Here is a 228,203-nt window from a genome sequence, read left to right as displayed (position 1 = left end):
GTTGACAGAGGACCTCTGGGCGCGAAATGAACTCTCGCGCCGCGATCGCAGCATCGTGACCGTAGCGATCCTTATCGCCCGTCACCAGCCCGCGGAGCTAAAACATTACGTTGACGTTGCCCTGGATAATGGGGTCACAGCGGCTGAAATCTCCGAGATCGTTACTCATCTGGCTTTTTATTCCGGCTGGCCTAACGCGATGTCCGCCGTTGCGGTGACGAAAGATATTTTTATCGCGCGCGGTATTGGCCGCGAGCAGCTGGCTTCGGCGTCCCCGGAGCTGCTTCCTCTTAATCAGGCGATGGAAAAGCAGCGCTCAACAACGGTAGAGCAGAACGTCGGCGCGATTTCCCCCGGGCTGGTGAAGTTCACAACGCAACCGCTGTTTCTTGACCTGTGGCAGCGCCCGGGGCTGAAGCCGCGCGACCGCAGCCTGGTGACGGTCAGCGCGCTGATTGCCGCCGGGCAAAGCGCGCAAATTGGCTACCACCTTAACCGGGCGATGGATAACGGCCTCACCGCGGAAGAGGCGGGAGAGGTCGTTGCGCATGCCGCTTTCTATGCCGGCTGGCCAAACGCCTTTTCGGCGGTAGCGGTGGTCAGTGAAGTCCTGCGCGCTCGCGGCCTGGCAGGGTGAGCGGATGTTCAACTCTCTTAGCGCCACGCTAATCATTTTTATGGCAACAACGGGCGCGGCATTCTCTGCCGGGCAGGAGAACGGCGTGAAGATTCAGTTTGCGTTTAACGCAACGACGGTAGTCGGTTTGCTGGATGAGAGCGCAGCGGCTAATGAGTTCCTGGCACAGCTGCCGATGACGGTGAAGCTTGAGGATTATGGTTCCACGGAAAAAATCGCCTGGCTGCCGGCTAAATTGCGCCAGGCGGATCCTGGCGCATCGCTAACCCCACGGCGCGGCGACATCGCCTATTACGCGCCGTGGGGCAATCTGGCCATTTTTCGCGAGGATTTTCGCCAATCGTCCGGGCTGATAAAGCTTGGCCGAGTGGTCGAGGGGCTTAAATCGCTTGACCAGCCGGGCACAGCGACGGTGACCATCAGCCGGTATGTTGAGTAGGCATAGCGCGTTAAATAAACAGATCGTTATTTCACTTCAGCATGATGAATGAAACTGTCCAGGTTCTGGACAGTTTCATTGCGTTGCGATATCCCATTCTGCCGTAGCCATTGCCGCCCGCTGAGGATTATCTGCCAACCGCGCCTCCCGCATCGGCGAAAATCATCTACACTTTTCCAGCCAGGTCGTTTTCAAACCTAACGAGACACTATCGTCATCGGACAGAACATCCAGCCTTTACCCCCGACTAACTGCAGGCGTCAGGCCCGCAGCCTTGTTTTCTCAATAGAGGAGTTTGTAACATGGCATTTGTGACAACCAAAGACGGCGTCAATATTTTCTTTAAAGACTGGGGCCCGAAGGAGGCGCAGCCGATCGTATTTCATCACGGCTGGCCGTTGAGCGCCGATGATTGGGATAACCAGATGCTGTTTTTCCTGGCAGAAGGCTTCCGGGTGATTGCGATTGACCGACGCGGTCACGGTCGTTCCGATCAGGTAAGTGAAGGTCATGATATGGACCATTATGCCGCCGATGCTTCGGCGGTGGCGGAACATCTGGATCTGCATAACGCCGTGCATATCGGCCATTCTACCGGCGGCGGGCAGGTTGCGCGCTACGTTGCGCAGTATGGTCAGCCGCAGGGGCGTGTGGCCAAAGCGGTGCTGATCAGCGCGGTTCCGCCGCTGATGGTAAAAACGGAGAGTAATCCTGGCGGTACGCCAATCGAGGTATTTGATGGTTTTCGCAAAGCGCTGGCCGCCAACCGCTCACAGTTTTATCTCGACGTGGCGTCCGGGCCGTTCTACGGCTTTAACCGCGATGGCGCGGAGGTGTCGCAGGGCACCATTCAGAACTGGTGGCGTCAGGGAATGACCGGCAGCGCGAAGGCGCATTATGATGGGATTAAGGCGTTTTCTGAAACGGACCAGACCGAGGATTTAAAAGCCATTACGCTACCGGTGCTGGTGATGCAGGGCGATGACGATCAGGTTGTGCCTTATCAAAACGCCGCCATTCTGCAGGATAAGCTGCTGCCGAACAGCCAGCTAAAAATTTACCCCGGCTTTCCGCACGGTATGCATACCTCGCACGCCGATGTCATTAACGCCGATCTGCTGGCGTTTATCCGCGCGTAGCTGCGGGATAAGAAAGGCCGCCATCCGGCGGCCTTATCACACACTTCAGGCCTGATTCAGGCTTTCATGCTGGAGGATTTTCAGCATTTCATCCTTCAACAGAAGTTTTTCTTTCTTCATATGTACGAGCTCGAGACTGTATCCTTTGCCATCGACTCCTTCTATGCGGGAAATGTCGTGATCGAGTGCATTATGTTTTTCGAATAGCGACTGAAAGCGCGGGTGCGTGGTTTTCAATCGAGAAATTAGCTCTCTGTATTCTGGAAACATGTACCTTCCTTGTTGATGGTGATAAGTGTGTACGCTGACACACACATTCAGATTACCCATATGAATAAAATGGTAATGCGAACGAAGTCGCGTTTATGTTACATACCCATTGAATCTCAGGGGCCGGAAGCGGCCTGGAGGCATAGATGACAGTTGAAGAACCCACCATTGCGCTGGTAGGCCCGGGCGCAATTGGTACCACCATCGCCGCTGCGCTGCACGAGGTTGGCCGTACGCCTCTGGTATGCGGTCGCCGCGCGCATCCGCAGCTGTCGCTGCGTTTCGATGGCGGGAAGATTGTGGTGCCGGGGCCCGTCGTGACGGAACCGGCATCGGTCGTCGCGCCGTTCGACCTGGTCTTTGTGGCGGTAAAAGCGACGCAAATTACGGCGATTGTGCCGTGGTTGAAAGCGCTATGCCACGATCGCACGGTTGTCTGCGTGCTCCAGAACGGCGTTGAACAAAAGACGCAGTTCGCACCGTACGTAGCGGAAGCGACCGTGCTGCCATCGGTCGTCTGGTTCCCGGCGCAGCGTGAACCCGAGGCGTCAGTCTGGCTGCGGGCGAAACCGCGGCTGACGCTGCCCGATGTCCAGGGGGCTGAACGGGTGAAGCATGCGCTACGGGACACCCGCTGTGAAGTGGACGTTAGCGCTGATTTCCTCTCCGTTGCGTGGCGGAAACTGCTGCAAAATGCGGTCGCTGGTCTGATGGTGCTGACGGGGAGGCGGGCAGGGATGTTTGCCCGCGAAGATATCACGGCGCTGGCTTTAGCCTATCTGCAGGAGGGGCTGACGGTGGCGCGCGCCGCAGGCGCCAGCCTGGGCGACGGCGTGCCGCAGGAAATTCTCGCCGGTTTCCATCGCGCGCCCCCGGATTTAAGCACTTCAATACTTACGGATCGCGAGGCCGGGCTGCCGCTGGAGTGGGATATTCGCAACGGGGTCGTGCAGCGATATGGTCGTATTCACCATATCCCCACGCCGCTCAGCGATGTGATTGTGCCGCTGCTGGCCGCCGCCAGCGACGGCCCGGGCTAAAGGCGCGGGACACCGGCGTGATAACGTTTCCCGGGATCAGATTGATTCCGCCAGCCGGTCGACAACCACGTTGCCGCTATTATCAAACTGGGTGATGCGGTAATTCACGCAATAGGAACGACGGGTGGTAAATTGATTGAATAACGCCACCCGGCCTTTTTTATCGCCATTTTTATTCACAATAATCCATTCGGTGACGTCCGTTGAATTAACTTTATCGCTGCTGGCGTCCTGTTGTTCGACCAGACGATCTTCTTTTTCTACCTTCAAAAAATCACGTAACATTTATTTATCTCCGCTCATCATTGTTTTTAACAATACTCTTTTTATCGATTCATTCAATTAAACATTTTAATCAATGATGTTGATTATTAGCCTGAGATGAAGTGTGCTGATTATTTATGTAACATATTGTTTATAATAAATAAAATTCGTCACGACCTTGTGGGGAAAGCGTTTTTTTCCATAAGCAGCGGTATTCCCTTTGAAGCGTTTATATGTGACAACGTCACTTTATCGTCCCCGGCACGATCCTCTTACAGATATTATTTCTGTTGCCTGAAAGTCACCGGTGTACTGCGTCGTTATCGCGTTTTAAATATCTACCGCCCTCACAGATAGAAATTTTATATGACCGATGCGAACTTGATCACTTGACTGGTCAAGTGGGGCGGGCCTATGTTGAAAGCACCTTCTTATCCGTTCCGGGGAGTAAGTAACATGGGCATCATTCGAACGTTAAACGGGGATATTTCCGCTCATCAGCTGGGTGTCACCTACAGCCACGACCATATCTACTGTATTCCGCCCTATTGGGCCGAGCGTCAGGATGACGATCTGTTACTCGACGATCCACAGGCATCAGAGCGTGAATTAAGCGATTTTCGTGAGGCGGGCGGCCGCGCCATCTATGACGCCACCGCGCCGGACTATGGTCGTCAGGCCGCAGCCGTCGCCGCCATGGCGCAGCGCCAGCAGCTGCACATCATCGCCACCGCCGGTTTCAACAAAGGTTTTCTCTGGAGCAGCAAGCGGCCAGGCTCAGCGCAGACTTTTGCCGAGTGGATCGAACATTCAGAGATTGATGAACTGGTTGAGCACGTCTGTCGCGAGGTCACAGAGGGAATAGAGGGCACCGCGCATCGGGCCGGCGTGGTGAAGTGCGGCACCGGCTACAACACCATTTCCCCGCTGGAAGAAAAAACCATGGAGGTTATCGTTCGCGCCCAGCAGCGCACCGGCGCGCCAATGCACAGCCATACGGAAATGGGGACGATGGGACTCGAGCAGGCGCGGATCTTCAAAAAATGGGGGCTGGATTTATCCCGCTTATGTTTTGCTCATATGGATCGCAACCCCGATCCCTGGCTGCACCGTCAGATCGCCAACACCGGGGCGTTTCTCTCTTTCGACGGTATCAGCCGCATCAAATACCACCCTGAGCATATCCGCACCCAGGCCATCCTGGCGCTGTGCCAGCGGGGTTATCAAAAACAGATCTTAATCGGCGGTGATTTTGCCCGTAAATCAATGAGCGTGCACTACGGCAAGGGGGGGCTGGGGCTGAAGTTCATCCTTAACGACTGGCGGCCAAGGTTCCTTGAAGAGGCGCGGGAAGCCGGATTTGACGGCGAAGCGTTGCTGCACGATTTTTTCGTCGACAACCCGGCTCGTTACCTCGCTTTTGCCTGAGGAGGCGTCATGAAGCTGCATCATTTAAACGAACGCGAGGCCAGGCGGGCGCTACAAAAGGCGCGGATAGCCTTATTGCCGCTCGGCGCCGTCGAACCGCACGGCGACCACCTGCCGCTGGATACCGATAACCTGCTGGCCGAGCGGTTCTGCGCGCTGCTTGATGACCAACTGGGCGAGTGCGCCCTGAGCCTGCCGGTCGTTTCCTACAGCCAGGTCTGGTCCCTGCGCGGCCACGCGGGCGCGATTGATATCGGTAATGAGCGGCTGACCTCGCTGCTGGTGTCGCTGGCGGAAAACATGGCCAGCTACGGTATCACCACCACGGCGGTGATTAACGCGCATTACGGTAATTTCGACGCCATTAAAGCCGCTTCCCGTCAGCTTAAGGAGCAGGACATCACGCTACTTGGCTACAGCTGGGCGGGGATGGATGAGGAGGTAAAAAAGCGGCAAACCTCGGCGGTGGCTTATCCCGGTTATATGCATGCCGACGAAGTCGAGACCTCATTGATGCTGGCGCTGGCGCCGGAATTCGTCAACATGACAAAAGCTCGGCAACACTATCCTGATTTTCCGCAGAATTTTCGTTATCAGCCGATACCCTGGACCGCGTTCTCTGATTATGCGGTGCTGGGCGATCCGACTGCCGCCAGCGAAGAGAAAGGGCGCGCGTTTGTCCAGCGGGCGCTGGAGACCACGCTGGTTTCCATCCGCCAGCATTTAGCGCAAGGAGCCTCGCATGATTGATCGTCAGGCAATAAACGTCGACTGTGCGGCCAACAGCCCGGAAGAGGCCATCCGCGAGGCGGGGAACGCGCTGTGCCGCGCGGGAGCTTGCAGCCCGCAATACGTCCAGGCAATGGTCGATAGCTACCGCGAGCTGGGCCCGTATTTTGTCATTGCCCCCGGGCTGGCCCTGCCGCATGCCCGCCCGGAACAGGGGGCGATGAAAGCGCAGATCAGCGCGATCAGGCTGCGCGAACCGCTGGCGTTTGGTCATGCGGAAAACGATCCGGTGCAGGTGGTGCTGGGCCTGTCGGCAACCAGCAGCGATGCGCATATCCGCCTTATCCAGCATATCGTCACCGTACTCAGCGATGAAAATAACCTGCATACCCTGATGCATTCTCGCGACCCAGAACAACTTTATCGGCTGTTAGCCAGCGGCTCGCAGCGTTTGTAGCGTGATTAACACGGAGTGAATAGCGATGAAAATTCTGACAGTCTGTGGTTTAGGTATGGGCTCCAGCCTGATTTTAAAAATGAACGTTGAGGCGGTATTAAAACAGCACGGGATTCAGGCCTCCGTGGAACATATGGATGTCTCTTCCGCCGCGTCGGCCAACGCCGATGTGGTGATAACCAACGCGGAACTGGTAGATAACCTTAAGCATCTGTCCTGCCCGGTGGTGGTGGTGAACAACTATATCGACAACGCGGAAATCACCGCGGCGCTGACGCAGGCGAACATTCTGCCCGCGGGAGAGCCATCATGAGCGAGTTTCTTGGCGTACTGCGCTGGATAACCATCAATATCTTTGGTGAAGCGTCGATTTTAATTGGCCTGATTGTCTTGCTCGGCCTGGTGCTGCAAAAGAAATCGCTGGCGGATATTGTGTCCGGCACGCTGAAGGGGATCCTGGGCTTTCTGATCATCGGCGCGGGGGCCGGGATTATCGTCTCCGCGCTGTTGATATTTCAACCGATCTGGACCGAAGTCTTCGGGCTGAGCTCGATGAACCTGACCAATATTATCGGCCAGGCGCGCTTCAGCGAACGCTACGGCAGCAGCGTGACCATCGCCATTGCCGGCGGATTCGCCATTAATTTGCTGCTGGCCCGGCTGACGCGCTTTAAGTACATCTACCTGACCGGACATATGATGTTCTGGACCACGATGATCTTTGCCGGAGTGATGGTGAACACCGCGCCCGCTATTTCCGCAGTACAGCTGACGCTGATGCTGACGGTTATTATGGGCGTGTACTGGACCTTACAGCCCGCGCTGGTTCAGCCCTGGGTGCGGAAAATCACCGGTAACGACAACGTGGCCCTGGGGCATACTTCCGCCTCGGTCGCGCTACTGGGGGCGATTTTCGGCCAGATATTTGCCCGCAACAAAATCAGCTCCGAGGATATTAAAGTTCCTAAAAAGCTCGGTTTTTTGCGCGATTCCAACGTAGTGACCGCGTTAACCATGGCGCTGTTGTTCTTTATTGGCACCTTTATTCTGCAGATAAAAGGTACGCCGAAAGCCGCGGAGATCCTGGCGCAATCCGGCGATCTGAGCTTCTACATTTATGCCCTCAAACAATCGCTGATGTTTACCGGCGGCATCGCCGTGGTGCTGCTCGGCGTACGGATGTTTATTGGCGAAATGGTGCCGGCGTTTAACGGCATCGGCTCGCGGCTGGTCCCCGGCGCAAAACCGGCGCTCGACTGCCCGATACTGTTCAACTTTGCGCCAAACGCGGTGGTGCTGGGGTTTGTCGGCGCGTTTGTTGGCTCGCTGCTGTGGCTGACCCTGATAGGCCGCTATACCGGCTACGTCTTTATTCCCAGCATGATCGTGATTTTCTTTCACGCCGGGACGGCGGGGGTCTTCGGCAATATTACCGGAGGCTATAAAGGCGCGCTGCTGGCGGGGTTTATCACCTCCACCGTGGTCGCCTGGGGGCAGTATTTCTGCGTCACCGGCTTTATCGACAGCACGATCCCGGATACCGCGCTGTGGGCGGGCGACAGCGATATGTTTGTCCTCGCGCCGGTCATTCATCTTTTAACCCGCATGCTGACGTTCTGATATCGGGAGGAAGTCTATGAGTCAGGCACTGAAACAGTACTACCGCCAGATCCGCCAGAAGCTGGCTTTGCTTGAGCAGCGCCCCGATGATCTCACCCGGGCGGCGGAAACCATGACCGCAAGCATTCTGGCCCAGCGCAACATCTTTGTCTTTGGCGCCAGCCACGCAGGAATTCTGGCGGAGGAGATGAGCTATCGGGCGGGCGGCCTGGCCATTATCAATCCGCTTTTCACGCCTGCGCTGATGCTTAACGTCAGGCCATTAACCCTCACCAGCGCGGTGGAAAATGTGGAAAATCTCGGCCGGGTACTGGTGGAGCAGTCGCCGCTAAGGGCTGACGATACGCTGCTGATCCACTCGGTTTCCGGGCGGAATGCCATTACCATTGACGTCGCGCTGGCGGCGAAAGCCTGCGGCGCAAAAGTTATCGCGATTACCAGCCTGGCGACGGCGGCGCGCGTGACCTCTCGCCACTCCAGCGGCAAACTGCTGGTGGATATTGCCGATATCACCATTGATAACCACTGCGAGTATGGCGATGCGGCGGTGAGCCTGCCGGGGATGGCGCAGAAAGCCGCGCCGCTCTCTACCATCATGGGCGCGGCTATCGCCAACAGCCTGGTATTACGTATTTGCGAAATCATGTTGGAAAATGCGCGCACGCCGCCCATTCTCGCCAGCGCAAACATAGACGGTAATCAGGCGATAAATCAGGATATACTGAGCGCTTACAGGAGCCAGATACACTACCTCTGAGTTGGAGCACAAGTATGTTTGAGTCGGATGGACTCCCTCTCTATTTAAGGATAAAAGACGTTATCCTGCAGCGGATCCTCTCTTTTACCTATGACGATAAGCTCCCGGGCGAACTGCTGCTCGCCGGGGAGTTCAAGGTCGCGCGCGGCACCATTAAACAGGCGATAGATTCGCTGGCCAGTATTGGCATGGTGTACCGCGAGCAGGGTAAAGGGACGTTTATCAACCGCGATGCGCTGCAGAAATACTACACCGACCTCCCGGACGTACTGACGAGCTTTGCTGAGCCCGGTGAGATAGCCGTAGAAGTACTGTCGCTGATTTCGACCATGGCCGACCGCCAGGTGGCGGAGCAAATGGGGCTGGATTTAGGCTGCCAGCTGATGCGTCTGGAACGGTTGTTAGTGCAGGGCGATCGGCCGGTTGGCCATGTGCTGACGTGGCTTAATGGCCGTATTTACAACGATCTCAGCCACGTGGACGGCAGCCGATCGCTATACAAGCAGCTGCGGGAAACGTTCGGCTACTCGCCGGCCAACGCCACGGAGCGCTATACGCCGGTGTGCTGCGATAGCCGCACGGCGGGATTGTTAAATATCACACCGGGAGCGCCGCTGTTTCGCATTGAACGGGTGGCCCGCGATCTGGATGATGTGGTGCTTGAATACAGCGTCACACATACCCTTGACGCCAGCCTGTCGCTGCAAATCGCCACCAGCCAGAGCAGCATGAGCCAGCAGTGGGCCTGCACCATCGAAAAAGGGCGTTAATCCGCCTCCCAGTCGAGAATATCGACTGGCAGATTTTTGCCAGCGTATCGAAGCGCGAGGAAGAGGCGAAAAACTGAATCGCAGGCTGCTCGCGCGACGCCGGCTGACGGTTAAAAGCATGCTGTTTCAGGGGATAACGCGTGCGGCTCTCAGCTGCGCGAACAGGCGGAAAAACATGTCGTCGGTGGCCTGCATGTCCGTGAAGCCCGCCCGGCGCAGTTTGCTGCCATCGCCAAACATGTCGTAGTTCCAGCTAAAGACGAAATCGGCAAACGTACCGTCGTTCAGCCGTAAAATATCCGCCTCCACCAGATCCTGCCCGGCCAGTTCGCGCCACTGCGCGCGGTAATCGACAAACAGCTGGTGAAAGGAGAGCCTGACCGGCGGCGCGGAAGGCAGTTCAAACCAGTCCGCGATGCGCGGCCACAGCTCGCACCAGCGCCAGAGGTCGCCGTTATTGACGTTGAACGCCTGATTTTCCGCCTGCGGCGAGGTGGCGGCCCACAGCGTGGCCTCCGCCAGCAATCCGCCGTCAGTATGATCGACGATACTGCGCCAGGTTTGTTCCGAGCCGGGGAAGCGCAGCGGTAAATTCTGCGCCCGACACAGCGAGGCGTAGAGCGCGATGCTCAGCGCGAGATTCATGGCGTTGCCGGGCACCGTGCTGCCGACCACGCCCGGCCTGAGCGCACTCCAGCGCCACGTTTTTCCGCGCTGGAACTGGCTGAGCCACGTGAGCTGAGCGGCATTAAATTCGGCCCCGGGTACGCCGGGATCGCTTTCTCGCGCCGGGGTTTTGAACGGACCAAGATGCGCGCCATAAACTTTATATCCCTGCATCAGGCTTACCGTGCGCAGCGGTGAGGTTTTCTCGATGTTGCTGACCAGATTGCGCAGCATGGCGACGTTCGGTTCAACCATTTCCGTCCAGTTCGCCGCGTTCACCCATGCGCTGTAAAAAATGTGGGTGATACCGTTGAGCGATTGCAGTTTCTGCGCGCTGTCCCACGGATCGAGTAAATCGACGTTGATGACGGGAATGTCATCCGGGTGGGGCGAGGCATGGCGGCTGAGGCCAATAACCTCCCACTGATGGCGCAACAGCGTTTTCACTAGCTGTCTGCCTACAATGCCGCTGGCGCCGGCGACCAGCGCGATCCTGGGTTGCGGTTTCTTATTCACGTTGCTTCTCCAAAGGGGGGACGGAGGCAGTGTGATATATTATTTTTTTCACGCATATCCCATAAATTCGATGGTACTTATAAGAAGAATCATTAAATGAATAATAAGCTCAACGCCATTGCCACCTTCCTGCGCGTCGTCGAAGCGGGATCTTTTTCGGCGGCGGCCCGCCAGTGCGGGATGAAACAATCCGCAGTCAGCCAGCAGATCGCGGCGCTGGAGGAGGCGCTCGGGGTGGTCTTGCTGCATCGAACGACGCGGGCGATGGCGTTGACCGAGCAGGGGGAAAGCTACCGGCGCGATATGCAGCTTTTGCTGGAAGCGATGCGCGACGCTGAAAGGCGCTTAAACCCCAGCGAGAGTCAGCGGCAAGGCAGGGTACATGTGCAGCTACCGAGCGGCCTGGGACAGATCTTTTTGCCGCACCTGCTGGCGCTGCAGAAAATGACCCCCGGACTGCATCTGACGCTTTCACTTGATGACCGCATTGCCGATCTGGTTACTGAAGGGGTGGATGTCGCGCTGCGGTTAAGCAGTGAACCGCCTCAAGGGCATGCGGCGCGCGTGCTGGCGCGTATTGAAACCGCGCTATTCGCCGCCCCGGGTTTTAAAGAACTGCATTGCGTGAGCGAATTGGCTGCCCATCCGCACGTACGTTTCAGCGGCATCGCGCAGGACGCGCCGCTGCGGCTGGTCTCGGGTGATAAAACGGTCGATGTGAAAGTCAATACCGTGTTTCGGGCTAACACCAGCGAAGCGCTGCTGCAGGCGCTGGAGTCCGGTATTGGTATCGGTGGCATGCAGTTGCCCCTCGCGGCCAACGCTTTACAATCCGCCAGGCTGGTGCCGGTCTTACCCGCCTGGCGATTACCCGATCGCTTCCTCTATGCGGTTTACCCTGACGCCCGCTTTATTCCGCAGCGGGTCAGAAGCATTATCAGCGTGATTGAGCAATTACTGCCCAAGATAACGGGGCGTCGCTAAAAACGGGGGGATCTCTTCTTGCGCGATAGGGAGTAGAGTGGCCTGTGTTGTTGCTGAAAAAGGCGTCTTTACGATGAATCCCTATGAAAAAATGTACCGCCAGCTGCTGGAAAATGGCGCCATCGCCTGGGCTGGCGAGGGTTACTTAAGGGCAAAGAAACAACAGGAGCGGGTGTTTAGCTGGCTTGATTTACAGCAGTACTTTCCCCAACCCGGAGCGCCAGTCCTTTAGCTGGGGTGCGGGAATGGCGCCATGGCAGCGCAGTACTTTGCTGAACGAGGCTATTCCGTGTGGGGGATGGATTTGTCCGCAACCGCGATCCGCTGGGCAGAAAATCGTTTTCAGCAAGCGGGGCTGGCGGCTCAATTTTTTGTCGGGGATGTCTGCCATATTCATCAGTGCCAGGATGCGACGTTTGAGCTCATTATCGATGGCAGCTGTACGCATTGCCTGATTGACGAAGCTCGCCACCTTTGCTTTGCCGAAGTCAGAAGATTGCTCAGGCCGGGAGGACGGTTTGTCGTCGGTTCGATGTGCGGAACCCCTCGCCGCCCGGAAGACGTGGCCGCTTACGATCCCATTCGCCATCATTTATTGAAAGAGGGTCAACCCTGGCGTACGCTGCGACCGCTCCAGGCTCTCCTGGACGAGATCCGCGATGAACATTTTGATGTGCTTGAGGTGAACGTCAATGAGAACCCATGGTGGGATCATGCGACCGTGGTATGTTGCGTAAAATAAGCCCCGGAGAGTCGGTTTATGGCCGTTTTGAGCACCAGTCGGGCGGTGTAAAAGCGGACATCAAGGTTGTCCGCAATTTCCCGCAGGTATGACGTGTTAAAACGCCATCAGGTTATGACGCCTTAGGCGACGAAAATTTTGCCGCGATCGCTTCAGCCGTGGGCTGAATACCGCCCAGACTCCACTGTTCCGGCTCATGCTCGTCAATACGCACCCAGACTGAACGCCGAAATTCAGGATCGCCTTTCCCTTCGATTTCGACAATCAGATCGGTCATGCGGCGTAAAAGTTCTTTTTTTTGCTCCGGGTTCATAATTCCTTTAATGGTTTGTACATTGACGAAGGGCATTGTATTCTCCTTAATAATCTAGGTCTAAAATTCATACTCAGATTAGAGAGCGAAAGCGGACATGTCAAAAAATAATTCAGTAACGTACTTACTACCGGAGCTGTGCGGGCTTTCTGCGGCAGCGGAAATCCTGGGAGATCAGTGGGTTTTGTTGATTTTAAGAGAGGCTTTATACGGCGTGACCCGCTTTGAAACGATCCGCTCGCATACAAAAATGCCTAAGCAGACGTTGGCAAACCGGTTAAAGAAAATGACGGAGCTGGGTTTACTGAGCAAAACGCCCTATCAGGAAGAAGGGGCGCGCGAACGTTATGAGTATATTCTTACGCCAAAAAGCCGCAGCCTGGCGCCGATCCTGTTTTCCCTGATGGCGTGGGGGCATAAAAATATCCTGCATGATGAGCCTCATATTGCCCTGCTGGATAAAGAGAGCGGGGACTTTGTCCACAACGCCTTTGTGACGACAAAAGGCACCGTTGTTGACTCTCAGAACATCCAGATAGTGACTCTTAAGGTTAGCAACCCGTAGCGCTGGCAACAAAAGCGGCAAACGTTGTCAGCTTGAGCGGGGAGGCGTAATATACGAAACATATATAAAACGTTATGGTATGTATAAATGGGTATTGTAAAAATTTCCGACCTGCTGCACGACGATATTCGTGATGCCAGCAAGGCGATGTCGCGTTCGGTCAACGCCCAGGCGGAGTACTGGATCCGTCTGGGTATGATGAGCGAACTCTATCCCGAACTTAACCATCAGCAGATCAAGCTGATGATGCTGAAGTCCGGCTCCGACCGCTTGCTGGAGGTGATCAATGCTATCAATTCCCATTAAGACCGCGGACGAACTGGCCAGACAGCGCCGCGCAGGCAAGCTGTTGGCCTCGGTTTTCGACATGCTGGATACCTTTATTCAGCCCGGTATCTCCACCATGGCCATCAACAACCGGGTGGAGGATTTTATCGTCAACGATCTGCATTCACGCCCGGCCAGCAAAGGGCAGTATGATTTCCCCTACGTGCTGAATACGTCGATCAACGAAGTGGTTTGTCACGGTATGCCAAAGGAGAGCGAGCATCTGAAATCCGGCATGATTGTGAACGTGGATATTACGCTGGAAAAAGAGGGGCTGATTGCCGATTCCAGCAAAATGTACCTGATTGGCGACGTTTCGCCGCTGGCCCGTCGGCTGGTGCTGAAAACCTACGAAGCGATGTGGAAAGGGATCAAGGTCGTCAGGCCGGGCGCGACGCTGGGCGATATCGGCCATGCGATTCAGACGTATGTCGAAGGCAACGGCTATAGCGTGGTCAGGGAGTACTGCGGCCACGGCGTGGGGAGAGAGATGCATGAAGATCCCCAGGTGCTGCATTACGGCATACCCGGCACCGGCGCCGAACTTAAGGAAGGGATGGTGTTTACCATTGAACCGATGGTGAATCAGGGCGATAGCCGCATTAAAACCAAAAAAGACGGCTGGACGGTGGTCACCCGCGATAAAAAACTGTCCGCGCAGTGGGAGCACACCGTCGCCGTCACCGCGGAGGGATTCGAGGTTCTGACCCTGCGTAAAGATGAAGTGATTCCAGACTAGCCCCAACAACAGGTTTCACGCACGGGCAGTGAAACCTGTCAGACCGCGACTACACGGGCATCTCTTTACGGCCCATGTAGCGCTCTTTCCATAATGCCCCGGCTACGCCGATATCCAGGAACGGGGAAGGCGGCATAAAGTTTGCCTGGCCGAGCGACTGCATGGCGGCGATCAGCGGGTTGTCCTGTCCCATCGCCAGATCGGCAAGTAGCGTCCCGGCGATGGTTTGTTTGGATACCCCGGCGCCGTTACAGCCTCCGGCTGTCCATACCTTCGGCGCAAGCTCTCCCCAGACCGGCGCGCCGTTGCGGGTGACGCTGATGGTCCCGGACCAGGTTCGCTCCAGCGTGACATCCCGTAGCTGCGGATAGGCCGTGTGGAACAGCGCCAGATGCTGGCGCGCGGCGGTGGCGGTCTGCCCGGCGGTAATCACGCCGCGCAATGCCGGATCGACATGCTGGCGAACCAGGAAACGATGATCGTGGGTATAGCGTAGCGTGGCCCCGGCGATAGCATTGACCGGCGTTAACCCCCAACTTTCCATTTCTGGCAGGCGCTGACGCTGCTCCGCCGTGAGCGGGGCGGTAATGCTGGCGTAGGTCGCCATTGACGCCTGACGGCTCACGGTCGGCGAGAGTTCGCGGGAGAGGGCATTGGTCGCCAGCATGACCTGGGCGGCGCGGATTGTACCCTGCAGCGTCGTCACCCTGACGCCGCCGTTTTCCTGGCGCATAGCCAGCGCCGGGGTCTGATGGTAAACGGTGACGTTTTCCGGCAGATGACGCGCGAGGCCCGCGATCAGTTTTGCCGGGTTGACCAGAATACAGCCGGGAGTATAGATCCCTTTACTGTAGAGGCGGGTTCCCAGCTTCTGGTACAGCGCTTCGCCGTCCAGCAGGCTGTAGGGCTCCTGCATCAGCTGCAGGTTATCAACGTACTCCTGCATAATGGCTTCGCTGGACGGATCTATCTGGCAGTGGTATTTGCCGACGTTTTCCCATTCGCAGGCGATCTGGTGCTCGGTCACCGTTTCATCGAGCAGGCGGATCCCTTCCTGCAACAGGGCGCGGTAATCCTGCGCTTTTTTCAGCTCGGCGGTAGAGCTGCCGATATTGTGCGGCAGGCCGATAATAAAGCCGGAATTTCGCGCTGAGGAGCTGGTCGCGGCGCATTCAGCGTCGATGAGCACGATATTCAGCTGCGGATTGAGGCTAGCCAGCCGGCGGGCAAAGCTGACGCCGGCATAGCCGGAACCGACTATCACCCAGTCGGCCTGGATGTCGCCGCTCAGCTGCGGTTGTCTGTGATGGTCAATGTCGTTGAGCGGCCATCCCACCTGATTCTGATTGAAAGGAACTGATGCAAATCTCACGATAATTCTCCCTGTAGAAAAAAACACCTGCGCGTCAGGTGTGAATAAGCTCGCCGTTCTTCCTTTTATTGGTTTCAATATTGAGCTGGCAAGAATAGCGCCGTGGCCAGGAGAGTTTCTGCAGCAGCGTAATGCTGAATGATAATCACCTGGACAACAATTCAGCAGAATAACAAGGAACGGGCAAAATAACACCTCTTGATGTACAGGTTTAACTTTATCTTTTGCTTGCGATTTAACCTGGAGCGGTTAGTCGGTTCTATCAGCTGCCGCGATAGTGCAACAATTCATATCTTGTCGCTTCCTGTACGAAATTCTGTAGAAATTTTTGCTGTGGATCATGATCGTCCTGGCCACATATCTATAATGTAGCCTCGTCTATAAGGCGTATTTTTGACCAGGTGGTAAAAATATCGCTCCTTCTCGCTCTTCTCTATATAGAACGCCCATCCATTTCATAGGATTTTTCGTCTTTTGAGCCCCCTTTTTTGCATTATGTATTAGGAATTTTCTCATGGAAAAATCCTAATGTTATTAAATTCCTGGGCATTTGTCCAAACGTCTGAAAAATAACAGTTTTTATTTTTGTGTGACTATGCGTGCGATCTTTTTAAATTATACAAATAGTTTATTTTAAATTATTAGTAATATTTTCACATGCGTTGTCGTATTACCTTACACTTGCGGGATTTTATCCTGTTAAATATTTTTTTATAAAATTATTAGCTCGTAATGATCATTTCAGTAGGTGCATATATTTTATTGTAAGATTTTTCGCGTTAGTATGACTTCGCTGTCAGGAAATAAACGTAACTCAAGAAGATAAATAGAGATTTTTATCCCTTTCAATATGAGCTGTTTTCTTCGAGAGTTATTTTCAGGATGGTTATCCAGTAACTTTTAATATAACGGAATGTATTATGAAAATTAGCAAAATTGCATCTGCTGTTGTTCTTACTATGGGTGTTGCCTCTTTCGCAGCTCAGGCCGATCAGGGAAGCGGCAAGGTCACCTTCTGGGGTTCGATTATTGATGCTCCATGCTCAATTAAAAATGGCTACGGCGATCAGCGTATCGAACTGGGACAGATTTCCAATACGCATTTAGATAACGGCGGTATCTCTACTCCTCGTCCGTTTAACATTGAGCTGGAAAACTGTTCCTTCGCGAAGGATGCAAACGGCGACCCGATGTATAACACCGTAACTGTCAACTTCAATGGCGGTAACGTCCCAAATGACATGAAAATGCTGGGAATTACCGGGACGGCTGCTGGCGCTGGTGTTCGAATCCAAGATTACTCTGGTACGATAGTGACTTTAGACACGCCGACTGCAGGTCGTGTTCTTGGTGTTGGCAACAACACGCTGAACTTTAGCGCTTACCTGGAAAAAATCGCTTCAGTTACTAACGTAACTCCGGGTGAATTTGAAGCGGTAACTAACTTTACCCTGGCTTATCAATAAGTCTTAGCCTGTTCTCAAGTAGTTTTATTCGGGCTGCGTCTGCAGCCCGATATTCAGGAGCACAGTCATGGTAAAAATTACGCGTTGCCTGACGTTGAGTCTTTTATTGGCAATATCTTCTGGCGCTGTGGCATCCGATCAGGGCAGAGGGCTTGTCACAATGAATGGTCAAATTCAGGAATCAGCTTGCTCTATTCATACTGATGATATCTGGCAGGAAATACCCTTTGGGGTGATTTCTTATAATGACCTCGACGAGGAAGGCAAAGCGATTATTAAACCCTTCGCTGTTCGTCTGGTGAACTGTTCACTGGAAAGAAGTCATGGCGATTTATGGCAAAGCGTGAACATCACTTTTAGTGGGGAAACGGAGGTATTTCGTCGCGATATATTTAAAGTTTATGGCAATGCTCAGGGGCTTGGGCTACGTATTCACAGCCAGATCGGCGATGTGGCGCAAGACGGCATTCCGATGCCAGCCGTCATGTTACAAAATGACAATAATGAATTGCGTTATTTATTATCGCTGGTGCGCGGCGGAAAATCGTTGTCGGAAGGTGACTGGTACGGAATTATTCGCTTTATGGTAACTTATCAGTAAGTTAAAGCGTTATTAAATGGCTGGGAATTTTTATTCCTCCTCATCCATTTTCCCCGTAGTAGAAACTTTCCCACTGGTGAATTCTGGTAGGCAATAAATGGATTTTAAAAAATGAAAAAAAGCAGACCACCAGCTCATTACCTGCGGCGTCTGGGTGTTTACATTGCTATTGCCATTTTTGGTTCTACATCACCAGTTGTGGCGGTAGAGTTTAATGTGGATATTCTGGATTCTGAGGACCGTGAGAATATCGATTTATCCCGCTTTTCCCGGGCCGGATATATTATGCCTGGGACCTATACACTGAGTATGCGCCTTAACGAACACGGCATTTCCGATCAGGATATCACTTTCGTTGAAAGAACACGCGACGATCAACTGGTTGTCGAAGCCTGCCTGACGCCTGAGCAAGTCGATTTACTCGGGCTGCGTGAAGATGCGCTCAAAATGATTCAGTGGCTTGACAATGGTCGTTGTGCCGATTTCACCGCGCTTGAAGGTATGGTGTTGCGCGGCGATCTGTCCGAATCCTCCTTACAGATTTCCATTCCGCAAGCGTGGCTGGAGTATCAGGATGCTTCCTGGTTGCCTGTTTCCCGCTGGGAAGAGGGTATTCCTGGTCTGCTGTTTGATTACAACCTCAACACCAACGTCACGTTTCCTCGGCGCGGCAATCAGAGCCAGAGTGCCAGCGTTAGCGGCACCACCGGGGTTAACCTTGGCCCATGGCGTTTAAGAGGGGATTACCAGGGAAGCTATTACAACACCACTGGACGCCCGAACAGCACCACTCGTGAGTTTGACTGGAGCCGGTTCTATGCCTACCGCGCGCTGCCTGGCATTATGTCAAAGCTTACCGTCGGTGAGGATTATCTTGCTTCCGATCTTTTCGATTCGTGGCGCTATACCGGGTTATCGCTGGTCAGCGATGAAAGCCAGCTGCCGCCAAAACTGCGCGGCTACGCTCCTGAAGTGTCGGGGATCGCGCGGACGAACGCTAAGGTTACGGTCACCCAGCAGGGGCGAGTGATCTATGAGAGTACCGTCGCGGCGGGACCGTTCCGTATTCATGAGCTGAGCAGCGCCCTGACCGGAAGACTGGATGTACGGGTTGAAGAACAGGATGGTTCGGTTCAGACATTTTCCGTGGATACGGCCCAGGTTCCTTATCTGACGCGACCCGGCCAGCTTCGTTACAAGCTGACCACCGGGCGTCCAAGGGATTATCGCCACAGTACACAGGGCCCTTATTTTGCTGCCAGTGAACTTTCCTGGGGCCTGACGAATGCCTGGTCGGTGTACGGCGGCGGTATTTTCTCGCAGGACTACAACAGCGTGGCGCTCGGGGCAGGCCGTGATATGAGCATTTACGGCACATTGTCCGCTGACGTTACTCATGCCAGCGCCCGCTTCCCGGGGGACAAAAACCGTAACGGAAGATCCTGGCGACTCAGTTATTCCAAACGCTTTGATGAACTTAACAGTGAAGTCACTTTTGCAGGCTATCGCTTCTCCGAGCGCGATTATCTCACCATGGGTGAATATTTAGATATTCGCTACCGGGAAGGTTACATCGGTAACAGTAAAGAGCTGTATACCATCCAGGCGACCAAGAATTTCGAAGATTTGCGCCTCTCCACCAGTATTAACTGGTCGCACCAGACTTACTGGAACCGCCCGGCGACCGATCGCTACAGCGTTTCTCTTAACAAATATTTTGATCTCGGCGACTGGCGGCATCTGTCGGTATCGCTCAACGCAGCGCGCAGCGAATTTAACGGACGTAAGGACGATACTGCCTATCTTTCGCTCACGATGCCATTTGGTTCGGGCACGGTTGGCTACAGCGGAAGCATAAGCCGCGATCGCTATACGCAAAACGCCAGCTGGAGCGATCGTCTTGAAAATAATGACTATTATCGCATCAACGCCGGTAACAGCATGGGCGGTGGACAGGGAACACGTAGCCAGATGAGCGGCTATTACTCGCACCTTGGCAGTATGGCCGATGTTACTACCAACTTTAACTGGGCACAAAGCCAGTATACCTCTTTTGGTATCTCAGCCAGCGGCGGTATGACCGCAACGGCTGAAGGCGTGGCGCTGCACTCAGGTGGGGTACAAGGGGGGACCCGGCTGATGGTCAGCACCGATGGGGTGAGCGGAGTGCCTGTGGGGTATCAGAGTTACACCAACGCCTTTGGTATCGCGGTGATCCCTGGCGTGCCGAACTATTTCCGCACCAGTGCCGAAATTGACGTTAACCGCTTACCAGACGACGTTGAGACTTCAGGCTCGCCAATTGCTGAGCTGGCGCTTACCGAAGGCGCCATCGGGTTCCGCCGTTTCGATGTGTTAAAGGGCGCGAAAGTCGTCGCCATCCTCAGCCAGGAAGATGGTCGTCATCCGCCGTTTGGCGCGACGGTGCATAACGCCAAAGAGCGCGAGCTGGGAATGGTCAGCGATGGCGGACTGGCCTGGTTGACCGGCGTGAATCCGGATGAGCATTTAACCGTGCACTGGGGCGGTTCCGCTCGGTGTGAAGTCGTACTGCCACGAGTCATCCCCGCACAGCAGCTGTTGCTGCCATGCAAACCGATATCTCGCGGCTGAGAAAGTGAATGGTGATGGAATGAAAGTAAATAAAACCGTGATGGCTATTTTGCTGGGAACATTGACATCAGGTCTGCTGAATGATGCAGAAGCGGCGATTGCCCTGGACAGAACGCGGGCGATTTTCCCCGGCTCGGAGAAGAGTATTACCCTGAATATTACTAACGATAGTACGTCCATGCCGTACCTGGCCCAGGGATGGATTGAGGATGCGCAGGGGAACAAAATAAGCGGTCCTTTGGTCGTGGTGCCACCGCTACAGCGTCTTGAGGCAAAGAGTAAAAGCGTTATGCGCATCAATGCAATGCCGGATGCAGCAATGTTACCTCAAGATAAAGAGAGCCTGTTTTATTTTAACGTGCGCGAAGTTCCGCCGAAAAGCGAGCGGCCGAATGTGATGCAGCTGGCGTTGCATACCAAGATAAAGTTGTTCTATCGGCCAAAAGCCATCCTGCCGGAGAAGTATAGCCGCTGGGATAACCAACTGGTGCTGCAGAAGGTGAACGGCGGATATCGGGTGGAGAATCCGACGCCTTATTACGTGACGGTGATTGGTATTACTCCTGCGCCGAACATGGCCGTGGCGAAGGGATTTCAGTCGGTAATGGTCGCGCCAAAATCGACGGCGATGGTGAATAGTTCACACTTTACGACGCCGCACGTCACCACGATTAACGATTTCGGCGGTAAACCCACTTTGCCGTTTAGCTGCAACGGTAATGTCTGCCGTGCGGCAGCTAAACCAGCATCCTGATGGAAGCTGGAGTTGTACACAGGAGATGCCTGATGAAACATGGATTCGGTCGTACCACCTTGATTCTTTGGCTATTAACAGCCGGGGTTGTTTCTGTGGCTAGCGCCGCAAACTGGAACACCGACGGCCTCAATGGTGGGATTCGCGCCACGGGCACGCTGGTTGCGTCTCCGTGTGTACTGTTGCCGGAATCGGCGGAACAAGAGATCGATTTGGGCAGTACCGTCGCCTGGGGACTGGAACAGCCTGGTTCGGTTACGACGCCGGTAGCGATATATATCAAATTAGATCGCTGTCCCGGAGAGTATCAGTTTATGCGAGACCATCAGTTGATGCGGGGTTCGCTGATGCTAAACGGGCAGTCCGCCGTAAGAATGACTATTTACGGGGAAACAGAACCTACGGATAGTCGGTTCTTCAGGGTTCATGGAGGCGTGAAAGGGGTGGCGCTGCGATTGAGCGACCCGCGGGGCGAGCTTCTGCGTCCTGGTATGTCAAGCCGGCCGCAGATCCTGTCTCCCGGGCGCAACGATCTGGTGTTTCAGGCGCAGCTATGGCGTCTTCCTGCTCCGCTGATGGCCAACGAATGGCGCAGCGTAGTGAATGTCGGCCTGGAGTACGAATAATGAAAAGACACATAGCGCGAGCGCTAAGCCTGGTGGGCATTCCCATGCTGCTGCTGGTCAGTATATCGGCCACTCATGCTGATACGGATGTTTACTTCACCGGTAATCTGGTGGCTGACCCGTGTGAACTGCACGTGGATTCAGAAAATCAGATTGTTGATTTCAGGAACATACCGTCAAAAACGTTTATTAAATATCATCTGAGTGAACGTGAGCGCTTCACCATCATGCTCATTAACTGCGACCTCTCTTTGGGGAGCACGGTGAAGGTCACTTTCATGGGGGCCGAGGATGTCGATCAGCCCGGACTTTTCGCGGTTACGGGGACGGCTGGCGGGATCGCCATCGCCATTGAAGATGCCGATGGTACTCCGGTGTTACCTAATACCACAATGCGGCCGACCGCGTTGACAACGGGTGACACCAATTTAAATTTCCAGGCTTTTGTTTCCGCGCCAGTCCATAGCCGGGTGCGCGAAGGGGATTTCGAATGCGTGACAACATTTTTGCTTGAGTACGACTAGAGGTAGCTCGTTATGAAGAAAACACTCGTTTTTGCCACGGTTGTAGTGTTATCGGCGAGTTCTTTGTTACCCGCTGAGGCGGCATTAACGGTTAGTCGTTCACGGGTGATCGTTAATGAAGGGGACAAAAGCGCCAGTATGAGCGTGACGAATCGGAATACTCAGGAACCCTATCTGGCGCAGACCTGGATAGAGGATGAAACAGAGGCCAAAGTCACTAGTCCATTGATGGTATTGCCGCCGGTGCAGCGCATTGAAGCTGGTTCCAAAAGCGCGGTGCGGGTTCAGGTTCTACCGGATATCGGCAAGCTGCCGAAAGACAGGGAGAGCGTGTTCTGGTTCAACCTGCGTGAAATTCCGCCGCGCAGCGATAAGCCAAACGTCTTAACGCTGGCGCTGCAGACCCGGCTGAAAATTTTCTGGCGTCCGGCCGCCATAAAGGTTGATTCGAAATCCGATTCCTTTCCCGGCATTCAGAACGTGACGCTGGCTAAAAATGGTAACCGCTACACGCTAAATAACCCGACGCCGTACCATCTGACGTTTGTTGAAGGTCGTAGCAGCGTGAAGGGAAAGGGCAAGGAAGGATTTGAACCGATAATGGTGGCGCCAAAGGCCCAGACGGCGCTGAACGTGGGCGCAGCTGACCTGGGCGCAACGCCAGTTCTGGTTTTTGTGAATGATTACGGTAGCTTACGTTTGCTGCCATTCCAGTGTACCGGTTCCGCCTGCAAGGCGCAGCCGGTTATCACGCCTGAAAGCTGACGGGAGGCAGAAAGTGAAAACATGGAAATTAGGGCGCCTTGCCACTCTTTGCTGCCTGATTGCGGCATCGCCGTACAGTCTGGCATCAGACGGCGGGACAACCACGCTGACCATCAGCGGCAATATTATCGAACCGGATTGCGAGATTAATAACAATCAGCAGATTATGGTGGATTTCGGTGAAGTGCTTACGACGCGCATCGACGGTTCAAACTATGAAACGCCAATTGTCTATACGTTGAAATGCAAAGACCTTATTCGTAACACGTTAAAAATTAATCTCAAAGGAAACGGCGCACCGTTTAACAGCCAGCTGTTCTCTACAGATGTGACGGGACTTGGGATTAAAGTTTATGGTGCAAGTAAAACGACGATTGTTCCCAATACCGGGGCGCTGAGTTTTACCTATGCCGAAAATAACCCTCCGGCTCTGTATGCGGTTCCGGTCAAGCAGACCAACGTCTCGCTACCAAACGGAACATTCAATGGTTCCGCGACCATGGTGTTTAGCTATCAATGAGGATTATCTAATGCGTCAGCTAACAACAACCGCGCTTTTACTCAACATCCTTTTTGTTGGCGTTAGTCCGGCGATGGCCGCCAGTGACGCAGACGTCGTCTTTAAAGGGATGCTGGTCAATCCACCGCCGTGCTCGATCGACAACGATAAAACCATTCACGTGCCGTTTGGCGATCGCCTATCGATCAAAAAGGTCAGTGACGGTGTTTATCGTCAGGATGTGCCGTATAACCTGGTATGCGACAGCACTGCCGGCAGAGACTGGAAACTGATGCTTAGCGTTCGGGGAACCCTGGCGACATTTGATACTACTGACCGCGCGACGGTTGCCACATCGATGGGCAATATCGGCAATCTTGGGGTGAAGATCTTTCGTGACGGTCAGCCTTTTCAGTTTGATTCGCCGATAGAAATCAGCCTTTCGGCGATACCCAAAATCGAAGCATTGCTGGTGCAAAGGCCGAATATTGAGTTGGCTGAAGGGCCGTTCGAGGCGACGGTGACCTTGAAGGCGGAATATTTGTAACGGAGTCCCGTGGTCGGAATACTATTTAACGCGGTAGGATGCTTATGGAAAAGAGAAACTTAAAGAAATTAATACTGGCAGCGGGGATTATATTGGTATGGTCAGAGTCTGCATCGGCAGCTACTTGTAATGCGTTTGGCAATCAGGGGGGAGGATGCCCAACGGTACAGTCATTAAATGTAACTGGCGGTTCCGTTGCGGTTAATTGGGCCGCAGATATGAATGCACAGTACTTTGCCTCAATACAGGGTAGTCTAGCAACAACCTGGGGTTTATATATGATTCATGGTTGGCACACATCAATGAACGGGCATTGGTTTGGTGGAGGAACAAAGACGCCAATATTAACCGTCAAGAATACCGATCCTGTTCGTGATGCACTGGGTAATCTTACAACAGATCAATGTTCAATTAGTGCGAATCAATGTACTCATGACAGGATGGCCGCGCGGTTTTACAATAAATACGGAGCCTCCGGTACGACTAGCGTGACGTTGCCCTCATCATCATCACCAAACGCACCGCCGTGCCTGATCTTTGGTGCTGTAGCTCCTGATACGGGGGATTTCTTTACAGTTTTTGCCCCTGTACTGGCAGAACCTTGCAAGCCCGGATTCCCTGGAACGGTTGATCCTGAACCTGATCCTGAATGGTGTGGAATGAGCACCAGTGCGCTGTCTTTTGCATTTGGCGATATGGCGCCTGCGGTGGTTTCGGGACAGTCGATGACCAAAAGCGCCACTATGGCCTGTAGCAATGCAGGTGTGAGCTATAGTTTATATCTGAGTAATGTTTCTACCACCGGCAGAAATAAAATTGATTTGGGCCGAGGGATCACCGCTACGGTGAGCGCCAATAATCAGGCGCTGCAAACAAAGAGAACTTCTACAGGTAAAACAAATACATTGAATATTACAGTTACTCTCAGTGGCACACCTACTAGTACAGGCCCAATTAGTGGCACCGGGATATTGGCTGTTAACTATTTATAAAAAACAAACCATGCCCTCCTAATTAATTTAGGAACAAGTTTTTATTGATTATCATCGCAGCTTCGGGTCTGTATTAATTATGCCAGACAGATATTGAAGATTTGTGATGAACTATTTTCCGGAGTTGAAGGTATTATGATTAAATCAGATGTTATAGCAATTATTATGATGGGATTTATTTTAACCGGCTGTGTTCCTAAAAAAGCCCCATCGCTGGTGACTTCACCAGAGGAAGCAGTTGCTCCGCCGACAAATCAGGAGGGAGAAGTCGATATGGTACAGTGCGAAAAAGAGTTAAATGCATTGGGAACTGTTAATCAACTCAGATATGCCGAATTAAAGGCCCGGTTTGAGCGTGTCATGCACGGAGCTTCCGGATATACCACCGTGCGTAACTCAGTAAATCCAGAAACGCGTCATGCCATTGATGCTTTATATAAGTTCCAGGCGGTAAAACTATGTTCAGAGATCCGTGGAGAAATGCTAAATAGTCTGGCAGTCAAACCAACAGGGGATAAACTCGAATGAGTCATCGAGCAGGGAATGCAATCGTCTTCATTCTCGGTGTCACGATGATTCCATGCGTTCAGGCCGATGTCTTAAACTATGCCAGGGATTGGACCCAGCGCGAAGAAGTCAATAAAAGCAGCGAGCAATCGCAGGAAGAGAGACGTCCTGCGCCGCGGGAAAAATCAAAGACGCCGCCAAAAGCGTCTGCTAAAGAAAAGATTAACGCCAGGCCGTCCGTCGCGGTGAAAGCCACAACGGCGCCGGCAAAAATAAAAGAGAGAGATGCAAAATCTGCGAAAACTCCTGATATTCCGCCTTCTGGCGTTATCAAATATCCGGAGGTGAGGAGGGAGCAAAAAACAATAAACAAGAACGAAATAGACGTTTATCTTCCTGATTCTCGTATTTTAGGTCGCTGGCTGAAATCGGTTATTCAACATATTTCCGCCACGCCTTCAGAGCGAATGATACAAGAGCTATATCTGAAACAGAAAGACGAAATAAAAATCATGCGCGATAAGTTAGCCCAGCGTGAGGGTGAAAATGTTATTTTAAAAAATAACGACAAAGAACGTCATTTAATTATGTCAAAGCTCGGCAAACTGGAGGCGGAGAATGGGCAGTGGAAGCGTTTGACGCAGGAAATGCAAAAAAATCTGAAGCTGGCAAAGTATCCACCACTCCCTACAAGTGAACAAGATTTAGCGGATTTTGCCGCCGGTATGGCGATGGGTGTTGATATTGTTGAACTGCTTGAACAGCGAAATGAACAAGGTGTTCAGATTGATCGTAAATTATTTCTGGCGGGGATAACGGAAACGCTACGCGGAGAACGCCGCCTGTCTCAGGAGGCGTTTGAACAACATCTTGCCAGGGCTAATCAGCGCGTCAGCGATGCTATAAAGAAAACCATGAAAAACAGGGAGGTACGCGACAAGGAATGGTTACATAACTTTATTAAACAGGAAAATACATTAGCCGCCGGTAACGAAGCCTGGTTCCGGGTCATCCATACCGGTAACGAGGTATTACCCGACAATGAGTCGGCAACCGAATTAACGCTTTCGTTTATACGTCGTCTGACTGACGGAACCTTGATTGCAGACTCCGATCTTTCTGGTCTGGTACTGCAAGAAAAAATTAGCGAGCTGCCGACCTGGCTGCGGGTGGTTGCAAAAAAAATACGCTTGAATGGTGAAGCCGAATTAGCGGTGAAAGTAAATGAATACGGCGACCCGGCAGAACGGGGAAACTATGTCGAGCATTGGAAAGTTCGAGTGGTTAAACAACGTACAATGTAAATGTAAAGGTTAAATATTTACTTTTCTTTTAATATATAATTCGTGTACTCGAGAGTCTTTGTACTAATTCAATTGTATAATTAACTTAAGCTCATATATGTAAACAGGACGAGCTGAATCAAACCGGAAGGAGGTTCATTATGGTACCTACTGCTAAACCACTACACTTGCCAGTGCATATAGCAACTGAGAATAATTATTTTTCCATGGGGCTTATATTCCTGTTGAAAGAGTTGTTTGAAGAGGAGTATCAGGGCGGAGTGATTATCTCTAAGACTAGCGAGCCTATGGCCGCGGATCTGATCGTGAAATTCCACACGCCGGGTGAAAAAGTGTTTGATTGGGTGGGGTGTCATGAGTTCCGTACACACAATGAATATAAGTTCAAAATGTTAGGTAAAAAATGGTTAAGTGTATATCCGCGTAGCGAACATTACGATCGGAATATTAACTGTCCGGTCATCAATGCCGTTATTACCATGAGAAACTCCGTGGCCACTATTCGCAGAAAATTGTTTACTTTATTTTTCGCTGACTCGATGAGCGGCCCTCCGGATCTGCGTAAGCCAAACTGCTCTAAATGCCCAGGGCCTTACCAACTGGCATGGCGAGAACAGTTGATGCTAGGGTATTTAAGTCAAGGCTTGGGGCATTATGAGATTTCGCAAAAAATGGGTTGTTCTATAAAAGCATTGAGCAGCTATCGCCGTTCTATTATGCGTAAAATCAATATAAAAAGGTATAGCGACTTCGTACTGTGGTTAGGCTCTCAGGCTGTTTCAAAAAAATACGCTGAAATTGTCCAGCATCATGTTCCGGAATATGCTGACGATCGGCTTATCTGGAAAACAAAACTTTCTCCTGAAGGCGGTGATGAATCAGATGATAAGTACCGTACGTTGCAAAGCATGAAACGCCTGACGACCAGTCGTTTACATTTAAAACAATCCGAAAGTGAAATCTGGCTGACGACACGAGAGATCGCCAACGAAATGGATATTAGTATTTACAGCATGCGCTATTTATTATGCCAGATGGAAAACTCCGGAGCCGTAATAAGCATTAAAACCGGGAGCGGGAGAAGTAATACGCTACGCTGGAAATTAGCAAGTTAAGCACAGGACAACTATACAATACGCTGTCTCGTTTGAATAAGAATATCGTTAACTCATTTTTTCATAAATGATTAAATATACTAATGCTATTATTGCGCCTTATCAGAAAAAACGGCGCGCAGTGGTGTTGAGGTTATAAAGAAGAACGTCTCATTCAGGAGGCGGGTGCTCAGGCTCTATCTCTTATCAATTTAACGCTTTATTTATCATCAGAAATACGCCAGCCGGCGGGGAGGTCCCTGGCCGGTAACCAACGCCATGCCCCCTCACGAGCGGATCCGCATGGCAAAAAAATCGGTCAGTGAGTCAGCGCGCTAAGCCGCGGCTGGCAGGTCCCGCAACCCGGAACGGTGGGCTGGGGATAGAGGGCAAAAATATAACGACACAATACCATGTGCCAGAACATCAGCATGCCGAGCGCGGAAATGGCCCGCGGTATAAATCCGCCGATCGATGACGGCGTAACGTTTAGCAGAAAATGGTGCCGTAAACGCCCGGCTGAATAACAGAGTCAATGGTGCACTCCGGGGCATCTTCGACTTCGGAGTTGAAGAGACATAAAAACACCCGGAACAGGCGGTTTGATGAAGGTCCACGCGTCTCTCGCGCAGCGGCGTCAGCTTTTTGCTCCCGCAGCGGACAGAGACAAACAGCGCCACGCCGATAAAAAAAACATACTGTAACGCCCACAAGAGCCAGCCGATCTCCTGGGAGCGAGACCGAACCTGTTCTTTTTTTGCCTGGATGTGCGGAACCCGAGAAGCGTCGGCGCTCGCAATGCCCGACTGCCCAAGAAACGGTAGTTTACTTTTGCCCATATTTTCCCCTCGCGCGGCGGCTAAGAAATATTTACAACATCATTGACTTGCTTGTGATACATAAACAGTGTTGATGATTCGTAGTGTAAAAATCTCGGCGGGGGGATCGCTATTGTGGTTAACCACATACCCGTCTAATAGTTGATTTAAATCAATATAGTGAAAGGGATGGTTGAGTGGGAGCGAAAACGATGGGGCGTTTGGCGCTGCTGATCTCTACATTACTGCTGATCTGTCCGGCACGGGCGGACTCATGGTATATCGGTCTGCTGTCGATTCGCGGCGATGCCATTGCTCGCAGCAGCTGGCAGCCGCTGGAATCATTTCTGAATCAGCAGATGCCGGATCAGCAGTTCCATATTCGTCCGCTGGATCTGCATGAGATGCAGGAAGCGGTCAAGAACGGTAGCGTGCAGTTTGTCGTGACCCACCCCGGGCAGTTTGTTCAACTAAATACTCATTTCCCCTTACGCTGGCTGGCCTCATTGCGCGCTTCTCATGGCGTGAAGAACATAATAGGAAGCGTCATCCTGGCCCGTCGCGACGGCGAAATTAAGACGCCTATGGATTTGATCGGGAAAACGGTTGGCGCCATCGATCCCCTGGCTTTTGGCGGCTACCTGTTGGGATACAAAGCGCTGAGCGATGCCGGATTGCGGCCAGACAGCGATCTCCATCTGCGCTTCACCGGATTTCCAGCCGATGCGCTTATTTATCTGCTGCGCGAAAATGCCGTGCAGGCAGCCATTGTTCCGGCGTGTCTGCTGGAAATGATGGATGAAGAGGGGCTGATTGATAAAGTTGATTTTGTCGCGCTGATAACACGCCCGGAATCCGCACCTTGCGTAACCAGTACCCGGCTTTACAGAGACTGGTCTTTTGCCGCGCTGCCCACCGTAAGCGACGAGGTGGCCGATCGCGTGACCCGCGTGTTGCTTAATGCGCCTGATAATGCGGTTTTTCGTTGGGGCGCGCCTGCCTCAACCAGCCAGGCCGAAGCGCTCATGCGCGAACTGAAACAGCATCCTCAGCAGCGACTGTTATGGATGGATGTCAGGAACTGGTTTGTTCAGAATCGCCTGCTGGTGGCGGGAGCCGGGCTGATATTGATACTACTGATACTCAATTATATCTGGGTGATGCTGCTGGTGCGACGGCGCGGCAGGCAGCTTGAACGCAGCGCCATCCGGCTGCGCGAGCAGGAGCAGGCCCTTGAAACGGCCCGTCAAATAAGCGTACTCGGCGAAATGACTTCGGGTTTCGCACATGAGTTAAATCAGCCGCTGTCGGCTATCCGGCACTATGCTCAGGGTTGTTCGATCCGCTTGCAGAAGCAGGATCCGCAGCATCCTTTACTGTCGGCGCTGGAGAACATTGATCTTCAGGCGCAGCGCGGGGCGGAGACGCTGCGTAATCTGCGGCTTTGGGTGAGCCAGGCGCAAGGAGAATCCGTTACGGCCGAAAAGTGGGAGAGCGTTCGCATTGTTCAGGCGATTGATAATGTCTGGCAGTGGCTGCACGTGCCGCGACAGTTTCCCGGACTTCGGATGATAAGCAGCATAGACCACGCCCTGACCATCGTCTTACCGCCTGTTCTGCTTGAGCAGGTGCTGGCGAATCTGATCCTCAATGCGGCGCAGGCCGGAGCGAATATGCTGTGGATTGATGCCGTTCGCGATGCCGGAAGCGTGAGGATCGTCCTGCAGGATAACGCCGGCGGTATCGATGACGCGCAGCTAGCGCAGGCATTCCAGCCGTTTAAGAGCAGCCGGCAAGAGGGAATGGGGCTGGGGCTGGTTATCTGTCAGCGGCTGGTGCGTTATGGCCGGGGAGAGATCGGCATAAGGAATCAAACGGCGCCCGATGGACGGCCCGGCGCGGTAGTGGTACTGGCATTCACGCATCAAGAAGAGCGGAGCGACAATGGCGATAATTCATCTCTTAGATGACGATCCGGCAGTGACCCGGGCATGCGCTTTTTTACTGGAGAGCCTGGGCTATGAGGCGGTGTGCTGGGAAGAGGGGGAACGGTTCCTTGCGCAGGCCGATCTGTATCAGGTCGGTGTTGTGCTGCTGGACATGCGGATGCCGGTGCTGGACGGCCAGGCGGTTCACGAGGCGCTGCGTCAGCGCGGTAGTACCCTGGCGGTGGTGTTTCTGACCGGGCATGGCGACGTGCCGATGGCGGTAGAGGAGATGAAACGCGGTGCGGTGGATTTTCTGCAAAAGCCGGTTTCGCTAAAACCGCTGCAGGCGGCGCTGGAACATGGGCTCACGGTCTCCGGCGAGCGCTTTGCACAGAAAAAAGTCGTCGATTGCTATCAGCAACTTACCCCCAAAGAGAGAGAACTTGCGCTGCTGGTGATGAAAGGGCTCATGAATCGGGAGATTGCGCAGGCGATGAGTATTGCCGTACGCACGGTGGAGGTTCATCGGGCGAGGGTGATGGAGAAAATGCAGGCGGGGAGCCTGGCGGAGTTAGTCAGCAAATTACAGCGGGTTACCCGGTGATGGGTTCTCAACATGGCGGTATGGCCGCCGGCACCTACACCGCAGCGGCGTCTATCACAACACAATAAATGGTAGGGAAGAGGGAGGAGTATGTAATTGCAAACGATATTCATTTTCATTATTGTTTGCATTCCGTAAACTACTGTAAAGAAAAATTACATGTCTATCGCATCCCTGAAGAAAGCCGTGCGCGGCGCGCTGGTCATTTCGTTTTCTCTGCATGCGCTTTCTGCGTCGGCAAAAGATTTCAGCGAGCGGGAATTCCGCTCTCAGCCTCTTGGCCATGGCGTTTATGAACTGGCCTATGATCGCGGTCAGAAGGCGCTGTATGCCGCCTCCGCGCCCTCATTTGATAAAGATAAAACGGCGGGCGTCGTGTTTCGACTTGCGGCCGACTCTCTGCGGATTGATGAGAAAATCGCCACCGAACGCCGCGCCTTTGCGCTCTCTCTGGATGAAGAAAACCATATCCTGTATTTGGGCAATGCGCTGGATGGTTCGCTGACGCTGCTGGATACGCAGACCAATAGGGTGATTAAAACGCTTCAGCTCAGCGATGATTCAGATCCTGAGAAACAGGCCCACGTCCGCGAAGTGGTGCTGGATAAGCTAAACCAGCGTCTGTATGTGTCAGGGATCGGGCGCAAGGGCCAGGGCCTGCTTTGGGTGGTCGATACCCGCAAGCAGCAGCTAATTGATACGTTGAAGAACATCGACCCGGTGGGGTTTGCCGTTGCTACCGCGGGTGAGAAGGTTTATGCGGTGACCGGCAACGGGGAGTTGGTTATCCTCGATGGCAAAACGTCGAAACTGCTTTCCCGGGTGAAGGTCGACCCGGCTGAATCGGAGCACTATTTCCTCAATATCGCCCTGAACAGCGCCGCCGGAGTCGGATATATCGCCGATACCAATACCCGCGATGTGCTGGTGGTGCGGCTGGACTCCGGCAAGCTGGTCGATCGTATCGCTTCGCCAAACTCCATCGCCGTGCTCTATCACGCCGGGCGCGATGAAATCTATGTGACCCATCGTAACGATCGCTCGATAAGCATCATCGACGCGAAAACCAACCATCTCAAACACACCATCAAAACGGCGGCCATGCCCAACAGCCTGGTGCTTTCAGCGGATGGCGGAACGCTCTATGCCAGCGTCAAACAGGACGAAAAAAGCGACCAGGCTGACTACGTTCTCAAGATTGATCTAACTAAATTCTAAGGATTTTTTTGTGACGATAAAAACACGCCTGGACGTGGCGATGGCGCTCGCCTTGAATCTACCCGCGGCAGCCTTCGCCGCAGATGGCGCTTCGGTAAACGAAGAGCAGATGGTCGTCACCGCCAGCGGGTTCAGCCAGGAGCGACGCGAGGCGCCGGCGACGATCTCGGTGCTCGATGAGAAGGCGCTGAATACCCGCTCAAACCAGAACATATCCGAAGCGTTGCGCGAGATGCCGGGCGTGCTGGTGGGCAACGGTCACGGCAGCCTGCCGACCGGCGATGTTCAGATGCGCGGCATGGATTCGACCTATACCTCGTATATGGTGAACGGCATCAAGCAATCTACCCGCGAATCTCGTCCCTACGGGCATCATATTGGGACGGAAGCGGCGTTTATGCCGCCGCTGGCCGCTATTGAACGGATTGAGGTCATTCGCGGGCCGATGTCCTCGTTGTACGGCTCTGACGCTATTGGCGGCGTGGTCAACGTCATCACCAAAAAGGCGTATAACCTCGACGCATGGACGGGGGTGCTGGAGGATAATTACTTCCTGCAGGAGAAAAGCGAATACGGCAACACCAACCAGACTAACGCGTTCTTTATGGGGCCGGTAGTGCCGGGTAAACTCGGGGTCAGCGTGGGCGCGGATTATCTTGATCGTCGCGATGATGACAGCCCCACGAACGAACGTTTTGTTAAACATCAGTCCGGAAATCTGGATGCCACGATTTCTCTGTCGCCAACCGATACCCAGCTCTGGGATCTGAACGCCACCAAAGGCAATCAGGAGAAAACCCATAACGACAAAGAGTGGTACTGGGGTTTTGACCGCGATGCGGCCTCGCTGTCACAGCATGCGTGGTACGGTGATGACCTGCTGGAGGTGAAGAACTTTATCAGCTACGAAAAGGCCCGCACGGAATATCGCGTGCCCGGCATGGACCCGCAGTTTATTAAGCAGAATAATTTTGAGGCCAATAGCACGAACACCTTTACGCTGGCCGATCACAAGCTGACGTTAGGCGTCAACTTTACGCGCAACGAACTGAATGACACCTTCGGTATCGCGGACAAACAGGCGCCCGGCGTCACCCCGGTCAGTAAAATTACCCGCCACGGCTGGGCGGTATTCGCGGAAGACGCGTGGATGATCGTCCCGGACTTTACCCTGACGACCTCGGCGCGCCTCGATCATGATAGCTATTTCGGTTATCACGTTACGCCTAAGCTGTACGGTAACTGGGCCATTGACGAAACCTGGGCGCTGAAAGGGGGCGTGTCCGCCGGCTATAAAAAACCGGATTTACGCCAGAATAATGCCGGTTTTACCAGCGTCTACGGGGCTTATCCTTATTCTGAAATCGGTATTGGCAACGACGATCTCAAGCCGGAACAAAGCATCAATACCGAGCTGGGCGTGTACTGGCAGCGGGATGCCCTGGCGCTCGACGCCACCCTTTTTTACACCAAATTTAAAGATAAAATCAGCGACCATACCATCTGTACCTCATCGGCTACCCAGAAGTGCCAATACAACGGCTATACCGCCGATAGCGTGTCGCAATATATTAACGTCGGTGATGCGCAGATCTACGGTGTGGAGCTGAACGGCGACTGGCAGGTGACCGCAGCGCTGAAGGCGAACGCCAACTATACCTACACCCACAGCGAACAGAAAAGCGGCGAGTATAAAGGCTATGCGCTAAACGATTTCCCCAGCAGTATGGCCAACGTTTCGCTGACGTGGAACACCACTTCCGATCTGGAACTATGGACCAGGGCCAGCTGGCGCAGCAGATCGCCGGATATCGGCAAGTCCAGCGCAACGGACGCCTACGCGCTAGTGGATTTAGGCGCGCGTTACCACCTGACTAAGCGCGTCACCCTGATGAGCGGGATCTACAATCTGTTTGATGTAAATCCGGTTTACACCACCGCCTACCGGCAGACGGCGATGCTGGAAGGGCGGCGCTATAATTTCGGCGGGCGCATTGAGTTCTGACAATGAAGCAGGGGCCGAATGGCCTCTGCGAAAGGATCCCACAAAGATCTGTCAGGGCCTGAAGTCCAGAACGACATGACTGAATGTTTGATAGGTTTTTTCGTCTGGCGCAGGCGGGATTGTGGCTTGTTTCAGCGCGGACATCACCTCCGCGCATAGCGCCGGATCGCCGTTCTCGACCGTTGGATTCTCCACCGTCCCGTCACGCTGTAGCGTTAAGCGCACCGAGCATGTTTGCCCTTGCCAGGACGCCGGCTGGTCTATCTTAGCGAAGATAGCCTTCTGGATCTGGGTCAGATAGCGTGAGGCATTGGCCTGCGGTGAAGTATCTGAACCCGTTTGATAATCGCGAAGTATCTTATCCACTTCTGCCGATATTTTAGCGTCTTCGGTGCTGTCCGGCGCAGAAGCACTACCCGAGCAGGCGGAAAGGAGTAAAGCGAGGGGGCAAATGAGCAGCGGGCTGATTTTCACGAACATGGTAATGCCTCCTTGCTGGCGATGAGCTATTCCGGATGCGAGGCGGTTATCCTCTGTTATTCCGCGATTTTATTCAAACGCTAATCGCTGATTTTTCCTGCGGCGGATTGAACGCGCGGCAGCGGCATTAAGTGACACTGTCACGTATTTTTTTCCTTCGCCGCGGCCGATTTACGCCATCCAGTCGCGAATCAGGTTCCCGTACAGCTGTTCAGCCTCCTCCAGCCGGCTGAGCAGGCAGTACTCGTCGGTTTGATGAGCCATAGACGGCTCGCCGGGGCCGAGAATGATACAGGGCGGATTGCCCAACGCCGGCAGCAGCAGCGAGGCGTCGGTAAAGTAGGGCACCACCCGCGGCTCAAGCGGCCGATCGTGCAGCGGCTGGCAACGCTGATAAACCTGTTTTATCCACGCGTGATCCTGTTCGCTGAGTACCGCGGGCAGATCGACCAGCGTCGACACCGTGACGCTCTCGCCAAGCAGCGTGGTCAACCGCTGGCGGATGGTGGCGTGCTGTAAATCAGGCGCGCTGCGGATATCGACATCGAAACGCGTGCGGTCCGGCACGGAATTAATATTTAGCCCGCCTTCAATACGTCCGACGTTTACCGTGGGCTGCTTCATCAGCGGATGCGGCGCGCCCGGCGAAAAATGTTGGATTTTAGCCAGCGCATCCGCCGCCAGATAGATAGCATTAATCCCCAGCTCCGGCATCGCGCCATGGGCAGTTTTTCCCCGCGTTTCGCAGCGTAACCAGAGCGCGCCTTTATGGCCGATAACCGGATAATTGGCGGTGGGCTCGCCGACGATCAGCGCGCCCACTTCCGGCAACGGCGCGGAGGCGATCAGCGCCCGCGCGCCGTCGCAGCCCGTTTCTTCCCCGCCGGTAATCAGCAATACCGCGCCGCGCCCGGCGAGGATCGTTTCCCGCTGCTGAACGCAGGCGACGGCAAACGCCGCTATCGCCGCTTTCATATCGCTGGACCCGCGTCCATAAAGGCGCCCGTCTTCCATCTGCGAGCCGAAAGGGTCGTACCGCCACCGGGCATTTCCCAGCGGCACGGTATCCAGATGCCCGGTAAAGGCCAGCGGTTTACCAGGCGTTGCCCCGGGGAGCCAGGCGATCAGATTGCTGCGACTCTCGCCGAATGACGACAGCGAAACTGCAAAACCGTTAGCGTTAAGCCAGTCGGCAAAGTACCGCATGCAGTCCGCTTCGCTGCCCGGCGGGTTGATGGTGTTAAAGCCCAGCAGCTGCCGGGCGAGTTCAAGGGTGGTGGTCATCAGCGATGTTCCGTCAGCCAGTCAAGGCAGTTAATCCACAGCTGACGATAGCCGGGCCATTTGGCAAACTCTTCCGGCAGCCAGTGTGCCGACATATCGCTGGTCCATACCAGCGAGCGACCCTGTTGATATTCGCGAACGGCCAGCAGCGGATGACCGGTACCGGCGACCGTCGCCAGCAGTTTGCCCTCCGGATGCATTTCGACTTCGTTATAACCCAGCAGCCACGGCCATTCGCCCGGAATATCGTTAAACAGCGCGTGGGATTCCGTCACCTCGGCATAGCAACCTTCCGGCGTTTCAATGCGATCGTCCCATGCCAGGCAGCGGACCGGCAGCACTTTCTCCACCGCGGTATTACGATAACGCGCGCCGCCGTTGATTCCCTGGAAGCTGTAATAGCCGCCGATCATCATCAGCGACCCGCCGCCGGCCACGTAGTCATGCAAAAGCGTCAGACGGTTGGCGGTTCGGCGGCTTTTCAGCCAGGTGTCCGGATGCAGCAGCAGCGTATTGGCGCCGATATCCGACAGAATAATCGCATCCCACTGCTGCAGCGCTTCCAGCGTCAGCGGAAAGTCTGTCGCCGCCGCGTGGGCGGGCATGTAGGTAATGGCGTAGGCACTGTCCGCGAGCGCCGCCAGAAAATCCGTCGCGCCGGTGTGCCAGGTGGCGGTGGCGAACTGATCGAAGCCTTTAACGTGTGTTGACGTGCTGGTCCAGGACTCACCGACCAGTAAGATTTTTTTCTGCATTATGACTTTCCTTTTATCCGCCGAAGACCCGTTGGGGATTTCCAATCATCAAGGTTTCAAGCTGTTCGCCGCTGACGCCGTGGCGCCGCAGGCGGGGAACAAAATGCTTGAGTATGTAGCCGTAACCGTGGCCGCCGTAGCGGGTGAGCATGGTTTTCAGGAAGACGTCCTGCGATAGCAAAATTTGCTGGATATAGCCGTCGTCAATTAGCTCGCGAATTGCGCGGGCGTTCTCCTCGTCGGAGGGCGACTGCGCCGACTCGTCGGCGTAGTAATAGCTCATGCCGATCATGTCGTATTCGAGAAACGCCCCGCGCTGCGCCAGCTCCCGCTGGTAACGCTTATCGGCAAAGCTGGGATTCATATGGCACAGCACCGTATGGCGCAGATCGGCGCCTTCCTGCTCGAGAATGTCCAGTACGCGGTGACCCAGCCGTTCCCAGCCGGGCAGGTGGACCTCGATCGGCACGCCGGTCGCGGCGCTGGCCCGGCCCGCAGCGCGCAGGGATTTCTCCTCATCCGGGGTAAAGCGGCTTGAGATACCGATTTCGCCGATGAGTCCGGCGAGCACCTCCGGTTTCTCTTCCGCGCCGCCAAGATCGTAGATTAGCCGCTCGGTCAGCCGTTCAACGCTGCTGGTTCTAACCCACTCGGGGTGCGAGGGTTCCAGATAGAGGCCGGTGCCCATAATAATGTTCAGGCCGGTCAGACGGGCGATACGCGCCAGCGCTTTGGGATCGCGGCCAATGCCGATATTGGTCGGATCGACTACCGTTTCCCCGCCAAGGGCGCGATATTTCGTCAGCTCTTCAATCGCGACGTCGACGTCAAACAACTGACAGTTATCGCGGCTCATCAGCGGGTTCAGCGACAGTTCGCCGAGGTTTTCCATTTTCACCGGCATTTCGGCAAGATGGCGATCGCTACAGCAGCAGGGCGGCACCCATTTGCCGGAGGCATCCAGCAGAATATGCTCATGCATCAGCGTCACGCCCATTTCACTTATCGGCAGCGGGCCGAGCACCGTCATCACGTAACCGCTGCTGACGCCGACCGGCAGCGGGTCGGGATGGCGAAAAATTGATCCTTTCATCTGCTATCCTTTTGCCGCGGAGCGCGCGGGGTTGAGAATGCGGGTGTTCAGCCAGATAGCCAGCAGGATAATAGTGCCGGTGGCGATCTGGGTGTAGAACGGCGAAATATGCGACAGGATCAGCCCGTTCTGAATCACCGCAATCGACAGCGCGCCCAGCAGCGTGCCGATAATGGTGCCGAAGCCGCCAAACAGGCTGGTACTGCCGAGCACCACGGCGGCGATGACCTGCAGTTCAAAACCTTCGCCCTGGTTGGAGGAGCCGCTGCCGAGGCGCGCGGTGATAATCATCCCCGCCAGCGCGGCGGCCATGCCGCTGATGATATAGACCTTCATGGTGACCGCTTTGGTGTTAATCCCGCTGCGTCGCGCGCCTTCGGCGTTGGCGCCGATAGCCGTCACGTAGCGGCCAAAACGCATATGGTTGAGAACGATGTGCCCGATAAGCAGAATCATAATGCCGACCAGCGCAGGCATAGGGATTCCCACAACCCACGCGCGGCCAATAAAGGTAAACAGGCTGTCAGCCGGAACCGGGATCGAGTAGCCCTGGGTGACCAGCAGCGCGATGCCGCGAACCACAGCCAGGGTGGCGAGGGTGACGATAAACGCCGGTATGCCCTCATAGGCGATAAAGAAGCCGTTGATGGCGCCAACGATGCCGCCGAGCAACAGGCCGCCGAGCAAAACCACCGGCCACGGCAGTCCCCAGTTGTTCAGGGCGATAGCGGAAAGCGCGCCGACCAGCGCGAGGGTGGAACCCACCGACAGGTCGATGCCGCCGGTGGTAATGACCAGGGTCATTGCCGTCGCGACGATCAGCAGCGGGGCGCTTTGACGGATAATGTTGAGCCAGTTGGTGCCGGTGAGAAAGTTGCTGGTGATCAGCGAGAACACCACGCAGCAGAAGACGAAAAAGAGCGCGATGCTGACCACGCCGGAGTGGTTATGCAGCAGGCGGCGCGGCAGCGAATGCTGGATCATGCGGGAGCTGCTTAAGTTCATGATACTCATCCTGTTACCTCAATGTGCGGCCGCAGAGCGGGCGGTGAATTTTTCGCCCACAATCAGGTTAACGATATCGCTCAGGCTGGTGTCGGCCACTCGTCGGTCGGCGACGTTGGTACCTTCATACATCACCATGATCCGGTCGCAGACCAGAAACAGGTCCTGCAGGCGGTGGGTAATCAGAATCACGCTCACGCCGCGAGCGGAAACGCGGCGAATCAGCTCCAGCACCGCCTCAACTTCCGCGACGGCCAGCGCGGCGGTGGGTTCATCCATAATCAGCACTTTCGGGTCAAAGGCCGCCGCGCGGGCGATGGCAATGGCCTGACGCTGGCCGCCGGAGAGATTTCGCACCAGCAGGCGGGTATCCGGAATGGAGATCCCGAGTCCTTTAAGCATCTCCCGGGCGTCGGCGTGCATTTTGGCCTCGTCGAGAAAGGGGATACCGAGGACCGATTTCATCGGCTCGCGGCCCATAAACAGATTGCCCGCGACGTCGACCGTGTCGCACAGCGACAGATCCTGGTAGACCATCTCGATATGGCAGCGGCGCGAATCGGCCGGATTAGCGAACTGCTGCTGTTCGCCGTCGATGCGAATCGTGCCGCCGGAGGGGATCACCGCCCCCGAGAGTACTTTGGTCAGGGTGGATTTCCCCGCGCCGTTATCGCCCACCAAGCCCAGCACCTCGCCCGGAGCCAGCTCGAGATTGACTCCGCGCAATGAACGTATCGACCCGTAGGTCTTGGTGATGTTGATCATCTCCACCCTTGGCGGGGTAGTGTGTGGCTGCTGCATCTGATAACTCCCATCGCTGTTGCCGGGAAAATGTTCGCCATCCTGCGGAAAATGCCCCCTCCGACACGGTTTACATGCTAGTAAACCGGTTTACCTGCGGAGTGGAGCACTCGCCAACACAGTCAGGACAAACGCTACGTAAGATATTTGTTCGCCAGTAAGAACATTGCAGCATCCGTGCCAGGGCAGGAACAACACAGCAGCCCTGTAACTTAACCATATGTAATCAATAGATTTTATTCATTACATTCCGGTAAACCGGTTTACTGATTATAGTGAACAGATTGTAAATCGATCGTTTTTTGCGCCAAAACTGGGCGCTTTTGCGCCATTTTGGGATGTGCTTAACAAATCTTGATTGAGTCGCGACCGATCCATTCTACCGGCAGGCGGGTTTCTGCCGGGATATCCTGGTCGTTGTTCAGCAGGCGCATCATGATATTCACCGCGGTGCGGCCCAGTTCGCGGGCGGGCTGGCGGATAGTTGAGATACGCGGCTGGGTGAAATCGGCATAGTTGGCGTCATCGAAGCCGACCAGCGACAGCGCCTCCGGCGCCTGAAGCCCACTGGCGCGCAGCCCGTCAAGCAGACCCAGCACCAGGTAGTCGCTGGCGGCGAAGACGGCGGTCGGGCGAAGCGGCTGGCTAAACAGGTAACGCAGCGCCTGCTGGCCGAACTCGCGCTGGTAGTCGCCGTACATCACCCATTCGGGCGGCCAGCTCAGACCGGCCTGCTCCATCGCGGTGCAGAAGCCCTGATAGCGCTCGCGGACGCTCATCAGCTTGTCGGGACCGCCGACGAAGGCGATATGGCGGTGTCCGGCGGCGATCAGCTTTTCGGTGGCGATCCGCCCGCCCTGAACGTTATCGGCAAACACCTTTGGCACCGTACTGCCGGGTATATCTTCATCCAGCAGGACAATGCGTTCGTGACGCTGGACCTCTTTGCGCAGCAGGCCGTTATCAGGGCGGTTAGTGGTGAACAGCAGGCCATCGACCTGGCAGGTATCCAGCCAGCGGATGAACTGGCACTCCTTTTCCGGATTATTGCGGGTGATGCACAGCACCAGGCTATAACCGCTGGCGGAAGCGGCCTCTTCGGCGGCGTCGGCCAGCTCGGCAAAGAAGGGGTTGGTGATATCGGGCAGCACCAGGCCGAGCGTCTCGCTGCCGCCTTTGCTAAGACGGCGCGCCAGGCTATTACCGCGATAGTCCAGTTCGCGAATCGCCGTTTCGATACGGTCGATGGTGTCCTGCGGCAGCACAATACTGTTGTTCATATAGCGCGACAGGGTGGCTTTTGACAGTCCCGCCAGCTTTGCGACATCGGATAACAATACGCGTTTTATACTCATTTCCTGCGCCATTTCTGCCAGAATCGGCTATCTGTAACATAGTTAAGCGCGCTGGATACAGCAATTTCTCCGCCCACAATCGCCTCAAATAAACGCTTGACAAATTTTAAGCTGCGGAGAATTGTATAGGCAGTTTACCGCGTCATCCGGGAAGTCATTCCCAAACCCGTTTAAGTCATTCCAGTCGCGCGCCGACACGGACCGGTTGCCGGAATGAAGTTAAACAGGTATTCGCCGAACGATCGATGATGGTTCTGGCCACATAGACGATATTTGCCCGCCAAAAAATAATCCTTCTGCGTTCGCATGCGGCGCGGAACTCTGCTGGCTATCACCTATTCCCGACGAGGATACTGATGATGTTATTTAACACCGGAAAACTGCGTTTACTTGCTGTCGCCACGACGATGCTGGCATCAATGAGTTTTATTTCGACCGCCGGCGCGGCCGCTCCGACTTATGCCCTGGTCCAAATCAATCAGCAGGCGCTGTTCTTTAATCTGATGAATAAAGGCGCGCAGGATGCGGCAAAAGCCAGCGGCAAAGATCTAGTGATATTTAACTCTAACGATAATCCCGTGGCGCAAAATGACGCCATTGAAAACTATATTCAGCAAGGCGTTAAAGGCATTCTGGTTGCCGCTATCGATGTTAACGGAATTATGCCCGCGGTAAAAGAAGCCGCCGCCGCTAACATTCCGGTGATTGCGATTGACGCCGTATTACCGGCTGGACCACAGGCGGCCCAGGTCGGCGTTGATAATATTGAAGGCGGCAGAATTATTGGTCAATACTTCGTGGACTACGTGCAAAAAGAGATGGGTGGCCAGGCGCGGCTGGGGATCGTCGGCGCGCTGAACTCGGCTATTCAGAACCAGCGGCAGAAAGGGTTCGAAGAGACGCTGAAAAGCAATCCGAAGATCACCATCGCTAACGTTGTCGACGGGCAGAACGTGCAGGACAAAGCAATGACCGCGGCGGAAAACCTGATCACCGGTAACCCGGACCTGACGGCGATATATGCCACCGGCGAACCCGCGCTGCTCGGCGCGATTGCCGCCGTGGAAAACCAGGGCCGCCAGAAGGACATTAAAGTCTTTGGCTGGGATCTGACGGCAAAGGCGATTTCCGGTATTGACGGCGGCTACGTGACCGCCGTACTGCAGCAGGACCCGGAAAAGATGGGCGCCGAAGCCCTGAAGGCGCTGAACAGCATCACTTCGGGTAAAACCGTGCCGAAAACCATTCTGGTTCCGGCGACGGTGGTGACCAAAGCGAACGTCGATTCCTACCGTTCGCTGTTTAAGTAGGTCAGCGCGCGCCGCCCGTGGTTAACAGGGCGGCAAGCTCATGGCTGCCGGGAAACGCGCTGAGCGTCCCCCGGCGGCTAACGGTAATGGCGGCAGCCCGGCTGGCGTGCGCCAGCGCTAGCGCATCCGGCGCGACGTCGCGCAGCAGGGCGGAGGCCAGCATCACGGCGAGGAACGTGTCGCCCGCCCCGGTAGTATCAAGCGCCTCGGCGGGCACGGCGGGACAAAACCGGCGCTGGCCCTCCTGGACCAGCCAGGCGCCTGCGGCGCCCTGGGTAATGACTAAGCTTTTCACCCCGTATGGCTGGAGCAGCTCGGCCTCAGATTCATTGACTACCGCGATGTCGATGAGCGGCCACAGATGGCAAAATTCAGGATTGACGGGCGAGGGGTTGAATACCGTCGTCATACTGCGGCTTTTGGCGTACTGGAACAGCGCCCGCGTTTTGTCCAGGGAGAAATTGCCCTGCTGTAGCAGAATATCGCCGGCGACGGCATCCGCGATATGCGGAATAATGTCATCCAGGCGGAATGTATCCGCGGCGGCGGTAGTGGTAATAATGGCATTGTCGCCGTCAGCGCTATTTAAAATAATCGAGGTATCGCTATGTTGATTGAAATGACCGTCGGGTAGTAAGGTCAGTGGTTCATTTTTTATCTGCTGACGGATCCACACGCCGTTGCTGTCATTTCCCGTGGCGGCAATTAGGCGCGTTTCTATTCCGCAGCGGGCTAATATAATCGCCTGGTTCGCGCCTTTACCGCCGATATCCTGCGAAACTTTAACGCCGTGAATTGAAGCGCCTTTTTTCGGTATATCCGGAATGGACCAGGTTTCATCTACGGTAATATTACCGGTAACGTAAACACGCATAGTGTTCCCTTAACAGGATGGATAAGATGGTTGCTATCTCAGCAGAAAAAACGAATGCAATACAAGCTATTTTTTCACGCAGCAAAGCGGTTATTGGAGTTATTCATTGCGATCCTTTTCCCGGCGCGCCTAAATATCGAGGGAAATCAGTCTCTGATATTATTGAGCGCGCGCTTCGCGATGCTGAAAATTATATTTCAGGCGGCGTTCACGGACTGATTATTGAAAACCACGGGGATATTCCTTTTTCCAAACCTGAGGATATCGGTCACGAAACTTCCGCGCTAATGGCGGTGATTACCGAGAAAGTGCGCGAGCGTTTTGCTGTGCCGCTGGGCATTAACGTCCTGGCGAACGCGGCGATCCCGGCGATGGCTATCGCCCTGGCGGGCGGAGCCGATTTCGTCCGCGTAAACCAGTGGGCCAACGCCTATATCGCCAACGAAGGATTTATTGAAGGGGCGGCCGCTAAGGCGCTGCGCTACCGCAGTATGCTGCGCGCTGAGCATATTCGCGTTTTTGCCGATAGCCACGTCAAGCACGGTAGCCATGCCATCGTTGCCGATCGTTCGATTCAGGAGCTGACGCGCGACGTCGATTTCTTCGAGGCTGACGCGGTGATTGCCACCGGTCAGCGTACGGGCGATAGCGCCACGATGGCGGAAATAGACGAGATCCGCGCGGCGACGGAGCTACCGCTGCTGGTGGGCTCGGGGGTGACGCCGGCCAACGTGCGCCAGATCCTCGGACGGACTCAGGGGGTTATCGTGGCCAGTACGATGAAGGTCGATGGCGTGTGGTGGAACGATGTTGAGCTGGCCCGGGTGAAGCATTTTATGTCAGTCGCGCAGGCCGCGCTCGAGGAGGCATAATGGAAGCGTTTAGCGAACGCCTGCTGCGCGAGCATCAGCCGGTGTGGCAGGCGATGCAGCGGCATCGTTTTGTGGTTGATATCGAAGAGGATCGGCTGGCGCCTGCCGTCTTCAACCGCTATCTGGTATTTGAGGGCAACTTTGTCGCGACGGCAATCGCGATTTTTGCCCTCGCGGTCAGCAAAGCGCCGGGTATTCATCAGCAGCGCTGGCTGATTGGCGTGCTGAATGCTCTGGTTGACACCCAGATCGCGTGGTTTGAACAGGTGTTGTCAGAGCGGCGGGTCGATCCCGCTGCGTACCCGGACGATCTGCCCGGCGTGCGGCGCTTTCGCGACGGCATGCTGCGGACCGCCCGGGAGGGCAGCTACGAACAGATCGTGACGATGATGTTCGGTGCGGAATGGATGTACTACGTCTGGTGCCGGGGGGTAAGCGAGCATCGCCAGAGCGACGCGGACGTCCGGCGCTGGGTGGAGATGCACGCCGAGGACGAATTTTATCAGCAGGCGCTCTGGCTGAAGAACGAACTCGATCGCTGCGCCATGACGCTGAGTGAAAGCGAAAAGCAGGCGCTGTCGGCGCTTTACGGCGATGTGCTGCAGTGGGAAATTGATTTCCATCACGCCGCGTACGAAGCGTAGCCGCGAGGTGAATAACAGGGGGCGCCTGAAGCGGCGCCTCCTGAACGCTGATACACTGAGCGGATCGATCGCCGTTTACAGGGAAACCATGAAATATCAGAACCTCTTGCAAAGCGTGTTGTTAAACGACCCGATGAGAATGAACGCGCTGTACGCCGTGCAGGCGCTGGAACTCAACGATGGCTGGATTGGCGCCGGCTTTGTCAGAGATGCGGTCTGGGATCATCTGCACGGCTACGGGCAAAGGCCAGTTTCGGGTGATGTGGATGTTGTCTGGTTCGACGCGAAAAGCGCGACTTCCGCCTGTGATAGCGCGCTGGAAGAGAGGCTTAGCCAGCAAAACTCCGTTTTTAACTGGTCGGTGAAAAATCAGGCCAGAATGCATCAACGCAACGGACATCAACCTTATCGTTCAACGGAGAATGCGCTGCTGTACTGGCCTGAAACCGCGACGGCTATCGCGGTAAGATTGGGAGCAACAGATCATGTTGAGGTTATCGCGCCCTACGGGCTGGACGATCTCTTTGAGCTCCGTCTGCGGCCAACGCCGGTATTTGCGCAGCATAAGCTGGCTATTTTCAGCCAGCGCGTCGCGGAAAAACGGTGGCTACAGCGTTATCCCGGCCTGCGGCTTCTCGTCCCGACATAACGCAAAGCCGCTGTTCGCCTGGTTTTCGTCAAAAGCGCCAGTCGGCTGCGGTTGAAAGCGCGACAAACGGGCCCGCCAGCGTTCGGTTGTGATGGCCAATGATGTCCTTGGCGGATAAATGAGGATTATCGATTGTGGTATGCGCATCGGAAATCAGCACGGCCGTGAATCCCAGCTCCGGCGCTGCCCGGCAGGTGGTATCGACGCAAAACTCTGTTTTCATCCCGGCAATCACCAGCTGCTTTACGCCTCTCTGCGTAAGCTGGCGCTGTAATTCGGTGTCGCGAAAGCCGCTGGGATACGTTTTGGTTAAGACGATATCCCGTTCAACGTCCACATCCAGCTCGGCTATCAGCCTGGTTAACGGGCTGCTCGCAGAGAAGGGGGAGCCGTCGGGTCCGACGTGGCGAATAAAAAAGATCGGTACCTGTGACTGCCTGGCTTTAGCGATGAGCAGAAGAATATTTGTCAGAACGGCATCAGCGGAATGAGGAGAAGCCGGACCGCGGAAAAGCCCCTCCTGCATATCAATAATCACTAGCGCATGTTCAGATGAAATCATGGGGCGTGTCTCCATTCAGTATGTGATGAACGGAGAGCTGTTTGTCCCCGTCCGCTTTAACGGGGAGTGAGGTTCTGTTCTGTCAGGTTCCAGCCACAGATACGCACACGCCGCCGCAGGTTGCGGTGGTGGTGGTGGTGGTGGTGGTGCGTGTCGTTGTTGAATAGGCTGGATGAATCATTTTCTGACCTTATTATTCATTGAAGATCAATAACCAGAAACGGACGGAACCGCTTAAAACTACACGCCTTATACGATGAAGGTCAACTGCTGATTTCATGTCATGTCGCCCGGCCAGAATACAGACTTTCCTGCCATTGCCGGGCAAATATCCTGCACTTTGACGCTTATTGATTATACTTTGATGGCAGGTTGTGCTGCTTCAGGCGGCCGCCGCGTTGGTGGGGTATCAAAACGTATATCCTGGAATTGACTTAGCGGCTGTTGATGAAAATGCGATCATGAAACAGTCATGGAGGTATGGAACGATGGGATTATTAAATTTTGTCAAAGAAGCGGGCGAGAAAATATGGGACGCCGTCTCCGGCGGCAGCAAGGAAGATAAGGCCGACAAGCTGAAAAAACATATTGATGGTCTTAATCTTCCCGGCGCCGAAAAGGTCAATATCGATGTTGCGGACGACGGCACCGCGACGGTTACCGGCGATGTCGGTTCGCAAGAAGATAAGGAAAAAATTCTGGTGGCGGTAGGTAACGTCACCGGCGTTGGTCAGGTTAATGACAGCGTGAAGGTGACGCAAAGCGGGGCAGAAAGTCGTTATTACACGGTCAAATCCGGCGACACCCTGAGCGCCATCTCTAAAGCGATGTATGGCTCCGCCAATGAGTATCAACGTATTTTTGAAGCCAACAAACCGATGCTGACGCATCCCGATAAAATCTATCCGGGCCAGGTGCTGATTATTCCGGCGAAGTAAGCGGTGAATTCCTTCGGCAGCAGGCCGTTTACATTTTACCCGGCTAACCCTGTTTAAGATGAAAAGTGCCAGCAAGCTGGCACTTTGTTTTCCCGGTTTCAGGCGCTTATCGTGCGTCGGCCAGCGCCAGCTCAGCCTCTTGCTGCTGGGTGTTCTTCCGCTGTTGCTCCAGCTCCAGCGCGCCGCGATGAGAAAGGTAGCAGAACAGAATGCAGCAGACGATCCCGCCCATCAGCAGATAGAACCCGCCGTGCCAGCCCATTTTATCTACCATCACGCCAAACAGGCTGGTGCCTAAGGATGCGCCAAAGATGTAGCTCATAAATCCGCGCAGGCCAACGGCTGAACCGACGGCAAAGCTGGGCACAATTTCCATAGTCTGGACAGAGGCCAGAAACTGCGGCACGTAAATCAGGCAGCCCACTATCGCCGCGAACACCGTCACCATCAGCAGAGATTCGCTTTTCCAGTAGCCGATCAGGCAGATGAAAATCAGCGCCATACAGATCATGGCTAACGGCATCCGACGTCCTTTGAACAGTTTGTCGGAGAGCCAACCGGCCAGCAGGGTGGACGGAATCGCCGCCCATTCAAAAAACAGAAACGCGACGCTCATCTGTTCTTTGGAAAAATGTTTCACCGTCAGCAGATAGATGGGCAGCCAGCTGATCATGCCGAAACGCACCATATAGACGAACACATCCACAAAGGAGACATACCAGGCGTTTTTATTGCGCAGAACGTAGGTGCAGAAGATCTGCAATGCGCTCATGTTTTCCGGCGCTTTTACCGCGTGTTTAGCGTTAAGCACCACCTTTTCTTCCGGCATCATCTCTTCCAGCGCAGGCAGGCCTTCTTCACGCGGCGAGCCTTTACCCAGCGCCAGTACGCTCAGAGCGAACACCACCGCCACGCAGGCCGGGACGATGTAGCTGGCGCTCTGCCAGTGCTCACTGCCGAGGATAGCGAACGCGGCGCCGACGATCGGGGCGACAATCCCGCCGCCGACATTGTGGGAAATGTTCCAGAACGCCCCCACGCGACCGCGCTCCCGGCGAGGGAACCAGTTAGCGATAGTGATAAAAGAGGGGCCGACGCCCATCCCCTGAAACAGGCCGTTGAGGATCACCAGCGCAGCGAAGATCCAGAATGAGGTGCTGAACCCCAGGCCAACGTTGACGATAGCGCACAACACCAGGCCGCAGGCCATAAAGACTTTCGGACTGGCTTTATCCGCCAGGCTGCTCATGATGCCTTTGCTTATCCCATACGCAATGAGCATACAGCTGCTGAGCAAACCGATTTGCGTGGCGCTAAGATCTAACTGTTCTTTCAGATAAGGCGTGGATAACGTGAAGTTGTTGCGCACAATATAGTACGCCAGATAGCCCAGAAATACGCTTAGCAGCGCCTGAATACGGTATCGGCCATAAGTTGCCTGCACTTTTTCAGCAGGCACTTTATTCGCCGACGGCCCTTTTTTTAATATTGATAACATGTCGTCACCTGTATTTTATATTGCTATGAAGATCAGGAGTGGTCGGCATGCAGAGTGAAATAAGCGGGTATAAAATTCAAATCATCAAAATGGGTCAAAACTGACTCAAATTGATGAATTAAGGCGTTATTTTTGACACGTTGAGCATTAATGAAATTGCGGGTAATTAATTTTACGCGGATTTTATGTCAGGCTTGTGCGGATATTAACAAATTCCACATTCATTATCTGGTAATCTTTCCTGAGGTTTCCGGTTGCCAAAACAACTATTTTGCCGCTGGCGATGATTAATCCGCCAGGCGTCATAAACGGGTAAGTTTTGTCTCAACGCTATTTTTTCGGTATTTCAATATTTATGAACGGGATCACAAACAGGTTTTTTCGTCGGGGCGGGATGCTCAGCAAAACGTGGGCGCTGTGGCTGCTGGCCGCCGGGTTTAGTCCCTGTACGGCGCAAAGCGAAGAACTGGTGATGGCGACAACGTTTTCTCCCGGCGCCACCGCGTGGATTATCGCGCGCTGGCAAACGGAGCCGGGGTCGGTGATGATTCGTACGCTCAACCGCACCAGCGCCTCGCTGGAACAGCTGCTTGATACGGCCAATGCGGAAAACGTTGATCTGGTTCTGACCTCATCACCGATGCTGCTGCAGCATCTTCAGGAACATCAAAAGCTGGCGCCGTTCAACGGCGCGCCGGCAGGCAGCCAACATCTGGTGCCAGAATCCATCCGTTCAACGTCCGTTGCCGTGGCGATGTCGGGGTTCGGTTTACTGATTAACCGCTCGGCGTTGACGACGCGGCATCTGCCCGCGCCAGCGGACTGGGACGATCTCACCGACCCTCGCTATCAGGGGGCGCTGCTGATGAGCAGCCCGTCGCGCTCGGACACCAATCATCTGATGGTAGAGTCGCTGTTGCAGCAACAAGGCTGGGTTAAAGGATGGCAGACGTTGTTGGCAAGCGCGGGAAATCTGGTCACGATTTCATCGCGCAGCTTTGGCGTGGCGGATAAAATTAAAAGCGGGCTGGGCGTAGCCGGTCCGGTAATTGATAACTATGCCAATCTGCTGTTGAACGATCCGCATTTGACCTTTACCTACTTTCCGCAGTCCGCCGTTTCGCCAACCTATGTCGCGGTGCTCAAAAACAGCCAGCACGCCAGCGAAGCGCGGCGCTTTATTCGCTATCTGCTCAGCCCGGAAGGGCAGCGGATCCTCGCCGATGCCAATACCGGAAAATACCCGGTGACGCCGCTGGCGGCGGGCAATCCGCGGTCGGCGCAGCAGGCGCGGCTGATGAATCAACCGCCGTTGAACTATCGCCTGATCCTCAAGCGTCAGCGTCTGGTTCAGCGGATGTTTGATACGGCCATCAGCTTTCGTCTCGCCCAGCTGAAAGATGCCTGGCGGGCGCTGCACAGCGCGGAAGCCCGTCTTAAGCGTCCGCTGCCCGAGATACGCGCGTTGCTAACCGGTGTCCCGGTCGACCCGGCGAGCAGTGAGGATGAAGCCTGGCTGGCGCAGTTCGATAATAAGAGCTTTGCCGAGCAGCAAATGATGGAGTGGCAGCTCTGGTTTCTCAATAACCAGCGTCAGGCGATCGCAAAACTGGAAGAACTCAAATGATGGGCCGGTCCATGCTGCAACGTTTGCGACAAATCAGCATCAGCACCAGCCTGCGCGGGGCTTTTCTGATGGGCGCGCTGCTGACGCTGATTGTCAGCGGCGTCAGCCTCTATTCATGGCATGAGCAAAGCTCGCAGATACGCTATTCGCTGGACGAGTATTTTCCCCGCATCCATTCTGCTTTTCTGATTGAAGGCAATCTCAATCTGGTGGTCGATCAGCTCAATGAGTTTCTGCTGGCGCCGAATACCACGGTGCGTCTGCAACTGCGTAACCAGATTATTCAGCATCTGGATAAAATAGAGCGGCTGAGCCAGGGGTTGTCACCCGTGGAACGCCGGCAGCTGAAGGTGATTTTGCAGGACAGCCGCGCGCTGCTGTCGGAACTGGATCGCGTGCTCTATAACATGTTTCTGGTGCGAGAAAAGGTCGGGGAGCTGTCCGCGCGTATCGACTGGCTGCACGACGATTTCACCACGGAGCTGAATTCTCTGGTACAGGATTTTACCTGGCAGCAGGGAACGCTGCTCGATCAAATTGAAGCCCGGCAAGGCGATGCGGCGCAGTATCTGAAACGCTCCCGGGAAGTGCAAAACGAGCAGCAGCAGGTCTATACGCTGGCCCGTATCGAGAATCAAATCGTTGACGATCTGCGCGACAGGCTAAATGAACTCAAGTCCGGAAATGACGATGGCATGCTGGTTGAGACGCATATTCGCTACCTCGAAAACCTGAAAAAAACCTCGGATGAAAATATTCGCGCGCTGGACGACTGGCCGAGTACGATCACCCTGCGACAAACCATTGATGAGCTGCTGGAAATCGGCATGGTGAAAAATAAGATGCCGGATACCATGCGCGACTATGTTACGGCGCAAAAAGCGTTAATGGACGCCAGCCGGGCCAGAGAAGCCACGTTGGGGCGCTTCAGGACGCTGCTTGAGGCCCAGCTTGGCAGCAGTCATCAGCAAATGCAGATGTTTAATCAGCGTATGGGGCAGATTGTCCGCGTCAGCGGCGGATTGATCCTGGTGGCGACGCTGCTGGCGCTGCTGCTGGCATGGGTATTGAACCATTATTTTATTCGCTCGCGGCTGGTGAAACGCTTTACCGCGCTGAATCAGGCGGTGGTGCAGATTGGGTTAGGCCGGACGGATGCGACCATTCCGGTGTATGGACGGGATGAACTGGGGCGTATTGCCGGTTTGCTTCGCCATACGCTGGGTCAGCTTAACGCGCAAAAACAGCAGCTTGAACAGGAGATCGGCGAGCGAAAAACGATCGAGTCCGATCTCCGCGCTACCCAGGACGAGCTGATCCAGACCGCTAAACTGGCGGTGGTGGGGCAGACGATGACCACCCTGGCGCATGAGATCAACCAGCCGCTGAACGCGCTGTCGATGTATCTGTTTACGGCAGGACGGGCGATTGAGCAGGGACAGACGGCGCAGGCGCGGGCGACGTTAAGTAAAGCGGAAGGGTTGATTAACCGCATTGACGCGATTATCCGCTCGCTGCGCCAGTTCACCCGCCGCGCTGAACTGGAAACGCCGCTGCATCCGGTCGATCTGCGGCAGACGTTTATGGTGGCGTGGGAACTGCTGGCGATGCGCCATAGGCCGCAGCAGGGAACGCTGGTGGTACCGGATGAAACCGTCTGGATCCGCGGCGATGAAGTGCGGGTCCATCAGGTACTGGTGAACGTGCTGTCGAATGCGCTCGACGCCTGCCCGAACGCGGCGAAAATTACGGTGAGCTGGCAAATGAACGGCGACACGCTGAGCGTGTTGATTGCCGACAACGGCCCCGGCTGGCCTGCGGCCTTGCTGCCGTCACTGCTGAAGCCGTTCACGACCAGTAAAGATGTGGGGCTGGGGATTGGGCTGTCGATTTGTGTTTCTCTGATGACGCAAATGGAAGGGACGCTGCGCCTGGCGTCGACGTTAACGCGCAACGCCTGCGTGGTGCTGCAATTCAATTTAACGGATGCAAAAGATGTTGAGTAATGAGTGTTCGATTCTGCTGATTGATGATGATGCCGATGTGCTGGATGCCTATACACAGCTGCTTGAGCAGGCGGGTTATCACGTCCATGCCTGCGATAATCCCTTTGCGGCGCGGGAGTGGGTGCAGAAGGACTGGCCCGGTATTGTGCTGAGCGATGTCTGCATGCCCGGCTGTTCCGGCATCGACTTGATGACGCTGTTTCATCAGGATGATGAGCAGCTGCCGATTGTGCTTATCACCGGGCATGGCGACGTGCCGATGGCGGTGGACGCGGTGAAAAAAGGGGCCTGGGATTTTTTGCAAAAGCCGGTCGATCCGGGAAAGCTGCTCTCGCTGGTGGACGCCGCGTTACGTCAGCGGCAATCGGTGATCGCGCGTCGCCAGTATGGCCAGCAGACATTGCGGGTTGAGCTGGTTGGGCGCAGTCAGTGGCTGGAACAGTATCGCCAACGCTTACAGCAGCTGGCGGAGACGGATATTGCGGTCTGGCTTTACGGCGAACCGGGAACCGGCCGTATGACCGGCGCGCGCTATCTGCACCAGTTGGGGCACAACGCCGATGGTCCGTTTATCTACTGCGAACTGACCCCGGCCAATGCCCATAAGCTTAATGAACCGATCGCGCAAGCGCAGGGCGGGACCCTGGTATTAAGTCACCCGGAGCACCTGACCCACGAGCAGCAGCATCAACTGGTGCAGTCGCAGAGTCTTGAACGGCGGCCTTTTCGCCTGATTGGCATCGGCAACGCTTCGCTGGTGGAGCTGGCGGCCAGCGGCCGGATTGTGGCGGAGCTCTATTACTGCTTCGCGATGACGCAAATTGCCTGCCTGCCGCTGTCTAAGCGGCCTGATGATATCGAGCCGCTGTTCCATCACTATTTGCAGAAAACCTGCCAGCGGCTGAATCATCCTGTCCCGGAGGTGGATAGCCATCTGTTGAAAGGAATGATGCGCCGGGTGTGGCTGAACAACGTCCGCGAGCTGGCGAACGCAGCCGAACTGTTTGCAGTGGGGGTGTTACCGCTTGCGGACACGGTGAATCCGCAGATGCACGTTGGAGAGCCCACGCCGCTCGATCGCCGGGTCGAGGACGTTGAACGGCAGATCATTACCGAAGCGCTGAATATCCATCAGGGGCGGATTAATGAAGTGGCGGAGTATCTGCTCATCCCGCGTAAAAAACTGTATCTCAGAATGAAGAAATATGGCCTGAGTAAAGAACACTACAAGGGGTTTTAGGGGCCACAGAGGAGGAGGGGAGTCATATTCGGTTACTTCCCCAACTTTGATTTTATTAATCGTATGACAAATAATGTTTGTTATCTCCGGGTTCGCCAGATATAAATATTCAGGAGATTAACCACCCGCACTAAAATAATAACGTATTAAAAATGATACTTTAAAAAATAATGAAATTTCAGTATTAATTTTGATGCGTTAAAAGTCACTGCTATCAATCAGGTTATGTGATCGCTGTTAGCGAATTAGCATAGTCGCATTTAATAAAATAGCCAAATAAACACAGCGTTTTTATTACCTGCATCAGAGTCAATAAATTCTGACCCTATTTTTATTACTGAGGCCATATTATGGAAACCGTTCAAAATACCCTCGTCGCTCGCGAGAGCAGCGGCTGGAGAAAGAGTGATACCGTCTGGATGCTGGGCCTGTACGGTACCGCGATTGGCGCAGGGGTGCTTTTCCTGCCGATTAACGCTGGGGTTGGCGGCTTAATTCCGTTAATCATTATGGCAATTCTTGCCTTTCCAATGACCTTTTTCGCCCACCGTGGTTTGACCCGTTTTGTGCTGTCAGGAAAAAATCCGGGGGAAGATATTACCGAAGTGGTTGAAGAGCATTTCGGTACCGGGGCAGGTAAACTCATTACGCTGCTCTATTTCTTTGCTATTTATCCAATTCTGCTGGTCTATAGCGTTGCCATTACCAACACGGTTGATAGCTTTATTACTCACCAGCTGGGTCTGGTGTCTCCGCCGCGCGCCATTTTATCGCTGATTTTAATTGTCGGTATGATGGGTATTGTCCGCTTTGGCGAAAAAATGATTGTTAAGGCCATGAGCGTGCTAGTATTTCCGTTCGTGTTTGCGTTGATGATACTGGCGCTGTATTTGATACCGCAATGGAATGGCGCGGTACTGGATACCCTGTCGCTGAGCGGCGCTTCGGCTACGGGAAATGGGCTGTGGATGACCCTGTGGCTGGCTATCCCGGTAATGGTTTTCTCCTTCAACCACTCGCCGATTATCTCCTCTTTTGCAGTGGCAAAGCGTGAAGAATACGGCGAGGATGCCGAGCGTAAATGCTCCCGTATCCTGGGCTTTGCCCACATTATGATGGTGCTGACGGTGATGTTCTTCGTCTTCAGCTGCGTGCTGAGCCTCTCCCCGGAAAACCTGGCGGAAGCGAAAGCACAGAACATCTCCATTCTCTCTTATCTGGCGAACCACTTTAACGCGCCGGTGATTGCCTGGATGGCGCCGATCATCGCGATGATCGCCATCACCAAATCCTTCCTCGGCCACTACCTCGGAGCGCGTGAAGGTTTCAACGGCATGGTGATTAAGTCTCTGCGCGGTAAAGGCAAATCGATCGAAATCAACAAACTGAACAAGATCACCGCGCTGTTCATGCTGGTGACCACCTGGATTGTTGCGACCCTGAACCCGAGCATTCTGGGCATGATTGAAACGCTGGGTGGCCCGGTCATCGCGATGATCCTGTTCCTGATGCCGATGTATGCCATCAACAAAGTACCGGCTATGCGCAAATATAGCGGCCACATCAGCAACGCGTTTGTGGTTGTGATGGGACTGATTGCCATCTCCGCCATTTTCTTCTCGCTGTTCAGCTAAGTTTCAGCGCCGCCGCTCACCGGCGGCGCATCCGTTTTGCTATGTAACCGCATGGGTGCCACATGATTAGCGTTTTCGATATTTTCAAAATCAGCATCGGTCCGTCCAGTTCCCATACCGTTGGGCCGATGAAAGCAGGAAAACATTTTGTTGATACCCTGCAGGAAAAAGGCCTGCTGCATAAAGTGACCCGTCTGGTGGTGGACGTGTATGGTTCTCTTTCATTAACGGGTAAAGGCCACCATACCGATATCGCCATTATTCTTGGGCTGTCCGGGTATTTACCGGATACCGTTGATATCGACGCCATTCCCGGCATTATTCGCGATGTCAACGCCATGCATCGTCTGTTTATTGAAGAAGGAAAGCGCGAAATTGAGTTCCCGGTGGCGGAATGCATGCGCTTTCACAATGAGTTTCTCCCCCTACATGAAAACGGCATGAGCATTACCGCGTTTTGCGACGGCAAAATCGCCCATTTCCAGACTTATTATTCGATCGGCGGCGGTTTTATCGTGACCGAGGAAAACTTTGGCAAGAGTCAGGGCGCGGATGTCGATATTCCGTTCCCGTTCTACTCCGCCCGCAACCTGCTGGCGCACTGCCAGGACAACTGCCTGTCGATTTCCGCGGTGATGATGAAAAACGAGATCGCCCGCCACGGCAGGGAGAGCGTTGAGCAAAATATGGCGAAAATATGGGAGACCATGAGAAACGCCATTAACCGGGGGATGAATACGGAAGGTATTTTACCGGGGCCGCTGAAGGTACCGCGCCGCGCTTCTGCGCTGCACCGCGTACTGGCGCCGCAGAGCCAGTCGATTACGCCGCTGAGCGCGATGGATTGGGTCAATATGTTCGCCATGGCGGTCGGAGAAGAGAACGCGGCAGGTGGGCGAGTTGTGACCGCTCCGACCAACGGCGCCTGCGGCATTGTCCCGGCGGTGCTGGCCTATTACGATCGTTTTATCAAAGAGGTGACGCCGGAAATCTCTATGCGCTATTTCCTGACGGCGGGCGCGATAGGCATTCTGTACAAGATGAACGCCTCCATTTCCGGGGCAGAGGTCGGTTGCCAGGGCGAAGTGGGCGTGGCCTGCTCGATGGCGTCTGCCGGACTGGCCGAGCTGCTGGGGGGCAGTCCGGAGAAGGTGTGCATCGCCGCTGAGATCGGCATGGAGCATAACCTCGGCCTGACCTGCGATCCGGTAGCCGGCCAGGTGCAGGTGCCGTGCATCGAGCGTAACGCGATTGCGGCGGTGAAGGCGATAAACTCGGCCAGTATGGCGATGTACCGTACCAGCGATCCGAAAGTCTCACTGGATAAAGTTATCGAAACGATGTTTGAGACGGGCAAAGACATGAACGCCAAATACCGTGAAACCGCCCGCGGCGGTCTGGCGATTAAAGTCGCGGTGTGTGAATCCTGAGTCCCATAAAAAACGCCTGTTTAACGACAGGCGTTTTTTCTTTCCCCGGCGGTGCAGGCCCTACAGTTTAGGGCTTTTTTTTCTCTCCGTCAGGCGGCTGGAAAGACCATACCACGCTGTTAGAAGCCGATGAGGTGTACCATTCGTTAATGGTGGCGTTTGACTCGCTGGTCTGCGTCGCGGCGGCCTGCTTCTCTTTTGGCTGATGCGTTTTTTTCCGAATGCGGATACGGGAAGGGGCCCCGGAATTGATCTGCGCTTTAAAGGTGCGCATATGTGAATCGAATAAAATCGACTCCAGTTGATGTAGTCGGTCGAGGCCGCGCAAAATACCAATCAGCGTACTGAGAGTGACGGACTCACCTAGTTCAACGCGTTTAATGGTTGCCGCGCCGACCTGCGCGCGTTCGGCAAGCTCAATCTGTGATAGCCCCAGTTGTATACGCGTTTCTTTAATTCTTCGGCACAGTTCAGAAATAATTTCACTGTCGGGCATGGTACTGAAACGCATCTTAATACCTCTACTACGTAATAAATCCTGACGGATTATTAAACATATTGACTTACAAATAAAGTGGATAATTTCTCTTTTGCGATAATCACGACATTATTTTTTTGGGGAGCGTCATCGAAAAGTGGAATAGTGGGATATTTTCAGCTATTTAAGATAATCCTGCTGCTAATGTTACCGTTGGCTGCCCTCGTTAGGATCCTGATGCTGTTTACCCACATGGCCCTTAGCCGGGCCGTTGCCGGTGCTGCCTCCGGGGAGTTGATCTTACTTAATTGTTCAGGCATAAAACATCGCTCCCGCCTGAATAACCCCGGTAAGCTTGATTGAAGTCAGTTAGTCAAGCTTTTCGATAAATCACAGCCAGATGGTAATATTAATATTTTTGGCAAGCCCATAGCGCAAGTGTTAGGCGATGGAGGAAGTAACAAGAAAGGCACAACAAAAGTTTTGGCTTCAGAATCACTTAATGATAAAGATATCTATACTTATGCACAATCACTTGCTGGAAGCACACCTCTTATCGAGGTGAGAAAGTCAAAAGGTGTTGTGTACTACGCTAAGTATGACGGGAAAATTATAAATCTGAGAAACTATTCAGCTAGTGCGCAAGAGTCTAAAGCTCGATGGACAATTGATATTATCGGCAATAAAGATATAAATAAAGCTTCAAACCTCTCTGGCAATAAGTTTGAGCTCAAGTTTAGATAGGGGGTTAAATATGATTACAAATGATGAATATAAAAAAAGGAAGGAAGCCCTTGAAGGGGCATCAATGGTTACGATTTGGGAAAATATTCATCCAGCTAGCCTGTCAGGTAAGATAACGCTGTCATTTGATGAAGAGAAAGAGTTATTTCTCTGGTTTATTGAGCGTTTAATGTATGAGGGGAAAGTGAAGCTTGGAAACGGTGGCGAGTTCTGGACGGGAACAATAAAAGAACAGGTCTCTAAGTTTAGAGAAAGTTTCCCTAATTCTCCTGAAGAGATGGAGTGTGGCGCTTTTAATGGGTATTGGTTTTTATCTGATACTTGTCCTGCTGGGCTTGTCTGGATTCACGAAAATGGCTATCAGGATTGGACTTAGGAGAGGCAGCCTGGAAAGCGAAATTTATCTGTATTAGCTCAGATCTGATCTGACAGTTAACGGTTATTTATACAGGTGTCTGTCAGATTACATCTGGCTTAAATTTTTTCGGCCCAGTTTGGGGTTCTACGACGGAACCCCAGTTTTTCCGTTATCTCAGTTTCACCGTAAGCGTCCAGCGAAAGCCGTCTGGTCATAATCTGATGCATCCGACAAAGTGGTGTCCACCAAATAAGGAGAGTGAGGAGCGTTGCTGTACAGTCTGATCGGGACGTGCAAACTGAACGGCGAGGATCCAGAAAGCTACCTCCGTCATGTGCTTAACGTCATAGCAGACTGGCCGAATGAACTGCGATAGACATTAACATTGAGTCTCTACAATATTTGTTATTGCAAGCTTAAAATGTCACCTGATTCAGCCAGTTAGAAATGTCACCTTAAGAGATGTGAAGAGAGAGAAAGTGGTTTATGTCAGAGGAAAGCAGGCATGAATGACGTACATGCCTGTGATGAGAGGCTATACCAATAAGCTGTTATTCGCCTTTTTTATGGTCGTGTTCCTTCAGTCCGGGATGCTTTGGCTTGTTTTCCGGAGTGACACGCCTTCTTTTATCTTCTTTGCCAGTTGATTCAGCAATCGGCTTTGGGCCAGGTTTAATACCCATAAAAATCTCCTTGAGTGACAAACAGATTCATATTTACGAACTGTGGCAGTAATGCCAAATATGAAATGAGGGTTCATGGTTATAAAACCAACTGACGTGTTTTCAGAAGCTTGCACTCCATCACACTGCTAAAGGTAAAAAAACAGAACAGAGCAGGGGGCTAGCGTTTCAGACTGGCTCGGAACTCTTCAGGATTAGCCAGTACGGGGTTGATGGCCTTGAGTTGCTCCTGAACCCGGGCCTGTGCACGTCGTTTGGGCATTTTTTTACTCCTATCTCGCTTTCCCTCTCGATCCAATTCATCCATCTTGTCCTGAGCCAGTTTCAGTACAGCACCGAGCCGTTTGTTATCAACGATTTGCCCCTGGTCGATGCATTCCAGTTTATCGAAGACCTGATAATTGAGTGATCGGTAGCCATATTTAAACGCCAGCGTACCATCTGGGTAGTCGTAAACTGTGATTTTTTCACCTGCAATTCTGGTATTTTCTTCTGTAGGCTCAACGAGATATATCATCTTATCGTAACGGAAAGTCAGTGTTTTCGAGAGTTTTCGTGATTCCTGCCAAGCAAAGATATCATCCAGATCTTCAGAGCTTTCAACCACCGGTCGATGCAGGTCTTTGGGATATTTTGCTGGTCTGGCAAAACGACGATTGAAGTCAATAATGAAGGAATCCATCCAGGCATTGGCATCCTCGATGCTGCTGATGCCTTCAAGCCGCATTTCTTTGATAAGTCGATCCTGAAGAGTCTGGTTTGCGCGCTCAACGCGACCTTTAGCTTGCGGGCTGTTGGCGCATATCAACTCGATCCCCAGTTCGGAAAGCACCCGGCCGAACTGAGTGATTCCAGTTGTGGTAGTGCCACCATTATTGACCCTGAAAATGCCGTGCTTATCGCTGTAGAACGCCAGTGGTTTGCCATGCTGTTCAAGATACTCGCGGGTGGCCATCATGTAATCAAAGGCTGATTCAGTCTCGCCGAAACGGAGGTGCATCAGGCGCCCAGTAGCATCATCAATGAAGACGAGCAGGCAGCATTTGGGGGCACTTCCTTCAAACCAGTCATGCGGGGAACCATCGATCTGAATAAGTTCTCCAAGGCAGTCACGCCGGTATCTGGGTTGATGAACACGTGGCCTGCGACGTGAGTATGGGACCCAGAGTCCATCAGCCGTCATCCATTTTCTCAGTGTTTCAACAGACACCGTGATGTTATGGCGTTCGCGCAATTTTTCTGCGGCCAGCGTTGGTCCAAAGTCGCTGTAATGATCGTGAAGTAAAGAAAGTACACGCAGCTTCAATGACTCAGGAAGTCTGTGATTACCGGGGCGTCCTCGTCGAAGGTTTACCAGACCTGCAGCACCAGATTCACGAAAGCGGTTCATCAAACGCTGTGTCTGACGTTCGGTCAAAGCAAGCTGATGAGCAGCATCTCGACGGCGCATGCGCTTTTCAACAACTGACTGAATGATGTTGATCCGACTGAGTTCTTTATCTGACATGGTCACAAGCATCCTGATGTCTCCATGGTCTGAGGATTGGATCCTTTATGCCAGAAAAAGTGACATCACTAAATGGGTTAAAAGTGACATCAGAATATTGGGGTTACAATATTGGTGCGCATAATGTATATTATGTTAAATGGTATTTGGGAGGCCGTGTTGCCACAATTCGCCCCAGTACCCATATCGCCCACCGAACCGGGATTATTCAAATCATTCCAGTCTCTAAAGAACTAACACCATCTTGTCATCCACCTGCCGCCGCAACGCCTGGATATAGCCCCTCCCGTCACGCGCAGTTTCACTCGGATCAGCACCGTGCAATAACGCATCACAAATTTTGTTGCTCCCTGTGAAAGTATGCCCGTCTTACTTTTTTGAGAGTCCGGGTTAATCCAGTAACTTCATTTCCAGAGCCCGACTCATGGCTTGCGTACGACTACTGACTTTGAGCTTGGCGTAGATGTTCTTGATGTGCCATTTCACCGTCTCAGTAGAGATAGTCAAGGAGCGAGCGATTTCTTTGTTCATCTGACCGTCAGCAATGAGCTGCAATATCTGCTGCTCTCGCTCACTGAGATCCAGGTTAACATCAAGATTTTCACGCTGAATCCGCTTGCCTTCAGACTGGCTTCCTTTGCCGGGCCAAAGAGCATCGGTTTCGCGTACACGGACAAGCAGAGGCTGCAATGTCTCGCCAGCATCAAGAAAAATTCGTTTGAGATGCTGTTGTGCCGCTAATTGCTGGGCGGGCTGCAATGCAGCCACGGCAGCCGCGTTTTCGCCACTATTCCACAAGGATAATGACCATAGCGTACGAAGACGCGCTGCGGATAGCCGGTCGCCCCGACGCTCCTGCTCAGTCACGAGTTCACCCAGTAAAAGGCTGGCTTGTGGGGCCTGGCCTGACGCCAGAAGAAGGCGGCTGCGGCTGACGATTGCATACTGAGCTATTGCGCGTTGACAAGGATTTTCGGCATCAATTGTGGCACGGGCCGCCAGTTGTTCAAGTTGCCGTTGCAGCTGCTCTGCGCCTGGATAATTCGCGCGCTGCAGGCGCACCCTCGCCTGCTCTGCTAACAATAAAGCCTGCGGCCGTTGCCATCCGCGAGACACCGCAAGTCGCTGCGCGTGTTCCAGTAGCCGTTCTGCCTCATGCGGCATATCGTCATTTAAGGCCTGACGCGCAAGATAGGTATAGCAGCGACTTAGGGCGTCGGGCGGACCAAACCGATCGATGAATTCGAGTCTATCTGCTAACAGCGTATTTAAGGAGTCCAGGTTCTTACGCTCGTAAGCCATTTCCGCCAGCAGCGGCGCAAGCGTCGCGCCGCTGGTCGACTGGGGGCCGGTATAACGCTCAGCCTGGCGCAAGGCATTCTCTGCATGCCCCCAGGCGTTCTCCAGGTCCCCCTGACCAAGATGGCACTGAGCAATGATAAAAGCGCGATAAACCGAGACAAACAGATTGTCTAATGGACTTTCCGGGCAAGGCATATGCCGCTGAACCTCAAGAGCGTCGGTATAGCGCTGATTAACCACGTGGCAGTAGCTCAGAATATTGCAAATGAGACCATCGACCCAGGTGTCTCCGCAGGGCACTTTAGCCAGCAACGGCTCCACAATCGCCAGGCTTTCCGGGATTTTCTCGGCAAAAGCTTCGCAAATTGCGCGCACGACACGTAATTTGAGCCAGGCGTTGGGGGCTATATCATCACGATGATTAACGACCATTTGGTCAAGATTATCCAGCAACTGCCTCGATTCATCGAAGCGGAAATAGTGCGCCAGCGCCCAGGCCAGATTGATTTGCAGGTCAATGCGCGAAGGGTCAGTACTCGCAGGTAAGTGACGCATCCAGGAAACCAGGGTGTCTATATCCCCTTCTTCCGCCAGTGACTGCGCGCCCGCGCCATCCTGCCCGGGGTTATGGATCGGCTTGCCCGCTGCAAGTGCGTGGCGTACCGCCTCGGACCACAATCTCTGTTCAACAAACCAATGACTGGCTAATTCATGTAAATGCTTGAGGTTGATATCGTTGTTCTGCTGCAATATCGTTCGCAGGGTTTCCTGCAAAAGAGGATGGTAGCGAAACCAGCAGCCTTGTTCGTCCAGGGCTGACAAAAAAAGATTGTGCCGCTCAATCCATGCCAGTATCGCTTCACTATCATCACGCCCAGTAACCCTATTACATAACCCGGCATTTAAACGATTGAGAAACGATGTTTTGACAAGAAAATCAAAAACTTCCGCTGGCAATGGGTCAAGTACCACCTCTTTCAGATAACGGGCGATGGCGCGGGTTCCACCACGGATATTGCGCAGCAGATGTTCTGGATCATTGAGCAATTCTGGGGACAACGAAGCGATTTTCATGCCGGCGATCCACCCCTCTGTCGCGGAAAGCAGCCGCTGTACATGCTGATTACTGAGTGGTACGTCAATCGTCTGGCTGAAATAGTTTCTGGTTTCTTCGAGCGTGAATTGCAGGTCTCGATCGTAGATCTCCACCAATTGGTCCTGCGCCTGAAGCAGGCTCAGGGACAAACTGGGGTGGAAACGGCTGCCAATGATCAGATGCAAGGCGGCAGGAGCATGCTTGAGCAAATATCCCAGGGCTTCATATACGCCGGCATCATTAATCATATGGAAGTCATCAACGATCAAATACAGATCGTGCGGACAGTAATGCAGTTGGTTAATCAACCCGGCCAGCAGCTGTTGCGAGCTGGAGGTCGTCTGTTCTTCTATGTTGCGCCAAAAGTCGGCGTCCCAATCGCCATAGAGCGGCCGCAATGCTTGCAGCAGATAAGGAATGAACTGCCATACGCCATCATCATCCTCATCGAGGCTAAGCCAGGCAACGCGTTCGCCCTGGGCAATCATGTGCTGATACCACTGCGCCAACAGCGTGGTTTTGCCAAATCCAGCGCCCGCGCAAACCACGCCCAGACGGCGTTGCTGCATGCGATCGAGGAGTAAAAGAAGCCGTGAGCGCTGTAGCAGCCGAATCGAAGAGCGTGGCGGGACGAATTTGGTCAGGATTAGCGGCAAATCTCTGGTCAGCCGCAGTGGTCCGGAGACCAGTGAAGTTGCCTGACGACTTTTAACATCCGATGGCTTCATCCGTGGTTATCTACCCGTATTCTTTTTTTATCAATTGTACGCCAGAGCCCGGGACGACATGGAACCGCCCCTCTCGATAGATACATAAAATTTATAAAGTTTGACCTCAAGCATGTAAACCCCCTCCTACCCCCCCATGAAGGTGGCTTCGCACCTCCTCGTCGCACTCGTAGATTCATTGCATCGGCGTGGTTAAGGGGCTTCCAGCCTGCCCGCCTGACGACCTTTACTGAGGAGAATTAAGTGATGCTTAACAAACAGGCTTTACTCCAGGCTTACCGTAAGATGCGCGAAATCCGGACGTTTGAGGAGCGTTTGCATCAGGAAAACACCAGCGGTGATATTCCGGGCTTCATTCACCTTTATACCGGTGAGGAAGCCATTGCGGTGGGGGTCTGCGAAAATCTGACTAACGCTGATTTCATTGGGTCCACACACCGTGGACATGGCCACTGTATTGCCAAAGGCTGCGATATTCACGGCATGATGGCTGAAATATTCGGTAAGGACAGCGGATTATGCCGGGGCAAGGGGGGCTCAATGCATATTGCCGATCTGTCGAAAGGTATGCTGGGTGCGAACGCTATCGTGGGTGGCGCCCCTCCGTTAGCCATCGGCGCTGCGCTGACGGCCAAAACCCTTAAGACCGGTAACGTTGGGGTCTCTTTTACCGGTGACGGCGGTTCTAACCAGGGCCTGGTATTTGAAGCCATCAACATGGCAGTCGTGCTGCAACTCCCTGCCATCTTTATTTTCGAGAACAACGGTTATGGCGAAGGAACGGGCCATGACTACGCCGTCGGTGGTCGTGATATCGCCGGGCGCGCCGCGGGCTTCGGTTTACCGGCAGTGACGGTTGATGGCACCGATTTCTTTGCCGTTTACGATGCCACCGCAGAGGCAGTCAAGCGCGCCCGAGAAGGTGGAGGCCCAAGCGTGATTGAGGCCAAAGCTTTCCGCTGGCACGGTCACTTTGAGGGCGATCCGGCGCTTTACCGTGCTGAGGGCGAAGTTCAACGTCTGCGCGAACAACATGATCCGCTGAAGATTTTCACCGCCAGGGTCAAACAACACATCTCCCTTGAGGAACTGGCGGCGATCGACGCGGAGGTTGAAGCACTTGTCGATGATGCTGTATTCAAAGCCCGCGCCGCTGCCTACCCGGCACCGGAAGACCTGCTTACAGACGTTTACGTCTCATACTGAGGGTGATAACAATGCCTATAAAAACCTATCGAGAAGCGGTCAAGGAAGCCCTGGCCCAGGAAATGGAGCACGACGAACGCGTCGTTCTGATTGGTGAAGACTTGCGTGGCGGTCACGGCGGAAATGCGCCCGAAGAAGCAAGGATAGAGGCTTTTGGCGGTGTGCTCGGAGTCACTAAAGGGCTGTGGACGCAGTTCGGCTCCGACCGGGTGATCGACACCCCCATTACGGAGTCGGCGATCGTCGGCATGGCTGCCGGCGCCGCAGCAACGGGTCTGCGGCCGGTGGCGGAGCTGATGTTTATGGATTTTTTCGGTGTTAGCCATGATGCGCTGTACAACCAGGCAGCAAAGTTCCGCTATATGTTTGGCGGCAAGGCTAAGGCGCCGCTGGTGATGCGGGGCATGATCGGCGCTGGTTTTTCTGCCGCAGCCCAGCATTCGCAGTCACCCTATAATATTTTTGCTACCACACCGGGGCTCAAGGTGGTCGTGCCATCGACGCCTTATGATGTCAAAGGGCTGCTGATCCAGTCGATACGCGACGACGATCCGGTGGTGTTCTGCGAGCATAAAATGCTTTATGACCTCAAGGGCGAGGTACCTGACGAGATTTATACCATTCCCCTGGGCGTCGCTAACTATACCCGTGAAGGTGAGGATGTCACCATCATCGCGTTGTCGGCAATGGTACATAAAGCAAACCAGGTCGCCGACAAACTGGCCAGGGAGGGGATCTCGGTGGAGGTGGTCGATCCACGTACAATCTCGCCTCTGGACGAAGAAGGTATTCTGGAATCCGTGGCTTCTACGGGCCGCGTGGTCATTGTCGACGAGTCAGCCGCGCGTTTTGGCTTTGCTCATGATGTCGCCGCGCTGATTGCTTCCCAGGCATTCCATTTCCTCAAAGCGCCTATTGTTCTGGTGACACCACCACACACCCCGGTACCGTTCTCCCCTGCTCTCGAAAAACTCTGGATCCCTGGCGTTGAACGTATCGAAGCTGCCGTCCGTCAAGTGCTGGAGGATTAAGCTATGAGCGATATCAGGACACTTGAAATGCCGAAGTGGGGTCTTTCAATGGAGGAAGGCGTGCTCGCGCGGTGGGCCATCCAGGAGGGTGACCGCTTCGCCAAAGGGCAGGAAATCTGTGAAATTGAGACCAGCAAAATCGTCAATGTTCTGGAGGCCCCCTTCGCCGGTACGCTACGGCGGATAATCGCCCGAGTGGGAGATACCCTCCCGGTCGGCGCTGTTTTGGCGCTGGTCGCTGACTCTGCGGTAAGCGATGCTGAACTGGATGCCTTCGCTGCCAGTCTGGCCGCGGCGCAGCCAGCAGCTCCTGTCACGCAGACTACCGAGCCTGCTGTAGCGACCGCGGCGCCCTCCTTTGTACCGGCCCCCGCCAATAAGCCTGCGGCATCCATTGGGCAGACCGATGTACCCATCAGCCTGCAAGGCAAAACCGATCCGACTCAGGTGAATGCCACTCCCCATGCGTTACGGCTGTCTGCGCGGTTGGGCGTTGACTTGAAAAAGGTCTACGGTAGCGGGCGCGGCGAGCGTATCTCCGTGGCTGACCTGGAGAGCGCGATCGTTGCCGCAGGCGGCCGCGTCGCCTCTCCGCCACCGCCAGTGCGTTCCGGCAAAGCGCCGCGATCGCATACCGATGATAGCCAGGTCCCGGCAACCCCGTTGGCGCGCCGTCTGGCCAACAAACTGGGGATCAACCTGCACGACTGCCGCAAAAGCGGTTCACTTGGACGGGTGAGTCGCGATGATGTGCTGGCGGCCGCTTTGCTGCTTGATGGGCTACCCCAGGCCGGGGCTCCACAAGCCACGTCAGCGACAGCCTTTGAGACGTTGCCGATGTCCAGTATGCGGCGAGCGATCGCTGGCCGTTTGCAAATGTCCAAGCAACATGCACCCCATTTCCGTTTGACCGTCGATCTCGACCTGGACCGACTCTTAGCATTGCGTAAGGAAATCAACAGCGAAGTACCCGGCGTCAAGATTTCGGTTAACGATATGCTGGTTAAGGCCTGCGCCATGGCGCTGATAGCCGTGCCGGACGTCAACATACAGTTTGATGAGGCGACCCAGAGCATCCGCCGTTTTGCCGATGCCGACATTTCCGTGGCCGTTGCGCTGCCGGACGGGTTAATTACCCCTATCGTACGTTCGGCCAACAGCAGGTCGATAAGCGACATATCAAACGAAGTTCATTCTCTGATAACCAAAGCCCGGGCGGGCATGCTCAAGCCCGAAGAGTTCCAGGGCGGCACCTTTAGCGTGTCAAACCTGGGCATGCTCGGAGTACGGCAGTTTGACGCCATCATAAACCCACCCCAGGGCGCGATCCTTGCGATTGGCGCAGGCGAGCCCCGAGCGGTAGTTCGCGACGGACAGATCGTCGTCCGCCATCAACTGACCGTATCGCTGTCCTGCGATCACCGGGTCATCGATGGGGCGTCAGGCGCGGCGTTTCTCCAGGCGCTCAAGCGGCTGGTTGAAACACCGACGCTGTTGTTTATCGGGGAGACGAGCTATGCACGACAAATATGATGTACTGATAATAGGTGGCGGGCCTGGGGGGTATGTCGCCGCCATTCGTGCCGGCCAGCTAGGGCTTCGTACCGCATTGGTGGAAAAGCAGCATTTAGGGGGCATCTGCCTGAACTGGGGATGCATTCCAACCAAGGCGCTGCTGCATGGCGCAGAGGTGGCGCACACTATTGCGCATGCCGATCGGCTGGGTTTTAGTCTCAGCGAGGTGAGTTTCGATCTGCAGAAACTGGTGCAGTTTAGCCGCGCCGTGTCGCAACAGCTGAGCGGAGGTGTCGAGTACCTGTTGAAGAAAAATGGCGTGACGGTCATAGCCGGCACCGCCCGGCTGTGCGGTAAGGGGCAAGTCACGGTCGCCGATCCCCAGGGGGAAGAGCGAGACTATCGCGCTGATCATGTGATCCTTGCGACTGGCGCCCGGCCGCGAGCGTTGCCAGGAGTCGAGCCAGATGGCGAGCGAATCTGGACCTATTTCGAGGCCCTGCAGCCTGAGCGCTTACCGGAGTCTCTATTAATCATCGGTTCAGGGGCCATCGGAGTGGAGTTCGCCAGCCTTTATAACGATCTTGGCAGCAACGTAACGCTGGTCGAACAAGCCGCGCAGATTCTGCCCGTTGAAGACGCCGAAGTATCCGCTACCGTGCGTAAATCGTTCGAACGACGCGGTATACACGTCCATAGCCAAACGCTGCTGACGCAGGTAAAGCGCACCGATACGGGCGTGCGCTGCGCCTTGAAAACCACCGGCGCCGAACAGACACTGGAAGTCGAACGTGTGCTGTTGGCAGCGGGCGTGCAGCCTAATGTGGAAGGCCTGGGGCTGGAAGCGCTGGGCGTTGAGTTGGACCGCGGGTTTATCAAGACGGATGCAGCTTGCCGAACCAACGTATTTGGCCTCTATGCTATCGGCGATGTGGCTGGCCCGCCGTGTCTGGCGCACAAAGCCAGCCACGAAGGCGTGATCTGCGTCGAGACGCTGGCTGGCGTCGAAGGCGTACGCCCTCTTAACCGCGACTATGTGCCCGGTTGTACCTATGCCCGGCCACAGGTTGCCAGCCTGGGCTTGACAGAGGCGAAGGCTCGCGAGACGGGACGGCCAATCAAGGTCGGTAAGTTCGCATATCAGGGGAATGGTAAGGCGCTGGCCAGCGGTGAGACGGAGGGTTTTGTAAAGACTATTTTCGACGCCGAAACCGGCGAATTACTGGGCGCGCATATGGTTGGTGAGCAGGTCACTGAACAGATCCAGGGTTTTGGTATCGCGCATCATCTGGAGGCTACAGATGAGAGTCTCTTATCGATGATCTTTGCTCATCCAACGCTTTCTGAAGCCATGCATGAATCCATCCTTGCCGCCAGCGGTCAGCCGCTGCATCAATAATGACAATATAAACCCGGCATTCAACGCCGGGTTTACCTGTACGCTAAGGCCGTCTGAATAGCGCAATGCTGCGCCCGGCCAGAACAAAATCAATCGCTTCCGTAATGGTGACGCCGTCACTTTTCACTTCAGCGGTCGACAGCTCAAGAACCCAGCCGCCTTCGCCGAACTGCGGTATCTGGAACGCAACATCGCCCTCAAACGGATTGAACAGCATCAGAACGTCGTGCCAGATCCCCTCCTCCTCTTCGAGATCGGGTCGACTGATGGCAAGGCCTAACGTTGACCCTTCATCCCACTGCTCAGATTGCTGCAAACCGCCGCCGGCGTTAAACCAGCGTATCTCGAGCCCATCGCGCCAGCTTTCACGGCGTAAAAGCGGTTGTTGCGCGCGCAGCGCGATCAGGCGCTGGGTGAAATGGCGTAATGCGTGGTCATCTTCGGACAGCGCTTCCCAGTTGATCCATGAAATCTCGCTGTCCTGACAGTAGCCATTATTATTTCCCTGCTGCGTACGGCCAAATTCGTCCCCGGCCAGCAGCATCGGGGTGCCGTGGGAGAAAAATAGCGTGGTGAGGAAGTTACGCTTCTGGCGTTCACGGACCGCGACGATAGCCTGATTTTCTGTCGGCCCTTCCTCGCCATAATTGCAGGAACGGTTATCATTGTGCCCGTCGTTATTATCCTCACCGTTGGCTTCATTATGTTTCTCGTTATACGAAACCAGATCGTTTAACGTGAAGCCGTCATGAGCGGTAATAAAATTGACGCTGGCCCACGGACGACGGCCGCGTAAATCGTACAGATCCCCCGACCCCAGCAAACGGGCGGCAAAATCGGTAGACACGTTATCCCCCTTCCAGTATTCCCGCACCGTATCGCGGTATTTGTCGTTCCACTCTCCCCAGCCCGGCGGAAAACCGCCAACCTGATAGCCGCCGGGGCCGATATCCCAGGGCTCGCCGATCAGTTTAAGTTTTGCCAGCACGGGATCCTGGGTTATGGCGTCAAAAAAACCGCCTCGCGGATCGAACCCCTCTGGTTCACGGCCGAGAATGGTTCCAAGATCAAAACGAAAGCCGTCAACGTGCATGGACTGAGCCCAGTAGCGTAGCGAATCCATCACCATCTGCAGCACCCGGGGATGGGACGTATTCACCGTATTTCCCGTCCCGGTATCATTGATGTAATAGCGATGCCGATCCGGCATCGTCCGGTAATAGGAGAAATTATCGATGCCCTTAAATGAGAGCGTCGGGCCCAGCTCATTCCCTTCAGCGGTATGGTTGTAAACCACGTCAAGGATCACCTCAATACCGGCGTCATGAAAAGCGCGCACCATATTGCGGAACCCGGCAATACCCGCGGGCCCGTAGTAACGGGACGCGGGGGCGAAGAAGCCCAGCGTATTGTAACCCCAGAAGTTTTTTAGTCCCCGGTCAAGCAGATGCTGGTCGTCGGGAAACCAATGTACGGGCAGCAGCTCAACGGAAGTGATGCCGAGGCTTTTGATATACTCGACGGAGGCCTGATGCCCAAGCCCCTCGAATGTGCCGCGCAGCTCGGGGGGGAGCGCCGGATTAAGCTGGGTAAACCCTTTCACATGCGTTTCGTAAATCACCGTATTCGGCCAGCGAATGTCGGGGCGATTTTCCCCCTGCCAGTCGCACGCATCCGGGTCGACAACCTTGCATTTCGGCGTAAAAGGCGCGCTATCGCGGGTATCAAAGCTGAGGTCTTTCTCCTCATGCCCCAGCTCATAGCCAAAATGGGCGTCGTTCCACGCGATATCGCCTGCCAGCTCCCGCGCGTAGGGGTCGATAAGCAATTTATGCGGATTAAAACGATGCCCGTTTTCCGGATCGTAAGGGCCGTAGACGCGATAACCGTATAACGCCCCAGGCTGAAGATCGGGCACGTAGCCGTGCCAGATTTCGTGCGTATATTCCGGCAGTTCCAGCCGGGCTATTTCCTTTTTCCCCGAAGGATCGAACAGGCACAGCTCAACCCGTTCAGCGTGCGCGGAGAAGAGCGCGAAGTTAACGCCTTTTCCGTCAAAATGAGCCCCCAACTGCTGGCTGTCGCCGGGCCGTATTGCAAAAGCTTTTTCCTTGCGCATCGTTATTCTCCCCGTAGCTCAGCGCTAATAAGCGTCAACAACCACCCGGATGTTGACGCCAGTTCGAGCGACGTTTCCACCAGACGGCTCTCGCCGCTAAACACATCGCGAAAACGTTTCCCGGCCAGATCGTCTGGTATGGTTACCACAGTATTGCCCCATAGCCTTGCGGAAGATTCCGCCAATCCGTGCGCCGCAACGTCAAACGCCAGGCGAGGCACCACCACGATCAGGGCCTCCTCTCCGCTGATGCGCGCGTAGGCAATAAGATTATCTTCCCTCTCCCCGGAGACTTTTAATGGTACCCAGTCACCATAATGGAAGAGCGCTGAATGCCGCTGTCTTAATCGGAGAAAAGAAGCGGTAACGTACTGTTTCAGGCGCCCGTCTCGCCAGGCGGGTTCGCGGGTGAACAGATCCGCTTTCCCGGTATGAAGGTTTTGCGCAAGGACAGCGAAATCGGGTTCACGTCGGTTATCCGGATCGACAAGACTGAAGTTCAGCGCCTCGCTCCCCTGATAAATGTCCGGCACGCCGGGCGCAGTCAGTTTTATCACCGTCTGGCTGAGGCTGTTTACCAGTCCGGCACGGATAAAGGGCTGCAAGGCAATGTGAAAATCGTTGAGAAAGCGCGAATTATCCGCAGAAAATAGCTGCTGCACATAATTAAGCACCACGCTCTCATAGCTTTCATTGCTGTCGATCCAGTCGGTTCTCTGCTTGGCCTCGCGCAGCGCTTTTTCCATAAAAGCGAGAAAACGCGTTTCGAGCGATTTCAGCCCTTCGGCATCGTCCGGCAGCAGCGTTGCAGGCCACGCGCCCGCCAGCGCCTGATAGATCATCCACGTATCCGCCGCGTTCGGCGCCGTGCCGTCGTTCAAAAAACGCACATGGGTTTGATTCATCTGACGCCAGCGCGCAAGGTTTTCCGCCCACAGCTGCGGGGCTTCCGTTAAGGTGTAAAGCCGGGCCCGCGCATCTTCCCCGCGTTTCGTATCGTGCGTCGACGTCCCCAGCAGCGCATCGGGCTGGCGCGCAAGACGGATGCGCATCTCCTGATGAAAGCGAGACAATGAGAAGGCGCGAGGCGTAGGATCGGCCCCAACTTCATTCAGCGCCAGGTCGAGGTTATGACGAAAGAACAGCGTATCCTCGACCGATTTCGCCATTAACGGCCCGGTGAGCTGCTGAAAACGGGTCCTGAAGAGTGAAGCGATGTCGAGGCTGCTCGCCTGCAGATTGCCGGTCAGGATAGCGATAATGACGTTAAGCGCGTTGGCATCGGGTCGGTTTTCTTCGGCGTTCACCTGGTCAACCACCCGGTTTAACAGCGTAATATCGCCTGCGGTCAGCCCTTCGGCGGTGCCGTAGGTACGATAGACCGGGAAGGCCAGCAGCAGTTCGCGCAGGGCGTGGCGCAGCGCGTCACTCTCGACCGCCATGCCGTTACGCTGCGCCAGTTCGCGGGCCAGCTTCAATAAAGTGGTAAATTCACCCTCAAAATTGCGATCCGCCATCAGGCCTTTCGCCTCGCGCAGCGCTTTGTGGCGATCCACCGTTCCGCCGAGCGCGTCGTCATGCACCTGCTGCAGCTGGTCGAGGTTATTGTCATCCACCAGCACTTCCGCCAGCGAAGCGATAAACTCATACCCTGTGGTGCCGGACACCGGCCAGTCGGCGGGCAGCTGTTCGCCCTTCGCGAGGATTTTTTCCACCGTAATGTAGCACTCTGGCCCGGTGGCCTGGCGCAGGCGCTGCAGATACCCCAGCGGGTCGGCAAGGCCATCGATATGGTCAATACGCAGACCATCGACGATGCCGGAATGCACCAGTTCAAGGATAAGTCGATGGGTGTCGTCAAACACCGCCGGGTCTTCAACCCTGACGCCAATCAGGCCGGTAATTTCAAAAAAACGCCGCCAGGAGAGCTGCCTGGGCGCTTCCCGCCAGGACATAAGGCGCCAGCTTTGCGCCTCGTGCAGCGCCAGAATGGCGTCGCGATCCGGGGATGTTAGTCGTTGCTCACCTGTCGCCAGGGTTTGAGGATTCAGGGGCCAGACCTGGTCATAATAGATGAACGCCGGTTTCCCGGTTGCAGGGTCGCGTTTCAGTTCGAGCGCCCCGCTCTCCAGTTCCGCCTCAAAGGTATCCCCCAGAAACGGCAGCGTAACGGGACGCGTCCAGTCAATATCGAAATAATTCGCCCAGCGGCTGTTCTTGCCCTGCTCGATAACGTCCCGCCACCAACGATTCTCCAGCGAGGTCGACATATGGTTAGGCACAATATCCAGGATCAGGCCAATTTGCGCGTTTCGCAGCGCCTTCACCATCCGGTCAAACCCTTCGCGGCCCCCGATGGCCGGGTCGATCTCGTTAGGATCGGTAATATCATAGCCATGGGTGGAGCCGGTGGTCGCCGTAAATATCGGCGAGGCGTAAAGATGGCTGATACCGAGCCCCTGAAGATAGGGGGCCAGCGCCGCCGCGCGATCGAAGGTCATGCCGTTACGGAACTGAATGCGATAAGTCGCGGAAGGGATCATACTGAGGCTTCTCCATGTGCAAAACGGACAACAATACTGTCTGGCGTTAACGCTTCCTGCTGTTCCGGCCAGCTAAAAATGACCTCGCCAGGTATTTCCGGCAACGCAAGCGGTTCCTCGCCGATATTCAGCGCCACAGAGAGCGTCCCGCCGGCAAATTGCCAGCTCACCGCCAGCGCCTGAGGCTCCGTGTGCAGGATCTTGCCCTCGACGCCGCCCCCTGCCGCCAGCAGCGGGACGATATAGCGATGGCGCAGCAAGATGAGGTTGCGCGTGAAGCGCAGCCAGGATTTCCCCTCCTCGCTTGCCGCCTTCTGCCAGTCGAGCTTAGAACGAATAAAGGTCAGGGGATCGTTCGGGTCCGGGACGGATTCGTCGTGCCCCGCGTGTCCGGCAAACTCTTTTGCCCGTCCTTCCCGCACCGCCTTCGCGAGGGAACCCTGAAAATCGGTAAAGAACAAAAAGGGATTGCTCTCGCCGAACTCCTCTCCCATAAACAGCAAAGGAATATGCGGCGACAGAAGCAAAGCGGCGAGCAAAACGCGCGTTTTCCCGGCGCCGGCAAGGGAGATCAACCTTTCCCCCTGCGCACGGTTTCCGGTCTGATCGTGATTCTGAATAAAGTCGACAAAAAACTGCGGCGGCTGAGCGGCGCAGGCCACGCCGCGGGGCTTCCCGGTTTGCGCAGAAAGCTCACCCTGGTAGACAAATCCCTCGGCCAGCGCCCTTGCGAACTTACTGGCAGGCTGATGCGCAAAATCCTGATAATAGGCGTGCGTCTCGCCGGTGGCGAAAACGTGGGCGGCGTTATGAAAATCATCATTCCACTCGGCGGTAAACAGCGGGGTTTGTCCATCCTCATCGCGCGGATGGAGGAAAATGACGTTCCGGCTGTCTTCGGTGGTGAGGTGGATATGGCGGTCGGGGATGGCTTTGCGGATATTTTCGGCGATCTCTATCAGCACATGCCTGGCGGAGCGATCTTCAATCTGATCGATGGCATCAAAGCGCAGCCCATCAAGATGGTACTCGGTAAGCCAGAACAGCGGCGCCTCGGTAATATACTGCCGCACAGCCTCGGTTTCATAGGCGATAGCGTTACCCCAGGGGGTCATTCGGTTTTGATGAAAAAAGCCCGGCGACAGCAAAGAGAGATAGTTGCCTTCCGGGCCAAAATGGTTGAGAACGATATCGAGAACCACCGAAAGCCCTAACCCGTGGGCGGCGTCAATAAAGGCGTGAAAATCCCCCGGCGAGCCGTACGCGGCGTGCGGCGCGTAAAGTAATACGCCGTCATAACCCCAGCCGCGGGAACCGCCAAACTGGGCAACGGGCATAATCTCGACCTGGGTGATCCCCAGCTCTGCCAGATAAGGCAGCTTATCGATGGCGGCCAGAAAGGTGCCTTCTGGCGTAAAGGTGCCCGGATGGAGTTCATAGATGACAGTTTCTTCCCATGGCCGCCCTTTCCAGACGCGGTTAACCGGCTGAAAAAGCCTGGGGTCGATAACTACCGAGGGACCGTTAACATCATCGCGCTGCGCGCGCGTGGCCGGATCGGGAATACGCCTGCCGTCGGCTAAAAGGAGCATATATTCATCGCCATGCTTTACGCCAGGGACGTCAATCTGGAACCAGCCCCCACCCGCGGCTTCCATCGGAATATCCCGCGTCTTCAGGCTCAGCGTCATTGTCTTTTGACCTTCGGCCCAGACGCGAAAACGGACAGTATCAGCGGCAATAAACTCCGCCCCCCAATGCTTGTGAAACGATATGGATTCCATTCAATGTCCTCAGGCGACTTATTCAGATAACGCGGCATGAAATATAAGATTAGACCAGGATGAGCCAAGTGTGCTGGCGGTGTTGGGTCTGTTATTTATAAAGACCTTGGCTGTAATACATATAGGCTGAAAAGTCAGGTAAATAATTCCTGGTTTTAAGCAGTTAATTATTCCTGGTTTACCTTTCTTTTATCCCCCATGCGCAATAATTGACTAATCTTAAATTTCATTTATTAAGGAGGCCGGTATGACAACAGGAAATAATTCAACGCTACACTATCCACTTCCGCCGTTTGTCGAGCAGCCGCAGCAACCCCCGGGGCTGGCATCGGAAATGAAGCCCCTTCCCGACCACGGCGAAACCAGCTACATCGGTTCCGGGAAGCTTGTGGGGAAAAAAGCGCTGATTACCGGCGGTGATTCGGGTATTGGCCGGGCAGTTGCTATCGCCTTCGCGCGCGAAGGCGCGGATGTCGCGATCGGCTACCTGCCGGAGGAGGAATCCGACGCGGCTGCCGTTATCGCGCTGATACAGGCCGAGGGCAGAAAAGCCGTCGCCATTCCCGGCGACATCCGGGTTGAATCATTTTGCGATACCCTGGTCGAAAAGGCGGTCGCGGAGCTTGGCGGGCTGGATATTGTGGTTAACAACGCCGGCAGGCAGCAATATTGCGAATCCATCGAAGAGTTGACTACCGCCGCTTTTGACGCGACCTTTAAAACCAACGTTTATGCGCCATTCTGGATAACCAAAGCCGCGCTTCGCCATCTGTCTGAGGGCGCGGCTATCATCAACACCTCTTCCGTCCAGGCGTTTAAACCCAGCGAGATCCTGCTGGATTATGCCCAGACCAAAGCCTGCAACGTTGCGTTTACGAAATCGCTGGCAAAGCAGCTGGGTCCGCGCGGTATCCGCGTTAATGCCGTGGCGCCGGGCCCGTACTGGACGCCTCTGCAGTCAAGCGGCGGCCAGCCGCAGGAGAAGGTTCAGCAGTTTGGCGAGGATACGCCGCTCGGCAGACCGGGACAGCCGGTTGAGATAGCGCCCCTTTACGTACTCCTGGCTTCCGACGCGTGCTCCTACGCTTCTGGCCAGGTCTGGTGCTCTGATGGCGGCACCGGGGTAGCATAAAAGAGATCGTCGCTGTGGCGCGCTCTATTCGCGCGCCGCAGCGACGAACGCTAGTAGCGTAAAAGGAACTGGATGAGGGTTATCAGCAAATAAAAACCGCAGACGATTTGCACACCTCTCCAGCCCCACCTGAAATAACGCCACTGATAACGCTCTCTGGCATTCGCCTGCGCAATGGCGGGCTCCAGGCTCTGCTTTTTCTGCTTACTTCTCAGTAGGCTCCAGCCCCACCAGACAATGACCATGATGACGATAACTTTATACAGGATGATGTTGCCCATGCCGCCGCCATTTTACGATTGGATAAAACTGCCTGCGAGTGTAGCGCACTTCTCGCCTCGTTACCTGCATACCTTATTGACGTTTAAACATGTTTACGCTGGAACCCTCTTGTTCTGTCAGCGCGGCTGATGTAGCGATATCGTAGAATAATCTTATATATGTCAAAAAGGTGAATTGCGACTTTTCTCTTTATTAAATATGTAGTATCAAGGCGCTGGTAATATTAGCAGTCTTATTATTCAAAAAGTTAAAATTTGCAAAACCAGACGTAACCGCTAAAATAACCATGAGCTAACTCACTAAGCAGGGAGATATTATGGGTTTTTGGCGAATTGTGTTGACGATTATTCTACCGCCACTCGGCGTGCTGCTGGGTAAAGGGTTTGGCTGGGCCTTCATTCTCAATATTATTTTAACCATCCTCGGTTATATTCCAGGGCTTATTCACGCGTTTTGGGTTCAAACCAAAAACACCTAATCAGAAATATCTTACAGTTTGACTCGCCGGCTTATCCCCGGACATTAAACGGAAGCAGAAAGTTCGCAGGAGCAATATCATGCTTAAACAATTAACCGCTATCGTTTTGCTGGCTGCAGCAACCAATGCCGTGGCGCAAGACGATATGACGCTGGACAGTCTGGTCAAAAAGGAACCGGCAGCCTTTAGTCAAATGGTAAAAGGTCACCCTCTGCCCGCCTGGGTAAAGACGGGCGGAACCGCCTCGCCTGCCAGAACGGTGAAGCTTGGCGCAGAGACTTATCAGGTACTCAGCGTCTGTAAACCCCACGATTGCGCGACGGAACGCTTCGCCGTGCTGTGGTCTGAAAAGTCCAGACTGATGAGCGGGCTTTTCTCTACCGTTGATGAAAAAACCGCCCAGGAGAAACTGACCTGGCTTAACGTTAGCGACGATCTTTCCATCGATGGTAAAACGGTGCTCTTTGCCGCCCTGAGCGGCAGCCTGGAAAATCATCCCGACGCATTTAACTTTCAGCAGTAGCCCGTAGCCAAAAATTGACGCCTGTGGCCGGAACGGTAATCCGGTCATCCCCATTCTGCCGCTCTGACCCGGGGTCTGGACGGCAGAATAACGTCCCTTTCCGGCTACAACGAGATGCCGGCGAATGACATAAACCCCAGCGACATTAGCCCGGCGGTAATAAATACGCTGCCTAACCCGCGCAACCCCTTCGGCATGTTGGCGTATTTCAACTTTTCGCGTATGCCGGCCAGCGCCACGATCGCCAGCGCCCAGCCAATACCGCACCCGGTACCGTAAGTGAGTGACTCAAAGAAGCTGTATTCACGCTGCACCATAAAAATGGTCGCGCCGAAAATGGCGCAGTGAATGGTTAATAACGGCAGAAACGGGCCTAAAGCGTGGTTTAACGCATGAAAGTATTTATCGATGACCATCTCAAGGATCTGCACCAGCGCCGCGAGAACGCCGATAAAAGTGATAAAATCGAGAAAGCTCAGATCGACCCCTTCGATCAGGGCGTTCTCTTTCAGCAGATGATTGTAAATCAGGTTATTTATCGGCGTCGCTATCGCCAGCAGCGCTGTTACCGTCACGCCGAGACGAAATGCGACATCGATTTTTTTGGAGATAGCGAGAAAAGTACACATGCCGAGGAAAAAATTAAGCGCCATATTCTCGACAAAAACCGCGCGGATAAAAATATTGAGGTGAGATTCGAACAAGACAACCTCCATGTTGTTGAGTTGTTTCTCAATCATGCCAAACTTTCAGGTGAAACAGGCAATAACGACTCGGTTTTGCCGAGTCGATCACCTTTTAATTTCCTGAGTTTTGATAAGGCGGGACAGCCGCCTTTACTCGCCCTCTCTGCGCTGGAGAAACGTGCGCGGAAGCATCTCAATAAATTCATCAACCGGCACCGGTTTTGAAAAGTAGTAGCCCTGGTAGAGGGTAATGCCCATATTTTTGAGCATCTCAAGCTGCTCTTTATCCTCAACGCCCTCGGCAATAATCTGGCAATGAAATTTTTTCGCCAGATTGACCATATTCATCACCACCAGCGCTGAAGCGTTATTGGTCACAATGTTGAAGGTAAAGACTTTATCGATTTTAATAATCTCCGGATTAAACTGCTGGATGTAGCTGTAGTTTGCATACCCGGTACCAAAATCATCCAGCGAAAACTGCACGCCAATACGCCTGAGTTGGTCCGTCACCGCTGACGTCTGCAGGGTATTTGCAATCGACTCCCGCTCGGTTATCTCCAGGACAAGGCGTACTTTTGCCGCTTTCATCTGTTGGGTAAACGTCTGGCACAGGGTCACAATTTCGTCGTCCTGAAAGTTTACCGAGCTGGTGTTAAAGCAGATAAACAGCCCCGCGGGAATGACGGACTGCTGTCGCCGGAGCTGGCGACTCACCTCAGCAAAGCAAATCGCCGTCACTTCTTTGATAAGACCGGTCTGTTCGGCGACGGAGATAAATTTATCCGGCGCAATAAACCCCTGTTTTGGATGCTCCCAGCGCACCAGCACTTCGCCGCCGACGATCTGACCGGTGTCGCTGCCGATAATCGGCTGAATATAGGGTTTGAGCTGTTTGAGTTCGATAGCCTGCCTGAGCTGATACTCAATCGTATTCCGGTAGCGGAGGTAGTTTCTGAACAAAAATGTCAGCAGCAGGGAGGCCAGAATAATGGCGATAAGGGTGTGTTGTTCATAACGGATAAATGCGCCGGGGCCGGACGCGTAATGGCGGTCGGCAATAACCGAATAGTGAAACTGCTCTGATTCCATGCGTACGGGAACGCGAATACCCGGGGTCGTCGTCACTTCCCCCTTATGGGTCATTACCCGGTCGCCAACCTGAAGATACAGATGAGCGTCGCCGTCGAGAACGTTTAAAATGTTGTATAAATAATAGCCATCCACACCCACCAGAATCGTATTTCCCCGGTCGTCCTGTTCGCTGTAAACCATCAATGGATGGAGCGGCGTGATTTCACTGCCGCTCAGCAGACGTAAAGCGCCATGCGTATATTGGCGGCGATCGAACTGAAATTTCCGTCCGCCATAAACCGAGGTGCAGTATATTTCATTATCCTTACCTAAATTCACCGTGCGCACATCGGGAATAGTGGCCACCAGCGTGCGTAGCTCCGTCAGGACATTCTCATTACAGCTTTTCCCATAGAACGGCTCAGCCATATTAGCGGCCTGCTCCGCATGAGAAACGGTCACATCAAGGCTGGCTATCGCCTGCTGAAGCCGCGCATGAATATCGTTATCCACTTTTTTTTGCATTTGCCAGTAACAAAGCCCTGTACCAAAGCTCAGCACCACAATTAAAAATAAGAATATCCACAGACGATGGCGTGATAAGGAGTCGTTCATTGTGCTAATCCAGTTTGACGCGCCGCAGCGGGCCGACGGCCAATAGTTTGACCAAATTTTAATAAATCCTGTTTATACTCGCCCTGAACCGATCAAGTTTTAATGCATATCAATGATATATCATGGCAAACCGTTGCGTGATGCGAGAGTCGTTTTCTTCGCCTGAGGTTTGCGTGCTTTTGCTGCTGCACCCGTAGCTAAACTATTGACTTAAAGTCGAATAATATGAAAATGACTCTTTTGTGCGCTGACCAGAAAAGCTGGCAAATATCATGACGATCCGCTCCTGTAAATTTCTCCTGAACAAGGTGAAAATATCCGCCGTAGCAATAGCTGCTGCGCTGCTGTTGGCCCACTGCGGCAGCAAACCGCCCGTTTCTCTCGTCACACCCATGCCGCCCGCGACCAGGCAGCCGACGTTACCCAAAAGTCATGAGCCGGTACGCGGCGTGTGGCTGACAACCGTTTCGCGCCTCGACTGGCCGCCGCTGGAATCGGTGAATGGCGGCATTACGGCCAACCGACGTATCGCCCTCCAGCAGCAGGCGCTGACTGCCAAGCTGGATAATTTAAAGAGCCTCGGCATTAACACCGTCTTCTTCCAGGTGAAACCGGATGGCACAGCGCTCTGGCCATCGAAGATCCTGCCGTGGTCCGATATGCTGACCGGAAAAATCGGCGAGGATCCGGGCTACGATCCGCTTAAGTTCATGCTGGACGAGGCCCATAAGCGCGGTATGCGCGTTCATGCCTGGTTTAACCCCTATCGCGTTTCGGTCAACACCCGGCCGAAAACCGTCACCGAGCTTAACGGTACGCTATCGCAGGTTCCCGCCAGCGTATACGTTCTGCACCCCGAGTGGATACGCACCTCCGGCGATCGCTTCGTGCTCGATCCGGGCATCCCGGAAGTGCGCGACTGGATAACCAGTATCGTGGCGGAAGTCGTGGAACATTATCCGGTTGACGGCGTCCAGTTCGACGACTATTTCTACACCGAATCGCCGGGATCGGCGCTGAACGACAGCCGGACGTTCCAACAGTACGGTCAGGGATTTGCCGCGAAGGCGGACTGGCGGCGGCATAATACCCAACTGCTGATCGAGCAGGTTTCCCGTACCATCAAGCAGCTGAACCCCGAGGTTGAATTCGGCGTCAGTCCGGCAGGCGTCTGGCGCAACCGCTCCCACGATCCGGCCGGTTCCGACACCCGCGGCGCGGCGGCCTACGATGAGTCCTATGCCGATACCCGTCTCTGGGTGCAGCAGGGATGGCTGGACTATATCGCGCCGCAGATTTATTGGCCCTTCGCCCGCGACGCGGCCCGCTACGACGTGCTGGCAAAGTGGTGGGCTGACGTGGTGAAACCCACCCATACCCGCCTCTATATCGGCGTGGCGCTGTACAAGGTGGGCGAACCGTCGAAGAACGAACCCGACTGGATGATTAACGGCGGCGTGCCGGAATTGAAAAAGCAGCTTGATCTGAATGAATCCATGCCGCAAATTCAGGGCACGATTTTGTTCAGAGAGAATTACCTCAATCAGCCGCAAACCCAGCAGGCCGTTAACTACCTGAAAAGCCGCTGGGGAGGTTGATTCCCACACCTGCCTCAACCGGAGAATGTTATGTTGAAAAAATCGATTGTCGCCTTTTCCTTGTTCTGCGCTCTGACGCCTGCCGTTTTTGCGGGCAACAGTGAAAATGAACAGCTGAATAAAAAGAATGTCATTGATTTTTATAATAAAGCGTTAAATGACAAAGACTTTGCCGCCGCCAGACCCTATCTCGGAGACCGCTACATACAGCATAACCCGATGGCGAAAGACGGCGTGGAAGGCTTTCAGCAGTTTATCGCCTTCCTGAAGAACAAATATCCCGACTCCCACAGTGAAATTAAGCAGGCGTTTGTTGATGGCGATCATGTGATCCTGCACGTTGAGGTCACCGGTCGCGAGCCGGGCGTGACGCGGGCGATTATTGATATCTTCCGCGTCGACAAGCAGCATAAAATCATTGAGCACTGGGACGTTACCCAGAACGTTCCGCAAAAAACCGCCAGCGGCAACAGCATGTTCTAAAACCCGGCCAGGAGCCTTCTGCTAACACTCTCGCTTTCCCTTTTTTCATTCGTACAGACTATCGCTTGTTTAAACATTTTATTTACTTTACTGTAAAGTAAATAAACAAACGAGATCAGACTGATGTTCAACGAAAGAAAATGGGGAAAGCTTTTTTATTTCATTGCATTAGCCATTTTCCCCGGCGCGGTGAACGCCGCTTTACCCAGCCTACCCGCGCAGGGCGCCTCGCTCTATGACGCCTGCTCCCACCTACAAGAACCCGCCGAGGCCTGGCGCTGTCGCGCCCTGCTCATTAGCCAGCGCGTGGAACAGCGGCAGCGCTATCTGCACTTTTTACTTCAGCAGAATATTTTCAGCATTCAAACCTACGACTATCTGTGGAGTGAATACCAGCGTGCGACGTCATGTTCTGAGATCGGCGCCTTCTTGATGAGCAAAGTTCACGATGAGGCATTCCATGGGCTGCCCTTTACCCCGCTTCCGCCCGATGATGCGATAAGCGCGCCGCCTGCGGTGTTTACCCTGCAAGACGCCATTAACTGACCTGAGGTGCGTAACAATGCTGGCCCGCTTTTTTGTCTTTCGCCCCGTTTTTGCCGCCGTCATCGCCATCTGCATTATGGCGGCCGGCGCCCTTGCCCTGCTGACGCTGCCGGTAGAACAGTATCCGGATATCGCCCCTCCTGCCGTCAACGTCACGGCGAACTATACCGGCGCTTCAGCGGAAACCGTCGAGGATAGCGTTACCCAGGTGCTGGAGCAGCAGATTAAAGGCATCGATGGGCTGATCTATTTCTCCTCAAGCAGCAGTTCGGCTGGGCAGGCGCGGATTAGCCTTAGCTTCGATCAGGGCGTAAACCCTGATATGGCGCAGGTACAGGTACAAAATGCGGTAAACCAGGCGATTACCCGCTTACCGCAGGAGGTACAGCAGCAAGGCATTACCGTTACCAAATCCCAGGGCGACAGCCTGATGGTGGTTGCCCTGTATGACAAAAGCGAGCAATTAACCAGCCTTGATATCAGCGATTTCCTCGTCAGTTCCCTGCAGGAGCCATTGAGCCGGGTTGAAGGCGTGGGTGAAACCACCGTTTTTGGCGCGCAGTACGCCATGCGCATCTGGCTTAATCCGCTCCAGCTGACCAGCTACGGTTTGATGCCCTCGGACGTGCAGGCCGCCATTGAAGCGCAGAATTCGCAGGTTACCAGCGGTGAAATTGGCTCGCTGCCGACGCTTGAGGGACAGTATCTGAACGCCACGGTGGCGACGCAGTCTCGGCTTGAACGTCCTGAGCAATTTGAGAATATTATTCTGCGCACGAATAGCGACGGCTCGGTGGTGTACCTGCGCGATGTGGCCCGCGTGGAGATCGGCGCGGAAAACTATCAAAACCAAACTACGCTCAATGGTTACCCCTCCGCCGGGATCTCGATTCAACTGGCCTCGGGAGCCAACGCGCTGGAAACGGCGGAAAAAGTTCGGGCCGAAGTCGAACGCCTCTCTTCCCGCTTTCCGCAAGGCGTGGTCGCCGCCTATCCGCGCGACAGCACACCGTTTGTGACGGTATCGATCGAAAGCGTGGTGCATACGCTGATTGAAGCGATCCTCTTTGTCGTGGCCGTCATGTATCTTTTTCTGCAGAGCTGGCGGGCGACGCTGATCCCGACCCTTACGGTTCCGGTAGTTCTGCTGGGTACTTTCGGTATTCTCAGCCTGCTCGGTTACAGCATTAATACGCTCACCCTGTTTGCGATGGTGCTGGCAATCGGCCTGCTGGTTGATGACGCTATCGTGGTAGTGGAAAACGTTGAGCGTTTGATGGCAGAGGAAGACCTCACCCCGCTGGAGGCCACGCTGCGCTCGATGAATGAGATAACCGGGGCACTAATCGGTATTGCGTTGGTTCTCTCCGCCGTTTTTATTCCGATGGCGCTGTTTGGCGGCTCGGTCGGGATTATCTATCGCCAGTTTACCGTGACTATTGTCTCAGCCATGGCGCTGTCCGCGCTGGTCGCTCTGACGCTGACGCCAACGCTATGCGCCCACCTGCTCAAGCCAGGACACATGAAAAAAGGGCGTTTTTTCACCCTTTTCAATCGCGGCGTGACGATAAGTCAGAACCGCTACCTGGCCACGCTCCAACGAATAACCGCCCGTCCGTTTCGTTTTGTCTGCCTGGCCCTGATCCTGACCTTTTTGATGCTCTGGCAATATCAGAAGCTCGCTAGCGGATTTCTGCCCGAGGAGGATCAGGGCGCGGTCATGGTTCAGTACACGCTGCCGTCTGGCTCGCCGATGTCAATGACCGAGGAGGTTGGCGCTGATATTGCCCGCTATTTTATGACCGAGGAGGAAGATAACCTCAACGTTATCTTTATGGTCACCGGGAGAAACAATGCCGGCAGTGGGCAGAACGTCGGCATGGCATTCGCTGAGTTAAAGCACTGGGACCTGCGTCCTGGTGAGAAAAACAGCGCCCAGGCCATTATTTCCCGCGCGAACCAGTATTTTAATAAAAACGCCCGGCAGGCCAACATCAGCGTGATGTCGCCCCCGACCGTGCGCGGGCTTGGGCAATCCAGCGGCTTTGAGCTATGGCTGCAGGACAGCGCGGAAAATGGCAGCGCTGCGCTTATGCAGGCGCAAACCACCCTGCTCAATGCCGCCAGAGAAAATCCCGCTCTGGACGCGGTACGAATTAATAGTCTGGAAGAAAAAGCGCAGCTGCAGGTCGATGTCGACAGACAAAAAGCGCAGGCTCAGGGCCTGGATCAGGCTGATATCAACAATACGCTCTCAGCGGCCTGGGGGGGCGTATATGTTAACGACTTTATCGACCGTGGGCGGGTTAAACGCGTGTATATGCAAGGAGATGCGGCCTGGCGTTCGACGCCGGAAAATTTATCCGCCTGGTTTGTGCGCGGCGACAGCAACAACATGGCCTCCTTCGACAGCTTCTCATCCCTGCGCTGGACCACCGGACCGCAGATGCTTCAGCGGTTTAACGGTCTGTCGGCCGTGCAGTTTCAGGGAGGCGCGGCGCCGGGCGTCAGTTCCGGCGCCGCGATGGCGGAGATGTCCGACCTGGTCAGCTCGATGAACGGGTTTGATCTGCAATGGAGCGGTTTGTCCTGGCAGGAGCAGTCATCTTCGGTGCAAACGCTGTGGGTCTACCTGGCGTCGCTGGCCTTTATGTTTTTATGCCTGGCCGCCTTATATGAGAGCTGGTCGGTTCCCATTGCCGTAATGCTGATTATCCCGTTGGGCATTATTGGCGCCATCAGCGCTTCGTTGCTCGCCGGTTATGAAAACGATATCTACTTCCAGGTGGGGATGTTGACGACAATGGGCCTCTCGTCCAAAAACGCGATTCTGATCGTTGAATTCGCCCTGGCGCAGTTCCAGCAAGGGAAAAGCCTGTCGGAAGCCACCCTCGAAGGCGCGCGCCTGCGCTTGCGCCCCATCGTGATGACCTCACTCGCATTTGTTGTTGGCGTAATCCCTCTGGTACTCTCTACCGGCGCGGGGGCTTCCAGCCAACGAGAGATAGGCACCGCGGTCATCGGCGGCATGCTCACTGGGACGCTGCTGACCTTGTTTTTCGCGCCATTATTTTTCCTGCTGGTGCAGCAAGGAATGATGCGGCTAAAAAGACGCAAACCGTAAGGACTCAACTGATGGGAAATCAACGCGGGCGGCCGATGAAAGCCCGCCCACGCATTTTACAAACCGCCCGGGCGCTGTTTCTGCAGCACGGGCTTGATGTGTCTCTGGATACCATCGCCGCCGAAGCGGGAACCACGCGCCCGACGCTGTACAGCCATTTCCCCGGCGGAAAAGACGCGCTGCTGCTGGAGACGTTCGCCTTTCTCAACGACGCTATGCAGCCGCCCCTGCAACAGCTTCTACAGGACAGCCAGCAGGATCTGCCGGCGCTGCTGCGGGGATTCGCCAGGGTTGTCCAGCACCATTTTTATGCACCGGAAAACATCCACTTTCAACGCCTGCTCATCCAGGTGCTGGTGCAAAAACCGGAGCTGTACGTCACGCTAGAGCAGCGCCCCTCGGGACGCGTGTTGCAGGCGCTCAGCGATATCCTCGCGAAGAAACGAGATCAGGGCCAGCTGACCCTCAGCGACCCGCAGCTCCAGGCGACGGCGTTTCTCGGCGCGATTATGGGCTATCCGCTGCCGGGAGCCTTAATTGCGCAAAATGCGCTAACGGCAGAAACGCTGGAGCCGCTCGCCGAATGCGCGATTAGCGTGTTCCTCACGGCCTGGGGCTATAAGCCATCATCATCCGGCGCCCTGTGAACGGGGCCGGAATACGCCTAACCGGCGAGGAGCTCATCGTACAGGCTACGCAGGCGGGTGCGAAGGTAGAGAACGGCTTTATGCTTACGCGAGAGCAGCGCCTGCTCGCTGACGCCGGACTCTTCGGCCAGCTCCCGGTAGCTATAGCCCTGCAGTTCGGTTTTCTCAAATGCCTCACGCTGGGCGGGCGGCAGCTCCGAAAGCGCCTGGTTTAGCTCCTCCCAGAGCAGCGCTTTCAGATACTCATCCTCCGGCGTTTGCGGCACGCCAAACAGCGTCTCGGCCAGCTCGTCCTCAGGAAAATCGCCCTCCTCCTCCTCGCTGAAGCCGCCCGCCAGCGGCAGCTCGCGTTTTTTCCTCGCCCTGTCGGTCATTTCGTTACGCGCCGCCCGAAACAGCCAGGCGGCGATATTCTCCACCGGCTGCTCGACGCGAATGAGCTGATACGTCACTTCCTGCAGGATATCGTCCGCCTCATCGCGCAGCGGGGTCCGTCCGCGGATAAAAGCCTTCAGCCGCGACCGGCAGGCGTTGAGGGCGGAAACAAGCCGTGACTCCGCCACGGTGCCGTTTTTCATTGTGTTCACTCGGGATCCGCGTTTTTAGCTGGACTCTCCTGCTGCGGCCCATGCTCGCCTCGGCGGTCACGCCAGCCGCAGGGGCCGTGATGCCCGCGGCGGCCGAAGCGCTGAGCAAACTCCTCGCGCTGCTCGGGGCTCATGTTCATCCAGCGTTCATGCATCCGCCGCCGGGCGTGCCCCATGCCAAACATGCCCGGCCGAAAACCGAGGCCGCCGAACAGGATCCGCGACAGCGCCAGAATCCCTAACGCCTGCCAGAAACCGATGCTCTTCACGCCAAGAATTGCCGGCAGCAGCGCATTCCACAGCGACATCACCACCAGCCCAAGCACGGCGATTAACGCCACGCCGATAATAAGCGGTTTTGCCATTCTGTGACGACCAAAGCGCTGATGGTGATGCTGACCGTGCATATCGAAATCTCTCATCTTCTGTTTACCTCATAATGCTCGTGAATATTAGCCTGTGCAGAGGTAGACGAATGAGCGGACAAAATATTGCTGAGAAAATTTAAAAATCGACACACTTTATTTGTATGACAAATTTTAATGTGTGATCTTCATCACCTTCTATCGCGCGCGGCGGCGGTAAGGTTCCCCGATGATTCATTGAAAAAAGAGGAACTTATGAACGCAGTAAAATCACTAAAAGCGGACTGGGCGATTATTACGTTGATGATTGTTGTCGCGGTCGTGATGTATGGCTATCTGATCCCTAAATACTGGTAATCGAAGTCCGCCCCATCGCTCAGGGCGGCCTGCCGGCACTATCGCTTATCGTTCAGCGTCTTAATCAGAAACGGCACCGAGTCGCGTAAAGACGGGTTAACCGTACCGCTATGATCCAGGCCGGCATAAATATGAACCTCCGCCCGGGTTCCCGCGCTTTTTACCGCATCGGCAAAGCGTTTTTGCATTGCCGTCGGCACGTTGATATCCGCGCCGCCAATACCGATAAACACCGGGTGATCGATTTTCAGGGTCGGATAAAGCATGCTGCCCACGCTGGCGTTTAACAGGGAGTCTATTCCCGGCTTAAGTGAGTTAGCGGCATTAAGACCGGCCTTCATGACCTCATCGTTTAACGGCGTAATGCATAAATTGCTCGCCTCTTTCAGCAGCGGCAGCGCGTTATCCTGGAAATAATCAGCCGGATTAAGCTGCGGGTTGCTGTCGGCGGCAGACAGATAAATATAGAAAATATAGGGTATTTTCGGGTCGCCTCCGGTCGGCGCTTTGCCGGCTGCCGGTGGAAGCACATCGGCGGCGGTGGTTCCTTTCTCAAAATAAGGCGTACCGGTCAGCACCGTCGCGCGAACGTTCAGCTCCGGCGCATATTCCGGCTGATATCCCGCGCTGGCGAACGCGGCGTGCGCACCCTGCGACTGCCCTACCAGAATAAGCTCATTCTTAAGCGGAAACTGCTTCAGGGCGGCGCGAACGCCATCAAGAACGCTCCACGCTTCGCCGCGGGCGTTAAGATAATGGTGCAGGCCAGCAGAGCCCAGCCCGGCATAATCCGGCGCGACCACCGCGTAGCCCAGCGACAGCCAGGTATTCAGATACTGCTTATCGCGATCGCTGCGCGGGTTTAAAGACGGCGCGCAGTGGTTCGCCACGCCCACGGTACCGTGAGCCCAGACCACCACAGGCCACCCCCCTTCCGGCGTCGCGCCAAAGGGAATAAATACCGCGGCGGTATCTTCGCGGGCGGTTTTACCGTCAACGCCGCTGCGGGAGGGATAATGCAGGAGGTACTGCTTTGCCGCTTCGCTTAAGCCATTCGCGGCGTTGAGCGGAGAGACGGCATCGGTACTGTCGCCAGCGGCGCTAGCCGGTACCGCGCTCATTGAAAGCAGCAGCAGCGCAGAGGTGGCGGCGAGGAATTTTCTCGAGAGTGAATAGGTCATGGCATCCTGTTCCATTATTAGTGATGCACTTAGTGTAGTCCCCGCCGCCTGAATATCAGCTCAATGAAGCAGACGCTTCGCCATTTTTTTATAAACCCTGAGTGGCTTCGCTTTTTGCCCGCGCAAATAATGATAGATTTTTATCAATAACCTCAAAGGAAGAGACCGATGTCAGCGAAAAAAGTGACCATGACCGACATAGCCAGAGACGCCGGAGTGGGTATTGCGACGGTAGACAGAGTGCTCAATAAACGGGCCGCCGTCAAAGAGAGCACCGAACGTAAAGTACTCGAGTCCGCGCGGCGATTAGGCTTCGCGCTTGAGCAATCCCACTATCGGCTGGCTGCCGGCCAGTCGGCGATAGCCCTCAGAATGGGGTTTATCCTGCTGCAGCCGTCACACTCGTTTTATCAACAGCTGGCGCAGGCGCTTGAACAGGCGGCACTCGCGTGGCATAGCCCGACGCAGGCCCCCGTTTTTCTGCATTATGATATTAACGCCATCGACGATATGGCCGCCGCGATCGGCCGCCTGAGCGCTGAAGTGGATGTTATCGGCATTGTGGCGCTGGATAATCCGCTTATCCGCCATGCCCTCATTCAGGCGATTGATAAAGGGGTGCACGTCTTCACCCTGCTCTCCGATATGAGCATTCCCCAGCGTACCGGCTATATCGGGCTGGATAACCAGAAAGCGGGCCGCACCGCCGGCTGGGCGGTGGACAGGCTCTGTCACGGCGAGGGCGAAATTGGGATTATCGTCGGCGATAATCGGTTTATTTGTCAGGAAAGCTGCGAGATAAGTTTCCGCTCCTACCTGCGCGAACAGGGCAAAGGCGATCGTGTGCTTGAACCGGTGCGCAGCCACGAACGTGCCGATGTCGCGCGCCAGGTGACGGAAGAGATGCTGCAACAGTACCCGGATCTGAAGGCCATTTACGCGCCCTGCGGCGGCGTGGAAGGTATTGTCGACGCCCTGCGCGCGCGTCAACGCCAGCACCAGGTCACCCTGATTTGCCATGGCCCGGTAGACAACGGCGAGCTGGCGTTAATCGACGGCACCGTCGATCTTATGCTTGCGCACCGGCTTAGCGAGTTCGCTGCGGCGACAATTAACGCCTTTATCCAGGCAGTCAGCCAGCCGCGGGCGACGTTTATCAACGCTCTGCAGCCGTTTGACCTCCTCACCAAAGAAAACCTCTGATTGACGCAGGCGCGGATAAAGCCGCCGCGCTCCGCTTCAGCGCTATATTTGATAAAAAACCATCATTTATGCTATCAAAATAAATCTTGAATCCCATCAAAGAATTTAAATTTCATCATTGTTGAATATGAAATTTTCATTCAATACTGGTCATGTTTTCTCCTCATCAGAAAAGGAAGCCATCATGACCATACATATTGCCAACGCGCCGTGCAGCTGGGGCGTCGATGATCCCAAAAACCCTTACCTGCCGCCGTGGCCCAAGGTGCTGGAAGAAGCGGCGACGGCCGGTTATAAAAGCATTGAACTGGGCCCGTGGAGCTATCTGCCGACCCGGGCCGATGAACTCAGCGCCGCGCTGAATAAACAGGGGCTGTCGCTGGTTGCCGGAACGATCTTCGACGATCTGGTCAGCGAAGAGAACTTCGCGAATATTGTCGAACTGACGCATAACCTCTGCCGCAATCTGTCGCAGGTGCCGTCAGCGGAAAAGACGCCGGGTAACCCCTTCCAGCCGCCTTATCTGGTCATTATTGATTTCGGCAATCCGCAGCGGGCGAAATATGCCGGACGCGGCGAGCTGGCCCCCCGTCTGTCACCCGCCGACTGGCAGCGGATGATCGACCACATTATCACTATCAGCAAACTGGCGTGGCAGGAGTACGGCGTGCGTCCGGTTATCCATCCTCACGCCGGCGGCTGCATCGAGTTTGCCGATGAAATCGACCTGCTGGCGACGCAGATTCCCCATGAGGTGGCCGGTTTGTGTCTCGACACTGGCCACCTCTACTATTCGGGCATGGACCCCATCAGCTGGCTGGATCGCCATTTTGACCGCCTTGACTACCTGCATTTTAAAGATGTTGACCCGCAGGTGTTCGCTAGCGTGATTTCCCGCGGCATCGACTTCTTCTCGGCCTGTGCGGAGGGGGTGATGTGCCCGCTTGGCAGCGGCGCCATTGACTATCCGGCGGTGCGCGCCTTTCTCGACAAGCGCGGCTATCAGGGCTGGATCACCATTGAGCAAGAGCGCGATCCGCGCAACGTCGAGGGCAGCCTGCAGGCGGTCACGGAAAGCCTGCGCTACCTGCGATCCGTTGGGTTTTAATCGGGAGAAAACAGATGATTAACGGTATTAAACCTGTAGGCCGCTCCTTACGCTGGGGCATGGTGGGCGGCGGCGGAAGCAGCCAGATTGGCTATATTCACCGCTCCGCGGCGCTGCGCGACGGATCGTTTACCCTGCTGGCCGGGGCTTTTGATATTGATGCAGAGCGCGGGCGCGAGTTTGGCCAGCAGCTGGGCGTGGACGTCGGACGCTGTTACCCCGACTACGAAACCTTGTTTCGCGAAGAAGCGGCGCGGGAAGACGGCATTGAAGCGGTTTCTATCGCCACGCCGAATAACACCCACTACGCCATTTGTCGCGCGGCGCTTGAGGCCGGACTGCATGTGGTTTGTGAAAAACCGCTCTGTTTTACCGGCGAAGAGGCCGATGCGCTGGTGGCCCTGAGCGAAAAACAGCGCAAAATCATCGGCGTCACCTACGGCTACGCCGGGCATCAGTTGATTCTGCAGGCTCGGCAGATGATTGAACAGGGGCTGCTGGGCGAGATCCGCATCATCAATATGCAGTTCGCCCACGGTTTCCATAACCAGCCGGTAGAGCAGGATAACCCCAGCACCCGCTGGCGGGTGGACCCGAAATTTGTTGGTCCCAGCTACGTGCTGGGCGATCTGGCCACCCACCCGCTGTTCCTGGCGGAGACCATGGCGCCGAAGCTTAATATCACTCGCCTGATGTGCTCCCGCCAGAGTTTTGTCAAAAGCCGCGCACCGCTGGAGGATAACGCGCATGTGCTGATGGAGTACGACAACGGCGCCGTAGGGTCGATGTGGTGCTCGGCGGTCAACAGCGGCTCAATGCACGGACAGAAAGTCCGCATCGTCGGGGAGAAAGCTAGCCTGGAGTGGTGGGATGAACAGCCGAACCAGCTGCGCTACGAAATTCAGGGCGAGCCGGTGCGCATCCTCGAACGCGGTATGCCCTATCTTGACCCGCTGGCCCTGCAGGACGACCGGATTGGCGGCGGCCATCCCGAAGGGCTGTTTGAGGCCTGGTCGAATCTGTATCGCCGCTTTGCCATTGCCATGGATGCAACCGACCGTCGCGATTCGGCCTTGCTGGAAAACTTCTGGTATCCGGATGCCAAAGCCGGGGCGCTCGGCGTGCATTGGGTAGAGAGCTGCGTTCGTTCAGCAGACAACGGGGCCAGTTGGGTAGCGTTTCACTGATCCTCTGATAATACGCGCCCGGTAAGGCGTCAGCCGCCACCGGGCGCAAACGATGCGCAATAGCCATTTCTTGAGATATTTAAAAGTGACAACGTCACCTATTCCCGGCAAATTCACAGCATTGTAATCAAAAAGGGAATGTCGTATAACAGGGGCCAAACCGAGGGGTGTCCCGTGAGGGCTGAGATGGCGTAAGCCGAACCCTTTGAACCTGATCTGGGTCATGCCAGCGAAGGGACGGGTCGGCATTTCCGCCAGTTTTGCGCCATTGCCTGTTCACACTTCATTCAGCACGCCCGGATCTCCCTTGTTTCAGGAGGTCCTGTGATTCTTCCCGCGTTTACCCAGGGTATTTATGGTCGTCTGCGTCAGCAGGCCGGCGCCGACTGGCAGCACTACGTCGCCCACCCCTTCCTGCGCCAGCTCGCCGATGGCACCCTGCCCGAATCCGCCTTCCGCCGCTATCTGACGCAGGATTACCTGTTTCTGATCCATTTCGCCCGCAGCTACGCGCTGCTGGTCAGCAAGCTGCGTACCCTGGCGGAAATGCGCGTCGCCGCCGCGTCGATGAACGCCATTATTGACGAGCTGCCGCTGCACGTCGGCTACTGCAGGGAATGGGGGCTGGATGAAGCGACGATGGCCGCCGAAGCGGAAGCCGTGGAAACCGTTAACTATACCCGCTACGTGCTGGACATCGGCCACTCCGGCGACGCCCTGGAACTGCTGGCGGCGCTGATGCCCTGCGTTGCCGGCTACGCGGAAATCGGCCTCGGCCTGCTGCACGATCCGGCGACCCGGCTGACCGCCAATCCTTATGCCTCCTGGATCCGCAACTACGGCGATGAGGGTTACCTGAACGGCGTCAATAACGCCATCGGTCTGCTGGAAACCCTCTGGCAGCAGCGCGGCGGCGAGGCGCGTTTCGCCGAACTCAGCGCTATTTTCACCACCGCCACGCGTCTGGAGGCAAACTTCTGGCAGATGGGCCTCAACGCCGTCGCGGAGCGCCCGGCGTGACGGCGCCCGGTATCCAGGTGCGCGGTCTGAGCCTGCGCTTTGGCGCGCGGCGGATATTCGACAATCTGACGTTCGCTATCCCCGGCGGCCAGTGGGTTTCGCTGCTGGGGGCCAGCGGCGCTGGAAAGACCAGCCTGTTGCGCATTATCGCCGGGCTGGCAAAAGCTACCGCCGGTGACGTTCGCGCCAGCGACGGGCAGCCAATAGATAAACGGCTGGCGTGGATGGGACAAAAAGATCTGCTTTATCCATGGTTAAGCGTGCGCGACAACGTCTCGCTTGGCGCGCGTCTGCGCGGAGAGCGCGTAGACCATCGGCGGGTTGCCGCGCTGTTACAACAGGTTGGTCTTGAACACTGCGCCGGCGACCGCCCGGCCGCCCTCTCAGGCGGCATGCGCCAGCGTGCGGCGCTGGCGCGCACGCTCTATGAAGACCGCCCCATTGTGCTGATGGACGAACCTTTTTCTGCGCTCGATACCCTGACCCGCACGCGCATTCAGACCCTGGCCGCGGAACTCCTGGTGAACCGCACCGTCGTGCTGATTACCCACGACCCGATGGAAGCCTGCCGCCTGAGCCATCGTCTGCTGGTCCTTTCCCCCGCTCCCGGCGGGATTGACGACGCGCATCGCCTGTCCGGCATGCCGCCGCGCGCGCCGGACGATCCGGCGCTGTTGGCCAGCCAGGCGGAGCTGCTGCAACAGCTGATAAGGGCTAACGGATGAGCGCAAAACTGTTTCGCGCCGCCGTGGTGTTCTGCGGCCTGCTGCTGCTCTGGTGGCTGGCGAGCCGCAGCGGCATTCCCGCCTTTCTGCTGCCTTCACCCTCGGCGGTGGCAAGCGCTCTGTGGGTCAACCGCTCGTACCTCGGCGAACACACGCTGATCACGTTGAGCGAGATCCTCAGCGGCCTCGTGCTTGGCGCCCTACTCGGCGTGACGCTGGCGCTGTGCATGATTGTCTCGCCGCGCCTTCAGCGCTGGCTGATGCCGCTGGTGCTGACCAGCCAGGCGATCCCGGTCTTTGCCCTCGCCCCGCTGCTGGTGCTGTGGTTCGGTTTTGGCATGGGCGCCAAGGTGATGATGGCGGTGCTGGTGATTTTCTTTCCCGTCACCTCGGCGTTTTTTGACGGCCTGCGCCGGGTTAACCGCGACTATCTCGATCTGGCGCGCACCATGGGGGCCTCTTTTGGCGCACAGCTGCGCCACGTTCGCATGATGGCCGCCCTTCCGGCCCTTGGTTCCGGCCTGCGGATGGCCGCCGCCGTTGCCCCCATCGGGGCGATTATCGGCGAATGGGTCGGTTCAGCCGAAGGCCTGGGCTACGTGATGCTTAACGCCAACGCCCGCCTGCAAACCGATATCTGCTTCGCGGCCCTGTTTATTTTGGTGGTACTGACCGTCCTGCTCTGGCTGGCGGTGGATGCTTTTTTACACCGGCTGATCGACTGGACGCCGGAATAACGATTTTAAACAGAAGGAATAACCATGCGTAAACATCTTTATAGCGGAATGGCCCTTGGCGTGCTGTTCAGCGGTCAGGCGCTGGCCAACGAGAAACTCACCCTGGTGCTGGACTGGTATATCAACCCCGATCATGCGCCGATCGTGGTGGCCGAACAGATCGGCGCCTTTAAAGAGGCGGGCCTGGACGTCAAAATCGTGCCGCCGTCCGACCCGGCGCTGCCGCCGCGCTTAGTCGCCGCCCGCCAGGCGGACCTGGCGATTACCTACCAGCCGCAGGTCCATTTTTTTGCTGATGAAGGGCTGCCGTTGGTCCGCGTCGGCACCCTGATTAATTCACCGCTGAACACGGTGATCGCGCTGGATAAAAGCATCAAATCCCCCGCCGATCTGCAAGGCAAAAAAGTGGGTTACTCGGTGAGCGGTATCGAACAGGCGACGCTGGCCACCATGGCGCAGCACGCGCACATCGACCCCAAAAGCATCAAGCTCATCAACGTGAACTTCCAGCTGACCAGCGCCCTGCTGGCCGGCCAGGTCGATGCGGTCATCGGCGGCTATCGTAATATCGAAGCGCTGGAGCTGAAGCTACAGGGGAAAGCTCCGCAGGTGATGAACGTCGAGGATTACGGCGTACCGGCCTACGACGAGCTGGTGATTGTCGCGAATCGTGATGAAGCAAACGCGCCGAAGATTAAGGCGTTCCTCAAGGCGCTGCAAAAAGGCGTCGCTTACCTGCGCGCCCATCCTCAGGAGACCTGGCAGGCGTTTGCCGCCGCGCATCCCGAGCTCAATACCGAACTGAACAAGCAGGCATGGCTGAAAACCCTTCCTCTGTTTGCCAGCGATCCGGCGGCGCTGGATAAACCTCGCTATGAAGCTTATGAACAGTTTTTATATAACAATAAGTTGGTGAAAAAAGTCACACCTTTAACGAATTATGCGGTTGAGCTGCATTGAGTCATGCCATTGCTGGCGGAAACTTTTCGCCAGCAATATCCGCGTAACGTTAATAAAAATCGAGAAACTTCCTCACTAATAATTACAATTTTAAAGGTCTTTCACCCCTTAAATTATTCATTTTAAATCAATCAATTAGGTTGATTTTCGCCAGTGTAAAAATAACGTAAATATACCTTAATCAATAAAACGTTGAATGCGTATCTAAAAAGCCATATATTGTGCCCGCTTTAATGCATGGCGATTCAATTTCTTACACCAATTTATTCAACCAGCGCTCAACCGTAACGCTGGTTGTGGGAGTGATATGATGACGGATAAAGTCCGTATTGATACTTTAGGCGCAGATTTATTAGATGCAAACAACGATACCTTTTTGGCCCGTCAGGCTGAATTCGAATCGAATGTCAGGAGCTACCCGCGCAAGCTGCCCCTTGCGATTACCAAAGCGGAAGGCGTCTGGCTGACCGATGCGGATAACAAACAGTATCTGGACTGCCTTGCCGGCGCCGGTACTCTGGCACTCGGCCACAACCATCCTGACGTGCTGCAGAGCATCCAAAGTGTCATTACCAGCGGCTTGCCGTTACATACTCTCGATCTGACGACACCGTTAAAAGATCGCTTCTCTGAATACCTGCTTTCCCTGCTGCCGGGCGAAGGCAAAGAATACTGCCTGCAGTTCACCGGTCCATCCGGCGCTGACGCCGTGGAAGCGGCGCTGAAGCTGGCGAAAAAATACACCGGTCGCTCTTCCGTGATCAGCTTCTCCGGCGGTTACCACGGCATGACCCACGGCGCGCTGTCCGTCACCGGCAACCTGTCGCCAAAAGCGGCGGTTAACGGCATGATGCCGGAAGTGCAGTTTATGCCTTACCCGCACCAGTACCGCTGCCCGCTGGGTATCGGCGGCGAAGCCGGCGTGAAAGCGCTGACCTACTACTTCGAAAACCTGATCAACGACGTCGAAAGCGGCGTGCGTAAACCGGCGGCGGTGATCCTTGAAGCCGTTCAGGGTGAAGGCGGCGTGAACCCGGCTCCGGTCGAATGGCTGCAGCGCATCCGTAAAGTGACGCAGGAGCACGGCATTCTGCTGATCATCGATGAAGTTCAGGCTGGCTTTGCCCGTACCGGTAAATTCTTCGCCTTTGAACACGCTGGCATTGAGCCGGACATTATCGTGATGTCGAAAGCCGTTGGCGGCGGTCTGCCGCTGGCCGTTCTCGGTATCAAAAAGCAGTTCGACGCCTGGGAACCGGGTCACCACACCGGCACCTTCCGCGGCAACCAGCTGGCGATGGCCACCGGACTGACCACCCTGCGCCACCTGAAAGATAATAAGATTGCGGATAAAACCGCCGCTCAGGGCGAATGGCTGAAAGGCAAGCTGGCCGAGATGCAGAAACGCTATCCGGTTATCGGCCACGTTCGCGGTCTGGGCCTGATGATCGGCATCGAGATCGTTAAACCGAACGAAGCGCCGGACCACATGGGCTGCTACCCGGCGGATGGCGAACTCTCCGCGCTGCTGCAGAAGAAATGCTTCGAAGCGGGTCTGATCCTCGAGCGCGGCGGCCGCCACGGCTGCGTGCTGCGCCTGCTGCCGTCCCTGCTGATCAGCAACGCTGAGCTGGAAATTTTCTTCGACAAATTTGAACAGGCCCTGCTGGCCGCCGGCGTAAAACCGGTCTGAGTGGAGTAAGTGACCGCAATGTCCAAATTGAATCCGATTCTTGCTGGTTCCGCGCAAAGTATTGATGCCTACCAGCAAGCGATCGCCCAGACCAGCCAGGCGGTAGCGCAGTGGTTGCAGCAGCCTGAAATGTATCAGGGGAAAAGCGTTGATGAACTGCGTGAGCGCATCACCCTTGATTTCAACGAACAGGGTCTGGGCAACCAGGCGGCGATTGAACGTGCGATCGAGTACTTCCTGAAAGACAGCCTGTCGGTACATCACCCGCAGTGCGTGGCGCATCTGCACTGCCCGAGCCTGGTGATTAGCCAGGCGGCGGAAGTGCTGATTAACGCCACCAACCAGAGTATGGACTCCTGGGACCAAAGCCCGTCAGCGACCATCATCGAGATCAAGCTGATTGAATGGCTGCGCGCCCAGGTCGGCTACGGCGCTGGCGATGCCGGCGTCTTCACCAGCGGCGGCACCCAGAGCAACATGATGGGCCTGATGCTGGCGCGCGATGCCTTCTTCGCCCGCCGGGGGCACTCCATCCAGCAGGATGGTCTGCCGGGCGATATTCGTCAGTACAAAGTGCTGTGTTCAGAAAACGCCCACTTCTCGGTGCAGAAGAATATGGCGCTGATGGGCCTCGGCTACCGCTCCGTGACGCTGGTGAAAACCGACGAATTCGCGCGGATGGACGTGGCGGATCTGAAAGCGAAAATCGCCGAGGCGCAGGCTAACGGCGAGCAGATTATGGCGATCGTCGCCACCGCCGGCACCACCGACGCGGGGGCGATTGACCCGCTGCGCGAGATTGCGGCCGTCGCGGCAGAGTACCAGATCTGGCTGCACGTCGACGCGGCCTGGGGCGGCGCGCTGCTGATGTCCGAAAAGTATCGCGACCGTCTGGACGGCATTGAGCTAGTGGACTCCATCACCCTGGATTTCCACAAGCAGTTCTTCCAGACCATCAGCTGCGGCGCGTTTCTGTTAAAAGAAGCCCGCCACTATGAGCTGATGCGCTATCAGGCGGCCTATCTGAACTCCGAGTTCGATGAAGAGCACGGCGTACCGAATCTGGTGTCCAAATCGCTGCAGACCACCCGCCGCTTCGACGCGCTGAAGCTATGGATGGGTCTGGAAGCGCTGGGCCAGAAGCAGTACGCGGAAATCATCGATCACGGCGTGACGATGGCGCTGAACGTGGCGGATTACGTCGCAACGCAGCCGACGCTGGAGCTGGTCATGCAGCCGCAGCTGGCGAGCGTGTTGTTCCGTTCGCGTCCGCAGCAGATGGCGGGCAGCGACGATGCCGCGATCGCCCTGCTCAACCAGCGGGTTGGCGATGCGCTGCTGGCTTCCGGCCGCGCTAACGTCGGCGTGACCGAGCACAACGGCGTCACCTGCCTGAAGCTGACGCTGCTGAACCCGATCGTGACGTTAGAGGACGTGAAGGTGCTGCTGAGCCTGGTCGAGCGTACCGCCCAGGAGCTGCTGGCGCAGTAAGTTCGTTCTCGCACTAACCTCGAAAGCCGATAACTCACCTTATCGGCTTTTTTTATTGGGTTTCGTCCTGAATTTGTGACGTTGTCACTGTATTTCCCGGAGGCGGTGCTGCGCACCTGTCGGGCTACAGGTTCACAACCATCATCCCGGACAGACGCCCCTGGCGCCGCCTCCGGGATGTACTTGTATTCGAAATGCGCGCCATAAGCGTGTATCGACTCTCCTTTCCGATACACGGTGATACAAACAGCCAGTCACCCCAGATAACGCGCCGCCGGTTCAGATTGCGCAAAGCCGGGCAGCATGGCCTGACGCGTCGCGTTAAGCGCCTGCCACTGCGTTTCATCATGCAGCGGCGGAATAGTCACCGATTCGCGGCGGTCGAACCCCACCAGGGCGGCATCGACCAGTTTATCCACCTCCATGACGCCGGGAATGGTATCCACATCTTTGCCGCTGTGCTGCCAAATCTCGGTGCGCGTCGCCGCCGGCAGTACCGCCTGGACGTATACGCCTTTCGCGCTCAGCTCAACATCGAGCCCCTGTGAGAGAAACAGCACAAAGGCTTTCGTGGCGCCGTAGACGGTCAACCCCATTTCCGGACCCAGCCCAACGACCGACGCGATGTTGACAATCGCCCCCTCTCCGGCTTCGGCCAGACGCGGCGCGATAGCGTTCGCCAGGCGAGCCACTGAGGTCACGTTGAGGGTAATCAGGCGAGTGATATCGTCGCTGCTCTGGTGGAGGAAATCACCGGGAATCGAGGTACCGGCATTATTGACCAGAATCCCAATACGCGCGTCTTCCCGCAGGCGCTGCTCCACGGCGATGATGTCGCTATCCTGGGTTAAGTCGGCCTGCAGGATGTCGACCTGAACACCGGTTTCACCGCGCAGTCGCTCGGCCAGCGCCGTCAGACGCTCGCGGTTACGCGCGACCAGCACCAGGTCGTGGCCGCGGCGGGCAAAACGTTCGGCATAGACTGCGCCAATTCCGGTCGATGCGCCGGTTACCAGTACCGCTGATTTGCTGCTCATAGATGTACTCCTGAATTTATACATGATGATCGTCATGTATAATGGCACGGGTTGGGTATACTGTAAATAATGTTATATGATGGTCATCATAAATAATTTCGCAGCAGGACGACGCCATGAGAGTGAGCAGAAAACAGGTTGAAGAGAATAAGCAGATAATCCTGACCGCCGCCGGACGCTTGTTTCGCGAGCGGGGTTTTGACGCGGTCACGGTCACCGATATTATGAAATCAGCCGGTCTGACCCACGGCGGATTTTATGGCTACTTTAAATCGAAGGATGACCTGATCGCCCAAACCCTCGCGGAACTGAAGATCGAAAGCGAGACGACGGAAAACGACTTCGCGTCGCGCGTTGAACGCTATCTCTCCCCCGAACACCGGGATAATTTTGCCAACGGCTGCCCGCTGGCTGCGCTGGCGGCGGAGACCATCCGCCAGTCCGAACCCGCGCGCGATGAAATGACCGCCCGGCTGCGGCAGCACATAGACCAGCTCAGTGAAGCGATGGATGATCAAGACGCTGAAGCCCGCCGTCGCGCGGCGATTGGCAGCTGGTCGGCCATGGTCGGCGCGTTAATTCTGGCGCGGATGACCGCGGATTCGGCGTTTTCCGACGAAATCCTGGCTGAAACGGCGGCCTGGCTCGCGGAAAAACAGCGCTAACGTTAAGCCAGGTTCAGATCCGGCTGCAGGTAGCCTGCGACAAAGCGGGTCAAAATCGCCGAGGCCACCGGGCTCTCCGCAACGTCACGACTCAGCCTGTCCGGGTCAATCCCCTCGTTGCGCAGCGCCGACTGACGGAACGCGATCAGCGAGCGGGCAATCGCCGGGGTGATCTCCGGATGAAACTGCGTAGATACGGCATGCGCGCCGTAGCGCACAATCTGGTGCGGATCGTGCTGCGACGAGGCCAGCACCGTCGCCCCCGGCGGTAATCGGGTGACCGTTTGCATATGCGTGAGGTGCGCGCTGAACGGCGCCGGGTGGTCAGCCAGCAGACGATCAGCCAGGCCGTGTGCGGACAGTGAAATGGTTTTACTTCCCGCTTCGCGTCCGGCTGGATGGTAGTCCACCTCGCCGCCCAGCGCGTGCGCCATTAGCTGATGCCCGTAGCAGACGCCAAACAGCGGCATCTCTATCGCCATCGCCTCGCGGATCCATGCGGCGGTCATTTCGCTCCACGGCAGGCGCTCCGTGACCATATCCCAGGAGCCGGTAATCACCGCCACGGTATTATTGTCCGGCGCGGGAAGCGGCTCGCCGGCATACACCCGCGCCACGCTGATTTTATTGCGCCACGGCGCCAGCAGATTGCCAAACCAGAGGGGAAGATCGCCGTGGTCGGAGACGATTTCATCCGGCGGAGTCCCGGTCTGGACAAGAAGAAGGGTATTTCGGCTTAACGACATCAGAGCGCCTTTTTCACAGCAACACAGAACGCTACTATGCGCAAAAGCGCCGGCGGCGGCAAATAACCAATCCGCCAACGCTTATGCTCTCAACGAATAACCGCTACTGCGCGTCGGCGCTCTCCACCTGCGGCACCGTCGAGGCCGCGCCCTGTACCGCCGGCGCGTTGGCCGGGTCGAAGATATGGTCGAGGATGGCGCGCGCCGTCGGTCCCGCTACCACGCCATCGCCGCCGCCGTTCTCCAGAATCAGCGCCATCGCCACCTTCGGATGCTGATACGGCGCAAACAGGGTGTAGAAGATATGGTCGCGCAGGCGCACCGGGATCATTTTCGCGTTATAGGTCTGGTTCTCCTTCAGGCTGAACACCTGGGACGTCCCGGACTTGGCGGCGATCTGGTACGGCGCGGTATGGAACAGCTTATAGCCGGTGCCGTTTGGCAGGTTCGCCATGCCGTACATGCCGTTGCGCACCACGCCCCAGTAAGGCGAGCGCGGATCGCCAACCTGCGGCAGATCCTGCGGCGGCTGATAGCGCTCAACCTTATTCCCCTGTTTCATGGAGTAAAGCAGATGCGGGTTTTGCACTTTGCCGTTGTTAATCAGGGTCGTCAGCGCCTTGACCATCTGGATCGGCGTGGCAATCCAGTAGCCCTGGCCGATACCGACGGAAATGGTATCGCCCTGATACCATGGTTTTTTATGCACCCGCTGTTTCCACTCCCGGCTCGGCAGCACCCCGGCATACTCTTCGTTAAGATCGATGCCAGTTGACTGACCGTAACCGAACTTGCTGAGCCACTCGTGAATACGGTCGATACCCATCTCAAACGCTACCTGATAGAAGAAGGTGTCCGCCGATTCTTCTATCGCTTTGGTGACGTTAAGCATGCCGTGGCCGCTCTTCAGCCAGTCGCGGTAGCGGCGCTGGGTTCCCGGCAGCGTCCAGGTCGGCGCGCCGAAGAAGGAGGTGGTTGGCGTGATAACGCCCGCCGATAGCGCCGACAGCGCCATGTAGGGTTTCACCGTCGACGCGGGCGGATAGAGACCCTGGGTGACCCGGTTAATCAGCGGCCGGTCCGGGTTATCGAGCAGCGAACGGTAGGCCTGATAGCCGATGCCCCTGACAAAGGGATTGGGATCGTAGCTGGGGCTCGACACCATGGCCAGCACGCCGCCATCGCGCGGATCGACGGCCACCACCGCCGCGCGCTGCCCTTTCAGCACCGACTCGATATACTGCTGCAGGTGCAGATCCAGCGTCAGGTAGATGTTCTTCCCGGCCACCGGCGGCACCTCTTTCAGCAGGCGCACCACCCGCCCGTGGTTATCCACCTCGACCTCCTGATATCCGGTGGTGCCGTGCAGCGCTTTCTCGTAGTAGCCTTCGATACCCTGCTTGCCGATATTATGGTCGGCGGCGTAGTTCTCCTCTTCCCCCGCTTTGGCCAGCTTTTGCAGATCGCTGTCGTTGATTTTCGATACGTAGCCAACCACGTGCGCCAGTTCGGCCCCGTAGGGGTATGCGCGCTGCTGGTAGCTCTCCACCGTGACGCCGGGGAAATGAAACTCATTGACCGCAAAACGCGCCACTTCAACATCGCTCAGGTCCGCTTTTAAGGTCACCTCTTTGTAGCGGCTGTTGTGGTGCATATCGTCGCGAAAATCGGCGATATCCTGCGGGGTTAAATCGACGATCGGCGTCAGCTGCTGCAGCAGCGCCGTCATATCGGCGATTTTGCTCGGGATCACCTGCAAACGGTAGAGGGTAATATTTTGTACCAGCGGGATACCGTTGCGGTCGAAAATCAGCCCCCGGCTCGGCGCGATGGGCAGCATTTTAATGTCGTTCTGGTTTGAACGCGTCTGATAAAAATCGTGCTGATCGACCTGCAAACGGTAAAGATTAAGGATCAGGATGGCAAAGCAGACCACCACCAGTAGAAACGCAATGACGGCTCGGCGGATAAATAGCATCTTTTCCGCTGAATGGTCGCGAATTTCATCTCTCATTAGGGACATTAGCGGTCATATACCTGGGTTACAAAGGGCCTGAAAAAGGAAAAGCGGGGAAGAATAGCGTTATCGCAGCGAGAGCCCTATCGAAAGGTTGCTAATGATTTGGCAGAAATGTTTCAGCATGTTAGAAACGTGACGTCGTCACAAAAATCACCTCCCTCGGGACTTCGACGGAGGTGATGATGTCCTAGCGCGCCAGCCAGGCGCGCCAGCCGCCGTAGGCGGTAATCTCCGTGGCTTCGCCTAATCCTTCGGCTTCGCAAATAAAGCCCGTTAACCGGCGTCCGTCGGCAAGCTCAACTTTCCCTAAGCCCAGCGGCGCGGGAATGGCCGCCAGCAGCGAACCGACCTCCGCGCTGGGTAGCTCCCACACTTCAACCGCAATCGCCGCCCCGCCGCTCTCATCGCGAACCATTGCCGGGCGCTTACCGTCCGCGAGGGCGTACAAACGATAGTGCGGCGCGCTGCGGGTTTCCTGCAGCAGCTGGCCGCCCCGCGCCAGCAGCTGATCGTTTAGCGGCAGGCCGGCAAGATGCGCGCCGCAAACAACCAGCGCCATCCGGTCATGACCGGCGGCGCGTTCGGGCGGCGGGGTTTCCAGCCGCGTCCCGCCGGCCAGCGGCAGCCGCTCCGCTCGCTGAAACGCGTCGGCCAGGCTGAGCAAATACTGGTCGGTAAATGCCCGGCCAAACAGGGTAACGCCAGAGGGCAAGCCGTCCGGCATAAATCCGCACGGCACGCTCACCGCGGCGTAGTCCAGCAGGTTCATAAAGTTGGTGTAATACCCGAGATCGGCGTTGCGCGCGATCGGTTCCGCTTGCAGCTCGTCGAGCGTCACCGGACGCGGATAGGTTGGCGTCAGCACGCAGTCGAGGGTCTCGAGGATCGCGTCGCACCGGGCTTTGTACTGCTGTAGCTGATAGATCGCCTTAAAGGTCGCCGTGGCGTCGGTATCCGGCGCTTTCGCCAGCACCTCGCGAATGACCGGCAGCACCGCCTCCGGCTGCCGCGCCATCAACGGGCCGACTACCGCGTAACGTTCGGCGACCCACGGTCCGTCATACAGCAGTCGGGCTGCCGCCAGAAACGGCGCGAATTCGATCTCAACCGCCACCCCACCCAGCGCCGTCAGCCGCTGCCGGGCCTGGGTAAACAGACGCTCGCTTGCGCTGCAGCCGAGGAAATTCAGCTCGCGCGGAACGCCAAAACGAAAACCGGCTGCCGGCCTGCCGAACGCCTGACGGCTGTTCCACTGCGGATTATGGCGGCTCCAGGCATCCAGCGGATCGTACTGCGCGACCAGCGCCAGCAGCTGGCTCGCCTCGTCGGCGGTGGCGCTGAAAAAGGTCACACAGTCTAACGTACGGCAGGCGGGCACGACCCCAGCGGTGGAGATCAGCCCTTTCGTGGCCTTCAGACCCACCAGGTTATTCAGCCCCGCCGGGACGCGGCCGCTGCCGGCGGTGTCCGTTCCCAGCGAGAAGCTGGCGACGCCCAGCGCCACCGCCAGCGCGGAACCGGCGCTGGAGCCCCCGGATGGGTAATCTGCAAGATAGCCGTTGCGGCAAGCACCGTACGGCGAGCGGGTACCGTTCAGGCCGGTGGCGAACTGATCGAGATTGGTTTTACCGACCGGCACCGCCCCCAGCGCGATCAGCTGAGCGACAATCGTCGCGCTCTGCTCCGCCCGGTAAGCAAACGCCGGGCAGGCGGCGGTGGTGATAATCTCCGCCAAATCGATATTGTCTTTGATGGCGAACGGCACGCCGTATAGCGGCAGCTCGGTCGGCGAGAGGCCTTCCAGCGCCGCCAGAAACGGCTCCTGCTCCTCTTCGCTCAGGATATGGATAAATAAGCGGAATTCGGGGTTCAGCGCCTGCGCCCGCTGGCGCACTTCCGCCAGCAGGCGGCGCGGGGTGGTTTTGCCGTTGCGATAGTCTGCCGCCAGGGTCGCCAGGCGTAAATCAAACGTCTGCTGCATCATGCCTTCTCCTCAATAATCACCGCCACCCGCTGCCCGGCGCGCACCGCGCTGCCCGGCTGCACGTGAACCTGCTGGATAATGCCGTCGCAGGGGGCCAGCAGCGGGATCTCCATCTTCATCGACTCCAGAACGACCAGCACATCCCCCGCGCGAACCCGACTGCCTGCCGCGGTTTGTACCTGCCATAAGTTGCCGGAAATCGGGCTCTCCACCCCCTGCTCGCCCTGACGCAGCGGCGCGTCGCCACCCTCATCCACGGCGCCCTCCTGGCTGTCGAAATGGGCCTGGCCGCTGGCTATCCAGCGATCGCGTTCGGCGTTAAACGCCCGCTGCTGATGCTCGCGAAACGCGCCGATGCTGTGCGCTTCGCGGTGGAGAAACTGCTGGTATTCCGCCAGCCGCAGCGTGCTGTTCTCAATGCGCAGCGGGTAGCGTCCGAGCGGAAAATCGCGGCGAATTTGCAGCAGCTCTTCGGCCGAAACCGGATAGAAACGCAATTGGTCGAAGAAACGCAGCAGCCAGGGTTTGCCGGCAAAATCCGCCACGTCGTGGTAGCGATTCCACATTTGCAAGGTCCGGCCAACGAACTGATAGCCGCCGGGTCCCTCCATGCCGTAGACGCACAGATAGGCCCCGCCGATGCCGACCGAGTTTTCCGCCGTCCAGGTGCGCGCCGGGTTGTACTTGGTAGTGACCAGGCGATGGCGCGGGTCGAGCGGCGTCGCCACCGGCGCGCCGAGATAAACATCGCCCAGCCCCATGACCAGATAGCTGGCGTCAAACACCGTATTCCATACCGCCTGCTCGTCAGGCAGATCGTTAATCCGGCGGATAAACTCAAGGTTGCTCGGGCACCACGGCGCGTCCTGGCGCACGGTGGTCATGTATTTATCGATCGCCTTGCGGCAGGCCGGGTCGTCCCAGGAGAGCGGCAGATGCACCACGCGCGTCGGCACCTGCAGATCGTCGCTCAGGCAAACCGTGGACCACTCGCCGCGCACCCGGGCCAGCAGCGTCTCCAGGGGCAGGGTTTCCGGCTGGAAATGGATTTGCAGCGAGCGGATCCCCGGCGTGATATCAATCACGCCTTCTGCGGATTGCGCCTCCAGGGCCTGCATCAGGGCATGAATGCGGAAACGCAGCACCAGATCCAGCTCCGGCTCCCCGGCTTCCAGCAGCAGGTGGGTATCGCCGGAAAGGCGCGCCACCAGGCGTTTATCCGCCTCGCCGCAGGTCATGACGACAGGCGACGTCAGGGGCGCGGGCTGCCAGGTTATCGCCTGGTGACTTAGGGTCGCCAGCTCGGCGCGCCGCCCTTGCGCCAGCCGCCGGGCGGTGGGTAAATCTACCGCCACGAAACGTACTTTGTCCCCGGCCTTGAGCTGGCCTAATTGCCAGAGGTCGGCTTCAATAACGGTGACCGGACAGACGAAACCGCCGAGGCTCGGCCCGTCCGGCCCGAGGATCACCGGCATATCGCCGGTAAAATCGACCGCGCCCACCGCGTAAGGATTATCGTGAATATTCGACGGATGCAGTCCCGCTTCGCCGCCGCTGTCGCGGGCCCACAGCGGCTTGGGTCCAATCAGGCGCACGCCGGTGCGGCTGGAGTTAAAATGAACCTCCCAGTCGGTGGCGAAAAAAGTCGCGATATACGCCGGCGTAAAAAACTCCGGCGCGCCGTGGGGGCCATAAATCACCCGCAGCGTCCGTACCTGCGCAAGCGTCGTGCGGAGCGCGGCGGGCAGTTGATCCCCGACTCTGGCGGCGGCGCGCGGCGCCAGATGCAGCACGTCGCCGCCGCGCAGCGCCCGTCCGCCGTGGCCGCCAAACTGACCGAGGGTAAAGGTGCTTTTACTGCCCAAATAGTCCGGCACCTGAATACCGCCGCTCAGGCAGAGATAGCTTCTGACCCCTGCGCCGCTTATCGCGCCAAGCTTCAGCGTCGCCCCCGCCGGAATGGTAAAAACGCGGTCCAGCGGCTGGTCAACGCCATCGAGCGTCACCGCCAGCGGCGCGCCGCACACCACCGCCTGAACGTCGGTATTAAATTTCAGGGTCGGCCCGTTGAGGGTGATTTCCAGCGCGGCCTCTCCCTCGGCATTACCCAGCAGACGGTTGCCGAGACGCAGGGCGCGATCGTCCATCGGCCCCGACGGCGGTACGCCCACCGCCCAGTACCCGAGACGTCCCGGATAGTCCTGCACGCTGGTCTGGGTCCCGGCGCTCAGCACCTCCACGGTGGCCGCCCGGTAGCGCAGCTGCTCAAGGCAGCGGGTCCAGGGCTCGCCTTCGGTAAACGGCGCAAAGCCAAGAATTTGCAGCAGGTACAGGCGGTTGGTTTCTACGCCGTACAGGCGGGTCTCCGCCAGCGCCTGCGCCAGGCCGGCGATAGCCTCATCGCGGCTGGGGCGCCAGGCGATCGTTTTCGCCAGCATCGGGTCGAAAAACGGCGGCACTTCGCAGCCGGCTTCCACCCAGCGGTCGATACGCAGGGCGGCGCCGTCCGCCGGTGGAAAGATGGCTTCCGTTAGCAGTCCGGGAGACGGCTGAAACTGCCGTCCCGGATCCTCGGCGTAAAGCCGCGCCTGAATAGCATGCCCCTGAGGCCGTAACCCGGCGGCCAGCACGTCTAGCCGGGGTAAATCGCCCGCCGCCAGCTCAATCATCCAGCGCACCAGATCAACGCCCCACACCTGCTCGGTGACGCCGTGTTCAACCTGAAGCCGGGTATTCACTTCGAGGAAATAAAACTGCCGCGCCGTGCTGTCATAGACGAACTCCACCGTGCCGGCGCTGCGGTAGCTCACCGCTTTACCCAGCGCGATAGCCGCCGCGCATAGCGCCTGCGCGGTGCCTTCCGGCAGATTCGGCGCGGGCGTCTCTTCAATCACTTTCTGGTTACGCCGCTGTACCGAACAGTCGCGCACCCCGAGGGCGATAACGTCCCCCCGCCCGTCGCCGAAGATTTGCACCTCCAGATGGCGGGCGCGTTCGATATATTTTTCGAGAAATACGCCGGCGTCGCTGAAGTTGTTTTGCCCCAGCCGCTGCACCGTGGCGAACGCCTCCGTCAGCTCACGAGCGTCGCGGCAGACGCGCATGCCGATCCCGCCGCCGCCGGCGGTGCTTTTAAGCATCACCGGATAGCCCACCGCCTCAGCCGCCCGGCAGGCTTCGTCGCTGTCGGCCAGCAGTTCGCTGCCCTCCAGCAGCGGCACGCCCTCGGCTTTGGCTAAGGCGCGCGCGGTATGCTTCAGGCCGAAGACGCGCAGCTGCCGCGGGGTTGGGCCGACAAAGGCCAGCCCCGCCGCTTCGCAGGCCTCGGCGAAGGCCGCGTTCTCCGACAGAAAGCCGTAGCCGGGGTGGATCGCCCGGGCGCCGCTCTGCTGCGCGGCGGCAATGATCTTCTCCGTGGCCAGATAGGTTTGCGCCGCCGGGCCGTCGCCGAGGCTGAGGGCTTCATCGGCGTCGCGGATATGCAGACTGCTCAGGTCGGCTTCGGAATAAACGGCGACGCCCTTCACCTGCATCGCGCGCAGGGTGCGCAGAATGCGGCAGGCAATCGCGCCGCGGTTGGCAATCAGTAAGGTATCAAACATAAGCGGAACTCACAGGGTCGCGGGTCGTCCCGCAAAAATTCGATGTTCCCCTGAGGTCGTCCCCGGGGTGAACCGGCGCTTAAGGTTTGCGCGTCGGCGTACTGTTCAGGCGATCGGCGCGGACGGCGAAGAGCCGAAAGGCCAACAGGCGCCAGCGCTGCCAGCGGGTCAGTTCCATACCAGCACCTCGGCGGGCGTGGGGTTCCAGCCGTTGCAGGGATTGTTCAACTGCGGACAGTTGGAAATCAGCACCACGGCGCTGCACTCGGCGCGCAGCTCAACGTATTTCCCCGCCGCCGATATGCCGTCCTCAAAGGTCAGACCGCCTTCCGGGGTGACCGGGACGTTCATAAAAAAGTTGATGTTGGCGCCGATATCGCGCTTGTGCAGGCGACCATCGTGCAGGCAGGCGCAAAGGAAATTATCCCGGCAGCTGTGCATATAGCGTTTATCCTGGGCGTAGCGCACGGTGTTGCTCTCCTGGGCGCAGGCGCCGCCGAGGGTATCGTGGCGACCGCAGGTATCAGCAACGATGGTCAGCAGCGGATTGCCCAGATTGGAATAGAGCACGCTGCCGGTGGTCAGATAGGCATTGCCCTGGCGGCGCAGCGTGCGCTGCGGATCGTAGCGTTCGCGGGGGTTATCGGCGTTGTAAAACAGAGTATCGATGGCCTGGTTGCCTTCGAGGTCTAGCAGGCGCAGGGTTTGCCCTTTTTGTACCTCAAACAGCCAGGGTTCCCCTGCCGGGATCACATGGCGATAGACGGCATCTTCAGGACGACGGTTACTGGTGATAAGACGCATCGCAGCCTCCTTACAGGGCAAAAAGTTGGGTGTTGAGGAACGCGCGCTGGTTTTCATCGCGAGTAAAGAGCGCTTCCGCGGTCGCCTGCGCATCGTCGGCCTGATACCAGCTAAGCTGAATTGGCCGCGGGGCGTATTCCGCGGCCGGGTCCTGGGGATGCGGCAGCGCGGTCAGTACCATGAGGACATCCATCGGCGCAAACAGCTCAACGTAATCTCCGGCGCGGCTGTTGCCGGGGATAAAGCGGAAACTGCCGTCCTCATCGACGGTCACTTTGCTGAAGAAGTTAACCACCATCAGCAGGTCTTCCAGGCCCAGATCCCACTTGCCCATCTCGACCAGCAGGTTATCGACGCCGTTGCGATAGAAGCCGTTGCGCAGCTCCTGGTAGCGTCCTGCGCCATATTTTTCACGCGTCTCATCGGCGTTGAGCACCCCGCCGAACGGGTCGTGCCAGCCGCAGCTGTCGGCAACGATCCCGGCCAGGACGCGCCCCATATCGGAGTAGAAACAGTGTCCGGCGGTCAGGCGCGCGGTATGCTGGCCCTTGAGGGTGTCCGGCAGATTCAGACGCTCGCTCTTCTCGTGGGGATTAAGCATCATCATGCTGACGTTGGCCCCGCCGTCGATATCGGTCAGGCGCAGAATTTGCCCTTTGCGCAAAATTAACGAGGTGTGCGCCCCGCCGGGGAGCCGCTCTTCGCGCAGGCTGGGGGAGGAGTGAAAAAGTGCGGTCATCAAACTATCTCCTTAATGCGTAAACGTTATTGTCGCTGCCGGTCGTCAGCTGCGACATCCGCGCTTCATTGAGCGGGATATCGTAGGTAATGCGCGCCCCCCAGGCGTTGGGCGCCTGCGGATCAATGCGCACTTTGTCGAAAACCAGCAGCCGGGTGCCAAGGTTGAAGCCTTCCGCAAGGTCGTGGGTGACCATAAAAACCGTCATCCGGGTTTCGCTCCATAGCTGGAGCAGCAGCCCGTGCATATCCTTGCGGATCCCAGGGTCCAGCGCGCCGAAGGGTTCATCGAGCAGCAGCACGCGCGGCTGCATCACGAACGCCTGGGCAATCGCCAGCCTCTGCTGCATCCCGCCGGAGAGCTGCGCCGGGTATTTATCCAGCGCGTGCCCCAGCCCGACTTTCTCCAGCATCCGCCGCGCCCGTTCGCGGGCGTCGCGTTTCCTGCCGGCAAACAGCCGGCCAAACAGCGGTGACGCCGGAAGTTCAAGACCTATGGCGACGTTATCCAGCACGTTGAGATGCGGGAAAACCGAATAACGCTGAAACACCACGCCGCGGCTGCGGTCCGGCTCCGCCGCCAGCGGCTGGCCGTCGAGAGTGATTTCGCCGCGAGTCGGCTTTTCCTGGCCGAGCAGCAGACGTAAAAAGGTTGATTTGCCGCAGCCGGACGCGCCGACCATCGAACAGAACTCACCCTCTTTCACCTGCAAATTGATGCGCTCCAGCACCACGTGATCGCCATACTCCTGCCAGATATTTTTGATGTCGATAAAACTCATGCCCGACCTCCTTCCGCCCACGGGAAACAGGCTTTGTGCAGCTGGCGCAGAGCCAGATCCATCAGCCACGCCAGCAGCGTTATCCAGATGACGTAAGGAATAATCACGTCCATCGCCATATAGCGGCGAACGAGGAATATGCGATAGCCGAGCCCGGCGGTGGCGGAGATGGCCTCGGCGGAGATCAAAAACAGCCACGCGGAGCCCAGCAGCAGGCGCAGGGAGGTGATCAGCCGCGATAGCAGCTGCGGCAGCACCACCCGCAGCACCACCGTCCAGCTATTGGCGCCGAGGGTTTGCGCTTTGATAAACAGCTCCGCCGGAATTTCCCGCGCCCGCTGTTCAAGGTCGCGCGCCAGCATCGGCGTAATGCCGATGACGATGAGCATCACTTTTGACAGCTCATCCAGGCCGAAGACAATAAACAGCACCGGCAGGATCGCCAGCGGCGGGATCATCGATACCACGGTCATCAGCGGCGACAGCGCCGCGCGGTACATCGGGAACACGCCGGCGGAGATGCCGATGCCCAGGCCAATCAGCGAAGAGAACGTCAGGCCAATCAGAAGGCGGCCCAGGCTAATCAGCGTATCGGCCCACAGCAGATACTCACCGCTGCGTTTATCCGGCGTGAACGCCATCCGGTCAATGGCCGCGATCATCTGCGACAGGCCGGGCAGCAGCTTATCCTGCGGATTGGCTTCCAGCCGCACCGCCGAGCCGATAAACCAGGCGGCGACCAGCAGGACAAAGGGCAACAGCATCAGCGTCAGGCGCATACCCTGCCGGGGATAGCGGTTAATGTGGCGCATGGCGTGGACTCCCGGAGTCAATCATTACAGCTTGCCCGCCGCGGCCAGCTTCAGATAGCTGTCGTCAAAGCGCAGCTTGCTGTTCGCGGTATCGCCGACGGTGACGCCGCCGGGGAAGGTCATGCCGATAAAGTCGGCGCTCTGCGCGCCCTCGCCCAGCAGCCCTTTATCAAAGGAGAACTGCGCCACCCGCTGCATGGTTTTGGCCAGCTCCGGCGAGGAGATAAACGTCAGGGTGTCGGCAGGCGTCCAGAACAGATGGGTCGTTTTTAGCTGCGCCTGGTAACCGGCGAGATCGGTGCCGGAGTCGGCGGCCATCGCGTTTAGCGCCTCGGTATCGCCGGCCCGCATTTTGGTCATCATCTCGAACCAGGCGCCGGTCAGGGCTTTGCCCAGCGCCGGGTTATCTTTCAGCGTCTGAGTATTCACCACCATCATGTCGATCAGCTCGCCGGGAACCTGCGAAGAGCTAAAGACTTCCGTGGTTTGCGGCGTCTTTTTGATAACCGAAAGCTGCGGATTCCAGGCCACCGCCGCGCGTACGCCGCTGGTGCCAAAGGCCGAGACGATATCCGCATCCGAGGTATTGACCACTTTGACGTCTTTTTCCTGCAGTCCGGCTTTTTCCAGGCCGCGAACCAGCAGGTAGTGCGATACCGAAAGCTCCGGGAGATACACCGCCATCCCTTTCAGATCGCTGAGCTTTTTATTCGCCCCCTTCAGTACCACGCCGTCGTTGCCGTCGGAGTAGCTGCCGGTAATCAGCGCCGTCGTGTCAACGCCGCCCGCCGCCGGAATGGTCAGGGCATCCATGTTGGTCATGGTGCAGCCGTCAAACTGGCCCGCGGTATACTGGTTGATGGACTCGATGTAGTCGTTTAGCTGAACGATATTGATTTTGATGCCGTATTTACTGGCCCACTTATCGATGATTTTTTCGTTGCTGATGGTACCCCAGGGCATCCATCCGGCGTAGATAGTCCAGCAGACGTTGAACTCTTTTTTGACGGCGGCAAACGATGGGACGCTGGCCAGCAGCGCCAGCGACAGAATTAGAGAGCGGAGGAGCGGCGGTGTCTTCATGGTGGACCTCTGGTTAGCACGGGAAACGGGGGCAGCGCGACACCCAACGGTGCTGCTGTCTCCCGGGCTTTTGTCCCGCCGTGTAACCTCGCAGAGGTCGCCAGCTCTCGGACCAGACGTTCACCTGAGTGAACCGGAACCCTAGCCAGCTATTGTGTTATCTCAATTGTCTGTTGCGCTGCCTTCTGACGAGGAGTTTGCAAGGTCTATGCCAGGCGCGCAGAGCGCGTAAACTCAGCCATGCGACGACAGGCGTCGCCGCGATTCCCAATAATGGGGAGTGATGATGGGGCATTGCATGGATTTGGTGCGCTCGCCGTGAAGGAGGAGCGCGGTCGGGATAATACTAACGCGCTTTTTCGCTGACCGTCATAGTGAACCGCGTGACCGCATCCCCGGCGTTAGCGTAGCTATGCGGGGCGTCGGTGCGCGCCACGGCGGAATCTCCGGCGACAATCACATAGCTCGCGTCGTTGACCGTCAGGGTTAAGGCGCCCTCGGTCACGAAAAGCAGTTCTGTCGTGCCATCGCCGTGCCCCGGCGAGGTAAAAATCTCACCGGGATAGAGACTCCATTGCCAGAGCTCCACCATATCCGGTCCGCTGGTACCGGCAAGCAGCCGTGCATGACCGCCCCGCTCGCCCTGCCATAGGGTGGGAATATCGCTTGCGGCCATCACCTTGACCGGCGGCGCGGCGGCGACGTTGACAAAATCGGCTACGGATACGCCCAGCGCCGAGGCCAGACGGCACAACAGCGCGATGCTCGGATTGGCCCGGCAGGCTTCAATGTCTACCAGCATGCCTTTACTGACCCCCGCGCGTCGCGACAGTTCATCAAGGGAGATCTTCTTTTCCGCCCGGTAGCGTTTAAGGCGCGCCGCAACGGCTTCATTGATCATGGCGGCATCGGCGCCCGCATCGGTCGTTATATTGACTTTATTGGTCATCGGTCGATATTATGCTTTAAAATGGTCGTTACAGGATTATCCAATGAATAGCGTATTACCGTCAATCAGCCCGCAGGTCTCCGCGCTGGCCCCCGGCTTTCGCGCCCTGAGCATTGATGTTGTTTCCGCCGCCGTACGCGCTCCCCAGGTCGGGTCCGATGCGCTCCGCTCCGCCTGCAAAGCGGTTCTCGTCGGCGAGCCGCAGTGGGCGGAGGCGCACCTGCAGGCCTGGAGCGAAGTATTCCGCGCCTTTGGCGCAAAACCTAAAAGGACCCCCTGCTCGGCGGAAGCCTTGCGCAAACGGGTGCTGCGCGATGGCGAGATGGCCGCGCTCGATCCTATCGTCGATCTCTATAACGCGGTAAGCCTGCGCTACGCCGTGCCGGTCGGCGGCGAAAACCTGGCGGCGTATGTTGGCGTGCCGCAGCTCAAGATCGCGGACGGCAGCGAGCCGTTCGATACCGTTAAAGAAGGACAGACGGTCGACGAATACCCCGACGCGGGAGAAGTGGTCTGGGGCGACGATCGCGGCGTGACCTGTCGACGCTGGAACTGGAGGCAGGGAGTCCGTACTAGCCTGAGCGTGGAGAGTCCGCGGATGTGGTTTATTCTTGAAAGCCTGCCGGAAATGCCGCTTAGCGCGCTGCAGGAGGCGGGAGAGATGCTGTGCAACGGTCTGCTGGAGATGATGCCGGAAGCCACGATCCGCTCGCGGCTGATTGGCCCGGGGGCTTAATCCCCTTCCGCTGCGCCCGGCAGCGCTATGCTACCGGGCAGAGCGATTACTTCCGCGCTTCGAAGGCAATTTTCACCGCCATCCCCGCCAGTACCGTCGCCATCAGCCAGCGCTGAAACTGCTGCCACAACGGACGCCCCGCGAGAAACAGCGACACCTGCCCGGCCATCATCACAATCAGCGCGTTAACCGCCACGCTAATTATCGCCTGGGTAAATCCCAGTACCAGCGACTGCGCAAGGATGCTGCCGTGTCCGGGAGAGATAAACTGCGGCAGCAATGAGAGGTACATAATAGCGATTTTAGGGTTCGCCAGATTAGTGATAAAGCCCATCAAAAACAGCTTACGGCCGCTATCGGCGGGCAGATCCCGCACCGCAAAAACCGAGCGCCCGCCGGGCCTCACCGCCTGCCAGGCCAGATAAAGCAGATAGACAACGCCGCTGATGCGCAAGACGTCATAAGCATAGGGCACGGCGAAGATCAGCGCGGTAATACCAAACGCCGCGCACAGCATATAAAAGACAAACCCCAGCGCCACCCCGCCGAGGGAGACCAGCCCGGCCCTTCTTCCCTGGCAAAGTGAGCGCGAAATCAAATAGATCATATTCGGCCCCGGGGTCAGCACCAGGCCAAGGGCCACCAGAGCGAAGGTCAGCAGCGACGAAATCTCAGGCATAGCGTATCTCCATACAGTGAAGTGATGCCCAGGCGCGCGGCGGCGGCAACCATGCTCCCCGACAGTGATCTGTCTAAAGCGCCAGTTACATGGTGACGAACAGTATGGCCGCGGTTGGCGATGCGCGACAACTCACCTGAACAGGTGGGCGGTCTATCGCTTCTCTGCGGCTTTTGCCGCCGTGCCGGAGCGATAAATAAAGAACAGCGCCAGCCCCAGACAAACGATCGCCCCCAGCCGCCCCGGCGAAAAGGTAATGGCGTCATTACCCAGCCAGCCAAAGTTATCGATAAGCAAGCTCATGGCCAGTTGGCCAAAAATCACCGCCACCGTGGCCGCCGCGGTACCAATACGCTGCACCGCCACCACCATAATCACGATATAGGGGACGCCGCAAAATGCCCCCAGCAGCTGCCATTTCGGCACATCCAGCAGCGTCGTCGTCTGGTGGGGCGCAAAGTAGAAAATCAGCAGCGCGGTGATCAACGCGCCCACGGAGAAAGTGAGAAACGCGCTACGAAATACGCCTACCTGACTGCCCAAACGACCGTTAATCGCCGCCTGCATACTCAACATCGCGCCGCCGGCCAGCGCCAGCAAAATCATTATGCTACTCATCTTAACTCCTCAGCTTGTGGCGATCAGAATCAGGGCGACGACGATAAACAGCAGCGCGATAAGCCGCCGACCGTCGATTTTACGTTTTGGCGAACCAAACAGGCCGTAATGGTCAATCAACAGGCTTTTGCAGACCTGGCCGGCAAGAATGCCGATCATCGTCATGGCGATACCGATAACCGGCACGGCGATGGTTAAGATGACGACATAGATGGGGCCCAGGATGCCCCCGGTAAGCTGCCAGCCCGGCAAAGAGAAGAACGAGGGGCTTTGTCTCTGGCCAAACAGCAGCATCAGCAGAAACGTCAGCGCGCTGCCGACGCTGAAAATGCTGAAGGTGGCCCACAGGTCCCCTACCTGACCGGCCAGCGGCCCGAGTAGTCCGGCTTCCACGGATAATCCCATGCCGCCGGCAATCACAAGAAAAATCAGTAATAACTGCATCGTTGATATCCGATTATTAATGAGGTGGCAGAGCATAAAACAGCGGAGTGATGTGAAAAACGATACAATCAGGGAAACACTTTTGCGGATATTGCATTAATGAGCGATGCGGGTAATGTGAATTTTCGGGCGCTGCAGCTGTTTATCGCCGTTTACGACAGCCAGAGCTTTTCCACAGTGGCGCGACGAGAAGGCGTTTCTCCCTCAATGGTATCGCGCACCATTCACCAGCTTGAGGACGCGCTCGGCCAGCAGCTGTTTTATCGTAATACCCGGGCCGTGGTGCCTACCGAAGCAGGACGCCTGTTTGCCGCTCATGCCAGAGGCATCAGCGAACAGTTCAGCGCCGCGCGACGCGATTTGCAGGACCGGAGCCTTGAGCCGGGCGGGCTGGTGCGCATCAACGCCCCGGTCTATTTTGGCCAGCGCCATATCGCGCCCTGGCTGCCGGGGCTAACGGCGCGCTATCCGCAGATGCAGATTGAGCTGGCGCTGACCGATGATTTCATCGATCCGCACCGCGATGCGACCGATGTGATTTTTCGCATCGGTAGCCTGCCGGATTCCAGCGTTCACGCCAGGGTACTGGGTATGCAGCATCACTATCTGGTCGCCGCTCCGGCGTATCTGCAACGCCGCGGCATCCCGGAGACGCCGGAAGATCTTCGCCAGCACAGCACGCTGGTCTACAGCGGCTCAAACGGGCCCAACCGCTGGCTGTTCCGCCTTGCACAAGGGGAATGGGTGCACTATCCGCAAACGCCGCAGCTCACTTCAAATAACGCCGATGCGCTGCTGACCGCTGCGCTGGGGGGGATGGGGGTGGTCCTCTTTCCCGACTGGATGGTTAATGAAGCGACTGGAGAAGGAAAGCTGATTAAGCTGATGCCCCGCTACGCCGCGGCAATCGGCAATACCCCCTCGCCGGTCTCGGCGATTTACCCTCACGCCCGGCATCCGTCACTTAACGTACGGGCGGTAATTGACTATTTTATCGACGTTTTTGGTACGCCTTTATACTGGCAGCGCTAAGCTTGTTTACGCACTAAAATTGTCATAACGCAAATAATGGGGTCTTCGCTGGCGGAGATGATGCCTTAACGATTCCTTTACGCTGATGTTACGACTATGGTGGTGAGGTCCTTGTTGAAAACCAGCCCTTCAACAATGATATATATTCGGTTTTTACAAGAGCATTGAACGGAAATAACTATTAAATCCGTAGACTCATTCAAATATCGCTTATTGGTAGCAGTGTATATCGTAATGGCATTCACAAAAGCAAACGGAGCCTGATATGAGCACGTCAAACGATCCTTCGAATACCCCGTCGGCAGGGAAATGCCCTTTCCACGCCGAAACGTCGACGCCCACGCAGAGCGCGGGCGGTGGCACCGGCAACCGCGACTGGTGGCCTAATCAACTACGTGTGGATCTGCTGAATCAGCACTCCAATCGTTCAAACCCGCTGGGCGAAAACTTTAACTACCGCGAAGAGTTTAAGAAACTCGACTATTCGGCCCTGAAAGCCGATCTGCGCGCCCTGCTCACTGACTCTCAGGAGTGGTGGCCGGCGGACTGGGGTAGCTATATCGGGCTGTTTATTCGTATGGCATGGCACGGCGCCGGTACCTATCGTACCGTTGACGGTCGCGGCGGCGCGGGCCGCGGGCAGCAGCGTTTCGCTCCGCTCAACTCCTGGCCGGATAACGTCAGCCTCGACAAAGCCCGTCGCCTGCTGTGGCCGGTCAAACAGAAATACGGCCAGAAAATCTCCTGGGCTGACCTTTATATGCTGGCGGGCAACGTGGCGCTGGAAAACGCCGGTTTCCGCACGTTTGGCTTCGGGGCCGGTCGTGAAGACGTATGGGAACCGGATCTGGACGTTGACTGGGGTAATGAAACCGAATGGCTGGCCCATCGTCATCCGGAAAGCCTGAATCAGCAGGCGATCGGCGCCACCGAAATGGGGCTGATTTACGTCAACCCTGAAGGCCCTAACGCCAGCGGCGACCCGCTCTCCGCGGCCTCCGCAATTCGCGCGACCTTCGGCAATATGGCGATGAATGATGAAGAGATCGTCGCGCTGATCGCCGGCGGCCATACGCTGGGCAAAACCCACGGTTCCGCGGTGACCAGCCACGTTGGCGCAGAGCCGGAAGCGGCGCCGATCGAAGCGCAGGGCCTCGGCTGGGCGAACAGCTACGGCAGCGGCGCGGGCGCCGACGCGATTACCTCCGGTCTGGAAGTGGTCTGGACGCAAACGCCAACCCAATGGAGCAACTACTTCTTCGAAAACCTGTACAAATATGAGTGGGTGCAGACCCGCAGCCCGGCAGGCGCGATTCAGTTCGAAGCGAAAGACGCCCCTGAAATCATTCCTGACCCGTTTAACCCAGAGAAAAAACGCAAGCCGACCATGCTGGTCACCGACCTGACGCTGCGCTTTGACCCGGAATTCGACAAGATTTCCCGCCGCTTCCTGAACGACCCGCAGGCCTTTAACGAAGCTTTCGCCCGCGCGTGGTTTAAACTGATCCACCGCGATATGGGGCCGAAGTCCCGCTACATGGGCCCGGAAGTGCCGAAAGAAGATCTGATCTGGCAAGACCCGCTACCGGCGGCGATCCACGCCCCGAGCGCAGAGGATATCGCGACGCTGAAAACCGCCATTGCCGACGCCGGCCTTTCGGTCAGCGAGCTGGTTTCCGTGGCCTGGGCATCCGCATCCACCTTCCGCGGCGGCGATAAACGCGGCGGCGCCAACGGCGCGCGTCTGGCGCTCGAGCCGCAGAAATCGTGGCCGGTCAACGCCATCGCCTCCCGCGTGCTGCCGACCCTGCAGGCGATTCAGCAGGCATCCGGTAAAGCGTCGCTGGCCGATATCATCGTCCTCGCCGGCGTGGTGGGCATTGAGCAGGCTGCCGCGGCGGCAGGTGTTCAGGTCAGCGTACCCTTCGCCCCTGGCCGCGTCGATGCGCGTCAGGATCAGACCGATGTCGAAGCGATGGATCTGCTGCAGCCGCTGGCCGATGGTTTCCGCAACTATCGCCGCGTGGGCGGCGGCATCTCCACCGAAACGCTGCTGATTGATAAAGCGCAGCAGTTAACGCTGACGGCGCCGGAAATGACGGTCCTGGTAGGCGGTCTGCGCGTGCTGGGCGCTAACTTTGACGGCAGCCGCCACGGCGTATTTACCGACCGCGTTGGCGTATTGAGCAACGATTTCTTCGCTAACCTGCTCGATATGGGTACCGTCTGGAAAGCCGCTGACGAGCACGCTGAGCTGTTTATCGGCCGCGATCGTAAGAGCGGCGAAGAGAAATACACCGCGACCCGCGTCGATCTGGTGTTTGGCTCCAACTCCGTCCTGCGCGCCCTGGCCGAAGTGTATGCCTGCAGCGATGCGCGGCAGAAGTTCGTCAGCGACTTTGTCGCCGCCTGGACCAAGGTGATGAACCTCGACCGCTTCGATCTGTAATCTTTTCTCCGGCAGAAATGCTCATCCCGGGCCAGTGGCCCGGGATCCTCTTATCTAATCCAGATAGTCAGCAAAATAATGATGGCCGCAATCAGCGCCGCATGAATAAAGACTTTGTCCAGCGAACCTTTGCGCATCGCGCCCCCTTATTCAGAACAGGATTTGCCAGATAGCCAACAGCAGCACCAGCAGACCCATCAGGAAAAATATCAGCGCGATGATAGTGTCCGGAGAACGATTCATCTCTGCGCCTCCTTATTATCAGAACCACTGACCGAAACGTTTGATATAGAAATGCTTCATGCCCTGCGCGACCACGCAGTAGCTGAGCAGCGTCGCGACCAGCCACGGGAAGTAGCTCAGCGGCAGCGGCTCCAGCCCGACCATCGCTCCCAGCGGAGAGAACGGAATGTAGATGCCCATCGCCATAATCAATGCGGTGGTGAGCAGCACCGGCAGCGTCGCGCGGCTCTGGATAAACGGAATTTTCTGCGTTCTCAGCATATGTACGACCAGCGTCTGCGACAGTAGTCCTTCAATAAACCATCCGGACTGAAACAGCGCCTGGGCTTCGACGTTGTTCGCCGCGAACACGTACCACATCAGCGCGAAGGTGGTGATATCAAAAATGGACGACGTCGGGCCAATCCACAGCATAAAGCGGCCGATGTTTTTCGCATCCCACTTGCGCGGTTTGCGTAGGAACTCTTTGTCCATCTTGTCCCACGGCAGCGAGAGCTGGGAGAGATCGTACATCAGGTTCTGGATCAGCAGATGAATCGCCAGCATCGGCAGGAACGGAATAAACGCGCTGGCCACCAGTACCGAAAAGACGTTGCCGAAGTTAGAGCTGGCGGTCATGTTCAGATACTTGATGATATTGCCGAAGGTCTCACGCCCTTTGATCACCCCTTCTTCCAGCACCATCAAATCCTTTTCCAGCAGGATAATATCGGATGCCTCTTTGGCGATATCCGCCGCGCTGTCAACCGAAATACCGACGTCCGCATCGCGCAGCGCCGGCGCATCGTTGATGCCATCGCCGAGGAAGCCGACGGTGTGGCCGTTTTTCTGCAGCGTTTTCAGGATCCGCGACTTCTGCAGCGGCGTCAGTTTGGCGAACACCGCGCGCGTTTCCACTTCGCGCTCCAGTTCGTTATCCGTCATCGCCTCAATCTGCGGCCCGGTCAGGATACCGTGGGCATCGATGCCCACTTCCAGGCAAATCCGCGCCGTGACGACCGGGTTATCGCCGGTTAACACTTTCACTGCCACCCCGTTGTCGCGCAGCGCGGTAATCGCTTTTCCCGCGCTCTCTTTCGGCGGGTCGAGGAAGGTCAGCATTCCTTCGACCGTTAGCCCCTGCTCATCGTCGGCGCACAGCGGGGCTGTCAGAGCAGAATCATCCAGCTTGCGGGTCGCAACCAGCAGCACGCGGAAGCCCTGGGCATTGTAATCCTGCGTTTTGGCTAACAGCAGATCGCGTCGGGTGTCATCCAGCGCAACCACGCGGTCGCCTTCGCGAAGATGCGTGGCCACCGTCAGCATCTCTTCGACCGCGCCTTTGCAGATCAGGCTTTTATCGCCGTGGCGGACATCTTCCACCGACACCGACACCCGACGGCGAACAAAATCAAACGGCAGTTCATCAAGCTTCACGAAGCGCTCTTTGGTCGCTGGCGCAATCCGCCCCTCGCCAAAGCGCAGCACCGCCCGGTCCATCAGATTACGCGCCCCGCTCTGGCTGCTGCTGTTAAGCCACGCCAGCGTCAGCACCCGGTCGCTCTCGCTGCCGCTTACGTCAAGATGATGCTCAAGAATGATATTGTCCTGGGTCAGCGTGCCGGTTTTATCGGTGCACAGCACGTCCATGGCGCCGAAGTTCTGAATCGCGTTCAGCCGCTTGACGATCACTTTGCGCCGCGACATGGCGATAGCGCCTTTCGCCAGGTTTGAGCTGACGATCATCGGCAGCATTTCCGGCGTCAGGCCGACGGCGACCGCGAGAGCAAACAGCGATGCTTCAACCCAGTCGCCTTTGCTGAAGCCGTTAATCAGCAGCACAATCGGCACCATCACCAGCATAAAGCGGATCAGCAGCCAGCTGACGCTGTTTACCCCGCGATCGAACGCCGTCTGGGTACGCGTGCCGACAATAGACTTCGCCAGCGAACCAAACCAGGTGCGGTTTCCGGTGGCCACCACTACCGCCTGCGCCCTGCCGCTGGTGACGTTGGTGCCCATCAGACAGATATTGCCCATCTCCAGCAGACTCTTGTCCTTGTTCGGCTCGGGCAGCCTGTCGCACCCTTTGCCGGACACGCTGGCCAGAACATCATACTTTTCAACCGGCAGCGATTCGCCGCTGAGTATCGACTGGCTAACGAACAGGTCGCGGGACTCCAGCAGGCGGACATCCGCCGGAACCAGATCCCCCGCCGCCAGGAAGATGATGTCACCGGGCACCAGCTCCTCAATGGCAATTTCCTCCTGCGTCGGCCCCATGTTACCCGGACCGCGACGCAGCACCGTCGCCGTGGTGCGGACCATTGATTTCAGCGCCTGCGCCGCTTTGTTAGTGCGAAACTCCTGCCAGAAACGCAATAACCCGCTCAGGCTGACCATCGTGACGATAATGATAATCCCGGTCAGATCGGTCTCTTCGCCGTTACGCAGCGGCAGCCAGTAATCGGTCACGAAGCTGACGGCGGCCAGCGCCATCAGGACATAGATAAACGGGTTATTGAATGCCTGCAAAAGCTGAATTAGCGCCGGCGGCGCCTGCTCATGCGCAACCTCATTGCGGCCGTATTCATCCAGCCGTTCAAGGGCATCTTCGGTGGTGAGCCCCTGACGGCTGCTGTTGAGCCGCGCCAGCGTATGATCCGGGCTGTTAAATGCCTCGGTTTCAATGGCGAAGCTTTTTTTATGCTGCTTATCATTTTCTGACGCAGACCGGTTGAGTTTCCGGTTTTCTATTTTCATGTCAGTCATGATTTATCCTCAAATTAAAAACGTGGTTATCCCTGCATAATTGGCTTATGCATAATTTATTTTTACGCTATTAAACGCTTCTTACTTTAATTGCCTGGGAACATTCATCATTCCCTCCTTATGCAAACTCTTGCCCGAAGGTTAACTTCCCTCAATGGCCCAGCGGACTGACGTAATATTTTCGTGACCGCCAATTTTTTCCATAATAAGGTCTCGCGCCTTGCGATAATCGGCATTGCCGACCAGCTCGATGCGAATTTCTTTATGCCCTTGTTCTTGCGCGGTTATGGATGCCAGCCCCAACAGGCTGAGCCTCATCTCTTTGCTGATAGCGAGTAGTTGCTGACGAATCGCGTTTTCATGTTCGCTATGACAGATAATATTCAGGACATAGCATTTCTCTTCTTCTGTCGCGCCGGGAATATGATTAATTCGCTGCGCCGCTTCGCGCAGTAAAATATTCGCGCAGAGGATGATCAGCGTTGCCGCCGCGGCTTGCCAGAACTGGCCTAACCCGCACAGGACGCCAATCGCCGCCGAGCACCACAGCGTGGCGGCGGTATTAAGGCCGCGCACGTTCATGCCTTCGCGCATGATAACGCCCGCGCCGAGGAAGCCAATCCCGGAGACCACCTGCGCCGCAATACGGCCCGGGCTATCCGGGGAAGCGGCAACGGAGCTGAGAATAAACACCGCCGCGCCGGTGGCGACCAGCGCATTAGTGCGCAGGCCGGCCATCCGCTGCCGCCACTGTCTTTCGGCGCCAATCAGCGCGCCCAACAGCATCGCGGCGAGTAAATTTGCGATATAAGGAAACATCAACATAGTTTCCTCCATTTTTGCTGGAAGAATTAACTATGTGCTTTATTAAGCACACGACAAATTGTCGCCGGAGAGGCGATTAACGTCGCGTTGACGGTGGAGGGAATAATGTATTTTTAAACAGGAACATGACGATTATCCTCGCAGCCTGGCTGCGTTATTTTTTATGGGATGCAATCGTCTGGATCAGGAGGATTGCTGCCCGCCGGTTGGCAAGCAGCGCAGAAAAAATAGCGTCAGCTTGCCTTGATGTTTAAGTAAGGGTGACTGTCCAACATATTTCTCCTGTATGAATTTGTGCTCATTATAGTCATTCAATTATTTGAGTAAAGGTAAAATCTCGCTTTAGTGACGATTTGTTTAGAATGACCTTAATGCGCTAAATCGGTGCTGATAAAACTAACCCCGGCACTAACCGGGGTTAATTCACTAATCAAAAACGCCATTAATTATCGACGTCACGATCGCCGTACTTAGCGCGATCAGCACTAAATCCTGACCCACCACCCGCCATTCATAGCCTGGATAGTAAGGCAGTTCATTGAGCATCGATGCCGGAACCGCTTTTTTGGCAATCCCCGGAGGTAATGGTTTGCCGCGAGCCAGGTTTTTGGCGATTCCCGGCGGCAGCGACTGGTAGCCGGTTAAACCGTAGTTTACCGCCAGCGAACGCGCTCTGGAAAAGCTGATATCGGCAGAGACATGATCGGGTTTGCCGTAATTTTTTCTCTGCCCCGGATTACCCTGTTTGTGACCCTGATTGCCCTTGTCTGCGTTGTTTTTACCGCTATTGCCGTTGTTGCCATGGTTACCGCTATTACCATGGCTACTGCCGCCGTTGCCGTTGCCGTTGCCAGGATTGGCGAAGACCGGCGTTGCCATCATTGACAGCGAAAGCGCCGCCGCCAGCGCTGCCTGTAGGACTTTCTTACTGGACATGATTTTTTTCCTGAGTGGTCGTACTCGCTTTGAATGTAGGTGAATAACCAGAGCGCAACAATCTCTCGTTATCTTAAATTTAATCCAGATCAAACTCAGCGGTGTGATGGTGAATTCCTTCAGGCTGCGGGCGGATGAAGCGCTAAAACCAGCATACAACTCTACTCGGATAGCATTGTCGCTATTTTATTCTGCAAATGCGATTTCACCGATGTGATTAAAAATTTAAAACCATTAACAATCAAATAACATTAGCAGGCAAACATTTTATCTGAGGAAAATAACAATATGTCTACCACCCAGGTTCTGGGCGACGCCGCGTTCGCCTCCCCAGGACATCCGCACTCCAGTCTGACCGCCCGCATCGATGCGCTGCCCGCTTCCGTTGGCCTGTGGTCTTTTATCACCCTCCTGGCGCTGGGCGGCTTCTTCGAGCTGTACGATCTTTTTCAGACCGGCTATATCAGCACCGGGCTGCTGGCAGAGAATATTTTCCATACCGGCGAACAGGGTATCTTCGGCATTTCCGACCAGGCCGCCTTCGCCTCGTCCACCTTTATGGGGCTGTTTATTGGCGCCAGCCTGCTTGCGCCGCTGGCGGATAAACTGGGCCGCCGCCTGACGTTTATGTTCGCCCTTGCCAGGTATGGCGTATTTTCGCTGATGATGGCCCTGCAAAGCAGCGCCGAAGGAGTTATCTTCTGCCGCTTTCTGGTGGGCGTCGGTCTCGGCATTGAGCTGGTAACGATCGACACTTATTTAAGCGAATGGGTACCGACGCATCTGCGCAATAAAGCCTTTGCTTTCGCCTTCTTTATTCAGTTTTTATCGGTTCCCGCCGTGGCGCTGATGTCGTGGATGCTGGTGCCGATCGCCCTTTTCGGCCTGACCGGCTGGCGCTGGGTGATTATCTTCGGCGCGCTCTGTTCGCTGATCATCTGGGTTATCCGCAAGAAGCTGCCGGAGTCGGCGCGCTGGCTGGAGGAAAAAGGTCGCCACGAGGAAGCCCACAAGGTGATGTGCGAAATGGAACAGCGCTGCGGCGTTTCTCCCTCGCCGCGCCACCGGATTGAGATGCAACATAACCGCCGCAGGCTGGGAAGCTTTAAAGCGATCTGGGCGCCGCAGTACCGCAAACGCACGATCATGCTGATGGTGATGAACTTCTTCCAGGCCATTGGCTTCTTTGGCTTCGGCAACTGGCTGCCCGCCCTGCTTTCCGGTCAGGGGGCGAGCATTACCCACAGCCTGCTGTACGCGTTCTTTATTACCCTCGCCTATCCGATTGGCTGCCTGTTCTGCACCCGCTTCGTCCATCGTTTTGAAAATAAATGGCAAATTGTGCTTTCGGCGCTGATGACGGTGGTGTTTGGCACCCTGTTTGCCCTACAGAACAGTCCGGTGCTGCTGGTGATTTGCGGGTTTATGATCACCTGGTCAAACGCCTGGCTGACCATTAGCTATCACGCCTACCAGGCGGAGGTCTTCCCGACCCACATTCGCGCGCGGGCGGTTGGCTTCTGCTACTCCTTTAGCCGGCTGTCAACGGCGATCACCAGCATTTTGATCGGCGTTATTTTGCAATACGCCGGAACCCCAGGGGTGATTAGCTTTATCGTCGCCAGCATGCTGATGGTGATGCTGTCGGTGGGTATCTTTGGTCCGAAAACCCGCGGGATCAGCCTGGAGAATATTTGACGCTAGCCGCCGCCGGGTTAGCCGGCGGCGCGCGTGGCTAATCTTTTCTCCTGAACCCGCAGCAGCCACGGCAGCGGCAATGCGCTCAGGGCGCAGAGCAGCAATATCCCCTGCATCGCCCGTTCGCCGCCCCCGTCAACCGAGAGCAACCACGACGAAAGCAGAAAGGCCGCCGCCGTGCTTAATGACATCAGGGTATTCTGTAAAAGCGTAAACCCGGCCCTGGCGCTATCCGCTGGAAAACGCATCGCCACCGCCGATGAGGCCACCAGGCGGCAGTAGGCGGCAGCCAGAAACAGCAGCATAAACAGTGCGCCGCCGTGGTTGAAGATAAAAGCAATGCTCAGGCTCAGTATAAACAGCAGACTGCCCAGCAGGCTGATGCGGTAGCCGCTATAACGCTGACACAGCCTGCCGGTCAATTTAGTGGCGCACAGCCCTGCCGCTCCGCCGGCGAAAAAGAGCCACGGCAATTCGTCGCCGCTGGCCCCCAGCTTAGTCGTAAGTAGCGGTACCAACAGCGGAATGATTAACATTGGACTGAACTGCGTGAGGGCGTTGCCGGAGGCATGAAACAGCAGCGAGGATGACCATCGCAAGCCCGCCTGAGGGCTCGCCTCGATGGACTGTTCCGGCAGCGCAAGGACTATCAGCGGTAAAGCGATTATACAGAGTCCGCCGATCGTCGCGGGGGCACTCTGCCAGCCGATTTTTTCACTGAGAAATAGCATCGTCGGCATGCCGACAATGCTGACCAGCGAGAATGCGGCAATCGTTGAGGCCAATGCCCGAGGGCGCAGCTGCGGCGGCATAATGTTGACCAGCAGACTACTGGCCACGCCCATCGTGGTCCCGCCGACCACCCCGGCAAGGAAACGCCAGAATAACAATACGTCAAAACGGGTGGTGGTTAGCGTCATCGCCGTTAATCCCCCCAACAGGGCCATGTTGCAGAGCAAGAAACGCCTTGGTTTAAGCTGACCGACCCATCGCCATACGCCGATCCCCGAAATGACTGAAGCCAGCGTATAGATACCGGTGACGTAACCCGCCTGGCTTACCGGGACCTGAAACGTCGGCGCCATCCAGGTAAATAAGGGATTAAAAATCATATATTCAAGCGCGTTGATGAACTGAACGAAAGCGATAATCAACGTTGCGCGTACCAGATAACCGGGCATGTAAAGCTCCTTACAATGGAATGCGCAGAGTCTAGCCGCTGGTAAATCCGCGCATAAGCCGGTAAAAGTGGCGTTGTTAATTATCAAAATCGGGATAATCAAGAGTGAAAAGAGTGGATCTCAACGCGCTGCGGGTCTTCGTCACCGTGGCGGAAAATGGCTCATTCAGCGCCGGAGCAAAAGCGCTGCAGATGCCCTCATCGAACGTAAGCCGACAGATTTCACAGCTTGAGGAGAGCCTTCAACTGCGTTTGATACAGCGCAGTACCCGGCATATGAAGCTGACCTCTGCCGGGCAGACGCTGCTCGCCAGTATGCGGCCGCTGCTGGAGCAACTTGCCGCGACGGAAGCCGAGCTGACTCAGCAGCAGGCCGAACCCGAAGGGCCGCTGCGTCTGTGCCTGCCGAACGAGATTGGCCCCTCGCTATTTGCGCCGCTCATGGCGCAATTCGCCCTGCGCTACCCGAAAATAACCGTGAGCTGTACCACGAATCTGGCGGGCACGGAGGTGTTAAAAGAGGATGTGGATATTGCGGTGATCATCACCCGCGGCAAAATGGAAGACGCCAGCGTGATTGCGCGCCCGCTCTTTTCGTTTCCCTGCTGCGTGGTCGCTTCTCCGCAGCTGATTGCCAGAACGGGTATGCCGACAAACAGCGAGCAATTAACCACGCTGCCCTGTATTACCACCGTTAGCGCCCTGGCGGGGCAAGCCTGGCAGTTCGCCGCGGCGGACGGTAGCTTCAAAAAGGTTAGCGTCAACGGCCACTATCGCGTCAACAGTGGCGAAATGGCCCTGCACGCCGCGCTTGCCGGCGTCGGCTTCGCGATTCTGGGGGAGAAACCCTGCCGCCCGTTTATCGAACGCGGTGAACTCCAGGAAGTCACGCTGGAGCTGCCGCCGGCGCCGTTACAGCTCTCCGCCCTCTATCGTGAGCGCCACTTTATGCCCGCCAGAACGCGCGTCTGGCTTGAATTTATCCAGTCGCAGATGGCCGACGTTCGCTAAAAATCACCTGCGCATCGGTAAAACATTTTTCCGCCAGCGACGACACCGGCTCTTTATTACGCATGATCAGCGCCAGCGTCGAGTCGACCTCCGTCTCGGCGATTGGTCTGATGTCGAGATTATCGCTCAGCGCTTCCAGACCGTTGTTCAGCGGCATAATCGCGCAGCAGATCCCGGCCTGCACCGCCTGGATAATCTGAAACGTGGAGTCGCTTTCGAAAACGTATTTTGGCGCCAGCCCCTTGGCCTTAAAGCTCATCTCAATCGATTCGCGGTAGTACATGCCCTTGGTCAAAAAGCCCAGCGGCAACGAGGCCAGCGTCTCCCAACCGGGGATCGCGTCAGCAAACTGGAAATGGCGCTTATCGTGCAGCAAACCCATCCGGGTGTTCGGCAGCCACACCACGTTGAACAGCTGGCTATCGACGTGATGCAGATAGCAGATCCCCAGATCCAGCTGGTTGCGGCTGACGCCGTCGATAATCTGTTCCGAGGTCATGGACAGCAGACTGAACTGCAACTCCGGGTATTTATCCGCCAGCGGTTTGATCAGCTGCATCGGATTCAGGCTGGCTAAGGGCACCATTCCCACTCTGAGCTGGCCGACCATCTGCCCGCGGCAGATAGCCGCCTCCGCCTCCAGCCCGTCGTGCGCCGCCAGCAGCGCTCGCGCCCAGGCCAGAATACGCTCGCCTTCCGGGGTAAACCCTTCAAACCGCTGCCCGCGCTGAATCAGAGTCAGATTAAGTTCTTCTTCAAGATTGCGGATCCGCATTGATAGCGTAGGCTGGGTGATATGACAAGCCGCCGCGGCCTGGCCAAAATGTCGTGTTCTGTCGAGCGCAATCAGGTACTTAAGCTGTTTGATATCCATTAATGATCCACTGTTTGCGCAATCTGCTGCCCGCGCCGCAGGCAAAATGTTAGCTAAATGTTATGTTCAGCGTTGATGAAATTCAAGCGCCGGTCGACCGTTGCTCCTCCCGCGCGCCTGAGGCTACACTCATGCTATGCCCCGGCAGGAGAAACCGTTGAAAACTCGCCTTCATCACGTTCAGCAGCACCGGATAGCCATGCCGGGGCTGGAAGCCATATCGTTAGTCACGGAACAGAGCTTTTCGCGCCATTCCCACGATCGGTTCGGCATCGGGATTTTCACTCAGGGCGCGCAGCGTTCGTGGAGCCATCTGGGAAAAGTTGAGGCCGCCGCCGGAAATATCATTATGGTTAATCCGGGCGAGATACACGACGGTATTCCGCTGGAGGGCCCACGCAGCTGGCGGATGGTCTATCTCGATCCTGAGCGCGTTGTCGACGAACTGCAGGGAGAGATGAAGGCCGAAGAGATCCTCCTGCGTCCGGTCGTCGACGACCCGCAGCTGCGCGGGCAAATGCAGCGGCTGTTTCGCGAGATCGTCGCCAGCACGCCCGACGATACCGCCGTGGAAGAGGCGCTGCTGCTCTGCCTGATGCAGGTGAGCCAATATCATCTTTGCGCCAGGCGGCCCGCCAAAATCGGCACTCCCGCCATTGCGCTGGCCAGGCAATATCTCGACGACGCCCCGGAAGAAAAAATCTCTCTCGACGCGCTGGCTACCCTCTGCGGTCTCAGCCGCTTTCAGCTGATCCGCGGCTTCGCCCGTGAAACCGGCATTACGCCGCACGCCTACCTGGTACAGGCCCGCGTACGCCTGGCTCGCCGTCTGCTGGCGGAAGGCTACTCCCCCGCCGATACCGCGTTCATGGCCGGTTTTGCCGATCAGAGCCATCTGACCCGCGCGTTTCAAAAACAGTTTGCCGTCACGCCGGGTAGCTATCAGGCGCTCGTTCAGGCGAGTCGCTAGCCGATGTTGTGCAATTTTGTTCAATACCGGCGCGCGGCTTTGCGAAATACTCAGGGCCTCGATTCACAACATCAGGAATAACATCATGGCGCTCATCAGCCCTGAGTTTCTTTTGACTTCGCTTATTGTGGTTATCGCTCCCGGCACCGGGACGCTGTACACCATTGCCACCGGTCTGGCGGCGGGCAGACGAATGAGTTTTGCCGCGGCCTTCGGCTGCATCCTGGGCATTATTCCGCATATGCTGGCGGCGATAACCGGGCTGGCGGCCATCCTCCACAGCACGCCCGGCGCATTCGAACTGGTGAAGTACGCCGGCGTCGCCTGGCTGCTGTACCTCGCCTGGGCCACGCTGACCCAGCGCGGCAGCCTGAGCGTGGAAGGCGTCGTGCAACGCAACCCGCGGCAGGTCATCAGCCACGCCATTCTGATCAATTTGCTTAACCCCAAGCTGCCGCTCTTCTTTCTCGCCTTTCTGCCGCAGTTTATGCAGCGCGGCTCGGCTTCGCCGGTCCGGGAAATGCTGATCCTGAGCGCCATGTTTATGCTGATGACGCTGCTGGTTTTTATGCTCTATGGCGCCTTTGCGGCGGCGATGCGCGGGTACGTGCTGACTCGCCCCAGGGTTTTACAGGGGCTGAGAGTCAGCTTTGCCGCCGGTTTTGTCGGGCTGGGGATTAAGCTGATTCTGGCGCAAAGGTAGCCGTTCGCCCGCGTCGCTATCCGCGCCGTGGGCGAAACGGCGGCTTAGCGCAGCCCCGCCAGCGGGCGGATCTCTTTCGAGCGCAGGGTTAAACGGACGGGCGCCGATTTATACGACGGCGTACCGCTCTCTTTATCGAGATAATCCAGAGGGACCAGCACGTTCGCTTCGGGGTAGTAGGCAGCAACGGTGCCCGGCGCGATGCTGTAGGCGACCAGCGTGATATCTTCCAGCCGCTGCTGGTGGCCCGGCAGCGCGGAGCTGATATCGACCCGATCGCCATGCTCGAATCCCTGCTCCGCCATGTCCTGCTCGTTCATAAACAGCACGTCGCGACGGCCAAACACCCCGCGGTAGCGATCGTCCATGGCATAAATGGTGGTGTTGTACTGATCGTGGCTGCGCAGCGTCACCAGCCGCATCACATCGTTACCTTCCACCTGTAGGTTTTCGCGCACGCCGTGGAAAACCGAGAACATCGCTTTACCGGTCGGCGTCGGCCAGATACGCTCCGTCGGCGGCAGCGGCATACGAAAACCGCCGGGATGGCGAATACGCTGATTGTACTGGTCAAAACCGGGAACGGTCTGCTCAATCAGATCGCGGATCCGATCGTAGTCGGCGACCAGCCACTGCCAGTCGATTTTGCTCTCCGGCAGCGTCGCCGTTGCCATTGCGGCGACAATCGCCGGTTCCGAACGCAGCTCAGGCGAGCCGGGCTTCAGCTTGCCTGATGACGCGTGCACCATCGACATCGAATCTTCGACGGTGATCGACTGGCGTCCGGTCTCCTGAATATCGAGTTCGGTTCGCCCAAGGCACGGCAGGATAAAGGTCTCTTTCGCCACCAGAAGATGCGAGCGGTTAAGCTTAGTGCCAATATGGACGCTCAGATCCAGCCCCCGCATCGCCGGAAAAGCCCGTTCGCTATCCGGCATGGCCACCGCGAAGTTACCGCCAAGGCAGATGAGCGCTTTCGATTCACCGTCAATCATCGCCTGCAGCGCTTTTACCGCATCATGGCCGTGCTCCTGCGGCGGCGTAAAACCACACACCCGCTGCAGGTTGGCGAGAAACTGGGCGCTCGGTTTTTCGGTGATGCCGACGGTACGGTTGCCCTGGACGTTGGAGTGGCCGCGCAGCGGGCAGATCCCGGCTCCCGGCTTGCCAATATTCCCGCGCATCAGCAGCAGGTCGGCTATCAGGCGTACGTTGGAAGTGCCCTTGTTATGCTGGGTGATGCCCATGCCGTAAGTGATAATCGTGGCGTGAGATTTAGCGTAAGCCGCCGCCACCCGTTCAAGATCGCCGCGCGTCAGGCCCGACTCGCGTTCGATATCCGGCCACGGCGTCGCGTCGACATCCCGCGCAAAGTCGGCAAAGCCCAGGGTATGCTCATCGATAAAGGTCCGATCCAGCACCTCGCCCTGCTCCTCCTCAAGCCTTAACAGCGCCTTCGCGATACCCTTAAGCGCCGCCGCGTCGCCGCCCGCTTTGACCTGGAAGTAGGTCGATGCAATGTTGGTTGAGCTGTAGGTCGCCATCTCAATGACGTTCTGCGGATCGGCGAATCGCTCCAGCGCCCGCTCTTTTAACGGGTTGAAGACGATAATCGGCACGCCCCGACGCGCCAGTTCGTGCAGCGTACCCATCATGCGCGGATGGTTGGTGCCGGGATTGTGGCCGATAGAGATAACCAGCTCGGTTTTGTCAAAGTCATCAAGCGAGACGGTCCCTTTACCGATGCCGATCGACTGCGGCAGGCCGACGCTGGTCGACTCGTGGCACATATTGGAGCAGTCAGGAAAGTTGTTGGTACCGTATTCGCGGGCAAACAGCTGGAACAGCCAGGCCACTTCATTAGAGGCGCGCCCGGAGGTGTAGAACTCCACTTCATTGGGCTGCAGGGTGCGAAGAACTTCGCCAATGCGGGTAAACGCCGCTTCCCATGACACCGGACGCAGGGTGTCGCTGGCCTTATCGTAGGCCAGAGGCTGGGTTAAACGCCCGTAGCCTTCCAGCTCGAAATCGCTCCGGGCCAGCAGCGACGTGACGCTGTTCGCCGCCAGAAACTCTGCCGTGACCCGCTTGCTGGTGGCCTCCCAGGTCACCGCTTTGGCGCCGTTTTCGCAGAACTGAAACGTGGATTTATGCTCTTTATCGGGCCAGGCGCAGCCGGGGCAATCAAAGCCATCCGGCTGATTGGTTCGCAGTAGCGTCGCGGGGGCATCGAGCGCATCCATTTGTGTACGAACGGCGATGGCGGTGGCTTTTAAGGCACCCCAGCCTCCCGCCGGGCCATCATACGGATGGACGCCGGGAACGACGCGTCTTTTATTACTCATGTTCACTCCTGATGCGCTTTCGGCGGCGGATAGCAGGTGAAACGCCGCGTGATTCTTATCACCCGCTACCAGCCAGCGTAACGGGCATTTTTGTTAACGAAAGCATAACAATCAGGACCGAGACTGTATAATCAATGTTATCTATCACGCGTTAGATTTAACTTATTTAACGAATAATAAACATACAAATTAGGTCAGATTGTAGTAGCGATCCGGCTCAAGTTGCGCCGGCAAAGGATGCTGCCCGGTCATATCCAGCAGGTTGCGCTCAATGGTGTTGCACATCGCGTTCAGCGGCAAATCATTGGCCGCGGTACCGAACGGATCCTCCAGCTCTTCCGCCAGCGAATCCCATGACAGAAAGGTGTAGGAGATAAAGACCGACACGAACGGCGTCATATAGTGCAGGTCGCCGACCAGGGCAAACGGCAGCAGCGTACAGAACAGGTAAACCGTGCGCTGCAAAATAAGCGTGTAGGCAAAGGGGACCGGCGTGCTGGCGAGGCGCTCGCAGCCGCCCAGCGCATGACCGAGCTCATCAAGCTTATTGTCCATCAGGCTGAAGGTGATATCGCTGAGCTTCCCCTCCGCGCGAAGACGCCCCAGCTCATCCCCCGCCAGCAGCAGAATACGATTGGTGGGCATCGAGCTGGCGAGAATGTCCACCACGTCTGACGGCGGCAGCAAACGCGCTAAATCGGCGCTCGGGTCCGTCTTGCGCAGCTGATGCTTCAGGCTCCAGCTAAACGCGACCAGATAGCTCACCAGCCGCTGATGGGATACGCTTTCCATCGGCAGGATATTCTTCAGCTGGCGCACCAGCGTTCTCTGGGCAATCAGTACCGTTCCCCACAGATTGCGCGCTTCAACAAAGCGGTTGTACCCGGCGCTGTTTCGAAAACCGAGAAAAATGGCAATGGCAATCCCCAGCAGGCTAAACGGCGCGACGGTAAGATGGATCCCCAGTTGCTCGTACCATTGATAGCTGATGATGGCGATAATCGACATCAGCAGATTAAGCAGCAGGCGAAAGACGATTTTTGACAGCACCGAGCCGTGCCAGTCAAACAGACGAAGAAACCAGTGTTGTTCTGGCCGGATAATCATTGTATTACTTCCTGAAATTTCGCACGGGCAATAGATATTTTCTATTAGCCGATTGGCTTTTTATATTGTTTAAAAACACGACAATGCGTCAACCTGCTATTAATCAGCGATGAAAGAATAGCCGCTGAATTATGGTCCTTTTTTATTTGCCAGGCAATATTGTCCGCAGAATAATAAAATCCTTTAGGTTTCTGGGGAATAAACTACGTATTCATTGCGGCTATTTCCGCGCGACAAGGGTCGATATGAATCATCATATGCATAACGTTATGGCTATTTAGTACTCGCGAGCGCGCCGTCAGCGCAATATCGTGCCCTTGCGCAACCGATAAATTTCCCGGTACTTCAATGTGCACATCGACCAGAATGAAATCTCCGGCACGGCGGGTTTTGAGGTCATGCAGCGCCGCAACGCCGGGCGTCGCCAGAATGGTGGCGGTTATCTGCTGCTCGGTATCGCGGTCCACTGAGCGATCCATTAAGTCATGCAGGGCGTCAGACGAAAAGGTATAGCCCATGCGGGTGACCAGCGCGCCGACGACCAGCGCGGCAACCGGGTCAAGCCACGCGAAACCGGCCAGATTACCGATGATGCCGACCGCAACGACTACCGAAGACGCGGCGTCTGAGCGGGCGTGCCACGCGTTGGCAATCAGCATTGAAGAGTGGATTTGCTTAGCCGCCCTTAGCATATAACGGAATAAAATCTCTTTGGCGACCAGCGCGGCGAGCGCCACCCACAGCGCGGTAATATGCACATTCTGGATAGACTCCGGATGCCACAGCTTGCCGCAGGCGGACCACAGCATCCCCGCGCCAACCAGTAACAGCAGCGCGCCAATCGCCAGGGAAGCGCCGTTTTCATAGCGCCAGTGCCCGTAGGGGTGATCGTCATCCGAAGGCTGGCGGCTTTTTTTATTCGCCAGCAGCACGACAAAATCGGCGACTAAATCGGAAAGAGAATGGATACCATCGGCAATGAGTCCTTGCGATCCGCAAAACACGCCCGCCAGCACCTGAGCGCTGGATAAAAAAAGGTTGACCACCACGCTGACCAGCGTCGTTTTACGCGCAACCTGAGAACGCCGATTCTCATCAGTCATCCCGCTCATGTTCGCTTCTCCGTAAAAAAATAAATAACGTACGCGCTTCGGCTTAATTTTTCCTGAATAATTCGCCGCCGTTAAGAGAATATTTAATTATTTTTACCATCGCTAAATATATAAATGAGAATAGTTTGTTTTTAAAAAATATAGCCATGACAATAATAGCCATGGCTATATTCCCGGGTAAAATGCAGCCTGAATAATTAAAATTGATTCATCCGGCGCATGGCGCAGTGATAAGCGCCGTTGCGCACCGACGCGCGCAGTACGCGAGCGACGCCGTGCACCGCTATCCGCGCGCTGTGGCGCTGCGTTGCGCTCATCGGTAAATTGAGCATCTCCTGCGCCCACGGCGGCAGCAGATCAATTCCGGCGCACATCATCATTCGCCCAACCGGCTGGCTCAGGCGACCGGGCAGGCGGGTCGACAGCAGTACGTCGGCCACTTCCTGCGTTCGCTCATCGCAGCGCAGCGCCGGGCGCATATCCTGCAGATAGTCGGCAACCTGCCGCGGCGTCACCGGGATATCCCGAGCGCCAAGGCGGCGGGCAATTTCGGCGGCTTCCTGATAATACTGCTCCTGGCGGGCGGGGCTCACCACGGTACGTTTATAGCGCAGATGCGAGGCCATAAAGCTGCTGCATTCGGCGACGTGGACCCAGGTCAGCAAGTGCGGATCGCTGGCCTGATACGGCGTGCCGTCTTTATCCCGGCCGCTGACCCGCAGGTGGATCCCCTGCACTTTTGCGATCAGCCGTTCGGCGTCGGCGGTGGTACCAAAGGTGGTGGCGGAAATAAACTGGCTGGTGCGGCGCAGGCGGCCGAAGATATCCTCACGGAAGTTTGAGTGATCCCAGACCCCCGCCAACGCCAGAGGATGCAGCATCTGTAACAGCAGCGCGCTGACGCCGCCGCAGAGCATGGAGGTAAAATCGCCGTGAACCTGCCAGATCGCCGATTGCGGGCCAAATAGCCCCGGTTCCCCTTTGGGATGCTCAAAATCGATCTCTTTTAGCGCTATCCCGGTTAAGCCCAGAACCTGAGCCTCAATGGTTTTACGTATGCCGATCATTACCCTACCTGCTCTTTTCCGTGAGCGGCAAAGATAGCATTAATTCACGCCGGGGGCATTTGCCAACGATGGCTTTCAAGGCAGGAGCGCCCGCCGACGGCGGGCGCCAGTGAGATTAAGGATTAAGCTGGTAGTCGAGGCTTATCTCCGCGTTCAGGACCTGCGACACCGGGCAACCGGCTTTGGTCTTTTGAATGATCCCGTCAAACGCATCGGCTTCGATGCCTGGCAGCACGATTTTGCTCTGCAGCGCGATTTGGGTGATGGCAAAGCCGCCGCCGGATTTATCCAGCGTCACCACCGCCACGGTATCAATGGAGGTGGCGGTGTAGCCCTCTTCGCTCAGCATCAGCGATAGCGCCATGGAGAAACAGGCGGCATGGGCGGCCCCGATCAGCTCTTCCGGGTTGGTCCCCTTCACGCCTTCGAAACGGGTGTTAAAACCATAAGGCTGCTGGTTCAGCGCGCCGCTCTCGGTAGAGACGGTTCCTTTACCGCTTTTCAGATCCCCTTCCCAATGCGCCTGACCTTTCTTATGGATTGCCATAATATCGCTCCTTTTTGACATTAAAGGGTTAAGTATAGAACCCCCTTACGCATTTGGGCGGCGCGCGGCGTTTTTCAGATCAATCCGTCGGGATATTTTTACTCATATTAACGCCGGTAACGCGGAAACCCGCGGCGTCGTAGAGATGGCGCGCGCGCGGGTTATCCCCGGCGACGCGCAGCTTAACTTGGCTGATGCCCTGGCTTTTCAGCGCATGCTCAAAAGCCGCTATTGCTTGTTTACCCAACCCTTGCCCCTGCAATGCCGGATAAATATAAAAATCGCAGATAAAGGCGGAGCGCATTTCTTCATCCGGTTTGTACCAGAGATAGCCGACCCGCTTTTCTGCTCCGTCACTGTCATCGAATAAGCAGCATAAAACCTGGCCGCGGGTATTGACGCCGTCAGGCAGATCCGCGGCGATTTCGCGCTGCGCCTGGGCTAAAGCGGCCGCCGGCGAAAGCGCATAATTGGCCGAGATTTCCGCCGCGTAGTCGGGGATAAAATAGTCGAGATAAGCGGGATACTCTTCATTACGCATGGGGCGAAGCACTATCATCAAAGGTTTCCTTTTATATCGTGAGTTTGCGCCAGTAGCTGCTGAATCTCGCCAAGAAACAGCGGCAGCGCGCTCGGCTGGTAGTCCCTGGAGAGGTAAATCCCATACACGCTTAACGGTTTTGGCCGCCAGGCCGGCAACACCTGTTTCAGCGCCCCGCCGTTAAGCGCCCGCTGCGCCTCCAGCTCCGGCAGCATCGCGATGCCGCAGCCGGCGACCGCCGCCTCCATTAGCAGCGAAGAGATCCCGGCGCTAAGGTTGCCGGAAACCGCCACCGCTACGCTTTCGCCGTCGGGGTCGCTAAACTGCCACGTCTGGCTGGCAAAATGGCTGTAGTGCAGACAGTTGTGGCGGGCGAGATCTTCTGGCGATTGCAGAGGGCCGTTCTGCTGCAGCCAGCGCGGCGAAGCGCAGAGCACCGAACGGCATACGCCAAGGCGGCGGGCGATAGCCCCCGGTTCCGGGTTATCGGTGATCCGTATCGCCACGTCGATACGCTCGCTAATCAGGCTCACCGGGTGATTATTGATATCCAGCTCCAGGCGCAGCTGCGGATAGCGGGCGAGAAAATCGGGTAACAGCGGAGAAATAAGCTGCATGGCGGTGAAGTGCGCGCAGGCGACGCGCAGGGTCCCGCTGGGGATCGCGCGCTCGCTTTGCCCGGCGATCTCATCCGAGAGCTGCGTCAGGGTGCGCGTTTTTTGCAGCACCTTTTCACCGGCGGCCGTTAAGGTCAGTTTGCGGGTGGAACGGTGGACCAGTCGAGTACCGGCCCACTGCTCCATCTGCTCCAGATAGCGGCTGACCATCGGGCGCGACATCCCCAGCGCGCGCGCGGCGGCGCTTAAACTCCCCAGTTCACAAATGCGCATATACACCTGCGCGGCGATTACCCGATCCATAACTGATTTCCATCTGCACGTTTTATGAAACTCAGCATCTCTTTTTTCAGGAATTTTCGCAAATCAGGAAATCCGTAAAATAGCGCTCATTCACCTGACCAAGAGAAAATGAATATGAAATTATCTGCCCTGGCTATCGCGACCGCGCTGTTCAGTACTTCCGTTCTGGCCGCCCCTTTAACGCTGCAAACCTACAACCCGCAGGAAAACGCCATTTTCGCAGTGAACTCCACCCTCGCCTCCGGCCCGCATGAAGCGGTGCTTTTCGATGCCCAGTTCAGCGTTAAAGATGGCGAGAAGCTGGTTGAAATGATTCAGAAAAGCGGTAAAAAACTGACCCGCATCGTGATCACTTCCGGCGATCCGGATTTCTACTTCGGCCTCGAGCCGCTGGTGAAGGCCTTCCCGGACGCCAAAGTGGTGGCGACCGCGGAAGTGGTTAAACATATTAACGCCACCAAGGAGGCCAAACTGGCCTACTGGGGCCCGCAGATGAAGGACGGCGCGCCGAAGCAGGTTTACGTCCCGCAAGCGCTGACGACCAATACCTTCTCCATCGACGGCGAAAAAGTGGAGATCCGCCAGCCGCAAAATTACGCCGCCTATGTATGGATCCCGGCGAATAAAGCCATTCTTGGCGGCACCGGCGTGGCGTGGGGGATGCACGTCTGGACCGCGGACACCCAGAGCGTCGAAAGCCGCCAGCAGTGGATCAATACGCTCGATGAGATGGCCGCGCTGCATCCGCAGCAGGTGATCCCCGGCCATTACCTGGGTACGCCGCCCGCAGGCGACCGCGCAATTACCTTTACTCGCGACTATCTGACCCAATTCGAGCAGGCGCTCAACGCGCACAAAGATTCCGCCGGCGTGATCAAGGCGATGAAACAGCGCTGGCCGGGACTGGCGGAAGAGAGTTCGCTGGATCTAAGCGCCAGGGTGAATACCGGCGAAATGAAGTGGTAATTCCGGCTATCGCGCGGGTATGTCGGCCGGATCGCGGCTGAGGCCTTATCCGGCCGACAAACCGCGGTCCGCTGAAGAGACTGTTCTTAATCTGCCGCCGCAACGTTGCTAATCCCGGCAAAATGGGCCACGCTGATTATCGCCGCGCTAAAAATGAGCGGCGTACTTAAGGGTTAAATTTCGTCCGACACCCGTCGGGCTTGTCCTTGAAACCGACACAGGATAAAGGAGTAAGAATGAAATCGAACCAACAGGCACGTCATCTTCTCGGTCTGAACTACAAGCTTTCTCAGCAGAAAAAAGTGCTGCTGGAGGGCGATGCGGAAACCACGGTTAACCATGTTCGCGCCACCGGCCGCAAACGCCGCGGTGGCTAACTTTTCAGCTGAATGATGATAAAAACACCGTCCTTTCCACAGGATGGTGTTTTTTTAACGCTATCGTCCTCTTGTTTACTCTCCTTTGATGCCATCTGCCTTATACTCTGCACGCTGCCATTCCCTGCCAGCCCCCCGCCTGTCGCCGCGCCCGGGCTGAAGCGATTATCAAGGAGTTAGTGCGATGCAATTCACCCATAAGAAAAACCGCTCTCTTTACATCCCTTACGCCGGCCCCGTGCTGCTTGAATTTCCGCTGCTCAACAAAGGTAGCGCCTTCAGCATGGAAGAGCGCAGCAGCTTCAACCTGCTGGGTCTGCTGCCGGAAGTGGTCGAAACCATTGAAGAGCAGGCCGAACGCGCGTGGATCCAGTACCAGGGATTTAAAACCGAGATCGACAAACACATTTATCTGCGCAACATCCAGGATACTAACGAAACGCTGTTCTACCGTCTGGTCGGCAACCATCTCGAAGAGATGATGCCGGTTATCTATACCCCGACCGTCGGCGCCGCCTGTGAACGCTTTTCTGAGATCTATCGTCGCGCCCGCGGCGTGTTTATCTCTTATCAGAACCGCAATAACCTCGACGATATTCTGCAAAACGTGCCGAACCACAACGTCAAGGTGATCGTGATGACCGACGGCGAACGTATTCTCGGCCTCGGTGACCAGGGTATCGGCGGGATGGGCATTCCGATCGGTAAACTGTCGCTGTATACCACCTGCGGCGGTATCAGCCCGGCCTACACGCTGCCGGTAGTGCTGGACGTCGGTACCAACAACCAGCAGCTGCTGGACGATCCGCTGTATATGGGCTGGCGTCACCCGCGTATTACCGACGACGAGTACTATCAGTTTGTCGACGATGTTATCCAGGCGATTAAAGCCCGCTGGCCGGACGTGCTGCTGCAGTTCGAAGACTTCGCGCAGAAAAACGCCATGCCGCTGCTCAACCGCTATCGCCACGAGGTATGCTCTTTTAACGATGATATCCAGGGCACCGCTTCGGTCACCGTCGGTACGCTGATCGCCGCCAGCCGCGGCGCGGGCAGCCAGCTGAGCGAGCAGAAAATTGTCTTCCTCGGCGCCGGCTCCGCGGGCTGCGGTATCGCCGAGCAGATCGTCGCCCAGATCCAGCGCGAAGGGTTAAGCGAAGAGGAAGCCCGCAAGCGCGTGTTTATGGTTGACCGTTTCGGCCTGCTGACCGACGCCATGCCGAACCTGCTGCCGTTCCAGAGCAAACTGGTGCAAAAGCGTGAGCATCTGCAAGCGTGGGACACCACGAATGATGTGCTGTCGCTGCTTGACGTGGTACGCAACGTCAAACCGGACATCCTGATCGGCGTTTCCGGCCAGCCGGGTCTGTTCACCGAAGAGATTATCCGCGAGATGCATAAGCACTGCCCGCGGCCAATCGTCATGCCGCTGTCCAACCCGACCTCCCGGGTGGAAGCCACGCCGCAAAATATCCTCAGCTGGACCGACGGCGCGGCGCTGGTTGCTACCGGCAGCCCGTTCGCCCCGGTCACGCTCAAAGGCAAACAGTACGTTATCGCCCAGTGCAATAACTCCTATATCTTCCCGGGAATTGGCCTCGGCGTGATCGCTTCGGGCGCGTCGCGCGTGACCGATGAGATGCTGATGGCCGCCAGCGAAACCCTGGCGAAACACTCGCCGCTGGTGAATAACGGTGAAGGCCCGGTCCTGCCTGAGCTGAAGGATATCCAGACCGTCTCGCGGGCGATTGCCTTCGCGGTCGGTAAGGTGGCGCAGGAACAAGGCGTGGCGGTGAAAACCTCAGCTGAAGCGCTGCTGCAGGCGATTGCCGATAACTTCTGGCAGCCGGAATATCGCAGTTATCGTCGCACTTCAATTTAATTAATAATAACCGGGCCAAGTGTTTGGCCCGGTTATATACACCGCACCAATCACTTCAGCCTCTGTTGTTTTATACCGATGATAAAGATAATATTTATCACCTTATACAGGATACACAATATATCCCCCTGGACAAGACAAAGGAATGTTAGGTGATAAAATCAAACCCCGACGAAAAGAAAAAAACGGCCAGAACGATCAGAATAGTTTTGGTTCTATTAAGTATTACCGCCATCATCACCGGCCTGTGTCTCCTCAGCGGTGATATGTGGAGGGTAACGCCCTATTATGATTCCATAAATGCTAAAGCCGGAGATATCGTTGGTCTGATCATCTATTCACCAAGTAAATTTTTCTTCGCGTTACTGTATGCCTTCATTGTACCGCTGGTATGGTTATTACTTATCCGTACAATCCACAGTCGCATCCTCCAGAGCTCAATATTCCCTTTATTACTATTTATTCTCGCGGTGATATTCATTTTTCTACACCCTGAAATCACACCAGGCCGCGATGCAGGCTATCAATACAGTCGTCACAATATTTATCATACCTCTATATCATGGCGGAAAGAAAAACCAGGCCACTATTTAAATCATCAGTCGAAATATGAAACCTATCTCCAGGCTAAAGATCCTGATGGGTACATGGAAAGGAATAATATTAAAAGCGCATGGTCCTGCGAAACTCAGCGTTATTCAATGTTTTTCACCCTGTCAATCTATGAGAGCTGGTTTCCTGATGGCGACGCCCGCGTGCTGGAGGCTCAATGTCGCAAAATCACAGACATCCATATGCTCTCTGAAGAAACGCTGCTCGTTGCAAAATGGAACATGAAAAATGAATAATAAAAAAGTTATACTCAACCCTATTTTAAGAATATGGCTGGCGATATTTGCCATAATCATTTTCATTAGTGTTCTCAGCGCGTTCAATGGAGAGCGCTGGCATTTTAATAAAACAGTAGATTATTTCAAAGCGGCAACCGGAGACGTGACAACGCATGAGCTATACACTCCAGCAAAAATATTCTTTGCTCTGATATTCTCTTTTGCTCCGCCCTTACTCTGGTTGCTTGTTGTTAACAAACGAAAGTTAATGGCAGTAACGCATGGCGTTATACCATTAATTTTCTTTTTATTGTCCATTGCTTTTTTCTTTCTCAAACCGGAAGTTATTCCCGGTGGGGAAACGACAACTTACCGCTATGGAGCGCATAGTCTTTATTACGAAAAAATTCGCTGGCAAAAAATGTCCGCTGATAATTACATCAGCACTAAATCCGAATACAAGACATTTCTTGAATACAAAGACCCAAGAGGCTATCGCGAGCCAGAGAATATAAAGAATGCTTATGTTTGTGAAACTGAAAGAGAAACGATATTTTTCACACTGGTAATCAATAAAACCTGGTTTCCGGATGATTATCCCAACATCATGGACGCGCACTGTACTCAGATTAAAGATATTCGTTCACTATCGGAATACACGCTTTCCAGTGCTCGCTGGTTTCCGATATAGCGCTGGCATCACCAGAACAGGGCTGTGACTGGCTACAGCCCCGCTTGCTTTAAGGCTAGCCAAAACGCTCTTCTCCCTCTACACTGCCAGCACCCATCAACTAACTGAATAGAAAAGGAGGATCCCATGTCGTACTGTGAAATGTTTTTTTCACGTGCATTTGGCGATCGCACCAGCTCAAGCGTTATCGGTATCGTGCTGCGATAACTTCAGCTTGAGCGAAGAAACCAAAGACTAACTCCCTTCCCTCGGGCTTACCGGGTTATCGTCAGCGATGTTTGACGAGGCATTCACATGCCTGTAACTCTTGAGTAAGTTCCCAATGAGCACATTACTAACTGCACAATCTCTTCATGTTGATACGGCGTTTGGCCCGCTGTTCACAAACCTCTCCTTTACCCTGAAAAAAGGCGACCGTATTGGCCTGATTGGCTACAACGGCTGCGGAAAAAGTACTCTGCTACAGGTGCTGGACGGCACGATCGTGCCCAATTCGGGTAGCGTGGCGCTGGCCAATCACTGTCTGATGGCGCGAGTGGAACAGCATCTACCCGATACGCTGTTAGCGCAGCCTCTGCTGCAGGCGGTATTGGCGAAACTTCCCGTCCTTGAGCGTGAGAGCCAGCGCTGGCAAGCGGAAAGGCTGCTGGCGGAGATGGGTTTTACGCCAGATGAGGTCCTGCAGCGGGCGTCGACGCTTAGCGGCGGTCAGCACACCCGACTGCTGCTTGCCAGAGCGCTGATCCAGCAACCGGATCTCCTGCTGCTGGATGAGCCGGGAAACCACCTCGACCTGCCGACCCTCCTGTGGCTGGAAAGCTTCTTGCAGACCTGGCAGGGGAGCTTCGTTCTGGTGTCGCATGATAATATCCTATTGGATGCTGTAACTAATGCCAGTTGGATCCTGCGCGACAGAACCCTGCACGCCTTCTCCCTGCCCTGCAGCGCCGCCCGTCAGGCGCTGGAAGCCCAGGACGCCAGCGACGCGCTGCGCCATAAAGCGGAGCAAAAGGAGATCGACCGGGTCGCCGCCAGCGCTAAACGGCTGGCCATCTGGGGCCGGACGTATGATAACGAAGATCTCTCGCGCAAAGCCAAGCAGATGGAAAAGCAGGTTCAGCGCCTGAAGGAGAGCCAAACCGAGCTCACCGATGGAACGCCCTGGCGGCTGGCGCTGCGCGGCGACATGCTGCGGGCTGACCGATTGCTGGAGATGGAACAGCTCCCCGTTCCGCCCGCGCCGGGTCTGCCGGCCCTGTTCACCGCGGGCCTGGCGCGCCTGAAAAGCGGCGATCGGGTGGCGGTGATGGGGCGTAACGGCTGCGGCAAGTCTTCGCTGCTGCGTCTGCTGTGGCGGCAAATGCAGCAGGAAACGACGGATCCCGGTCTGCGTTTGCATCCGCGGCTGAAGCCCGGTTACTACGACCAGACCCTGCATCAGCTGGCGGATGGCGACACCCTTCTCGACGCGCTGGAGCCCTTTGAACCAGCGGCGGAAACGCGCCGGCGGGCGCTGATCTCCGCCGGATTTATCTGGGCGCGTCACGGGCAAAAGGTCGCCACCTTAAGCGGCGGCGAGCGTTCGCGCCTGCTGTTCGTCGGCCTGTCTCTGGCCCGCTATAGCCTGCTGCTGCTGGATGAGCCCACCAACCATTTAGATATGGATGGCAAAACGGCGCTGGCGGCGACGCTGAACGACTACCCCGGCGGCCTGCTGCTGGTCAGCCACGATCGCGAGCTCATCAACCACAGCTGCAATCGCTTCTGGCTTATCGACGAGCGCGGGCTGAGCGAATGGCAAAGCGCCGACGAGGTGTATGACGTTTTACGCGCCGCCGTTCGCCGTCCGCTCATCGAGGAAACAACGGTGAACAGCCGCGAAGCAGAGGACGATCATGATGCGCTGCTGGAGCGGTTAATCACGCTTGAGCAGCTGCTGGCCGACGATCTGGCGCGCAAGCCAAAACATCAAAAACCGCAGCTGCAGGCGCAGTGGCGTAAGGAGATGACGACGATCAATACGAAATTAAGCTAAATGCTGTTCTCCCGGCGCGGCGATTCGCGCCGGGAGATTATTCAGCGCGGGCCTGCTGCCGGCTAAACTGCTGCTCGGTCATCATCCGCCCCCACTGATCCCCCTGCCACTCTTTATGCAGCGTGAAGCCGAAGGATTCATATAGCCTGCGGGCGGCGTTCAGCCCGCTGAAGGTCCACAGCTGCACCGCAGCAAAACCCTGGCTATCGCAAAAAGCCAACGCTTCATTCAGCAGACGGCGGCCAATACCGCTTCCCCGACAGCTATCGTCGAGAATAAACCAGCGCAGATGCGCTTGATTGTTACCGAGATCTTCGCCGTCAATCGCCACCGACCCGACAATCTGCTCGCCCTGCACGGCAAGCCAAACCTGATTGCGCGGTTTATCAAGACGGCCGGAAAACTCCGCCAGCCCGCTGGCCACTTTGCTCTCGAAAAAGTGACCAAATCCGTAGTGCTTCGCATAGTACTCGCCGTGCATCTGCGCAATGCGGCCAATCATTCCCGGACGATAGCCGGTAACGATAGCAATCGCCTGTTTCGCGGCGGTCGCCTCAACGTCGCGACATTTTTCCAGCGCCCAGGCCCAGTCGGTGAGGCCCTGAGCAACACCTTGTTTCTGCTCGTCGCTCAGGTGCGCCAGCGCGTTGACCACCCGCATTGCGCCATAGGCGTTAACTTTTGCCACCGTCGCCGCGCCTTTGGCCGTTAACGCAAGCTGCTTAAAACGCCCGTCGCCGGCGGAGGGTATTTCCTGGAGCTCGCCGGCGGTAACCAGGCGGGCGAGCATTCGGCTAACGCTCGATTTTTCGAGCCCCAGAATCTGCACCAGCTGCGCGGCGGTCATCGCCCCGCGCAGCGATATTTCCAGTAAGGTGTGTACGGCGGAAGGTGAATAGTCCGTGGCGGCCAGCGTCGCGCGCATAAAGCCAAGCTCCCGCACCATCAGGCGCGACGCGGTACGAATTTCATCAATAAGCGGGGATGAGGTCATGGTCAGTCAGCCTGGTCGCAAATGGTTGCATAATACAACCATCTTCAGGACATACGTGTCAATGCCCTGGACTTTCCGGTCATCCGCCCGCGTTAGCATCAAATCGGGGGTCATCGGCGCTTTCGTAGCGTATTGCCTCGTTCTGCGGACAATAAGGCGAAGAAAAAGCGACAGGCACCGGGCGATGCCTGTTTTTACGCTTATTGCGCATTATTTGCTTTCCAGGCATCCCATGCCGCTTTAATTTCCTGCTTCGCGGCGGCGGCATCATTAAAGCCGTTCAGCTCCACTTTTTTACGCCCTTCCGGCAGCTGTTTGTAAACGCGGAAGAAAGCCTGCAAACGCTCCTGCTCAATTTTCGGCAGATCGCCGATCGTGTTGATCTCATCGTAGGTTGGGTCGATTTTGCTGGCCGGAACGGCAATGATTTTGTCGTCCTTCTCGCCGCCATCAATCATCTTCAGCACGCCAATCGCGCGCAGCTTAATCAGCGTTCCCGGCGCCATCGGCGCACGGGTGTAAAACACCACGTCCAGCGGATCGCCATCCCCTGCCAGGGATTGGGTCAGCGAGCCGTAGTTAGCCGGATAGGCCACCGGCATTGACTGAAAACGATCGGCGATCAGAAAGCCGGTTTTGGCGTCGGTTTCATATTTGATAATCCCGCCAGCGGGAATTTCGGTCACCGCATAAAACTCATCAGGATTGTTTTTCGGCTGCGGGAAATCCAGCACGTTCTGCGCCTCAGCGGTAGCGGAAAGCAGAAGGCCTGCGGCAAGGAGGGTTTTCACCAGATGCATTGTCGTGTCGCTCTTTCGTTATAAGAATTGAAAAACAGAACGATAGAGGCCGCAAATGAAGCGTGCATGACGTAACGATGACGGTAATGTGACGAGAATTTCATTAATAAATCTGATTAAAAAAACGGCACATAAAACTCACCCCAGCAAGGAACAGCAATTATTCCCTTGATTTTGTGATGATTTAAGCTAAACCTTAACATGCGTAAAAAACAAAACTGTGTTAATACGCTTATGTTCAATAAGGAGAACAGAATGAAAGCTGCTGTCGTCACGCAAGATCATCAGGTCAATGTTACGGAAAAAACGCTTCGTCCACTGCAATATGGCGAAGCCCTATTAAAAATGGATTGCTGCGGCGTATGCCACACCGACCTGCACGTTAAGAACGGCGATTTTGGCGATAAAACCGGGGTCATTCTGGGCCATGAAGGCGTGGGCGTCGTACAGCAGGTCGGCCCCGGCGTGCATTCTCTGAAACCGGGCGATCGCGCCAGCGTCGCATGGTTCTTCGAAGGCTGCGGGCATTGTGAATATTGTAACAGCGGCAATGAAACGCTGTGTCGCTCGGTGAAAAACGCCGGCTATACCGTCGATGGCGGTATGGCGGAAGAGTGCATCGTCATGGCCGATTATGCGGTCAAAGTGCCGGACGGGCTGGATTCAGCGGCGGCCAGCAGCATCACCTGCGCGGGCGTGACGACCTATAAAGCGGTAAAAGTCTCCCATATCAAACCCGGCCAGTGGATCGCCATCTATGGCCTCGGCGGCCTCGGCAACCTGGCGCTGCAGTACGCCAAAAACGTGTTTAACGCCAAAGTGATCGCCCTTGACGTTAACGATGAACAGCTGAAGCTGGCCGCGGAAATGGGCGCGGACCTGACCATCAACTCACGCAGCGAAGACGCGGCCAAAATCATTCACGAGAAAACCGGCGGCGCGCATGCCGCAGTGGTCACCGCCGTCGCCAAAGCGGCGTTCAACTCAGCGGTAGACGCGGTTCGCGCCGGTGGACGCGTGGTGGCGGTAGGCTTGCCCCCGGAAGCAATGAGCCTGGACATTCCGCGTCTGGTCCTCGACGGTATCGAAGTGGTCGGTTCACTGGTAGGCACCCGTCAGGATCTGACCGAAGCCTTCCAGTTCGCCGCAGAAGGTAAAGTCGTACCGAAAGTCACCCTGCGCCCGCTGGGCGATATCAACGCGATCTTTAAAGAGATGGAACAGGGGCAGATTCGCGGTCGTATGGTCATTGATTTCCGCCGCTAATCGTCGGACCTCTCCCCGCAGCGGGAGAGGTTTATTTCCCCTTTACACGCACGGCCCCGTCGCGCAACCGTACATCATCACCAGCGGAAATAGCGGTACCAGCGGAATCAGGGCGATCGTCCCCAGCGTGCTAATGGTCTGCGTGTTGTCATTAATTGACACCACCACCGGGCTGGCAAGCCGATAAGCGTCATCCAGCTCATTGGGATCCACGGTTGACCAGAAACCGGTCGCTTTAAACAGCACGCCAAGATGCTCGTTATCCAGCGCCGTCGCTTTATATTGGTTGGTTAATACAGTTTGTTGGCTGGCATCCAGCCTGCGCTTGTCAAGCACCACCAGATATTCCGCAACAACCTCATGCTGTTTCACGACAAAATTCACCCGTACGCCGGATGCGACCTTATTGAAGCGTTCGTAGAAAGTATTATAACGCTGGTACTCCTGCGGCACCCCTTTACGGAAGAATCGATAGCTGTATTTATTCGAATTGGCAATGATGCCCGACTCAATAGGTTTAACCTTAATAATGGTATCGGTAGAGGGCAAATTGGGTGCGCTGGTACAGCCCGCCAGCACCGTCACCGCCAACATCAGTAAATACTTCAGCATCGTCGCTATCCCTTTATTACGCTGACTATCTCTCAGTCATTAAATTATCCAGTTTGAGTCTCAGCTGAAACGCATATGAATACCAGCCCCCAAAAATCGAACCGGGTATAAATGCTTTTTATGCAAATGCTTAGCGCAAATCCTCACTTCCTTTGTTAAAACGCGCGCCCGATGATGACCAAACAATAGATAACAAAGGAATTCACCATGCACACCCGTTTTCGCCTGCCCGCGCTGGCGGCACTTTTTTTAAGCGGCGCCTTTTCCGCGTGGGCCGCCGATACGCCGGTTAAAGGCGGCACGTTAATTTATCTTGAGCAGCAGCCGCATACTAATCTTTATCCGCCAGCTGGCGGGTTCTATCCCAACGGCGGTATCCTGAATCAAATAACCGATAAGCTGACCTGGCAAAATCCCGAAAACCTACAAGTCGAACCCTGGATTGCCGAAAGCTGGAGCGTTAACGCCGATAAAACCGAATATACCTTTAAGATTCGCCCTGGCGTCACCTTCTCGGACGGAACCCCGCTTGACGCCAATGCGGTTGCCAAAAACTTTGATACCTACGGGCTTGGGAATAAAGCGCGCCGCCTGCCGGTTTCCGAGGTGATTAATAATTACGATCGTAGCGAAGTCATCGATCCGCTGACGGTAAAATTCTACTTTAAAAAGCCCTCGCCGGGATTTCTGCAGGGCACCGCGACCATCGGCTCCGGACTGGTTTCCCTCAGCACCCTGGCGCGTAATTTTGAAGAGCTGGGGGACGCCCGCCATATTATTGGTTCCGGGCCTTTTACGGTTAAAGATGAAAAACCGGGGCGTGAACTCACGCTGGTCGCGCGTAAAGATTATCAATGGGGGCCAAAAAGCCTCGCCCAGCAGGGACCAGCCAATCTCGACGGCATAACCTATATCGTCACCCCGGAGGATGGCGTGCGTATTGGCGCACTGCTGGCGGGCCAGGCCGATTTTATCCGCCAGGTGCAGGCCTACGATGAAAAGCAGGCCACCGATGCAGGCTTTAAAATCTATGCCGCTCCGACGCGCGGCGTCAACGACAGCCTCAGCTTCCGCCCCGATAACCCGCTGGTTGCCGACCTGCGCGTCCGCCAGGCGCTACTGCACGCCACCGACGCGAAACAGGTGGTCGAAACCCTGTTCTCCGCCAACTATCCGCAGGCCACCTCCGTCGTCGCCAGTAGCGCGGCCGGATACGTTAACCTCAGCGACAGGCTGGCTTTCGATCCGGCCAAAGCGAAACAGCTGCTGGATGAGGCGGGCTGGAAACCGGCCGCCGACGGTATACGGGTCAAAGATGGCCAGCGGCTGGCGTTAACCGTCTATGAATCCCTGCCCCAGCCGCAAAACAAAGAGGTGCTCCAGCTTATCGCCCAGCAGTGGCGTCAGGTCGGCGTTGCGCTGGCGGTCAAAGCCGGTGATGCCGGTAGCCGTACGCTGGATAGCCTCGACCCGTTAAAAACGCCGCTCACCGTATCGGAAGTGGGCCGCGCCGACCCGGATGTGGTTAAGAGCATGTTCTTCCCCACTAACCGCGACGCGCTGCTGCAAAAAGGCGGCTCCAGCGACAAAGTGCAAAGCTTCCGCGACGATAAGCTCAACGCGCTGCTGACCGCGATTTCAGCCGAAGTCGAACCGCAAAAACGCCTCCAGCTGACCGGCGACGCCCAGCGCTATCTGCTGGATAACGCCTACGTAATCCCGATTTTTGAAGAACCGCAGGTCTTTGCCGGCGCGCCGTGGGTTAAGGGCGTTAGTTTTGAAGCGGTTGGCCGCCCGTCGTTCTACGGCGCGTGGCTGGAAAAGCACTAAGGAGTCTGCGATGAGCCACTATCTTCTGCGGCGCTCCGGCCAGGGACTACTGGTGCTGTGGGCGGCGTTTACTCTCTCCTTCGCGCTATTGCAGGTGCTCCCCGGCGATGCGGTACTGATCAAGTTTCAGAACCCGGATCTGGGACTGAGCCCCGAGCAGATCGCCGAAATGCGCCTCGCCTACGGGGCCGATAGCCCGCTGTGGAAGCAATATTTCCACACGCTATGGGCCATGCTGCGGGGCGATTTTGGCTATTCGCTGCAGGCCGGGCTGCCGGTCAGCGCGCTTATCGCCAGCAACCTGCCGGAGACATTAAGCCTGGCGCTGCCCGCTTTTGCGCTGGCGGTGGCGCTGGCGTTCACCCTCGCCCTCGCCTCACGGCTACCGGGTCTGCGCTGGCTGAGCAACGCGCTGCAATCGCTGCCGGTGCTGTTTATCTCGCTGCCAACGTTCTGGCTCGGTATCGCCCTGATTCAGCTGTTCTCCTTTCAGCTGCGCTGGATCCCGGTGATCAACCCGGGACCGGTTGAGGGCTTGATTTTGCCCATTATTGCCGTCGCGGTGCCGATTTCCGCCCCGCTGGCGCAAATCCTGATGCACAGTCTGGATCAGGTCGCCGCGCAGCCGTTTGTCGCCGTTGCCCGCGCCAAAGGCCTGAGCGAAACCGGCGTTCTGTGGCGGCACGTTACCGGCAACGCCCTGCTGCCGGTGCTCAATATTGCCGGTCTGCTGCTGGGGGAACTGATCGCCGGAGCGCTGATTACCGAAACCGTGTTTGGTCGCGGCGGTCTGGGACTGCTGACGCAGCAGGCCGTCAATAATCAGGATATCGCGGTACTGCAGGCGGTGGTGATGATCTCCGCCCTCGGTTTCGTACTGATTAACCTGCTGGTTGACCTGCTGATGCCGCTGTTCGACCCGCGCCTGAAAACCGTTATCGGAGGTGCCGTATGAGCCTGGTGGATTACGCAATCGCCGCGCGCCGCCGCAGGGTAAACTGGCGTACGCTACGCGTTCAGCCCGGCCTGCTGCTGGCATGGACGGTAACGATCGTTGCCGCGCTGATGGCGATCGCCCCGCAGCTGTTTACCGCGTATAACCCGCTGGAGGGCCTTCCCGGCGCCCAGCGGCTGGCGCCGCAGGCCGGCCACTGGCTGGGTACCGACCAGCTGGGTCGCGATCTGTGGAGCCGCATTGTTTACGGCGCCGTACATTCCCTCTCCGCCGCGCTGGCGGCGGTGGCGATCGGCCTGTTCATCGGTACCGCGCTGGGCACCCTGGCCGGTGCGCTGGCGGGACGCGTGGAGTCGGCGATCATGCGGCTGGTTGACGTGCTGCTGGCGATCCCCTCTTTATTGTTGTCGCTGACGGTCATCATCCTGCTCGGTTTCGGCACCCTTAACGCCGCCGTCGCGGTCGGCGTCGCGGCAATAGCCAGCTTTGCCCGCCTGGCGCGAGCGGAAGTGGTTCGCGTGCGCCACAGCGACTTCGTCGAAGCGGCGTACGGCAGCGGCGGCACCTTTTTCGCCGTTTTCTGGCGGCATATTCTGCCCAATTCGCTCACCGCGGTACTGGCTTTTGCCACCCTCCAGTTCGGCCAGGCCATTCTGGCGCTCTCAACCCTGAGTTTTCTCGGCTACGGCACGCCGCCGCCGGTTCCGGAGTGGGGGCTGCTGATCGCCGAGGGCCGTAACTATCTCTCCACCGCCTGGTGGCTCACCACCCTTCCCGGCCTTGCGGTGATCGCGGTGGTGCTCGCCGCCAACCGCATCAGCCGTCAATTTAGCGGAGAACGCCCATGAATGTTTTGACCGTCGAGAATCTGCGCATCAGCTATCGTTCGCAGCGCGAATGGCGCGAAGTGGTGCACGACGTCAGTTTTGCGGTAAAACGCGGCGAAATGCTGGCGTTCGTCGGCGAATCCGGTTCAGGTAAAACCACCACCGCGCAGGCGATTATTGGCCTGCTGGCCGATAACGCGCGCCGTGACAGCGGGCGCATCTTGATTAACGGCGAAGAGATCAGCGGCTGGTCCGCCAAACGCCTCGACGGCCTTCGCGGCGCGCGGATTAGTCTGGTGCCTCAGGATCCGGGCAACTCCCTGAATCCGGTAAAAACTATCGGCGCGCAGGTGGGCGAAATCCTGCGCCTGCATCAGCAAAGCAGCGCCGCAGAGCGTAAAGCGCAGGTGCTGGCGCTGCTGGCGAAGGTTGGGCTGAGCCACCCGGAACAGCGCATCGATCAATATCCCCACCAGCTTTCAGGCGGTATGAAGCAGCGGGTGCTGATCGCTATCGCCATCGCCCTGAAACCCGACTTAATCATTGCCGATGAGCCCACCAGCGCCCTCGACGTGACGGTACAAAAACGGATCCTCGACCTGCTGGATACGCTGCGCCGGGAGTCCGGCACGGCGGTGCTGTTCGTGACCCACGATCTGGCGCTGGCGGCGGAACGCGCCGACCGACTGCTGGTCTTTCGCCACGGTGAAATTCAGGAACAGGGCGCGACCGGCGATGTGGTGCGCACGCCGCAGCACGCCTATACCCGCCAACTGCTCAGCGATCTCCAGGGTTCGACGCTGACCATTGCCCCGGCCAGCGGGCGCGTGCTGGCGACCCCGGCGATCCGCGTAGAGGGCATCAGCAAATGTTTTTCGCTCGGCCGCGCGCATTTACAGGCGCTGGACGCCGTGAGCTTCGAGGTGAAACGGGGCAGCACCCACGCGCTGGTCGGCGAGTCCGGCTCCGGCAAAACCACCCTTGCGCGGATCCTGCTGGGATTCGAAAAGGCCGATGTTGGCCATATCGCTATTGACGGTATCGATGCCGGGCATCTCAGCCGCGAGGCGCTCCGCCAGCTGCGGCGTAAAATCCAGTTCGTCTACCAGAACCCCTTTGCGTCCCTGGATCCGCGGCAAACGCTGTTTGAGATTATCGAAGAGCCGTTAAAAAACTTTGACCGCCTCAACGCCGAGACAAGACGCCAGCGCGTGGAAACGGTCGCTGCCCGCGTGGCGCTCGCGCCGGAGCTGCTGTCGCGAACCGCCCGCGAGCTATCCGGCGGCCAGCGGCAGCGGGTGGCCATCGCCCGCGCCCTCATCCTTGAGCCAACGATCCTGGTGCTGGATGAAGCGACCTCAGCGCTGGACGTCACGGTGCAGGCGCAAATTCTCGCCCTGCTGCAGCAGCTTCAGCAGCAGCTCGGGCTGAGCTATCTGTTTATCACTCACGATTTGGCGACGGTGCGCCGTATCGCCCACAGCGTGACGGTGCTGCGGGCGGGCCAGGTGGTTGAACACGGCGACGTCAGCCGGCTGTTCAGCGCCCCGCAGCATGACTATACCCGCGAGCTTATCGCCGCGATTCCCCACTTTTCATCCCCGAGCAAGGAGGTTGCATGACGCGTAAACGACTGGGCTTTTTCACCCGCCTGCTGGACCACGCCACGCCCAAAGAGCGCTATCGGCTGGCCACCGAGCAAATTCGCCACGCCGAACGCCTGGGGTTCGACAGCGCGTGGATTGCGCAGCACCATTTTCATGAGCACGAAGGCGGCCTGCCGTCGCCGCTGGTTTTTCTCGCCCATGCGGCAGCGCACACCGAACGCATTCGTCTGGGAACCGCCATTATCACCCTGCCGATGGAAAACCCGCTACGGGTGGCGGAGGATGCGGCGGTGCTGGATCTGCTCGCCGATGGACGGCTGGAGGTAGGCTTCGGCTCCGGCGGCACCCCCACCTCGTTTTTACCCTTCGGCCTGACGATTGACCAGCGCAGCGCGATATTCGCCGAGCATCTGCATCTGATTCAAAGCGCCTGGCGCGGGGATTCGCTCGCCCATCCGGATAATCATCTTTACCCTCAGGCGCCGCAGCTGGCGGAACGTATCTGGATTGCCACATTTTCCGTCGACGGCGCGGTCCGCGCCGCGCAGGCCGGACACGGATTGATGCTCTCGCGCACTCAGCCGCGTCCGGCCGGGCAACCGACGCTGCCGCTCGACGCGATTCAGAATCCGATTATCGACGCCTATCTCGCCGCGCTGCCCGCGGGCGTCGAGGCAAGGATCCTTGCCTCGCGTACCGCCTTCGTCGCCGACAGCCAGGAGTACGCGCTACAGGTCGCCGAACCCGGTTTACGCAGACAGGCAGCCCAGCATCGCGCCGCCGGCTATGAAATTATTGGTGACACTGTCACCGAATTTCTACCGCAGCTTGACGCTCACGTCGGCGACCCCGCGCACGTCGCCGCCTCGCTGGCGCGCGATAGCGTGCTGCGGCGGGTGACCGATATTTCGTTTCAGGTGCACTCCGTTGAACCATCGCACCGGGACACGCTGCGTTCCCTTGAGCTGATCGCTCAGCACATTGCCCCTCAGTTACGATAAGGAGTCACCATGACGCTAAGTCAGGATATATTGGCCGAACTGGCAGAGATCGCCCCCGATTCCGCTTTAGCCGCGGCGCGCGCCGTGCGCGAGGCGGCCACCCGCCACGCGCAGGGAAGCTATGAAACGCTGTTTGGTCAGCAGGATAACGACTTTCCGCTCGATGAGCGTTTTGCCGTTGCCGCCAGGGTGGCTAAGCTGCATGACAGCGATGCGCTGGCGGCCCACTATGCCGGTTTTGGTATTGCCGACCCCACATCCCCGCGGCTGGCCCCGGCGCTGGCCTTTGCCCGACTGTTAACCTTTACGCCTGTGGAGGCTACGCCATCGCCGCTGGAGGCCTTAATCCGCGCCGGATGGACCCTGCGCGGCATTGTCACCCTCGCCCAGCTTATCGCCTTTGTCAGCTTCCAGAGTCGGCTGGTCACCGGGCTGCGCCTGCTTAACGGCAAAAGCATTACTGTCGCACAAACCCCGGTCGCGGCCGGACTCTGGCATACCTCGCCGCAAACCCTCAGCGGTAAGCGCGCGCCGGTGCGCTTTACCCGCGACGAACTGCACTGGGAGCCCTGGCTGGCGGCTAAACCGCTGGCGGAATTCTCCCCCGATGAGCAGGCGCTGCTGACGAAGTTCGGCCACAGCGATTCCCCCTATTTCCGCCTGCTGGCGCGTAACCAGCCGATACTGGAGCAGCGTACGTTAACCGACAAAGGCATTTTTTATACTCCCGGCGGCCTGCCCCGCGCCGAACGCGAGCTGGCGGCGACGGTAGCGAGCAAAGTTAACGGCTGTATTTATTGCGCATCGGTGCATGCGCGTAAGGCCGCGCAGCTGGCGAAGGATGAAACGGCGGTAGAGACGCTGCTGGCGGTGACGCCCGGAGAGAACCTGAGCGACGGGCAGACGCCGGGCTGGCAGGCGCAAATCGATTTCGCCGCCGCGATTTCCGTTACCCCGCCCGCCCTGGCCGCCGGCCACCTTGCCGCGGTCGAACAGCAGGGCCTGGATACGCTCGCTCAGCTGGATTTACTGCAATCGGCAGCGTTCTTCGCCTGGGCCAACCGTTTAATGTTAACCCTCGGCGAACCCTGGCAGGAGTAAATGAATCAGGCCAGACGCTGCTGATAGCGGGCATAAATCAGCAGCGAACTGAGGGCAAGAAACGAGAGCAGCGCGGCCGGTAAGGTAACGGAACGCCAGCCAAAATCGGCCGTAATCATCATTCCGCCAAACAGCGCGCCGATGGCGCTACCGAGATTAAAGGCGATCTGGCCGCCCGCCGCGCCCAGCATCTCGCCGCCTTTGGCGTTTTGCAGCAGCAGAATTTGCAGCGGCGCCGACAGGGCGAACAGCGCCGCGCAGCAAATAAACGCCAGGGTTAATGAGGCGGCTTTATGCTCAGCCAGCAGAAAAATCAATAATAAGGTCACCACAATAACGCCATCGGTAACGGCGGCAATACGCAGCGGGCTGTAGCGAACAGAAACTTTACCACTAAAGAGATTTCCGAGAACCATTCCGAGGCCCACCAGCATCATAATGAATATCATGGCGCTCTCACCGAAACCGGAGACGTTAATCATAAACGGCTTAATATAGCTGAACCACGCGAATACGCCGGCATTGCCGAACATCGTGGCGGCAAAAATTAACCACGGCGCGGGCGATTTTAAAAAATGAAACTGCGAGCGCAGGCGCGCCGTGGATTTATCAAACAGCGTGGGCACCCACCAGGCGATGGAGACCAGCACCGCGATGTCAAATACCGCAATCGCCAGAAAAGTATAGCGCCAGCTAAACTGATGGCCGAGCCAGGTCCCGGCGGGCACCCCCAGCAAATTGGCGACCGTCATCCCGGCGATCATCCCCGCCACCGCCGCCGTCACCTTTCCTGGCGGGGCGATTTTTGACAGGATAATCGCCCCCACGCCAAAGAATGCGCCGTGCGGGAAGCCGGAGATCAGACGGCCCAGCGCCAGCATCGAATAGCTGGAAGATAAAGTGAAGATGGCATTGCCGATAACGCACAGCGCCACGAGAAACAGCATAACCGACTTTAACGAAAAGCGGCTGGAGAACAGCGCCATCACCGGCGCGCCGATCACCACGCCAAACGCGTAATATGAGATCATATTGCCTGCGGCGGGAATCGATATCCCGACATCATGAGCGATTTCAGGTAATACGCCCATAATGCCAAATTCCGCCATCCCGAGACCAAAGGTGCCAAGCGCTAACGAAAAAATAGTCTTTTTCATACAACTAATCACTTGTTATAAAATAAACCGACGGCATTATTGTGCATTATCCAGCGGCAAACCAGATAAAAACGCCGGGTGACATTTTTATCCATATAACGGCGCGGTTATTTCATAAGCTTATTCGCAGATTGGGAAAAACGAATAAAGCCATTTCGCGCCCCGCCGCTGCCCAGTAGCCAGCAACGGCATAGCGATAACAATTCACAACCGCGGTTCCATTAAAATTTCATCATTTCATGCCGTTGCTTTTCAATGGAACCCGTCTCGCAAATGCGACTTAACCAGGGCAATCGGTATTGTTTTTTAAAGTAGTAGACTGATAATGGCGACATTAACCACACGGAGGCAGGATAATGAAAGAATACACAGCGGAAGATAGCTTCCAGTCGGCGGCATCAACGAGTAAAAAGTGCCATTTATCCTCGATACCCACAGCTAAAAGTCAGTCAATGCATCCCCGTAACGAATTGTTCCGGTTAATGAATGAATTCGTCGACGAGCATGGGTCTATCACCGATGATGAATACTTCAGGGTGCTCTGATGCTTAAGCAATTCGACGTTTATCGGAACCCTTCTTCGCAAACGAAGAACTCTCTACCCTATTTTATGATTGTGCAAAATGATTTTTATGCAGACCTACCCACCAGGGTAATTATTCCCCTGATGCGTAATGCTCATCTGCCACTATGGCAGCATCCTTTAGTTCCTGAGGTCAATATTGAATTTGAAACGTTTATGCTTTGTTCGCCGATGATGACGAACCTTAACAATAAGCTGATCAAGCGCGAAGATTTTATCGGTAGCTTAAAAAGCGCCAGAGGCGAAGTGATTTCCGCCATTGACGCCCTTATCACCAATACCTGACCCGCTCCGGGTTTAACCGGAGCGGGTTTACGACGCAGAACTTATTTAAGCCCTTCGCAGCTCTCTTTCTTCGCTTCCTGACGCTCCACCTCGCGATACCAGCGCGGATGATGCTTCTTCGCCCAGCGGCGACTCACCTTCCCCTCAACCATTCCCTTAATCGATCCTTTAACCCAGAACGCCATATACATATGAATAAGAATCGCGTGAATAAGAATAATCGCCGAGGTCGCGTGAATCAGCAGGCTATAGCGAATCACCTGAATCGGAAAATAGTGGGCAAACCAGGGTCGCCAGATGATCACCCCGGTCACCAGCAGCACAAAAATCATGCTCATAATGGTCCAGAACATCATTTTCTGCCCGGCGTTATATTTCCCTACCCGCGCCACTTTATGCTCGTTGCCTTTCAGCACCTCAATAATCCCCTTGAGCCAGGGAATATCCTGCCTGTCAGGAATATTGTGGTGGACAAAGCGTACAAACATAAACATCAGGGCCACGAAAATCAGCACGCCGAAGAACGGATGCAGAATACGCCCCATCTGCGGCGTACCGAAGGTTTCGGTCAGCCACTGCAGCGTCGGGAAGAAAAATGAGATCCCCGAGAGCGCCACCAGGAAGAAGCTGATGACGACCGTCCAGTGACAGGCGCGGTCAATAAACTTCGTGCGCACAATCATTTTCGATTTACTCATTGCGCTCCTCCTCATCGTCATCCGCTTCTTTGTTCGGCCCAATCCCAATGTAGTGATAAATCAGCCCGGCAAAGGTGGCGATAAACCCGACCGCCGAGAGCGGCTTCAGCGCCCCTTTCCACAGGTTGATCGCGGTATCGATCTGCGGTTCTTTCGCCAGGTTATGGTATAGCTCCGGTTGGTCGGCATGATGCAGCACGTACATCACGTGCGTGCCGCCGACGCCCGGCGGGTTATACACCCCGGCATGGGAATAGCCGCGCTTCTTCAGTTTTTCCGCCCGCTCGTTGGCCACCTCGAGCATCTCTTGCTTGCTGCCGAAATGAATCGCGCCGGTTGGGCAGGTTTTCACGCAGGCCGGCTCCTGGCCGACGCTGACCCGGTCAACGCACAGGGTGCACTTATAAACCCGGTTATCCTCTTTATTGAGGCGCGGGACGTTAAAGGGGCACCCGGCGATGCAGTAGCCGCAGCCGATGCAGTTCTCCTGCTGAAAATCGACGATGCCGTTGGCGTACTGAATAATCGCCCCGGCGGACGGGCACGCTTTCAGGCAGCCCGGGTCCTCGCAGTGCATACAGCCGTCTTTGCGTATCAGCCACTCCAGCTTGCCGTTCTGTTCGGTTTCGCTAAAACGCATCACCGTCCAGGATTTGGCGCTCAGATCGGCGGGATTGTCGTACACGCCGACGCAGTGCCCCACGTCATCGCGAATATCGTTCCACTCGGAACAGGCCACCTGGCAGGCTTTACAGCCCACGCAGGAGGAGACATCAATCAGCTTTGCCACTTCCGCCTTAAAATCCCGCGCGCGCGGCGCGGGAGTTATCGGGTTGGTGGCGGAGCGTTTAATGATGTCCTGGGTTTCCATCGCCATTGATTCGCTCCTTACGCTTTCTCGATGTTGACCAGAAACGCCTTATACTCCGGCGTTTGCGAGTTGGAATCCCCGACGTTCGGCGTCAGGGTGTTGGCGATGTAACCTTTGCGGGCTACCCCTTCAAAACCCCAGTGCAGCGGGATACCGACGGTTTCCACCTGCTGACCGTTAACGTTGAGCGTGTGCAGACGACGCGTCACCACCGCCACCGCGCGAATAAAGCCGCGCTTGCTGCTGACCGTGACCCGATCGCCGTTGGCAATCCCCTTCGCTCGCGCCAGGCCTTCGCTGATTTCAACAAACTGCTCCGGCTGCGCGATGGCGTTGAGCAGCGCATGCTTGGTCCAGGTGTGGAAATGCTCGGTCAGACGATAGGTGGTACCGACGTAGGGGAATTGCTCCTTCTTGCCTAAGCGCAGGGCATCCTCTTCGTACAGTCGCACCACCGGGCTGGAGACCACGTTCGGGTGCAGCGGGTTGGTGCCAAGGGGCGTTTCCATCGGCTCGTAGTGTTCCGGGAACGGGCCTTCCGCCAGCTTATTCAGCGCAAACAGTCGTCCCATCCCCTCTTGCTGCATAATAAACGGCCCGGTTTTGCTGCCCGGCGGGGCGTTATTAAAGTCCGCAATATCGTTGCCGACCCACTTGCTGCCGTTCCAGCGGATCAGCATCCGCTTCGCATCCCACGGCTTGCCGTTGATATCCGCCGACGCGCGGTTATACAGCACCCGCCGGTTGAGCGGCCACGCCCACGCCCAGCCGAGCGTATTGCCAAGACCTGACGGATCGGCGTTATCGCGGTTGGCCATCTGGTTGCCCTGCTCGGTCCAACTGCCGGTATAGATCCAACAGGATGAAGCGGTGGTGCCGTCATCGCGCAGCAGCGCAAAGCTGTTCAGCAACTGGCCCTTCTTCGCCAGCAGCGCGCCGTTTGCGTCGTAGAGATCGTCCAGCGCGTAGCCGTTGTTCTCTTTGGCCACCTCTTCCGATTGCGGATGATCCGGCTGCTTATAGCGCCAGCCCATCTTCAGCAGCGGCTCGGCGCCTTTGCCGCCCTCGGTGCGATACATCTCGCGCAGACGGTGGTAAATCCCGGCAAGGATTTCGCCGTCGTTGCGCGCTTCCCCCGGCGCGTCCTGACCTTTCCAGTGCCACTGCAGCCAGCGCCCGGAGTTGGCGATCGAACCATCCTCTTCGGCGAAGCAGGTAGACGGCAGGCGGAAGACTTCGGTCTGAATCGCCGCCGGTTCGACATCGTTCGACTCGCCGTGGTTTTGCCAGAAGGTCGACGTTTCCGTCACCAGCGGGTCGATCACCACCATGTACTTCAGCTTGCTCAGGCTGCGGACCACCTTGTTTTTGTCCGGGAACGAAGCCACCGGATTGAAGCCCTGGCAGAGATATCCCGTCACCTTGCCGTTATCCATCATATTGAAGTACTTGATGACGTCGTAAGCCTGGTCCCACTTCGGCAGCCAGTTAAAGCCCCAGTCGTTCTCTTTTTGCGCCGCATCGCCGTAGAACGATTTCATCAGGCTGACGAAGAATTTCGGATAGTTGCTCCAGTAGTTCACCTGGTCCGCCAGCAGCGCTTTCGGCGTATTCGCCGTCAGATAGCTTTGCAGATCGGTCTGTTGTTCCGACGGCAGCGTCAGGTAGCCCGGCAGGCTGGTCGACAGCAGCCCTAAATCGGTAAGCCCCTGAATGTTGGAGTGCCCGCGCAGCGCATTCACGCCGCCGCCCGCCATCCCCATATTACCGAGCAGCAGCTGGATCATCGCCATGGTGCGGATGTTCTGCGCCCCGACGGTGTGCTGCGTCCAGCCCAGCGCGTAAAGGAAGGTGGTGGTCCGGTCCGCCGCGCTGGTTGAGGCCAGCACTGCGCACACCTTGAGGAAATCGGCCTTCGGCGTGCCGCAGATATTCTCCACCACCTCCGGCGTATAGCGAGAAACGTGCTGCCGGAGCAGATTCCATACGCAGCGCGGATGCTGCAGGGTTTCATCGCGCAGGGCGTAGCCGTTTTCGTCGAACTGATAGTTCCACGACGATTTATCGTACTGACGCTTTTCAGCATCGTAGCCGCTGAACAGGCCGTCTTCGAAGGCAAAATCGTCGCGCACCAGCAGGCTGGCGTTGGTGTAGTGCTTCACGTACTCGGCGTTGATTTTGTTGTTTTCGATCAGGTACAGCAGTACGCCCGACAGAAAGGTAATGTCGGTGCCGGAACGAATCGGCGCATAGATATCGGCCACCGACGCCGTACGCGTAAAGCGCGGATCGACGACAATCAACGTCGCATCGTTGTTGTTTTTCGCTTCCATCGCCCAGCGGAATCCCACCGGATGGGCTTCGGCGGCGTTACCGCCCATCACTACCACGACGTTGGCGTTTTTGATATCCACCCAGTGGTTGGTCATCGCACCGCGACCAAATGTTGGAGCAAGACTTGCTACCGTTGGTCCGTGTCAGACGCGCGCCTGGTTGTCTACCGCCAGCATACCGAGGGAACGCACAAACTTCTGCGTCAGCATGCCGGTCTCGTTGCTGGCCGCCGAGGCGCACAGCATCCCGGTGGTAAGCCAGCGGTTTACCGTGACGCCCTGCTCGTTTTTCTCCATAAAGTTGGCGTCGCGGTCGGCTTTCATCAGCCTGGCGATACGCTCAAACGCCTCATCCCAGGAGATGCGCTGCCATTTATCCGCACCCGGCGCGCGGTATTGCGGGTAGCGCAGGCGGTTATCGCTGTGGACGTAGTCCAGCAGCCCGGCCCCTTTCGGGCACAGCGCGCCGCGGCTTACCGGATGATCCGGGTCCCCCTCGATGTGATAAAGCGCTTCTTTCGCGTTCTTCGCGCCGTCGCCCAGGCTATACATTAATAGCCCGCAGCCTACGGAGCAGTATGTGCAGGTGTTGCGGATCTCTTTAGCGCGCAGCAGCTTGTAATTACGCGCCTGAGCCAGAGCCATTTTGGGCGCAAACCCCAAAGCAGCGGCTGTTGTTCCGGCCATACCGCCTGCGCAGATTTTAAAAAACTTTCTGCGGCTGACGTCCATTGTTCCCCTCCATGCGGGATGTTTATTCATCGCGGAGGGCAAAACTAACAGCAATACCCCTGTTTTATTTGCGTCAAATCAATGTCGAAAACTGACGCCCCCTTAATAGTCAGCGGCGCCAATTTTTATTACTCCGATAGTATTAAGCATGGCGGAAAATATCCCCCCGGTGGGCGTAAAAAGTGTTATAAAACCCGACTGCGTTTGAACCAACATCAGGTTAAATATGGAGAAAAAGAGAGCCACGCTCATTGGATTGGCCGCTATCGTACTCTGGAGCACCATGGTCGGGCTGATTCGTGGCGTCAGCGAAGGCCTTGGCCCGGTGGGCGGCGCGGCGATGCTCTACAGCCTGAGCGGCATGTTGCTGATCTTTACCGTCGGCTTCCCACAAATACGCCAGATCCCCCGCCCCTATTTACTGGCGGGGAGCCTGTTGTTCGTCAGCTATGAAATTTGCCTGGCGCTGTCGGTTGGCTTAGCTGGTACCCGCCAGCAGGCTATTGAAGTGGGGATGGTCAATTATCTGTGGCCCAGCCTGACGATTTTATTCGCCATTCTGTTTAACGGCCAAAAAAGCAGCTGGCTGGTTATCCCCGGTTTATTCCTCGCTATATTTGGCGTCACCTGGGTATTAGGCGGTGAGCATGGTCTGAATATAGACGAAATTATCAGCAACGTGGTCTCCAGCCCGCTGAGCTATATTTTGGCGTTTATCGGCGCGTTTATCTGGGCGGCCTACTGCACGGTCACCGCGAAATACGCCAAAGGCAAAAACGGAATTACCCTGTTTGTTCTGCTCACCGCCCTGACCCTGTGGCTAAAATTCCTGTTCAGCGAGCAGCCGCCGATGGTCTTTAGCTGGCCGGTGACGATCAAGCTGATCGCGCTGTCCGTCGCCCTGGGGTTTGGCTACGCGGCGTGGAACGTCGGGATCCTGCACGGCAACGTCAGCCTGCTGGCCGCCGCCTCTTACTTTACCCCGGTGCTCTCATCGGCGCTGGCGGCGGTACTGCTCAGCGCCGCGCTGTCGTGGTCGTTCTGGCAGGGCGCCGGGATGGTATGTATCGGCTCCCTGCTCTGCTGGCAGGCGACCCGGCGCTAACCGAGGTCGCCCCCGGCGACGGGCAACGTCACGCCGGTAATATAGCTGGCCTCATCGCTGGCGAGAAACAGGATGGCATTGGCCTGTTCCGCCAGCGTACCGTAGCGATGCATCAGGCTGCTCGCCACCGTCTGATCCACCACCTGCTGATACCACTTCTGCTCTTGCGCCGTCGGCTGCTCTTCATTACGCGGCGTCAGGCGCGCAGGCGCCTCGGTTCCCCCCGGCGCCACGGCATTAATACGGATCCCGTTTGCGCTATATTCCAGGGCCAGCGAACGGGTCAGCGCGTTAACGCCGCCTTTCGCTGCGGAATAAGGTACCCGGTTCACTCCCGCCGTCGCCACGGACGAAATATTGACGATGCTTCCCTTTCCCTGCCTGAGCATCCACGGTAGCGCAGCCCGACAGCCCCACAGGGTCGGGAACAGCGAGCGGCGAATCTCCTTCTCAATCTGCTGCGGCTGATATTCGGCAAACGGCCGCGCCCAGATGGTGCCGCCGACGTTGTTAATCAGCACGTCAAGGCGACCAAAATGAGCCACCCCTTCGGCAAACGCCCGCTCGGTGCTTTCCCATTGCTCAAGATCGGCCTCCAGCGCCAGCGCTTCGCTGCCGGAGTCGTTCAGCGCCGCCGCCAGTTCGTGAACATAACGAGAACGGTCAATCAACAGCAGCCGGGCGCCCTCACGCGCCGCCTGCTCAGCCGTCTGTCGGCCTATCCCCTGCGCGGCGCCGGTAATGGCCACGACTTTATTGCTAAATCGCATCGTTGCTCCTTATGCCGCCGCGCTCTGGCTGGCGATAAATTTTTCATACCAGAAACCCGCCGGCGAAACGCCTCTCTCGCGCAGCGCCGTGGCTACCGCATTGACCATCGGCGGCGGCCCGCACAGATAGATATCCACATCGCCATCGTTGAGTATCGCGTCATCGAGATGTTCGGTCACAAAACCGCGCTGCGGGCATCCGCTTTGCGCGTCGGCAACCACCGGCAGCCAGCGATAGGCCGGAAGCTGGCCGGTAAATGCTTCGAGCGCATCAGTTTTCACCAGGTCGCAGTCGCGGGTCACGCCATAGAGCAAGGTGACGGGCCGGGTGCTGCGCTGCATAACCAGCGTTTGCAGCATCGAGAGCAGCGGCGCTAAGCCGGTGCCCCCCGCGAGCAGCAACAGTGGACGCTCGCCGCCGCGCAGATAAAAGCTGCCCATCGGACCGCTTAGCGTCAGACGATCGCCGGGGCTGGCCCGCTGCGTCAGCCACTGACTCATCAAGCCGCCGGGCACGTTACGGATCAGAAAGCTCCCCTCACGCGAGCCCGGTAGAGAGCTAAACGAATAGGCGCGCGCCTGCGGCGTTCCTGGCACCTCAATATTGATGTACTGGCCCGGCAGAAAATCCAGCGGTTCATCCAGCACAACGACCAGCTCAATGGCGGTGTCCGACAGTAGATTTACCTGTTTTACCGCTGCGCCCAGGCTTGCCAGCGCGGTTTTGCACTGGGCCGCCGCGGCCGGAACATCAATGACGCAATCGCTGGTTGGCACCATCTGACAGGTCAGCACCTGACGCTCTGCGGCTTCGTCCTCGCTGAGCGCCTCTTCAAGAAAATCGTCACCCAAACCATATTCGCCGCTGACGCAGCGGCACTTGCAGGTGCCGCAGACGCCGTCCGAGCAATCCATCGGCAGATTCACCTGCTGACGATAGGCGGCATCCAGCACTTTTTCCCCGGCATGGCATTGAATAAAGCGGGTGATGCCGTCTTCAAAATTGAGAGCAATATTAAAGGTCATAAACGCCTCTTAAATGTGGTAAACGTCAATCACCTGACGGATGTAATCGTTATTCAGCCGCACGGTTTTACGGATAATCTGCGGTTTGCCGGCACTTTCAATCAGCGTGCAGCAGGTAGAGCCAAACCAGGTATCCGTCTGCTGATAGCGATGACAGTAGGTGACCCAGTTGTAGCGCACCTCCATCCCCTGTTCGGTTTCGCCAAGCCGCTCAACGTTGCCGATCATGTGGGTGGTTCGCGGTTCCGGCGTGCTGGCCCCGGAGCGTTCCGTTTTGATGCGGTATACCCGGTCTTCGAGGCCATCGCGGTTCGGGTAGTAAATCAGCGAAATTTCGCGCTGCGGATCGCGGGTAAGCTGGTCGTCATCGCCCCAGGCGGGCATCCAGTACACCACCTGCGGGCTGTAGCAGTTCAGCCATTCATCCCACTGGCGATCGTCCAGCAGACGGGCTTCGTAATAAAGAAACTGGCGAACCTGTTCGAGAGTCAGCATCAGGCCACCTCCACGCGTTGAGTGATCGACTGGTCGTAGCGCTGCCGCTCTGTTTCCAGCGCCGCCAGCATCACGTTTTGCCAGTGATGATGATGGGCGATATACAGCGCTTCATCTTCCGATTTCACTCCGCTTAGCTGCGGGCTAAAGCCCGCCTGCAAGGCGTGGTCGTCAGGGCCGTCGACCCAGTGCAGCGCCCCGCGGCTGAGGTCGCTCCATGCCAGATTCTCGCCGAGATAACCGCGCTGACAGGCGCTGAACTCTTCCAGATCGTCAGGCGTCCCCATGCCGCTAACGTTGAAGAAATCCTCATACTGGCGGATACGCAGCGCTCGCGCCTGGTCAGATTCACCTTTCGGGGCGAAGCACCAGATGGTGACTTCGGTTTTATCCACCGCAATGGGGCGGATCACGCGGATCTGCGTCGAAAACTGATCCATCAGGTAGACGTTCGGATAGAGGCACAGGTTGCGCGTTTCGTTGACCATCCGATCGGCGCGAGACTCGCCGAACTCAGCCTGCAGACGTTCGCGATGTTCATAGACCGGGCGCACTTCCGGATTAAGCGCCCGGGTCCAGAGCAGCATATGCCCATTCTCAAAGCCGTATCCGCCGCCGACGCTTTTCGACCAGCCGTTTGCGTCTACCGCGTGCGTTCCTTCCGCTTCGTAGTTGCGGCGCGACATGGTGGAAGCGTAGTTCCAGTGCACCACGCTGACGTGATAGCCGTCAGCGCCGTTTTCCGCCCCCAGCTTCCAGTTGCCTTCGTAAACATAGCTCGACGAACCTTTAAGTACCTCCAGCCCTTGCGGCGCCTGATCGACGATCAGATCGATAATTTTGCGGGTTTCGCCGAGGTACTCCTCCAACGGCTGCACATCAGCATTCAGGCTACCGAACAGAAACCCGCGATACGATTGAAACTTTGGCAGCTTTGTTAAATCATGCGAGCCTTCCTGTTTGAAGCTGTCCGGGTAACCACCGGTGCTTTCATCTTTGGCTTTTAATAGCTTGCCGTTATTGCTGAACGTCCAGCCGTGAAACGGGCAGGTCAATGAATTTTTATTACCGGTTTTGCGCCGACATAACATCGCTCCGCGATGGGCGCAGCTGTTAATTAGCGCATGTAGCTCATTCTTTTTATCGCGGGTTATTATCACCGGCTGGCGCCCAAGGGTCAGAGTGTAATAATCTCCTGGCTGCGCAATCTGGCTCTCATGGGCAAGGAACAGCCAGTTGCCTTCGAAGATATGCTTCATTTCAAAATCAAATAACTGCGGGTCGGTAAATATTGAGCGATGGCAGCGATAAATATGTTTTTCACGATCAACAATTAATGCATTGCTGATTTTATCTTTTAATCTGGCGAACGTTTTTTGCATGAGTCGGCCCCTCCTGCATAATTCAGGAATAGAAAAAAGAGAACTCGTAATTTCGTTTTATTCTCCGGCCGCGATATGGCCGGAGTATAGCATTAACGCAGCGTTTTATTCCTGTGCGCGCAGGCGCGTACCGCGCTGTTCTTCATCGGCGTTAAGCGCTTTACACAGGGTAAAATCAAAGCGTACTTCAGTATGTTCCCCATCCAGTTCGCGCTGCTGAATAAGCTCGCGGTCGCTTACTTTTACCGGGTCGGCAATCAGGCCATCGCGGGTAGCGAACGCGAAATCATCCCATAGATATTTGTCACCGTTGGGATTAATCTGGCTGGTCAAATGTTTATAACCTGGCGCAGAGACGAAGAAGTGGATATGCGCCGGACGATTACCGTGGCGCCCCAGTTGGTTAAGCAGCTTTTGCGTCGGTCCATCCGGCGGGCAGCCGTAGCCGGAAGGCATTATGCTGCGCACGCTGTAGCGGCCATCGGCGCCGGTACGGATACGGCGACGCAGGTTGTATTCACTCTGGCTTTTATCAAAGAAAGAGTAGTTCCCAAGGGTGTTGGCGTGCCAGATATCAACGATAGCGTTGGCAACCGGGCGGCCCTGAGTGTCGTTGACCTGGCCGTAAAGCCACATCACTTCCCCCGCATCTTTACCATCATCCATACGGGTATGTCCGTCGGCCAGCGGCGCGTTCGCCACGTACAGCGGGCCTTCAATGGTGCGAGGGGTGCCGGTTTCCCGCTGCTCCGCGGCGTCGATAGCGTCCTGGCGCAGGTCGAGAAAGTGTTCCAGTCCGAGGCCTGCCGCCAGCAGCGCCGCTTCCTGGCGCCCGCCTAATTCATGCAGATAATTCACCGCATGCCAGAACTCTTCTTCAGTGATGTTATAGTCATCAATCAGCGTACAGATGTTTTCCAGCAGGCGGTGAATAATCGTTTTAAAACGTTCGTCGCCGCCGCTAATATTTAAGCCCGCGCTTTCGCGCAATAAATTTTGCACAGCATCTGGTTGTACGAATGCATTACTCATAATTAGTCTCACTTATCATTGTAGGATATTCGCCGAATTTCTTCGGCGCGAGGTTAGTGATTATTATTTATTAACGGTCGTCTTCGCGAATCGAGGAGGGATGACGACAGAGCGCCTCCACGCGAATTTGCATAAAGGGATATAGTGGTAAAGCCATTAAGATTTGATGCAATTCTTCAGCATCTTTCACATCAAAAATACTGACATTGGCGTAAAGACCGGCGACGCGCCAAATATGCCGCCACTTACCTTCACGCTGCAGCTGCTGTGAATAATTTTTTTCTCGCAGCTTAATTTCCTCTATTTCGTCAGCAGGAAATCCCAGCGGAATATTCACGGTCATATCGACTTTAAATAGCATACTAATCCTCGCTTATCCTTTGCGGCTATAGAAGCGCAGCTTGTCTTCATCCAGTTCAACGCCAAGACCCGGCGTTTGCGGCAGCGTCACCTCGCCCTCGGCAAAGGTGAGCGGGACGCTGACAATATCGTCCTTCAGCAACAGCGGGCCAAACATCTCGCTGCCCCACTGCAGGGGGAGCGTAGACCAGGCGTGCAGAGAGGCCAGGGTGCCAACGGTTCCCTCAAGCATCGTGCCGCCGTAAAGCCCAATTCCCGCTGCTTGCGCAACTTTCGCCAGCGCCAGTACGCTATTGGGCCCCCCCGCTTTGGCAATCTTCAGCGCATAGGCGCCGCTAAACCCCTGCTGCGCCAGGCGATATCCATCGTAGTGGGTCGCCACCGCTTCATCGGCCAGAATGGCCGTGTCGATATGATGACTGAGGCGCACCAGCGCAGCGTTATCCTGAGCGCCGACCGGCTGTTCAATCAAATCCACGCCCATCGCCGCCAGCTCGCGGCAGCCTTTTGCCGCTACGGTGGCGTCCCACGCCTGATTCACGTCGACGCGGATGCTGGCCCGGTCGCCCAGCGCTTCAACAATCGCGCGCGTGTGGCGCAGGTCGGTCTCCAGCGCCCGGGCGCCGATTTTCAGCTTAAACGCCTGATGGCGGCGCTCCGCAAGAAGCTTTTCGCCCTCGGCAATATCTTTCTCGGTGTCGCCGCTGGCCAGCGTCCAGAGAACCGGCAGCGAGGTCGTCAGCGCCCCGCCAAGCAGCGCCGAAACCGGCAGACCGAGCGCTTTACCCTGCGCATCCAGCAACGCGGTTTCAATCGCCGATTTGGCGAAGGTATTGCCTTTAACCGCGCCGTCCATACGGCTGGTCAGGGCATTTAAATTATCGGCCGCCTGACCTTTCAGCAACGGCGTCAGGTAGTGGTTTATCGCCGATACGATGGCTTCCGGGCTCTCCACGCCGTAGCTGAGTCCGCCGATGGTGGTCGCTTCGCCAATCCCGCAAATGCCATCCGAGCGGGTAACCCGGATTATCGCCAGCGTCTGACAGCCCATCGTGGTCATGGAGAGTTTATGCGGCCGAATGGTCGGGATATCTACCAACCAGCTTTCAATACGTTCAATGGTCGCGGTCATCTTTTTTTCCTGGTGATGAAATACATAACTTTTCCTACCCCGGTTCATAACGTGGGGTAACGATGCTGATGACAATAGGACTGCGCAATGGAGAGGGTCAACGGCGATAATCGAAATGTTGTGCGATTATCGACGCAGTTGTTAAGTTGAGGTTAATAATGTGATCGGCGTGGTAAAACCAGCACCAGGAATCCCCGCGTTTTTTACCCGCGATATAGTGATGCTCCGTGAGCCTATATCTTCAACAATCGAGGGGGTTATATGAGCGAAAAACAACCTGGCACACTCAGCGCCCGCCAGGCTGAACACGACCCTAACTTTATGTTATCCCTGGCGCGCGGTCTGGAGGTGCTGAACGCGTTTAGCCCCCAGCGGCAGCGCCTGACCATCTCCCAGCTTAGCCAGAAAACGCAGATCTCACGCGCGGCAGTGCGCCGCTGTCTGTATACCCTTGCCGCGCTGGGGATGGTGCACAGTCCGGATGGCCGCAGCTATGAACTGCTGCCTCGCGTACTGGCGGTGGGCCACGCTTATCTGGCCGGAACGCCGCTGGCTAAAGTCGCGCAGAGCGCGCTGGATACGCTGGGTAAAAACCTGGGAGAGTCCTGTTCCGCCGCCACGCTGGACGGCGATAACGTTCTGTATATCGCCCGCACGGCGGTGAATAATTTGCTCAGCGTGGATATCGGCCGCGGCAGCCGCCTGCCGGCATGGGCGACTTCCATGGGACGAGTCCTGCTGAGCGCATTGCCAGAAGAGCAGCTAGAGGTGACACTGTCACGGGCAAATTTAATCCGCTATACCCCGCATACCCTCTGCGATATACCGGGATTACGCGAAGAGATTGCCAGAGTGCGCATGCAAGGCTACGCGCTCGCCGATCGGCAAATTGAGGTGGGATTGTGTTCGCTGGCGGTACCGCTGCTTTCCCGCAGCGGCCAGGTGGTAGCGGCGCTTAACGTTGGCGTTCCCGCAGGCAGCACCAACGCCGCGGCGTTGAAAGAGAAAGCCCTGGCCCCGTTACGGCGGGCGGCGATGGCGCTTTCTCTTCAGCTATAAAGGATTAATTGAGTTCAGGCGCTTTTGCCAGGCTTCGCCAGATCCCCGCCGCCAGCAGCAGAAGCAGGACGCCAGCCGTCGCCAGCACGGTACTGTGCGAGTGAATAAACGCCGCCTTCGCCGCCTCAAGCAGGCTTTGCGCCGGAATGGCGGGCAGCGACTGCGCCAGCTTAATCGCCTCGCTGATGGAGGAGGACGCCTGCTCCGCCGCCGCGCCCTCGATCCCCTGCGGCAGGACGATTGACGAGGTGTAGCTGCGGGTCAGGATCAGGCCAAACAGAGCGATGCCCAGGCCCGCGCCCAGTTCATAGGCCATGGTCTCGATGGCCCCCGCCGCTGCCGCTTTCTCCTTCGGCGCAGCGGCCATGATCGCCGAGCTGGAGGCCAGCAGCGCGCTGGCGACGCTGAAGCCCAGCAGCGTCATCAGCCCCCATGCCTGCCACTGCTGCGTGCTGAAATCGGTCATCGACAGGCCGAGGAAGCTCAACGCGCTCAGCAGCATTCCGCCGGTGGCGACCTCGCGCAGCCCCAGACGCGACACCAGCATGCCGGCGATCGGTCCGCTGAAACCGCTCGCCACCATCACCGGCAGCATAAACAGCCCGGCTTCAAAAGGCGTTTTGCTATGCACAAACTGCAGCTCCTGCGCCATCAGCAGCTCAAACCCCACCAGCGTAATCAGCGCGGTCATCGCCATCATCACCCCGCTTAAAATAATGCGATGGGTAAACAGACGCATATCGACCATCGGCCGCGTTGCCGAGAGCTGTTTGCGCACGAACCAGAACAGCATCGCGGCGCCCGATACCGCCACCAGCCCGGTTAACCACAGCGCCATTTGCCCTTTGAGCGCCGTCTTGGCGCTAAACACCAGCATCAGGATGGCGGCGATGAGGATCAGCGCCTGGAAGAAATTGAGCGGCTGCTCGCGCCGCGCGGGCTGGCGCGGCACCACTTTGGCGTTAATCGCCATCACCAACAGCACGATCGGCACGTTGATCAGGAATACCGACCCCCAGTAAAAGTGCTCCAGCAGCATGCCGCCAATCAGCGGGCCAAACGCCGCGCCGCCGGAACCGACTGCCGCCCATAGACCCAGCGCCATATTGCGCTGTTGCGCTTGCGAAAAGGTGCTGCGGATACCGGCAAGGGTCGCCGGGACGATCATCGCCGCCCCCACCGCCAGCAGCGCGCGGGAGGCAATCAGCGTCTCCGCGGTTGGGGAAAACGCCGCCGCCAGCGACGCCGAGCCAAAAATACCGCTGCCAAGCAGGAGCAGCCGTTTAAAGCCGATTTTATCGCCCAGTGCGCCCATAGGCAGCACCATGCCTGCCATGACCAGCGAATAAATATCAATAATCCACAGTAGCTCGTTGCCGCTGGTGCCCAGCGCTACGCTTAGCGTGGGCGCGGCCACGTGGAGAACGGTGGCGTCAATCGCCACCGGAATATAAACCAGCAAAATCGCCATCAGCGTCAACCATTGCCGAGACATACTACCTTTCCTCAAAGTTAAATATTGGACAGCCGTCCAGGAAAGCGATCCTGCCGGAATGTTGAACGAGTGTCCAACTTTTTGTTACTATCGGCAAAAAAACCGGGGTCACAAACGTTATGAGCTACTTAAATCGCGATGCGCGTCGGGAAGTTATTGTACAGGCGGCCATGCGCGTGGCGCTTCAGGGCGGGTTTAGCGCCATGACCGTTCGCAATATCGCCGCCGAAGCCGGCGTTTCCGCCGGCCAGCTGCACCACCATTTCACCTCCGCGGGCGAGTTAAAGGCCCATACCTTCGTGCGCCTGATCCGCGAAATGATGGATATGCCGCTGGTCGCCGACGATGCCACATGGCGCGAACGCCTGTTTTCCATGGTGGGCAGCGATGACGGCAGGCTTGAGCCCTACATTCGTTTATGGCGCGAAGCGCAGCTGCTGGCCGATAGCGACGCTGACATTAAAGGCGCGTATCTGCTGACGATGAGCATGTGGCATGAAGAGACGCTGAAGATAATCCAGCGCGGGACCGAAGCGGGTGAGTTCAGGCCAAATGATCCCGCGGAAAGTATCGCCTGGCGGCTGATTGCCCTCGTCTGCGGTCTGGATGGTATTTACGCCCTGGGAATGAAGGAAATTGATGATGCCGCCTTTAACCAACATATCAATCATTATATTTCGCTGGAATTATTTTAATTCGAGTTACACTTTGTAACAAATAATCCCCACCTATTATTCGCGCGTCTCTTTTAGACGCGTTTTTCTTATCTATTCTTCATTCATTACAACAGATACATCACCCATCCCCTGGTTTTATTCCTTTTATTAATTTGCTGTTTTACAAGTTTATTCTTTTTGACTGACGACTGTTCATTCGAGGGCAATATGCAGAGCAAAAATGAGAAAAAGAATCATTATCTTTTAAAAGAGTGGAAACCAGAAAACGCGGCGTTTTGGGAGAATAAGGGAAAGAAAATAGCCCGCAGAAATCTTTGCATTTCCGTAGCTTGTCTGCTACTCGCTTTTTGCGTCTGGATGCTATTTAGCGCCGTCGCCGTCAATCTCAATAAGGTTGGATTTAATTTTACCACCGATCAGCTCTTTTTATTAACCGCCCTGCCTTCGCTCTCTGGTGCAATATTACGCGTGCCCTACTCCTTTATGGTACCTATATTTGGCGGGCGCTACTGGACGGTATTAAGCACGATTATTCTGGTCGCGCCCTGCATCTGGCTGGGCATAGCTATACAGAACACCGCTACTCCTTTTTGGGTATTTATTACGATTGCTTTACTCTGCGGTTTTGCCGGGGCGAACTTTGCGTCCAGCATGGGAAATATCAGTTTTTTCTTTCCTAAAGCGAAACAGGGCAGCGCCCTGGGCATCAACGGCGGCCTCGGTAATCTCGGCGTCAGCGTGATGCAGATGATCGCCCCGGCGGCGATTTTTGTGCCCATTTTCGCCTTTCTTGGCGTACACGGCGTGCCTCAGGAAGATGGTTCAATCCTCGCGCTAAGCAACGCCGCCCTCGTCTGGGTACCGCTGCTGGTGATAGCCACCATCGCCGCATGGGTAGGCATGAACGATATCGCCAGCTCGAAGGCATCCATTCGCGATCAGCTCCCGGTGCTAAAACGCCCGCATATGTGGCTGCTGAGCCTGCTCTATCTGGCCACCTTCGGCTCGTTTATTGGTTTTTCCGCGGGTTTTGCCATGCTGGCGAAAACCCAGTTTCCCGACGTTAACATCCTTAAGCTGGCCTTCTTCGGGCCGTTTATCGGCGCGCTGGCGCGATCGTTTGGCGGCATAATCTCCGACCGCCTCGGCGGCGTGCGGGTAACGCTGGTCAATTTTGTGCTGATGGCGCTGTTTACCGGCTTGCTGTTTCTTACCCTACCCGGCTCCGGCTCAGGTAGCTTTCTCGCCTTTTACGTCGTGTTTATGGGCCTGTTTCTGACCGCCGGTCTCGGCAGCGGTTCCACCTTCCAGATGATCGCCGTGATCTTCCGCCAAATCACCATCGACAGCGTGAAGAAACGCGGCGGCAGCGACGAGCAGGCCCAGCACGAAGCGGTGACCGATACCGCGGCGGCGCTCGGCTTTATCTCCGCCATCGGCGCGATTGGCGGCTTCTTTATCCCGAAAGCCTTCGGTACCTCGCTGGCGATGACCGGCTCTCCGGTCGGGGCGATGAAGGTCTTCTTTGTGTTCTACGTGGTCTGCGTGCTGGTGACCTGGCTGGTCTACGGCCGGCGCAAACCGGCAAAAAAATAACGACATCTTTTTTAGCGGATGGCGGCTGACGCCTTATCCGGCAAACGGGATCGTAAGGTCTTGTCAGGCCGGACATTATCGAAGCAGGAGAAATGTCATGAGTAAACTACTGGATCGCTTTCGCTACTTTAAGCAGAGAGGCGAGAGCTTTGCCAACGGTCACGGCCAGGTGTACAACACCAACCGCGACTGGGAGGACAGCTACCGTCAGCGCTGGCAGTTCGACAAAATCGTCCGCTCAACGCACGGCGTGAACTGTACGGGCTCCTGTAGCTGGAAAATTTACGTCAAAAACGGGCTGGTGACCTGGGAAACCCAGCAAACCGACTATCCCCGCACCCGCCCTGACCTGCCGAACCACGAGCCCCGCGGCTGCCCCCGCGGCGCAAGCTACTCCTGGTACCTGTATAGCGCCAACCGCCTGAAGTATCCGCTGGCGCGTAAGCGGCTGATTGCGCTGTGGCGCGAAGCATTGGCCCAGCATCCGGATCCGGTAGAGGCGTGGGACAGCATCATGCGCGACCCGGTAAAAACCCTTAGCTACAAACAGGTTCGCGGCAAAGGCGGGTTTATCCGTTCAAGCTGGAAGGAGCTGAACCAGCTGATCGCCGCCGCCAACGTCTGGACCATCAAAAACTACGGCCCGGACCGGGTGGCGGGCTTTTCGCCGATCCCGGCGATGTCGATGGTCTCTTACGCCGCCGGTACCCGCTATCTGTCGCTGCTCGGCGGCACCTGCCTGAGCTTCTACGACTGGTACTGCGACCTTCCCCCCGCCTCGCCGATGACCTGGGGCGAACAGACCGACGTTCCCGAATCCGCCGACTGGTACAACTCCAGCTATATCATCGCCTGGGGCTCCAACGTCCCGCAGACCCGGACGCCGGACGCCCACTTTTTTACCGAAGTGCGCTACAAGGGCACCAAAACCATCGCGATTACCCCGGACTTTTCGGAAGTCGCCAAGCTCAGCGACCAGTGGCTGGCGCCGAAACAGGGTACCGACAGCGCGCTGGCCATGGCGATGGGCCAGGTGATCCTTAAAACCTTTCACCTCGATAACCCCAGCGATTATTTTCTCAACTACTGCCGCACCTACACCGATATGCCGATGCTGGTGATGCTTGAACGCCGCGAGGAGGGTTTCTACGTTCCCGGCCGTATGTTGCGCGCCGCCGATCTGGTTGACGGACTGGGCGAAAGCAACAACCCGGAGTGGAAAACCGTCGCTTACAGCAGCACAGGCAATCTGGTTGCCCCTAACGGCTCAATTGGCTTCCGCTGGGGAGAGAAAGGCAAATGGAACCTCGAACAGCAGGCCGCCGGGCAAGCGATTGAACTCTCGCTGTCGCTGCTGGATAGCCGTGATGACGTGGTAACGGTGGGTTTCCCCTACTTCGGCGGCAACGAAAACCCGCACTTTCGCAGCGTTAAGCAGGAGCCGGTAACCCTGCATCAGCTGCCGGTTAAACAGCTGCCGCTGGCCAACGGCGAAACCGGCCTGGTGGTCAGCGTCTATGATCTGATCCTCGCCAACTACGGGCTCGATCGCGGTTTAGACGATCCCAACGCCGCGCAGGACTTCGGCGAGATGAAAGCTTATACCCCGGCGTGGGCCGAACAGATAACCGGCGTCCCGCGCCAGCACATCGAGCAGATCGCCCGTGAATTTGCCGATACCGCGCACAAAACCCACGGGCGGTCGATGATTATCCTCGGCGCCGGCGTCAACCACTGGTACCACATGGATATGAACTACCGGGGGATGATCAATATGCTGGTGTTCTGCGGCTGCGTCGGCCAGAGCGGCGGCGGCTGGTCGCACTATGTCGGTCAGGAGAAGCTGCGCCCGCAAACCGGCTGGCTGCCGCTGGCGTTCGCCCTTGACTGGAACCGCCCGCCGCGCCAGATGAACAGCACCTCTTTTTTCTACAATCACGCCAGCCAGTGGCGCTATGAGAAGCTGACTGCCCAGGAGCTGCTGTCGCCGCTGGCCGACGCCAGCCAATTCAGCGGCAGCCTTATCGACTTTAACGTCCGTGCCGAACGCATGGGCTGGCTGCCCTCCGCGCCGCAGCTGGGCGTCAACCCGCTGACTATCAAGGAACAGGCCGCCGCTGCGGGTCTTTCCCCTGCCGACTACACCGCCCGGGCGTTGAAGTCCGGCGAGATCCGCTTCGCCTGCGAACAGCCGGATAACGGCAAAAACCATCCGCGTAATCTGTTTATCTGGCGCTCTAATCTGCTGGGCTCTTCCGGCAAGGGCCACGAGTATATGCTCAAATATCTACTGGGTACCGACAGCGGTATTCAGGGCGATGAGCTGGGCGCCAGCGATAACGTGAAGCCCGAAGAGGTGGAGTGGCAGACCGCGGCCATCGAAGGCAAGCTCGACCTGCTGGTGACCCTCGATTTCCGCATGTCCAGCACCTGCCTGTTCTCCGATATCGTTCTGCCGACCGCCACCTGGTATGAAAAAGACGATATGAACACCTCGGATATGCATCCGTTTATCCACCCGCTGTCGGCCGCGGTAGATCCGGCCTGGGAATCACGCAGCGACTGGGAAATCTACAAAGATATCGCCAAAACCTTCTCCGAGGTCTGCGTCGGCCACCTCGATAAAGAGACCGACGTGGTGCTGGTGCCGCTGCAGCACGACTCCCCGGCGGAGCTGTCGCAGCCCTTCGAGGTGCTGGACTGGCGGAAAGGCGAATGCGAGCTGACGCCGGGTAAAACCGCGCCGTCGATCGCCGTGGTTGAGCGTGATTACCCGGCGACTTACGAGCGCTTCACCTCCCTTGGCCCGCTGCTCGACAAGCTGGGCAACGGCGGCAAAGGCATTACGTGGAACACCCAGAGCGAAGTCGATTTCCTCGGCAAGCTGAACTACGTCAAGCTGGACGGCCCGGCGAAAGGCCGCCCGCGCATCGACAGCGCCATCGACGCCTCGGAAGTGATCCTCGCCCTGGCCCCCGAAACCAACGGCCAGGTGGCGGTAAAAGCCTGGCAGGCCCTCGGCGAATTTACCGGCCGCGAGCACACGCACCTGGCGTGCAATAAAGAGGATGAAAAAATCCGCTTCCGCGATATTCAGGCCCAGCCGCGCAAAATCATCTCCAGCCCGACCTGGTCCGGCCTCGAGAGCGAGCATGTTTCCTACAACGCCGGCTATACCAACGTCCACGAGCTGATTCCCTGGCGCACCCTTTCCGGCCGCCAGCAGCTGTATCAGGATCATCCCTGGATGCGCGCCTTTGGCGAAAGCCTGGTGGTTTATCGACCGCCGATTGACACCCGCAGCGTCAGCCAGATGAAAGCGATCCCGCCCAATGGCTTCCCGGAAAAAGCGCTCAACTTCCTGACGCCGCACCAGAAATGGGGCATCCACTCCACCTACAGCGAAAACCTGCTGATGCTGACCCTGTCGCGCGGCGGGCCGATCGTGTGGATCAGCGAAACCGACGCCCGCGAGCTGGGTATCGAAGATAACGACTGGATCGAGGCCTTCAACGCCAACGGCGCGCTCACCGCCCGCGCGGTGGTCAGCCAGCGCGTACCGCCGGGCATGACCATGATGTACCACGCCCAGGAACGCCTGATGAATATTCCGGGCTCGGAAGTCACCGGCCGGCGCGGCGGGATCCATAACTCGGTGACCCGCGTGTGCCCGAAACCAACCCATATGATCGGCGGCTACGCCCAGTTGGCTTACGGTTTCAACTATTACGGCACCGTCGGCTCCAACCGCGATGAGTTCATCATGATCCGCAAAATGAAAAATATTGACTGGCTGGATGACGGAGGTCGCGATGGGGTACAGGAGGCGAAAAAATGAAAATACGCTCACAGGTCGGCATGGTTCTCAATCTTGATAAATGCATCGGCTGCCACACCTGTTCCGTCACCTGTAAAAACGTCTGGACCGGACGCGAAGGGATGGAATACGCCTGGTTTAACAACGTCGAAACCAAACCGGGCATCGGTTATCCGAAAAACTGGGAAGACCAGGAGGTATGGGAAGGCGGCTGGGTGCGCGACGTTAATGGCAAAATACGCCCACGTCTGGGCGGCAAAATGGGCGTCATCACCAAGATCTTCGCCAATCCGGTGATACCGCAGATTGACGACTACTATGAGCCGTTTACCTTTGATTACCAGCATCTACACAACGCGCCGGAGGGCAAACATCTGCCTACCGCCCGTCCGCGCTCGCTTATCGACGGTAAACGGATGGATAAAATCATTTGGGGGCCCAACTGGGAAGAGCTGCTCGGCGGCGAGTTTGAAAAGCGCGCCCGCGACCGTAACTTCGACAAGATTCAGAAGGAGATGTACGGCCAGTTTGAAAACACCTTCATGATGTATCTGCCGCGCCTGTGCGAGCACTGCCTGAATCCGAGCTGCGTCGCCACCTGCCCGAGCGGCGCCATCTACAAGCGTGAAGAAGACGGCATCGTGCTGATCGACCAGGACAAATGCCGCGGCTGGCGTCTGTGCATCAGCGGCTGCCCGTACAAAAAAATCTACTTCAACTGGAAGAGCGGCAAATCGGAGAAGTGCATCTTCTGCTACCCGCGTATCGAGTCCGGACAGCCCACCGTCTGCTCGGAAACCTGCGTCGGACGTATTCGCTATCTCGGGGTGCTGTTGTACGACGCCGACCGTATTGAAGAAGCCGCCAGCACCGAGCGCGAGATCGATCTCTACGAGCGGCAGTGCGAGGTGTTCCTCGACCCCCACGACCCGGCGGTGATTGAAGAAGCGCTGAAACAGGGGATTCCGCACAACGTGATTGATGCCGCCCAGCGCTCGCCGGTGTACAAAATGGCGATGGACTGGAAGCTGGCCCTGCCGCTGCATCCGGAATATCGCACCCTGCCAATGGTCTGGTACGTGCCGCCGCTGTCGCCGATTCAGTCCTACGCCGACGCCGGCGGTCTGCCGAAAAGCGACGGCGTGCTTCCGGCCATCGAAAGCCTGCGTATTCCGGTGCAGTATCTCGCCAATATGCTCAGCGCGGGCGATACCGGCCCGGTGCTGCGCGCGCTGAAGCGCATGATGGCGATGCGTCATTACATGCGCTCGCAAACGGTGGAAGGCGTCACCGATACCCGCGCCATCGAGGAGGTGGGCTTAAGCGTTGAGCAGGTCGAGGAGATGTACCGCTATCTGGCGATCGCCAACTACGAGGACCGCTTCGTGATCCCGACCAGCCACCGCGAAATGGCGCGCGACGCTTTCCCCGAGCGCAACGGCTGCGGCTTTACCTTTGGCGACGGCTGCCACGGCTCCGACAGCAAATTCAACCTGTTCAACAGTAGCCGTATCGATGCCATCAACATCACCGAAGTACGCGATAAAGCGGAGGGGGAATAATGCAAATCCTCAAAGCGATCGGCCTGCTGATGGAGTACCCGGATGAGTTTCTTTGGCAGTGCAAGGAGGAGGTGCTGAGCATGGTGCGTCGCGACGCCCCCCTGCTCGACGACTTCGCCGCGGCGATGCTGAATGCCCCGCTGCTGGACAAGCAGGCCGAATGGTGCGAAGTGTTCGACCGGGGCCGCGCCACGTCGCTGCTGCTGTTTGAACACGTTCACGCCGAGTCTCGCGATCGCGGCCAGGCGATGGTCGATCTGCTCGCCCAGTATGAAAAAGCGGGCCTGGTGCTCGACTGCCGCGAACTTCCCGACCATCTGCCGCTGTATCTGGAATACCTCAGCATATTGCCGGAAGCCGAAGCCCGCGAAGGGCTGCAAAACGTCGCGCCGATTCTGGCCCTGCTGGGCGGGCGGCTCAAGCAGCGCGATACGCCGTGGTACCTGCTGTTTGACGCCCTGCTGAACCTTGCCGGAAGCCCTCTTTCAAGTGACAGTGTCACGAAGCAGGTCAAGCAAGAAACACGGGATGACACCCGGCAGGCGCTGGATGCGGTCTGGGAAGAAGAACAGGTGAAATTTATCGAAGACAACGCTACGGCCTGTGACAGCTCACCGTTACAGCAATATCAACGACGCTTTAGCCAGGACGTGGCGCCGCAGTACGTCGACGTCAGCGCGGGAGGCCCGAAATGATACAGTACCTGAACGTCTTTTTTTACGACATCTACCCCTACATCTGCGCGACGGTCTTTTTCCTCGGCAGCTGGCTGCGCTACGACTACGGTCAGTACACCTGGCGCGCCTCCTCCAGCCAGATGCTGGATAAACGCGGGATGGTAATCTGGTCGAATCTGTTCCATATCGGCATACTCGGCATTTTCTTTGGCCATCTGTTCGGCATGCTAACGCCGCACTGGATGTATGCCTGGTTTTTGCCGATTGCGGTCAAGCAGCAGATGGCGATGGTGCTCGGCGGCGTGTGCGGCGTTCTGACGCTGATTGGCGGCGCGGGGTTGCTCTGGCGCCGTCTGACCAACCAGCGCGTGCGCGCCACCTCGACGATGCCGGACATTATCATCATGAGCATTCTGCTGATTCAGTGTCTGCTCGGGCTGAGCACGATTCCTTTCTCGGCGCAGTATCCTGACGGCAGTGAAATGATGAAGCTGGTTGGCTGGGCGCAGGGCATCGTGACTTTCCGCGGCGGCTCGTCTGAAATGCTCAGCGGCGTCGCCTTTGTCTTCCGCGTGCATCTGGTGCTGGGGATGACGATTTTCCTGCTGTTCCCGTTCACCCGCCTGGTTCACGTCTGGAGCGCGCCGTTTGAATATTTCACCCGCCGCTACCAGGTGGTGCGTTCAAGACGCTGAGCAAAATCGGCAATCATCCCGGGTGACGGCGTCAACGCCTAACCCGGGCCACAGGAGCCTGTAGCCCGGCTAAGCATCGCGCAAGCCGGGTAACATCCACGTTTGACAGCCAATGGTTCTGTACGATGTTTATTTTCCGGCCTCTGGATGGGTATCAAACGCCGCCATCACCGCCGCCAGCTCCGCTTCGCTGAAGCCGTATTTGGCATCATCGACGCCGAGACCAAAACGCGTTTTCAGCGCTTCATACAGCGCCGGAACATCCGCTAAATCCAGCTTTTCGACCACATGGTTTTTATCCCAATGGGTAAAGTGGAAATTGGTCAGCGTCATCTTGCCGCCGTCCGGTAAATGGCGGCACATCAGCAGATGGTGGCGGAAGTGCGACTGCGGCCAGTGCGCCGACCAGAAGTTGCCCATCACATAGTCAGCAGCGTACTGGCGACCTAAATCAAAATGGTACATCGACTGCCAGTGGCCGTGATGGCTAAACTGCAGCGCCCACTCATCCCCTTCGTAAATCAGACGATACTCGCCGTGCGGCGTGGCTTGTTCAATATCCGCCAGCAGCTTAATCGGCGCGGTGAGGGTCTGGCCGCCGAAGCCGACGTCGGCAATCCAGCGTTCACCCTCCACGTCCACCAGCAGCAGCCGGTGGGTTCGCGGCGGCATATGCGGCGGATTGGCCAGCACCACGCGGCCCAGAAGGCTGCGCACGTTAAAACCGATCTCGCGCAGCGCCCTCTCGAGCAGGCCGTTTTGCTCAAAGCAGTAGCCGCCGCGGCGACCATGAATCAGCTTATCCTCAAAGGTACGATCGTCGAGATGAATCTCTCTGGGCAGCAGCACATCGAGATTCTCAAAGGGGATGGCGCCATTATGATGGATATGCAGTTCGCGCAGGGTGTTCAGAGATACATCCGGGGTGCCCACCCAGCCCAGGCGAGAAAAATAGGCGCTTAAAAAGGGACTCATCAATGCCTCCAGCAATCGGTGTCCGACATTTATAGCCTTTTTTTGTCGCCTGATGGCGTATTTTGTGCGATCGGCGTTATTCGCGCGCGCCCCGCTGCATCAACGCCAGCGCGCTGAGCATCAGCCCCAGACCGGTAAACAACGTCAGCGAGGCCATCGCCATGCCTTGTCCTGGGGATCCCTGCTCAAACTGACGCCAGATAAACACCGCCACGGTTTGCGTCCCGGCGGGGGCCAGCAGCAGCGAGGTCACCAGCTCGCGTGAGGCGATGGCAAACACCATCAGCATCGCCGCCAGCAGCGCCGGAAAGACCAGCGGCAGGACGATCAGGCGCAGCGCCTGCAGGGGCGTGGCGCCGTGCACCCGCGCGGCGGGCTCAAGGTTATGACCAAGCTGGCGCAGCGCGCTGCCAACGTAGCGCACCGGCCACGGCAGCAGCAGACAGCAGTAGGACAGCAGCAGCATAAACCCGGTGTTGTAAGGCGACACCGGCCAGAACGGCTGGTTCCACAACAGAATCAGCCCGACGCCGACCACCACGCCCGGCAAAGCCGCCGGCATCAATGACAGCGCATCGACGATCGCGCTGCCCTTCATTTTCTGCACCAGCACCAGCCATGCCGCCAGCAGGCCAATGACGCCGACAATCAGCGCCGAAGCCAGCGCCAGCGAAAGGCTGGTGCCCAGCGCCGACAGCGCGTCGCCCTGCTGGGCAAACAGCGCCGTGAAATGGCGGAGGGTAAAGTTATCGCCATGAATACCGCCCGACAGGGTACTCATCAGGCTGGTCAGCACCATCGATGCTCCCGGCAGCATCACGGCCACGCCCCCGACGCTCGCCATTAACAACGTCGCAGGAAGCGCCAGCCAGCCCAACTCCGCCCCGCTATTCTCTCCCGGTTTGCCGGTGACGCTGGTGACCTCTTTATCGCCTGTCAGCCGTTTTTGCAGCCACCAGGCCAGCAGCGCCACCGCCATCAGCAGCAGCGACAGCAGCGACGCGCCGGGGAGATCGATAGGCCAGTCGGCGAGCTTTTTCTCAATTCCCACGGTGAGCATCAGCAGACCCGCGCGCGGCCCGAGGGCCGCCGGAACGCCGTACTCTTCTATCGCCAGGGTGAACGCAAGCAGCATCCCCGCCGCCAGGGCCGGCGAAAGCATCGGCAGCGTAATGTGCCAGAACGCCCGCCAGGCGCTGGCCCCGTGCACCCGAGCGACGATCGCCAGCCGCTGACCGCTCGCCAGCAGGCTGCGCGAAACGGCAAAATAGACCACCGGGAAAATATTGAGCGTCATCACCAGCACGATCCCGCTGCGGCTAAACAGCAGATCGTTGAGATCCCAGCCGGTTAGCTGTTGCAGATAGCCGTTGCTTTGCAGCAACAGCGTCCACGCCAGCGCAGCGATATAGGGCGGCGTAAGAAACGGGATCAGAAACAGCACATCCCACAGCCGCGGCAACGGCACATTAAACAACCCGCGCAACACGCCCAGCGGCAGGCCGATCAGCACGCTCATCAGCGCCACGCCGCAGGCCACCCACAGGGTACCGCCGAGCATCATTGGCAGCTGCGGGTCGGCAATCAGCGCCGCCACGCCGCTAAACGCGCCTTCCAGCGATCCGGCGCTAAACCGGGGGAAAATTGCCTGCAGAACAATAAAGAGCAGCGGCAACGCCACCAGCACCAGCAGCACCGCCAGCGTGCCAGCGGAAATCAGTTTCTGTTTCACGGTATTTTCCTGAATACGATCTTTCCCGGCTCGCGCTGCGCTTAGCCGGGCTACAGGGTCACAGCCATCTGCGGTCCGGTAGCCCGGACAGGCGCGCCAGCGCCGCCTCCGGGGAATGTGCCGGAGCAAATTTTCGCAGCCCCGGGCAAAATCGGTTTACTGGGCGAAAAGCGTATTAAAGCGGGAAAGCACCGCGCTGCGGTCGCTCTTGCCATCGCTGACGGTTGGCAGAATTTTTAGCTCGTTGAGCAGCGGGCGCTTCGCCGGAACATCGCTGCGGGCGGGCATCAGCCAGGCATCGGCGACCCGGACCTGGCCTTCCGGCGACAGCACATAATCCACGAAGGCTTTTGCATCGTCAGCATGCTGGCTGGTTTTGAGGATCATCATCGGCCGCGGAGCAATCACCGTGCCGCTGGCCGGGAAAATCACCTTCAGCGATTCGCCCTGATCGATATTGCCGTATGACACATAATCGACCGCGCCGAACACCGCCGCTTTCGCCCCCTGCATCACCGGCGTCACCGCCTGGGCGTTCGGCCCGCTAACCACCATGCCGTTGTTTTTTAAATCGTCAAACAGCGCCCATGCTTTATCGCCCATGCCATTCTGTAACCCGATCAGCAAATCCAGCGATGCGCCGGAAAGCGCCGGGTCCGGCGTCGTCACTTTGTTTTTGAACGCCGCTTCGGTCAGGTCGCGCCACTCTTTCGGCTCCGGGGTGCCGCTTTTGCTGTTCCACACAATCCCCAGCGCCGAAATACCCTGGGCAACGTAATCGGCGGATTTCAGGTTGGCCGGAACCTTATCGGCGTTGGCGCTCTGGTACGGCAGCAGCCAGCCGCGATGATGGAGATCCTCCGCCGTATCCCACGAAGCGGAGATCAGCACATCCGCCTGCGGGTTAGCCTGTTCGGCCTCAAGACGCGCCATCACCTTGCCGGTGGTGGCCTGGAAAATATTCACCTTAACGCCGGTTTTCTGCTCATACCCGCTGGCGAGGCTTTTCGCCAGCGAGCCCGGACCGGCGGTATAAACGGTGAGCGCGTGGGCGCTGGAAATCATTGTGGCGGACAACATCATCGCGAGCACGGCTCCTTTCTTAACGGTCATAACGGCTTTCATGCGGGTTCCCCTGAGGATGAAGAAACGGCGCGGACGGCGGCAACGCAGCCCGCGGATAAATGCACAATCTTGTCGGCCAGCAGTTCGGCTTCGCGACGGTCGTGGGTGACGTAGACGGCGGTGATGCCCAGCTGGCGCAGCAGGCGGCTCATTTCGATGCACAGCGACTCGCGCAGCTCGCTGTCGAGATTGGAGAGCGGCTCGTCGAACAGCAGCACGCGCGGTTCGGCGACGATGGCGCGGGCCAGCGCGATGCGCTGCTGTTGGCCGCCGGAAAGCCCTGACGGTTTGCGGTCGGCGAAGCCGCTGAGGCCGACCAGCGCCAGCGCCTCCTCGACCCTATGCTGACGTTGCTGACGCCCGACGCCGCGCATGCGCAGCGGAAAAGCCACGTTCTGCGCCGCCGTCATATGCGGCCACAGGGCGTAATCCTGGAAGACCATGCCGAGATCGCGCTGCTCCGGCGGCATCCCCCAGCCGGCTTTCGCCACCAGGCGATCGCCAAAGTGAATGCTGCCGCTGGCGGGTACGGTTAATCCAGCGAGCAGGCGCAGCAGCGTGCTTTTACCGCAGCCCGAAGGCCCCAGCAGCGCAACAGTGCTGCCCGCATCGATATGCAGATCGATCTGATTAAGCACGGTGTGGGCGCCGAAGGCGAAAGAAACGCCGTCGAGTTTAATGCTGGTCAGCGCGCGCATTATCGCCCTCCCCGATGGGAAAGCGAGGCTCTGCCCGCGGTCAACATCCGCCGGCGCGCGCTCACCTGAGATAAATTCAGGGGAGCTAACATCTTGTTATCCTCTTTGGGACTTAGTGACGCCGACTATAGGGAGCCTTGATGACGTATTGATTACATTTTCATTGCGGATTAACGTGTTGTCTGGCATCAGACCCATTTACCAAGGAACGCATATGAGCCGTTTTCGCCACGTGGAACTCCAGTACGCCAGTCGCCTGCTCAACCATGGCCCGACCATTCTGATAACCAGCTATGACGCCCCGTCTCAACGCCGCAACGTTATGGCCGCCGCGTGGTCGATGCCGGTGGAGTTCGCCCCGCCGCGGCTGGCCATCGTGGTGGATAAAAGCGCCTGGACACGGGAAATTATCGAGCGCAACGGCACCTTCGGCATCGTCGTCCCCGGCGTCGAAGCCGCCAGCTGGACCTACGCGGTCGGCAGCATCAGCGGGCGCGATGAGGATAAATTTAACGCTTATGGTATTCCGGTGGTGCAAGGCCCGGAGCTGGGATTGCCGCTGATTGAAGAAAAGTGTCTGGCGTGGATGGAGTGCCGACTGCTGCCGGCAACGGCGGCTCAGGAGCAGTACGATACGCTGTTTGGCGAAGTGGTTTCCGCCGCCGCCGATGAGCGCGCCTTCGTCACCGGCCGCTGGCAGTTCGACGACGATAAAATTAATACCCTGCATCATCTCGGCACCGGCAACTTTGTCGCCAGCGGTCGCCACGTCCGCGCCAATACCCCGGAAGAGTAGGCTCCCTCATTGACGCAGGCGCGGTTAGCGGCCTGCTCGCTTCATCCCGGGGGCGGCGCAGAGCGCCTTGCCCGGGCGACAGGTTCGCAGACCGCTGAGGGCGCGTAGCCCGGACAGATGCGCAGCATCGCCTCCGGGGAGAGAACTACCGCTGCAAACGACGCCGGTCTTCGCTGGGGGTCAGGCCAAAGACCTTTTTATATAAGGTGGTAAAGTGATTGCTGTTGGCAAAACCGCATAAATAAGCCACTTCGGTGATCGTCATATCGGTTTCGCGTAATTTTACGCGCGCCGAAACTAATCTCAGCCGCTTTAAATAATTATCCGGGGTCAGTCCCGTCGCCTCTTTAATATGACGAAAAGCGGTCCGCGTAGTCAGATGAAATTTATCCGCCAGCTGCTGCCAGTTATGTTCTTCAAAACAGTGCTCCTGTAGCCAGGTCAGCAGCTTATGCAGCTTATATTTGGTATTACTGTATTCGGCTTCAGTTTCCGCATGCAGAATCGTCGTTACCAGCTGGAAAAACGCGGCTTCTCTCAGGGCGATATTTCCTGCCTGCCGCAGCTCGCGTGAAAAGATTTTGTCAACCAGCTCCTTGCAGGTATGGCGGGTGTCCGGAGCCAGCCAGCCGTAACAGGCGGCCTTCCGCGCGGAGAAGGTCTGCAATAACGTATCGAGCTGCTGTAAATAATGGAACTCAACCAGTGGGTTAATCAATACGTTAATTAACTTCAGCGTTCCCAGCTCATCATAATAATGTACATCGCCCGGCTGAACGTAAAAAACGTCCCCCTGTTGAATATATAATGGCCGGCCATTAATAACGTGTAAACCGTGTCCTTGCTCAACGATCACCAGTTCAGCAAATTCGTGACTGTGTTCATGGCTATTATCTTCCGGGTCACTGGCGTACATCCCCAACTTATCCTGCGGATGGGTGAAATAATACTCAACGGTTAACATCATCGATTAAGTCCAAAACGACATACGGTGCACGGGCAAGATAATGCATTTCACCGGCGGCCACGAGTCAGATTTGTGGAATTGTGATCGCCGACCCGCCCACCCCATTATCAGTGCCATTTTGTCAAATGCATTGGCATTGCCAGAGTGGTTGCCGCGGGCGGCGGCGTCTTATGCTGCGGACAATTAAACACAGAGGACGCAGTATGTCACAGGCAATTCAGCATAATTCTCAGGTCACGATGACTCGCCACCCGCATTTTCTACGCATCGCCGAGGCGCTCCGGCCCGCGCTGCGCCGTCAGGCGCATCTGCCGAGCGCGGTGGTGGAAGCCCGCGCCGACGCCGCGGCGCTCTTTGGCTGGCGCGCCGAGCCGGTGAGCACCCTGGCCGCGTTTTACCAGCGCGAGCTGACCAGCGGCGATAGCGTCATTATTGATTTTGGCAGCCACTACGTTGGCTACCTGCATTTTCTCTGCCGGAGCGCCGGGAGCCCGCCGGACGCTCCGGCCCATCTGCAGTTCACCTTCGGCGAAACGCTGAGCGAAGTGTGCGAACCGTTCAGCGATTATCAGGGCTGGCTCAGCAGCAGTTGGCTGCAGCAGCAGGATCTGTGGCTCGATGTCCTGCCCGCCGAAGTTGACCTCCCGCGTCGCTACTGTTTCCGCTACCTGAAGGTGGAGGTCAAAGCCGTTTCGCGCAAGTTTCGTCTGCAGTTTGACCAGATCCAGGTTAATGCCGTTACCTCAGCCAGCGGCGCATGCCCGGCGGCGACCACCTCCGACCCGCAGCTCCAGGCCATCGATAGCATCGCCGTTCTGACCCTACAAAACTGCATGCAGGAGGTGTTTGAAGATGGGCCCAAACGCGACCGCCGCCTGTGGCTCGGCGATTTACGTCTGCAGGCGCTGGTGAACGATGTCACCTTCGCCCGCCACGATCTGGTGCGCCGCTGCCTGTACCTTTTCGCCGGGCATACTCGCGAGGATGGGATGGTGTCGGCCAACGTGTTCGTCCAGCCGGATGTCGTTGCGGACGATACCTTTCTGTTTGATTATTCATTGTTTTTTGTCGACGTTCTTTATAACCATTGGCAAAGCGCCGAGGACGTTGAAACGGCCCGCGAGCTGTGGCCCACGGCGCGCCGTCAGGTAGAGCTGGCGCTAAGCCGCTGCGGCCCCTCCGGTATTGTGCGCGATAGCGACGACTGGTGGGTGTTTATCGACTGGCAAGCGTCGCTGAATAAACAGGCGGCGGCGCAGGGCGTGCTGATTTACTGCCTGCAGCGCGCGGTCTGGCTGGCGGAACGCTTTGAGCCTGAATTAGCCGCCCGCTATCGCACCCGTTTACAGCAGCTTAAAGCGGCGGCGCTTGATTCGTTCTGGGACGAGCGGCAAGGCTTCTACATTAGCGGCCCGCTGCGCCAGGTCTCATGGGCATCGCAAATCTGGCTGGTGCTGGCGGAAGTCGGCACGCCGCAGCAGAGACGGGAGATCATGCGCAACCTGGAGAAAAATCCCCCCGCCATCGCCATGAACACGCCGTACCTGCGTCACCACTATATCGCCGCCCTGTTGCAGTGCGGGCTGCGGGATGAAGCGATTGCGCAGATCAAGGCCTACTGGGGCGCCATGGTCGACTACGGCGCCGATACTTTCTGGGAAATCTTCGACCCGGCGCATCCTGACTTTTCCCCTTATGGCAGCAAACTGATCAACAGTTACTGCCATGCGTGGAGCTGCACCCCGGCCTGGTTTATTCGCCAGTACGGACTTTAACAACAACGATAAGCGAGTTTATTTTTATGGCAGAAACAACCTTTACCCTGTGGCGGCAGCGCCTTGGCTATGGCATCGCCGACCTCTCCTGCAACCTTGTGTGGCAGATGATCTCTCTTTATCTGATGTTCTTTTATACCGACGTGATGGGACTGCCCGCCTATTACGTTGGCCTGATGTTCCTCGTTACGCGTCTGGTGGACGGCGTTGCCGATGTGCTGATGGGGTTGGTTATCGACAACACCGCCACCCGCTGGGGACGCTGTCGTCCATACCTGCTGATCGGCGCGCTTCCCTTCGGACTGCTGTGTATTCTGGCCTTCTACGTGCCGGATTTCGGCACCACCGGTAAGCTGATCTACGCTTTTATCACCTACCTGTGCCTGTCGTTTCTCTATACCCTCGTCAACATTCCGTTCTGCGCCATGCTGCCGTTTCTGACGAACGACTCGCGCGAACGCACCACGCTGTCGGCGGTGCGTATCCTGCTCGGCTCGCTCGGCGCAACCATTGTCGCGGTCGCCACTCTGCCGCTGGTTAGCGCGCTGGGGAAAGGCAATCAGCAGCACGGTTTCTTCTATACGGCGGTGGTTTTCGGCGTTATTGCCACCTTTTTCCTGCTGGTGAGCTTTCGTAACGTTAAAGAAAATATCAGCATTACCCAGGAGCGCATGACCTTAAAACGCGCCTGGGTCAGCCTGCGCGCCAACCGGCCGTGGTTCGTCTTCGCCATTAATATTTTCCTGATGTGGGGCGCGTTCTTCTTCCAGACCGGGGCGCTGGTCTACTTCTTCCACTACTACGTCGGCAATAACGATCTCACGGCGATCGTCGCCGGGATCTCCACCTTCGTGCCGCTGCTGGGTACCCTCACCGTACCGCTGCTCGCCAGCCGCATGAAAAAGCGCCACGTTTATCTGGTCGCCAGCGCGATCAACCTGGTCGGCATGGGCATGATGATGGCGGCAGGCGTTAACAGCTGGGGGCTGATCGCCGGTGCGGTGGTGCTATCGCTTGGCGCCGGACAGCGCACGGCAATTTACTTCTCCATGCAGGCCGATCCGGTGGATTACGGGGTGTGGAAAACCGGCATCAATACCGCTGGCATTTTGACCTCTATCAACGGTTTTCTTGGCAAAGTGGCTATGGCGGGCGCGGGCGCTATTACCGGGGTACTGCTCTCATCCGGCGGCTATATCGCCAACCAGGCCCAAAGCGACGGCGCGATGCTGGCGATTAAAGCCTGCTACCTCTATATCCCGGCGCTGTTGATTGTCGCCTCGATGCTGTGGATAGGCCGTTTCTACCGCCTCGACGACCAGTACGAGCAGATCCGCGCCGACCTTGATGCCGGACGCCGCGCGCCGTCGGATGCGTCATCAGTCGCCGGAGAAAACCACGCCCTGTAAGGCGCTGCATACCCTTCATACCTCTGAAAAAATAAGGATTAATATGCGTATCTCTTTGATTAGCGCAGCGGTTTGCTGCGCCCTTTTTTCAGCTTACGGCGCGAGTGCGGCCCCGCTCAGCGTTGAACAACGTCTGGCGCAGCTGGAGGCCCGGCTTAACCATGCGGAGCAGGAGGCCGGAGAGGCCAAGCGTCAGGCGCAGCAGGCGGAGCTGCGCACCAGCGCGGCAGAACAGCGCGCGGCGGCGGCGGAAAAACAGGTGCAGACGTTAAGCCAGCGCACCGATGCCACGGAGCAAAAGCAGCAGGCTGCCGACAAACAGCTGGCGAAAACCCGCCTGAGCGATGGCTTTGAATTTAACGCCTACGCCCGCTCCGGAATGCTGGTCAACAGCCACGGCAAAGGCGCGCGCGGCGGTCCGGGGATCTCGCCGGCCAGTTCGCTCAACGGTGACGCCCATGTTGGCCGTCTCGGTAACGAGAAAGATAACTACGTCGAGCTGAGCTTCGGCAAGAAAATAACCTTCAGCGACGGGTCGTGGGCGCACTTTAAAACCATGCTGGCCGACGGCGCGACCAACCCGGATCCGTGGGTGCAGGATAACGATAGCCATCACCTGAACGTGCGCCAGCTGTACGTCGAGATGGGCAATTTCGCCGATTTTTCCGGGCCGTTCAGGAACGCCTCCATCTGGGCGGGCAAGCGTTTCGACCGCGATAACTTCGATATCCATTTTACCGATAGCGATATTATGTTCCTCGGCGGTACCGGCGGCGGGATCAATGACGTCAACTGGAACAGCGCGCTGCGCGGCGACTACTCGGTTTATGCGCGCAGCTTTGGCGATCTGGGTAGCGATAACTATGAAGATAACGATATCCAGAACCTGATGTTCACCGCCAACCACTTCTGGAACAACTGGCAGCTAATGACCACGGCAATGACCGCGCAGGGTAACGATTCGCTAAAGGATAATACGTCGACGACCGGCAGCTACGCCCTGCGCAGCGATAATACGGCGAAGAACGGCTACTATGCGATGCTGGCGTATCACGATAAACAGCGGTTCTACGGCCTGGCGCCAGGCGTATCGGAGAGCGCCCTGCAGTACGGCGGCGGACTGGGCGCCGAGGCGCGGCAGCCCGGCAGCGATGGCGATCTTACTGAAAACGCCAAATCTCTGCGCTTTGCGTCCTACGGTATTTTGCCGCTGGGCAAAAACTGGCAGCTTGCGCCATCGGTTATCGCCCAGCATAGCGAAGATCGCTATCGCGACGGCGACCGCTACGATTGGGCGACCTTCAACCTGCGGGTTTCGCAGGGGATCACCCGCAACTTCGCCCTGCTGTACGAGGCGTCCTGGCAATATATGGACCTCAATCCCCATGGACGAACCTATCGCTACGACAGCGGCGTGCATCAATACCAGGCGGTGAGCGGCGATTTTTACAAGCTGACCTTCGCCCCGACGTTCAAAGTGGGCGATGTATTGGATATTAAAGCGCGACCGGAGATTCGTTTCTTTGTGACCTGGATGAACTGGGATAAAGATCTGGAACGCTACGCAATTAACGATGATTTCGGTAGTAAAGGCTTTACCGCCGGGGGGAACTGGAACTTCGGGGTACAGACGGAGATTTGGTTTTAATAAAGTTGCCCGTCCGGGGAAAACGCCTGGAGGGGTTTATTTAAATACACGCTGTAACTTTATCGCTATGCCAGTTCTGTATGAAGTAAAATAAACTAATAAAATAAAAACCATAACAGGCTAAAAAGATAAAGGTTGTTTTTATAATTCCAACAAGTGACTTTCGTTTTTTCTCAACGATGAGAAGATCGTCAAACCTTTCTTGCTGTTGTTCTGGTGTTAAATTATTAAGTATTTTATTTTTTATATCATCGTGAATCTTTTTAAACGTTCGCTTTTCACCTGGAAAGCTACCGTGTAGAAGAAACAAAAAAATAAAGAAAAGCATAACGAATGCCAATATCCGAATACTGGGCTCAGTTACCCCCCAGCATCCAAGGGTAGCAATAAACAACCAGATACCATGAGTGTTTGCTCGCGCTCTAAACCTATCAATATGAGTGCTGTATTTCTCGATTTCTTTCAAAATAGAATCATTGGCTTCCATACATAATACTCTCCTTTTTAAATGTCCTCGGTTACGAAAGGGTGCAGATCCTGCCATTTTCGTTGCGAAGCGTAACGATTCAAATAACCTTCAACAAATTGATAATCAATGGATTGCCCTGAAGCAATAAAAGCAGCTTTCTGGATGCACCGGTTGGATGACGTCGTTTCGTTTCCCAGCTTTTAACTAGCTCATAGCTAACGCCAACGGCGGCGGCGAAGTCCTGCTGTTTTAAACCTGTGGCTTCGCGTATCGCTTTCACATCAACTTCGCTGAAGGTATGAACGTGGTGCACCTTCGGCGTTTGTTCACCCTTCTCAATCCTGACCATCTCTTCTGCACTAGCCAGCAGATCGGCAAACAATTCGTCTTTCATATACACCTCAGTTGGCTCTCTGGCGCTATCGATGTTTCAATCATTAATAGCTCAGCCTCACTTTATGTTTATTGGCTAGTTTAATAACTCAGCAACCTGCCTTAACATCTTTTTCTGCTCCTGGCTTAATTCATCCTGTTCATTTTTAGGATAGATGAGCGCCAGGTAAATTCTTCCCTTTATCGTTACATTATAGTAAATCACCCGCACGCCGCCGCGCTTGCCCGTTCCGGGACGACTCCAGCGGATTTTACGAAAACCTCCGGTTCCCGAAATGGTGTCACCTGCCTCAGGATCATTGATCAGGATTTCCTGAAAGGCCCGAAATTCATCATCCGGTAACAGCACCTGGCGTCGTTTACTGAAGCCTTGTAGTTCAATAAAAGTAAACATCTCATTCCCTGATGTCCTTACGACTTACCAGACAATATACATGTACTGTGTACAGTAATCAAAGGATTTTATGTACCCGGTACATTGTGACGCGTTGGCCCAGGACAAGACGTATCGCTCATGACCTGGCTTCAGTGCCCACGCTCCCGGGGGCGGCGCAGAGCGCCTTGCCCGGGCTACCGGATCGCAGACCGCAGGGGGCGCGTAGCCCGGACAGATGCGCAGCATCGCCTCCGGGGGCCCGGATTACATGCTGTAACCCGGCTTCTTAATCAACTGCTCCATCTGCGGGGCGATTTCGCTATCCCAGACCTGCTGCCAGTCGCTCGGTTCTACCTGCTGCAGGGCCACGCTCACCGAACTCTCTTTGCTGTTCAGATGGCGAATCAACACCTCGGTAATATCGGCGGCCAGCGCCGTTTTTTGTTCATCATTCAGCTCGCGGGGAAAACATTTAATATCAACGTGCGGCATAGCAGGCTCCTTATTGTCAAGACAATAAAGCTATCATAGCAGGCGACGTTCAGTTCTCATTTTGTGCTTTAAATCAGCTCGTTGCGACGCAGCACGGATTGGAGTTTGGGATGGCGATACACCGCATCCGCCACGGCGACGAATTTTGGCGTATGGGCCGCAAACCACTCCCGGCGCGGGCCCCAGGCGCACATCGCCGCGATATAGCAGTCGAGCAGGGTTATCCCCGCGCCCAGCGCATACGGCGCGGCGGCGAGCTGCTGCTCCAGCCACAAATAGAGCGATTTACGATAGCGGATGCAGCTTTCCCGCAGCTGCTCTGGCGCATCGGCGGCCCAGCGTTCGGGGTAATCCGCAAAGGTAAAGGTGGGATAAACGTTCGCCACCAGCCAGATCAGCAGACGCTGAAAGGCATGCCGCTGCGGCGAGCCCGGCGCCGGGGCCAGATCCGGCCGCCTGTCGAGAATCATCAGGGCGATAGCGGCGGTTTCGGTCATCACGCTGCCGTCTGCAAGCGTCAGGGTCGGCACCTGACACAGCGGGTTTATCTGTTTGAGGCGGTCGCGCTGCGGGCCCGGCTGGTCAAAGCCCTCAACGTTGACAAAATAGTACGGGATATCGGCCAGCGTCAGCATCAGTTCGCTAATTGTCGACCCCCAGCCGGGTACGCCATAGACGGTGATCATGTTCTGCGCCCTCGTGAATTCGCCGCACAGGAGCGCGGCGGCGGCAGGTTTAGCCATGTTGCAGTATAGATTCGATCGCGCGATGCCGCTATAGAACGCCCTACGCCGACTCCCGCGCCACCAGGTGAAAGCCGATATCAATAATCACGTCCCCTTCACCGCCGCCTTCGATGCGGTCGGCGAGCAGCGTGGCCGCCTGCTCGCCGATGGCGTGACGGTCGACGCTGACGGTGGTGATCGCCGGACGGTTGCTGGCGGCGAAGTCCAGATCGCCAAAACCGATCACCGCCAGATCCTGCGGCACGCGCAGACCCCGGCTTTCGGCTTCCATAATCGCCCCCTGGGCAAGGGTATCGGAGCTGCAGACGATAACGTCAAATTCGCCGCCAGCGAGCAGCTCGGCCAGGCCGCGACGCCCCAGCGCCAGTGATGCCGGAAGCGGCACTTCGACCTGCGGCGCATCGTCAATGCCGTTTTTGGCCAGCCGTGCGCAGAGCCCCTGCTTTCGCAACGTCGCGCGCGCGTCGCCGGCCCACAGCAGGCCCGGGCGACGGTAGCCTTTTTCCAGCAGATATTCGCCAATGGTTTCACCGACTTTTTCATGCGAAAAACCGACCAGCATATCCAGCGGCGTCGGGGTGAGATCCCAGATCTCCACCACCGGCGTAGCGGCGTTGAGAATCGTCTTCTTCAACGCCGGGGCGTGCTGAATGCCGGTCAACACGACGCCATCCGGACGCCGGGAGAGTAAGGTTGCGACCAGCTCGGCTTCGGTCTGTCGGCTGTAGCCCGCCACGCACAGCAGCATATGGTAGCCGCGCGCCGCCAGGGTATCGCTCAGCGCCTGGATGGTATCGACAAACATATTGTTGTTAATTTGCGGCACCACCACGGCCACCAGCTTGCTGCGCCTGGAGGCCAGGCCGCCGGCCAGCGCGTTGGGGATGTAGCCCGTCGCCTGCACCGCCTGCATCACTTTCTCGACCGTTTTTGGCCGTACCAGCTGCGGCGTATTCAGCGCCCGACTGACCGTCATCGATGACAACCCGGCGCTGCGGGCAACGTCATCCAGCGTCGGCGCGCGCGTCGGTTTTCTGCTTTTCACGACTAAGCCCCTGTGTTGAGTCGTTTCCTGTGGGCATTATTGATGATGGCCCGCGCAATTGCCAGCGCCCTCCGGGACATCTCTAAGAGAATCAACGACCTGAAAAACAAAATGTTATCGCTATCATTATGCTTTGTGACTTTTCACAAACCTTTTTGGATCGTGACCTGCGCTGCATAATTTCACTCGTTATAACCGCTAATTGTGATCGTTTGTACAAATTAAAATCACTGTCGTAGCGTAAAGACAATTCCAGGATTAAAAATGTTAGCGCAAACATTTTATCACTAAAAAGGAACTGACTATGACCTCGAGTGCTAATTCCGAGTCCGTGACCTACGCCAAAGCTTCCGGCGTCAAAACCGCCGCTGAGACCGGTGACCGTATTGAACACGTCAAACTGTCGCTGGCTTTTCTGCCGCTGGCGACCCCCGTCAGCGATGCAAAAGTTCTGACCGGTCGACAAAAGCCGCTGACCGAAGTGGCGATTATCATCGCCGAAATCCGCTCCCGGGACGGTTTTGAAGGCGTCGGCTTTAGCTATTCCAAGCGCGCGGGCGGCCAGGGCATTTACGCCCACGCCAAAGAGATCGCCGATAATCTGCTCGGCGAAGACCCGAACGATATCGACAAGATCTACACCAAACTGCTGTGGGCCGGGGCTTCCGTAGGCCGCAGCGGTATGGCGGTACAGGCCATCTCCCCTCTCGATATTGCGCTGTGGGATATGAAAGCCAAACGCGCCGGACTCCCGCTGGCGAAGCTACTCGGCTCGCATCGTGATTCCGTCCAGTGCTACAACACCTCCGGCGGCTTCCTGCATACCCCGCTGGATCAGGTATTGAAAAACGTGGCTATCTCCCGCGAAAACGGCATTGGCGGGATTAAGCTGAAAGTCGGTCAGCCGAATACCGCTGAGGATATTCGTCGTCTGACGGCGGTGCGCGAGGTGTTGGGCGATGACTTCCCGTTAATGGTCGACGCCAATCAGCAGTGGGATCGCGAAACCGCTATCCGCATGGGGCGCAAAATGGAGCCGTTCAACCTGATCTGGATTGAAGAACCCCTTGACGCTTACGACGTTGAAGGCCACGCGCAGCTCGCCGCCGCGCTGGATACACCGATTGCCACCGGCGAGATGCTGACCAGCTTCCGCGAACACGAGCAGCTGATCCTCGGCAACGCCAGCGACTTTGTCCAGCCGGACGCCCCGCGCGTCGGCGGGATCTCCCCGTTCCTGAAAATTATGGATCTGGCGGCGAAGCACGGTCGCAAGCTGGCCCCGCACTTTGCGATGGAGGTGCACCTGCATCTCGCCGCCGCCTACCCGCTCGAGCCGTGGCTGGAGCATTTCGAGTGGCTGAACCCGTTGTTTAACGAACAGCTGGAGCTGCGCGACGGGCGGATGTGGGTTTCCGAACGCCACGGTCTGGGCTTCACCCTGAGCGAACAGGCCCGCCGCTGGACCCAGCAAAGCTGCGAGTTTGGTAAACGTCCTTAACAGAATTCCCCGGATGGCGGCGTAAACGCCTTATCCGGGCTACAGGCCCAGTCGCCCGGCCAAGGCGTATTAAGCGCCGCCCCCGGGAGAATACAGCGTTTTCCCGGAGGCGATGCTGCGCATTTGTTCGGGCTACCGGTCCGCAGGCGACTGAAAACCCGTAGCCCTCCCGGGGAAATACCTCTTATTGCCTGTACCCACAATACACAACCCTGCAAAGGAGTTGATTAAAATGCAACAGCAATTAAAACGCAGCAACGTGCGTTACGGTATATTACTGTTTTTATTTCTGGCTACCGTATTTAATTATGCCGACCGGGCAACGCTGTCCGTCGTCGCGCCTATTATGAGCAAAGAGTTAGGTTTTGATCCCGAGGCGATGGGGCTGGCCTTTTCCGTTTTTGGTATCTCCTACGTCATTATGCAAATACCCGGCGGCTGGCTGTTGGATAAATATGGTTCGCGGCTGGTCTACGGCTGCGCGCTAATTGGCTGGTCGATCGTCACCATGTTCCAGGGCACCATCTATATGTTCGCCAGCCCGCTGGTAGCGCTGGTTATTCTGCGCCTGATGATGGGGGCGATTGAAGCCCCAGCCTTCCCCGCCAACAGCCGTCTGAGCGTGCAATGGTTTCCCAATAAAGAGCGCGGATTCGTCACCTCGGTCTATCAGGCCGCGCAGTATATCTCTTTGGGGATTATTACGCCGCTGATGACCATTATTCTGCATAATTTAAGCTGGCACTACGTATTTTATTATATTGGCGCTATCGGCGTGGTGCTGGGGATATTCTGGCTGGTAAAAGTAAGAGATCCCTCTCATCATCCAAAAATTAACCAGCAGGAGCTCGACTATATTCGTGAAGGCGGCGGCGAGCCGGAGTTAGGCACGAAAAAAACGCAGCAGAAATTAACCCTCGCGCAAATCAAAAGCGTCTGCGTCAATCGTATGATGATCGGGGTATATATTGGCCAGTTCTGCGTAACGTCCATTACCTGGTTCTTCCTGACCTGGTTTCCCACCTATCTCTATCAGGCCAAAGGTATGTCGATCCTGAAAGTCGGCTTTGTCGCCAGTATCCCAGCCATTGCCGGATTTATCGGCGGCCTGCTGGGCGGCGTATTCTCGGACTGGCTGTTGAAACGCGGCTACAGCCTGACGACCGCCCGCAAGCTGCCGGTGATCTGCGGCATGCTGCTCTCCTGCGTGATTGTTGTCGCCAACTACACCACCTCGGAAGTGGTGGTGATCGCCGCCATGAGCGTGGCCTTCTTTGCTAAAGGGTTCGGTAACCTCGGCTGGTGCGTGCTGAGCGACACCTCACCGAAGGAGATGCTCGGTATTGCCGGCGGCGTGTTCAACATGTGCGGCAACCTGGCGAGCATCATCACGCCGCTGGTCATCGGCGTGATCATCGCCAACACCCACTCGTTTGATTACGCCATCCTGTACGTCGGCTCCATGGGCGTACTGGGGTTGTTCTCCTATCTGTTTATCGTCGGGCCGCTGGATCGTTTGACGCTGACCCCGCGCGCCGCCTGATTTAACACCCTGGCGAGGATTCGCCCCCGCTGTTTCGCATCACACTCCTGCGAAACAGCGGTTTTTTAGTAGGTTATCCCCGGCGGATTCACCGTCGATTGCGTCACCTCTTCGCCCTGCTCGCCCCAGCGCGCCAGCACCTTCTGGTATTCCCCGCGAGCAATCGCGCCATTTAGCGCCGCTTGCAGCGCCACCACCAGGCCGTTGCCCTTTTTGGTCGTCGTGGCAACGTACGCTTTTTTCGGCCCCAGGCCGACGACTTTGGTTTTGCCGCTGAGCGCCGCTTTATAGGCCGCCACCGACTGCGGCCCAAAGAACACATCCGCGCGCCCGGACTGAATATAGAGATTGCCCGAAGCGTCATCGGTCAGGTAGACCGGCAGCGCCGGTTGACGCCCGGCGGCTTCATTTTCGGCGTTCCAGCCGAGCAAAATCCGCTCCTGATTGGTCCCGGACCCGACGATCACCTTTTTGCCCGCGAGATCCGCCGGTCCGCTGACGCTGGCGATATCGCTGGTCGATTTCACGGAAAAGGCCAGCGAATCGACGCGATAGGTCGCAAAATCAAACTTCTCTTTCCGCTGCTCGGTCACCGCAATATTGACCAGCGCCACGTCGTAGCGACCGGAAGTCATCCCCAGCGGCCAGTCCTCCCAGGCGGTGGGCACCAGCTTCAGCTTTAGCCCGAGGCTGCCGGCCAGCAGCCTGGCGATATCCGGGTCGCTGCCGATACGCGTGCGGTTATCGCTGGCCAACAGCGCCAGCGGCGGCGAGTTGAGCGCCGAAATCGCCACCGTTAAGGTGCCCGGCTCGACGAAGGCGTAATTTGCCGGGATCTTCGCGATCGCCTGCTCATCGCGGGTCACCGGCAGCGGCTGCTCGTTGGCGCGCAGGTCGATAGCCGCCTGCGATGCCGCGGATAAAGATAATAACGTCAGGGCTAAAAGTCCGTTTCTCATGCCGCTAATACCCTCGATAAGAACTGCCGCGTCCGCGGGTGCTGCGGGTGGTTCAGCACGGCGTCGCTGCCGCCCTGCTCGACAATTTTGCCGTCGACCATAAACACCACCCGATCCGCCACCTCTTTCGCAAAGCCGATTTCATGAGTCACCACCACCAGGGTAGTGCCGGAGCGCGCCAGCTTTTTAATCACATCCAGCACTTCCCCCACCAGCTCAGGGTCAAGCGCGGAGGTCGGTTCATCAAACAAAATCACCCGCGGGTTCAGCGCCAGCGCCCGGGCAATGGCGATGCGCTGCTGCTGCCCGCCGGACAGGTGTCGCGACCAGGCATCGGCTTTGTTGCGCAGTCCGACCACGTCCAGCAGGTCATACGCCCGCGCGATAGCCTCTTTGCGGGTCGCCTGTTTGTGGGCGATGGGCGCCTCAATCAGGTTTTCCAGCACCGTCAGATGCGGGAACAGATTGAAGTTCTGAAATACGTAGCCGACGTTGACCCGCTGGCGGAGGATCTCTTTCTCTTTCAGTTCGTACAGCTTGTCGCCTTTGCGGCGATAGCCGATATAGTCGCCATCGATCTGGATAAAGCCTTCATCGACGCGCTCCAGGTGGTTAATCGCCCGCAGCAGCGTCGATTTTCCCGAGCCGGACGGCCCGAGGATCACCGTTACCGTGCCGGGTTCGATTTCCAGCGACACGTCATCCAGCGCTTTATGGCGGCCAAAGTATTTGCTGACGCCGGTAATGGAAATATGACCGTTACGAGAGTTGGACATGGACAGGCTCCTGCGGTTGTGGGCGGCGAACGGGTTCAGCGCGACGGCTGCTGCGGGCGGTATTGACCGCCGAGCGGCGTTCGCTGCGGGCCAGGCCGCGCTCGACCAGATACTGAATCAGCGACAGCACGCTGGTGATCACCAGATACCAGGCGGCGCCGACCATCAGCAGCGGAATGACTTCCTGGGTGCGGTTGTAGATCATCTGGATGGTGTAAAACAGCTCCGGCATCGCCAGCACGTAAACCATCGCCGTCCCCTTGGCGAGGCTGATAATTTCGTTAAAGCCCGCCGGTAAAATGGTGCGCAGCGCCTGCGGCAGGATAATGCGCAGCGTGCGACGGCTGGCCGGAAGCCCCAGCGCCGCCGCCGCTTCATACTGACCGTGATCGACGCCAAGGAAGCCGCCGCGGATAATTTCGGCGGTGTAGGCGCTTTGCACGAGGGTCAGCCCGACAACGGCAGTGGAAAACTGTCCCAGCACGTTGATGGTCTCAAAGCTGGCCCAGCTAATGCCGGTGAACGGGATACCGATCGATAACCTGTCGTAGAGATAAGAGAAGTTGTAGAGAATAATCAGCACCACGATCAGCGGCAGCGAGCGGAACAGCCAGATATAGCCCCAGGCCAGGCTGCTCAGCAGCCATGAGCTGGAGAGGCGGGCCAGCGCCAGCAGGCCGCCGAGAATAACGCTCAGCGCCGTCGCCAGCAGGGTCAGCAGCAGCGTCTGCCCGAGGCCCTCGAGGATCACCGGGTCAAAGAACCAGCGGGCAAAAACGCCCCACTCCCAGCGCGGGTTAAAGGCGACGGATTGAATCACCACCGCCAGCGCCAGCAGCGCCAGCGCCGCGCCTACCGCCCGCAGCGGATAGCGCGCGGGGACAACCTTAATCGTTTCCGGGGTATGCATAGGGGCTCCTTAAGCGCTCTGGCTTAGCGCGCTGACCGCCAGCGCTTTGGTGAAGCGCAGTCGGCCATCAAACGGCGGCAGACTGTACTCTTCCGGATCGCGGCTGAGGTCAAACTGCGCCTCGTAGCCCTGGCTCAGGTAGAGCCGCACCGCTTCCGGCTGCCGAAAACCGGTGGTCAGATAGATATGGCTGTAGCCGGCAAGCAGCGCCCGACGCTCCAGCTCCTGCACCACTTTCGCCGCCAGCCCCTGCTGGCGCAGACGGCGATGGGTCCAGATACGTTTGATTTCCGCCGTATGGGCGTCTTTCGGTTTGTACGCGCCGGTGGCGATAATTTCGCCCTCGCGCTCCAGCACGATAAACAGCCCCTGCGGCGCCAGATACCATTCAGTCAGCTCGATTTCGGCATCGCGGGAAAAGTAGTCGCCGTAGCGCGCGGCGTACTCGCCGAACAGGCCCTCAATAATCGGCTGCAGCTCCGGGGTTTCCGGAGAGACATCGCGGAAAATATCGCTCATCATGCCTCCTGTTAGTCGCCGAGTCCGGCCGGGTTGATTTCCGATTGCGGGATGCTCTCCACGCCTTCGCCCCAGCGGTTCAGCACCTTCGCGTAATCGCCGCTGCGGATAGCGCCGTTCAGCGCCGTCTGTACCGGTTCAACCAGACCGCTGCCTTTTTTCACCGTCACGGCGATATGCGCCGCCTTCGGCCAGCCGCCGTCAACGCTGCCCACCAGCTTGGTTTTGCCGGTCAGCGCCGCTTTCCACGCGCCGATCACGTTGGGGCCGAAGAAGGCGTCGGCGCGCCCGGACTGCAGCGCCAGGGTTTGGGCGGCGTCATCTTTGGTATAAACCGGGGTAAACGGCTTCAGCCCCTTCTTAAGGTTCTCGGCGTTCCACGCCAGCAGGATCGCTTCCTGATTGGTACCGGAGCCGACGATTATCCGCAGCCCGGCGATATCCTCCGCTTTTTCAATTTTGCTCAGCGGGCTGCCGCTCTTGACGTAGAAACCCAGCGAATCTTTGCGGTAGGTGGCGAAGTCAAACTTCTCTTTGCGCTCTTTGGTTACGGTGATATTGCTGACCGCCGCATCATATTTGCCGGAGGCGACGCCGAGCGGCCAGTCTTCCCATGATGTCGGTACCACGTTCAGCTCAAGCCCAAGGCTGTCGGCCACCAGGCGGGCGATATCCACTTCGCTGCCGAGCAGGGTTTTGTTATCGTCAGAAAACACGGTCAGCGGCGGCGAGTTCAGCGCGGCGACCGCGACGGTCAGTTTGCCCGGCACCGCCAGGTGAAGACCTTTGGGCAACTGCGCGATAGCCTGCGGGTTTTTCGCCGTATGAATCGGCGTTTTGTTAGCTTCGAGGCTCACGCCGGTGCCGTTGATCGTGACGTTCTGCGCCCAGGATGAGGCGCTAACGGCCAGCGCAAGCGCCAGGAGTAGCGATTTTTTCTGCGTTTTCTGCATAGCGGGTGTTCTCTATTATTGTTTTTGGAATTGATTAACGGGCTCTGCCAGCCCTAAGCTTTCGCGCAGCGTGGTGCCGGGATATTCCCGGCGGAATAATCCGCGCTGCTGAAGAATGGGTACGACCTGATCCACAAAGCGCGGGAAGGTGTCCGGCGTGCCGCCCTGGATAATAAAACCGTCCGCCGCGCGCTGTTCGAACCACTGCTGTAAACCATCCGCCACCTCTTCGGCGGTGCCAGAGAAACGCGGTCGCGGGCTGGCCGCCTCCAGCGCCACCTGGCGCAGCGTCAGGCCGCGTTCGCGGGCGTTGCGTTTTATCTCGTCGGTGGTGCTGCGAAAGCTGTTCTGCCCGAGGTCGCCGATATCCGGAAACGCCTCGTCCAGCGGATATTGGGCGAAATCGTGATGCTCAAAATAGCGGCCGAGGTAATTCAGCGCGTCGTCAATCGATACCAGCGCGGCGGTGGTCTGGTATTGCTGCTCCACATCGTCGGCGCTATCGCCAACGATGACGCTGACGCCCTGGAATATGTGTAGTTCGCTCTCCCGGCGGCCGTGCGCTTCGAGCTGGCTTTTGACGTCCCGATAAAAGGCCTGCGCCTCCGCCAGCGATTCCTGATGGGTAAAAATAGCGTCGGCGTGGCTGGCGGCTAATTTTTTGCCGTCATCGGATGCGCCCGCCTGAAAGATAATCGGTCGCCCCTGCGGCGTGCGGGCAATATTTAGCGGACCGGCTACTTTAAAGAAATCGCCGTGATGATTAAGCGTGTGCAGCTTATTTTTATCAAAGAACTGGCCGCTCTCTTTATTCCGAATAAACGCATCCTGCTCCCAGGAGTCCCACAGGCCTTTGACAACCCGCAGATATTCATCGGCAATGCGGTAGCGCAGAGCATGATCGGGATGCTGGGCGCGGGAGAAGTTTTTCGCCGAGCCCTCCAGCGGCGAGGTGACCACGTTCCAGCCCGCGCGCCCGCCGCTCAGATGATCGAGGCTGGCGAACTGGCGGGCGGTGGTAAAGGGTTCGCTGTAGGAGGTCGACAGGGTACCAACCAGGCCTAAACGCGTGGTTACCGCCGCCAGGGTGGATAATACCGTCAGCGGTTCAAAACGATTTAAAAAATGCGGGATCGATTTTTCATTAATATATAAGCCGTCGGCGACAAAAATAAAATCGAGCTTGCCCTCTTCCGCTTTTAGCGCCGTCTGCTTAACGAACTCAAAGTTAATACTGGCGTCGGCCAGCGCGGCCGGATGGCGCCATGCCGACATATTTCCCGATGCGCCATGTAATATAGTGCCAATACGCAGCTGCCGTTGTTCAGACATCGTTAATCCTTAGTCTATGACCCTGAATAATTAAAGTTCTTTTAATGCCTGCTCTGCCAGATCGGCAAAATAGTGCGCCGCCGGCGCGATCAACCGCTCATCCGGGTTAAACGCCGGATGGTGAAGACCAAATTCGCTGGCGCTACCGATGCTGACGAAAGCGCCGGGTATATGCTGGAGATAAACGGCAAAATCTTCGCCGCCGAGATGGAGGTCCGCATGATGCGTGCGGTAGCCGGACTTATCGGCCACGTCGCTGGCGAATGCCGCCCAGCGCTCATCATTGACCAGCGCGGTCGGCCCGGCGTACCAGAAGACATCGATCTGCGCGCCGAAGGCGCTGGCGAAGCCGGCGGCAATCTCGCTCACCCGCGCCTTCACCCGCTGCTGGACTTCGCTGCTATGGGTGCGCAGCGTACCTTCCAGCTCGACGCTTTCCGGCAGGACATTCCACGTATTGCCACCCTGAATCCGCGTCACGCTAAGCACCACGGAATCGAGGGTATTCACTTCGCGGCTGGCGACGCTTTGCAGCAGGGTCACCAGTTGGCTAGCCAGCAGAATGGCGTCCTTCCCTTCATGAGGCCGGGCGGCATGCGCGCCTTTACCGGTCACTTTGAAGACAAAGCGATCGACGTTGGCGTAAAACGCGCCGCCGCGGGTGGCGAACTCGCCTACAGACAGGCCCGGTTCATTATGCATACCGAAAATGGCGGAAACCCCCTCCAGTACCCCGGCGCGAATCAGGGTTTTCGCGCCGCCGAAGCTCTCTTCCGCCGGCTGGAACAGAATGCGGACGCGTCCCGCCAGCTGCGCTTCGCGTTGTTTCAGCAGTAAGGCCGCGCCAAGGATCACGCTGGTATGAATATCATGCCCGCAGGCGTGCATCACGCCGGCATTCAGCGAACGAAACGGCACGCTGGCCGCCTCTTCGATAGGTAGCGCGTCGATATCGGCGCGCAGGGCTATCACCTTATCGCCGCTGCCCACTTCGGCCACCGCGCCGGTTTTCAGTTCATAAGGCAGCAGGCTGATGCCGCCGCTCTGCAGCCAGTCGCGAATACGCGCGGTGGTATCAACCTCCTGCAGCGAAAGTTCCGGGTACTGGTGCAGTTCGCGCCGCCAGCGAATTAACTGTTCGGCAAGGCTCATGGCTGGACCTCCGCGCTCAGATGCGCCTGGGCCAACAGACGCAGGGAGTTAAGGCGCGCCGCGCCGTCGCTAATGGGCGTGTCGATAATAAATTCGTCGATGTTCCACGCCGACTGCAAGGCATCCAGCTGCGCTTTCACCTGCTCGGGGGTGCCGAACAGCACCGCCGATTCCCGACGGGCGATGCGCGTCGGCATGCTACCCGCCTGGCGGGCAAAGGCGGCCGCCTGCGCTTCGCTGCCGACGGTCACCCGCTGGCCGTTTTCCAGCTCAACGCCCCAGACTTCCACGGCGTTTGCCAGATCGGCTGCGGTGGCAGAATCGTCGGCCACCACGGCCTGGACGGCAATAATCGCGTCGCGACGGCTCAGTTCGCGCCAGCGGGTGAGCACCTCGCGCAGCAGATGCTTATCGCCGTTGAGATGGGCGGCGAAGACAAAGTTCCAGTCCAACTGCGCCGCCAGCTGCGCGCTTTCCAGGCTGGCGCCGAGGAGAAAGCCGTCTGCGCGACGCGGCGGAATCGGGGTTGCGCGGACGCTCTCTTCCCCATCGGTTTCGGTCAGCGACAGCCAGTTATCGAGCTGCGCCAGCTGGTCGGCAAAACTCCCTTTTTGCTGGGGATTAAGCCCCTGCTGCAGCGCGCGGGTAGAGAGCGGCAGGCCACCTGGAGCTTTGCCCACGCCCAGATCCACGCGGCCCGGCGCGAGGGAGGCCAGCATATTGAAGTTTTCCGCCACTTTGTACGGGCTGTAGTGCTGGAGCATGACGCCGCCGGAACCGACGCGAATCCGGCGGGTCTGGCCGAGGATCCAGGCGATCGCCAGTTCCGGCGACGGGCTGGCAAGCTGCTCGGTATTGTGGTGTTCGGCTATCCAGAAACGGTGATAGCCCCAGGCTTCCGCCTGTTGCGCCAGCGTTAATGTACGCGCCAGCGCCTGGGCGGCCGTTTCTCCGGCCGCCAGCGGGCTTTTATCCAGGATACTGATTCGATAAGACATTTCGCAGGCTCATGTGAATTAACATGTCTGCATTATTAGAAGCGGCCGCGGTCAGTGAGAAACAATTTATTTACATTTGCTCTGCCGGAAATTAGATATGCGGTGAGGTAAATGTCCCCGGAGGCGATGCTGCGCATCTGTCCGGGCTACGCATCCTCAGCAGTCTGCGGGCCTGTAGTTTGTAGTCCGGCTAAGCGCAGCGCGAGCCGGGGGATTATCGGAGATTCTGCCGAAGCTCGCGCACCAGCGCCTCGGTCTGCTGCTGGTTGCGTAAGCGCACAAAGCGAATATGTCGATACTGCGGATCCTGCATATCCGCCAGATAGCGGCGGCGATTATTGCGCCAGGTTTTTAGCGTCCAGAGAATAATGGAGTCCCGGCTAAAGAAGGAGCGGCGGAAGGTTTCGCAGTTGCCGGTGCCGGGCCACAGTTCCTGGCGACGGCTGGCGCGTGAAGCCGCGCGCCAGACCGCCTGACGCATCGTGCGCCAGAAGCTGTAGTCCACCCACACCACCAGATCCACGTCGCGCCATTTTAGCGGGCGGCTGCGGTTATAGTTACCGTCCAGCACCCAGCCGGGCGCGGCGAGCGCGGCGGCAAGTTTGGCGTAAAACTCATCGTCCGGCGTCCCTTGCCATTCGGGCAGCCAGTAGAGCACATCCATTTCGATATAAGGCAGCGACAGTTCCTGAGCCAGCCGACGCGCGAGGGTAGATTTGCCGACGCCGCTGGTCCCTACTACGTTGATTTTCATCGTGGTCTCTCGGGCAAAACGCGGGCTGAAAATAATAGCGCACGTTGGGCAAAATCGATCAGCGAAATTTCCAGGTGACTATCCCCCCACAGAACGCGGCGATCTCATTGATATTTAAGCAAGTGCGGTCCGCAAATCTTTTACGTGCGTCCATTTTCCGATACGTGTAGGATTCTCCGCCATGCTCGCTTATCTCATTCCTCAGAATGATGAGAGAGCCAGCAGCACGAACCACTCATGGACATTGACAGGAAAATAGCGACATCAATGAATACAAAACACTCTAGCGTGGCGGAGCAGCACGCTGCCAAACGCCACTGGCTGAATTCGCAGGAGTCCGGCTACCACAAGGCGATGGGCAACCGTCAGGTACAGATGATTGCCATCGGCGGCGCCATCGGTACCGGCTTGTTTCTCGGCGCGGGCGCGCGCCTGCAGATGGCCGGGCCGGCTCTGGCGCTGGTTTATCTGGTCTGCGGCCTCTTTTCGTTTTTTATCCTACGCGCGCTGGGCGAGCTGGTGCTTCATCGTCCTTCGAGCGGCAGCTTCGTCTCCTACGCCCGCGAGTTCCTCGGTGAAAAAGCGGCTTACGTGGCGGGCTGGATGTACTTTGTCAACTGGGCGATGACCGGGATCGTCGATATCACCGCCGTCGCGCTGTATATGCACTACTGGGGCGCGTTCGGCGACGTCCCGCAGTGGGTATTCGCCCTCGGCGCGCTGGCGATTGTCGGCACCATGAACATGATCGGCGTGAAATGGTTCGCCGAGATGGAGTTCTGGTTCGCGCTGGTGAAAGTGCTGGCGATCGTGGCATTTCTGGTGGTCGGAACCATTTTTCTCGGCAGCGGCAAGCCGCTTGATGGCAATGCCACCGGCTTCCACCTGATTACCGATAACGGCGGCCTGTTCCCGCACGGCCTGCTGCCAGCACTGGTGCTGGTTCAGGGGGTGGTGTTCGCCTTCGCCTCTATCGAACTGGTGGGCACCGCCGCTGGCGAATGTAAAGACCCGCAGACCATGGTGCCGCGCGCGATTAACAGCGTTATCTGGCGTATCGGTCTGTTCTATGTGGGTTCGGTGCTGCTGCTGGTGCTGCTGCTGCCGTGGAATGCCTATCAGGCCGGGCAGAGCCCGTTCGTCACCTTCTTCTCGAAGCTGGGCGTGCCGTATATCGGCAGCGTGATGAATATTGTGGTGTTAACCGCCGCGCTCTCCAGCCTCAACTCTGGTCTCTACTGCACCGGGCGTATTCTGCGCTCCATGTCGATGGGCGGTTCCGCGCCGAAGTTTATGTCGAAAATGAGCCGTCATCACGTGCCTTACGCCGGGATTCTGGCGACGCTTGGCGTCTACGTCGTTGGGGTATTCCTCAACTATCTGGTGCCTTCACAGGTGTTTGAGATTGTCCTCAACGTCGCGTCGCTGGGGATTATCGCTTCGTGGGGCTTTATTGTGGTGTGCCAGATGCGCCTGCGCAAGGCGATCAAAGAAGGCAAGGCCGCAGACGTCAGCTTCAAGATGCCGGGAGCGCCTTTTACTTCCTGGCTGACCCTGCTATTCCTGCTGAGCGTGCTGGTATTAATGGCTTTCGATTACCCGAATGGGACCTATACCATCGGTTCGATTCCGCTGATCGCCGTGCTGCTGGTCGCCGGCTGGTTTGGCGTACGTAAGCGCGTACATGATATTCACAGCACCGCGCCGAATATTGAAAAACCGTAACTCGTTCCTTTTGCGGTTTGCCCCACCGGGCAAACCGCAACGGCACAACTTAATTATCTTCCACCAGCTGAGCGACGTCGCTGCTGTTAATCTGGCGCTTATTGCCTGACTCATCGGTATAGCTGGTCATGCCGGTATCTTTATCCAGCTGCGGCTTGCCCTGCGTCACGATAGTCTGCCCGCTTTTCGTCGTCATCACATAGTTTGAGCTACAGCCTGCCAGAAGGGCCAGCATCGCGCCGGCGCAAACGACCATAAATGATTTTTTCATCTTTTCTCCAGGATTAATGCCACCGTCCCGCTTGCGCAGGAAAGACGTCAGTTTATAGCCATTGTATTTATCAGGCTAATAAGTGTTTGTAACAGAGGGTGATATCGCTGAAGGCGTCAGCCGCCGCCCGGCAGACAGACTTTCAGGAGGGGTTACCCCCTCCCGTCAGGATCACAGCGCGATGCGGATAACGTCATCCGGCTGGGTGGCCTCTTTCTGGCGTGTCGATTCCTGCTTCACGCTGACGTACAGCGTTTTGCCATCGGCGGATAAGGTCAGGCTGTTCGGGTGAGTCGGGGTTTTGAAGGTCTTGACCACTTTGTAGGTCTTACCATCGATCACGCTCACTTCGCCGGCTTTACGGTGAGTTACGTAGGCTTCATTGCGGGTCGGGTTAAACAGCACGGCCAGGGATTCCGGCGCGGCGATTTTCTCCAGCACTTTACCATCGCGAATATCGACCACCAGCACTTCCGGCTGTTTGCCGTCGGTGATAAAGGCCCGGTGACCGGCGGTATCGAGGCTCAGGTTGAGGTAGAAGTGCTCTTTGCCGTCATCCTGCAGTTTCTTACGCGTCAGGATTTTATTGCTGGCGCTGTCGATGGTCACCAGTTCGCCGTCGGCGTTAGTGGTGTAGATACGGTTCGCTTCCGCGTCCACCGCCAGGCCCGTCGCCATCGCGCCGGTATTGGCAATAGTGTCTTTCAGCGTCAGCTTGTCGCCGTCCACCACCCAGATCACGCTCTCTTTACCCAGACCGGTGATGTAGACAGTATTGGTTTTCTCGTTAACCGCCAGTTCGCGCGGGGCCAGCGGGCGCACGGTTTCGCTGCGCTGGCGGGGATCGAGCACCAGACGCCCTTTCACCTTCCCGGTTTTGGCATCAATTGCCGTTACGCTGCTGTCGGTGGTATTGCCAAACCACAGGGTCTGGGTAGCGTTGTTGATCGTTGCGCCGAACGGTTTCAGATCGTTATGAATAATCTGCGTCACTTCCAGCGTCGTCGGATCGAGGCGGTAAACAATACCGCCCTTATCCAGCGAACGGCTTTGCGAAGTCGCCACCCACAGCGCATTCTCCTGCTGGCTATAGGCCATTTCGTACGCGCCCTTGCCAACGGCTTTACGCAGCATTTCTTCCGCCGCGTGGGCGCTGAAGCTCCCCGCCAGCAGTAATGAAGTTAACAACAGTGAACGGCGCAGACGCGGCGCGGACAGATGACGTAATGACATGACGACTCCCTTTGATAAAACGAATATGTGCCTGCTCGACAGTGCTTCCGTGGCGCAAAATCATGGCTTTGCGCTACTCTTTGTAATGCGAATAGTAATCATTATTTATCGCAATGTGGAGAGTTAATTGCGTTTTGTCCACCCGGCATCACGCAATTCTTGCTATTTGTTAACTCAAATCCTGTTAAGTCTTTTCAAAAAATTTACAAAAGAGTTAACATATATACATATGTTCCGTTTGGTTCGTTTTGCGAGTAACTTTGATGAAAATCCTTTCCGTGCGCGCCGCCGCGCTCCCCGCACTGCTTCTGCCGCTTATTTCTTCAGCGCCAACCGCCCACGCCGCTGAACAGACCATGGTGGTTACCGCCGCACCGTCGGCGGTTTCTGAACTCGATACTCCCGCCGCCGTAAGCGTGGTTAACGGCGACGAGATGCGCCAGGCCGCGCCGCGGGTCAACCTTTCCGAGTCGCTGGGCGCGGTACCGGGGCTACAGGTGCAAAACCGTCAGAACTATGCGCAGGATCTGCAGCTTTCGATTCGTGGCTTCGGCTCCCGCTCCACCTACGGCGTGCGTGGGCTGCGAATTTACGTCGACGGCATTCCGGCCACCATGCCTGATGGCCAGGGACAAACCTCGAATATTGATATTGGCAGCCTCGATTCGCTCGAAGTACTGCGCGGGCCTTTTTCCGCCCTGTACGGCAACTCCTCCGGCGGGGTGATTAACGCCACCACCCAGACCGGCAGCCAGCCGCCCACTATCGAAGCCAGCAGCTACTACGGCAGCTTCGGTACCTGGCATTACGGTATGAAAGCGACCGGCGCGGTCGGCGACGGCAGCCATGCGGGCGATGTCGACTATGTGGTTTCCACCAACCGCTTCACCACTCACGGCTCCCGCGACCATAGCGGCGCGCGTAAGAACCTCGCCAACGCGAAGCTCGGCGTGCGCATTAATGACGACAGCAAACTGACCCTGCTGTTTAACAGCGTGGATATTAAAGCTAATGACGCGGGCGGCCTGAGCTATGACGAATGGCAAAATAACCCGCGCCAGTCGCCAAGAGGCGATCAGTACAATACCCGCAAAACCATAAAACAGACCCAGGCCGGTTTGCGCTACGAGCGCCAGCTGAGCGATCAGGACGATCTGAGCGTGATGATGTACGCCGGCGAGCGTGAAACCACGCAATATCAGTCGATTCCTCGCGCTCCGCAGCTCAAACCCACCCATGCTGGCGGCGTGATCGACCTGACGCGCCACTATCAGGGGATTGATACCCGCTGGACCCATCGCGGCGAGCTGCTGGTGCCGGTCACCTTTACCACCGGACTTGATTATGAAACCATGACCGAGCGCCGTAAGGGTTATGAAAACTTTGTCATGAGCAACGGCGCGCCGCAGTACGGTGAAAAGGGCGACCTGCGCCGCAACGAACGCAATTTGATGTGGAACGTAGACCCCTATTTGCAAACCCAGTGGCAGCTCACCGAGAAACTCTCTCTCGACGCCGGCGTGCGCTACAGTTCGGTGTGGTTTGATTCCAACGATTATTACGTTACGCCGGGTAACGGCGATGACAGCGGCGAGGCCAGCTATCATAAATGGCTGCCGGCGGGCTCGCTGAAATACGCGGTAACCGATGCCTGGAACGTCTACGTCTCCGCCGGCCGCGGTTTCGAAACGCCGACCATCAATGAGCTTTCCTACCGCTCCGGCGACCAGGGCGGGCTGAACTTTGGCCTGCAGCCGTCCACCAACGAAACCGTTGAAATTGGCAGCAAAGCGCGAATCGGCAACGGCCTGTTGACCGCCGCGCTATTCCAGACCGATACCGATAATGAGATTGTCGTCGACGCCAGCAGCGGCGGGCGCACCAGCTATAAAAACGCCGGTAAAACGCGCCGTCAGGGGATGGAGCTGGGGCTGGATCAGCAGTTCGGCGAGAGCTGGCGTTTAAAAGCGGCCTGGACCTGGCTGGATGCGACCTATCGTACCAACGTCTGCGACGATGCCAGCTGTAAAGGCAATCGTATTCCGGGGATCGCCCGTAATATGGGCTACGCCTCCTTCGGCTATCAGCCCGAGAAAGGCTGGTACGCGGGCAGCGATATTCGCTATATGAGCGATATTATGGCAAACGATGAGAACACCGCCAAAGCGCCGTCCTGGACGGTGGTCGGCCTGACGACCGGCTATAAATGGAGCTACGGCAAGATGGATATGGATCTGTTTGGCCGGGTAGATAACCTGTTCGACCGCAGCTACGCGGGCTCGGTTATCGTGAATGAATCCAACGGCCGCTACTACGAACCGGCGCCGGGCCGTAACTACGGTATCGGGCTAAACCTGGCATGGCGGTTTGAGTAACGCTTGACCACGGCACCTCAACGGGATCGCACGCAGGATCCTGTTGAGGGTTAGCCGTGGGCGCTCGCTACGTTAAATAACGTTTCTTAACGACAATTCGAAAATGATCTTTTCCGCCTGGCAGGAGAAGGCAATGGAAGCCTCAAGCTTTGCCTCATCACCGGCGGGCGCGATGGTATAATCGACCTGCGGCGGCTCGCTGGCGGGCGCGGCGGCCAGGGCACGTTCGCGGACCGCCGCGATGGTGGACTCGGCCTCTTCGCGGCTGGCGAAGTTTTTCTCAACCCGCCAGACGCAGTCCTCATTATCAATAATCGAGCCTACGTCGATGGCACAGCCTTTGGTACTGCATTTATCTACCACATCTTTCATTGCGATTATCTCCTGGAGTTTTCTTTAGAATAAGAATCCGTTGGCGGAAAGCAAACCATTAATATTTGTATGGTTGCGTCGTTTTATCATTATAGGCCTCCGCGGGAAGCGACTTCTTGCGCCACCGCATGGCTAGCTCCTGATTGCGCACAGATCAAGCAGCTATGTTGGCAAGCGTCGCGTTATGTCGCGCTCAATCGTGCACGCCATCACACTATTCTGCGTTGAGCCTCGTCTATGGCGCTTTGCGGCGTTACCCTTGTCACAAAATAACGCCAACAAGGAGCTGCCATGGCACTGCCAGTCATTATCGATTGCGATCCGGGTCATGATGACGCGATTGCCCTCGTTCTTGCCCTCGCCTCACCCGAACTCGATGTAAAAGCCGTGACGTCCTCCGCGGGAAACCAGACCCCGGACAAAACGCTGCGTAACGTACTGCGCATGCTCACCCTGCTTAAACGCCCGGATATCCCGGTCGCCGGCGGCGCGCTTAAGCCGCTAATGCGGGAGCTGATTATCGCCGACAACGTGCATGGCGAGAGCGGTCTTGACGGCCCGGCGCTGCCGGAGCCGGGCTTTGCCGCGCAAAGCTGCACCGCCGTCGAGCTGATGGCCAACATCCTGCGCGACAGCGTCGAACCGGTCACGATCGTTGCCACCGGCCCGCAAACCAACGTCGCCCTGCTGCTCAACAGCCATCCGGAACTGCATGCCAAAATCGAGCGTATTGTGATTATGGGCGGCGCAATGGTGCTGGGGAACTGGCAGCCGGCGGTCGAGTTTAATATCTACGTCGACCCGGAAGCCGCGGAGATCGTTTTCCAGTCCGGCCTTCCGGTGGTGATGGCCGGGTTAGACGTCACCCATAAAGCGCAAATCCACGTTGAGGATATCGAGCGTTTCCGCCGTATCGGCAACCCGATATCCACCATCGTCGCCGAACTGCTCGACTTCTTTCTTGAGTACCACAAGGATGAGAAATGGGGCTTTGTCGGCGCGCCGCTGCACGACCCGTGCACCATTGCCTGGCTGCTGAAGCCGGAGATGTTTACCACCGTTGAACGCTGGGTCGGCGTGGAAACGCAGGGGAAATATACTCAGGGGATGACGGTCGTCGATTTTTACAATCTGACCGGTAAGCAGCCGAACGCTACGGTGATGCTCGATGTCGATCGCCAGGCGTTTGTTGACCTGCTGGCCGAGCGGCTGGCGTTTTACGCGTAAATCATCATAAAACCCGGCAGGCGCGACGCCTGCCGGGTAAGCGGTTACTCGTCCGGAGAGACGCGAACCACCACCTTACCGAAGTTCTCGCCCTTCAGCAGACCGATGAGCGCCTGCGGCGCGTTCTCCAGGCCGTCAACGACCTGCTCGCGGTATTTGATTTTCCCTGCCTGCACCCAGCGCCCCATCTCCTGCTGGAACTCGGCAATCCTGTGACCGTAATCCTGGCCGATAATAAAGCCCTGCATGCGGATGCGTTTTTTGAGGATCGTCGCCATCAGCAGCGGCAAGCGATCCGGGCCGTCGGGCAGCGCGGTGGCGTTGTAGCCGCTGACCAGGCCGCAAACCGGCACGCGGGCCGAGGTATTCAGCAACGGCAGAACTTCATCGAACACTTTCCCACCGACGTTCTCATAGTAGATATCGATCCCCTGCGGGCAGGCTTCAAGCAGTTTGACGGCGAAATCGGGCGCGCGATGATCGACACAGACGTCGAAGCCGAGAGTTTCTACCGCATAGCGGCACTTCTCGCTGCCGCCGGCGATGCCCACCGTGCGGCAGCCTTTCAGCTTCGCGATCTGTCCGACCGTTGCGCCAACCGGCCCGGTGGCGGCGGCGACCACCAGCGTCTCGCCCGCTTTCGGCTGACCAATATCCAGCAGCCCCATATAGGCGGTAAAGCCGGGCATGCCGAGGATCCCCAGCGCCCACGAAGGGTGTTCAGGGCTGTCGCCTAATTTCACCAGCCCGCTGCCGTCGGAAAGTTCATAATCCTGCCAGCCGCCGTAGCCCAGCACCCAGTCGCCGGGCTGAAAATCGGCGTGGTTCGATGTCACCACGCGGCTCACGGTGCCGCCGACCATCACCGCGCCAATGGCGACAGGCGGCGAATAGGAAGGCGCGTCGCTCATCCGCCCGCGCATATAGGGATCCAATGACAGAAAGACGGTGCGCAGCAGCAGCTGCCCCGGCCCGGGAGACGCGACCTCGCCCTCTTCCAGGCGGAAGTTCTCCCCGGTTGGCTCGCCGTGCGGACGCGATGCCAGCAGCCAGCGGCGGTGGCGTTGCGGATTGAAAGCCATAACACACTCCTCTTTTGACAAGTCTGTATTGAGGCTAGCTGCTTTCCCGGCAGCGCGCATTGACATTATGAGGCAGATTGATTGAGTCGGACGACCAGATAGACGCAGGGCTGCGTGGTTTCATTAATAAAGCGGCAGTCGTTAGGCGGCCCGAGCTCCAGGCAGTCCCCCGCCCGCATCTCGTGTCGCGCGTTGCCTTCGATAAACACCAGCTCGCCCTGCTGTAGCCAGATCAGCTGCCGGGCCTGGGCGTAGGATGACGCAGGCATCGGCACATCGCTGCCCGCCGGAAGCTCCACCTGCACCAGGTCGATTGGCAGGTCGCTACGCGGCGAAACGTGCCGCCGCAGATAGTGGCTCTGCGGGTCGCGCCACACCGGCTGATGGGCAAAGCGCAGCAGCTTGCCTTCCTGCATCTCCGCCCTGGCGATCAGCGTCGACATGCTAATGCCGAAAGCGCCGGATAACCGTCCCAGCATCGATGCCGTCGGGCTGCTTTCGCCGCGCTCGATCTTGTGGATCATCGCCCGCGACGCCCCCGCCCGCTCCGCCAGTTCGCTGAGCGACCAGCCGCGGGATTCCCGCTCGATTCGGATACGTGCGCTGATGCGCTGGTTAAGATTGTCTTCTATAGTATTCATAGCGTAATACTATAGTGTAGCCCGCCTGTTTGCACAACCAGACGCCCGGCACCGGGAATGAAAATGAAAAAGCCCGGCGTAATAATCGGCCGGGCAAACACGGAGAGTCATTCAATCCGTTAATGTAAACGGCGTTACGGCAATAAATGAAAAGAAATCGCGTATCCGACGCCGGTCAGCCGAGGATAAAAATTTCTGCCTAAAACAGGTGACAGCCTTGCGTACATTATTGTAATAATATCGTACCACTATAGTGTACAAGCCTTGAGGGTTACCATGACCATCCGCCATGCCAGCAAAGACGATTGCGCGGCAATCGCTGAAATCTACAACCATGCGGTACTGCATACCGCCGCTATCTGGAACGACAATACCGTCGATACCGACAACCGTATTGCCTGGTTTGAGGCCCGACAGCTCGTCGGCTATCCGGTGCTGGTCAGCGAAGAAAACGGCGTAATTACCGGTTATTCCTCCTTCAGCGACTGGCGCGCCTTTGACGGCTTTCGCCACACCGTCGAGCATTCGGTCTATGTTCACCCCGATCATCAGGGCCAAGGGCTGGGCCGCCGTCTGCTGGTCGCCCTCATCGCCGAGGCTAAGCGGTTGAATAAGCACGTTATGGTTGCCGGTATTGAGGCGCAAAATCAGGCTTCACTGCATCTGCATGATACCCTGGGCTTTATCACCACCGGGCAAATGCCGCAGGTTGGCACCAAATTTGGCCGCTGGCTGGATCTGACCTTTATGCAGCTGCAGCTTGACGATCGCCGCGATCCGGACGGTAGCGCATGAATCAAACGCTAACCCTCGCCTGTTTAGTTGCCGCTGGCGTCGGGCTGGTGCTGCAAAACACGCTGATGGTGCGCATTACCCAGTCCGCATCGACCATTCTGATCGCCATGCTGCTTAACTCGCTGGTCGGCATCGTGATTTTCGTGACCATCCTGCTGCTTAAGCACGGCGCGGCGGGGTTTCAGGAGCTGGCGGTTAGCGTAAAGTGGTGGACGCTCATTCCCGGTTTGCTAGGCTCGTTCTTTGTCTTCGCCAGCATCAGCGGCTATCAGAACGTCGGAGCGGCAACCACCATTGCGGTATTGATTGCCAGCCAGCTGGCGGGGGGGTTAGTGATGGATCTGATTCGTGCGCACCACGTCCCGCTTCGCGCGCTGATTGGCCCGCTCTGTGGCGCGGTGATGCTGGTGGTCGGCGCCTGGCTGGTGGCCAGACGCCAGTTCTAACGGCTTGACTAATGAATTTCGCCGCCGCGGGTTAGCTGCTCGCGGCGCGCTTCCTGCTCCTCATGCTGCTGGCGGCCATGGTGGGCGATGGCGGTCCGCAAACGCTGCTGCTGAACGTAGCGCTCTTCCCGCCCCAGCTCCGCGTCATCGCTCAGCGCGATCAGCAATTCATTCATATGGGTAATGACGCTTTCGGCAATCGCGGCGTCCACGCGGGCGACGACCTCATCCAGATGCGACATGTTTTCTCCTTGCGGCTTAGTTGAGTTTAACTTTGGAAAAATCGCTGCCCATCAGGCTCACGCTGTAGCCGCTGACGTTGCTGCGCGTCGCGTAGAAGGTCTTCCCGGTCGCCAGGGTGATCCAGGGGGCCTGCTGCTGAAAAATCGTCTGCGCCTCGCCGTATAGCTTAGCCCGCGCCTGCGGATCGCTGACCAGGATAGCCTTTTTCACCAGCGCATCGTAGGACTTATCGCACCAGCGGGCAACGTTAGAGCCGGTTTTGATGTTATCGCAGCTTAGCAGGGTGCCGGCGAAGTTATCCGGATCGCCGTTATCGGACATCCAGCCAAACAGCGCGCTGTCGTGCTCGCCTTTACGCATTCCGGCGAGATATTCCCCCCACTCATAGGTGACGATTTTGGCTTTAATCCCGACCTTGCTCCAGTCATTCTGGATCATCTCGGCAATACGGCGCGAATTGGGGTTATAGGGACGCTGCACCGGCATCGACCACAGGGTCACTTCGGCCCCCTTCTCCAGTCCGGCCTGCTTAAGCAGGTCTTTCGCTTTTTGCGGATCGTAGTCGTAGTCCGGTAGATCTTTCTTATAGCCGAGCATATTGGCGGGGATCGGTGATTTCGCGACGCTGCCGGAGTCGAGGAACACCGCTTTCACGATCGCCTGCTTGTCGGTCGCGTAGTTCAGCGCCTGACGCACCAGAACATTATCAAACGGCTTTTTCTCGGTATTAAACGCCAGATAACCAACGTTGAGCGCTTCTACCGAATGCAACGCCAGATCTTTATTGCCCTTAATCACCGGGAACTGTACCGGCGACGGCGCGGGAATAATCTGGCACTCATTGGTTTGCAGCTTCGCCAGCCGCGTCTCAACGTTTGGCGTGATCGAGAAGATCAGGTGTTTGGTCGGCACTTCACCGTCCCAGTAGTGCGGATTGGCGATATAGCGGATCTGCGAATCCGCTTTATATTGCTGCAGCGCATAAGGTCCGGTGCCGACAGGCCAGGTATCGACATACTCCGGCGTCCCTTTTTTCAGCATCGCATCAGCATATTCAGCAGAGAGTATCGACGCAAAATCCATGCCCCAGTCGGCGAGGAACGCCGCGTTGGGTTCGCTCAGCACAAACTGGACGTGGTAATCATCGAGCTTTTTAACCTCTTTGATCAGCTTATCCAGCCCAACGTCATGAAAGTATTCGTAATGCCCCTGAGAAACATTATGGTACGGATGGTTGGCATCTTTCTGCCTCAGCACCGAGAACAGCACGTCATCGGCGTTGAAATCGCGGGTCGGCTTAAAGAATTTGTTGCTGTTGAACTGCACGCCCTTACGCAGGGTGAAAGTCCAGGTTTTGCCGTCCGGCGAGACGCTCCATTCGGTCGCCAGCGAAGGAATTGGCGTGTTTTTCACCGGATCGAAGTTTATCAGGCGGTTATAAAGCACCTGAGAACTGGCGACGAACGATGGGCCCGAACTGGCAATCTGCGGGTTGAAAGATTCCGGCGAAGCTTCGGAGCAGTAGACCAGCGTATCGTTTCCCGCCGCCCAGGCGCTGGCCGCCGGAAAGAGTGCGCTCAACGCCAGCGCAAGCAGCGTTTTCCCTGTAGACATGGTTATAAACCTTATGAATTTGTTATAAGTGCTTTAATAACAGCACAGGAGGATTCAACCGGCAAATAATCAATTGCTATCAGGTTATGCTAAAAACCGCGTTTTCGCCGATTAATTCTACATCCGCTCGTTTGACGTCATTGAATCCAGCAATAAATGTGAAGCGTGCGGAAGGTTACGAAAAAAGCGGGCGATAACCGCCCCGCCGGCATCGCGCTCCCGCGCCACCCGGTACACTCGGCAAATCGTAACGTCAGGAGAAGATAACAATGACCATAACCTGCAGCCTGTACACCAACGGCCAGTGGCACGATGCCGAAGGCCGCGCCACCTTTACCCGCAACAATCCGCTGACGCAAGAGACCGCCTCCGTTGCCAGCGCCGCCAGCCTGGCGGACGCTCGTCGCTGCGCCGATACCGCGGGCGCGGCGTTCCCGCAGTGGCGCGACACGGTCCCCGCCGAACGCCGACGCCTGCTGCTGGAAGCCGCAGAAGAGATGCTGCGCCGCGAGGCGAAGTTTATTGCCGCGATGGCGGCAGAAACGGGGGCCACCGCGCACTGGGCCGGTTTTAACGTCCACCTGGCCGCCGATATTCTGCGTGAAGCCGCCGCGCTGACCACGCAAATCGAGGGCCAGGTGATCCCCTCCAACGTGCCGGGAAATCTGGCGCTGGGCATCCGCCAGGGCGCGGGAGTCGTGCTCGGCATGGCGCCGTGGAACGCGCCATTAATCCTGGCGACCCGCGCTATCGCCACGCCGCTGGCTTGTGGAAATACGGTTATCCTCAAAGGCGCGGAGCTGTCTCCGGCAACCCAGGGGTTGATCATCGATGCCCTGGCAGCGGCAGGCTTTCCCGCCGGGGTGGTCAATTATCTGACCTGTCCCCCCGCCGACGCGCCTGCGCTGGTGGAGTCCCTGATCGCCCACCCCGCCGTACGCCGCATCAATTTCACCGGTTCGACGCCGGTGGGGCGGATAATCGCCCGCACCTGCGGTGAACATCTGAAACCCGCGGTACTGGAACTGGGCGGCAAAGCGCCGCTGCTGGTGCTGGATGACGCTGACCTCGAACAGGCCGCGGCAGGGGCAATTTTTGGCGCCTTCGCCAACGCCGGGCAAATCTGCATGTCAACCGAGCGCATCATCGTCGATGCCGCCGTCGCGGAACCGTTCGTGGCGCTGCTGGCCAAACGAGCCGCCGCCCTGCCCGCCAGCCTTCTCGGTCCGGTGGTGGAGATGAGAACCGTCGCCCGCTGCAACGCGCTAATAGAGGACGCGCTGGCGAAAAGCGCGCGCCTGCTCGCAGGCGGCATGTCCGACTCAACGCAGATGCGCGCCACCCTGCTCGATGGCGTCACCCGCGAGATGCGCATCTGGCATGAGGAGTCCTTTGGCCCGGTGAAATCGATTATTCGCGTTCAGGATGAAGCCGAAGCGCTGGCCGTCGCCAATGAAAGCGAATATGGCCTCTCGTCGGCGATCTACAGCCGGGACAGCGCCCGGGCGTGGAACCTGGCGCAAAATCTGCAAACCGGCATTTGCCACATTAACGGCCCCACCGTGCATGATGAGGCGCAAATGCCGTTTGGCGGCTGCAAATCGTCGGGCTACGGCCGCTTTGGCGGACGCACGGGGGTGGCGGAGTTTACCGAGCTACGCTGGATAACGCTGCAAACGGTCCCGCGCGAGCTACCGTTTTAAGCCTCAGGGCTGCCAGTGGTTATTGAATTCCCACAGGCGATTGAAGGCAACATCATCAAGCTGACGCTCTGCGGCGGGATTGCCGCGGAACGGCCGGGAGGTGGTGGCCGCAGCGCCCCAGGGGGAAAGCCGATCGTAGCTTTGATCGATAGTACTGTTGGCGATAAGCGCCTGACCGTTAGCGGTTTTTCCGGGTAAATAGCCGGTCTTGCCCGCCCCCTGATCCCAGGCGCGGCCCAGCTTCGCCTTGAAGCCGCCCCGATAGCCGCTATCGCCGGTAAAACGGCTGTTGATCACCAAAAATCCACACGGGTTATCCGGCAACGTATTCGGCGCAAGCACGTAAGCTTCGGGCGAGCGGCGCGTTGAGACGGTGTGAAAATGGACATTATCAAAAACCACGTTTGCCCGGCCAAAAACATAGTCCACATCGCCTTCTACATAGCTGTCTTTGACATATACCCGGCTGATACGGTCGGTCACCGCCTCATTGCGCCGATTGCTGGTATTGACATAGAGCGTATCCTGGCGTCCCAGCAGACGGACGTTCTCCAGCTGCACCCGATCGCCATCCGTCCGCAGCGCCACGCCCTGATGGGTCGCACCGTCGACGGTGTCGAGCAGGCTATTGACTACGCTGAGGTTCAGCAGCTGAAAATCCGCGCTTTGCGACCACATCACCACCGCGCAGTTGGTGCCTATCGTCCTGGCAGTACGTCCGGCGCACAGCGCATACTGATACCAGGCCGGATCGCCTTCACGATACTGTTGCTGGCTATTCACCTGCTGGCGATAGCGCGATACCGGGAACTGCGAGTCTATCGCCAGCTCTATTCTCACCGCTTGAGGATTATCCCCGGCGCCGTAGAGGGTTATCGGCGGCGCCCCTTCAGGGATATAGACCGTCTCCCGATAGATACCCGGTTCAATGCGGATATAGATACGCTCATCACCGGCCGCGTGCTGGTTGATTGCCGCGTTGACCGCCTGCTGAATGCGGGTGAACGGCGCACCCGACGGCGCTACGCGCCACGCGCTTTCGGCCCGCGGGAGACGCGCAGGCGATGGCGACCAGGGGCCATCGGGGGCACTCAACGCACCGCCTTGGGCAAAATAGCGTTCCATGGTGAAGGCTGCCGCTTCCGCCGCCGTAAGCTGCGGGCGGGAGGCTGTCCCGCGCGGATTTTGCGACACGCACCCTTGCAGAAGCAGCGGTGTACAGAGTAAAGCCGAGATACCCAGGATAGTGATTTTTCGCATTTCGCACTCGCCAAAAATAAAAGAAACGAAAAATCAAAATAAATGAAATATCGTTTCTTTTCGTATATAGCGATCACGAATCAGGCTTCTGCCTCAATACCGGCGTAAAAATCGGCCAGCGTACGCGCCAGCGCTGAGGGGTTTTCCCACGCCATGGAATGCCCGGCCTGCGGTATCATCAGCAGCGGGATCCCGGCGGCTTCACTCTCCGTCGCCTCCCGGGCAGGCAGCGAAAACGCTCCGTATATCAGCGCTCTGGGGCAGGATAAATTGACAAAGCGCGCGAACCAGGAGGGATTAGCGCCCTTCACCAGGCTGGCCGCGCCGCGCCACACCGCCCAGGGGGCGCTGTTTTGCAGGCAGCCGGCCCAGGGCGAGGTTTCGGCGGAGAGCATTTCGGCGTAGCCGCGGGCAATAAAGCGTTCTTCCGTTTGCCCGGCGATGCACCTGCTGTACATTCCACCCCCGGGATAGAGATTGGGCTCGGCTACCAGCAACGCCCGCACCCGTCCGGCAAGGCGCCCGGCCGCTTCAATCGCGACGCTGCCGCCCATGCTGTGACCAAATAAATAGCAGCGTTCAAGGGCTAAGCGATCCACCAGCTCGACCACTACCGCGGCCTGATCGGCGATACGGTAGCTGAAGGATTCAGGTTTATCGCTATAGCCGAAACCGGGTAAATCGACAAGGATCATTCGCCGCCCGGCCAGCGCCGGGTCGGCGGCAACGCGCGGATAATCATAGCTTGAGGCACAGCCCAGACCGTGGATAAACACAATGGGTTCGCCGTAACCGGGTAGATCGAGCCAGCGCACGGTGGCGCCAGCATGAGGAGAATAAAAACCGTTCATCGAAAAGCTTCCATTTAATTATGCCTGTTTTTTTATACAGTCATAACGAAAGGTGAGCTATCGATTTTTAAATCAAAACAGGGAGACCAGCAGCGCCATTGGAAAACTGAACGGCCAGGTCGCGCCAATCAGCAGCGCCGCCAGCAGGCGGATCCAGCGGCTCTCTTTGGTTAAGAACCAGCTTATTACCGCACAGATACAGCCCATAACTGCATAAAAAACCAGCATTTTCTGGTATAAAGTCATTTTTCTTCTTCCTTCCCTGACCGGCATTTACGCATATCGCGATGCCTTTTCGCACCCCAGAGTGCGTCAGAGATTATGACATTTTAAAACACACAACAGCGTTAATTTCGGAAAAACGCCCGATTCATCTTTGTCCGATAGCGCAACCTTTAAGCGCGTACTATAACTGTAGAGGCTTATTCATAAAGGTGGCGTTATGGATGTTTCCAGCAAAACCGTCCTTCTGATAAATGTCGGCGCGGCACTTGCGCTTATCGGCCTGTTATCCGTTCGTTTTGGTTGGTTTTAAAGATTTTACTCAGCAGCGAAACCTAAAAAAGCAGCCTGGTCAGGCTGCTTTTTTACGATTTGAAAGACCCCGCCTCCGCTGCAAGCGTACGCTTTTGCGCGACCATTAGCTTTTGAACGTCGGGATTCCATGCCGGCAGCAGATCGACTTTTTCACTATCCCACGCGGCCGCTATGCAGATCGATTCCGCGCCACCCTGCTTTTCACAGCCAATAATCTGTTTGGCCGGAAAATTGCCGTAAAGTATCGCCGTGGCGCAGGCCACAAAGAGAAAACACGCTATTTTATTCAAAACAATATCAACTTCGAAGCAACAAATTGCGCCGAATGTTCGCATGAGCGGCTATAGAAAGTCAAACGCGCGGCGCATGGCTTATTAGCCGTAATGATGCCCGCAAATTTAACAAAAAAATTACATTCACCCTAAGCTTAAAGGTGAAAATGGGCGATTAAATATCGCCAATGTTAAATCGCTACCGTCGGAGATAATAATCACCCCGGCCGCCGTAAATACCATTATAAATAATAGGGCTAATTCCAACTATAAATATGCCCCATGTGTCGTAAGCCGCACGACACGGTATTGCTGAAAGCGAATGCGCTTTTCATCGCGCGGGGTAATTGTTCATTATTCTTTATACGCGCAGGTTCGCAAGAACGTATTGCGATCATCATTATTAGCAGGGTCAGCGGCGGCAAGGATTTCTGAAAAATGAACAGACTCACAAAAAATAATTAATATATCAATAGGTTATATCAAAAAATGATAGTCTAAAGCCTGCGGATTATTTTAAATGATAAGAAATATCATTTGCGTTATTTAGCACAAAATCATACATTCATAATCACAAGTTATGCGAAGCTTGTTTTTTACTCATTTATTTTTGAGGTGGCACATGTCCGGAATCGCCGTTCTTATTGTGGCGTTAATTTTATTAATTGCTGCAATTTATAATCTTTTTTCCTACGTTCGCGAGCGTCGCCAGGCGAGTTTACCGAGCAAAAAAACAAAACGTTAGCCTGATTATCATTTGCCAAAAAATAGATATCTTGATACGTAATAAATGCGCGATCGCATGACATCGGGCAAACTCGCAGTAACAAACCCGTAGCGCCTGAACAACAAAAAGCCCCTGCAGGTGGCAGGGGCTCGAGAATGAGTAGCATCATATCGCGGCTTCCCGCTCAGGGCGCATCGCGCGCCCCGGGGAAGGAAACCAGCCCCATCCGGCGCTTATCTCCGGCACTCATCATGGCTTAGCTCTTGAAGGGGCATGAGAATATTCTCATAAATCCCCGCTCCCGTTTTAACTTTTTCTGCTATTGCTAACTATTAGCACGGTAATGTGTCCAGGCCGCAATTATCACAACCGTGCCCTACCCGTGTTTAATCATTACGTGCCGGATAGTGGTGTAATCCTCCAGGCCGTACATCGACATATCCTTGCCGTAGCCGGAAAGCTTCTGCCCGCCGTGCGGCATTTCGCTGACCAGCATGAAATGGGTGTTGACCCAGGTGCAACCATATTGCAAACGCGCGCTAAGGCGATGCGCTCGGCCGACATCCCGGGTCCACACCGACGAAGCCAGACCATACTGCGAATCGTTGGCCCAGCTCAGCGCCTGCTCTTCATCAGTAAACGAGGTGATGCTGACGACCGGGCCGAAGACCTCGCGCTGGACGATCGCATCTTCCTGCCTGGCTCCCGCCAGTAGCGTCGGCTGGTAGTAGTAGCCGTTACCGGGCGCTTTGCTGCCGCCGGCGATCACCTGAATATGCGGCAGCGCGCGGGCGGCATCGACGGCGGCGCTGACCCGGTCCAGATGCGCCTGCGAACTCAGCGGCCCCAGTTCGGTGGTCTCATCGTCCGGCGGGCCCATCTTCAGGCTGGCAACCGCGGCGCCGAGTTTTTCCACCAGCTGGTCATAAATCCCGGCCTGGGCGTAAATCCGGCAGGCGGCGGTGCAGTCCTGACCGGCATTATAGAAACCAAAGGTCCGTACACCCTCCACCACCGCGTCGATATCCGCATCATCAAAGACGATAACCGGCGCTTTCCCGCCCAGTTCCATATGGGTACGCTTAATCGACGACGCGGTGTGGCCGATAATATGCGCGCCGGTGGCAATCGAACCGGTCAACGACACCATGCGCACCTTCGCATGGGCGGTGAGCGGATCGCCGACGGTAGCGCCGCGGCCAAACAGCACGTTAAGCACCCCGGCGGGGAAAACCTCTTTTGCCAGTTCGCCCAGCTTCAGCGCGGTCAAGGGGGTAATCTCCGAAGGTTTGATCACCACGCAGTTGCCGGCGGCCAGCGCCGGGGCCAGTTTCCAGGCCGCCATCATCAGCGGGTAGTTCCACGGCGCGATGGAGACCACCACGCCAACCGGATCGCGGCGGATCATGGAGGTGTGGCCTTCGAGATACTCACCCGCCGCCATACCCGGCAGACAGCGCGCCGCCCCGGCAAAGAAGCGGAACACATCGGCGACTGCCGGCAGTTCATCGTTGATCACGCAGTGCAGAGGCTTGCCGCAGTTGAGCGATTCAAGCTTAGCCAGCGTCTGCGCATGTTCGTCAATCACGTCCGCCAGCGCCAGCAGGCATTCGGCGCGGCTCCTGGGCGTGGTCTGGCTCCAGCTGATAAAGGCCTGGTCTGCGGCCTCAACCCCGGCCTCAACCTGCGCCGCCGTGGCTTCGGCAATCGACACGATCTCTTCTCCGGTGGCAGGATTAAACACCGGCACAGCCTCGCCTTCCCCAGCCACTAACTTACCGTTAATCAAAAGGTTATTTTGCATAGCATTATCCTGTATCGGTATTTTATTTTCCGTTTTCAGCGCTGATGTCGCCGTCACGGGTGAGCCACCAGGCCCCCAGAATCGGAATCATCGTCACCACCATCACCAGCAGCGCGACCACGTTGGTGACCGGGACATCGCGCGGGCGTCCGAGCTGATTGAGCAGCCAGAGCGGCAGCGTACGCTCGTGTCCGGCGGTAAAGGTGGTAACGATAATTTCATCAAACGACAGGGCAAACGCCAGCATCCCCCCCGCCAGCAGCGCCGAACCCAGATTGGGCAGCACCACGTAGCGAAAGGTTTGCCAGCCCGTTGCGCCTAAGTCCATCGACGCTTCCACCAGGCTCCAGGAGGTCCGGCGAAAGCGGGCAATCACGTTGTTAAACACCACCACGACGCAGAAGGTCGCGTGGCCCACGACTATCGTCAGCAGTCCAGGCTCCAGATTGACGGCCTTAAAGGCGGTAAGCAGCGCCAGTCCGGTAATAATGCCCGGCAACGCTATCGGCAACAGCAGCAGCAACGACACGGCGTTCTTGCCAAAAAACGCGCTGCGCCACAGCGCACCTGCAGCCAACGTGCCAAGGACCAGCGCGATGGAGGTGGAAAGCGCGGCAATCTTAAGTGACAACGTCACGGACTCGATAATATCGCCGCGCCCCTCCGCT

General features: G+C 56.9%; 212 protein-coding genes, 4 pseudogenes and 3 riboswitches (2 of these 219 running past the window's edge). Of the genes and pseudogenes, 112 read left to right on the top strand and 104 right to left on the bottom strand.

Going from position 1 to position 228,203, the window contains the following annotated elements; translation table 11 throughout:
- The 3 genes from KOSB73_RS16640 to KOSB73_RS16630 all read left to right on the top strand — a co-directional run.
- On the top strand, nt 1-637 hold the 3' portion of the coding sequence (locus KOSB73_RS16640) for a carboxymuconolactone decarboxylase family protein (RefSeq protein ID WP_049130296.1). 164 nt of this gene lie to the left of the window's left edge; only the last 637 of its 801 coding nucleotides appear in the window; the start codon falls outside the window, past its left edge; its stop codon occupies nt 635-637.
- A 4-nt stretch (nt 638-641) separates the two neighbouring features.
- Entirely contained in the window at nt 642-1,076 is a 435-nt protein-coding gene (locus KOSB73_RS16635) for a cyclophilin-like fold protein (RefSeq protein WP_024358123.1), read from the top strand.
- 302 nt (nt 1,077-1,378) lie between these two features.
- Nucleotides 1,379-2,215, top strand: a complete 837-nt coding sequence (locus KOSB73_RS16630; RefSeq protein WP_004136371.1) for an alpha/beta fold hydrolase — start codon at nt 1,379-1,381, stop codon at nt 2,213-2,215.
- 45 nt (nt 2,216-2,260) lie between these two features.
- On the opposite strand, the gene KOSB73_RS16625 is transcribed toward KOSB73_RS16630, so the two are convergent.
- Nucleotides 2,261-2,485: an HP1242/YdcH family protein gene (locus KOSB73_RS16625; RefSeq protein WP_004136373.1), complete on the bottom strand. Its 225-nt coding sequence runs from the start codon at nt 2,483-2,485 to the stop codon at nt 2,261-2,263.
- Between the two features lie 146 nt (nt 2,486-2,631).
- Here KOSB73_RS16625 and KOSB73_RS16620 point away from each other — a divergent pair, with 146 nt between their 5' ends.
- Nucleotides 2,632-3,525: an oxidoreductase gene (locus tag KOSB73_RS16620; RefSeq protein ID WP_098140714.1), complete on the top strand. Its 894-nt coding sequence runs from the start codon at nt 2,632-2,634 to the stop codon at nt 3,523-3,525.
- 36 nt (nt 3,526-3,561) lie between these two features.
- Here the strand turns inward: KOSB73_RS16620 and KOSB73_RS16615 are convergent, their stop codons facing one another.
- Nucleotides 3,562-3,810 (bottom strand): hypothetical protein, encoded by a 249-nt coding sequence (locus KOSB73_RS16615; RefSeq protein WP_004136375.1) that lies wholly within the window; start codon nt 3,808-3,810, stop codon nt 3,562-3,564.
- A 435-nt stretch (nt 3,811-4,245) separates the two neighbouring features.
- On the opposite strand from KOSB73_RS16615, the gene KOSB73_RS16610 reads away from it, so the two are divergent.
- The 7 genes from KOSB73_RS16610 to KOSB73_RS16580 are packed head-to-tail and all read left to right on the top strand — an operon-like array spanning nt 4,246 to nt 9,550.
- On the top strand, nt 4,246-5,217 hold the full coding sequence (locus KOSB73_RS16610) for a phosphotriesterase family protein (protein ID WP_082237120.1): 972 nt from the start codon (nt 4,246-4,248) through the stop codon (nt 5,215-5,217).
- Between the two features lie 9 nt (nt 5,218-5,226).
- The gene (locus KOSB73_RS16605) at nt 5,227-5,967 is read left to right on the top strand and encodes a creatininase family protein (protein WP_098140713.1); all 741 of its coding nucleotides are present in this window, start codon (nt 5,227-5,229) and stop codon (nt 5,965-5,967) included.
- The gene (locus KOSB73_RS16600) at nt 5,960-6,403 is read left to right on the top strand and encodes a PTS sugar transporter subunit IIA (protein WP_098140712.1); all 444 of its coding nucleotides are present in this window, start codon (nt 5,960-5,962) and stop codon (nt 6,401-6,403) included. Before KOSB73_RS16605 ends, KOSB73_RS16600 begins: the two co-directional genes overlap by 8 nt.
- Before the next feature lie 25 nt (nt 6,404-6,428).
- The gene (locus KOSB73_RS16595; protein WP_004136384.1) at nt 6,429-6,716 is read left to right on the top strand and encodes a PTS sugar transporter subunit IIB; all 288 of its coding nucleotides are present in this window, start codon (nt 6,429-6,431) and stop codon (nt 6,714-6,716) included.
- Entirely contained in the window at nt 6,713-8,023 is a 1,311-nt protein-coding gene (locus KOSB73_RS16590) for a PTS ascorbate transporter subunit IIC (RefSeq protein WP_049089761.1), read from the top strand. The genes KOSB73_RS16595 and KOSB73_RS16590 overlap by 4 nt, the downstream gene beginning before the upstream one ends.
- 16 nt (nt 8,024-8,039) lie before the next feature.
- Entirely contained in the window at nt 8,040-8,780 is a 741-nt protein-coding gene (locus KOSB73_RS16585) for a sugar isomerase domain-containing protein (RefSeq protein WP_004136388.1), read from the top strand.
- Between the two features lie 14 nt (nt 8,781-8,794).
- The gene (locus KOSB73_RS16580; RefSeq protein WP_049086351.1) at nt 8,795-9,550 is read left to right on the top strand and encodes a GntR family transcriptional regulator; all 756 of its coding nucleotides are present in this window, start codon (nt 8,795-8,797) and stop codon (nt 9,548-9,550) included.
- Between the two features lie 126 nt (nt 9,551-9,676).
- On the opposite strand, the gene KOSB73_RS16575 is transcribed toward KOSB73_RS16580, so the two are convergent.
- A complete protein-coding gene (locus tag KOSB73_RS16575; RefSeq protein WP_098140711.1) occupies nt 9,677-10,732 on the bottom strand; it encodes an SDR family oxidoreductase in 1,056 nt (351 codons plus the stop codon).
- A gap of 96 nt (nt 10,733-10,828) precedes the next feature.
- Between KOSB73_RS16575 and KOSB73_RS16570 the strand changes: the two genes are divergently transcribed.
- A complete protein-coding gene (locus KOSB73_RS16570; RefSeq protein ID WP_098140710.1) occupies nt 10,829-11,716 on the top strand; it encodes a LysR family transcriptional regulator in 888 nt (295 codons plus the stop codon).
- 73 nt (nt 11,717-11,789) lie between these two features.
- Nucleotides 11,790-12,458, top strand: a pseudogene (locus tag KOSB73_RS16565) (class I SAM-dependent methyltransferase).
- A gap of 112 nt (nt 12,459-12,570) precedes the next feature.
- Here the strand turns inward: KOSB73_RS16565 and KOSB73_RS16560 are convergent.
- Nucleotides 12,571-12,807 (bottom strand): tautomerase family protein, encoded by a 237-nt coding sequence (locus KOSB73_RS16560; RefSeq protein WP_004136398.1) that lies wholly within the window; start codon nt 12,805-12,807, stop codon nt 12,571-12,573.
- A gap of 61 nt (nt 12,808-12,868) precedes the next feature.
- Between KOSB73_RS16560 and KOSB73_RS16555 the strand changes: the two genes are divergently transcribed.
- From KOSB73_RS16555 to map, 3 genes are all read left to right on the top strand, one after another.
- Nucleotides 12,869-13,336: a winged helix-turn-helix transcriptional regulator gene (locus KOSB73_RS16555; RefSeq protein WP_004136401.1), complete on the top strand. Its 468-nt coding sequence runs from the start codon at nt 12,869-12,871 to the stop codon at nt 13,334-13,336.
- Between the two features lie 87 nt (nt 13,337-13,423).
- The gene (locus KOSB73_RS16550; RefSeq protein ID WP_004102160.1) at nt 13,424-13,642 is read left to right on the top strand and encodes a ParD-like family protein; all 219 of its coding nucleotides are present in this window, start codon (nt 13,424-13,426) and stop codon (nt 13,640-13,642) included.
- On the top strand, nt 13,623-14,402 hold the full coding sequence (gene map / locus KOSB73_RS16545) for a type I methionyl aminopeptidase (RefSeq protein ID WP_049100424.1): 780 nt from the start codon (nt 13,623-13,625) through the stop codon (nt 14,400-14,402). Before KOSB73_RS16550 ends, map begins: the two co-directional genes overlap by 20 nt.
- A gap of 49 nt (nt 14,403-14,451) precedes the next feature.
- On the opposite strand, the gene KOSB73_RS16540 is transcribed toward map, so the two are convergent.
- Nucleotides 14,452-15,774 (bottom strand): NAD(P)/FAD-dependent oxidoreductase, encoded by a 1,323-nt coding sequence (locus KOSB73_RS16540; protein WP_004136405.1) that lies wholly within the window; start codon nt 15,772-15,774, stop codon nt 14,452-14,454.
- Between the two features lie 920 nt (nt 15,775-16,694).
- On the opposite strand from KOSB73_RS16540, the gene KOSB73_RS16535 reads away from it, so the two are divergent.
- The 13 genes from KOSB73_RS16535 (at nt 16,695) to KOSB73_RS16480 (ending at nt 28,087) form a co-directional block, all read left to right on the top strand.
- Nucleotides 16,695-17,240: a fimbrial protein gene (locus KOSB73_RS16535; RefSeq protein ID WP_098140709.1), complete on the top strand. Its 546-nt coding sequence runs from the start codon at nt 16,695-16,697 to the stop codon at nt 17,238-17,240.
- 67 nt (nt 17,241-17,307) lie between these two features.
- Nucleotides 17,308-17,841 carry a fimbrial protein gene (locus tag KOSB73_RS16530; RefSeq protein WP_024358135.1) on the top strand — a complete coding sequence of 178 codons (534 nt, stop codon included), beginning with the start codon at nt 17,308-17,310 and terminating at the stop codon, nt 17,839-17,841.
- A 111-nt stretch (nt 17,842-17,952) separates the two neighbouring features.
- Nucleotides 17,953-20,454, top strand: a complete 2,502-nt coding sequence (locus tag KOSB73_RS16525) for a fimbria/pilus outer membrane usher protein (RefSeq protein WP_098140708.1) — start codon at nt 17,953-17,955, stop codon at nt 20,452-20,454.
- Between the two features lie 19 nt (nt 20,455-20,473).
- Entirely contained in the window at nt 20,474-21,208 is a 735-nt protein-coding gene (locus tag KOSB73_RS16520; protein ID WP_098140707.1) for a fimbria/pilus periplasmic chaperone, read from the top strand.
- Nucleotides 21,209-21,240: 32 nt separating this feature from the next.
- Nucleotides 21,241-21,834, top strand: coding sequence for a fimbrial protein (locus KOSB73_RS16515; protein WP_098140706.1), 594 nt, complete (start codon nt 21,241-21,243; stop codon nt 21,832-21,834).
- Entirely contained in the window at nt 21,834-22,358 is a 525-nt protein-coding gene (locus tag KOSB73_RS16510; RefSeq protein WP_098140705.1) for a fimbrial protein, read from the top strand. The genes KOSB73_RS16515 and KOSB73_RS16510 overlap by 1 nt, the downstream gene beginning before the upstream one ends.
- A gap of 12 nt (nt 22,359-22,370) precedes the next feature.
- The gene (locus KOSB73_RS16505; protein ID WP_098140704.1) at nt 22,371-23,123 is read left to right on the top strand and encodes a fimbria/pilus periplasmic chaperone; all 753 of its coding nucleotides are present in this window, start codon (nt 22,371-22,373) and stop codon (nt 23,121-23,123) included.
- 13 nt (nt 23,124-23,136) lie between these two features.
- Nucleotides 23,137-23,643 (top strand): fimbrial protein, encoded by a 507-nt coding sequence (locus KOSB73_RS16500; RefSeq protein WP_224253409.1) that lies wholly within the window; start codon nt 23,137-23,139, stop codon nt 23,641-23,643.
- A gap of 10 nt (nt 23,644-23,653) precedes the next feature.
- A complete protein-coding gene (locus KOSB73_RS16495; protein WP_098140703.1) occupies nt 23,654-24,169 on the top strand; it encodes a fimbrial protein in 516 nt (171 codons plus the stop codon).
- A gap of 44 nt (nt 24,170-24,213) precedes the next feature.
- The gene (locus KOSB73_RS30675; protein ID WP_133116573.1) at nt 24,214-25,161 is read left to right on the top strand and encodes a hypothetical protein; all 948 of its coding nucleotides are present in this window, start codon (nt 24,214-24,216) and stop codon (nt 25,159-25,161) included.
- A 135-nt stretch (nt 25,162-25,296) separates the two neighbouring features.
- The gene (locus tag KOSB73_RS16490; RefSeq protein WP_098140702.1) at nt 25,297-25,689 is read left to right on the top strand and encodes a hypothetical protein; all 393 of its coding nucleotides are present in this window, start codon (nt 25,297-25,299) and stop codon (nt 25,687-25,689) included.
- Nucleotides 25,686-26,972: an FKBP-type peptidyl-prolyl cis-trans isomerase N-terminal domain-containing protein gene (locus KOSB73_RS16485; RefSeq protein ID WP_098140701.1), complete on the top strand. Its 1,287-nt coding sequence runs from the start codon at nt 25,686-25,688 to the stop codon at nt 26,970-26,972. The genes KOSB73_RS16490 and KOSB73_RS16485 overlap by 4 nt, the downstream gene beginning before the upstream one ends.
- Nucleotides 26,973-27,112: 140 nt before the next feature.
- Nucleotides 27,113-28,087 (top strand): helix-turn-helix domain-containing protein, encoded by a 975-nt coding sequence (locus KOSB73_RS16480; RefSeq protein WP_024358139.1) that lies wholly within the window; start codon nt 27,113-27,115, stop codon nt 28,085-28,087.
- A 314-nt stretch (nt 28,088-28,401) separates the two neighbouring features.
- On the opposite strand, the gene KOSB73_RS30670 is transcribed toward KOSB73_RS16480, so the two are convergent.
- On the bottom strand, nt 28,402-28,905 hold the full coding sequence (locus KOSB73_RS30670) for a polysulfide reductase NrfD family protein (protein ID WP_133116572.1): 504 nt from the start codon (nt 28,903-28,905) through the stop codon (nt 28,402-28,404).
- A gap of 176 nt (nt 28,906-29,081) precedes the next feature.
- On the opposite strand from KOSB73_RS30670, the gene ttrS reads away from it, so the two are divergent.
- From ttrS to KOSB73_RS16460, 4 genes are all read left to right on the top strand, one after another.
- Nucleotides 29,082-30,854: a tetrathionate respiration histidine kinase TtrS gene (gene ttrS / locus KOSB73_RS16475; protein WP_098140700.1), complete on the top strand. Its 1,773-nt coding sequence runs from the start codon at nt 29,082-29,084 to the stop codon at nt 30,852-30,854.
- Complete coding sequence (gene ttrR, locus KOSB73_RS16470; protein ID WP_024358141.1) at nt 30,829-31,416, top strand: tetrathionate respiration response regulator TtrR; 588 nt, start codon at nt 30,829-30,831, stop codon at nt 31,414-31,416. The genes ttrS and ttrR overlap by 26 nt, the downstream gene beginning before the upstream one ends.
- A 159-nt stretch (nt 31,417-31,575) precedes the next feature.
- Nucleotides 31,576-32,634: a 7-bladed beta-propeller protein YncE gene (gene yncE, locus KOSB73_RS16465; RefSeq protein ID WP_098140699.1), complete on the top strand. Its 1,059-nt coding sequence runs from the start codon at nt 31,576-31,578 to the stop codon at nt 32,632-32,634.
- Between the two features lie 40 nt (nt 32,635-32,674).
- Nucleotides 32,675-34,639 carry a TonB-dependent receptor domain-containing protein gene (locus KOSB73_RS16460; RefSeq protein ID WP_277421518.1) on the top strand — a complete coding sequence of 655 codons (1,965 nt, stop codon included), beginning with the start codon at nt 32,675-32,677 and terminating at the stop codon, nt 34,637-34,639.
- Nucleotides 34,640-34,690: 51 nt separating this feature from the next.
- Here the strand turns inward: KOSB73_RS16460 and tolA are convergent, their stop codons facing one another.
- From tolA to KOSB73_RS16425, 7 genes are all read right to left on the bottom strand, one after another.
- The gene (tolA, locus tag KOSB73_RS16455) at nt 34,691-35,119 is read right to left on the bottom strand and encodes a cell envelope integrity protein TolA (RefSeq protein ID WP_049103445.1); all 429 of its coding nucleotides are present in this window, start codon (nt 35,117-35,119) and stop codon (nt 34,691-34,693) included.
- A 171-nt stretch (nt 35,120-35,290) separates the two neighbouring features.
- Nucleotides 35,291-36,403, bottom strand: coding sequence for a M20 family metallopeptidase (locus tag KOSB73_RS16450; protein ID WP_004136962.1), 1,113 nt, complete (start codon nt 36,401-36,403; stop codon nt 35,291-35,293).
- A complete protein-coding gene (locus KOSB73_RS16445) occupies nt 36,403-37,158 on the bottom strand; it encodes a glutamine amidotransferase (protein WP_024358145.1) in 756 nt (251 codons plus the stop codon). The genes KOSB73_RS16450 and KOSB73_RS16445 overlap by 1 nt, the downstream gene beginning before the upstream one ends.
- Before the next feature lie 13 nt (nt 37,159-37,171).
- Nucleotides 37,172-38,251 (bottom strand): phosphotriesterase family protein, encoded by a 1,080-nt coding sequence (locus tag KOSB73_RS16440; RefSeq protein WP_049099542.1) that lies wholly within the window; start codon nt 38,249-38,251, stop codon nt 37,172-37,174.
- A gap of 3 nt (nt 38,252-38,254) precedes the next feature.
- Complete coding sequence (locus KOSB73_RS16435) at nt 38,255-39,256, bottom strand: ABC transporter permease (RefSeq protein WP_162685341.1); 1,002 nt, start codon at nt 39,254-39,256, stop codon at nt 38,255-38,257.
- 18 nt (nt 39,257-39,274) lie between these two features.
- The gene (locus tag KOSB73_RS16430) at nt 39,275-40,021 is read right to left on the bottom strand and encodes an ATP-binding cassette domain-containing protein (protein ID WP_024358147.1); all 747 of its coding nucleotides are present in this window, start codon (nt 40,019-40,021) and stop codon (nt 39,275-39,277) included.
- A 380-nt stretch (nt 40,022-40,401) separates the two neighbouring features.
- Nucleotides 40,402-41,424, bottom strand: a complete 1,023-nt coding sequence (locus KOSB73_RS16425) for a LacI family DNA-binding transcriptional regulator (RefSeq protein WP_024358148.1) — start codon at nt 41,422-41,424, stop codon at nt 40,402-40,404.
- Between the two features lie 344 nt (nt 41,425-41,768).
- Here KOSB73_RS16425 and KOSB73_RS16420 point away from each other — a divergent pair, with 344 nt between their 5' ends.
- Nucleotides 41,769-42,722, top strand: a complete 954-nt coding sequence (locus tag KOSB73_RS16420) for an ABC transporter substrate-binding protein (protein WP_004136977.1) — start codon at nt 41,769-41,771, stop codon at nt 42,720-42,722.
- Between the two features lies 1 nt (nt 42,723).
- Here KOSB73_RS16420 and KOSB73_RS16415 read toward each other — a convergent pair whose 3' ends face one another.
- Entirely contained in the window at nt 42,724-43,596 is an 873-nt protein-coding gene (locus KOSB73_RS16415; RefSeq protein ID WP_004136979.1) for a PfkB family carbohydrate kinase, read from the bottom strand.
- 26 nt (nt 43,597-43,622) lie between these two features.
- On the opposite strand from KOSB73_RS16415, the gene KOSB73_RS16410 reads away from it, so the two are divergent.
- The 3 genes from KOSB73_RS16410 to KOSB73_RS16400 all read left to right on the top strand — a co-directional run bounded on the left by KOSB73_RS16410 (nt 43,623) and on the right by KOSB73_RS16400 (nt 45,761).
- Nucleotides 43,623-44,468 (top strand): BtpA/SgcQ family protein, encoded by an 846-nt coding sequence (locus KOSB73_RS16410; protein WP_024358151.1) that lies wholly within the window; start codon nt 43,623-43,625, stop codon nt 44,466-44,468.
- On the top strand, nt 44,468-45,112 hold the full coding sequence (locus tag KOSB73_RS16405) for a TenA family protein (protein ID WP_098140697.1): 645 nt from the start codon (nt 44,468-44,470) through the stop codon (nt 45,110-45,112). The genes KOSB73_RS16410 and KOSB73_RS16405 overlap by 1 nt, the downstream gene beginning before the upstream one ends.
- An 88-nt stretch (nt 45,113-45,200) precedes the next feature.
- Entirely contained in the window at nt 45,201-45,761 is a 561-nt protein-coding gene (locus tag KOSB73_RS16400) for a nucleotidyltransferase family protein (protein WP_049089790.1), read from the top strand.
- A gap of 28 nt (nt 45,762-45,789) precedes the next feature.
- Here KOSB73_RS16400 and KOSB73_RS16395 read toward each other — a convergent pair whose 3' ends face one another.
- A complete protein-coding gene (locus tag KOSB73_RS16395; RefSeq protein ID WP_004136989.1) occupies nt 45,790-46,323 on the bottom strand; it encodes a cysteine hydrolase family protein in 534 nt (177 codons plus the stop codon).
- A 41-nt stretch (nt 46,324-46,364) separates the two neighbouring features.
- Between KOSB73_RS16395 and KOSB73_RS31350 the strand changes: the two genes are divergently transcribed.
- Nucleotides 46,365-46,490, top strand: coding sequence for a hypothetical protein (locus tag KOSB73_RS31350; RefSeq protein ID WP_265470628.1), 126 nt, complete (start codon nt 46,365-46,367; stop codon nt 46,488-46,490).
- Between the two features lie 321 nt (nt 46,491-46,811).
- Nucleotides 46,812-47,261, top strand: a complete 450-nt coding sequence (lysM, locus tag KOSB73_RS16390; protein ID WP_004136991.1) for a peptidoglycan-binding protein LysM — start codon at nt 46,812-46,814, stop codon at nt 47,259-47,261.
- A gap of 106 nt (nt 47,262-47,367) precedes the next feature.
- On the opposite strand, the gene pgtP is transcribed toward lysM, so the two are convergent.
- Nucleotides 47,368-48,759 (bottom strand): phosphoglycerate transporter PgtP, encoded by a 1,392-nt coding sequence (pgtP, locus tag KOSB73_RS16385; protein WP_098140696.1) that lies wholly within the window; start codon nt 48,757-48,759, stop codon nt 47,368-47,370.
- 394 nt (nt 48,760-49,153) lie between these two features.
- Between pgtP and pgtC the strand changes: the two genes are divergently transcribed.
- The 5 genes from pgtC (at nt 49,154) to KOSB73_RS16355 (ending at nt 56,696) form a co-directional block, all read left to right on the top strand.
- Entirely contained in the window at nt 49,154-50,386 is a 1,233-nt protein-coding gene (pgtC, locus tag KOSB73_RS16375) for a phosphoglycerate transport regulator PgtC (protein WP_165775013.1), read from the top strand.
- Nucleotides 50,383-52,392, top strand: coding sequence for a two-component system sensor histidine kinase PgtB (gene pgtB, locus KOSB73_RS16370; RefSeq protein ID WP_098140695.1), 2,010 nt, complete (start codon nt 50,383-50,385; stop codon nt 52,390-52,392). The genes pgtC and pgtB overlap by 4 nt, the downstream gene beginning before the upstream one ends.
- On the top strand, nt 52,382-53,632 hold the full coding sequence (pgtA, locus tag KOSB73_RS16365) for a two-component system response regulator PgtA (RefSeq protein WP_004137024.1): 1,251 nt from the start codon (nt 52,382-52,384) through the stop codon (nt 53,630-53,632). Before pgtB ends, pgtA begins: the two co-directional genes overlap by 11 nt.
- A gap of 350 nt (nt 53,633-53,982) precedes the next feature.
- A complete protein-coding gene (locus KOSB73_RS16360; protein ID WP_004120369.1) occupies nt 53,983-55,266 on the top strand; it encodes an HAAAP family serine/threonine permease in 1,284 nt (427 codons plus the stop codon).
- 62 nt (nt 55,267-55,328) lie between these two features.
- Nucleotides 55,329-56,696 (top strand): L-serine ammonia-lyase, encoded by a 1,368-nt coding sequence (locus KOSB73_RS16355; RefSeq protein ID WP_049085481.1) that lies wholly within the window; start codon nt 55,329-55,331, stop codon nt 56,694-56,696.
- Between the two features lie 67 nt (nt 56,697-56,763).
- Here the strand turns inward: KOSB73_RS16355 and KOSB73_RS16350 are convergent, their stop codons facing one another.
- Nucleotides 56,764-57,207 carry a helix-turn-helix domain-containing protein gene (locus KOSB73_RS16350; protein WP_004137028.1) on the bottom strand — a complete coding sequence of 148 codons (444 nt, stop codon included), beginning with the start codon at nt 57,205-57,207 and terminating at the stop codon, nt 56,764-56,766.
- 721 nt (nt 57,208-57,928) lie between these two features.
- Between KOSB73_RS16350 and KOSB73_RS16340 the strand changes: the two genes are divergently transcribed.
- The gene (locus tag KOSB73_RS16340) at nt 57,929-58,294 is read left to right on the top strand and encodes a DUF596 domain-containing protein (RefSeq protein WP_064342704.1); all 366 of its coding nucleotides are present in this window, start codon (nt 57,929-57,931) and stop codon (nt 58,292-58,294) included.
- 244 nt (nt 58,295-58,538) lie between these two features.
- Nucleotides 58,539-58,652, top strand: a pseudogene (locus KOSB73_RS16335) (transposase domain-containing protein); the annotation flags it as partial.
- A 175-nt stretch (nt 58,653-58,827) separates the two neighbouring features.
- Here the strand turns inward: KOSB73_RS16335 and KOSB73_RS31345 are convergent.
- The 3 genes from KOSB73_RS31345 to KOSB73_RS16325 all read right to left on the bottom strand — a co-directional run bounded on the left by KOSB73_RS31345 (nt 58,828) and on the right by KOSB73_RS16325 (nt 63,592).
- Entirely contained in the window at nt 58,828-58,959 is a 132-nt protein-coding gene (locus tag KOSB73_RS31345; protein WP_004218042.1) for a hypothetical protein, read from the bottom strand.
- A 160-nt stretch (nt 58,960-59,119) separates the two neighbouring features.
- Nucleotides 59,120-60,466, bottom strand: a complete 1,347-nt coding sequence (locus KOSB73_RS16330) for an ISNCY family transposase (RefSeq protein ID WP_098140805.1) — start codon at nt 60,464-60,466, stop codon at nt 59,120-59,122.
- Between the two features lie 390 nt (nt 60,467-60,856).
- Complete coding sequence (locus KOSB73_RS16325; RefSeq protein ID WP_098140694.1) at nt 60,857-63,592, bottom strand: winged helix-turn-helix domain-containing protein; 2,736 nt, start codon at nt 63,590-63,592, stop codon at nt 60,857-60,859.
- A 246-nt stretch (nt 63,593-63,838) separates the two neighbouring features.
- On the opposite strand from KOSB73_RS16325, the gene KOSB73_RS16320 reads away from it, so the two are divergent.
- Genes KOSB73_RS16320 through lpdA form a run of 4 tightly spaced genes read left to right on the top strand, consistent with a single transcriptional unit; the run spans nt 63,839 to nt 68,743 of the window.
- Nucleotides 63,839-64,798, top strand: coding sequence for a thiamine pyrophosphate-dependent dehydrogenase E1 component subunit alpha (locus KOSB73_RS16320; RefSeq protein ID WP_004137130.1), 960 nt, complete (start codon nt 63,839-63,841; stop codon nt 64,796-64,798).
- 11 nt (nt 64,799-64,809) lie between these two features.
- Entirely contained in the window at nt 64,810-65,829 is a 1,020-nt protein-coding gene (locus KOSB73_RS16315) for an alpha-ketoacid dehydrogenase subunit beta (RefSeq protein ID WP_004137131.1), read from the top strand.
- 3 nt (nt 65,830-65,832) lie between these two features.
- Complete coding sequence (locus KOSB73_RS16310) at nt 65,833-67,362, top strand: 2-oxo acid dehydrogenase subunit E2 (RefSeq protein ID WP_098140693.1); 1,530 nt, start codon at nt 65,833-65,835, stop codon at nt 67,360-67,362.
- A complete protein-coding gene (gene lpdA / locus KOSB73_RS16305) occupies nt 67,346-68,743 on the top strand; it encodes a dihydrolipoyl dehydrogenase (RefSeq protein ID WP_098140692.1) in 1,398 nt (465 codons plus the stop codon). Before KOSB73_RS16310 ends, lpdA begins: the two co-directional genes overlap by 17 nt.
- A 43-nt stretch (nt 68,744-68,786) precedes the next feature.
- On the opposite strand, the gene glgX is transcribed toward lpdA, so the two are convergent.
- The 3 genes from glgX to treZ are packed head-to-tail and all read right to left on the bottom strand — an operon-like array spanning nt 68,787 to nt 75,189.
- On the bottom strand, nt 68,787-70,862 hold the full coding sequence (gene glgX, locus KOSB73_RS16300) for a glycogen debranching protein GlgX (protein WP_049085290.1): 2,076 nt from the start codon (nt 70,860-70,862) through the stop codon (nt 68,787-68,789).
- A 2-nt stretch (nt 70,863-70,864) separates the two neighbouring features.
- Nucleotides 70,865-73,405, bottom strand: a complete 2,541-nt coding sequence (gene treY, locus KOSB73_RS16295) for a malto-oligosyltrehalose synthase (protein WP_098140691.1) — start codon at nt 73,403-73,405, stop codon at nt 70,865-70,867.
- On the bottom strand, nt 73,402-75,189 hold the full coding sequence (treZ, locus tag KOSB73_RS16290) for a malto-oligosyltrehalose trehalohydrolase (RefSeq protein ID WP_049131253.1): 1,788 nt from the start codon (nt 75,187-75,189) through the stop codon (nt 73,402-73,404). The genes treY and treZ overlap by 4 nt, the downstream gene beginning before the upstream one ends.
- Nucleotides 75,190-75,436: 247 nt before the next feature.
- Between treZ and KOSB73_RS16285 the strand changes: the two genes are divergently transcribed.
- Nucleotides 75,437-76,321 carry an SDR family oxidoreductase gene (locus KOSB73_RS16285; protein WP_049090394.1) on the top strand — a complete coding sequence of 295 codons (885 nt, stop codon included), beginning with the start codon at nt 75,437-75,439 and terminating at the stop codon, nt 76,319-76,321.
- Between the two features lie 50 nt (nt 76,322-76,371).
- Here KOSB73_RS16285 and KOSB73_RS16280 read toward each other — a convergent pair whose 3' ends face one another.
- Nucleotides 76,372-76,602 (bottom strand): hypothetical protein, encoded by a 231-nt coding sequence (locus KOSB73_RS16280; RefSeq protein ID WP_024358173.1) that lies wholly within the window; start codon nt 76,600-76,602, stop codon nt 76,372-76,374.
- A gap of 317 nt (nt 76,603-76,919) precedes the next feature.
- Here KOSB73_RS16280 and KOSB73_RS16275 point away from each other — a divergent pair, with 317 nt between their 5' ends.
- Both KOSB73_RS16275 and ivy read left to right on the top strand, forming a co-directional pair.
- Nucleotides 76,920-77,081 carry a YqaE/Pmp3 family membrane protein gene (locus KOSB73_RS16275; RefSeq protein ID WP_004120471.1) on the top strand — a complete coding sequence of 54 codons (162 nt, stop codon included), beginning with the start codon at nt 76,920-76,922 and terminating at the stop codon, nt 77,079-77,081.
- 79 nt (nt 77,082-77,160) lie between these two features.
- Nucleotides 77,161-77,604, top strand: a complete 444-nt coding sequence (gene ivy / locus KOSB73_RS16270; RefSeq protein WP_098140690.1) for an Ivy family C-type lysozyme inhibitor — start codon at nt 77,161-77,163, stop codon at nt 77,602-77,604.
- Nucleotides 77,605-77,708: 104 nt separating this feature from the next.
- On the opposite strand, the gene nqrE is transcribed toward ivy, so the two are convergent.
- Together nqrE and KOSB73_RS16260 are read right to left on the bottom strand one after the other, a co-directional pair.
- Nucleotides 77,709-78,320 carry an NADH:ubiquinone reductase (Na(+)-transporting) subunit E gene (nqrE, locus tag KOSB73_RS16265; RefSeq protein WP_032711060.1) on the bottom strand — a complete coding sequence of 204 codons (612 nt, stop codon included), beginning with the start codon at nt 78,318-78,320 and terminating at the stop codon, nt 77,709-77,711.
- Between the two features lie 120 nt (nt 78,321-78,440).
- Nucleotides 78,441-79,979, bottom strand: coding sequence for an EAL domain-containing protein (locus KOSB73_RS16260; protein ID WP_098140689.1), 1,539 nt, complete (start codon nt 79,977-79,979; stop codon nt 78,441-78,443).
- Between the two features lie 272 nt (nt 79,980-80,251).
- Between KOSB73_RS16260 and KOSB73_RS16255 the strand changes: the two genes are divergently transcribed.
- The 5 genes from KOSB73_RS16255 (at nt 80,252) to KOSB73_RS16235 (ending at nt 86,377) form a co-directional block, all read left to right on the top strand.
- Entirely contained in the window at nt 80,252-81,577 is a 1,326-nt protein-coding gene (locus tag KOSB73_RS16255; RefSeq protein ID WP_029669670.1) for a glycoside hydrolase family 10-like protein, read from the top strand.
- Between the two features lie 30 nt (nt 81,578-81,607).
- Complete coding sequence (locus KOSB73_RS16250) at nt 81,608-82,060, top strand: nuclear transport factor 2 family protein (RefSeq protein WP_004137151.1); 453 nt, start codon at nt 81,608-81,610, stop codon at nt 82,058-82,060.
- A gap of 123 nt (nt 82,061-82,183) precedes the next feature.
- Nucleotides 82,184-82,606: a hypothetical protein gene (locus KOSB73_RS16245; RefSeq protein WP_024358179.1), complete on the top strand. Its 423-nt coding sequence runs from the start codon at nt 82,184-82,186 to the stop codon at nt 82,604-82,606.
- Nucleotides 82,607-82,622: 16 nt separating this feature from the next.
- On the top strand, nt 82,623-85,730 hold the full coding sequence (locus KOSB73_RS16240; RefSeq protein ID WP_098140688.1) for a multidrug efflux RND transporter permease subunit: 3,108 nt from the start codon (nt 82,623-82,625) through the stop codon (nt 85,728-85,730).
- A gap of 11 nt (nt 85,731-85,741) precedes the next feature.
- On the top strand, nt 85,742-86,377 hold the full coding sequence (locus KOSB73_RS16235; protein ID WP_049090388.1) for a TetR/AcrR family transcriptional regulator: 636 nt from the start codon (nt 85,742-85,744) through the stop codon (nt 86,375-86,377).
- Nucleotides 86,378-86,394: 17 nt separating this feature from the next.
- Here KOSB73_RS16235 and KOSB73_RS16230 read toward each other — a convergent pair whose 3' ends face one another.
- Both KOSB73_RS16230 and KOSB73_RS16225 read right to left on the bottom strand, forming a co-directional pair.
- Nucleotides 86,395-86,955, bottom strand: coding sequence for an RNA polymerase sigma factor (locus tag KOSB73_RS16230; RefSeq protein ID WP_004137158.1), 561 nt, complete (start codon nt 86,953-86,955; stop codon nt 86,395-86,397).
- A 5-nt stretch (nt 86,956-86,960) separates the two neighbouring features.
- On the bottom strand, nt 86,961-87,386 hold the full coding sequence (locus tag KOSB73_RS16225; RefSeq protein ID WP_004120488.1) for an HMG-box domain-containing protein: 426 nt from the start codon (nt 87,384-87,386) through the stop codon (nt 86,961-86,963).
- A 198-nt stretch (nt 87,387-87,584) separates the two neighbouring features.
- On the opposite strand from KOSB73_RS16225, the gene ykgR reads away from it, so the two are divergent.
- Nucleotides 87,585-87,686 (top strand): small membrane protein YkgR, encoded by a 102-nt coding sequence (ykgR, locus tag KOSB73_RS31340; RefSeq protein ID WP_004137159.1) that lies wholly within the window; start codon nt 87,585-87,587, stop codon nt 87,684-87,686.
- Between the two features lie 38 nt (nt 87,687-87,724).
- On the opposite strand, the gene KOSB73_RS16220 is transcribed toward ykgR, so the two are convergent.
- The gene (locus tag KOSB73_RS16220) at nt 87,725-88,867 is read right to left on the bottom strand and encodes an alpha/beta hydrolase (RefSeq protein ID WP_049086047.1); all 1,143 of its coding nucleotides are present in this window, start codon (nt 88,865-88,867) and stop codon (nt 87,725-87,727) included.
- A 168-nt stretch (nt 88,868-89,035) separates the two neighbouring features.
- Between KOSB73_RS16220 and KOSB73_RS16215 the strand changes: the two genes are divergently transcribed.
- The 9 genes from KOSB73_RS16215 (at nt 89,036) to KOSB73_RS16175 (ending at nt 98,991) form a co-directional block, all read left to right on the top strand.
- Nucleotides 89,036-90,070, top strand: coding sequence for a LacI family DNA-binding transcriptional regulator (locus KOSB73_RS16215; RefSeq protein WP_098140687.1), 1,035 nt, complete (start codon nt 89,036-89,038; stop codon nt 90,068-90,070).
- 184 nt (nt 90,071-90,254) lie between these two features.
- Entirely contained in the window at nt 90,255-91,178 is a 924-nt protein-coding gene (locus KOSB73_RS16210; RefSeq protein ID WP_024358185.1) for a sugar phosphate isomerase/epimerase family protein, read from the top strand.
- A gap of 14 nt (nt 91,179-91,192) precedes the next feature.
- Nucleotides 91,193-92,365: a Gfo/Idh/MocA family protein gene (locus KOSB73_RS16205; RefSeq protein ID WP_024358186.1), complete on the top strand. Its 1,173-nt coding sequence runs from the start codon at nt 91,193-91,195 to the stop codon at nt 92,363-92,365.
- Nucleotides 92,366-92,518: 153 nt separating this feature from the next.
- A riboswitch (TPP riboswitch) is annotated at nt 92,519-92,620 on the top strand.
- A gap of 69 nt (nt 92,621-92,689) precedes the next feature.
- A complete protein-coding gene (locus tag KOSB73_RS16200) occupies nt 92,690-93,385 on the top strand; it encodes a TenA family protein (RefSeq protein WP_064410678.1) in 696 nt (231 codons plus the stop codon).
- Complete coding sequence (locus KOSB73_RS16195) at nt 93,382-94,110, top strand: ABC transporter ATP-binding protein (protein WP_024358188.1); 729 nt, start codon at nt 93,382-93,384, stop codon at nt 94,108-94,110. The genes KOSB73_RS16200 and KOSB73_RS16195 overlap by 4 nt, the downstream gene beginning before the upstream one ends.
- A complete protein-coding gene (locus KOSB73_RS16190) occupies nt 94,107-94,847 on the top strand; it encodes an ABC transporter permease (RefSeq protein WP_032711032.1) in 741 nt (246 codons plus the stop codon). The genes KOSB73_RS16195 and KOSB73_RS16190 overlap by 4 nt, the downstream gene beginning before the upstream one ends.
- A 24-nt stretch (nt 94,848-94,871) precedes the next feature.
- Nucleotides 94,872-95,807, top strand: a complete 936-nt coding sequence (locus KOSB73_RS16185; protein ID WP_049090386.1) for an ABC transporter substrate-binding protein — start codon at nt 94,872-94,874, stop codon at nt 95,805-95,807.
- Between the two features lie 307 nt (nt 95,808-96,114).
- Nucleotides 96,115-97,500: a diaminobutyrate--2-oxoglutarate transaminase gene (locus KOSB73_RS16180; RefSeq protein WP_024358191.1), complete on the top strand. Its 1,386-nt coding sequence runs from the start codon at nt 96,115-96,117 to the stop codon at nt 97,498-97,500.
- Nucleotides 97,501-97,509: 9 nt separating this feature from the next.
- The gene (locus tag KOSB73_RS16175) at nt 97,510-98,991 is read left to right on the top strand and encodes a pyridoxal phosphate-dependent decarboxylase family protein (RefSeq protein ID WP_165775012.1); all 1,482 of its coding nucleotides are present in this window, start codon (nt 97,510-97,512) and stop codon (nt 98,989-98,991) included.
- 254 nt (nt 98,992-99,245) lie between these two features.
- On the opposite strand, the gene KOSB73_RS16170 is transcribed toward KOSB73_RS16175, so the two are convergent.
- Nucleotides 99,246-100,028, bottom strand: a complete 783-nt coding sequence (locus KOSB73_RS16170) for an SDR family NAD(P)-dependent oxidoreductase (protein WP_024358192.1) — start codon at nt 100,026-100,028, stop codon at nt 99,246-99,248.
- 116 nt (nt 100,029-100,144) lie between these two features.
- Here KOSB73_RS16170 and KOSB73_RS16165 point away from each other — a divergent pair, with 116 nt between their 5' ends.
- Nucleotides 100,145-100,693, top strand: coding sequence for a TetR/AcrR family transcriptional regulator (locus KOSB73_RS16165; protein ID WP_064342655.1), 549 nt, complete (start codon nt 100,145-100,147; stop codon nt 100,691-100,693).
- Between the two features lie 2 nt (nt 100,694-100,695).
- On the opposite strand, the gene KOSB73_RS16160 is transcribed toward KOSB73_RS16165, so the two are convergent.
- The 10 genes from KOSB73_RS16160 to KOSB73_RS16115 form a co-directional block, all read right to left on the bottom strand.
- Nucleotides 100,696-101,439 carry a glutamine amidotransferase gene (locus KOSB73_RS16160; protein WP_049085862.1) on the bottom strand — a complete coding sequence of 248 codons (744 nt, stop codon included), beginning with the start codon at nt 101,437-101,439 and terminating at the stop codon, nt 100,696-100,698.
- Nucleotides 101,440-101,542: 103 nt separating this feature from the next.
- On the bottom strand, nt 101,543-103,462 hold the full coding sequence (gene mrdA, locus KOSB73_RS16155; protein ID WP_165775011.1) for a penicillin-binding protein 2: 1,920 nt from the start codon (nt 103,460-103,462) through the stop codon (nt 101,543-101,545).
- A gap of 184 nt (nt 103,463-103,646) precedes the next feature.
- On the bottom strand, nt 103,647-105,443 hold the full coding sequence (gene atzF, locus KOSB73_RS16150; RefSeq protein WP_098066015.1) for an allophanate hydrolase: 1,797 nt from the start codon (nt 105,441-105,443) through the stop codon (nt 103,647-103,649).
- The gene (uca, locus tag KOSB73_RS16145) at nt 105,440-109,045 is read right to left on the bottom strand and encodes an urea carboxylase (protein ID WP_098140686.1); all 3,606 of its coding nucleotides are present in this window, start codon (nt 109,043-109,045) and stop codon (nt 105,440-105,442) included. Before uca ends, atzF begins: the two co-directional genes overlap by 4 nt.
- 168 nt (nt 109,046-109,213) lie before the next feature.
- Nucleotides 109,214-109,849: an urea amidolyase associated protein UAAP2 gene (locus tag KOSB73_RS16140; RefSeq protein WP_004138008.1), complete on the bottom strand. Its 636-nt coding sequence runs from the start codon at nt 109,847-109,849 to the stop codon at nt 109,214-109,216.
- Between the two features lie 10 nt (nt 109,850-109,859).
- Nucleotides 109,860-110,588 (bottom strand): urea amidolyase associated protein UAAP1, encoded by a 729-nt coding sequence (locus tag KOSB73_RS16135; protein ID WP_064342652.1) that lies wholly within the window; start codon nt 110,586-110,588, stop codon nt 109,860-109,862.
- Between the two features lie 4 nt (nt 110,589-110,592).
- On the bottom strand, nt 110,593-111,369 hold the full coding sequence (locus KOSB73_RS16130; RefSeq protein WP_004138010.1) for an ABC transporter ATP-binding protein: 777 nt from the start codon (nt 111,367-111,369) through the stop codon (nt 110,593-110,595).
- Nucleotides 111,366-112,181, bottom strand: a complete 816-nt coding sequence (locus KOSB73_RS16125; protein WP_024358200.1) for an ABC transporter permease — start codon at nt 112,179-112,181, stop codon at nt 111,366-111,368. The genes KOSB73_RS16130 and KOSB73_RS16125 overlap by 4 nt, the downstream gene beginning before the upstream one ends.
- 24 nt (nt 112,182-112,205) lie before the next feature.
- The gene (locus KOSB73_RS16120; RefSeq protein WP_004138013.1) at nt 112,206-113,264 is read right to left on the bottom strand and encodes a putative urea ABC transporter substrate-binding protein; all 1,059 of its coding nucleotides are present in this window, start codon (nt 113,262-113,264) and stop codon (nt 112,206-112,208) included.
- Between the two features lie 57 nt (nt 113,265-113,321).
- Nucleotides 113,322-113,420: riboswitch (guanidine-I (ykkC/yxkD leader) on the bottom strand.
- A 190-nt stretch (nt 113,421-113,610) separates the two neighbouring features.
- Nucleotides 113,611-114,213 carry a helix-turn-helix domain-containing protein gene (locus KOSB73_RS16115; protein ID WP_064342650.1) on the bottom strand — a complete coding sequence of 201 codons (603 nt, stop codon included), beginning with the start codon at nt 114,211-114,213 and terminating at the stop codon, nt 113,611-113,613.
- Between the two features lie 43 nt (nt 114,214-114,256).
- On the opposite strand from KOSB73_RS16115, the gene KOSB73_RS16110 reads away from it, so the two are divergent.
- Nucleotides 114,257-114,949, top strand: coding sequence for a B3/B4 domain-containing protein (locus KOSB73_RS16110; RefSeq protein ID WP_098140685.1), 693 nt, complete (start codon nt 114,257-114,259; stop codon nt 114,947-114,949).
- Between the two features lie 46 nt (nt 114,950-114,995).
- Here the strand turns inward: KOSB73_RS16110 and KOSB73_RS16105 are convergent, their stop codons facing one another.
- From KOSB73_RS16105 to KOSB73_RS16095, 3 genes are all read right to left on the bottom strand, one after another.
- Nucleotides 114,996-115,628: a LysE family translocator gene (locus KOSB73_RS16105; RefSeq protein ID WP_004138018.1), complete on the bottom strand. Its 633-nt coding sequence runs from the start codon at nt 115,626-115,628 to the stop codon at nt 114,996-114,998.
- 19 nt (nt 115,629-115,647) lie between these two features.
- Nucleotides 115,648-115,727: riboswitch (ZMP/ZTP riboswitch) on the bottom strand.
- 54 nt (nt 115,728-115,781) lie between these two features.
- Nucleotides 115,782-116,246 (bottom strand): DMT family transporter, encoded by a 465-nt coding sequence (locus KOSB73_RS16100; protein WP_024358203.1) that lies wholly within the window; start codon nt 116,244-116,246, stop codon nt 115,782-115,784.
- Nucleotides 116,247-116,255: 9 nt separating this feature from the next.
- Complete coding sequence (locus tag KOSB73_RS16095) at nt 116,256-116,690, bottom strand: DMT family transporter (protein WP_004138020.1); 435 nt, start codon at nt 116,688-116,690, stop codon at nt 116,256-116,258.
- 99 nt (nt 116,691-116,789) lie between these two features.
- Here KOSB73_RS16095 and KOSB73_RS16090 point away from each other — a divergent pair, with 99 nt between their 5' ends.
- Both KOSB73_RS16090 and katG read left to right on the top strand, forming a co-directional pair.
- Nucleotides 116,790-117,722 (top strand): LysR family transcriptional regulator, encoded by a 933-nt coding sequence (locus tag KOSB73_RS16090; protein ID WP_024358204.1) that lies wholly within the window; start codon nt 116,790-116,792, stop codon nt 117,720-117,722.
- Between the two features lie 265 nt (nt 117,723-117,987).
- Nucleotides 117,988-120,171, top strand: a complete 2,184-nt coding sequence (gene katG / locus KOSB73_RS16085) for a catalase/peroxidase HPI (protein WP_098140684.1) — start codon at nt 117,988-117,990, stop codon at nt 120,169-120,171.
- Nucleotides 120,172-120,221: 50 nt separating this feature from the next.
- Here katG and mgtU read toward each other — a convergent pair whose 3' ends face one another.
- The 5 genes from mgtU to KOSB73_RS16065 all read right to left on the bottom strand — a co-directional run bounded on the left by mgtU (nt 120,222) and on the right by KOSB73_RS16065 (nt 124,926).
- On the bottom strand, nt 120,222-120,308 hold the full coding sequence (mgtU, locus tag KOSB73_RS31335) for a magnesium transporter protection protein MgtU (protein ID WP_253075166.1): 87 nt from the start codon (nt 120,306-120,308) through the stop codon (nt 120,222-120,224).
- Nucleotides 120,309-120,321: 13 nt separating this feature from the next.
- Nucleotides 120,322-120,414 carry a protein MgtR gene (gene mgtR, locus KOSB73_RS16080; RefSeq protein WP_004101989.1) on the bottom strand — a complete coding sequence of 31 codons (93 nt, stop codon included), beginning with the start codon at nt 120,412-120,414 and terminating at the stop codon, nt 120,322-120,324.
- Nucleotides 120,415-120,432: 18 nt separating this feature from the next.
- A complete protein-coding gene (gene mgtA / locus KOSB73_RS16075; RefSeq protein WP_024358205.1) occupies nt 120,433-123,165 on the bottom strand; it encodes a magnesium-translocating P-type ATPase in 2,733 nt (910 codons plus the stop codon).
- A 141-nt stretch (nt 123,166-123,306) separates the two neighbouring features.
- On the bottom strand, nt 123,307-124,002 hold the full coding sequence (locus KOSB73_RS16070; protein ID WP_004138035.1) for an MgtC family protein: 696 nt from the start codon (nt 124,000-124,002) through the stop codon (nt 123,307-123,309).
- A gap of 414 nt (nt 124,003-124,416) precedes the next feature.
- Nucleotides 124,417-124,926 carry an anti-virulence regulator CigR family protein gene (locus tag KOSB73_RS16065; protein WP_098140683.1) on the bottom strand — a complete coding sequence of 170 codons (510 nt, stop codon included), beginning with the start codon at nt 124,924-124,926 and terminating at the stop codon, nt 124,417-124,419.
- Between the two features lie 288 nt (nt 124,927-125,214).
- On the opposite strand from KOSB73_RS16065, the gene KOSB73_RS16060 reads away from it, so the two are divergent.
- Complete coding sequence (locus tag KOSB73_RS16060) at nt 125,215-126,624, top strand: MFS transporter (RefSeq protein WP_098140682.1); 1,410 nt, start codon at nt 125,215-125,217, stop codon at nt 126,622-126,624.
- Between the two features lie 17 nt (nt 126,625-126,641).
- Here the strand turns inward: KOSB73_RS16060 and KOSB73_RS16055 are convergent, their stop codons facing one another.
- Entirely contained in the window at nt 126,642-127,805 is a 1,164-nt protein-coding gene (locus tag KOSB73_RS16055) for an MFS transporter (protein ID WP_098140681.1), read from the bottom strand.
- Nucleotides 127,806-127,909: 104 nt separating this feature from the next.
- On the opposite strand from KOSB73_RS16055, the gene KOSB73_RS16050 reads away from it, so the two are divergent.
- Complete coding sequence (locus KOSB73_RS16050; protein WP_024358208.1) at nt 127,910-128,815, top strand: LysR family transcriptional regulator; 906 nt, start codon at nt 127,910-127,912, stop codon at nt 128,813-128,815.
- Here the strand turns inward: KOSB73_RS16050 and KOSB73_RS16045 are convergent.
- Nucleotides 128,784-129,689, bottom strand: a complete 906-nt coding sequence (locus KOSB73_RS16045) for a LysR family transcriptional regulator (protein ID WP_004138046.1) — start codon at nt 129,687-129,689, stop codon at nt 128,784-128,786. The genes KOSB73_RS16050 and KOSB73_RS16045 overlap by 32 nt on opposite strands.
- 157 nt (nt 129,690-129,846) lie before the next feature.
- Between KOSB73_RS16045 and KOSB73_RS16040 the strand changes: the two genes are divergently transcribed.
- Both KOSB73_RS16040 and KOSB73_RS16035 read left to right on the top strand, forming a co-directional pair.
- Nucleotides 129,847-130,659 (top strand): helix-turn-helix transcriptional regulator, encoded by an 813-nt coding sequence (locus tag KOSB73_RS16040; protein WP_098140680.1) that lies wholly within the window; start codon nt 129,847-129,849, stop codon nt 130,657-130,659.
- An 85-nt stretch (nt 130,660-130,744) separates the two neighbouring features.
- Entirely contained in the window at nt 130,745-131,362 is a 618-nt protein-coding gene (locus KOSB73_RS16035; protein ID WP_098140679.1) for a LysE family translocator, read from the top strand.
- Between the two features lie 44 nt (nt 131,363-131,406).
- On the opposite strand, the gene KOSB73_RS16030 is transcribed toward KOSB73_RS16035, so the two are convergent.
- The 7 genes from KOSB73_RS16030 to KOSB73_RS16000 all read right to left on the bottom strand — a co-directional run bounded on the left by KOSB73_RS16030 (nt 131,407) and on the right by KOSB73_RS16000 (nt 139,001).
- Nucleotides 131,407-133,707, bottom strand: coding sequence for an FdhF/YdeP family oxidoreductase (locus tag KOSB73_RS16030; protein ID WP_064410669.1), 2,301 nt, complete (start codon nt 133,705-133,707; stop codon nt 131,407-131,409).
- Nucleotides 133,708-133,896: 189 nt separating this feature from the next.
- Nucleotides 133,897-134,814 (bottom strand): bestrophin family protein, encoded by a 918-nt coding sequence (locus tag KOSB73_RS16025; RefSeq protein WP_098140678.1) that lies wholly within the window; start codon nt 134,812-134,814, stop codon nt 133,897-133,899.
- Nucleotides 134,815-135,017: 203 nt separating this feature from the next.
- Nucleotides 135,018-135,926, bottom strand: coding sequence for a cation diffusion facilitator family transporter (locus KOSB73_RS16020; protein WP_024358213.1), 909 nt, complete (start codon nt 135,924-135,926; stop codon nt 135,018-135,020).
- Nucleotides 135,927-136,123: 197 nt separating this feature from the next.
- Nucleotides 136,124-136,993, bottom strand: coding sequence for an oxygenase MpaB family protein (locus tag KOSB73_RS16015; RefSeq protein WP_049132194.1), 870 nt, complete (start codon nt 136,991-136,993; stop codon nt 136,124-136,126).
- Nucleotides 136,994-137,108: 115 nt separating this feature from the next.
- Nucleotides 137,109-137,540, bottom strand: a complete 432-nt coding sequence (locus KOSB73_RS16010; protein ID WP_098140677.1) for an OsmC family protein — start codon at nt 137,538-137,540, stop codon at nt 137,109-137,111.
- A gap of 79 nt (nt 137,541-137,619) precedes the next feature.
- The gene (locus tag KOSB73_RS16005; RefSeq protein ID WP_064342643.1) at nt 137,620-138,099 is read right to left on the bottom strand and encodes a GNAT family N-acetyltransferase; all 480 of its coding nucleotides are present in this window, start codon (nt 138,097-138,099) and stop codon (nt 137,620-137,622) included.
- Nucleotides 138,099-139,001 carry a LysR family transcriptional regulator gene (locus KOSB73_RS16000; protein ID WP_004138067.1) on the bottom strand — a complete coding sequence of 301 codons (903 nt, stop codon included), beginning with the start codon at nt 138,999-139,001 and terminating at the stop codon, nt 138,099-138,101. Before KOSB73_RS16000 ends, KOSB73_RS16005 begins: the two co-directional genes overlap by 1 nt.
- A 114-nt stretch (nt 139,002-139,115) precedes the next feature.
- On the opposite strand from KOSB73_RS16000, the gene KOSB73_RS15995 reads away from it, so the two are divergent.
- The 6 genes from KOSB73_RS15995 to KOSB73_RS15970 all read left to right on the top strand — a co-directional run bounded on the left by KOSB73_RS15995 (nt 139,116) and on the right by KOSB73_RS15970 (nt 145,782).
- On the top strand, nt 139,116-139,967 hold the full coding sequence (locus tag KOSB73_RS15995) for a Vmh family MBL fold metallo-hydrolase (RefSeq protein WP_049103571.1): 852 nt from the start codon (nt 139,116-139,118) through the stop codon (nt 139,965-139,967).
- A 236-nt stretch (nt 139,968-140,203) separates the two neighbouring features.
- Nucleotides 140,204-140,344, top strand: coding sequence for a stationary-phase-induced ribosome-associated protein (gene sra, locus KOSB73_RS15990; RefSeq protein ID WP_004101955.1), 141 nt, complete (start codon nt 140,204-140,206; stop codon nt 140,342-140,344).
- 184 nt (nt 140,345-140,528) lie between these two features.
- Nucleotides 140,529-142,226: an NAD-dependent malic enzyme gene (locus tag KOSB73_RS15985; RefSeq protein WP_004138070.1), complete on the top strand. Its 1,698-nt coding sequence runs from the start codon at nt 140,529-140,531 to the stop codon at nt 142,224-142,226.
- Between the two features lie 152 nt (nt 142,227-142,378).
- Complete coding sequence (locus KOSB73_RS15980; RefSeq protein ID WP_098140676.1) at nt 142,379-143,074, top strand: glycosyl transferase; 696 nt, start codon at nt 142,379-142,381, stop codon at nt 143,072-143,074.
- Nucleotides 143,067-143,747 (top strand): hypothetical protein, encoded by a 681-nt coding sequence (locus KOSB73_RS15975; protein WP_064342642.1) that lies wholly within the window; start codon nt 143,067-143,069, stop codon nt 143,745-143,747. Before KOSB73_RS15980 ends, KOSB73_RS15975 begins: the two co-directional genes overlap by 8 nt.
- Before the next feature lie 322 nt (nt 143,748-144,069).
- Nucleotides 144,070-145,782, top strand: coding sequence for an ABC-F family ATP-binding cassette domain-containing protein (locus tag KOSB73_RS15970; protein WP_024358218.1), 1,713 nt, complete (start codon nt 144,070-144,072; stop codon nt 145,780-145,782).
- A gap of 37 nt (nt 145,783-145,819) precedes the next feature.
- Here the strand turns inward: KOSB73_RS15970 and KOSB73_RS15965 are convergent, their stop codons facing one another.
- Together KOSB73_RS15965 and KOSB73_RS15960 are read right to left on the bottom strand one after the other, a co-directional pair.
- Nucleotides 145,820-146,776 carry a bifunctional helix-turn-helix transcriptional regulator/GNAT family N-acetyltransferase gene (locus KOSB73_RS15965; RefSeq protein ID WP_049086267.1) on the bottom strand — a complete coding sequence of 319 codons (957 nt, stop codon included), beginning with the start codon at nt 146,774-146,776 and terminating at the stop codon, nt 145,820-145,822.
- A 200-nt stretch (nt 146,777-146,976) separates the two neighbouring features.
- Entirely contained in the window at nt 146,977-147,576 is a 600-nt protein-coding gene (locus KOSB73_RS15960) for an inorganic diphosphatase (protein ID WP_049090369.1), read from the bottom strand.
- A gap of 255 nt (nt 147,577-147,831) precedes the next feature.
- Between KOSB73_RS15960 and adhP the strand changes: the two genes are divergently transcribed.
- Nucleotides 147,832-148,842, top strand: a complete 1,011-nt coding sequence (gene adhP / locus KOSB73_RS15955) for an alcohol dehydrogenase AdhP (RefSeq protein ID WP_004138079.1) — start codon at nt 147,832-147,834, stop codon at nt 148,840-148,842.
- A 42-nt stretch (nt 148,843-148,884) separates the two neighbouring features.
- Here adhP and KOSB73_RS15950 read toward each other — a convergent pair whose 3' ends face one another.
- Nucleotides 148,885-149,454, bottom strand: a complete 570-nt coding sequence (locus tag KOSB73_RS15950) for a hypothetical protein (RefSeq protein ID WP_049086336.1) — start codon at nt 149,452-149,454, stop codon at nt 148,885-148,887.
- 207 nt (nt 149,455-149,661) lie between these two features.
- On the opposite strand from KOSB73_RS15950, the gene KOSB73_RS15945 reads away from it, so the two are divergent.
- The 6 genes from KOSB73_RS15945 to KOSB73_RS15920 are packed head-to-tail and all read left to right on the top strand — an operon-like array spanning nt 149,662 to nt 156,775.
- Nucleotides 149,662-151,284 carry a TIGR04028 family ABC transporter substrate-binding protein gene (locus KOSB73_RS15945; protein WP_098140675.1) on the top strand — a complete coding sequence of 541 codons (1,623 nt, stop codon included), beginning with the start codon at nt 149,662-149,664 and terminating at the stop codon, nt 151,282-151,284.
- Between the two features lie 10 nt (nt 151,285-151,294).
- Nucleotides 151,295-152,239, top strand: a complete 945-nt coding sequence (locus tag KOSB73_RS15940; RefSeq protein WP_064371754.1) for an ABC transporter permease — start codon at nt 151,295-151,297, stop codon at nt 152,237-152,239.
- A complete protein-coding gene (locus tag KOSB73_RS15935; protein ID WP_049090366.1) occupies nt 152,236-153,087 on the top strand; it encodes an ABC transporter permease in 852 nt (283 codons plus the stop codon). Before KOSB73_RS15940 ends, KOSB73_RS15935 begins: the two co-directional genes overlap by 4 nt.
- Complete coding sequence (locus KOSB73_RS15930) at nt 153,084-154,688, top strand: dipeptide ABC transporter ATP-binding protein (RefSeq protein ID WP_098140674.1); 1,605 nt, start codon at nt 153,084-153,086, stop codon at nt 154,686-154,688. The genes KOSB73_RS15935 and KOSB73_RS15930 overlap by 4 nt, the downstream gene beginning before the upstream one ends.
- Nucleotides 154,685-155,674: a putative FMN-dependent luciferase-like monooxygenase gene (locus tag KOSB73_RS15925; protein ID WP_049086863.1), complete on the top strand. Its 990-nt coding sequence runs from the start codon at nt 154,685-154,687 to the stop codon at nt 155,672-155,674. The genes KOSB73_RS15930 and KOSB73_RS15925 overlap by 4 nt, the downstream gene beginning before the upstream one ends.
- A gap of 9 nt (nt 155,675-155,683) precedes the next feature.
- Nucleotides 155,684-156,775 (top strand): alkylhydroperoxidase domain protein, encoded by a 1,092-nt coding sequence (locus tag KOSB73_RS15920; protein ID WP_098140673.1) that lies wholly within the window; start codon nt 155,684-155,686, stop codon nt 156,773-156,775.
- A gap of 5 nt (nt 156,776-156,780) precedes the next feature.
- Here KOSB73_RS15920 and araJ read toward each other — a convergent pair whose 3' ends face one another.
- A complete protein-coding gene (gene araJ / locus KOSB73_RS15915) occupies nt 156,781-157,932 on the bottom strand; it encodes an MFS transporter AraJ (protein ID WP_024358227.1) in 1,152 nt (383 codons plus the stop codon).
- A gap of 544 nt (nt 157,933-158,476) precedes the next feature.
- Here araJ and KOSB73_RS15905 point away from each other — a divergent pair.
- Nucleotides 158,477-158,800 (top strand): CcdB family protein, encoded by a 324-nt coding sequence (locus KOSB73_RS15905; RefSeq protein WP_049086865.1) that lies wholly within the window; start codon nt 158,477-158,479, stop codon nt 158,798-158,800.
- 41 nt (nt 158,801-158,841) lie between these two features.
- Here KOSB73_RS15905 and fdnI read toward each other — a convergent pair whose 3' ends face one another.
- Genes fdnI through fdnG form a run of 3 tightly spaced genes read right to left on the bottom strand, consistent with a single transcriptional unit; the run spans nt 158,842 to nt 163,434 of the window.
- On the bottom strand, nt 158,842-159,498 hold the full coding sequence (gene fdnI, locus KOSB73_RS15900; RefSeq protein ID WP_024358230.1) for a formate dehydrogenase-N subunit gamma: 657 nt from the start codon (nt 159,496-159,498) through the stop codon (nt 158,842-158,844).
- On the bottom strand, nt 159,491-160,375 hold the full coding sequence (gene fdxH / locus KOSB73_RS15895; protein ID WP_098140672.1) for a formate dehydrogenase subunit beta: 885 nt from the start codon (nt 160,373-160,375) through the stop codon (nt 159,491-159,493). Before fdxH ends, fdnI begins: the two co-directional genes overlap by 8 nt.
- A gap of 11 nt (nt 160,376-160,386) precedes the next feature.
- Nucleotides 160,387-163,434: a formate dehydrogenase-N subunit alpha gene (fdnG, locus tag KOSB73_RS15890; RefSeq protein ID WP_148677320.1), complete on the bottom strand. Its 3,048-nt coding sequence runs from the start codon at nt 163,432-163,434 to the stop codon at nt 160,387-160,389.
- A gap of 226 nt (nt 163,435-163,660) precedes the next feature.
- Here fdnG and yddG point away from each other — a divergent pair, with 226 nt between their 5' ends.
- Nucleotides 163,661-164,539, top strand: coding sequence for an aromatic amino acid DMT transporter YddG (gene yddG / locus KOSB73_RS15875; protein WP_004138101.1), 879 nt, complete (start codon nt 163,661-163,663; stop codon nt 164,537-164,539).
- Here the strand turns inward: yddG and benD are convergent.
- From benD to KOSB73_RS15840, 7 genes are all read right to left on the bottom strand, one after another.
- Nucleotides 164,536-165,309, bottom strand: coding sequence for a benzoate diol dehydrogenase BenD (gene benD, locus KOSB73_RS15870; RefSeq protein ID WP_004138104.1), 774 nt, complete (start codon nt 165,307-165,309; stop codon nt 164,536-164,538). The genes yddG and benD overlap by 4 nt on opposite strands.
- A 9-nt stretch (nt 165,310-165,318) precedes the next feature.
- Nucleotides 165,319-166,335, bottom strand: a complete 1,017-nt coding sequence (gene benC / locus KOSB73_RS15865) for a benzoate 1,2-dioxygenase electron transfer component BenC (protein WP_004138105.1) — start codon at nt 166,333-166,335, stop codon at nt 165,319-165,321.
- Between the two features lie 9 nt (nt 166,336-166,344).
- The gene (gene benB, locus KOSB73_RS15860) at nt 166,345-166,830 is read right to left on the bottom strand and encodes a benzoate 1,2-dioxygenase small subunit (protein ID WP_024358234.1); all 486 of its coding nucleotides are present in this window, start codon (nt 166,828-166,830) and stop codon (nt 166,345-166,347) included.
- The gene (locus KOSB73_RS15855; RefSeq protein WP_049085754.1) at nt 166,830-168,212 is read right to left on the bottom strand and encodes a Rieske 2Fe-2S domain-containing protein; all 1,383 of its coding nucleotides are present in this window, start codon (nt 168,210-168,212) and stop codon (nt 166,830-166,832) included. Before KOSB73_RS15855 ends, benB begins: the two co-directional genes overlap by 1 nt.
- A 105-nt stretch (nt 168,213-168,317) precedes the next feature.
- Complete coding sequence (catA, locus tag KOSB73_RS15850) at nt 168,318-169,244, bottom strand: catechol 1,2-dioxygenase (protein WP_098140671.1); 927 nt, start codon at nt 169,242-169,244, stop codon at nt 168,318-168,320.
- 70 nt (nt 169,245-169,314) lie between these two features.
- Nucleotides 169,315-169,605 (bottom strand): muconolactone Delta-isomerase, encoded by a 291-nt coding sequence (catC, locus tag KOSB73_RS15845; protein WP_004138111.1) that lies wholly within the window; start codon nt 169,603-169,605, stop codon nt 169,315-169,317.
- A 12-nt stretch (nt 169,606-169,617) separates the two neighbouring features.
- Entirely contained in the window at nt 169,618-170,784 is a 1,167-nt protein-coding gene (locus KOSB73_RS15840; RefSeq protein WP_162685322.1) for a muconate cycloisomerase family protein, read from the bottom strand.
- 172 nt (nt 170,785-170,956) lie between these two features.
- On the opposite strand from KOSB73_RS15840, the pseudogene KOSB73_RS15835 reads away from it, so the two are divergent.
- A pseudogene (locus KOSB73_RS15835) lies at nt 170,957-171,795 on the top strand (IclR family transcriptional regulator domain-containing protein).
- A 4-nt stretch (nt 171,796-171,799) separates the two neighbouring features.
- Here KOSB73_RS15835 and KOSB73_RS15830 read toward each other — a convergent pair.
- Nucleotides 171,800-173,290: an MFS transporter gene (locus KOSB73_RS15830; RefSeq protein ID WP_049085248.1), complete on the bottom strand. Its 1,491-nt coding sequence runs from the start codon at nt 173,288-173,290 to the stop codon at nt 171,800-171,802.
- A 119-nt stretch (nt 173,291-173,409) separates the two neighbouring features.
- Between KOSB73_RS15830 and KOSB73_RS15825 the strand changes: the two genes are divergently transcribed.
- From KOSB73_RS15825 to narI, 6 genes are all read left to right on the top strand, one after another.
- Complete coding sequence (locus KOSB73_RS15825) at nt 173,410-173,985, top strand: TetR family transcriptional regulator (protein WP_024358241.1); 576 nt, start codon at nt 173,410-173,412, stop codon at nt 173,983-173,985.
- A 189-nt stretch (nt 173,986-174,174) separates the two neighbouring features.
- Nucleotides 174,175-175,563, top strand: a complete 1,389-nt coding sequence (locus tag KOSB73_RS15820) for a NarK family nitrate/nitrite MFS transporter (RefSeq protein ID WP_064410660.1) — start codon at nt 174,175-174,177, stop codon at nt 175,561-175,563.
- A 97-nt stretch (nt 175,564-175,660) separates the two neighbouring features.
- Nucleotides 175,661-179,401 carry a nitrate reductase subunit alpha gene (locus KOSB73_RS15815; RefSeq protein ID WP_098140670.1) on the top strand — a complete coding sequence of 1,247 codons (3,741 nt, stop codon included), beginning with the start codon at nt 175,661-175,663 and terminating at the stop codon, nt 179,399-179,401.
- The gene (gene narH, locus KOSB73_RS15810) at nt 179,398-180,942 is read left to right on the top strand and encodes a nitrate reductase subunit beta (protein WP_049090359.1); all 1,545 of its coding nucleotides are present in this window, start codon (nt 179,398-179,400) and stop codon (nt 180,940-180,942) included. The genes KOSB73_RS15815 and narH overlap by 4 nt, the downstream gene beginning before the upstream one ends.
- Complete coding sequence (narW, locus tag KOSB73_RS15805; RefSeq protein ID WP_004138128.1) at nt 180,942-181,637, top strand: nitrate reductase molybdenum cofactor assembly chaperone; 696 nt, start codon at nt 180,942-180,944, stop codon at nt 181,635-181,637. Before narH ends, narW begins: the two co-directional genes overlap by 1 nt.
- Nucleotides 181,634-182,314 (top strand): respiratory nitrate reductase subunit gamma, encoded by a 681-nt coding sequence (gene narI, locus KOSB73_RS15800; protein WP_004138129.1) that lies wholly within the window; start codon nt 181,634-181,636, stop codon nt 182,312-182,314. The genes narW and narI overlap by 4 nt, the downstream gene beginning before the upstream one ends.
- Nucleotides 182,315-182,443: 129 nt before the next feature.
- Here narI and nhoA read toward each other — a convergent pair whose 3' ends face one another.
- The 4 genes from nhoA to KOSB73_RS15780 form a co-directional block, all read right to left on the bottom strand.
- Nucleotides 182,444-183,289 carry an N-hydroxyarylamine O-acetyltransferase gene (nhoA, locus tag KOSB73_RS15795; RefSeq protein ID WP_098140669.1) on the bottom strand — a complete coding sequence of 282 codons (846 nt, stop codon included), beginning with the start codon at nt 183,287-183,289 and terminating at the stop codon, nt 182,444-182,446.
- Nucleotides 183,290-183,365: 76 nt separating this feature from the next.
- Nucleotides 183,366-185,021 (bottom strand): ABC transporter permease, encoded by a 1,656-nt coding sequence (locus tag KOSB73_RS15790; protein ID WP_098140668.1) that lies wholly within the window; start codon nt 185,019-185,021, stop codon nt 183,366-183,368.
- A gap of 156 nt (nt 185,022-185,177) precedes the next feature.
- Nucleotides 185,178-186,146, bottom strand: a complete 969-nt coding sequence (locus tag KOSB73_RS15785) for an ABC transporter substrate-binding protein (protein ID WP_098140667.1) — start codon at nt 186,144-186,146, stop codon at nt 185,178-185,180.
- Nucleotides 186,143-186,847: an ABC transporter ATP-binding protein gene (locus KOSB73_RS15780; protein ID WP_162685325.1), complete on the bottom strand. Its 705-nt coding sequence runs from the start codon at nt 186,845-186,847 to the stop codon at nt 186,143-186,145. Before KOSB73_RS15780 ends, KOSB73_RS15785 begins: the two co-directional genes overlap by 4 nt.
- Before the next feature lie 211 nt (nt 186,848-187,058).
- Here KOSB73_RS15780 and KOSB73_RS15775 point away from each other — a divergent pair, with 211 nt between their 5' ends.
- The gene (locus tag KOSB73_RS15775) at nt 187,059-187,640 is read left to right on the top strand and encodes a flavin reductase family protein (RefSeq protein WP_024358247.1); all 582 of its coding nucleotides are present in this window, start codon (nt 187,059-187,061) and stop codon (nt 187,638-187,640) included.
- Between the two features lie 145 nt (nt 187,641-187,785).
- Here KOSB73_RS15775 and KOSB73_RS15770 read toward each other — a convergent pair whose 3' ends face one another.
- Nucleotides 187,786-188,607, bottom strand: coding sequence for a helix-turn-helix domain-containing protein (locus KOSB73_RS15770; RefSeq protein ID WP_004138139.1), 822 nt, complete (start codon nt 188,605-188,607; stop codon nt 187,786-187,788).
- Between the two features lie 203 nt (nt 188,608-188,810).
- On the opposite strand from KOSB73_RS15770, the gene KOSB73_RS15765 reads away from it, so the two are divergent.
- Genes KOSB73_RS15765 through KOSB73_RS15755 form a run of 3 tightly spaced genes read left to right on the top strand, consistent with a single transcriptional unit; the run spans nt 188,811 to nt 193,439 of the window.
- Nucleotides 188,811-190,382 (top strand): alpha-L-rhamnosidase-related protein, encoded by a 1,572-nt coding sequence (locus tag KOSB73_RS15765; protein ID WP_064342630.1) that lies wholly within the window; start codon nt 188,811-188,813, stop codon nt 190,380-190,382.
- A 26-nt stretch (nt 190,383-190,408) separates the two neighbouring features.
- A complete protein-coding gene (locus tag KOSB73_RS15760; RefSeq protein ID WP_049086333.1) occupies nt 190,409-191,791 on the top strand; it encodes a glycoside-pentoside-hexuronide (GPH):cation symporter in 1,383 nt (460 codons plus the stop codon).
- 43 nt (nt 191,792-191,834) lie between these two features.
- Nucleotides 191,835-193,439, top strand: a complete 1,605-nt coding sequence (locus KOSB73_RS15755; protein WP_098140666.1) for a carbohydrate porin — start codon at nt 191,835-191,837, stop codon at nt 193,437-193,439.
- A 40-nt stretch (nt 193,440-193,479) separates the two neighbouring features.
- Here the strand turns inward: KOSB73_RS15755 and KOSB73_RS15750 are convergent, their stop codons facing one another.
- The 6 genes from KOSB73_RS15750 to KOSB73_RS15725 all read right to left on the bottom strand — a co-directional run bounded on the left by KOSB73_RS15750 (nt 193,480) and on the right by KOSB73_RS15725 (nt 196,960).
- Nucleotides 193,480-193,926, bottom strand: coding sequence for a hypothetical protein (locus tag KOSB73_RS15750; protein ID WP_049103126.1), 447 nt, complete (start codon nt 193,924-193,926; stop codon nt 193,480-193,482).
- Between the two features lie 79 nt (nt 193,927-194,005).
- Nucleotides 194,006-194,302 (bottom strand): NadS family protein, encoded by a 297-nt coding sequence (gene nadS, locus KOSB73_RS15745; protein WP_004138143.1) that lies wholly within the window; start codon nt 194,300-194,302, stop codon nt 194,006-194,008.
- Nucleotides 194,303-194,377: 75 nt separating this feature from the next.
- Nucleotides 194,378-194,695: a type II toxin-antitoxin system RelE/ParE family toxin gene (locus KOSB73_RS15740; RefSeq protein WP_004138145.1), complete on the bottom strand. Its 318-nt coding sequence runs from the start codon at nt 194,693-194,695 to the stop codon at nt 194,378-194,380.
- A 246-nt stretch (nt 194,696-194,941) separates the two neighbouring features.
- On the bottom strand, nt 194,942-195,169 hold the full coding sequence (pptA, locus tag KOSB73_RS15735) for a tautomerase PptA (RefSeq protein WP_004138159.1): 228 nt from the start codon (nt 195,167-195,169) through the stop codon (nt 194,942-194,944).
- A gap of 68 nt (nt 195,170-195,237) precedes the next feature.
- A complete protein-coding gene (locus KOSB73_RS15730; RefSeq protein ID WP_049086006.1) occupies nt 195,238-195,855 on the bottom strand; it encodes a glutathione S-transferase family protein in 618 nt (205 codons plus the stop codon).
- A 100-nt stretch (nt 195,856-195,955) separates the two neighbouring features.
- Nucleotides 195,956-196,960 carry a LacI family DNA-binding transcriptional regulator gene (locus tag KOSB73_RS15725; RefSeq protein ID WP_004138163.1) on the bottom strand — a complete coding sequence of 335 codons (1,005 nt, stop codon included), beginning with the start codon at nt 196,958-196,960 and terminating at the stop codon, nt 195,956-195,958.
- Between the two features lie 304 nt (nt 196,961-197,264).
- Here KOSB73_RS15725 and KOSB73_RS15720 point away from each other — a divergent pair, with 304 nt between their 5' ends.
- A complete protein-coding gene (locus tag KOSB73_RS15720; RefSeq protein ID WP_004138165.1) occupies nt 197,265-198,461 on the top strand; it encodes an L-talarate/galactarate dehydratase in 1,197 nt (398 codons plus the stop codon).
- Nucleotides 198,462-198,693: 232 nt separating this feature from the next.
- Entirely contained in the window at nt 198,694-200,004 is a 1,311-nt protein-coding gene (locus tag KOSB73_RS15715) for an MFS transporter (RefSeq protein ID WP_004138166.1), read from the top strand.
- Nucleotides 200,005-200,069: 65 nt separating this feature from the next.
- Here the strand turns inward: KOSB73_RS15715 and KOSB73_RS15710 are convergent, their stop codons facing one another.
- The 8 genes and pseudogenes from KOSB73_RS15710 to KOSB73_RS15670 all read right to left on the bottom strand — a co-directional run bounded on the left by KOSB73_RS15710 (nt 200,070) and on the right by KOSB73_RS15670 (nt 208,357).
- Nucleotides 200,070-200,963 (bottom strand): transporter substrate-binding domain-containing protein, encoded by an 894-nt coding sequence (locus tag KOSB73_RS15710; RefSeq protein WP_004138167.1) that lies wholly within the window; start codon nt 200,961-200,963, stop codon nt 200,070-200,072.
- Entirely contained in the window at nt 200,960-201,739 is a 780-nt protein-coding gene (locus KOSB73_RS15705; RefSeq protein WP_004138168.1) for an amino acid ABC transporter ATP-binding protein, read from the bottom strand. The genes KOSB73_RS15710 and KOSB73_RS15705 overlap by 4 nt, the downstream gene beginning before the upstream one ends.
- Nucleotides 201,723-202,649 (bottom strand): amino acid ABC transporter permease, encoded by a 927-nt coding sequence (locus KOSB73_RS15700; protein WP_049103128.1) that lies wholly within the window; start codon nt 202,647-202,649, stop codon nt 201,723-201,725. Before KOSB73_RS15700 ends, KOSB73_RS15705 begins: the two co-directional genes overlap by 17 nt.
- A gap of 9 nt (nt 202,650-202,658) precedes the next feature.
- Nucleotides 202,659-203,168: a GNAT family N-acetyltransferase gene (locus tag KOSB73_RS15695; protein WP_004138170.1), complete on the bottom strand. Its 510-nt coding sequence runs from the start codon at nt 203,166-203,168 to the stop codon at nt 202,659-202,661.
- An 11-nt stretch (nt 203,169-203,179) separates the two neighbouring features.
- Nucleotides 203,180-205,453 (bottom strand): annotated as a pseudogene (locus KOSB73_RS31160) (NtaA/DmoA family FMN-dependent monooxygenase).
- Between the two features lie 30 nt (nt 205,454-205,483).
- Entirely contained in the window at nt 205,484-206,605 is a 1,122-nt protein-coding gene (locus KOSB73_RS15680) for an amidohydrolase (protein ID WP_049131572.1), read from the bottom strand.
- A complete protein-coding gene (locus KOSB73_RS15675) occupies nt 206,602-207,603 on the bottom strand; it encodes an LLM class flavin-dependent oxidoreductase (protein ID WP_098140665.1) in 1,002 nt (333 codons plus the stop codon). Before KOSB73_RS15675 ends, KOSB73_RS15680 begins: the two co-directional genes overlap by 4 nt.
- Before the next feature lie 214 nt (nt 207,604-207,817).
- On the bottom strand, nt 207,818-208,357 hold the full coding sequence (locus KOSB73_RS15670) for an AAA family ATPase (protein ID WP_098140664.1): 540 nt from the start codon (nt 208,355-208,357) through the stop codon (nt 207,818-207,820).
- A 267-nt stretch (nt 208,358-208,624) separates the two neighbouring features.
- On the opposite strand from KOSB73_RS15670, the gene ansP reads away from it, so the two are divergent.
- Nucleotides 208,625-210,082, top strand: coding sequence for an L-asparagine permease (gene ansP, locus KOSB73_RS15665; RefSeq protein WP_024358258.1), 1,458 nt, complete (start codon nt 208,625-208,627; stop codon nt 210,080-210,082).
- A gap of 49 nt (nt 210,083-210,131) precedes the next feature.
- Here ansP and KOSB73_RS15660 read toward each other — a convergent pair whose 3' ends face one another.
- Together KOSB73_RS15660 and yncE (KOSB73_RS15655) are read right to left on the bottom strand one after the other, a co-directional pair.
- Complete coding sequence (locus tag KOSB73_RS15660; protein ID WP_004120747.1) at nt 210,132-210,353, bottom strand: YgdI/YgdR family lipoprotein; 222 nt, start codon at nt 210,351-210,353, stop codon at nt 210,132-210,134.
- A gap of 171 nt (nt 210,354-210,524) precedes the next feature.
- Nucleotides 210,525-211,586, bottom strand: a complete 1,062-nt coding sequence (gene yncE, locus KOSB73_RS15655) for a 7-bladed beta-propeller protein YncE (protein ID WP_004120750.1) — start codon at nt 211,584-211,586, stop codon at nt 210,525-210,527.
- A 263-nt stretch (nt 211,587-211,849) separates the two neighbouring features.
- Between yncE (KOSB73_RS15655) and pqqU the strand changes: the two genes are divergently transcribed.
- Nucleotides 211,850-213,961, top strand: a complete 2,112-nt coding sequence (pqqU, locus tag KOSB73_RS15650) for a TonB-dependent receptor PqqU (RefSeq protein ID WP_049131568.1) — start codon at nt 211,850-211,852, stop codon at nt 213,959-213,961.
- 72 nt (nt 213,962-214,033) lie between these two features.
- Here the strand turns inward: pqqU and KOSB73_RS15645 are convergent, their stop codons facing one another.
- Nucleotides 214,034-214,333 carry a DUF406 domain-containing protein gene (locus KOSB73_RS15645; RefSeq protein ID WP_004138889.1) on the bottom strand — a complete coding sequence of 100 codons (300 nt, stop codon included), beginning with the start codon at nt 214,331-214,333 and terminating at the stop codon, nt 214,034-214,036.
- 291 nt (nt 214,334-214,624) lie between these two features.
- On the opposite strand from KOSB73_RS15645, the gene rihA reads away from it, so the two are divergent.
- The gene (gene rihA / locus KOSB73_RS15640; RefSeq protein ID WP_024358260.1) at nt 214,625-215,560 is read left to right on the top strand and encodes a pyrimidine-specific ribonucleoside hydrolase RihA; all 936 of its coding nucleotides are present in this window, start codon (nt 214,625-214,627) and stop codon (nt 215,558-215,560) included.
- Between the two features lie 44 nt (nt 215,561-215,604).
- Here the strand turns inward: rihA and KOSB73_RS15635 are convergent, their stop codons facing one another.
- Nucleotides 215,605-216,642, bottom strand: coding sequence for an NADP-dependent oxidoreductase (locus KOSB73_RS15635; protein WP_024358261.1), 1,038 nt, complete (start codon nt 216,640-216,642; stop codon nt 215,605-215,607).
- Nucleotides 216,643-216,707: 65 nt separating this feature from the next.
- The gene (locus KOSB73_RS15630; protein WP_004138903.1) at nt 216,708-217,283 is read right to left on the bottom strand and encodes a helix-turn-helix domain-containing protein; all 576 of its coding nucleotides are present in this window, start codon (nt 217,281-217,283) and stop codon (nt 216,708-216,710) included.
- Between the two features lie 276 nt (nt 217,284-217,559).
- On the opposite strand from KOSB73_RS15630, the gene KOSB73_RS15625 reads away from it, so the two are divergent.
- A complete protein-coding gene (locus tag KOSB73_RS15625; RefSeq protein WP_098140663.1) occupies nt 217,560-218,078 on the top strand; it encodes a GNAT family N-acetyltransferase in 519 nt (172 codons plus the stop codon).
- A complete protein-coding gene (locus tag KOSB73_RS15620; RefSeq protein ID WP_004138908.1) occupies nt 218,075-218,524 on the top strand; it encodes a DMT family transporter in 450 nt (149 codons plus the stop codon). The genes KOSB73_RS15625 and KOSB73_RS15620 overlap by 4 nt, the downstream gene beginning before the upstream one ends.
- 8 nt (nt 218,525-218,532) lie before the next feature.
- Here the strand turns inward: KOSB73_RS15620 and KOSB73_RS15615 are convergent, their stop codons facing one another.
- Nucleotides 218,533-218,766, bottom strand: a complete 234-nt coding sequence (locus KOSB73_RS15615; protein WP_004120770.1) for a YdcY family protein — start codon at nt 218,764-218,766, stop codon at nt 218,533-218,535.
- Between the two features lie 16 nt (nt 218,767-218,782).
- Entirely contained in the window at nt 218,783-220,381 is a 1,599-nt protein-coding gene (locus KOSB73_RS15610; protein ID WP_024358262.1) for an ABC transporter substrate-binding protein, read from the bottom strand.
- A gap of 269 nt (nt 220,382-220,650) precedes the next feature.
- Between KOSB73_RS15610 and KOSB73_RS15605 the strand changes: the two genes are divergently transcribed.
- Nucleotides 220,651-222,084, top strand: coding sequence for an aldehyde dehydrogenase (locus KOSB73_RS15605; protein WP_098140662.1), 1,434 nt, complete (start codon nt 220,651-220,653; stop codon nt 222,082-222,084).
- Nucleotides 222,085-222,087: 3 nt separating this feature from the next.
- Here the strand turns inward: KOSB73_RS15605 and KOSB73_RS15600 are convergent, their stop codons facing one another.
- The 3 genes from KOSB73_RS15600 to KOSB73_RS15590 form a co-directional block, all read right to left on the bottom strand.
- Nucleotides 222,088-223,344, bottom strand: coding sequence for a putative acyl-CoA thioester hydrolase (locus tag KOSB73_RS15600; RefSeq protein WP_098140661.1), 1,257 nt, complete (start codon nt 223,342-223,344; stop codon nt 222,088-222,090).
- A gap of 80 nt (nt 223,345-223,424) precedes the next feature.
- Nucleotides 223,425-224,195 (bottom strand): alpha/beta fold hydrolase, encoded by a 771-nt coding sequence (locus KOSB73_RS15595; RefSeq protein ID WP_049131562.1) that lies wholly within the window; start codon nt 224,193-224,195, stop codon nt 223,425-223,427.
- A gap of 72 nt (nt 224,196-224,267) precedes the next feature.
- Nucleotides 224,268-224,441, bottom strand: a complete 174-nt coding sequence (locus KOSB73_RS15590; RefSeq protein WP_004101823.1) for a GhoT/OrtT family toxin — start codon at nt 224,439-224,441, stop codon at nt 224,268-224,270.
- A 196-nt stretch (nt 224,442-224,637) separates the two neighbouring features.
- Here KOSB73_RS15590 and yncL point away from each other — a divergent pair, with 196 nt between their 5' ends.
- Nucleotides 224,638-224,730: a stress response membrane protein YncL gene (gene yncL / locus KOSB73_RS15585; protein ID WP_004101822.1), complete on the top strand. Its 93-nt coding sequence runs from the start codon at nt 224,638-224,640 to the stop codon at nt 224,728-224,730.
- A gap of 52 nt (nt 224,731-224,782) precedes the next feature.
- Here yncL and KOSB73_RS15580 read toward each other — a convergent pair whose 3' ends face one another.
- Nucleotides 224,783-225,067, bottom strand: coding sequence for a hypothetical protein (locus KOSB73_RS15580; protein WP_004138917.1), 285 nt, complete (start codon nt 225,065-225,067; stop codon nt 224,783-224,785).
- A gap of 559 nt (nt 225,068-225,626) precedes the next feature.
- On the opposite strand from KOSB73_RS15580, the gene KOSB73_RS30865 reads away from it, so the two are divergent.
- Nucleotides 225,627-225,749: a small membrane protein gene (locus KOSB73_RS30865; protein ID WP_004138919.1), complete on the top strand. Its 123-nt coding sequence runs from the start codon at nt 225,627-225,629 to the stop codon at nt 225,747-225,749.
- A 358-nt stretch (nt 225,750-226,107) separates the two neighbouring features.
- Here KOSB73_RS30865 and patD read toward each other — a convergent pair whose 3' ends face one another.
- Together patD and KOSB73_RS15565 are read right to left on the bottom strand one after the other, a co-directional pair.
- Nucleotides 226,108-227,535 (bottom strand): aminobutyraldehyde dehydrogenase, encoded by a 1,428-nt coding sequence (gene patD / locus KOSB73_RS15570; RefSeq protein WP_098140660.1) that lies wholly within the window; start codon nt 227,533-227,535, stop codon nt 226,108-226,110.
- A gap of 22 nt (nt 227,536-227,557) precedes the next feature.
- Nucleotides 227,558-228,203, bottom strand: partial view of an ABC transporter permease gene (locus KOSB73_RS15565; protein ID WP_098140659.1) — the 3' portion only. The gene runs 161 nt beyond the window's last position; the window shows 646 of its 807 coding nt (coding positions 162-807); the start codon falls outside the window, past its right edge — the gene reads right to left on this strand; it ends in the stop codon at nt 227,558-227,560.

Source organism: Klebsiella grimontii, from assembly GCF_900200035.1.
In the GTDB taxonomy this organism is placed as follows: Bacteria; Pseudomonadota; Gammaproteobacteria; order Enterobacterales; family Enterobacteriaceae; genus Klebsiella; species Klebsiella grimontii.
The sequence above is the reverse complement of the archived record's forward strand: the minus strand, read 5'-3'. Positions and strand labels throughout refer to the sequence as shown.

Excerpts from the sequence above, each read along its gene's own strand:
- KOSB73_RS16635 (WP_024358123.1), top strand. The coding sequence starts at position 642 with ATGTTCAACTCTCTTAGCGCCACGCTAATCATTTTTATGGCAACAACG.
- KOSB73_RS16630 (WP_004136371.1), top strand. The coding sequence starts at position 1,379 with ATGGCATTTGTGACAACCAAAGACGGCGTCAATATTTTCTTTAAAGAC.
- KOSB73_RS16625 (WP_004136373.1), bottom strand. The coding sequence starts at position 2,485 with ATGTTTCCAGAATACAGAGAGCTAATTTCTCGATTGAAAACCACGCAC.
- KOSB73_RS16620 (WP_098140714.1), top strand. The coding sequence starts at position 2,632 with ATGACAGTTGAAGAACCCACCATTGCGCTGGTAGGCCCGGGCGCAATT.
- KOSB73_RS16615 (WP_004136375.1), bottom strand. The coding sequence starts at position 3,810 with ATGTTACGTGATTTTTTGAAGGTAGAAAAAGAAGATCGTCTGGTCGAA.
- KOSB73_RS16610 (WP_082237120.1), top strand. The coding sequence starts at position 4,246 with ATGGGCATCATTCGAACGTTAAACGGGGATATTTCCGCTCATCAGCTG.
- KOSB73_RS16605 (WP_098140713.1), top strand. The coding sequence starts at position 5,227 with ATGAAGCTGCATCATTTAAACGAACGCGAGGCCAGGCGGGCGCTACAA.
- KOSB73_RS16600 (WP_098140712.1), top strand. The coding sequence starts at position 5,960 with ATGATTGATCGTCAGGCAATAAACGTCGACTGTGCGGCCAACAGCCCG.
- KOSB73_RS16595 (WP_004136384.1), top strand. The coding sequence starts at position 6,429 with ATGAAAATTCTGACAGTCTGTGGTTTAGGTATGGGCTCCAGCCTGATT.
- KOSB73_RS16590 (WP_049089761.1), top strand. The coding sequence starts at position 6,713 with ATGAGCGAGTTTCTTGGCGTACTGCGCTGGATAACCATCAATATCTTT.
- KOSB73_RS16585 (WP_004136388.1), top strand. The coding sequence starts at position 8,040 with ATGAGTCAGGCACTGAAACAGTACTACCGCCAGATCCGCCAGAAGCTG.
- KOSB73_RS16580 (WP_049086351.1), top strand. The coding sequence starts at position 8,795 with ATGTTTGAGTCGGATGGACTCCCTCTCTATTTAAGGATAAAAGACGTT.
- KOSB73_RS16570 (WP_098140710.1), top strand. The coding sequence starts at position 10,829 with ATGAATAATAAGCTCAACGCCATTGCCACCTTCCTGCGCGTCGTCGAA.
- KOSB73_RS16560 (WP_004136398.1), bottom strand. The coding sequence starts at position 12,807 with ATGCCCTTCGTCAATGTACAAACCATTAAAGGAATTATGAACCCGGAG.
- KOSB73_RS16555 (WP_004136401.1), top strand. The coding sequence starts at position 12,869 with ATGTCAAAAAATAATTCAGTAACGTACTTACTACCGGAGCTGTGCGGG.
- KOSB73_RS16550 (WP_004102160.1), top strand. The coding sequence starts at position 13,424 with ATGGGTATTGTAAAAATTTCCGACCTGCTGCACGACGATATTCGTGAT.
- map (WP_049100424.1), top strand. The coding sequence starts at position 13,623 with ATGCTATCAATTCCCATTAAGACCGCGGACGAACTGGCCAGACAGCGC.
- KOSB73_RS16535 (WP_098140709.1), top strand. The coding sequence starts at position 16,695 with ATGAAAATTAGCAAAATTGCATCTGCTGTTGTTCTTACTATGGGTGTT.
- KOSB73_RS16530 (WP_024358135.1), top strand. The coding sequence starts at position 17,308 with ATGGTAAAAATTACGCGTTGCCTGACGTTGAGTCTTTTATTGGCAATA.
- KOSB73_RS16525 (WP_098140708.1), top strand. The coding sequence starts at position 17,953 with ATGAAAAAAAGCAGACCACCAGCTCATTACCTGCGGCGTCTGGGTGTT.
- KOSB73_RS16520 (WP_098140707.1), top strand. The coding sequence starts at position 20,474 with ATGAAAGTAAATAAAACCGTGATGGCTATTTTGCTGGGAACATTGACA.
- KOSB73_RS16515 (WP_098140706.1), top strand. The coding sequence starts at position 21,241 with ATGAAACATGGATTCGGTCGTACCACCTTGATTCTTTGGCTATTAACA.
- KOSB73_RS16510 (WP_098140705.1), top strand. The coding sequence starts at position 21,834 with ATGAAAAGACACATAGCGCGAGCGCTAAGCCTGGTGGGCATTCCCATG.
- KOSB73_RS16505 (WP_098140704.1), top strand. The coding sequence starts at position 22,371 with ATGAAGAAAACACTCGTTTTTGCCACGGTTGTAGTGTTATCGGCGAGT.
- KOSB73_RS16495 (WP_098140703.1), top strand. The coding sequence starts at position 23,654 with ATGCGTCAGCTAACAACAACCGCGCTTTTACTCAACATCCTTTTTGTT.
- KOSB73_RS30675 (WP_133116573.1), top strand. The coding sequence starts at position 24,214 with ATGGAAAAGAGAAACTTAAAGAAATTAATACTGGCAGCGGGGATTATA.
- KOSB73_RS16490 (WP_098140702.1), top strand. The coding sequence starts at position 25,297 with ATGATTAAATCAGATGTTATAGCAATTATTATGATGGGATTTATTTTA.
- KOSB73_RS16485 (WP_098140701.1), top strand. The coding sequence starts at position 25,686 with ATGAGTCATCGAGCAGGGAATGCAATCGTCTTCATTCTCGGTGTCACG.
- KOSB73_RS16480 (WP_024358139.1), top strand. The coding sequence starts at position 27,113 with ATGGTACCTACTGCTAAACCACTACACTTGCCAGTGCATATAGCAACT.
- KOSB73_RS30670 (WP_133116572.1), bottom strand. The coding sequence starts at position 28,905 with ATGGGCAAAAGTAAACTACCGTTTCTTGGGCAGTCGGGCATTGCGAGC.
- ttrR (WP_024358141.1), top strand. The coding sequence starts at position 30,829 with ATGGCGATAATTCATCTCTTAGATGACGATCCGGCAGTGACCCGGGCA.
- yncE (WP_098140699.1), top strand. The coding sequence starts at position 31,576 with ATGTCTATCGCATCCCTGAAGAAAGCCGTGCGCGGCGCGCTGGTCATT.
- KOSB73_RS16460 (WP_277421518.1), top strand. The coding sequence starts at position 32,675 with ATGGCGCTCGCCTTGAATCTACCCGCGGCAGCCTTCGCCGCAGATGGC.
- tolA (WP_049103445.1), bottom strand. The coding sequence starts at position 35,119 with ATGTTCGTGAAAATCAGCCCGCTGCTCATTTGCCCCCTCGCTTTACTC.
- KOSB73_RS16450 (WP_004136962.1), bottom strand. The coding sequence starts at position 36,403 with ATGACCACCACCCTTGAACTCGCCCGGCAGCTGCTGGGCTTTAACACC.
- KOSB73_RS16445 (WP_024358145.1), bottom strand. The coding sequence starts at position 37,158 with ATGCAGAAAAAAATCTTACTGGTCGGTGAGTCCTGGACCAGCACGTCA.
- KOSB73_RS16440 (WP_049099542.1), bottom strand. The coding sequence starts at position 38,251 with ATGAAAGGATCAATTTTTCGCCATCCCGACCCGCTGCCGGTCGGCGTC.
- KOSB73_RS16435 (WP_162685341.1), bottom strand. The coding sequence starts at position 39,256 with ATGAACTTAAGCAGCTCCCGCATGATCCAGCATTCGCTGCCGCGCCGC.
- KOSB73_RS16430 (WP_024358147.1), bottom strand. The coding sequence starts at position 40,021 with ATGATCAACATCACCAAGACCTACGGGTCGATACGTTCATTGCGCGGA.
- KOSB73_RS16425 (WP_024358148.1), bottom strand. The coding sequence starts at position 41,424 with ATGGCGCAGGAAATGAGTATAAAACGCGTATTGTTATCCGATGTCGCA.
- KOSB73_RS16420 (WP_004136977.1), top strand. The coding sequence starts at position 41,769 with ATGATGTTATTTAACACCGGAAAACTGCGTTTACTTGCTGTCGCCACG.
- KOSB73_RS16415 (WP_004136979.1), bottom strand. The coding sequence starts at position 43,596 with ATGCGTGTTTACGTTACCGGTAATATTACCGTAGATGAAACCTGGTCC.
- KOSB73_RS16410 (WP_024358151.1), top strand. The coding sequence starts at position 43,623 with ATGGTTGCTATCTCAGCAGAAAAAACGAATGCAATACAAGCTATTTTT.
- KOSB73_RS16405 (WP_098140697.1), top strand. The coding sequence starts at position 44,468 with ATGGAAGCGTTTAGCGAACGCCTGCTGCGCGAGCATCAGCCGGTGTGG.
- KOSB73_RS16400 (WP_049089790.1), top strand. The coding sequence starts at position 45,201 with ATGAAATATCAGAACCTCTTGCAAAGCGTGTTGTTAAACGACCCGATG.
- KOSB73_RS16395 (WP_004136989.1), bottom strand. The coding sequence starts at position 46,323 with ATGATTTCATCTGAACATGCGCTAGTGATTATTGATATGCAGGAGGGG.
- lysM (WP_004136991.1), top strand. The coding sequence starts at position 46,812 with ATGGGATTATTAAATTTTGTCAAAGAAGCGGGCGAGAAAATATGGGAC.
- pgtP (WP_098140696.1), bottom strand. The coding sequence starts at position 48,759 with ATGTTATCAATATTAAAAAAAGGGCCGTCGGCGAATAAAGTGCCTGCT.
- pgtC (WP_165775013.1), top strand. The coding sequence starts at position 49,154 with ATGCTCAGCAAAACGTGGGCGCTGTGGCTGCTGGCCGCCGGGTTTAGT.
- pgtB (WP_098140695.1), top strand. The coding sequence starts at position 50,383 with ATGATGGGCCGGTCCATGCTGCAACGTTTGCGACAAATCAGCATCAGC.
- pgtA (WP_004137024.1), top strand. The coding sequence starts at position 52,382 with ATGTTGAGTAATGAGTGTTCGATTCTGCTGATTGATGATGATGCCGAT.
- KOSB73_RS16360 (WP_004120369.1), top strand. The coding sequence starts at position 53,983 with ATGGAAACCGTTCAAAATACCCTCGTCGCTCGCGAGAGCAGCGGCTGG.
- KOSB73_RS16355 (WP_049085481.1), top strand. The coding sequence starts at position 55,329 with ATGATTAGCGTTTTCGATATTTTCAAAATCAGCATCGGTCCGTCCAGT.
- KOSB73_RS16350 (WP_004137028.1), bottom strand. The coding sequence starts at position 57,207 with ATGCGTTTCAGTACCATGCCCGACAGTGAAATTATTTCTGAACTGTGC.
- KOSB73_RS16340 (WP_064342704.1), top strand. The coding sequence starts at position 57,929 with ATGATTACAAATGATGAATATAAAAAAAGGAAGGAAGCCCTTGAAGGG.
- KOSB73_RS31345 (WP_004218042.1), bottom strand. The coding sequence starts at position 58,959 with ATGGGTATTAAACCTGGCCCAAAGCCGATTGCTGAATCAACTGGCAAA.
- KOSB73_RS16330 (WP_098140805.1), bottom strand. The coding sequence starts at position 60,466 with ATGTCAGATAAAGAACTCAGTCGGATCAACATCATTCAGTCAGTTGTT.
- KOSB73_RS16325 (WP_098140694.1), bottom strand. The coding sequence starts at position 63,592 with ATGAAGCCATCGGATGTTAAAAGTCGTCAGGCAACTTCACTGGTCTCC.
- KOSB73_RS16320 (WP_004137130.1), top strand. The coding sequence starts at position 63,839 with ATGCTTAACAAACAGGCTTTACTCCAGGCTTACCGTAAGATGCGCGAA.
- KOSB73_RS16315 (WP_004137131.1), top strand. The coding sequence starts at position 64,810 with ATGCCTATAAAAACCTATCGAGAAGCGGTCAAGGAAGCCCTGGCCCAG.
- KOSB73_RS16310 (WP_098140693.1), top strand. The coding sequence starts at position 65,833 with ATGAGCGATATCAGGACACTTGAAATGCCGAAGTGGGGTCTTTCAATG.
- lpdA (WP_098140692.1), top strand. The coding sequence starts at position 67,346 with ATGCACGACAAATATGATGTACTGATAATAGGTGGCGGGCCTGGGGGG.
- glgX (WP_049085290.1), bottom strand. The coding sequence starts at position 70,862 with ATGCGCAAGGAAAAAGCTTTTGCAATACGGCCCGGCGACAGCCAGCAG.
- treY (WP_098140691.1), bottom strand. The coding sequence starts at position 73,405 with ATGATCCCTTCCGCGACTTATCGCATTCAGTTCCGTAACGGCATGACC.
- treZ (WP_049131253.1), bottom strand. The coding sequence starts at position 75,189 with ATGGAATCCATATCGTTTCACAAGCATTGGGGGGCGGAGTTTATTGCC.
- KOSB73_RS16285 (WP_049090394.1), top strand. The coding sequence starts at position 75,437 with ATGACAACAGGAAATAATTCAACGCTACACTATCCACTTCCGCCGTTT.
- KOSB73_RS16280 (WP_024358173.1), bottom strand. The coding sequence starts at position 76,602 with ATGGGCAACATCATCCTGTATAAAGTTATCGTCATCATGGTCATTGTC.
- KOSB73_RS16275 (WP_004120471.1), top strand. The coding sequence starts at position 76,920 with ATGGGTTTTTGGCGAATTGTGTTGACGATTATTCTACCGCCACTCGGC.
- ivy (WP_098140690.1), top strand. The coding sequence starts at position 77,161 with ATGCTTAAACAATTAACCGCTATCGTTTTGCTGGCTGCAGCAACCAAT.
- nqrE (WP_032711060.1), bottom strand. The coding sequence starts at position 78,320 with ATGGAGGTTGTCTTGTTCGAATCTCACCTCAATATTTTTATCCGCGCG.
- KOSB73_RS16260 (WP_098140689.1), bottom strand. The coding sequence starts at position 79,979 with ATGAACGACTCCTTATCACGCCATCGTCTGTGGATATTCTTATTTTTA.
- KOSB73_RS16255 (WP_029669670.1), top strand. The coding sequence starts at position 80,252 with ATGACGATCCGCTCCTGTAAATTTCTCCTGAACAAGGTGAAAATATCC.
- KOSB73_RS16250 (WP_004137151.1), top strand. The coding sequence starts at position 81,608 with ATGTTGAAAAAATCGATTGTCGCCTTTTCCTTGTTCTGCGCTCTGACG.
- KOSB73_RS16245 (WP_024358179.1), top strand. The coding sequence starts at position 82,184 with ATGTTCAACGAAAGAAAATGGGGAAAGCTTTTTTATTTCATTGCATTA.
- KOSB73_RS16240 (WP_098140688.1), top strand. The coding sequence starts at position 82,623 with ATGCTGGCCCGCTTTTTTGTCTTTCGCCCCGTTTTTGCCGCCGTCATC.
- KOSB73_RS16235 (WP_049090388.1), top strand. The coding sequence starts at position 85,742 with ATGGGAAATCAACGCGGGCGGCCGATGAAAGCCCGCCCACGCATTTTA.
- KOSB73_RS16230 (WP_004137158.1), bottom strand. The coding sequence starts at position 86,955 with ATGAAAAACGGCACCGTGGCGGAGTCACGGCTTGTTTCCGCCCTCAAC.
- KOSB73_RS16225 (WP_004120488.1), bottom strand. The coding sequence starts at position 87,386 with ATGAGAGATTTCGATATGCACGGTCAGCATCACCATCAGCGCTTTGGT.
- ykgR (WP_004137159.1), top strand. The coding sequence starts at position 87,585 with ATGAACGCAGTAAAATCACTAAAAGCGGACTGGGCGATTATTACGTTG.
- KOSB73_RS16220 (WP_049086047.1), bottom strand. The coding sequence starts at position 88,867 with ATGACCTATTCACTCTCGAGAAAATTCCTCGCCGCCACCTCTGCGCTG.
- KOSB73_RS16215 (WP_098140687.1), top strand. The coding sequence starts at position 89,036 with ATGTCAGCGAAAAAAGTGACCATGACCGACATAGCCAGAGACGCCGGA.
- KOSB73_RS16210 (WP_024358185.1), top strand. The coding sequence starts at position 90,255 with ATGACCATACATATTGCCAACGCGCCGTGCAGCTGGGGCGTCGATGAT.
- KOSB73_RS16205 (WP_024358186.1), top strand. The coding sequence starts at position 91,193 with ATGATTAACGGTATTAAACCTGTAGGCCGCTCCTTACGCTGGGGCATG.
- KOSB73_RS16190 (WP_032711032.1), top strand. The coding sequence starts at position 94,107 with ATGAGCGCAAAACTGTTTCGCGCCGCCGTGGTGTTCTGCGGCCTGCTG.
- KOSB73_RS16185 (WP_049090386.1), top strand. The coding sequence starts at position 94,872 with ATGCGTAAACATCTTTATAGCGGAATGGCCCTTGGCGTGCTGTTCAGC.
- KOSB73_RS16180 (WP_024358191.1), top strand. The coding sequence starts at position 96,115 with ATGATGACGGATAAAGTCCGTATTGATACTTTAGGCGCAGATTTATTA.
- KOSB73_RS16170 (WP_024358192.1), bottom strand. The coding sequence starts at position 100,028 with ATGAGCAGCAAATCAGCGGTACTGGTAACCGGCGCATCGACCGGAATT.
- KOSB73_RS16165 (WP_064342655.1), top strand. The coding sequence starts at position 100,145 with ATGAGAGTGAGCAGAAAACAGGTTGAAGAGAATAAGCAGATAATCCTG.
- KOSB73_RS16160 (WP_049085862.1), bottom strand. The coding sequence starts at position 101,439 with ATGTCGTTAAGCCGAAATACCCTTCTTCTTGTCCAGACCGGGACTCCG.
- mrdA (WP_165775011.1), bottom strand. The coding sequence starts at position 103,462 with ATGTCCCTAATGAGAGATGAAATTCGCGACCATTCAGCGGAAAAGATG.
- atzF (WP_098066015.1), bottom strand. The coding sequence starts at position 105,443 with ATGATGCAGCAGACGTTTGATTTACGCCTGGCGACCCTGGCGGCAGAC.
- uca (WP_098140686.1), bottom strand. The coding sequence starts at position 109,045 with ATGTTTGATACCTTACTGATTGCCAACCGCGGCGCGATTGCCTGCCGC.
- KOSB73_RS16140 (WP_004138008.1), bottom strand. The coding sequence starts at position 109,849 with ATGCGTCTTATCACCAGTAACCGTCGTCCTGAAGATGCCGTCTATCGC.
- KOSB73_RS16135 (WP_064342652.1), bottom strand. The coding sequence starts at position 110,588 with ATGACCGCACTTTTTCACTCCTCCCCCAGCCTGCGCGAAGAGCGGCTC.
- KOSB73_RS16130 (WP_004138010.1), bottom strand. The coding sequence starts at position 111,369 with ATGAGTTTTATCGACATCAAAAATATCTGGCAGGAGTATGGCGATCAC.
- KOSB73_RS16125 (WP_024358200.1), bottom strand. The coding sequence starts at position 112,181 with ATGCGCCACATTAACCGCTATCCCCGGCAGGGTATGCGCCTGACGCTG.
- KOSB73_RS16120 (WP_004138013.1), bottom strand. The coding sequence starts at position 113,264 with ATGAAGACACCGCCGCTCCTCCGCTCTCTAATTCTGTCGCTGGCGCTG.
- KOSB73_RS16115 (WP_064342650.1), bottom strand. The coding sequence starts at position 114,213 with ATGACCAATAAAGTCAATATAACGACCGATGCGGGCGCCGATGCCGCC.
- KOSB73_RS16110 (WP_098140685.1), top strand. The coding sequence starts at position 114,257 with ATGAATAGCGTATTACCGTCAATCAGCCCGCAGGTCTCCGCGCTGGCC.
- KOSB73_RS16105 (WP_004138018.1), bottom strand. The coding sequence starts at position 115,628 with ATGCCTGAGATTTCGTCGCTGCTGACCTTCGCTCTGGTGGCCCTTGGC.
- KOSB73_RS16100 (WP_024358203.1), bottom strand. The coding sequence starts at position 116,246 with ATGAGTAGCATAATGATTTTGCTGGCGCTGGCCGGCGGCGCGATGTTG.
- KOSB73_RS16095 (WP_004138020.1), bottom strand. The coding sequence starts at position 116,690 with ATGCAGTTATTACTGATTTTTCTTGTGATTGCCGGCGGCATGGGATTA.
- KOSB73_RS16090 (WP_024358204.1), top strand. The coding sequence starts at position 116,790 with ATGAGCGATGCGGGTAATGTGAATTTTCGGGCGCTGCAGCTGTTTATC.
- katG (WP_098140684.1), top strand. The coding sequence starts at position 117,988 with ATGAGCACGTCAAACGATCCTTCGAATACCCCGTCGGCAGGGAAATGC.
- mgtU (WP_253075166.1), bottom strand. The coding sequence starts at position 120,308 with ATGCGCAAAGGTTCGCTGGACAAAGTCTTTATTCATGCGGCGCTGATT.
- mgtR (WP_004101989.1), bottom strand. The coding sequence starts at position 120,414 with ATGAATCGTTCTCCGGACACTATCATCGCGCTGATATTTTTCCTGATG.
- mgtA (WP_024358205.1), bottom strand. The coding sequence starts at position 123,165 with ATGACTGACATGAAAATAGAAAACCGGAAACTCAACCGGTCTGCGTCA.
- KOSB73_RS16070 (WP_004138035.1), bottom strand. The coding sequence starts at position 124,002 with ATGGAGGAAACTATGTTGATGTTTCCTTATATCGCAAATTTACTCGCC.
- KOSB73_RS16065 (WP_098140683.1), bottom strand. The coding sequence starts at position 124,926 with ATGTCCAGTAAGAAAGTCCTACAGGCAGCGCTGGCGGCGGCGCTTTCG.
- KOSB73_RS16060 (WP_098140682.1), top strand. The coding sequence starts at position 125,215 with ATGTCTACCACCCAGGTTCTGGGCGACGCCGCGTTCGCCTCCCCAGGA.
- KOSB73_RS16055 (WP_098140681.1), bottom strand. The coding sequence starts at position 127,805 with ATGCCCGGTTATCTGGTACGCGCAACGTTGATTATCGCTTTCGTTCAG.
- KOSB73_RS16045 (WP_004138046.1), bottom strand. The coding sequence starts at position 129,689 with ATGGATATCAAACAGCTTAAGTACCTGATTGCGCTCGACAGAACACGA.
- KOSB73_RS16035 (WP_098140679.1), top strand. The coding sequence starts at position 130,745 with ATGGCGCTCATCAGCCCTGAGTTTCTTTTGACTTCGCTTATTGTGGTT.
- KOSB73_RS16030 (WP_064410669.1), bottom strand. The coding sequence starts at position 133,707 with ATGAGTAATAAAAGACGCGTCGTTCCCGGCGTCCATCCGTATGATGGC.
- KOSB73_RS16025 (WP_098140678.1), bottom strand. The coding sequence starts at position 134,814 with ATGATTATCCGGCCAGAACAACACTGGTTTCTTCGTCTGTTTGACTGG.
- KOSB73_RS16020 (WP_024358213.1), bottom strand. The coding sequence starts at position 135,926 with ATGAGCGGGATGACTGATGAGAATCGGCGTTCTCAGGTTGCGCGTAAA.
- KOSB73_RS16015 (WP_049132194.1), bottom strand. The coding sequence starts at position 136,993 with ATGATCGGCATACGTAAAACCATTGAGGCTCAGGTTCTGGGCTTAACC.
- KOSB73_RS16010 (WP_098140677.1), bottom strand. The coding sequence starts at position 137,540 with ATGGCAATCCATAAGAAAGGTCAGGCGCATTGGGAAGGGGATCTGAAA.
- KOSB73_RS16005 (WP_064342643.1), bottom strand. The coding sequence starts at position 138,099 with ATGATAGTGCTTCGCCCCATGCGTAATGAAGAGTATCCCGCTTATCTC.
- KOSB73_RS16000 (WP_004138067.1), bottom strand. The coding sequence starts at position 139,001 with ATGGATCGGGTAATCGCCGCGCAGGTGTATATGCGCATTTGTGAACTG.
- KOSB73_RS15995 (WP_049103571.1), top strand. The coding sequence starts at position 139,116 with ATGAAATTATCTGCCCTGGCTATCGCGACCGCGCTGTTCAGTACTTCC.
- sra (WP_004101955.1), top strand. The coding sequence starts at position 140,204 with ATGAAATCGAACCAACAGGCACGTCATCTTCTCGGTCTGAACTACAAG.
- KOSB73_RS15985 (WP_004138070.1), top strand. The coding sequence starts at position 140,529 with ATGCAATTCACCCATAAGAAAAACCGCTCTCTTTACATCCCTTACGCC.
- KOSB73_RS15975 (WP_064342642.1), top strand. The coding sequence starts at position 143,067 with ATGAATAATAAAAAAGTTATACTCAACCCTATTTTAAGAATATGGCTG.
- KOSB73_RS15970 (WP_024358218.1), top strand. The coding sequence starts at position 144,070 with ATGAGCACATTACTAACTGCACAATCTCTTCATGTTGATACGGCGTTT.
- KOSB73_RS15965 (WP_049086267.1), bottom strand. The coding sequence starts at position 146,776 with ATGACCTCATCCCCGCTTATTGATGAAATTCGTACCGCGTCGCGCCTG.
- KOSB73_RS15960 (WP_049090369.1), bottom strand. The coding sequence starts at position 147,576 with ATGCATCTGGTGAAAACCCTCCTTGCCGCAGGCCTTCTGCTTTCCGCT.
- adhP (WP_004138079.1), top strand. The coding sequence starts at position 147,832 with ATGAAAGCTGCTGTCGTCACGCAAGATCATCAGGTCAATGTTACGGAA.
- KOSB73_RS15950 (WP_049086336.1), bottom strand. The coding sequence starts at position 149,454 with ATGCTGAAGTATTTACTGATGTTGGCGGTGACGGTGCTGGCGGGCTGT.
- KOSB73_RS15945 (WP_098140675.1), top strand. The coding sequence starts at position 149,662 with ATGCACACCCGTTTTCGCCTGCCCGCGCTGGCGGCACTTTTTTTAAGC.
- KOSB73_RS15940 (WP_064371754.1), top strand. The coding sequence starts at position 151,295 with ATGAGCCACTATCTTCTGCGGCGCTCCGGCCAGGGACTACTGGTGCTG.
- KOSB73_RS15935 (WP_049090366.1), top strand. The coding sequence starts at position 152,236 with ATGAGCCTGGTGGATTACGCAATCGCCGCGCGCCGCCGCAGGGTAAAC.
- KOSB73_RS15930 (WP_098140674.1), top strand. The coding sequence starts at position 153,084 with ATGAATGTTTTGACCGTCGAGAATCTGCGCATCAGCTATCGTTCGCAG.
- KOSB73_RS15925 (WP_049086863.1), top strand. The coding sequence starts at position 154,685 with ATGACGCGTAAACGACTGGGCTTTTTCACCCGCCTGCTGGACCACGCC.
- KOSB73_RS15920 (WP_098140673.1), top strand. The coding sequence starts at position 155,684 with ATGACGCTAAGTCAGGATATATTGGCCGAACTGGCAGAGATCGCCCCC.
- araJ (WP_024358227.1), bottom strand. The coding sequence starts at position 157,932 with ATGAAAAAGACTATTTTTTCGTTAGCGCTTGGCACCTTTGGTCTCGGG.
- KOSB73_RS15905 (WP_049086865.1), top strand. The coding sequence starts at position 158,477 with ATGCTTAAGCAATTCGACGTTTATCGGAACCCTTCTTCGCAAACGAAG.
- fdnI (WP_024358230.1), bottom strand. The coding sequence starts at position 159,498 with ATGAGTAAATCGAAAATGATTGTGCGCACGAAGTTTATTGACCGCGCC.
- fdxH (WP_098140672.1), bottom strand. The coding sequence starts at position 160,375 with ATGGCGATGGAAACCCAGGACATCATTAAACGCTCCGCCACCAACCCG.
- yddG (WP_004138101.1), top strand. The coding sequence starts at position 163,661 with ATGGAGAAAAAGAGAGCCACGCTCATTGGATTGGCCGCTATCGTACTC.
- benD (WP_004138104.1), bottom strand. The coding sequence starts at position 165,309 with ATGCGATTTAGCAATAAAGTCGTGGCCATTACCGGCGCCGCGCAGGGG.
- benC (WP_004138105.1), bottom strand. The coding sequence starts at position 166,335 with ATGACCTTTAATATTGCTCTCAATTTTGAAGACGGCATCACCCGCTTT.
- benB (WP_024358234.1), bottom strand. The coding sequence starts at position 166,830 with ATGCTGACTCTCGAACAGGTTCGCCAGTTTCTTTATTACGAAGCCCGT.
- KOSB73_RS15855 (WP_049085754.1), bottom strand. The coding sequence starts at position 168,212 with ATGCAAAAAACGTTCGCCAGATTAAAAGATAAAATCAGCAATGCATTA.
- catA (WP_098140671.1), bottom strand. The coding sequence starts at position 169,244 with ATGAGTAATGCATTCGTACAACCAGATGCTGTGCAAAATTTATTGCGC.
- catC (WP_004138111.1), bottom strand. The coding sequence starts at position 169,605 with ATGCTATTTAAAGTCGATATGACCGTGAATATTCCGCTGGGATTTCCT.
- KOSB73_RS15840 (WP_162685322.1), bottom strand. The coding sequence starts at position 170,784 with ATGAACCGGGGTAGGAAAAGTTATGTATTTCATCACCAGGAAAAAAAG.
- KOSB73_RS15830 (WP_049085248.1), bottom strand. The coding sequence starts at position 173,290 with ATGTCTCGGCAATGGTTGACGCTGATGGCGATTTTGCTGGTTTATATT.
- KOSB73_RS15825 (WP_024358241.1), top strand. The coding sequence starts at position 173,410 with ATGAGCTACTTAAATCGCGATGCGCGTCGGGAAGTTATTGTACAGGCG.
- KOSB73_RS15820 (WP_064410660.1), top strand. The coding sequence starts at position 174,175 with ATGCAGAGCAAAAATGAGAAAAAGAATCATTATCTTTTAAAAGAGTGG.
- KOSB73_RS15815 (WP_098140670.1), top strand. The coding sequence starts at position 175,661 with ATGAGTAAACTACTGGATCGCTTTCGCTACTTTAAGCAGAGAGGCGAG.
- narH (WP_049090359.1), top strand. The coding sequence starts at position 179,398 with ATGAAAATACGCTCACAGGTCGGCATGGTTCTCAATCTTGATAAATGC.
- narW (WP_004138128.1), top strand. The coding sequence starts at position 180,942 with ATGCAAATCCTCAAAGCGATCGGCCTGCTGATGGAGTACCCGGATGAG.
- narI (WP_004138129.1), top strand. The coding sequence starts at position 181,634 with ATGATACAGTACCTGAACGTCTTTTTTTACGACATCTACCCCTACATC.
- nhoA (WP_098140669.1), bottom strand. The coding sequence starts at position 183,289 with ATGAGTCCCTTTTTAAGCGCCTATTTTTCTCGCCTGGGCTGGGTGGGC.
- KOSB73_RS15785 (WP_098140667.1), bottom strand. The coding sequence starts at position 186,146 with ATGAAAGCCGTTATGACCGTTAAGAAAGGAGCCGTGCTCGCGATGATG.
- KOSB73_RS15775 (WP_024358247.1), top strand. The coding sequence starts at position 187,059 with ATGAGCCGTTTTCGCCACGTGGAACTCCAGTACGCCAGTCGCCTGCTC.
- KOSB73_RS15770 (WP_004138139.1), bottom strand. The coding sequence starts at position 188,607 with ATGATGTTAACCGTTGAGTATTATTTCACCCATCCGCAGGATAAGTTG.
- KOSB73_RS15765 (WP_064342630.1), top strand. The coding sequence starts at position 188,811 with ATGTCACAGGCAATTCAGCATAATTCTCAGGTCACGATGACTCGCCAC.
- KOSB73_RS15760 (WP_049086333.1), top strand. The coding sequence starts at position 190,409 with ATGGCAGAAACAACCTTTACCCTGTGGCGGCAGCGCCTTGGCTATGGC.
- KOSB73_RS15755 (WP_098140666.1), top strand. The coding sequence starts at position 191,835 with ATGCGTATCTCTTTGATTAGCGCAGCGGTTTGCTGCGCCCTTTTTTCA.
- KOSB73_RS15750 (WP_049103126.1), bottom strand. The coding sequence starts at position 193,926 with ATGGAAGCCAATGATTCTATTTTGAAAGAAATCGAGAAATACAGCACT.
- nadS (WP_004138143.1), bottom strand. The coding sequence starts at position 194,302 with ATGAAAGACGAATTGTTTGCCGATCTGCTGGCTAGTGCAGAAGAGATG.
- KOSB73_RS15740 (WP_004138145.1), bottom strand. The coding sequence starts at position 194,695 with ATGTTTACTTTTATTGAACTACAAGGCTTCAGTAAACGACGCCAGGTG.
- pptA (WP_004138159.1), bottom strand. The coding sequence starts at position 195,169 with ATGCCGCACGTTGATATTAAATGTTTTCCCCGCGAGCTGAATGATGAA.
- KOSB73_RS15730 (WP_049086006.1), bottom strand. The coding sequence starts at position 195,855 with ATGATCACCGTCTATGGCGTACCCGGCTGGGGGTCGACAATTAGCGAA.
- KOSB73_RS15720 (WP_004138165.1), top strand. The coding sequence starts at position 197,265 with ATGACCTCGAGTGCTAATTCCGAGTCCGTGACCTACGCCAAAGCTTCC.
- KOSB73_RS15715 (WP_004138166.1), top strand. The coding sequence starts at position 198,694 with ATGCAACAGCAATTAAAACGCAGCAACGTGCGTTACGGTATATTACTG.
- KOSB73_RS15710 (WP_004138167.1), bottom strand. The coding sequence starts at position 200,963 with ATGAGAAACGGACTTTTAGCCCTGACGTTATTATCTTTATCCGCGGCA.
- KOSB73_RS15705 (WP_004138168.1), bottom strand. The coding sequence starts at position 201,739 with ATGTCCAACTCTCGTAACGGTCATATTTCCATTACCGGCGTCAGCAAA.
- KOSB73_RS15700 (WP_049103128.1), bottom strand. The coding sequence starts at position 202,649 with ATGCATACCCCGGAAACGATTAAGGTTGTCCCCGCGCGCTATCCGCTG.
- KOSB73_RS15695 (WP_004138170.1), bottom strand. The coding sequence starts at position 203,168 with ATGAGCGATATTTTCCGCGATGTCTCTCCGGAAACCCCGGAGCTGCAG.
- KOSB73_RS15680 (WP_049131572.1), bottom strand. The coding sequence starts at position 206,605 with ATGAGCCTTGCCGAACAGTTAATTCGCTGGCGGCGCGAACTGCACCAG.
- KOSB73_RS15675 (WP_098140665.1), bottom strand. The coding sequence starts at position 207,603 with ATGTCTTATCGAATCAGTATCCTGGATAAAAGCCCGCTGGCGGCCGGA.
- KOSB73_RS15670 (WP_098140664.1), bottom strand. The coding sequence starts at position 208,357 with ATGAAAATCAACGTAGTAGGGACCAGCGGCGTCGGCAAATCTACCCTC.
- ansP (WP_024358258.1), top strand. The coding sequence starts at position 208,625 with ATGAATACAAAACACTCTAGCGTGGCGGAGCAGCACGCTGCCAAACGC.
- KOSB73_RS15660 (WP_004120747.1), bottom strand. The coding sequence starts at position 210,353 with ATGAAAAAATCATTTATGGTCGTTTGCGCCGGCGCGATGCTGGCCCTT.
- yncE (WP_004120750.1), bottom strand. The coding sequence starts at position 211,586 with ATGTCATTACGTCATCTGTCCGCGCCGCGTCTGCGCCGTTCACTGTTG.
- pqqU (WP_049131568.1), top strand. The coding sequence starts at position 211,850 with ATGAAAATCCTTTCCGTGCGCGCCGCCGCGCTCCCCGCACTGCTTCTG.
- KOSB73_RS15645 (WP_004138889.1), bottom strand. The coding sequence starts at position 214,333 with ATGAAAGATGTGGTAGATAAATGCAGTACCAAAGGCTGTGCCATCGAC.
- rihA (WP_024358260.1), top strand. The coding sequence starts at position 214,625 with ATGGCACTGCCAGTCATTATCGATTGCGATCCGGGTCATGATGACGCG.
- KOSB73_RS15635 (WP_024358261.1), bottom strand. The coding sequence starts at position 216,642 with ATGGCTTTCAATCCGCAACGCCACCGCCGCTGGCTGCTGGCATCGCGT.
- KOSB73_RS15630 (WP_004138903.1), bottom strand. The coding sequence starts at position 217,283 with ATGAATACTATAGAAGACAATCTTAACCAGCGCATCAGCGCACGTATC.
- KOSB73_RS15625 (WP_098140663.1), top strand. The coding sequence starts at position 217,560 with ATGACCATCCGCCATGCCAGCAAAGACGATTGCGCGGCAATCGCTGAA.
- KOSB73_RS15620 (WP_004138908.1), top strand. The coding sequence starts at position 218,075 with ATGAATCAAACGCTAACCCTCGCCTGTTTAGTTGCCGCTGGCGTCGGG.
- KOSB73_RS15615 (WP_004120770.1), bottom strand. The coding sequence starts at position 218,766 with ATGTCGCATCTGGATGAGGTCGTCGCCCGCGTGGACGCCGCGATTGCC.
- KOSB73_RS15610 (WP_024358262.1), bottom strand. The coding sequence starts at position 220,381 with ATGTCTACAGGGAAAACGCTGCTTGCGCTGGCGTTGAGCGCACTCTTT.
- KOSB73_RS15605 (WP_098140662.1), top strand. The coding sequence starts at position 220,651 with ATGACCATAACCTGCAGCCTGTACACCAACGGCCAGTGGCACGATGCC.
- KOSB73_RS15600 (WP_098140661.1), bottom strand. The coding sequence starts at position 223,344 with ATGCGAAAAATCACTATCCTGGGTATCTCGGCTTTACTCTGTACACCG.
- KOSB73_RS15595 (WP_049131562.1), bottom strand. The coding sequence starts at position 224,195 with ATGAACGGTTTTTATTCTCCTCATGCTGGCGCCACCGTGCGCTGGCTC.
- KOSB73_RS15590 (WP_004101823.1), bottom strand. The coding sequence starts at position 224,441 with ATGACTTTATACCAGAAAATGCTGGTTTTTTATGCAGTTATGGGCTGT.
- yncL (WP_004101822.1), top strand. The coding sequence starts at position 224,638 with ATGGATGTTTCCAGCAAAACCGTCCTTCTGATAAATGTCGGCGCGGCA.
- KOSB73_RS15580 (WP_004138917.1), bottom strand. The coding sequence starts at position 225,067 with ATGCGAACATTCGGCGCAATTTGTTGCTTCGAAGTTGATATTGTTTTG.
- KOSB73_RS30865 (WP_004138919.1), top strand. The coding sequence starts at position 225,627 with ATGTCCGGAATCGCCGTTCTTATTGTGGCGTTAATTTTATTAATTGCT.
- patD (WP_098140660.1), bottom strand. The coding sequence starts at position 227,535 with ATGCAAAATAACCTTTTGATTAACGGTAAGTTAGTGGCTGGGGAAGGC.